Source organism: Streptomyces sp. NEAU-174 (assembly GCF_052665095.1).
The window spans coordinates 516,138-744,939 of the sequence record NZ_JBQTCE010000003.1; the positions used below are offsets into that span (position 1 = coordinate 516,138).

Genomic DNA, 228,802 nt, shown 5'->3' on the forward strand with positions numbered 1-228,802 from the left:
CAGCGCCTCGTCCACCGGGCCGCGCACCGGGGCGAGTTCGGCGGTGGTCTTGCCCAGGTGGTGGCCGACGAGATCGGCGGCGAGGCCCAGCCGGTGGTAGGCGGAGAGCGCGTTGGGGCTCGCGTACTGGACCACCCCGTCCGCGTCGAGCCGGATCAGCCCGTCGCCCGCGCGCGGTGAGGCGTCCATGTCGACCTGCTGATTGGGGAACGGAAACGATCCCGCGGCGATCATCTGGGCGAGGTCGGACGCGCTCTGGAGATAGGTGAGCTCCAGCCGGCTGGGGGTCCGTACGGTCAGCAGATTGGTGTTCCGCGCGATCACGCCGAGGACCCGGCTCTCCCGCCGGACCGGGATGGACTCCACCCGGACCGGCACCTCCTCGCGCCACTCGGGGTCGCCCTCCCGGACGATCCGGCCCTCGTCCAGGGCGGCGTCCAGCATGGGGCGGCGGCCGCGGGGCACGAGATGGCCGACCATGTCGTCCTGGTAGGAGGTGGGCCCGGTGTTCGGCCGCATCTGGGCCACGGAGACATACCGGGTGCCGTCGCTGGTGGGGACCCACAGCACAAGATCGGCGAACGAGAGGTCGGAGAGCAGCTGCCACTCCGAGACCAGCAGGTGGAGCCACTCGAGATCGGAGTCGTCGAGTGCGGTGTGCTGGCGTACGAGGTCGTTCATGGAGGGCACGTTGTGAGCCTACCCTCACCGGTGGATTAGCCTATTCGCGCATAAGCGTGGACAGACAGCAGTGGTCTAGTCCAGAATATCGAGCACTGCGATCTTCCGCTCTCCCCGCACAGGAGGGCGGATCGAGGAACCCGGAGCGCTCTGCCCTGACCGCCCGGGAGTCCTCAGGTCGGCCGCTCGGCCGACGCAACTCCGGGCTGCGGTGCCGGGCGGGTTGAGGGTCCCGCCCTGGCGCCGCGGCCCGCGGGTGTCACACAAGGCTCCCGCGCCTCTCGAAGGCCGCGGGAGCCTCTTTCTGTGTGCCTCAGCGGTCTCCGCCGCAGGGCTCAGTGGGCCCCCGCCGCAAGGCTCAGCGGGTCTCCGTCACCTTCGCCAGCGCCCGCGGCGCGTCCGGGTCCTGCCCGCGCGCGATCGTCACCTCGTACGCCAGCATCTGGAGCGGCAGGATCTCCAGGATGGGCTGAACCTCCTCGGCGACCCCGTCCGTCGGCAGGGCGAACCCCGCCGAGGCCCGCTCCACCTCCGACGCGCTCCCGATGACCACCAGGTCCGCGCCCCGGCCGCGCAGCCGCTCCAGGACCGGCTGGAGCGCCTGGCCGCCCTTGCCCTCGGTGACGATCGCGATCACCGGCGAGATGTTGTCGACCATGGCCAGCGGGCCGTGCAGCAGATCGGCGCCGGAGTAGGAGAGCGCCGGGATGTAGCTGGTCTCCATCAGCTTCAGGGCGGCTTCCTTGGCGGTCGGGTAGCCGTAGCCCCGGGAGGTGAGGACCATCCGCTCGGCGAAGCGGTAGCGCGCCGCGAGCTGCCGGACCTCGTCCTGGCGGTCGAGGATCTGCTGGGCGAGGTCGGGCAGCACCTTGGCGGCCGCGCCGTCGCCGCCGCGCAGCCCCTCCACGAAGAGGTAGAGGGCGAGCAGTTCGGCGGTGTAGGTCTTGGTCGCGGGCAGCGCCTTCTCCGGCCCGGCCAGGACGTCGATGTGGAATTCGGAGACGGCCGCGAGCGGCGAGTCGGCGTTGTTGGTCACCGCGAGGGTGATCGCACCGGCCGCGCGGGCGGCCTCGGTGGAGGCCACCAGGTCCGGGGAGCCGCCGGACTGGCTGACGGTGATCACCAGCACGTCGGTGAGGTCGGGCTGCGCGCCGTACGCGGTGGTGGTGGACATGGAGGTCAGCCCGCACGGCTTGCCGAGCAGGACCTCGAGCAGGTACTTGGCGTACAGCGCCGCGTTGTCCGAGGTGCCCCGGGCGGTGAGCAGGACGAAGCGCGGGTTGCGGGCGGCGATCTGCTCCGCGACCTCGCGGATCCTCGGGGCGCCCTGGTCGAGGATGCGGCGCAGCACGGCGGGCTGCTCGGCCATCTCGCCGGACATGATCCGGCCCGGCTGGTCGCTGCGCTGGGCCGTCGTCGTGGCGGACATGCTGGGTGCCTCCAGGTGGCTGATGTGCCGGGCTGGGCCGAGGGGGCTGAGGAGTCAGCCCCCGGGGTGGTCACCGGCGCCGTTGCCGACGATCACTTCCGCGGCCGCCCGGCCACACACCCGGGCGGCGCCGTGGGTCGCGATGTGCAGCGCCCCGGCGGGCGGCGCCTGGGGCACCCCCATCTCCACGACGACCGTCTCCGGCCGGGCGGCGAGCAGGGCGTCCAGCGCGTCGGCCATCCAGGGGTGGCGGTGGACATCGCGGACCACAGCGACGATCCTACGGTCCCCCGCGGTGTCGAGCATATTTTCGATCAGGCCATGGATGCCCAGGGTGTCGGCGTCCTGCCGCCCGTAGGTGGCGGCCCCGGTGCCGGGGCGCAGCCGGGCCAGTTCGGCGCCGACGCCCCAGGGGGTCTCCTCGCCGACGGCGATGTTGGCCACCGGGGTGAAGGCGGCCACGTAGGCGGGTCCGGTCACCGGCTCGTACGAGAACGAGGACGAGGTCGAGGACGCGGACGAGGACGCGGACGAGGTCGAGGACGCGGACCCGGCCGGGGTGACTCTGAGCGCCCGGCGCGCGGCGGCGAGCCCCACCCCCGCGGCGGGCTCGATGCCGTGCGCCGCGCGCGGTCCTCCGGAACGGCGCGTCCACTCCCCCAGGGCGCGCACCCGCGCCGCCGCCTCGGCCAGCCGCTCCTCCGCCAGCCGCCCCTCGATGACGGCGGTGACCAGCGCGTCGCGCAGCCGCAGCACGGTGCCCTCGTCGGCGAGCCCGCCGCCCACGCAGATGGCGTCGGCGCCCGCGGCGATCGCCAGGACGCTGCCGCGCTCGATGCCGTACGCGTCGGCGATGGCCCGCATCTCCATGCCGTCGGTGACGATCATCCCGTCGAAGCCGAGTCCGCCGTCGGCCACCGGCCGGCGCAGCAGGCCGTGCAGCGCGGCGGGGCTGAGGGTGGCGGGCAGGTCGGGGTCGAGCACGGGCAGCAGGATGTGCGCGCTCATCACGGCCTTGGTCCCGGCGGCGACGGCGGCGCGGAAGGGCACCAGCTCACGGGCGGTCAGGGTGTCGAGCCCCGCGTCGATGCGCGGCAGGGCGTGGTGGGAGTCGACGGCGGTGTCGCCGTGGCCGGGGAAGTGCTTGGTGCAGGCGGCCACCCCGGCGCCCTGGAGGCCCTCGATGTACGCGGCGGTGTGCCGGGCCACGAGCTCCGGCTCGGCGCCGAAGGAGCGCACGCCGATGACGGGGTTGTCGGGGTTGGAGTTGACGTCGGCGGAGGGCGCCCAGTTGAGGTTGACCCCGCATTCGGCGAGGCGGCGGCCCAGCTCGCGGGCGACGGCGCGGGTCAGCTCCGGGTCGTCGACGGCGCCGAGCGCCAGGTTGCCGGGGAAGGAGGAGCCGGTGCGCACCTCCAGCCGGGTGACGTCGCCGCCCTCCTCGTCGATCGCCACCAGCACGTCGTCGCGCTCGGCGCGCAGCTGGGCGGTGAGGGCGCCCAGCTGCTCGGGGGTGGCGATGTTCCGGCCGAACAGGCCGACGGAGGCGAGCCCCTCACCGAGCCGCCGCAGCACCCAGTCGGGGGCGGTGGTTCCGGTGAAGCCGGGCTGGAGAACCGTGAGAGCGTCGCGGGTGAGGGTGGCCGAGTCGTGTGCGAGGGTCGTCATAAACCGGGATCATCCCTTCACAGCGCCGGAAGTGAGCCCACCGACCGCCTTGCGTTGCAGAAACAGGAACAGGAGCAGGATCGGGATGGCGAACAGCGACGCCGCCGCCATGGTGGCACCCCAGTCGTCGCCGAAGGCGGTCTGGAAGCTGGACAGCCACAGCGGAAGCGTCTGGGCGCCCGGATCCTTGTTCAGGATGAGCACGAGCGGGAATTCGTTCCAGGCCGTGATGAAGCCGAAGAGCGAGGTGGCCATCAGGCCGGGGGCGAGCAGCGGGAAGATCACCCGGATGAACGCCTGCGGACGGGTGCAGCCGTCCACCATCGCCGACTCCTCCAGCTCCTTGGGGATCGCGGCCACATAGGCGCGGAGCGTGAGGATGGTGAAGGGCAGCACCATGACCATGTAGAACAGGGTCAGCGGAAGCAGGCTGTTCAGCATGTCGCCGTCGCGCACCAGCATGTAGATGGCGATGACCAGGACCTCCCAGGGCGCCATCTGCGCGATCATGAACGTCACCAGGAAGCCGCGGCGCCCCTTGAACCGCATCCGGGCCAGGGCGAACGACGCGAGCAGCGCGATCAGCAGGGAGAGGCCGACCGCCGAGAGGGTGACGGTGAGCGAGTTGCCCACCAGGGTCCAGAAGTGCTCCGCGTCCATGGCCTTCTGGAAGTGTTCGAGCGTGGCGCTGGTCGGGAACCACACCGGGTCCTCGGAGATGATGTCCGAGGTCGGCTTGAAGGCCGTGCTGAACATCCAGTAGACGGGGAACGCGAAGCCGAGAAAGAGCACGACGGCGGTCGCGTTGGGCCACAGCCGGGCGAGCGGCGAGCGCTTCACAGCTCGTCCTCCTCTTGCCTGAGCACGATCCGGAGGTAGTAGGAGGTCAGCGCCAGCAGGACCGCGATGGTCAGCAGCGAGATCGCGGCGCCCATGCCGTAGTGCTGGTTGCCGACGCCCTCGATGAAGGCGTAGACGGGGAGGGTCTCGGTGAGCCGGTCGGGGCCGCCCTCGTTGATCGCGAAGACCTGGGCGAACGCCTTGAAGACCCAGATGACTTCGAGGAACGTCGTGGCCAGCAGGAACGGCTTGAGGAAGGGGAAGGTCACCGAGGTGAAGCTCTTCCAGCCGCCGGCGCCGTCGAGCGCGGCCGCCTCGTAGAGCTCACCGGGGATGGTGGTGGTCGCGGCGTAGAGGTTGATCGCCACGAAGGGGATCGACTGCCAGACGATCAGCACGGTGATGACGAAGAACGTGGAGAACTGGCCGCCGGTCCAGTTGTAGTGCGCCATGGAGTGCCAGCCGAGCGCGTCCAGCACCCAGTTGACCACTCCGAAGCGGGTGGCGAAGAGCCACTGGAAGACGGTGGTGGCGGCGATGGTCGGCATGGCCCAGGCCAGCACCAGGCCGACCGAGAGCAGCAGCCGCATCTTGCTGCCGAGGCGGGCCAGCAGCAGTCCGACCAGGGTGCCGAGCAGCATGATCAGTACGACGTTGACCGCGGTGAAGATCACCGACCGGAGGGTGACCCGCCAGAAGTCCTCGCTGGTCAGCGCCTCGCGGTAGTTGTCGACCCCGTTCCACTCGGTGAGGTGCTGGATCAGCTGCCGCATATTGAGGTTCTGGAACGACAGCAGGCCGTCCTTGACCAGCGGCCAGCCCAGCAGCAGCACGGTCGCCACCAGCGCGGGCAGCAGCAGGAGGTACGGGGCGGCGCCGGTCAGCCGTGCGCGCCCGGCGGGGCCCGGGGCCGGGCGGCCAGGCCGCGGCGGTGCCCCGCCCCGGCGGACCCCGGCCGCCGCCGGGCCGGGGTCCTGGCGTTCGGTCGCTACGGCCATCGGGCTCAACGCTCCTGGCTGAGGCGCTTGTTCATCTCGTCCTCGACCGACTTGGCCGCCTCGGCGGGCGACTTACCGTTGAGCACGGAGGTCATATAGGTCTTGATGGGGTTGGGGGCGTTCTCCACCGCGGCCCATTCGGGGATCAGCGGGGTGGTGCCGCCGGTCGCGGCGGCCGGGGCGGCCGCCTGCCCGGCGGGGTTGCCCTTGAGCTGCGCCTGGAGCGACTCCTTGTTGGGGATGACACCGCCTTCCTTGGCGAGCTGTCCCTCGTAGGTGTCATTGAGCGCGATCTTCAGGAACTCCTTGGCCAGTTCCTGCTTCTCGCTGCCCGCGGCGACCGCGAGGTTGGAGCCGCCGAGGAAGACGCCCTCCGGCTTGCCCGCGGTCTCGCCCGGGATGGTGAAGTAGCCGATGTCCTTCTCGATCTTCGGGTTCGCCTTGATGGCGATCCCGGCCTCCCAGCCCATGCCGATGAAGGCGCCGGTCTTGCCCTTGGCGAAGACCTCGCCCTGCTGCGGGGTGGCCTCGTCCTTGTCCTTGGGGGCCTTGCTGAAGGACTGGTACTGCTTGTAGATGTCCATGGCCTTGCCGACCTTGGGGTCGGCGAGGTTGGAGACCCACTTGTCGCCGTCCTTCTTCACCAGGTCGGCGCCGGTGCCGATGGTCAGCCCGTCGAAGAAGTACCAGTTCTGGCCCGGCAGATAGATGGGCTCGGCGTCGGTCTTCTTCTTGATGGCGTCGAGGTCCTGGAAGAACTCGGTACGGGTCTTGGGGGTGTCCTTGATCCCCGCCTCGGCCCAGATCTTCTTGTTGTAGAGGACGACCCGGTTGGCCGCGTACCACGGCGCCGCGTACTGCTTGCCGTCGTAGACCGCGGACTTGTTGATCGACTCCGACCAGTCGGCGCCGATCGACTTCTTCAGATCACCGAGTTCGGCCAGCCCGCCGGTCTGCGCGTACGACGGGGTCTGGGTGTTGCCGATCTCCAGCACATCCGGCGGGTCGGATTCCGAGAGCGCGGTGGTCACCTTCTGCTGAATGCCGTTCCACTGCTGGATCTCCAGCTTCAGCTTGGCGCCCGTCTTCTTCTCGAAAGCGGCCTTGACATCCTTCGTCCAGCCGTCCGGCGTGGAGCCGTCCATCGCCCAGACGGTGAGCGTCTGCCCCTTAAAACCGTCCGCTCCGGCCTTGTCGTCATCGCCGTCGGACCCACAGGCCGCGACGGATACCAGCATTGCCGCGACACCCGTCGCCGCTATGAGCCCACGCTTCACAGCACTCTCCTCAGAAGGCCGGATCAGGGGTTTAATGGTCCAGACCAGTGCCCGCAGCTTGGCCTAGACCTTTTGGGGTGTCAAGGGTGTATAAGAGTCACCGGAGGCTCCGTTACCGGACCGACACTTCCCGACATCCGGACCGGCGGACCGCCCGGAGCCGGGACCGTGCCACGATGTGAGGCGCTGGATTCTTCAGGAGACCGGTGACGGAGACGGACGCCGGTGACGGCAGCGGACCAGGAGTCGGAGAGGGCGCGCGATGGAGACCGAGGGGGCAACGGCGGCAGCGGCGGCCACCACGACGGCCGAGAGCGACGGCAACGGCTCCAATGGGGCACGCACCGCGCGCGTCCCGAAGTACTACCGCCTCAAGCGCCACTTGCTGGAGATGACCGAGACCCTGCCACCGGGCACCCCGGTCCCACCGGAGCGCACCCTGGCCGCGGAGTTCGACACCTCGCGCACCACCGTGCGCCAGGCGCTCCAGGAGCTGGTCGTCGAGGGCCGCCTGGAGCGGATCCAGGGCAAGGGCACGTTCGTGGCCAAGCCCAAGGTCTCCCAGGCGCTGCAACTCACCTCGTACACCGAGGACATGAAGGCCCAGGGCCTGGAGCCGACCTCCCAGCTGCTGGACATCGGCTATGTCACCGCCGACGACCGGCTCTCCGGGCTGCTGGACATCGCCGCCGGCGGGCGGGTGCTGCGCATCGAGCGGCTGCGGCTGGCCAGCGGTGAGCCGATGGCCATCGAGACCACCCATCTGTCCGCCAAGCGCTTCCCCGCGCTGCGCCGCAGCCTGGTGAAGTACACCTCGCTCTACACGGCACTGGCCGAGGTGTACGACGTCCGGCTGGCCGAGGCCGAGGAGACCATCGAGACCTCGCTGGCCACCCCGCGCGAGGCGGGGCTGCTGGGCACCGACGTGGGGCTGCCGATGCTGATGCTCTCGCGGCATTCGCGGGACGCGTCCGGGGAGCCGGTGGAGTGGGTGCGGTCGGTCTACCGCGGGGACCGCTACAAGTTCGTGGCCCGGCTCCAGCGGCCGAACGACTGAGGAGTGCCACCGTCCCGGCCGGGCCGTGATACGGCTGACCGGCTATCTTTCTCATACCGATATACGGACGGGTAGTGACTGCCGCCGGGCCCCGGGCTTAGATTTCCTGCGCATTACACAAATGATCAGCTGTGATCCAGGTGATCGACTTGTGCCGCAGGTGATGAGCCGAGGGGACTGGAGCCCGCCACATGTCAGACACGTCCGCTTCACCCGGCAGGAGACCGGTCGTGACGCCCACGCGCGTCGTGGCCGCTCTATGCCTGATTGCCCCGTTTGTCGGGATGCTCTGGGTCGGTTCGTACGGCAAGGTCGAGCCGACCTTCATCGGGATCCCGTTCTTCTACTGGTACCAGATGCTCTGGGTGCCGGTCTCGGCCGTGCTGACCTCGGTCGCCTACGTCCTGGTCCGCCGTGAGCGGCGGGAGCGCAAGGGGGGTGACTCCGCATGAACGGAGTGAACGGCGTCGCGCTCGCCGTCTTCATCTTCTTCTTCGTGGCCGTCACGGTCATGGGCTTCCTTGCCGCGCGCTGGCGCGCCGCCGAGAACGCCAACAACCTCGACGAGTGGGGCCTGGGCGGCCGCAGCTTCGGCACCTGGATCACCTGGTTCCTGCTCGGCGGCGACCTGTACACCGCGTACACCTTCGTCGCCGTCCCGGCCGCGATCTACGCGACCGGCGCGGCCGGGTTCTTCGCGGTCCCGTACACCATCCTGGTCTACCCGCTGATCTTCACCTTCCTGCCCCGGCTCTGGTCGGTGTCCCATAAGCACGGGTACGTCACCACCTCGGACTTCGTCCGCGGCCGCTTCGGCTCCAAGGGTCTTTCGCTGGCCGTCGCGATCACCGGCATCCTCGCCACCATGCCGTACATCGCCCTCCAACTGGTGGGCATCCAGGCGGTGCTGGACGTGATGGGCGTCGGCGGCGGCGAGAACACCAACTGGTTCATCAAGGACCTGCCGCTGCTGATCGCCTTCGGTGTGCTCGCGGCGTACACCTACTCCTCGGGTCTGCGCGCCCCCGCGCTGATCGCGTTCGTCAAGGACACCCTGATCTACATCGTCATCGCGGTGGCGATCATCTACATCCCGATCAAGCTGGGTGGCTTCGACGACATCTTCAGCGCGGCGAACGACAAGTTCACCAAGGCCGGGGCGGGCGGGCTCGCGCCGGCCGCGGAGGGCCAATGGGCGTACGGCACGCTGGCCCTGGGCTCGGCGCTCGCGCTGTTCATGTATCCGCACTCGATCACGGCGACGCTCTCCAGCCGCAGCCGTGAGGTGATCCGCCGCAACACCACGATCCTGCCGCTGTACTCGCTGATGCTGGGGCTGCTGGCGCTGCTGGGCTTCATGGCCATCGCCGCCGGGGTGAAGGTCGAGAACGGCCAGCTGGCCATCCCCCAGCTCTTCGAGAACATGTTCCCCGACTGGTTCACGGGCGTCGCCTTCGCCGCGATCGGCATCGGCGCGCTCGTCCCGGCGGCCATCATGTCGATCGCCGCGGCGAACCTCTTCACCCGCAACATCTACAAGGACTTCCTGCGGCCGAACGCCACGGCCGAGGAGGAGACCAAGGTCTCCAAGCTGGTCTCGCTGCTGGTGAAGGTCGGTGCGCTGATCTTCGTGCTGGGCATGGACAAGACCGTCGCGATCAACTTCCAGCTGCTGGGCGGCATCTGGATCCTCCAGACCTTCCCGGCCCTGGTGGGCGGCCTGTTCACCCGCTGGTTCCACCGCTGGGCGCTGCTGGCGGGCTGGGCGGTCGGCATGGTCTACGGAACGTGGAAGGCGTACGACACGCCGAGCGGCACCCAGAAGCACTTCGGCAACACCGCCGATGTGCCCGGCATCGGCGAGATCGGCTACATCGGCCTCACCGCCTTCGTGCTCAACGTGGTGGTCACGGTGGTCCTGACGCTGATCCTGCGGGCGGTCAAGGCCCCGGACGGCGTGGACGAGACGTCCTCCGCCGACTACAAGGCGGACGCGGGCGACCCGGGCGTCCAGACCGACCTCCCGCCCGCCACGGCGGGCGCCCCGGGCGGCCACTGACGCCTGGCGGCGGGCCGCACCGAACGACGACGGCTGAACGGGCCGTCGACTCCCCTTGCCGGGAGCCGACGGCCCGTTCGCATACGCAGGCAGCGCCGACGCCGCGGGCGTCCGACGGCTCGTGCCGCCTACGGCGGGCTGTCTCCCCTCCCCGCCCCTTCCCGAAACTGGGGCGCTGCCCCAGGCCCCGCTCCTCAATCACCCCCAGCTACCGCTGGGAGGTGCCCCCCGAGGGGCTGGGAGGCGGGGCTCCACCCCAGACCCCAGACCGGGCTTCACCAGCAGCATCCGTACGCGGCCCCACCGCGTGGCAGGGCCCTCAGCGCCCAGACCTCGGGGCCCAGGGGCGAAGCCCCGCTTTCCAGCCCCTCCGGCGCTTGAGGAGCGGGACATGGGGCAGAACCCCACCTCCCAGCCCCTCGGGGGCACCTCCCAGCCCCTCCGGCGTTTGAGGAGCGGGGTCTGGGGCGGAGCCCCAGGTTCGGGGAGGGGCGGGGAGGGGAGCAGCCCGCCGCAGGCGTCAGGCGGCTGGTGCGGCGAGGTAGTCGCCGTGCTCCACATCCTCGAGCAGGGTCGCATGGGTCGGCGCCCAGCCCAGCAACTCCCGCGTGTGGGAGCTGGAGACCGGCCCGTCGAAGCCGAAGAAGGTGGCTATGGCCGGGCTGGGGAAGTGCGTGGCCGCCTCGCCGGGCGTCAGGGAGGCCGTGGGCAGGCCAAGGCCCCGGCCGATCGATTCCGCAATGCTCTTGAACCGCACACCACTCTCGGCCACCCCGTGCAGCACACTCCCCGCCGGCCCCTTCTCCAGCGCCAGCCGGAACAAGACAGCCGCATCGCGCCGATGCACCGCGGGCCACCGATTCCCCCCGTCCCCCACATAGGCCGAGACCCCGGTCTCCCGAGCCGTGGCGACAAGCATGCCGATAAAGCCGTAGTCCCCCGGACCATGGACGGTCGGAGCGAGCCGGACCACGCTCGCGCGCACTCCCTGCGCGGCGAACCCCAGGCACGCCCGCTCGCCCGGAACCCGGAAGCCCGCGATCCCCGCCACGTCGGGCTCGTCCTTCTCGGTGCTCTCCCGGCCACCGGGCATGACCAGCGTGCCGGAGGTGGAGACGAACGGCTTGCCCGAGCCCGCCAGCGCCCGCCCGAGCGCCTCGATCGCGGTCCGATCGCGCCGCACCAGGTCGTCGGGGTCGGCGAAGTCGCCGCCGAAGGCCATGTGCAGGACGCCATCGGCGGCCTCGGCGCCGCTCCGCAGACTGTCGAGGTCCTCCAGCGAGCCGCGGTGCGGGGCGGCGCCCAGCGACTCCAGCCGGGCGGCGGCGGTGTCCGAGCGCGCCAGACCGGTGACGGTGTGACCGGCCGCGACGAGCTCGGCGACGACGGTGGGGCCGGTCAGCCCGGAACCACCGGTGACAAAGACATGCATGCGACTCACTCTCACGTAATGCCAGTGACTGACGCCACTTAGCGCCAGTCACTGACCTTACGGTAGCGCCAGTCACTGGCGCAACGAAGTGTCGGTCACTGGCATATGCGGTAATCTCAAGGCGTGCCACGGAGCGGAGCAGAAGCGCGCCGCCGCCTTCAGCAGGCGGCCCTGGAGCTGTACCGGGAGCGCGGATTCGACCGGACGACCACCGCCGAGATCGCCGCCCGGGCGGGCGTCAACGAGCGCACGTTCTTCCGGCACTTCCCGGACAAGCGCGAGGTGCTCTTCGACGGCGAGGCCGATCTGCGCGCCACGCTGATGCACGAGGTGGCCGAGGCGCCCGACGGTCTGCGCCCGCTCGAGGTACTGCTCCACGCCTTCCGGAAGGCCGGACGGATCCTCGAGGAGAACCGCGCGTTCTCCGAACCACGGCTGGCGATCATCGCCGCGACGCCCACACTCCGCGAACGCGAGCTGGCCAAGGCCGCGTCCCTCACCGAGGCCGTTGCGGAGGCCCTTCGGCAGCGCGGTGTCGCCGACCGGCTGGCCGACCTGGCCGCCCAGACCGGCTGGGCCACCTTCCACCACGCGGCCGGGGCCTGGCTCGACGACCCCGAGCAGGGCCTGGACGCGCACCTCCTCCGGGCCTTCGACGATCTGCGCGACCTCTCCGCGACCGTCCTGACGTGAGTACCGGTACCTAGGCCGTCATGAGCGGCCGCGCGGATCCGGGCCGCCGGGGCCGGGACCTACCGTCCGGTATATGACCGAAAGTGAGGCGCCCGCCGACTCCGGAAGGGGCGGCAGTGGGTGGCGCGTCGGGTGCACCAGCGTGCTGGCCCTGGCCGTGGCCGGACTCGCGGGGCTCGCGTACGCGAGCGTTGACTCCACCTACCCCGACGTCGACCCCGAGAAGCGGGCGCGCCGGCTCTCCGGGTATTCCCGGGACGCCTATGCCGCGCTCGGCATCAACCGCACCGTCGAAGGCGGCTACGTCGACATCGACAACCACAACACCTACGACTCCAACTACTGCTACCCGGACGGCCTGTTCAGCTTCGCCGACCCGCCCGTGGAAGGCGCGTACCAGCTGATCCACGGGTGGTCGATCGGCAAGGTGGACCGGGCGGAGGCACTGCCCGCGCTGCGCAGGGTGCGGGATCACCTCAAGGCGGAGGGGTGGCGCATCACGCGGTTCGGCAAGGACGAGCAGCTCGAGGAGTGGAGCGTTAAGGCCGAGCGCGACGGCGGCTTCAGCACCGGGATCACGTGGGAGGCGGAGTTCCGGCGGCTCAGCGGGGGCAGCGGCGGGCCCTGCGCGATGGACCCGGACACGAGCCAGGAGAAGGACGAACCCTACGAGTCCTACGGGGAGCCGGAGCTGAACTCCTTCCCACCGGCGATGACGCCCGGTGGGCGTGGGCGTTAGGCGGCGATCTCGAAGGCGTCGCAGGGGTGTTGCCGTGCGAGTTCGAACCAGAGCAGCTTGCCGCTCCGCCCGAAGAGCTCGTCGGCGAGGGCGTAACCGCCCCAGTTGTCGGCGCAGATCCGGACGATGAGGAGTCCCCGGCCGTAGGTGGCCTCGGTGTTCGCGGCGGCCTCCGCGAGGGCGGACGAGCGGTCGAAGAGGGCCGGGGGCTTGTCGAAGGGCGGCGGGATGTCCGGATTGGTGTCCCACACACTGATCCGCAGACGCCCCTCCTCCACGGCGCGGATACGCATTTCGGCCGGGCCGGTGGTGTGGCGGTACGCGTTGGTGACCATCTCGCTCGCCACGAGGGTCGCGGGGTCGGTGAACTCGCCCAGCCCGTGCCGGGCGAGGACCGCACGGAGGGTAGTGCGGGCGATGGCCGAGGCGCGGGGGTCGTGGGGCAGGCGTAGTGAGTAGGACCAGGGGTTTTCCGGCGTTTCCGGCGCAAGGGTGGGCATGAAGTCTCCATATGGTGCGAGGAGTTGGACTGTGTCCCGGCCCACACCGTAGCCTCGTCCGCATAAGATATTCGACGACGCGAATCGAAGTGCTTGGTATACCACTCGTGTGAGTGACGCGCCTGTTGCGCATGAGCAGAGAGAATCGGCGAATGCCTCAGAGAAGCGTTCCGACAGCACGCCAACTCCGCCTCGGCACCGAGCTGCGCAGGCTCCGGGAGCGGGCCGGTCTGTCATCGACCGAGGCCGGGCGCCTGCTCGGCACCAATCAGACGGCCATCAGCAACATCGAGGCGAGCCGGTTCGGAGTCAGCGCGGACCGGCTGCGAGCACTCGCGCGGAACTACTCATGCGCGGACGAAGCTCTGATCGCGGCGCTCATCGACATGGCGGCACAGCGCAAGCGCGGCTGGTGGGAGGAGTACCGGGAAATCCTGCCCACCGGGTTGCTCGACCTGGCCGAGCTCGAACACCACGCCGTGGCGCTGCGTACGGCGTACATCGCCCACATCCCCGGCCTGCTGCAAACGTCCGAGCACGCCCGGGAGATCTTCCGGCAGGCCGTGCCTGCCTTGCCTCCCCCGGACGTGGAACATCGTGTCTCGCACCGCGTAAAGCGCCAGGCCATCCTCTATCGGGACAAGCCGACGCCCTATACGGCGATCGTCCATGAGGCCGCCCTGCGGATGCGTTTCGGCGGACCGGAAATCGCACGAGCACAGCTCCAGCACATCCTCGACATGAGCGAACGCGATCACATCAAAGTGCTGGTGATCCCCTTCGACGCCGGGTCGTTCCCGGGCTCGGGACAGTCCGTTTGCTACGCCGCCGGGCCTGTCCCTCAGCTGGACACGGTGCAACTCGATGCGGAGTATGGCTCCGAACTCCTCGATGCAGCGGCCCAGCTGGAGAAGTACCGCGTCGTGCTGGATCGCATGGAGGCGGTTGCTCTGCCAGAGAACCAATCCCGTGACTTCATCCGGAAAATCGTCAGCACCCTGGAAGGTGAATGAGTTGTCCGCTCGCGACTGGCGAAAGTCCTCGTACAGCTCCGAAGGAAACGCCTGCCTCTACATCTCCGCACTCGACAGCGCCACCATCCGGCTCCGCGAGAGCGACGAACCCGACACCATCCTCACCACCAACCCCACCGCCCTCAACGCCCTCATACGCAGCGCCAAAGCAGGGCAGCTCGACCACCTCGGCACGGCCTAAGGATCAGCGGTCGTCCGCGGCCTTTTCGGCCGCGGACAAACCGACCAAGTCGTCCACGTAGCGCCGCATGAGGCGTTCCAGCTCGACCAGATCCCGGTCGCTCCACTGCTCGAACACCGGCTGGTTGAGCCGACCACGCGCCGCGTCGATCGCGTCGATGACGCGGCGCCCCTCCTCGGTGAGGAGGGCTTCCTTCACGCGGCGATCCTCCGCGCTGGGGCGACGCTCCACCAAACCCAACTCCGCGAGCTTCGCGACCTGGCGGCTGACCGTGGTGTGGTCGCGGCCCGCTCGGTCGGCGAGCTCGACCACGCCGATCGGGGCGAACCGGTGGATGCCCACGATCAGCGGGAAGAGCGCCCGGTCGAGCTGGATGCCCGCTTCGGCGATGAGGATCTCGTCCCGGTGCGGCTGGTTCATGATCGCGATGAGGTCGATGATCGATTCATGCAGCCGTCGCTGCGTGACCTGCCGCTGGCGTCGTGTGGCCATGGCCCAGAGACTACCGCCACCCGGGTGAGGCACCCCCGGTGCGCAACCCGACGGCGTCGAGGTGGGCCTCGATGGTGTGGAGATCCGTCGTGTCGGCGATAGCCGCTATGTATCCGTCTGGACGGATGAGCACCCACTGCCCGGCCGCCAAGCCGTACGCGTCACGCACGTGGCCCCCGGTGTCGTTCAGATCGCCGCGGGGGCCGGTGGTGTGGATGTGCAGGCCCTTGCGGGCGGTCGGGGCGGCGGCGCGGTCGGCTTCGTAGCCCAGCAGGGTCCAGTGGGGCCCCTGGAAGAGGCTGAAGAGGCGGGTGTCGAGCCCTCCGGCGCCGGTGAGGGGCGCGTCGGGGGCGCGTTCGCCCGCCAGCGGGCCCTTGTCCCGGCGCGGGGCGGCGATCGTGAGGGGCGAGTCCACATAGCCGAGGTCGAGCTGGCTGACCTCGCGGCCCCGGCTGGTGAAGCGGCTCTTCGCGGCCTCCAGCAGCCGCTCGGAGAGGCCGAGCACGGCCTCGGCGATGGGGCGGCGCTCCTGCTCGTAGCTGGTCAGGAGGGGGTCCGGCGCGCCGTCCAGGACGGCGGCGAGCTTCCACCCGAGGTTGTACGCGTCCTGCACACCGGTGTTGAGGCCCTGCCCGCCGGTCGGCGGATGGACGTGGGCGGCGTCACCGGTCAGGAGCACCCGGCCCCGCCGATATGTGTCGGCCAGGCGGGCGTTCATCGAGAAGACGGAGGCCCAGGACACCTCGCGGACGACGATGTCGGTGCGGCCCGTGCGCTCGTGGAAGAGCGCGGTCAGACCCGCCGCCGACAGGTCGATGTCCACGTCGAAGGGGACGGGCCCCTGGTACTGGAACATATCCGTGCCGTACAGCGGGCACAGCGAGATCTGCGCGTCCGTGCTGTGGCCCCAGCGGTGCCAGGCGTCCGCGGAGACGCCGTCGGCGCGGACGTCGGCGACGACGGCCCGCACGCCGAGCGTCCGGCCGGGGAAGCCGATGTCCAGGGACTTGCGGACGAAGCTCGATCCGCCGTCGGCGCCCACGAGATAGGCGGCGCGCACGGTCCGCTCCCCGGACGGGGTGGCGATCCGCGCGGACACGCCGTCGTCGTCCTGGTCGATGCCGATGAGCTCGTGGCCGTACAGCGGGGCGTGCCCGAACTCGGCCAGCCGCTCGCGCAGACAGCGCTCGGTGAGGAACTGCGGGACCAGCAGGGGTATTTGGTACGGCTCCGCCGGCGTCGGGCCGGACAGCTCGACGGCGGACCGGTCGACCGGCCCCTCGTCCGTGTAGAAGCGCTGTACGGGGTACTCCCCGCCGGAGGCCACGATCCGGTCGATGACGCCGAGGTCCTCGAACACCTCCTGGCTGCGGGGCTGGATCCCCTTGCCCCGGGATCCCCTGAAGGGCCCGGCCGCCTTGTCGATCAGCAGGAAGCCGACATTTCTGCGGGCGAGATCGATGGCGAGTGTCAGTCCGGCGGCACCGGCGCCGCAGATGATCACTTCGGGTTCCGGGACACGGGACATGGCTTCGCCTTCCACAGGTGAGTTCATCGTGTGCAGAATGCACACGATGAAGGGGCGTGGTCAAGTCAACCCATGCATCTTGGCGGAGATAATCCGTGAGTTAAGCACGCGATTCTAGTCATCGAGAAAGGTGACCGTCTGGGCGAGCGGGGCCCGTTCCGTGCGGGCGTACGGCACGCCGACGTCCTCGTGGCCGATCGACATGCCGCAGAAGAGGATCAGCCCCTCCGGGGGCGATACGACCTCCGCGACGGTCCGGCGGTACACCGACCACGCCATCTGGGCGCAGCTGTGCAACCCCTCGGCGCGGAGCAGCACCATCACGGTCTGGAGATACATCCCGACGTCGGCCCACTGGGCCGGTCCCATACGGCGGTCGAGGTAGCAGAACAGCGCGGCGGGCGCGCCGAAGCAGTCCCAGTTGGCGGCGACAGCCCTGTGGCGGGCCCGCGTATCGTCCCGTGGGATGCCGAGTGCGGCGTACCGCCGCTCGGCGGCCTCGGCTCGGCGCTCTCGATACGGACCGCTCAGCTCGGGCGGGTACATCGGGTACTCCCGCTCGTCCCCGCGATCCTCCGCGGCCACCCGCTCGGCGGTGCGCTTCTTGAGCTCGGCCAGCGGCGGGCCGGAGAGCACATAGGTCCGCCACGGCTGGAGGTTCCCGCCGGAGGGTGAACGGGCCGCGGCGGAGAGCACCCGCTCCAGCACTTCCCTCGGAACCGGCTCATCCGTGAACCCACGCACCGCCCGCCGGCTCATGACCGCTTCGTAGACATCCATACCGCACTTGACGGCCGGGAACGAGCAAAGGTGACCGGTGCGTCCTCAGCAGCTCGAACGTACGTCGCCGGTCGCCGGGCCCTGGTGGAAGGGGCCCGGTGACCGGCGCGGTCCGACCGGATGTGCGTGGTCAGACGCAGCGGTCAGACGTAGAGGAAGCCGCCGGGGACGGTAACCGTGCCGAAGGCGGTCACCAGGGTGACGGTCGCGCTGCCGACCGCCCCGGGCGGGGTGATACCGGCCACCGTCGTGGGAGTGGCGGTCACGCCGGTGGCGGGGACGCCGTTGAACAGCACGCCCAGCACACCGCCGAGGTTGGTGCCGGTGATGGTGAACGCGGTGCCGCCGGCGGCGGGTCCGGTGGCGGGTGTGATGGCGACGGGCACCGGTGCGGGCGGCGCGACGAAGTAGGTGAAGCCACCGGGCACGTTGGTGCTGCCGCCGGGGCCGGTGAGGGTCACGGTGACGTTGCCGCCCGCGGCCGGGCCCGCCGGGGTGATGCCGATCAGGCTGGTCCCGGCGGGGTTGATGGCCAGGATCGTCGAGGCGTTTCCGCCGAAGGTGACGCTGGTGACGCCGGTCAGATTGGTGCCCGTGATCACGTACACGGTGCCGCCGGTGGTCGGGCCCACGGTCGGGGTGATGGCGACGGCGGCGGGCGGGGCCGGTGCCACATAGGTGTACGGCAGGCCGTTGCTGGTCCCGGCGGCGGTGGTGACGGTGACCTGGACGGTCCCGGGCGCGTGCGGCGGGGCTATCACCACGATGCCGTCGTAGCCGGGGTTGCCGCCGCCACCGGGCCAGCCACCTCCGCCACCGCCCCAGCCGCCTCCGCCACCGCCCCAACCGCCTCCGCCGCCACCCCAGCCACTGCCGGGGTTGTCCTGGTAGACGATGGTGGCGGGCGTGCCGCCGAAGGACACACCGGTGACGCCGCGCAGGTTCTGCCCGAACAGCCGGACGTAGTTGCCACCGGCGGCGGGGCCGGAGTCGGGCACCACGGCGAGCAGCGTCGGCGGTCCCACCGGCGGCCAGTAGCCCGCGGCGGCGGCGTTGGTGGCGGCGGCGGTCGCGAGAGCGGTCGAGGTCATGGTCGGTCCTCCCGGGGAAGGGTTCGGGTTCCGGTTCCGGTTCGGGTTCCGGTGATGTGCGCCGGCGGCATGCCGACGGACGTGCACACACCGCCGGTCGACGCCTCGCCGTCACCGCGCGGTCGAGACAGACCGCACCGGAGGAACGGATGAGCCGTGGGCGGCCGGTCGGCGCGCGGAAACGGTGCGCGGCAGCGGTGCGCGGATGAAGGGCGGAGCCATGGGGCGTTCGCCCGGCTCCTGGGGTGGCCGACGAGGTATGGGGCGGCCTCGGCGGCCACGCTTCCAGTTATCCACGCCCCTCGACGTCACTCAAGGGCTCACGGCGCCCATCACTCGTTTGGCGCATCAGGGCGCGCGTGGCGTCGAGCTTGTACGACAAGCGCTCGGCTATTCGGGCGAATGCACGCCAAGGGGTATGGCCTGCCACCGCCCGTCATGCCTCTAATGAGTGATATCGGCAGCGCCGACTCATCGGTTCATCAGTGACATCGGCCGTGCCGACCCCGTATGACCACCCGGGGAGGAAACGATCCGATGAGCCTCGCCGCGTTCCTTCTCGCCCTCGGCACCACCTGCCGGATCACCCGCTTCATCACCAAGGACACCCTGGCGGCGGGGTTCAGAATCTGGGTCGCCGACCGCTTCGGCGACGACTCCCGCCCCACCTACCTGGTCAACTGCGGCTGGTGCACCAGCACATGGGTGGCCGCTGCCATCGCCGTCTACGCCTCCTTGCTGCACTCCACCGCGTGGTTCCACCTCCCGGCCACCGCCCTGACGCTCTCCTACCTGGCCGGAGTCGCCTCGCGATGGCTGGACTGACCCCCAACCCCAACCCCAACCCCAACTCACCACCGACCCGAGGGAAAGGCAGGGAAGACCATGGCCTGCAACTGCGGCGGAACGGCGGCTCAATGGCCGCCCCAACCCGTTGTCGTCTATGAGCTGACGCTGCCGGACGGCACGGTCCGGCGCTATGTCACCCACCAGGAAGCCGACGCCGCCAACAAGCGCGCGGGCTCCACCGGAGTGATCACCGCCGTCACCCAGTGACACCGGGCACCCGGCATGCGGCAGACTGCGGGCATGGACATCACCATCAGGCGCGCGCGGGACGAGGAGCTGGACGCAATAGGAGAGCTCACCGCGCGGGTGTATCTCGGGGACGGTCTCCTGGACTTCGGGGACAGTGATTCTTATCTCGCCACCCTGCGCGACGCCCGCCGCCGGGCCGCCGAGGCCGAGCTGCTGGTCGCGGCGGACGCGGCGAGCGACGAGGTCCTGGGGGCCGTGGCGTTCGCCGTGCACGGCGGGGCGTACGCGGAGCTGGCCCGCCCCGGCGAGGGCGAGTTCCGGATGCTGGCCGTCCGCCCCGAGTCCCGCCGTCGCGGGGCCGCCGAGGCGCTCGTGCGAGCCTGCCTGGACCGGGCCCGCGCACTGGGCCTGCGGCGAATCGTGATCAGCAGCCAGCACTCGATGACCGCCGCCCACCGCCTGTACGAGCGCCTGGGCTTCACCCGCGCCCCGGAGCGCGACTGGGCGCCCCTGCCGGAGACGGACATCACCCTCTGGGCCTTCACCGTGGAGCTGTGAGACCGGCCGCCGCTCAGCGAGACATACGAGCGGCGGCCAAAGCAGCGGTGGTCGCCGCGGCCAGGCCGTCCAGATATCCCTCGGGGAGGGGCGATCGCATGGTGCTCAGGCGCCAGTAAAGCGGGCCACTGGCCAGGTCGAGAGCGAGATCGACGTCCGTGTCGGCCGACAGCTCTCCCCGGTTGACCGCGTTGCGGATGACCACGTCGGCGATCCCGCGCTGGGAATCCCGCACTGCCGCTTGCAATGCCTGGGCCATATCCGGGTTACGCGCGGATTCCGCGAACAGGTCAGGAATGATTTGCGCGGCCATCGGATGCCAGAGAACCCGAGCCGTCGCTTCCAGCAAAACCTTTATGTCGCCTTGCAGAGAACCAGTGTCCGGCGTCGGCAGGCCCTGTTTCGCCAAGGCGGAGACGACCTCGAGAACGATGGGAAGTTTCGAACGCCAGCGACGGTAGATGGCCGCCTTCCCCACCCCGGCCCGGCGCGCCACTCGTTCAATCGACATGCGCCCGTAGCCGACGGTCGCCAGCTCCTCGAAGACCGCCGCGCGGATGGCGTCCGTGACGTTCTCCTGGAGTACCGCGGCGCCCGCGGGGACGCGCCGGGGCTTGGTTGGCTCCTTCTCCATGGCTTGAGCCTACTCGACGGTGGAACGGTTGCGTTCCATCGTCGCCTGCTCTAGGTTACGCAACGACGGAACGCACCCGTTCCGTCGTAAGTGCCGAGGCCAGCCGCAGGGCCGAAAGGTGTCTACGTGAGCCAGCTCCTCGTTCGAGACAGCGAACGAATCCACCCTCCCGAGAATCTCGCGGCCGTGGCAGCCGCCCATGGCCTCACGGTCAGCGGCGCCCGGGTGGGGCTGCGTGAATACGGCCGTCAGCTGTGGGGCCGGCGCCATTTCATCCTGGCCTTTTCGCAGGCGAAGCTCACCGCCCAGTACAGCCAGGCCAAGCTGGGTCAGCTGTGGCAGGTGGTGACCCCGCTGCTCAACGCGGCGGTGTACTTCCTCATCTTCGGCATGCTGCTGAAGAGCAACCGGGGCCTGCCGAACGACGTGTACATTCCGTTCCTGGTGACGGGTGTGTTCGTCTTCACCTTCACCCAGGCGTCCGCCATGGCGGGCGTACGGGCGATCTCCGGGAATCTGGGGCTGGTGCGGGCCCTGCACTTTCCGCGCGCCTCGCTCCCCATCTCGTTCGCGCTCCAGCAGCTCCAGCAGTTGCTGTTCTCGATGATCGTGCTGGCCGTCGTATTGGTGGGCTTCGGTCACTTCCCGGCGCTGGCCTGGCTGTTGATTGTCCCCACGCTGGCCCTGCAATTCGTCTTCAACACCGGCCTGTCGCTGATCGTGGCGCGGCTCGGCGCCAAAACACCGGACCTCGCGCAGCTACTGCCGTTCATTCTGCGTACGTGGATGTATGCCTCGGGCGTGATGTTTCCGCTGGCCCGCACCCTCGAACACGCGGGGGCGAGCGGCTGGATCAGCGACGCCATGCTGGCGAATCCGGCGGCCGTGTATATGGACTTGATGCGCTATGCCCTGATCAACGATTACCCCTCGTCGAACCTGCCGCCGCATGTGTGGGCGCTGGCCCTGGGCTGGGCGGTGCTCTTCGGTGTCGGGGGATTCGTGTACTTCTGGAAGGCAGAGGAGCAGTACGGCCGTGGCTGAGCAGACCCTCGACAAAGGTGCCCAGGCGGAGCGGGCCGAGCAGGCCGCTCGGGCGGCTTCCGCGCCGGCGCGGGTGCCCACCGTCATCGCCGACGACGTCCATATCGTCTACCGGGTCAACGGCGGCCCGAAGGGGAAGGGCAGTGCCACCGCCGCCCTCAGTCGTCTGCTGGGGCGGAAGAGCGCGCCGGGTATGCGTGAGGTGCACGCGGTGCGCGGGGTCACCTTCGTGGCGTACAAGGGTGAGTCGATCGGTCTGATCGGGTCCAATGGGTCGGGGAAGTCGACGCTGCTGAAGGCGGTGGCGGGGCTGCTGCCCACCGAGCGCGGCAAGGTCTACACCCATGGCCAGCCGTCGCTGCTGGGGGTGAACGCGGCTCTGATGAACGACCTGACCGGTGAGCGGAACGTGATCCTGGGCGGTCTGGCGATGGGGATGTCGCGTGAGCAGGTCCGGGAGCGCTACCAGGGCATCGTGGACTTCTCCGGCATCAATGAGAAGGGTGACTTCATCACCCTGCCGATGCGGACGTACTCCTCGGGCATGGCGGCCCGGCTGCGGTTCTCCATCGCCGCGGCCAAGGACCACGATGTGCTGATGATCGACGAGGCGCTGGCCACCGGTGACAGGAAGTTCCAAAAGCGTTCCGAGGCCCGGATCCGGGAGCTCCGTCAGGAAGCCGGCACGGTCTTCCTCGTCAGCCACAACAACAAGTCCATCCGGGACACCTGTGACCGGGTGCTGTGGCTGGAGAAGGGCGAGCTGCTGATGGACGGCCCGACCGACGAGGTCATCAAGGCGTACGAGAAGGAGACCGGCAAGTAGGCCCCGCCTGGCCGCCGCCTGACCAGGACGCCGGCTCGCCAGGCCGGAACGCACTAGCACATTCATGCGAAACTCCGCAGCTCCGACACAAGATATGGGGGCGCGTGCGTCGGCCAACACAAGATGTATGCTCGTCCTCGCTGTCGCCGCAGGGGAATCCGGTGGGAATCCGGAACTGTCCCGCAACGGTGTACGTGTGCGCTCAATTCGGCGTGCCCGTGAGTCCGAGCGCCTGCCGACAGCCCTGTGAACACGTCCCCCGGCCTCGAGGGTTGGGCCGATGGACGCTGCGTGGTGTGCCTGGCGTACGAGGAGTGCGGCACCGGCATGCCCGTACGCGACCGTCGCACCACCCCTCGCGGCCTCGGGCCCGTCCGGAGTTGTGATCCGGACCGGCCCTGACCGAGCGAAGGAGAGCACCTCAGTGACCATCGCGCCCGCCGATCCGGTTTCAGCGCAGGCGGCTTCTCAGGCAGCGGACGACGCGCCCGGGACCGCCCTGCTACGGACGCTGACCGGACTCACCGCCGACCTGCCCGCCACCGACCCCGGCAAGGTCGCGGCCGCCGCCCTGCGCGGCCGTCATCCCGGCTCGGACGAGGCGGAGTTGCGCGGGCTCGCGACCGAGGCGGCGGCCGGACTGATCGCCGAGGAGCCGGAGTACTCACGGCTCGCGGCACGGCTGCTGGCGCTCACCATCACGGAGGAGGCGGCCGGGCAGGGCGCGGTCTCCTTCTCGGCCTCCGTCCGGGTGGGCCACCGCGAGGGCCTGCTCGCCGACTCCACCGCGGAGTTCGCCGCCGCCCACGCCGAGCGGCTGGACGCGCTGGTGGAGCGGGCGCTGGCCGACGGCGCAGACAACCGCTTCGGCTACTTCGGGCTGCGCACCCTCTACAGCCGTTATCTGCTGCGCCACCCGATCACCCGTCAGGTGATCGAGACCCCGCAGCACTTCCTGCTGCGCGTGGCCTGCGGGCTCGCCGAGAACCTCTCGGAGCGTGCGCTGGACGATGTGGCCGAGCTCTACCGGCTGACCAGCACGCTGTCGTATCTGCCCAGCTCCCCCACGCTGTTCAACTCCGGCACCCGGCATCCGCAGATGTCGTCCTGCTATCTGCTGGACTCCCCGCTGGACGAGCTGGACTCGATCTACAACCGCTACCACCAGGTGGCGCGGCTGTCGAAGCACGCGGGCGGCATCGGCCTGTCCTACTCCCGCATCCGGGCCCGCGGTTCGCTGATCCGGGGCACCAACGGGCACTCCAACGGCATCGTGCCGTTCCTTCGCACGCTCGACGCCTCGGTGGCCGCCGTGAACCAGGGCGGCCGGCGCAAGGGCGCGGCCTGTGTCTACCTGGAGACCTGGCACGCGGACCTCGAGGAGTTCCTGGAGCTGCGGGACAACACCGGCGAGGACGCCCGCCGCACCCACAACCTCAACATCGCCCACTGGATCCCGGACGAGTTCATGCGCCGGGTCGAGGCGGACGCCGACTGGTCGCTGTTCTCCCCGGCCGACGCGCCCGATCTGGTGGACCTGTGGGGCGAGGAGTTCGACGCCGCGTACCGCAGGGCCGAGGCCGAGGGGAAGGCGGTCAAGCAGGTCCCGGCGCGCCAGCTGTACGCCCGGATGATGCGCACCCTCGCGCAGACCGGCAACGGCTGGATGACGTTCAAGGACGCCGCCAACCGCACCGCCAACCAGACCGCCGAGCCCGGCCGGGTCGTCCACTCCTCCAACCTCTGCACCGAGATCCTGGAGGTCACGAACGACGGCGAGACCGCCGTGTGCAACCTCGGATCGGTCAACCTCGCCGCGCACCTGGGCGAGGACGGGCAGCTGGACTGGGAGCGCCTGGACGCCACCGTCCACACCGCCGTGACCTTCCTCGACCGCGTGGTGGACATCAACTTCTACCCCACGGAGGAGGCCGGGGCCTCCAACTCCCGCTGGCGCCCGGTGGGTCTGGGCCTCATGGGGCTCCAGGACGTCTTCTTCCGGCTGCGGCTGCCGTTCGACTCGCCCGAGGCCACGGCGCTCTCCACGCGGATCTCCGAGCGCATCATGCTCGCCGCGTACGAGGCGTCCTGCGAGCTCGCCGAGCGCCACGGCCCGCACCCCGCCTGGGCCGAGACCCGCACCGCGCGCGGTGTGCTGCACCCGGACCACTACCCGGACGCGGTGGTCACCTGGCCGGAGCGCTGGCAGGCGCTGCGCGAGCGGATGGCGAAGTCCGGGATGCGGAACTCGCTGCTGCTGGCGATCGCGCCGACCGCGACCATCGCCTCCATCGCGGGTGTCTACGAGTGCATCGAGCCGCAGGTCTCCAACCTCTTCAAGCGCGAAACGCTGAGCGGGGAGTTCCTCCAGGTCAACTCCTACCTGGTGGACGACCTCAAGAAGCTGGGCGTCTGGGACGCCCAGACCCGTGAGGCGCTGCGCGAGTCCAATGGCTCGGTCCAGGACCTCTCCTGGGTGCCCGCGGACGTACGGGAGCTGTACCGCACCGCGTGGGAGATCCCGCAGCGCGCCCTGATCGACATGGCGGCGGCCCGCACGCCGTACCTGGACCAGAGCCAGTCGCTGAACCTCTTCATGGCCTCGCCGACCATCGGCAAGCTCAGCTCGATGTACGCCTACGCCTGGAAGCGCGGCATAAAGACCACGTACTACCTGCGCTCGCGTCCGGCCACCCGGATCGCCCAGAGCGCCCGGGGCGGCGCCGCCACCCCCGCTCCGCTGCCCGTACAGCAGGCCCCGGCCGAGGCCGACGCGATCGCCTGCTCCCTGGAAAACCCCGAGTCCTGCGAGGCCTGCCAGTAATGCCCACCGCATCCGAGATGACCACCGTGAACACCGCGCCGGGCCACGTCAAGAACCTGCTGGACCCCGGGTTCGAGCTGACCCTGCGGCCGATGCGGTACCCGCAGTTCTACGACCGCTACCGCGACGCGATCAAGAACACCTGGACCGTGGAGGAGGTCGACCTCCACTCCGACGTCGCCGACCTCGCCAAGCTCTCCCCCGGTGAACAGCACCTCATCGGCCGTCTGGTCGCCTTCTTCGCGACCGGCGACTCGATCGTGGCCAACAACCTGGTGCTGACGCTCTACAAGCACATCAACTCCCCCGAGGCGCGGCTGTATCTGTCGCGGCAGCTCTTCGAGGAGGCGGTGCACGTCCAGTTCTATCTGACGCTGCTGGACACCTACCTCCCCGACCCGGACGACCGCGCCGCGGCCTTCGCCGCCGTCGAGAACATCCCCTCCATCCGGGAGAAGGCGGAGTTCTGCTTCCGCTGGATGGACTCGGTGGAGAAGATCGAGCGGCTGGAGACCAAGGCGGACCGCCGCCGCTTCCTGCTCAACCTGATCTGCTTCGCGGCCTGCATCGAGGGGCTGTTCTTCTACGGCGCCTTCGCGTATGTGTACTGGCTCCGCTCGCGCGGGCTGCTGCACGGCCTGGCGACGGGCACCAACTGGGTGTTCCGCGACGAGTCGATGCACATGGAGTTCGCCTTCTCGGTCGTGGACACCGTCCGCGAGGAGGAGCCGGACCTCTTCGACGACGAGCTCCAGCGGCAGGTCACCGACATGCTGAAGGAGGCCGTCGAGGCGGAGCTCCAGTTCGCCCGCGATCTGTGCGGGGACGGGCTGCCGGGCATGAACACCGCGTCGATGCAGGAGTACCTGGAGTGCGTGGCCGACCAGCGCCTCCAGCGGCTCGGCTTCGCGCCGGTCTTCGGCTCGGAGAACCCGTTCTCCTTCATGGAGCTCCAGAACGTGCAGGAGCTGACGAACTTCTTCGAGCGGCGCGCTTCGGCGTATCAGGTCGCGGTGGAGGGGTCGGTGGCGTTCGACGACGACTTCTGATGTCGGAGGAGCTCTGACATCACAAGGCCGAACCCAAGGGCCCGACCCTGTGATGTAGGACACACTCAGTCGTTGGGCACCGTCTCATAGCGGGCGGTGCCCTCGGCCATCTGCTTCAGCACATCCTTACGGTCGCGCTTGGAGAGCCGGTCGATGTAGAGGTAGCCGTAGAGGTGGTCGGTCTCGTGCTGGAGGCAGCGCGCGAAGTAGCCGGTGCCGCGCACGGCGATCGGCTCGCCGTCGAGGTCCTGGCCGCGCACCACCGCGTAGTCGGGGCGGGCCAGCTCGGCGTAGGCCGTGGGGACCGACAGACAGCCCTCGTTGGAGTCGTCCAGCACCCGGCGGTCGGCGGGCAACTCCTCCAGGACCGGGTTGCACACCACACCCACATGGCGAACGCCCTCGTCGTCCATGCAGTCGTAGACGAAGACCTTAAGGTCGACACCGATCTGGTTGGCGGCCAGGCCCACGCCCTCCGCCGCCCGCTGGCTGGCGAACATGTCGTCGACGAGCCGCGCGAGCTCCTCGTCGAACACGGTCACGTCCCGGCACTCCCTGTGCAGGACCGGGTTGCCGTACACGGTGATCGGGCGGGCGGTGCCGCGCTCGCGGAAGGCCCGCTCGCGCTCCTCGCAGTCCTCCGTGTCCACGATGAACTCGTCGTCCACCCGCTGCTTCGTCCCTTGCTGCGACATCGTCCGCCGTATGCCTTCCTTCAACCGTGATGCGTCGCCCTACAGGGTACGGGCACGGCGCGGCGGGGTGCGGCGCGCTTACGCGCTGTGACGGTCCGCTGGCGGATCTTTCCCCTCCCCGCCCCTTCCCTCCGGGTTCTGGGCGCAGCCCCGGCCCAGGGTCCGGGGTCTGGGGCGGAGCCCCAGTTTCGGGAAGGGGCGGGGAGGGGACAAACCCGCCGCAGGCGCCCACGGTCCGCCAGCCGCCAGGCGGTCAGCAGACCTCTTCCAGATCCCGCCACTCACGCGTATCCGGACTATCCGCGACCCACCCGTCCAGCAACCCCCGCACCAACCCCCCAGGCGCCGCGATCCCGCATTCACGCTCAGGCACCCACAGCGACCCCGACCCCGCCATACGGTGGCCCAGCGGCCCAGGGTGGCCCGGTTCGCTGTGGTCGTGGGGGTCCAGATGCTCGCCCTCGCCCTCGTCGCTGGGCATCCGGCTCTCCGAGCAGGAACGACACAGCAGCCGCACCGACGACGACCAGTCCTCGGCCGCGAAGCCCGCGTCCGCCGCGAGCCGCTCCAGGGCGTCCCGGTCGGCCTCGGTGGCCGCCTCCAGCAGCACCACCCAGGTCGGCACCGGGGACGGCGCCCACAGCTCGATCTCGTCGAAGACCGGGTACGCGGGGCCCGCGGAGGTCACCCGCTCACCGTGCGGCACACCGTCGTGCAGAACCACCTCGCCCCAGCGCCGCCCGGACGACGGCAGCGGGATGGACAGCACCTCGATCCGGGCCGGGTCCAGCCGGCGGCCCCAGACCACCTCGGCCTCGCCCTCCGGGGACAGCCGCACCGCCGCGCTGCCCAGCTCCATGCCGAGCGGCTCACCGGACGCGGACGCCTCTCCGGGCACCTTCAGCCCGTACGCCTGCCAGGCGCGGCGGGCCAGCGGCCAGTCCTGGAGCGCGGTGGCGGCGATCCCCACGTTCCACCAGTCCGGAGCGCCCGTCTCGCGGTCCAGCAGCGCGACCGCTCGGAGCCCCGCGGCGCGCGCCTGCTCCCAGTCGTGCCGGAACTTGTGCAGCAGCGCCAGGTTGAACCAGGACTCCGACAGCCACGGCTCCAGGTCGGCGGCGCGGGTCAGCAGCGCGCCCGCGTCCTCGTACCGGCCGTCGCCGATGAGCGTGAACGCACGGTCCGTGGCCTGCCGCCATGAGGCGGACGGCCGGTGCCGTACCTTGCCGAAGATCTTCACGATTCCCGCCTGCCGGTATCGAAGTCGTCCCGTACCAGATGCCTTCGCGGACGGCGTCGCCCTCCCTTGAAGACAACCTGCCACACATTCGCGGACATCTCAGCCCGACCCCTCACGCTGCGGCCGGGATGCGACGCCCACCACACCTCCTTGCCACCGGCCATCTGGCCTGGCACCCCTCTCCTCGCATCCAACCATGCCCCTCGGGAGCCCCGCTCATTACCGGCGAGTTATCAGTTCTCACCGGGGGCGGCCGTAAACCCCGCGCGACAGCACCGTGGCGAGCGCCTCGACCACGACCGGGTCGAAGTCGCGCGCCGTGGCCAGCCGCAGCCGCTCCAGGGCGCGCAGCGCGGCCACCCCGGCCGCGCCGCCCTCGGCCGCGGGCCCGCTCACCAGCTCGGTGTACGCGTTCACCGCGCGCACGATACGCGCGGCGAGCGGCTGCTCGCGGTACGGGTCCGCCTGGCGCTCCACGACCAGCGCCACCTCGGCGGGTACCCCGGTCTGGCGCACCACAGCGCCGCCGAGCAGCGCGATTCTGCGCTGCTCGGCGGCGGGCAGCGGCTCGGTGGCCCCCGCGGGCACCGGGTCCACGAGCGACAGCTGGCCGATGTCGTGCATCAGCGCCGCGTACTCCAGCACGGTCAGCCGGGGCTCGGAGAGGCCCAGCTCACGCCCCACGGCCCGGCTGAGCCCGGCCACCTCGCGGGCGTGGCCCGTCGGGGTGTACCCGGCTATCTCGGTCGCCCGGGCCAGGGAGGCGATGGTCTGGCGGTAGGTGGCCCGTATCCCGGCGTAGCGGCGGTAGGAGTACTGGATCAGCAGCAGCGGCACCGCCAGCACCGGCGCCGGCCACAGCCCGGCGACGGCCACGGTGAGCGCCATCACGGCCGCGGTCGCGCACACCGCTGCCCCGACCCCGGGCAGCGAGCGCAGCTCGTCGCGGAGGAGCGGGCCGTAAGGCCAGCCGGTACGGGTGCGGGCGAGGGCGGCGGCCAGGACCGCGTCGCACAGGGCGGTCAGGGCCAGCAGGGCGAGCAAATAGCCGACGATGAACGGCCCGTGGCCGAGCCAGTCGGCCAAACGGCCGGTCCGGTGCAGCGGTTGGAAGCAGACGGCGGCGAACGCGGCGGTCAGCACCCGACGGGCGGTGTGGCCGGGGTCGACCGGACAGCCGAGCGCGAGCGGCGCCACCAGCCCGGCGAGCGACGCGGCCACGACGACGGTGACCACCTGGAGGACGCCGTGGCCGGCGGGCTCCCCGCCGAGCCGCCCGAGCAGGGCGTATCCGAGGGCGCCGGCGGCGGCGAGGGGCGCGGGCTCACCGCGCGGATCGGGCACTCCCCCGCCGCCGCCCGCCAGCGCGGGCGGCGCCTCTACGCACCGGATCGCCTCCCCGACGGCGATGAGCGCCCCGAAGGCCAGCGCCGCCTCCGCCTGCCGCACCCCATGCCACTCGGTCCACACCAGCGCCACCACGGCGAGCGCCCCCGCCGCGCCATAGACGGCGACGACCGTAAGGCCGCCATAACGACCCCGGGATATGCGCTCCCGCCCCTCCTCCCGAGCGGCGACGGTCTCGGCCCGCTGACGGCGGGCACGGTGCACGGCACGGGCATGCCGCTCGGCGATCCGCGCGATGCCGCGGGGGGCGACCACTCCTGAGGCGGAGCGCCCCGCCCTGGCAGCCCACCGAGCCGCCCCCTCATCCCGCCAGCGCGCGCCATGGCGGTCGAAGGCGCCGGGCTCACCTCCGGCCGAGGTGCCGGGCTCGCCTCCGGCCGAGGTGCCCGGGGATCCCCCCGCCCCCGCACCAGCCCGCCCGGGGACGGACTGAGGGCCCCGGTCAGAGCCAGGGCGGCCCGGGGCCCCCGTCCCCCCACTGCCCGGGGTGTCCGGGGATTCCTCGGGCTTCTCGTCGGTGGGCCGGGAAGCGCGGGGGGAATCGTTCGTGCTGGGCGGGGTGGGGTCCTTGGCGGGGGTCATGGGCCACCGCCGGGGGTGCCCGCGCCGGGGTGGGGGTCGCCGGGGGCGTCCGACGCGCCCGGGGCGGCCGCGCGTACCAGGGGCGGGGCCGCGGGCTCTGGCGGGACGTTTCCGCGCTCCTCAGGGGCGTCCGCGGTGACCGCCGCGTGCCAGCCGTGGCGGTCCAGGGCGCGGGTGAGGGCCCCCACCATGCGGGGGTCGAACTGCGAGCCCGCGCACCGTTGCAGCTCCGCCACGGCCGTGGGCACCGGCCGGGCCCTGCGGTACGTACGCGTCGAGGTCATCGCGTCGAAGGCGTCCGCCACCGCGACCACCCGCGCGAACTCCGGGATCTGCGCCCCGGCGAGCCCGTACGGATAGCCGCTGCCGTCCAGCCGCTCATGGTGGTGGAGGATCGCGGCCCGCGCCTCGCCCAGGAAGCCGATGCCGCGCACCATCTCGTCGCCGTACTCGGGGTGGAGTTCGATCACCCGGCGCTCGTCGGGCGTCAGCGGACCGTTTTTGCGCAGCAGCCGGGTGGGCACGCCGAGCTTGCCGACGTCGTGGAGGATGCCCGCGATCCGCAGCGCCTCCAGCCGGTCGCCGCTCATGCCCAGCTCGCGGGCGATCATCGCGGAGGCGCGGCCGACGCGCTCGCTGTGGCCGCGGGTGTAGCGGTCCTTGATGTCCACCGCCTGGACGAGGGCCCGGATGGTCGCCTGGTGGGCGGCGCTCTCGCGGCGGTAGAGCACGAAGCCGCAGGCGCAGACGTACATCGGCAGCAGCACCAGCAGGGCCGCCGCCGGTCCGTAAGGGCTGCGCCACAGCACCGCCATGGCCAGCCCGGCGGGCCCGTGCACCAGATACGGGGCGAGGGCGCCGGGCAGCCGCCCCCACCAGGCGGCGCGCGCGGACTGCCGCTCGGCGGCGACCAGCACCCCGCCCTCCAGCGCGGTGGCGGTCAGGCCCAGCACGAGCGCGGCGGCCACGGCGGCCGCCAGGGCGTACGGAAAGCCGGGCGCACCGGACGACGACGCCTGCGCGGCGGGGTCCTGGGCGCCGTCACCGAGGGCCCAGAGGGCGCCGAGGGTCCCGGGGCCGTCCAGGGCCGCGAAGGCGCATGAGGCGGTCCAGACGGCCAGTGAGAGCCGTGCGGCGCGCCAGGCCCGCCGTGCCCCGGCGGGTGGCCGCTCGACGCGGGCGAGCAGCGCACCGGGCACGGCGACCAGCGCCGCGGCCGCGGGCGGCAGCAGAAAAGCCCCGGCCAGAAGGACGGGGCTGCACCATTCGGGCCAGCGGCCGCGAACCCTGGAGCCGACCGCGTGCACCGCGGCGAGCAGGGCGGTCGTGGCCCAGGGGACGGCCGCTCCGGGCCGTACGGCCGGGGCGGCGCAGTACGCCCCGGCGAGCACGGCGCACAGGACATAGGCGCGCGCCCCGTGGGGAAGTGCCCGCACGGTGTCCTCCTCCCCATCCATGGCCATTGCGCCGCCCCGTCGGGCGGGGCGGTTCAGGTGGTTGGGGAGCTTAGGACGAGACGGGGCGTATGGGACCGGAGGGACTGTCCGATTACACCCCTTCGAGTGATGATCTGATCACCGAGGGTGGGAATGAGAACGCGCCAACTCGATTGGCGTTCGACCAGGGATCCGCTGGGGCCGGAGCCCGGGGGTCACTTGGGCCCGAGCCGCGGGGTCACCTGGGCCCGAGCCGCGGGGTCGCTTGAGCCCGAGCCCCGGGGTCACTCCTGGGCGCTGCTCGGCGCGTTACTCGGCGCGCCGCCCGGCGCCTTCGTCTCCGTCGTGATCTCGCGCTCCGGCACCGCCTGCCCGGAGCGGATCAGCTCGATCCGCCCCATGACCTTCGACCGGAGGTCGGTGGGCACGTCGTCATGGCCGCAGCACCGCTTGACGAGCTTCTTCACGGCCTTCTCGAGGCCGTACTTCTCCAGGCACGGGGAGCACTCGTCGAAGTGCACCTCGAACTTGGCGCAGTCGCCGTCCGGCATCTCGTGGTCGAGGAACTCGTAAAGGTGGTCGAGAACCTCGGAGCAGTCCGTCTCATGCGGCTCTCCGCAGCTCATGAGTCCGCGCCTTTCCGATCGTGCGACTCGTCCGCCGCGGCGCCCGCGCCGGCCGGGACCAGCCCGCGCCCACGGGCGTAGTCCTCCAGCAGACCGCGCAGCTGGCGGCGCCCACGGTGCAGCCGGGACATCACCGTACCGATGGGTGTACCCATGATGTCCGCGATCTCCTTGTAGGCAAAGCCCTCGACGTCCGCGAGATAGACCGCGATGCGGAACTCCTCGGGGATGGCCTGAAGGGCCTCCTTGACATCGGAGTCGGGCAGGTGGTCGAGGGCCTGTGACTCGGCCGAGCGCAGACCGGTCGACATATGCGACTCGGCGCGCGCGAGCTGCCAGTCCTCGATCTCCTCGGCCGCACTGCGCTGGGGCTCCCGCTGCTTCTTGCGGTACGAGTTGATGAAGGTATTGGTCAGGATGCGGTACAGCCATGCCTTGAGGTTGGTGCCCTCGCGGAACTGGTGGAAGGACCCGTACGCCTTGGCGTAGGTCTCCTGCACGAGGTCCTCGGCGTCAGCCGGGTTACGCGTCATCCGCAGCGCGGCCGAGTACATCTGGTCCAAGAAGGCGAGGGCGTCCCGCTCGAAGCGCGCGTTCCGCTCCGAGGACGACTCCTGCGACCGCTCGACCGGCTCTCCCTCGGTCACGCCGTCGGTACCTGCGTCGGTCCCAGTGACCTGACCCACCTCCTCCAGCTTCGTGTCGGGTCCGGATGTGGACCCGCTGGAATCGGAGAATAGACGACGATCCGGTGCGCCCGCCGCTTCGATCTTCACGGCCTGCGCCGCCGACAGCTGAGACCAGTCCAGGTCAGCGCCGCGTGGACGGGCCGGGCAAGCAAGCGAACCCATGCGGGGGACTCCCTTTCCTCGAATTCCGCGTATCAGTGCCTCTTACACGGTGAGTACCGACAGCCCGTTCAACACGGCTCCCTCCCGTCGCATTCCCACCCCGCCCCCGCCCCGGCGCCCCTGGCCAGGGAGGGGGCGGCGGTCGGCGATCAGCCCAGGGCGCGCGGCAGCCAGTCGGTGACGGCCCCGGTGATCAGGGCGAGCGCCGCGGGCTCGTCGAGGTCCGCCGACTTCGGCAGGCCGAAGACATGATCGCCGTACGGCACCTCCACGAGCTCCATGGCCGCGGGCAGCTCCGGGAACTCCTCCGGGCGCCCGAACGGGTCCCGGCCGCCCTGGACGATCAGCGTCGGCACGCCCGTGGCCAGCAGCTCCTCGGCCCGGGACCGCTCCGGCTTGCCCGGCGTGTGCAGCGGGAACGACAGCGCCAGCACAGCCTTCGCGCCCAGCTCCGCCGCGGTCCGGCAGGCCACCCGCGCCCCGGCGCTGCGGCCGCCCGCCACGATCGGCAGCCCGGCCTTCTCCAGCGCGGGCCATACAGCACGCCAACCGGTGTCGAGGGTCGAGGGCGCGGGCGCGATCTTCTTGCCCGCCACCCGCCATGGCTGCTCGACCAGCGCGACGCTCACCCCGAGCCCGGGGAGCGCCCCGGCCAGCGCGCGCAGGTCCCGCGCCTCGATGCCCCCGCCCGCGCCGTGACTGGCGGCGAGCAGGGCATGGGCGCCGGGGGCGTGGTGCCAGGTGATCCGGGCGTCCCCGGCCGGGGTCGCCACCATCTCGGTGGTCACCTGAGGTTCATCCGTCTTCTTCGCGGCCATCAGAACAGCGTGCCCTCCTCCGGGGCCTCGAGCTCCTCGAGCAACTCGGGGCCGTTGTTACGGACATCACTCACCCCGGTGGCCACCGGGTACGCCCGCAGCAGCCCGGAGGGCGGCGGCGCCAGCAGCGGCAGCAGGTCGTCGGGGTCGGTGCGGCCCGGGTCCAGCCAGGAGGCCCAGCGGTCCTCGGTGAGGACCAGCGGCATCCGCGGGTGGATCTCGGCGAGCGAGCCCGGCCCCTCGTCCCGGGCCGCACCCCCGAAGGGCTCCTTGTCCGCCTCGGTGGTGATCACCGTGCAGGTGACCCACCACGCCCGGGGGTGCTCGTCCGGCAGCGTCCGGTCCCGCCAGAACTCGTACAGCCCGGCCATGGCCATCACCGAACCGTCCACCGGGGTCACGAAGTACGGCTGCTTGCGGGGCCGCTTCCGCTTGCCCTTCTCCTCCAGCTGCCGCTCCCCCGCCGCGGTGACCCACTCGTAGTAGCCGTCGGCGGGCAGGATGCAGCGCCGCGAGGCGAACGGGCGCCGGTAGGACGGCTTCTCGTGCACGGTCTCGGCCCGTGCGTTGATCATCTTGGCGCCGCCCTCGGGGGACTTCGCCCAGGACGGCACCAGCCCCCACTTCAACGCCCTCAGCTGGCGAACCGGGCGCGGTTCGGCCGCGTCCTTAAGGGGGCGTTCGAGCACCGCGTACACGTCCTTGGTGGGCGCGACGTTCCAGTCCGGCGCCAGAGTTTCCTCCGGCTCCCACTTCTCCACTCCGAAGAGCCCGACGAGATCCTCCGGCCTCCGGCTCGCTGCGTATCGACCGCACATAGGTGCCACACTGCCACGACCCCTACCGACGCGAGGAGCCGCCCGCACATGGACGCAACGAACGCCGCCGATCTCTGGGACCGGGTGACCGGCTCCCAGCCCGACCCCACCACCTGGCTGGTCGTCTCCACCGGCGTGATCGCGTTCGCGGTCGTGGTCTTCCGCACGGCGTGGCGGATAGCCCGTAACGCCATCACCATCGCCCACGAGGGCGGCCACGCCGTGGTCGCCCTGCTCAGCGGGCGGCGGCTGGACGGCATACGGCTGCACTCGGACACCTCGGGGCTGACCGTCTCGCGCGGCAAGCCCACCGGCCTGGGCATGATCCTCACCGCGGCGTCCGGCTACACCGCCCCCTCCCTGCTGGGCCTCGGCGGCGCCTGGCTGCTGGCGGCGAACCACATCACCTTGCTGCTGTGGGGGACGACGGCGCTGCTGGTCGCGATGCTGGTGATGATCCGCAACGCCTATGGCGTCCTTACGGTCGTCATCAGCGGGGCCGCCTTCTTCCTCGTCTCCTGGCTCACCGGGCCGGACGTCCAGGCGGGGTTCGCGTACGCCGTGGTGTGGTTCCTCCTCCTGGGGGGCGTGCGTCCGGCCTTCGAGCTCCAGCGCAAGCGCCGTCACGGCGGCGCGTACGACTCCGACCCCGACCAGCTCGCCCGGCTGACGGGCATTCCGGCCGGCGCCTGGCTGCTGCTCTTCCACGTGGTCTCGCTGTGCTCGCTGCTCGCCGGAGGGCGCTGGCTGCTGGGGCTGTGACCCCGGCCGCCGGGACCGTGACGCCGGCCGCCGGGACCGTGACCCCCGTACGAGCGCCCGGCGCGCCTCCATCGGTGCCCGTAGCAGCGCCGTGTTTCGACTGGGTTTCACCACTTTCGATCAAGATTGGCACTCCGGGCGAACCACTAAAGTGAGACCCATGACCGGCATTGAGACCTCCCCGGGCGACCACACCGCCCTCTGGCCCGCTCCGACCGCCGATGGAGCGGTCGACGCGACCGTCACCGTGCCCGGATCCAAGTCGGTTACCAACCGCGGTCTGATCCTGGCCGCGCTCGCCGCCGAACCCGGCTGGCTGCGCCGCCCGCTCCGCTCCCGCGACACCCTCCTGATGGCCGCCGCCCTGCGCGCCATGGGCGTCGGCATCGAGGAGACGGTGTCCGACGGCGCCCTCGGCTCCAGCGGCCCCTCCGGCGGCGGAGAGGCATGGCGGGTCATCCCGGCGGGGCTGCACGGCCCGGCCACCATCGACGTCGGCAACGCCGGCACCGTGATGCGCTTCCTGCCGCCGGTCGCCGCCCTGGCCGACGGCCCCGTCCACTTCGACGGCGACCCCCGCTCCCATGAGCGCCCGCTGCACGGCGTGATCGACGCGCTGCGCGCCCTCGGCGCCCGCATCGACGACGACGGCCGCGGCGCGCTGCCGATGACCGTGCACGGCGGCGGGGCGCTGGACGGCGGCCCGGTCCGCGTCGACGCCTCGTCGTCCTCCCAGTTCGTGAGCGCCCTGCTGCTGTCCGCGCCGCGCTTCAACCAGGGCGTCGAGGTGCGGCACATCGGCGCCGCGCTGCCCTCCCTGCCGCACATCCGGATGACCGTGGACATGCTGCGCGCGGCGGGCGCGCGGGTGGACACCCCCGAGGCGGGCGGCGAGCGGGGCGTCTGGCGGGTGGCGCCGAGCGCGCTGCTCGGCCGCGACCTGGTCGTCGAGCCGGATCTGTCCAACGCGGCGCCGTTCCTGGCCGCCGCCCTGGTCACCGGCGGCCGGGTGACGATCCCGGACTGGCCGGAGCGCACCACCCAGCCCGGGGACGAACTGCGCCGGATCTTCACCGAGATGGGCGGTTCCTACGAGCTCACCGACACCGGTCTGACCTTCACCGGAACGGGCCGGATCACCGGGATCGACGCCGATCTGCACGAGGTCGGCGAGCTCACCCCGGTGATCGCGGCGGTCGCGGCGCTGGCGGACTCCGAGTCGGTGCTGCGCGGCATCGCCCATCTGCGGCTCCACGAGACCGACCGGCTCGCCGCACTCGCCAAGGAGATCAACGAGCTGGGCGGGGACGTCACCGAGACCGAGGACGGCCTGCGGATCCGCCCGCGCCGGCTGCACGGCGGGATCTTCCACACCTACGAGGACCACCGGCTGGCCACCGCCGCCGCCGTCCTCGGCCTGGCCGTCGACGGCGTGCTGGTCGAGAACGTGGCGACCACCGCCAAGACCCTCCCCGACTTCCCCGGTCTGTGGACCGGCATGCTCGACGCGACGACGACCTCGGCGCGGAGATCCTGAGAGCCTGGACTCATGCGCCGCTACGGCAAGCACACCGACGAGGACGACGTTCGGATCCGCCCCAACCGCAAGGGCAACCGGCCGCGCACCAACATCCGCCCCAAACACGAGGACGCGGCCGAGGGCTTCGTCCTCACGGTCGACCGCGGCCGGCTCACGGTCCTGGTCGAGGACCGCACCATCACCGCCATGAAGGCCCGCGAGCTCGGCCGTAAGGGCGTCGTGGTGGGCGACCGGGTCGCGGTCGTCGGGGATCTCTCCGGCGACAGGGACACGCTCGCCCGGATCGTCCGGGTCGAGGAGCGCTCCTCGGTGCTGCGCCGGACCGCCGACGACGACGATCCGTACGAGCGGGTGGTGGTCGCCAACGCCGACCAGCTCGCGATCGTCACCGCCCTGGCCGATCCGGAGCCGCGCCCGCGGCTGATCGACCGGTGTCTGGTGGCCGCCTTCGACGCGGGCCTGGAGCCGCTGCTCGTCCTCACCAAGTCCGATCTGGCGCCCGCCGACGAGATGCTGAGGACCTATGAGCCGCTCGGTGTCCCCTATGTCGTCACCAGCCGCGACGACCTGGCCGACGGCGACGCCGCCGACCGGGTGCGGGAGCGGCTGACGGACCGGATCACCGTCTTCGTCGGCCACTCGGGCGTCGGCAAGACGACGCTGGTGAACGCGCTGGTCCCGGACCGCCAGCGGGCCACCGGCCGGGTGAACGCGGTCACCGGCCGCGGCCGCCACACCACCACCTCCGCGCTCGCGCTGCCCCTGCCGGACGCCAGGGGGTGGGCGATCGACACACCGGGCGTGCGGTCCTTCGGGCTGCACCACGTGGACCCGGCGCGGGTCATCCACGCCTTCCCGGACCTGGAACCGGGCACCGAGGGCTGCCCGCGCGCGTGTAGCCACGACGAGCCGGACTGCGCGCTGGACCAGTGGGTGGCCGACGGCCACGCCGAACCCGCCCGGCTCTACTCCCTCCGGCGGCTGCTGGCCACGCGCGAGCGGCGGGAGGGCGACTAGGCCTGTCCGGCGCGTGGCAGGGGTTCGCCCCTGGACCCCGGGGTCTGGGGCGGAGCCCCAGTTGTGGGAAGAGCCCGCCGCAGGCGCCACGATCCGCCGGACACCCCTGGGGAGCGTGTTTGCCGCTGCATCCGGGCGGTAAATGGATAATCGCATCAAGCAATCGAGACGGCTCGAGCAATCCAGGCGACCGGGGACGCCCCGGGCGACGGCAGCCCACGGCGACACGGGAGGGCATCTCTATGGCGTGGCTGCTGGTCGTGGTCGCCGGGCTACTCGAAACCGGCTTCGCCGTCTGCCTCAAGCTCTCGCACGGCTTCACCCGCCTCTGGCCGACCATCGCCTTCTGCGCGTTCGCACTCGGCAGCTTCGGGCTGCTGACGCTGTCCCTGAAGAAGCTCGACGTGGGGCCCGCGTACGCGGTGTGGACGGGGATCGGGGCGGCCGGGACCGCGATCTACGGCATGGTCTTCCTCGGCGACCTCGTCTCCACGCTCAAGATCATCTCCATCACGCTGGTGATCGTCGGCGTGATAGGGCTCCAGCTCTCCGGCTCGGCCCACTGAGCCCGTAGGCGGACGGATCCCGACGCCTGCGGCGAGCTGTTCCCCTACCTGCCCCTTCCCGACACCTGACGATATGCGGCTCCGCCGCGCGGGGGCTCCGCCCCAGACCCCGAACCGGGGCTCCGCCCCTCCCCGCGGCATCGATATGCGGCCACGCGCCGCATGGCGGGCCTCCGCGCCGCATGGCGGGGCTCCACGCCGCGTGGCGGGGCTCCACGCCGCATGGCGGGGCTCCACGCCGCATGGCGGGGCTCCACGCCGCATGGCGGGGCTCCACGCCGCGTGGCGGGGTCCAGGGGCGGAGCCCTTGGTAACGGGAAGGGGCGGGGAGGGGAAAGCACCGCTGTGCGGCTCCCCCGCGCGGCAGGGGCCCCGGGGTCTGGGGCGGAGCCCCAGGTGTGGGAAGGGGCGGGGAGGGGAGCGCCGCAGGCGCCACAATCCACCAGGCGCCCCGCACCCCCGGCCCCACTCAGCCCAGCACCGCACGCACCATACGAGCCACATCCGCCGCCGGCACGGACGCCACCACGTACGACAGCGCCAGCCTCGCAACCGCCTCACACGCCAGCGGCAGCTCGACCGCGCCCGGCGGCCAGTCGCCCTCCAGCAACCGCACCGCCCGATCCCGCGCCTCGCCGATCAGCTCCCCCGGCGCGGGCAGCGGCTCCGGCTCCCCCGCCGGTGTCGCCCTTACGGACGTCACGGACGTCACGGAAGTCACGGACGACACGGACGTCACGGACGCCACGGACGCCACGGACACCGGCAACCGCTCGTTCCAGCAGCCCGTAAGCACCGCCCGCACCAACGGATTCTCGGTCGCCGAGCGCACCGTCCACACCGCCGCGGCGGCCAGCCGCTCCCTGGGGGCCGCCGCCCCGGACACCCCGGACAGCGCCCGCTCGACCCCGCACAGATACGCGTCGGCCTCGCGCCGCACCAGAGCGCGGGCGAGGCCCTCCTTGCTGCCGAACTCGTTGTAGAGGGTCTGTCGGGAGACCCCGGCCGCCGCCGCGACCTCGGACATCTTCACCCTCGGCCACGGACGGCGCTCGAGCGCGGCGAAGGCCGAGTCGAGTAAGGATTCACGCGCTGCGGGCATCGTCGCCTCCCAGAGCGGGCATCGTCGCCGCCGCCCGGAACGGGCATCCTCGCCTCCCGGCCGGGCATGTGCCCGACAGAATTGACGGGCCGCCAGATGAAGTCAAGAGCCCCGCGCAAGCGCCCCGCCGAGAGCCCCGCCAAGAGCCCCCCAAGAGCCCCGCGCGAGCGGGCCGTCCAGCCGAAGTCCCCTGGCCGTTGTGGAGTCGTGTGGCTCCGCGTCTTTTCCTGTCGATACTGTTCGGCCATGCCCGACTACCACGATGACCTGCGTCTCGCCCACGTTCTCGCCGACACCGCCGACGCGACCACGATGGAGCGGTTCAAGGCGCTCGACCTCAAGGTCGAGACAAAACCCGATATGACGCCGGTGAGCGAGGCCGACAAGGCGGCCGAGGAGCTGATCCGCACCTCGCTCCAGCGCGCCCGGCCGCGCGACGCGGTGCTCGGCGAGGAGTTCGGCAGCGAGGGCAGCGGTCCGCGGCGCTGGGTGGTCGACCCGATCGACGGCACCAAGAACTACGTACGCGGGGTCCCGGTCTGGGCCACCCTGATCGCCCTCATGGAGCGCGGTGAGGGCGGCGACCGGCCGGTGGTCGGCGTGGTCTCCGCACCGGCGCTGGGACGGCGCTGGTGGGCCGCCGAGGGGCTCGGGGCGTACACCGGGCGCAGCCTGTCCTCCGCGAGCCGGCTCGCGGTCTCGAAGGTGAGCAACCTCTCCGACGCCTCGTTCGCGTACTCCTCGCTCAGCGGCTGGGAGGAGCGCGGCAGGCTGAACGGCTTCCTCGATCTGACCCGCGCCTGCTGGCGCACCCGCGGCTACGGCGACTTCTGGCCGTACATGATGGTGGCCGAGGGCTCGGTGGACATCTGCGCCGAACCGGAATTGTCGCTGTGGGACATGGCGGCCAACGCGGTGATCGTCCAGGAGGCGGGCGGCCGCTTCACCGGACTCGACGGCGTACCGGGCCCGAACAGCGGCGACGCGGCGGCGTCCAATGGGCTGCTGCACGGGGTGATGCTGGACTACCTGCGGGCCTGAGGGGCCTTCCGGGCTGACCGGAGTGTGAACCGGAGCGCGGGGCGCGCTTCGTGGCAGATCGGCTTCCGCGCGCCCTTGTTGGACTCACCGAGGCATGTGAACATGAGAATTCCAGACCTTGTGAACTTGTGAATCCTTTCTCTAATGAGATCTGGGATTCACCAAGGAGGTGGCTCCATCCATGCCCATGCACGTCCGTGACGCCATGAGCTCGGTGGTCCTCACCATCGGCCCCGCGCATACGCTCCGCCAGGCCGCCCGGCTGATGTCGGCCCGCCGGGTGGGATCGGCCATCGTGCTCGATCCCGACACCAGCGGCCTGGGGATCCTTACCGAGCGCGACATCCTCAACTCCCTGGGGGCGGGCCAGGACCCCGACCAGGAGACCGCACACGACCACACCACCGCCGACGTCGTCTTCGCCGCCCCCGGGTGGACGCTGGACGACGCGGCCCGCGCGATGTCCCAGGGCGGCTTCCGCCATCTGGTCGTCCTCGACGCGGGCGACCCGGTCGGGGTGGTGTCCGTACGCGACATCATCCGCTGCTGGACCCCGGCGCCCCAGCCCGTACCGGCGTAAGGGCCCGGCCCACCGCGCCCGGCACCCGAACCGGCGCAACCGGCTCAACCGGAACGACCGGAACGACCGGCACAACCGGAACGACCGGCACACGAAGAGGCCGGAGCCCAACGGCGTCCGGCCTCTTCGGTTGGTACGGCAAGCGTCCGTCAGCCGCGCAGGGCCTGGACCGCGGCCTCCAGCCGCTTGCCGTAGTCGGCGTCCGCCTTGCGGAAGTTCTCGATCGCCCGCTGCGCGATGTCATCGCGGGAGACCTTGGCGATGAACTGCGCCAGATTCTCGATCAGGCGCTCCTTCTCGTCGTCCGACATCAGCCGGTAGAGGTTGCCCGCCTGGACGAAGTCGTCGTCCTCGGCGTGCGAGGGGGCCTCGTGGTTCCCGGTCCGGCCGGACACCGGCGACGGCTGCCACAGCGCCCGGCCGGTCTCGGCCGGGCCGCCGAAGCTGTTGGGCTCGTAGTTCTTGGCGCCCGCGTGACGGCCGTCGTACAGGAAGCCGTCCCGGCCGTATGTGCGCGCCTCGGCCGCGTGCGGACGGTTCACCGGCAGGTGGTCGGCGTTGATGCCGACGCGGTAGCGGTGGGCGTCGCCGTACGCGAACAGGCGGCCCTGAAGCATCTTGTCCGGGGACGGGCCGATGCCCGGCACGAAGTGGGCGGGCGAGAAGATCGACTGCTCGACCTCGGCGAAGATGTTCCGCGGGTTGCGGTTGAGCTCCAGCTTGCCGATCTCGATCGGCGGGTAGTCCTCGTGCGGCCAGACCTTGGTCAGGTCGAACGGGTTGAAGCGGTAGTTCGCCGCGTCGGCCGCCGGCATGATCTGCACCTGCACGGTCCAGGTCGGGAAGTCGCCCCGCTCGATGGCCTCGCGCAGATCGCGCTGGTGGCTGTCCGGGTCAAGACCGGCGATCTCGGCCGCCTCGGCGGTGGTGAGGTTCTTGATGCCCTGGTCGGTCTTGAAGTGGTACTTCACCCAGAAGACCTCGCCCGCGGCGTTGTTCCACTGGTAGGTGTGCGAACCGTAGCCGTTCATGTGGCGGTACGAGGCGGGGATGCCGCGGTCGCCGAACAGCCAGGTCACTTGGTGGGTGGCCTCGGGCGAGAGCCCCCAGAAGTCCCAGACGTTGTCCGCCTCCTGCGAGCCGGTGTACGGGTCGCGCTTCTGGGTGTGGATGAAGTCGGGGAACTTGATGGCGTCCTTGATGAAGAACACCGGGGTGTTGTTCCCGACCAGGTCGTAGTTGCCGTCCTCGGTGTAGAACTTCAGCGCGAAACCGCGCGGGTCGCGCACCGCGTCCGCCGAGCCGAGGTTGCCGGCGACCGTCGAGAAGCGCAGGAACGTCTCGGTCTGCTTGCCGACCTCGGAGAGGAACGCGGCGCGGGTGTACTTCGTCACATCCGCGGTCACGGTGAAGGTGCCGTACGCACCGGCGCCCCGCGCGTGCACGATCCGCTCCGGGATCCGCTCGCGGTTGAAGTGGGCGAGCTTCTCGATCAGGTGCTGGTCCTGGATGAGGACTGGACCGCCGGCGCCCGCCGTCTCGCTGTTCTGGTTGTCCGCCACCGGAGCCCCGGACTCCGTGGTCAGCGGACCAGTGATGTTGTCCTGGACCGTCACGTGCGCCTCCTGCGTACTCGCATTCTGTCCCTTGGTCTGGGGCTGGCCACGATCCTACATTGGACATTGTCTAAGTCAAGAAGCGTTTGAGACTCGTACCCGGTCTGGTCAAGGACTCGTCCGCTGCTACCCTTGTCCTTATCTGACTGATAGGTGAATGGCATGAGTGACCTGCTGGAACGGCTCAGGGGACGCGGCTGGAGGCTGACGGCGCAGCGGCGTGTCGTCGCCGAGGTCCTCGACGGGGACCACGTGCACTACACCGCCGACGAAGTCCACGCGCTGGCGGCCGAGCGACTGCCCGAGATCTCCCGCGCGACCGTGTACAACACCCTCGGCGAGCTCGTCACGCTCGGCGAGGTGATCGAGGTCAGCACGGACGGCAGAGCCAAGCGCTACGACCCGAACGCGCACCACGCGCACCAGCACCTGGTGTGCGCGCGCTGCGGCACGATCCGCGATGTCCACCCCTCCGGCGACCTGCTCGCCGACCTGCCCACGCAGGAGCGCTACGGCTTCGCGATCTCCGCGGTCGAGGTGACGTACCGGGGGCTGTGCCCCGACTGCGCGGCCTGAGCGGGCCGGGGGGCCGGGGGCCGTGACGAACGAAAGGCCCGGATCCTGGAGGATCCGGGCCTTTCGTCATGGTAGCGGGGACAGGATTTGAACCTGCGACCTCTGGGTTATGAGCCCAGCGAGCTACCGAGCTGCTCCACCCCGCGTCGTTGTGTAGCAACCTTAACCCGGGGTGGACAGCAGGAGCAAACCGGTTACCGGACGGGCTGAAGTCAGCCCGTCCGGCGCTTGAGGACCGGGGTCCAGGGACGGAGCCCCTGATATGCGGCGGAGCCGCATATCGACGCTGCGGGAAGGGGCGGGGAGGGGCACCCAGCCCGGTCCCGCCGCCTACGCCGTGAGCTCCTGCTGGAGTGCCTCTCGCAGTCGGGCCGCGCGCTCGGCGACCTCCGCGGGCCCCAGCTCGACCGCCCGCGCGCACCACCGCTGCCCCTCGGCGAGCGCCCCGCGGCGGGCCGCGAGCAGCGCGAGCCGCAGCGCGGCCCGGCCGTGCCCCGACTCGGCGGCACGCGTCCACCACAGGGCGGCCTCCGGCTCGCTGCCCTCCCGGGCCAGCAGCAGCCCCAGGTTGAAGGCGCCGTTGCTGCTGCCCGCCTCGGCGGCCGTGCGGTACCAGCGCGCGGCCTCGACCACATCGCCGCGCGCGGCCGCGAACATGCCCACCCGCACCTGGGCCCGCCGGTGGCCCTGGCGCGCGGCGCGCTCGTACCACTCCTCGTACTCGGGGACGTGCGGCCCGGAGCCGTCGTCCGGCGGCGGGGTCGGGAAGCGGGTCCCGGACGAGTTGCCGAAGCCGGTACCGGTCGCCGGGTCGCCGCCGACCGAGGAGCGGTCCAGCAGCGCGGCCAGCCGGAAGGCGCCCTCGGCGCTGCCGCCGCCCGCGGCGCAGCGCAGATGGCGCTCGGCCGCCTGGAGGTCGCCCTCCCGCTGGAGGGCGAGGCCGACCTGCAACGCGGCCTCGGTGTGCCCGGCGGCCGCGGCCCGCTCGTACCACTGCCGGGCCGCCCGGTCCTCGCCCCGGCCCGCGTGCAGGATCCCCAGGTTGAACGCGGCGTCGACGCTGCCCGCCTCGGCCGCCTTGGAGAACCACGGCTCGGCGCCCGCCGCGTCGCCGCGCTGGAGCAGCATCACGGCGACCGCGTTGGCGGCCTCGCGGTGGCCCGCGTAGGCGGCGCGGCGGTACCACTGCTCGGCCTGGGCGGTGCGGCCCTGCTCGGCGCAGAGCAGCCCGAGGTTGTAGGCGCCGTTGATGTCCCCGGCGTCGAGCGCGGCGCGGTACCAGCGCTCGGCGGTCTGGGTCTCGCCGCGGTCGGCGTGGAGCGCGCCCAGCGCGTTGGCGGCGTTGCCGTCGCCGTCCTGGGCCGCCCGGTGCCACCAGACGGCGGCGCTGTCGGTGTCGCCCGCGTCACGCAGCAGGAACCCCAGCGCGCAGGCGGCCCGGGCCTCGCCGTCCTTGGCGGACATCAGGTACCAGCGCCCGGCCTCCTTGGTCTCACCGCGCTTCTCCAGCAGCGTGCCGAGGTGGAGGGCGGCACGCCGGTGACCGCGCGCGGCGGCCTGCCGGTACCACTGCTCGGCCTCCTCCCGGCCGCCCCCGTCGGCGCCACGGCGCCGCTCGGCCGCCGGCTCGTCCCCCTCGTCGCCACGGTCGTCGAGGATGCGGGCGAGGCGGTACGCGGCCTCGCGGTGGCCGCGCTCGGCGGCCGTACGGAACCAGCGCTCGGCCCCGATGTCACTGCGGTGCTCCAGCAGATCGCCCAGCGCGTACGCGCCCAGGGTGTGGCCGGACTCGGCGGACTGGCGCAGCCAGTACTCGGCGGCAGGCTCATCGCCCCGCTCGCGATGATGGCGGCCCAGGGCGTGCGCCGCTGCGGGAGATCCGGCGACGGCGGCTATGCGCCACCAGCCGGCGGCCTCATCGGTGTAGCCGCGCTGATGCAGCAGAACGCCGAGGTTGTTGGCGGCGGCGCGATCGCCCGCCGCGGTGGCTCCCCGCAGATGCGGTTCGGCGCCGTCGAGGTCGCCGCGGCGCAGCAGCAGCGCGCCGAGTGCGCTCATCGCGGCGGTGTCACCGGCCTCGGCGGCACCACGGTGCCGGGTCTCCTCCTCGGCATCGTCATGCGTGTGCGCAAAACGCCCTGTCTCCAACAGACTGACCCTGTCCCCCATAAATCCCATCGTGGCATCACCCGCATCCGGCGTACACCTGGTATACCGCAGCCGAGGAGGTCACTTCAGCGTTTTGTCGACATGCCCACAGAGAGACAACCCAAACGCTTGTATCCGCATTCCCCGAGTGGACGCTCATACAACACACAACGAGGCCCGGATCCTTGCGGATCCGGGCCTCGTGTGTCAGTAGCGGGGACAGGATTTGAACCTGCGACCTCTGGGTTATGAGCCCAGCGAGCTACCGAGCTGCTCCACCCCGCGCCGTGGTGGAACCACCGTACCACGGCGCGAGGGGCCGGCCGCCCGGGCGTTCTCGCAGGTCGTCAAGGTTCAGCCGCCCTTCTTGTCGGAACCGCCGCCGGCGCTCTGGCTCCGTGGCTGGTTCTGCTGCTGCCCCTTGTCGCCGGCCGCCTTGCCCTCCGCCTTGGCGGCGCGGTCCAGCGCGTCCTTCAGATCCTCCTGGGCCCTGCCGTACGCCTCCCAGTCCTGCGGCTGCTTCTGGAGGGCGTCCTGGGCGTCCTGATAGGCCTCCTGAGCGTCCTTCAGGGCGTCCTTCACCGTGGGGTTGTCACTCGACGGCGGTTCCTCCTGGCCGCCGTCGCCCGGTGGCCGCTGTTCGGACGACTCTCCGAAGACGGCGTCCAGGGCCTCGCCCAGGGTGTCCTTGAAGACGGTCTCCTTGCCGTAGGAGACGCCGACCTTCTTCAGCAGCGGGTAGTTGGCGCTGCCACCGCGTGCGTAGACGGGCTCGATATAGAGGAAGCCGTTGTCCAGTGGCACGGTGAGCAGATTGCCGTACTCGATGTCGGAGTCGGTGCCTCTCAGGTTCCGGACGAACTCGGCGACCTCCGGATCACCGTTGAGCTCGCTCTGCACCTGTTGTGGACCGGGCACGTTGGCGGTGACCTTCAGCAGTCTTATCGTGCCGTAGTCCTTACTGTTGGCATCCGCGTCGATCGACATGAACGCCCCCAGGTTGGGACGCCCGTTGGGGGTGAAGGTCGTCGTCAGCGAGAACGTCTGCCCCTTCTGGTCGGGCATCCGCATGCTCAGGTAGTACGGCGGCACCGCGTTCCCGTCCTTGTGGGTCGGGTCCTCGGGCACCTGCCAGGCGTCACTGCCGCTGTAGAACTGCGTGGGGTCAGTGACGTGGTAGCGGGTCAGCAGCTCGCGCTGGACCTTGAACAGGTCCTGCGGATACCGCAGATGCTCCATCAGCTCGCCGCTGATCTTCTCCTTGGGCTCGACCGTGCCCGGGAACGCCTTCTCCCAGGTCTTCAGGACCGGGTCCTTGGAGTCCCACTCGTAGAGCTTGACCGTGCCGTCATAGGCGTCCACGGTCGCCTTGACCGAGTTGCGGATGTAGTTGACCTTGTTCTGCTGCGCGACCACCGAGCGGTCCCCGTCGCTCAGCGAGTCGGCCGTGCTGTCGCCCAGGGTCGTCCGCGAGGCGTACGGATAGCCGTTGGTCGTGGTGTAGGCGTCCACGATCCACTTGATCCGGCCATGGACCACGGCCGGATAGGCGTCACCGTCGATGGTCAGCCAGGGGGCGACCTTCTCGACGCGCTCCTTGGGGGTGCGGTTGTACAGGATCCGCGAACCGTCCCCGATCGCGCCCGAGTAGAGGATCTGGGGCTCGCCGAACGCCACCGCGTAGGCGGCGCGGTTGACCGGGTTGGAGAGGCTGACCCCGCTCTTGCCCTTGTAGCTGGTGGTCCGCTCGCCGTTCTTCTCGTAGTCGAGCTCCTTCTGGGGGCCGCCGACTATCGAGTACTGGTCGGTCTTCTCGCCGTAGTAGACCTGCTGCTTGTAGGTGCCGACACCGCCGCCGCTGGAGCCCTTGGTGGGCAGCCCGGACTCGGTGAAGTCCGGCGAGCCCGCCGGGTCCGCGTTGGGGTCGGTCGTGGTGCCCTTCGCCGCCACCATGCCGTAGCCGTGGGTGTAGGTGAAGTGGTCGTTGATCCAGTTCCGCTTGGGGATGCCGTTGAGGTTCAGCTCGCGGACACCGACGACGGTGTCCTGGTCCTTGCCGTCGGCGCCCTTGTAGCGGTCGACGTCGAGCGTCGAGGGGAACTGGTAGTACTTGCGCTCCTGCTGGAGCTGCTGGAAGGTCGGCGAAATGACGCTGGGGTCGATCAGCCGGTAACTGGCCGTCGTGTTGGCGTCCTTACGGAGCTTGTCGCCGCCGCCATCGCTGTCGTTCTTGCCGGAGTAGTCCGCCACCTTGGAGTCATCGATGCCGTACGCCTTGCGCGTGGCCTCGATGTTCTTCTGGATGTACGGCGCCTCCTTGGCCTGCTCGTTCGGCTGGACCTGGAACTTCTGCACGATCGCCGGGTAGAGCCCGCCGATCAGGATCGCCGACAGCACCATCAGCCCGAAGCCGATGACCGGCAGCTGCCAGGTGCGCCGCCACAGCGTGGCGAAGAAGAGCACCGCGCAGATCGCCGCGATGCAGAACAGGATCGTCTTGGCGGGCAGATAGGCGTTGGCGTCCACATAGCGCAGACCCGTCCAGTTGCCCGTCGCCTTGAAGTCGCTGGACTTCACCGCGAGGCCGTAGCGGTCCAGCCAGTACGCCACCGCCTTGAGCGCCACGAAGACACCCAGCAGCACCGACAGATGGCCGGTGGCCGCGGCGGTCGCGCGGGCGCCGGGGCTGGTGACCCGCAGGCCCCCGTAGAGGTAGTGCACCAGGGCGGCGGCGATCAGCGAGAGCACCGTGGCCGCGAAGCCGAAGCTCAGCAGGAAGCGGTACCAGGGCAGATCGAAGGCGTAGAAGGCCACGTCCTTGTGGAACTGCGGGTCCTTCTGGCCGAACGGCACCCCGTTGACCCACAGCAGCCAGATGCGCCACTGGCCGGCCGCCGAGGCGCCCGCGATCAGCCCCACCAGGGCGGTGACCGCGAGCAGCACCCACTTCTTGAACGGGGCGATGCCCATCCGGTAGCGGTCCAGGCTCTGCTGCTCCATGGACATCGCGCTCAGCGGCGGCCGCAGCCGGTGGGCCAGCCAGATGTTGATCCCGACGGCCGTGGCCATCAGCACGCCGAAGACGAAGAACAGCCCGATCTTCGTCTTCAGGGTGGTGCTGAAGACGGAAGAGTAATGAAGTGAGCGATACCAGAGCCAATCCGTCCAAAATCCGGCAAACATGACAAAGAGCATGGCCAGCACGGCCAGCACGCCCAAGGTCATGAGCAGGGTTCTGGCACGCCGGGACGGACGGCCGACTCTCACCCGCGGCCCCGTCGGGCCTCCGCCGCGGTCCGGCATCTGGAAAGCCAAGGTGCGCACCTCGAAGTTCGCTGTCGATTGAGGAACCCTGAACTCCAGGGCCCACCTGATGCAACTTACTCAGGCTTTACTCAGTTCCCGTTTCCGGGTCCGAACAGGGCACGATATGAACCATGTCCAACGCAACCCCCGGCAGCGGCCCGCTGACCTCGAATCCACTGACCCGAGCCGTACTCGAAATCGACGAGTACGCCTCGGGGCTCGGCTGGGACCAGCCCGCCCGGCTCTTCGCCCTTGTCGACACCGCCCGGCTGCGCACCGAGGAGCCCGGCCTCGCCGCTCAGCTCGGCCTTGACGAGGGCGGCGAGGAGATCGCCTCCCTGACCCCCATCGAGCAGGACGAGCTGCCCTCCGGCGCCCCGCTGGACGAGTTCCTCGCCACCATCGCCTGGCCGGACGCGGTGACCGGCTGCGCCCTGACCGTGGAGCGGCAGATGCTGCCGCCGTCCGCCGAGAGCTCCGTGCCCGAGGGCCTGGACGACGCGGCGCTGGCCAAGTGGGTCGCCGACCACCCGGACCGCCAGGAGGTCCGGATGACGGTGGCCGTGCTGCGGGAGGGCGCGCGTGAGTCGGCCCTGCGGCTGCGGGAGAAGGACTCCCCGACCGAGGTGCTCACCGGGGCCGGTCTGGTGCCCGGCCTGGCGGACGCGCTCGCCGCCACCTTCGCCACCGACTGACTCCAGCGACCCGACCCCGGAACGGGGGCGCCGCTCAGCCCGTCGCGCACTTCGGCAGACCGGCGGTGTCCCCCTTACGGATCTTCTCGAGCGCCGTAAGGGCGTCGTCGATCGTGTGCACCTTCACCAGCCGCAGCCCGCTCGGCACGTCCTTGGCGGCGGCCGCGCAGTTCTCCTTGGGCGTGAGGAAGTACCGGGCACCCGCCTCGCGCGCGCCGATCGTCTTCATCTCGATGCCGCCGATCGGGCCGACCGTGCCCTTGTCGTCGATCGTCCCGGTGCCCGCGATGAACTTCCCGCCGGTGAGATCGCCGGGCGAGAGCCGGTCCACGATCCCCAGCGCGAACATCAGACCCGCGCTGGGCCCGCCCACGTCCGCCAGCTTGATGTCGATCCGGAACGGGAAGGTGTAGTCGACCCCGGCCTGGATGCCCACGATGGCGCGGGCCGGGCCCTTGTCCGCCTTCGTGGTGGTGATCGAGACGCGCTCCTCGCCGGTGGGCTGCTTGCCGCTCTTCTCCGCCGCCGCCACGTTCTTGGCCGGGATGACCGAGAAGACCACCTTCTGGCCCGGCTTGTGCTTGGTGACGAGCTTGGCCACGTCATCGGGCTCGCGCACCGCCGTGCCGTCCACCGACTTGATCACATCGCCCGCGTGCAGCCTGCCCTGGGCCGGGGCGCCCTTCTGGACCGCGCCGACGATGACATGGGCGGTGACCGGCTTCTTCAGCGCCCGCAGCGCCGCGACCTTGGCGGACTCCTGGGACTGGGTGAACTCCTCGGCGTTCTGCTGGTCCACCTGGTCCGGGGTCTTGTCGTCCGGGTAGAGGGTGCTGTGCGGCACGACCACGTCATCGTGCGCCAGCCAGCCGTAGACGGCCTCCACGAGGTTCATCCGGTACTCGGAGCCGGTGACCCGGACCGTGGTCATGTTCAGATGCCCGCCGGTGGTCTCACAGCTCTTGCGGCCGGAAATCTGGAGCACGCACTCCCCGTTGTGCTCGCCCAGGGTGTTGTACGTCGGCCCCGGGGACATCTCCGCATACGGCACCGGGATCAGCACTCCTGCGCAGAGCAGCGCGATCAGCATCAGAAGGGAGGCGAGCATCGTCGCAGTGCGGCGTGGCATGGAACGACAGTACGGGACGCGTCCGTCAGTCCACCGTCGGGGCCGTCCGTACGAGGGGCGGCGCGGACGGGGCGGCGGCCTCAGGCCGCGGCGTCCGAATCGGAGGGCCGGCGCTCCATCGCTTCGCGGAAGCGGGCGTATCCGGCCAGCTCAGCTACGTCCCCCCCGGACTTCCGTTTACCGGCTCGGGCGGCTATGCCGGCGTATATCGCCGCGCCTATCGCCGCGAACAACGGAATCAGCAACCAGAGAAGCGCGGCCACAGCAGCCTCCCGACCCCTTGAAAAATCGCGGTTCAGGACCGCGACTGACAGATGAGCAGATTAATCCTCTGCCAGGTCAACGCTTACGGCAGGGTGGGGGTTACGCAAGCGGAGTACACCCTTCCGTGCCCCATGCGCATCCGCATTCCCGCTACGCGCCCACCCATTCCTCAGTCCCGTCCGCGAACGTCTGGTGCTTCCAGATCGGGACCTCGCTCTTGAGATCGTCGATCAGCCGGCGGCAGGCCGCGAACGCCTCCGCGCGGTGGGGGCAGGAGACGGCCACCACGACGGCCAGATCGCCGATCACCAGATCGCCCACCCGGTGCACGGCGGCCAGCGCGCGCACCGGGAAGTCGGCCACGACCTTCTCGGCCACCCGGCGCAGCTCGGCCTCGGCGGTCGGGTGCGCGGAGTAGCCGAGGGCGCCGACCTCCGCGCCTCCGTCGTGGTTGCGCACGGTGCCGACGAACAGCGCCGTACCGCCCGCCGCGGCATCCCCCACCGCCCCGAACACCTCGTCCACGGACAGGGGCGTGTCACGGACGGCGAGCAGCCGGATGGGATGGGCGGCCGCGAGCTCGCCGGGATGATCGTACGAATGTGCCATGTCGTCCATCGTGCCGTACCGTCCCGCCCTCGGGGAATCTGTGGAGCCACTGGACTACCGGATCCCGGAAACCACCTTCCGGGGACCGCTTGTCTCAGGCTCGGCGACGCGCCTTACGGGCGCGGCGCACGATCGCCGCGGTGCCCACCAGGGCCACGGTCGCGCCCGCGGCGCCGAGCGTCGTGGCGTCCTTACGGCCGAGACGCCGCCCCGCGACCGTATGGCGGCCGGCGACCTCCTCCAGCAGCTCCGCCAGGACCTCCTCGTTGGTCCAGCGGGGCCGCCAGCCCGCCGCGTGCAGCCTGCTGCCGCTGACCGCCCAGGGGTGCATCGTGTACGCGAGATCGCCCGCCGGGGACGGCGTCAGACCGAGCCGGTGCAGCCGGGAGGCGGCGCCCAGGGCGACCGCCGAGGGCAGCTCCATGCGCCGGATCCCGGACAGCTCCTCGACCTCCTCCTGCTCCAGCCAGCCCTCGCACCCGACCGCCAGCTCGCCCTCGACCTTCTCCAGGGCGGCGTACTCCAGCGCGCCGACCAAGTCCTCCACATGGCAGAACTGCCAGGTGGGACGGGATCCGGCGACGACCAGCAGCCGCGGTGACTCGAAGTAGCGGGTGAGCGCGGTGTCCGTGCCGCCGACCAGGAGCGCAGGGCGCACCACGGTCACGTTCAGCCCCGGATGCGCCCGGGGCGCGCGCTCCCCGAGCCGCTCGATCTCCAGGAGGTCGCCGACGCCGGTGGCCTCGGCGGTCGCCCGCAGCTCCGCGTCCTCGGCCAGCGGCACGGCGTTGTCGGGGAGCGCCCCGTAGACCATCGCCGAGGTGCACAGCACCACTCGGCGCACCCCGGCCGCGGCGGCGGCCGTCAGGACGGTCTGGGTGCCGCGCACGTTGTAGGCGGTGCGGGCGGCGGCGTCGGTGCCCAGATCCAGGTCGACGGCGAGGTGGACCACCACGTCGGCGCCGCGCAGCTTCTCGGCGATGGCCGGATCGCGGACGTCCAGCACATGCCACTGCGCCTCGGTCACCTCACCGCGGCGCTCGTCGATGGCCAGGACCTGCTTGACCTCTTCGGACTCCGCGAGCCGCTGCGTGAGCAGGGCACCTGGGCCCGAGGCGGCACCGGTCACCGCCACGACGGGTCGTCGTGCGGTGCGGGCCGTATCGTTTCGCGCAGCGCGAACTTCTCGGTCTGGGGAACTCACCGGGCGTCTCCAGCGGTTGTCTTCAGTACGCAGCGCATGCACGCATACGTACCAGGTGACGTCCATCCTGCCGCAGGGCGGCGATCAGCGAAGCACCGAGCCCGGAAACCGGCGAGGTGTCTAGGCTGGGTGGTGATGTCGGGCATCCGCCACCGGCCCGGGGCCGGTGGCCCAACGAGCCGAGGAAACCCGTGAGTGACTCCCCATTCGGATTCGGCCTTCCGCCGGAGGAGCCGGAGGACGGCGACGACGGCAAGAAGAAGGGCGGCCAGGGCGGCGAGCAGGGCCCCGCGAATCCCTTCGGGTTCGGCGGCGGACCCGGCGGAGCGGGCGGCGCGGAGAATCCGTTCGCCGCGATGTTCGGTTCGCTGAACCCGGGCGACCTGGGCGCCGCCTTCCAGCAGCTCGGGCAGATGCTCTCCTACGAGGGCGGCCCGGTGAACTGGGACATGGCCAAGGACATCGCCCGCCAGACCGTCGCGCGCGGCACCGCCGACGGCAGCAAGGACGAGAGCGTCGGCCCGGCCGACCGCGCCGCGGTCCAGGAGGCCGTGCGGCTCGCGGACCTGTGGCTGGACGGCGTCACCTCGCTGCCCTCGGGCTCGGGTACCGCGGTGGCCTGGAGCCGCGCCGAATGGGTCGAGGCGACCCTGCCGGTGTGGAAGGACCTGGTGGACCCGGTGGCCGAGCGCGTCGGCGCCGCCATGGGCGATGTGCTGCCCGAGGAGATGCAGGCCATGGCCGGCCCGCTGCTCGGCATGATGCGCTCGATGGGCGGCGCCATGTTCGGCACCCAGATCGGGCAGGCGCTGGGCGTGCTGGCCGGTGAGGTGGTCGGCTCGACCGACATCGGGCTGCCGCTCGGCCCGGCGGGCAAGGCGGCCCTGCTGCCGGTCAACATCGCGGCGCTCGGTTCCGGCCTCGGCGTGCCCAAGGAGGAGGTCCGGCTGTATCTGGCGCTGCGCGAGGCGGCCCACCAGCGGCTGTTCGCCCATGTGCCGTGGCTGCGCTCGCACCTCTTCGGCGCGGTCGAGGGGTACGCCCGCGGCATCAAGGTCGACACCGCCAAGCTGGAGGACGCGGTCGGCCAGCTCGACCCGACCCACCCCGAGCAGTTGCAGGAAGCGCTCCAGCAGGGCATGTTCCAGCCCGAGGACACCCCCGAGCAGAAGGCCGCGCTGGCGCGTCTGGAGACCGCTCTGGCGCTGGTGGAGGGCTGGGTGGACGCGGTGGTGCACGCCGCCGCCAAGCCGCATCTGCCGTCCGCCGACGCCCTGCGCGAGACGCTGCGGCGGCGCCGGGCGAGCGGCGGCCCCGCCGAGCAGACCTTCGCCACCCTCATCGGCCTGGAGCTGCGGCCGCGCCGGCTGCGGGACGCCTCCCGGCTGTGGGCCTCCCTCACCGACGCCCGCGGCCTGGAGGGGCGCGACGGTCTCTGGGCGCACCCGGACATGCTGCCGACGGCGCAGGACCTCGACGACCCGGACGGCTTCGTCCACCGCGAGCAGCTGGACTTCTCCGAGCTGGACAAGATGCTCGGCGAGGCGGCGGGCGGCGATGAGGACCGTAAGGGCGGCTCCGAGGGTCCCGACCTCCGTAAGGGCCGCGAGGGCGGCGAGGACGACCGCGAGGGCGGCGACCGGGGCGACGGCGAGAAGTGAGTCTGCACCAGGACGCGGCGCGGGTGCTCGTCGAGTGGCCCGCGCCCGATGCCGCCCAGGAGCGGCTGCGGCGGCTGTACGGCGACCATCTGGCCGCGTATCCGGACGGCATGTGGAAGGCGTGCGGGGACGGTCACATCACGGCGAGCGCGCTGGTGATCGACCCGGACCGGGAGCAGGTGCTGCTCACCCTGCACCGGAAGCTGCGGATGTGGCTCCAGATGGGCGGCCACTGCGAGCCGGACGACGCCACGCTCGCGGGCGCGGCGCTGCGCGAGGCCACCGAGGAGTCCGGGATCGCGGGGCTGACGCTGCTGCCGGGCGGCCCGGTGCGGCTCGACCGGCACCAGACCCCCTGTGCCTGGCACCTCGACGTCCAGTACGCGGCGGTGGCGCCCCGGGGCGCGGTGGCGGCGATCAGCGACGAGTCGCTGGATCTGCGCTGGTTCGGCTACGACGAGGTGGCAGACGTGGCCGACGAGTCGGTGCGCCACCTGGTGACGCGCACCCGCGCGCTGCTCTGAGGAGCGCGCGGGGCCGCGCTGAGGAGCACGCTGGAATCCTGGAATCGAGGAGCCCGCGGGAATGCGGGACGGCCGCGGACCCGAGGGGTCCGCGGCCGCCGTGCTCCATCAGCGGTGACCTCGGTCAGTTGCTGAAGATGTTGCCCTGGTTCTGACCGCGGGCGCCCTGCTGGCCCATGCCGAACTGCGCGGCCATGCCGCCCCCGACCACCGCGTTCTGCGGCGGGAGCAGCTCGCTGGGCTGCACCAGGGCGTAACCCTGGCCGAGGAAGCTGAGCTCCCAGCCCTCGCCGGTGTTGCCGCGCCGCCGCCAGACGCCCGAGGAGTGCGTCTGCGCCTGCATCTGGACCCGCAGCGAGCTGGACCAGGCGACGATGGCGTCCGCGTCGGCGTTGACGTACTTGTCCGGGGTGACCTGGAGCAGCAGCGGCTGCCCCGAGGTCATCAGCGCGACCTTGCCCTGGCCGGAGATGTTGAGGTTGTACTTGCCGGATCCGGAGATCCCGAACTGGCTGTCCACCGCGATCGACTCCCAGTGCAGCGTGGAGTCCAGCGCGAGCACATAGGAGCTGTCGACGGTCAGCCCGTCGCGATCCACGTCCATCACATGGATGTGCTGGGCGAGGTTGGCGAGGTAGACCGTGCCCTGCCCGGAGCAGCGCATCAGGTCCAGGCCCTCACCGGTGCGGGCCCGCGCCCTGTGCTGCCCGGGCGTCTGGTACTCACCGTCGAACTCGATGAGCCCCTGATAGGCGACCATGCTGCCCTTACGGGCGAGCACATCCTCATGGCCGCTCAGGGCGACCCGCAGCAGATGCGGGTTCTGGAGTGCGTAACGGTCCTGCGTCTGGGCCTCGGTGAAGGCGAAAAGCGGGCTCTGCATCTGGTGTCCCTCCCCCTCAGCCCCGGACCCGGAGCCGGTCGGTGCTGTCCTCACTGGGCTGTACGACGACGAAGCCCTGCCCGGAGAAGCCGAGCTGATACGCCTCGCCGCTGCCCCGGCCGATCAGGGACGACGCCTTGAAGCTGCGCTTGCCCTTCACCTTGAGCCCGGAGGACCAGGCCACGAGCGCGTCCGGGTCCACATAGGTCTCGTCCTCGCCGCGGCCGCAGTCGACCACGATGGGGGTGCCGCGGGAGGTCAGGGCGACCCAGCCGGTGCCGGAGACGCCCACGTTGAACAGGCCCTGCCCGGCGAACTTGGCGATGCCCTTGACGCGTTCGACGCCCCACTGGAGGTGCGCGTCGAAGGCGAGGAGGTTGGTGCCGTTGACCGAGAGCGAGTCGCCGTTGAGGTTGAGGCAGACCACGTTGGCCCCGTAGTCGGCGAGGTAGAGCAGCCCGTCGCCGCTGCACCGCATCAGGGGGGCGCCCTCGCCGGTCAGCCACTGGGAGGCCATCTGCCGTACGGCGGGCGGGTTGGGCTCGTACTGGACGAAACCCTCGTACGCCACCATCGAGCCGGTGCGGGCGAAGAGGTCCTGGCCGCTCTGCATGGCGACCTTGAGCATGCTGGCGCCGTGGTTCTCCATGCGGGCGGCGATCGGGGCGGGTGCGAAGCCCGAGATCATTTGCTGGTCCATATCGGGCTCCCTCAGACCTCGTAGGGCTGGACGACGATGAAGTTACCGGGCGCGCCACGGAACTGGAGGTTCACGGTCTCCCCGCTGTGGCCGGGGTAGGCGCTGCGGCGCAGCCGCACCTGGCTGGAGATGATCACCTGGGCTCCGGCGGACCACGCCACGATGGCGTTGCTGTCGGCGAAGGTGGTCGGGGTGACCGGGAGGACGACCGGCGTGCCCTCGGTCTTCACCACGACGGTCCCGGTGCCCTGGAACTGCATGGTGAACAGCGCGCCGCCGGGGATGCCGTGGCCCTCGATCCGGCGCACCTCGTGGTGCAGCGACTCGTCGAAGGCGAGCACGTTCTCGGCGGAGACGCAGATGGCGTCGCCCTGGAGTTCGATCGGGTGGAGCTCGGCGGCGTTCTCGGCGAGGAAGACCTGGCCCTGGCCGGTGCAGCGCATCAGCTGCATCTCCTGGCCGGTCGCGTTACCGACGATCCGGCCGCGGAAACCGGCGCCCTTGTAGCTGAAGTCGACCTTGCCCTGGTAAAGCACCATCGTGCCCTGGCGGGCGAGCACGGGCTGGCCGCCGACGCCGAGGTCGACCCGCATCAGCCGGGGGTTCTGCGGCGTCCAGCGCTGGCCGGTGGGCGCCTCGCGGTACTTGGAGAGCGCGGCCTGGAGCCCGGGCGCGCCACCGCCCTGAGGGACGCCGCCCATGGGCTGCGGCTGACCATAAGGAGCGGGCTGGCCCGGCTGACCGGGCTGACCGGGCTGACCGGGCTGACCGGGCTGACCGGGGTAGGGCTGGGCGGGCGGCTGGCCGTACGGGGCGGGCGGGGGCGGGGCCTGGCCCGGCTGCTGGCCGAACGGGGGCTGCTGGCCCGGGAACTGGCCCGGCGGCGGGGGCGGCGGTACCTGCCCTGGGGGCGGCACCTGGCCGGGAGGCGGCACCTGGCCGGGAGGCGCGATGGGCGCGGCGATGGTGGGGGCGCCGTGCATCTGCGGGGTGCCGGGGGCGGGCGGCTGAACGCCTTGCGGGGGCGTGCCCTGGGGCGTACCCGGAGGCGGCGTTCCCTGGGGTGGCGTTCCTTGGGGAGCGCCGAAGGCCGGGGCGGGCTGCGGTGCGGGCGGGGCGGGAGCCGGAGGGGCCGACGGGGCGGGGGCTCCGGCCGGGGGTGCGAAGCCCGGTGCGGGGGCGGCCTGTCCCGGCGGCGCGAAACCGGGCGTGGCGCCCTGGGCGGGCGCGGGGGCGGGCTCTTCCTCGGCCACCTCACCGCCGAAGTTCTTGAGCAGCGCCTCCAGTCCCCCGTCGAAGCCCTGTCCGACGGCGGCGAACCGCCAGACGTCCTTGAGGTAGAAGTCGCCCAGCATCACCGCGCGTTCGGTGCTGAACTCCGAGCCGGTGAAGGAGTACCGGGCCACCTCCTCGCCGCCCGCGACGATCCGCAGGTAGCCGGGGCCGACCTGTGACATCTGCCCGGCGCCGTCGATGGTCGCGGTGAAGGAGAGCTTCTGGATGGCGGCCGGCACGCTGTCGAGCGTGACGCGGAACGAGTCCGTGTCACCGGCCTGCGGCCCGAGCTGCTGTATCGCTTCTTCAGGGGACTTCGGCTGGTTGAAGAAGATGAAGTAGCGGTCGTCGGACAGCCGCTCGTTCGCGTCGAGACCGAAACAGCTGATGTCGAAGCTCAGGCCGGGTCCGGCGATCTGCACCCCGACGTACAGATCCCTCCCGGCCGTCAGATCACTGATCCTGGCCTTGTGGCCGCGCTGGAATTCCCTGGCCATACGTTAGGACCGTCCCCCATCGCCGTACCGGTGTGTGCGTTGCGCGCCAGGCTAGCCGCTGCCGCCGACTATGAGCGACGCCGGGAACCGGGATGTGGTTCCCGCACGGCCCGGGGGCTCGCGGAGGCTGCTCCCTCACCGCTCGGGCACGGTCGCCTTACGGCTGGTCGTCCGGGGGGCCGGAGAGGTGCGGCAACCGCGCGGCGGCGACCACCCCTTCGAGATAGCCCCGCGCCCGCTCGGTCCGCGGATACGCCTCCAGGAGCTGCCAGAAGCGGCGGCCGTGCCCCGGCACCAGCAGATGGGCCAGCTCGTGGAGGAGCACATAGTCCACGACGTACTCCGGCATGCCCTGGAGCCGGTGCGAGAGCCGGATGCTGCCCTCGGCCGGGGTGCACGACCCCCAGCGGGTGTTCTGATTGGTGACCCAGCGGACGGAGTCGGGCCGGGCCCGCCCGCCCAGGTACTGACCGGAGAGCCACTCGGCGCGGGCGGCCAGCTCCGCGTCGCCCAGCATCCGCTTGCTCTCCTGGGCCGCCAGCTTCTCCAGCATGACCCTCACCCAGCGCTGCTCCTCCGCCTCGGACATCCGGGCGGGGATGAGGACGACGGTGCGGTCGCCCTCGCGATAGGCGGAGACCGTCCTGCGCCGCCGGGTGCTCCGGCGGACCTCGACCGCATTCGCGTCGGAGCCTCGGCTCTGCGTCGGGCTCGGGACGGTGCTCGGTGCGCTCGCGGCGCTGCGGGAGACGTTCTGCCCCGCGGTGCGAGGGGGCGGGTCGGCGGACACGCCCCGACGTTACCCGCTGGCAGCCGGGGAAGTCCCGCGCCGCCAATGGTTGTGGACCGAACCACTCCACGGTGTGCACGACTTGTACGACCGGCGTTCGTACGACTTATTCCACTGCCTGTGGATAACGCGCTGCGGGGTCCGGGCGCCGGGCCGCATGCTGAAGGCGGTTCAACGGACAGCACATCGACGGCACGACAACGGCACACATCAAACGGGAACAGCACATCAAACGGGGGAGGGAACGGCGATGCATCCGATGCTCAAGCCCGCGCTGCGGCGCGGCTGGCGGAGCCGGGACACGGTGCAGTTCGGGGTGGCCCGGGCGCATGCGGTGGTGATGGGGCCGGTGGACACGGCCACGGGCAGCTTTCTGGAGCTGCTGGACGGCACCCGCGGTCTGCCGCTGCTGCGGCAGGAGGCCCGCGCCATCGGGCTGCCGGAGGGGCGGGCCGACGCACTGGTGGACCGGCTGGCGGCGGCCGGTCTGCTGGACGAGCCGAGGGACGGCGGCGAGCCCGCCGCGGCCCTGGACCGGCTGCGGCCCGACGCGGGGGCGCTGTCGGTGCTGCACCCCGAGCCCGGAGCGGCGGCGCGGCTGCTCGCCGCGCGGCGGGCGATGCGGGTTCAGGTGCGGGGCGCGGGGCGGGTCGGGGCGGCGGTCGCGGCCGCGCTGTCGGGCTCGGGAATCGGCCGGGTCGATGTAGTGGACGGCGGCTGTGTCGAGCCCTGGGATGTGGCTCCCGGAGGGCTGTCGGCCGAGCAGATCGGGGAGCGCCGGGATCTGGCCGCGCGCCGGGTGGTGCGTCAGGCCGCGCCCGCTCCGCTCCCCCGCCGGTCGGCGCGGCTGCGGACCTCCGCGCCGGAGCGCGCCCCTTCACGGGAGAAGGTCCCCTCAGGAGGGCGGACCGCCTCGGGAAAGCGGGCTGCCCCCTCGGGAGAGCGGACCGCCTCGGCCCAGCCCGGGCTGGCGCTGGTGGTGATCGCCCCGCGTGACGGCCTCGCGGCGTACGCACCGGATCCCGAGCAGACCCGGCCGCTGCTCGCCTCCGGCACCCCCCATCTCTATACGGGAGTCATCGAGGCCACGGGGGTGGTGGGCCCCCTGGTGGTGCCGGGGATCACGCCCTGCGCGGGCTGCGCCGCGGCGGGCCGCGCCGAGCGGGAGCCGGTCTGGCCGCGGATGCTCGCGCAGTGGCGGTCCGGGCGCCGGCGCACCGCCCCGGCCTGTGACACGGCGCTGGCGATGGTGGTGGCGGGGCTCACCGCGGTCCAGGCGCTGGCCTTCCTCGACGGCCGCCCCTCCGGAGGCGCCGGAGTCCGGTGGGAGCTGGCGCTTCCCTCCCTCGTCTGGGAGGCGCGCCCGATCGAAGCACATCCCGGATGCGGCTGTGGAGCGGCCGGGGAGGAGGATGCCGTATATGCCTCGGCCGTAGAGGCACCGCACGCGACAATGTCCGGGTGACCCACGTCCGCGGAGTGGGCACGGGGGCCCGGAGGCCACCTTCCGGGATGGCACGGCTGTAGTTGGAGGGGCGCATGACCGATCTGCCGCGCAAGGCGATCACCCGTACCGCCAAACTGGCGGCGCTGCCCTTGGGATTCGCGGGGCGCGCCACATGGGGGCTCGGGAAGCGGATAGGGGGACGGCCGGCGGAGATCGTCGCACGCGAGGTGCAGCAGCGCACCGCGGAGCAGATGTTCAAGGTCCTCGGCGAGCTCAAGGGCGGGGCCATGAAGCTCGGGCAGGCCATGTCGGTCTTCGAGTCGGCGCTGCCCGAGGAGATAGCCAGGCCCTACCGGGCGGCCCTGACCAAGCTCCAGGAAGCGGCCCCTCCCATGCCCAGCCGCACGGTCCACGCGGCGCTTGAGGAGCGGCTGGGCCCGGACTGGCCGGAGCTGTTCCAGGAGTTCGAGGACAAGCCGGCGGCGGCCGCCTCGATCGGGCAGGTGCACCGGGCGGTCTGGCACGACGGGCGCACGGTGGCGGTCAAGGTGCAGTATCCCGGGGCGGGCGAGGCGCTGCTGTCCGACCTCAACCAACTGAGCCGGTTCGCCCGGGTGCTGGGGCCGCTGGTGCCGGGGCTGGACGTCAAGCCGCTGATAGCGGAGTTGCGCGAGCGGGTCGCCGAGGAGCTGGACTACGAGCTGGAGGCGGCGTCCCAGCGGATCCATGCGGAGGAGTACGCACGGGACACGGAGATCGTGGTGCCCGAGGTGGTGCACCAGAGCGATCAGATACTGATCACCGAATGGCTGGAGGGGGTGCCGCTCTCCGAGGTAATAGCCGACGGCACACAGGAGGAGCGGGACCGTGCCGGGCAGCTGCTGGCCCGCTTTCTCTTCTCGGGGGCGTCCCGCACCGGGCTGCTGCACGCCGATCCCCATCCCGGGAACTTCCGGCTGCTGACCGGTGACGCCCCGGACGGGCCGCCGGAGCGGTGGAAGCTGGGCGTCCTGGACTTCGGTTCGGTGGACCGGCTCCCCGGCGGGCTTCCGGAGCCCATCGGCATCGCGCTGCGCATGGCGCTGGTGGGCGACGCGGCGGGGGTCTATGACCTGATGCGCGGAGAGGGGTTCGTCAAGCCGACGATCGAGCTCGACCCGGATGATCTGCTGGACTTCCTGCTGCCGATGCTCGAACCGGCCCAGGTCGACGCGTTCGTCTTCGACCGGCAGTGGCTGCGCAGCCAGGCGGCGCGGATGGCCGACCGCCACTCCCCCGTCTATGAGCTGGGCAATCAGCTGAATCTGCCGCCCGCCTATCTGCTGATTCACCGGGTGACCCTGAGCACCATCGGGGTGCTGTGCCAGCTGGGTGCCACGGTGCGGATGCGGGATGAGCTCGAGGCATGGGTCCCCGGCTTCGCCGCGGACCCGGAGTCCGAGGACCGCGCCGAAGCAGACGCCGAAGAAGGCCCCGCGGCAGACGCCGGGGAAGAGGCCGCGGACGGCGCCGAGGAGGAGCCCGAGGCCGCGGAGACCTCTGCCTGAACTCGGAGACCTCGGCCTGAGCGCGGAGATTTCGGCCTGAGCGCGGGCGCCTTGGCCTGAACTCGGGCGTCTTGGGACAGCCGAAGGGCCGGTCCGATGGGACCGGCCCCCCGTGGTCACGCGATGGGTCGGCGTAGGACCCGTCGGTGTGTGTTGGTTTACTGCATGACCGCCATGGCCAGGGCGCGGCGGGCGCGGAGCGAGGCACGCTCCGCGCGCCGCTGCATCCGGCGGGCGGCCGCGAGCCGAACGGCCTGCCGTTCGGACTCGGCCTCCTGAAGGCGGTCATGCATATGCGCACGTGCCAGGGCTTCTTGCATGAGTTGCATTTCTCGGTTCCTGTTCTGGCGCGCCTCGGGCGCACCGGAGGTATCGGGTGCGGGGGTTTCGGAGACCGGTGGGGTCATCGTCGGAACCTGCTTCATGGGGTCGTGCGTCGCTGGGCGATCGATGGTGCCGATGGTGCTCATGCCGCGACCGGGTTCTTACGCGGGCGACCACGCGGCCGCTTGCGGGCCACCACGACGCCCTGGACGAAGAGCTCGCCGCCCCAGACGCCCCAGGGCTCCCGGCGGTCCTTGGCACCGGCGAGGCATGCCTCCCGCAGCGGGCAGGTCTGGCACAGCGACTTCGCGTACTCGACGTCGGCCGGGGACTCGGCGAAGAAGACCTCCGGGTCGTACGAGCGGCACGGAACGGCTACACCCAGGTTCTCGATGGCGTCATCGAGTTCGGTGAGGGCGGTGAGCGGGGTCAAGGAGTCCTCCGAGGAGTCAGGCGGGCGGTTCAGGTCGGTCGATGCGGACGGGGCGTGTGCGTTGAGTTGCACGGTGTGTGTTCCTCGTCTCTTCGGTCCGGCTGGTGGCCGGGCTCTGGCAAATCAAAAGGGCCGCGGATCCCGGTGTGGGTTCCGCGGCCCTGGAAGGTGCCGACCTGATCCTGGATCAGGCTGGATAACTCCAGGGTTCGAGCCTGCGGAAGGCCCACGTCTTGTGGTGCTGCTGCGTCGTCCGGGATTCGGCACCATTGGCCGCAAAGGCATAGGCCTTTGCCTGTGCCGCTGCTGCTACCGCAGGTGCCTGGATCGGTCGCTCGCTGAGACGCGCCTCATTGGCGCCGGGCATACCGGTGCCAGGGAGTGCGGAGCCGAGCAGGCATGTGGCGACGACCGACCGATCGGCCTTTTTGATGGTGTTGATGTAGCTGATCACTGGTCTTCGCCTCCTCTCGGCGTCTCAGGGACCGGTCCGAAACCAGTCCGGGTGTTCAAGTACAACACGGAATCCTCGGCTCCTGGAAGGGCCGTTGTGCTCCGTGCTCGGAAGGCTATGGGTATGCCCTCCACGCGCGCAAACTATTTTTCCGTCGAGTTTTGCCAAGGGTCACCCGAATGGCTTCACCCGGCATCGCCGTCGCCCTCGTCGTCGAGTGCGGAGGGCAGTTCCCGGCCCGCGCACAGCGCGAGAACATCGGCCCCGAACCGGTCCAGCTTGCGCCTTCCCACACCGGAGATGCGGGCGAGCTCCGGTTCGGTTCCCGGAACGGCCTCGGCGATCGCGAGCAGTGTCTTGTCGGTGAACACGCAGTACGCCGGCTGCCCCAGCTGCCCCGCCTGCTCCGCCCGCCAGTCGCGCAGCCGCTCATAGAGCGCCTCGTCCAGCTCGGACGGGCAGCCCTCGCAGCGCATCAGCTTCATCTCGCCCGCGTCGGTCAGCGCCCGGCCGCACACCCGGCAGTGGACCGGGCCGCGCCGCCTGCGCACCCCGCCGCCCCCGCCCGGGGCCGCCGCCCCGCGCTCGATCCCGCCGCCCCCGCCCGGGGTGCGGGCGGCGGCGGCCTGGGAGCCGGGCCGCAGCCCGTTGAGAAAGCGGGTGGGTCGGCGGGAGGCCCGGCCGCCCGGAGCCCGCGAGAGCGCCCAGGACAGCGTCAGATGACGCCGGGCACGGGTGACCCCCACATAGAGCAGCCGGCGCTCCTCCTCGATCTGCTGCTCCGTCTTGGCGTAGGTGATCGGCATCATTCCCTCGGTGAGACCCACCAGGAAGACGGCGTCCCATTCGAGGCCCTTGGCCGCGTGGAGTGAGGCGAGGGTCACACCCTCGACGGTCGGGGCGTGCTGGGCCGCCGCCCGCTCATCGAGCTCCGCCACCAGATCGGAGAGCGTGGCCCCGGGGCGGCTCGCCGCGAAGTCCTCGGCGAGCCGCACCAGGGCGGCCAGGGACTCCCAGCGGTCGCGCACCGCGCCCGAGCCCGCCGGGGGCTCGGGCGTCCAGCCACGAGTGGTCAGCACGGCCCGCACCTGGGATGGGATATCGGCGTCCGCCAGCGCCGGATCGGCGCTTCCCCCACGGGCCGCGCCGCGCAGCAGCAGCCCCGCCTCGCGCACCTCGGGCCGCTCGAAGAACCGCTCGGCGCCGCGCAGCTGATAGGGCACCTGGGCATCGGCCAGCGCCTGCTCATAGAGCTCCGACTGGGCGTTGACCCGGTACAGGACCGCGATCTGGCTCGCCGGGATCCCGCCGCCCCCCTGCTCGACCGGGGTGATCAGCTCACGGATCCGGCGGGCGGTGCCCTCGGCCTCGGCCGGCTCGTCCGCATAGGCGGCGTAGGCCGGGTCGGGGCCGGCCTCCCGCTGGGAGACCAGCTCCAGCCGGTGCTCGGCGGCCCGGCCGCGGGCCTGGGACAGCAGCCCGTTGGCCAGGTGGACCACCTGGGGGGTCGAGCGGTAGTCCCGGATCAGCTTGACCACGGTGGCCCGGGGGTGGCGGGTGCGGAAGTTCAGCAGATGGTCGGGGGTGGCGCCGGTGAAAGAGTAGATGGTCTGGCTGGCGTCGCCGACCACACAGAGGCTGTCCCGCTCGCCCAGCCACAGATCCAGCAGCCGCTGCTGGAGCGGGCTGACGTCCTGGTACTCGTCGACCACGAAGTGCTGGTATTGACGGCGCACCTGATCGGCGATGTCCGGCCGCTCCTGGAGCACACCGACCGTGAGGAGCAGCACATCCTCGAAGTCGATGACGCCGCGGTCGCGCTTCAACTGCTCATAGGTGGCGTAGATCCGGCTGATCTCGGCGGCGTCCCGGGGGGCCTCGCGGCCGGACTTGGCGGCCACGGCCGGATAGTCCTCGGGCACGGTCTGGGTGACCTTCGACCATTCGATCTCGCCGGTCACATCCCGCAGCTCATTGCGGTCCAGCCGGACCCGGCACCGGGCCGCGGCCTCGGCCACGAGCTGCACCTTGCGCTCGACCAGCCGCGGCACCTCACCGCCGACCGCCTTGGGCCAGAAGTACTGGAGCTGGCGCAGGGCCGCCGAGTGGAAGGTGCGCGCCTGCACCCCGCCCGCGCCGAGCTGCCGCAACCGGCCGCGCATCTCCCCCGCCGCGCGGTTGGTGAAGGTGACGGCCAGCACACTGGCCGGCTGGAGTATCCCCGCGCGCACCCCATAGGCGATCCGGTGGGTGATGGCGCGGGTCTTGCCGGTGCCGGCCCCGGCCAGCACGCACACCGCGCCGTGCAGGGACGTCGCCACCTCGCGCTGCTCGGGGTCGAGTCCCTCGAGCACCGCGTCGGCGTCACGCGGCGTGGCCGCGTAGGCACCCGGCGTGGAGCCCTGCGGGAACAGAGTGGAGGACGTTGCTGCTGTCACCCCGCCATGCTGCCAGGTCCCCTGAGACGCCCGATGCCGGTTGTCCACAGCCGTGGCCCTCCGGTCATATGAATCCGGGAATGACCGGCGGAGGGTGTGCGTTCACCTTCTGCCCACCCACCGCGAACCCGAGGAGAGCGAAGACCGATGTCCGGCACTGTGACGATGTACAGCACCACCTGGTGCGGCTACTGCCGACGCCTGAAGGGGCAGATGGACCGCGAGGGCATCGCCTACACCGAGATCAACATCGAGCAGGACCCGGAGTCCGCGGCCTTCGTCGAGAAGGCGAACGGTGGCAACCAGACCGTGCCGACCGTTCTCTTCCCCGATGGTTCGACCCTGACCAACCCGTCGCTGGCGCAGGTCAAGGCCAAGGTCGGGGCCTGACTCAGCCCCGCGGCAGCGGCTCGCCGTACCAGAGCTCGATCAGCCGGGCCGCGATCGAGATTCCGGAGGGAGGCAGGACCTCCCCGGACTCGATCGCGGCCCGCAGGTCGTCCCGGGAGAACCAGCGCGCCTCGTGGATCTCCTCCCCGTCCACCTGGATCCGGGAGGACGTGGCCCGGGCCATGAAGCCGAGCATCAGGCTGGACGGGAACGGCCACGGCTGGCTGGCCACGTACTCGACCTCGCCGACCGTGACGCCCGCCTCCTCCGCCACCTCGCGGACCACGGCCTGCTCGATCGACTCGCCCGGCTCCACGAAGCCCGCCAGCGTCGAGAAGCGCCCCTCCGGCCAGTGCACCTGGCGCCCCAGCAGCGCCCGGTCCTGATCGTCCTTCACCAGCATGATCACGGCGGGGTCGGTGCGTGGGTAGTGCTCGGCCCCGCACGCCGGGCAGCGGCGGATATGGCCCGCCGCCGCGATCACCGTGCGCTGACCGCAGCGTGAGCAGAAGCGGTGCAGCCGCTGCCAGTTCTCCAGCGCGACCGCGTGCACCAGCAGCCCCGCGTCGCGCTCGGACAGCAGCGCGCCCGCCTCGCGCAGCCCGGCGGGGCGTGCCGACTGGTCCATCCGCCCCGGCAGGGAGTCCTTCTGGAGCGCGAAGTAGCGCACGCCCTCCTCGTCGGTGCCCAGGAAGTAGCGGTGGTTCTCGGTGGGCGGGGCCTCGAAGGACGGGGTCATGACGAGTTCGGTGCGGCCGTCCGGGGCGTCGTCGACCAGGGCCTGGCCGCCGGAGACCACGAAGACACGCGTCGTCGGGTGGCTCCACGCGGCGGCCAGCCACGCCTCGTCCAAGCGGTGGTGCGCGGAGCGGTCGATGCCGCTCGGCGCGCTGAGCGTGATCGGCCGGTCGGTGGCGTGGTCGGTCGAGGTGGTCACGGCTGCTTCCAACTCCCCCAGAGCAATGGGTGGTTCACATAACAGAGCAAGCTAATTCCGTCCATTCTCGGCGAGATCGGCCCAGAGGTGGGCGGCCGTCTCGGCGCCCTTCATGAGCAGGCCGAGTTCGACCTTCTCGTTGGGTGCGTGCCAGCCGTCGGACGGCACCGAGATGCCCAGGAAGAGCACCGGAGCGCCGAGGATGTCCTGGAGATCGGCGGCGGGGCCCGATCCGCCCTCGCGGGTGAAGCGGACCTCCTGTCCGAAGACGCGCCCCATGGCGCGGACGAGCGACTGGAGCGCGGGGTGGTCCAGTGGGGTCAGACAGGGGCGGGTGGCGCCCCAAAAGGTGATCTCGTGGCGGATCCCGGCCGGGAGCTGGGCGGCGGCCCAGTCCCGCACGGCCGACTGGATCTTCTCCACGTCCTGGCCCGCCACCAGCCGGAAGGACAGCTTCAGCTGGGCGGCCGAGGGCACGATGGTCTTTCCGCCCGGCCCCTGGTAGCCCCCGCCGATGCCGTTGACCTCGGCGGTCGGACGGGCCCAGATCCGCTCCAGGGTGGAGTACCCGGCCTCGCCGAGCGTGGCCCGTGAATGCGCGGTCCGCAGCCAGCGCGCCTCGTCGAAGGGCAGCTCGGCGAAGAGCTCGCGCTCACGGTCGGTCAGCCCCACGACGCCGTCGTAGAAGCCGGGGATCGCCACCTTACGGTCGTCGTCGTGCAGCGCGGCGGCCAGCCGGGCGGCCTCGGTGGCCGGGTTGGGGACCGCGCCGCCGAAGGAGCCGGAGTGGATGTCCTGGCCGGGGCCGTGGAGGTCGATCTGGCACTCGACGAGCCCCCGCATACCGGTGCAGACGGTCGGGGTGTCCTCGGACCACATCCCGGTGTCGGAGACGATCACGGTGTCGCAGGCCAGCCGGTCGGCGTGCGCGCGGACCAGCTCGGGGAAGTGCGGGGAGCCGGACTCCTCCTCGCCCTCGATCAGCAGCTTGAGGTTCACCGCGGGCGCGGCACGGCCGGTCACGGCCAGGTGCGCCCGTATCCCCAGGGTGTGGAAGAGAACTTGCCCCTTGTCGTCGGCGGCGCCGCGGGCGTAGAGCCTCCCGTCCTCGATGACGGGCTCGAAGGGGTCGGTGCGCCAGCCGTCCGCGCGGTCGGCCGGCTGGACGTCGTGGTGGCCGTAGACGAGCACCGTAAGGGCGTCGGGATCACCGGACGGCCATTCGGCGAACACGGCCGGGGCGCCCGGTGTGTCCCATATCTCAGTCACCGGGAAGCCCGTGGCGGCCAGGTGGTCCCTGAGCCACTGGGCGCCGCGCCGGACGTCCTCGGCGCGGGCGGGGTCGGCGGATACGGACGGGATGCGCAGCCACTCGGAGAGCTCGGCGAGGAAGGCGGCGCGGTGGCCGTCCACAAAGGCGCGGACGGCGTTGTCCGTGTCCGGGGTGTTGCTCATGCATGTGAGCCTATCCGGCCCGCGGCCGGGCGAGGGCGGGGGCCTCCGGGCCGCTCAGGTGCGCTCGCTCTCGGTGACGGTTCCGGCGTCGATGCGGTCATTTCCGGTCGTATCCGCGTTTCCGTCCCAGTCGATGTCCGCGCCTGCGTCCCCGCCGACGTCCCCGTCTCCGTCCCGGCCAAGGCCCTCGTCCCCGCCGACGTCCCCGTTCCCGCCGACGTCCGCGTCCCCCGGCTCCCCGAGCAGGACGCGCTCGAGCCCGGCCCGGCCGGGCAGCCCGGCGGGGCGGACCACCTCACCGCTGCGCACGTACACGAAGGCAGCCGTGACCGACGACAGGGGCAGTCCGTGCTGTTCGGCCCACGCGACGCGGTAGATGGCCAGCTGGAGCGGGTCGGCGTCCTGGGAGCGGCCGGTCTTCCAGTCGACGATCTCGTAGCGCGGGCCGTCGTCGGGGCCCGTACCCGACTCGCGGTACACCGCGTCGATCCGGCCGCGGATGGTGCGGCCCGCCAGGGTCAGCTGGACCGGCACCTCCACGCGGTAAGGGGTGCGACGCGCGTACGGCGTGCGGGCGAACGCCTCCTTGAGCACGGTCAGATCCCGCTCGTCGGCGATCTCCGCCTCGTCGTCCTCGCCGCCCGGCAGCTCGTCCGGACCGAGGAAGGGCAGCGGCAGCGCCTCGAACCGCGACTCGACCCAGGCGTGGAAGCGGGTGCCGCGCCGCGCGGCGGGGCGCGGCGGCCGGGGCATGGGGCGGGCCAGCTCCCGTGCGAAGCCGTCCGGGTCGGCGGCGAGGCGCAGCAGCTGGGAGGCGGTGAGCGTGCCCGGCAGGTGCACCTCGTGCACGGTCTCGCGGGCCCGGCGCAGCTCCCCGGCGAGCGCGTCCAGATCGCGGTCCCAGGACCCGATCAGCCGGGCCTCCTCGGGCGTCGGCTCGTCCATGGCCGACTCTGACGTGATTTCGGGCACATCGGGCTCCGGTGCGCCAGGTTCCGGCGCGCCGTGCGGGGCGGGGGGCGGTGCGTCGTCGTACGGCTCGTCCTCGTGCGAACCGTAAGGATCCTCCGGAGGCTCGGGCCACTCCGGGTCCTCCGGGGGTTCGAGCTCCTCCGGGGGCTCCGGAAAGAGGTCCCCGTCCGCCGAAGGGCGCGCCTCGTCCCGCGCGGCCGGCTCCTCCCCGGCCGTATCGATGCGCGCCAGATGGGCGAGCACCACGTCGGCGGCGCGGCGCCGGTGGCGCAGCGCGGCCGGGTCCAGCGGAAGCGGCCAGGCCCGGTCGGCCGCCGACTGCCGCAGGGCCGGGTTCTCCGCGCCCTCCTCCGGCGGTTCGGCCCATGCCTCGATCTCGCCGTACCCCGCCTCGCAGTGCTCGCGCAGCGCGTCCAGGAAGCCCGACGGGCCGCGGGGGCGCTTCTGGGTGGGGCCCCACCAGTGGCCGGAGCCGAGCAGCAGCGAGCGCGGCCGGGTGAAGGTCACATAGCCCAGCCGCAGCTCCTCGGTCCGCTGATGCCCCTTCATGGCGTCCTTGAAGGCCGCGATCCCCTTGCTGTCCCAGGCGGTGACGTCCGGGAGGGTCCGCGCGTCCCCGCGCAGCTCGTGCGGCAGCACCTTGGCGTTCGCCGTCCAGGACTCGCGGGACTGCTCGCTCGGGAACTGCTTGGCGACCAGCCCCGGCACCGCCACCACATCCCACTCCAGCCCCTTGGCCTTGTGGGCGGTGAGCACCTTGACCGTGTTCTCGCCGCCGGGCAGGGCGTTGTCGAGCCCCTTCTCGTACTGCGCGGCGGTGCGCAGAAAGCCGAGGAAGCCCTGAAGAGTGGCCTCGCCGTCCACGGCCGCGCCGCCCTCCCGGCCCGCGAAGGCGGCCGCGACGTCCAGGAAGTTGCCGAGGGTCTCGCGGCGGCGCGCGGCCAGGGCGTGCGGTGAGGCGGACAGCTCGACCTCGAGACCCGTGGTGGCCAGGACCCGGTGGAGGACGTCCATCAGCGGATCGGCCAGCGAGCGGCGCAGCTCGCGGAGTTCGGCGGCGAGCCGGGCGAACCGGACCCGGGCCTCGGCCGAGAAGGGCAGCCCGTCGTCCGGGCCGCCGCCCGCCTCCAGGAAGGTGTCGAGGGCGTCGGCGAGGGAGATCACCTCGGCGGGGTCGGTGCCCTCGACGGCCTCGGCGAGCCGTCGGTCCGGGTCGTCCTCCGCCCCGTCCGGCCCGCCGTAGGAGACCAGCGCACGGGCGCGGCGGCCGAGCAGCGCGAGGTCGCGGGGGCCGATCCGCCAGCGCGGCCCGGTGAGCAGACGGACCAGCGCGGCGTTGGCCCCCGGGTCCTGGAGGACCTCGCAGACCGCCACCAGATCGGCCACCTCCGGCAGATGCAGCAGCCCCGAGAGGCCCACCACCTCCACCGGAACGTCCCGCTCCACCAACGCGCCCTGGATCTGCGCGAAGTCACCCGCCGTACGGCACAGCACCGCGATCTCACCGGGCGGGGTGCCGGTGCGCACCAGGTGGGCGATGGAGTCGGCGAGCCAGGCCAGCTCCTCGGCGTGGGTGGGCAGCAGCGCGCAGCGCACCGCCCCGTCCCGCTCGGCGCCGGGCGCGGGGCGCAGCGCCTCGACGCCCTCATGCATGGCGCGCAGCGGGGCGGCCAGCCCGTTGGCGAGGTCCAGGAGGCGGCCGCCGCTGCGCCGGTTCTCGCTGAGCGCGAAGCGCTCGGCCGGGCGGCCGTCGGCGTGCGGGAAGTGCTCGGGGAAGTCGTCCAGGTTGGCCACGGAGGCGCCGCGCCAGCCGTAGATGGCCTGGCAGGGGTCGCCGACGGCGGTGACGGGGTGTCCGGTGCCGCCGCCGAAGAGGCCGGACAGCAGCAGCCGCTGGGCGACCGAGGTGTCCTGGTACTCGTCGAGCAGCACGACCGCGAACTGCTCGCGCAGGATCCGGCCGACCTCCGGGTGGTCCAGGGCCAGGGTGGCCGAATGGGCGATCTGGTCGCCGAAGTCGAGCAGATCGCGGCGGCGCTTCTCCTCGCGGTACGCCTCGACCAGGCCCAGCAGCTCCTGGCGGGCGCGGGCGGCCTCGGGCACCTTGCGCAGCGCCTCGTTGGTGAGCCGCGTGCCCTCCAGCGTCCGCAGCAGCTCGGTGTCGTACGCGCGCAGCCGCCCGGTGGGGACGAGGTGCTCGGCGAGCTCGGCGTCGAGCGCGAGCAGATCGGTGACCAGGTCGGAGAAGGGGCGGGTGAGCGCCGGATACGGACCGGGGGCGGAGCGCAGGACGCGCGCGGCGAGCTGGAAGCGGGTGGCGTCGGCGAGCAGCCGGGCGCTCGGCTCGAGGCCGACGCGCAGCCCGTGGTCCTTGAGCAACTGTCCCGCGAACGCGTGGTACGTGGAGATGACGGGCTCGCCCGGGGCCTCCTCGGTGGCGCCCGGATCCGGGTCCGGGTCCACGATGCCCGCCGTGACGAGGGCCTTACGGACGCGCTCCGCCAGCTCTCCGGCGGCCTTGTTGGTGAAGGTGAGGCCGAGCACCCGGTCGGGCGCGACCTGTCCGGTGCCGACCAGCCAGACGACGCGGGCGGCCATCACCGTGGTCTTGCCGGAGCCCGCCCCGGCGACGATCACCTGCGGGGCGGGCGGTGCGGTGATGCACGCCACCTGCTCCGGGGTGAACGGGATCCCGAGAAGCTCCTTGAGCTCCTCGGGATCGGTGATGCGGGCTGACACTCCAGTGAGGCTATCGGTGCCCACCGACACGCCCCGCCGCGCCGGTCGACGGCCGCCCCGGGGTCACGGCTCGACGGGCCATGGCGTCAGCCCGGTGCCGCGCCGCCCCGGCCCGGTGCCGCGCCGCCCCGGCCCCGTGCCGCGCCGCACCGGCCCGGTGCCGCGCCGCCCCAACCCCGTACGCGACGGCGTCACTCGACCACATGGCGCCCCTCCGCCCGCGCGCTGCACGCGCCCCGGAAGGCACAGCGCTCGCAGTGGTCGCCCGTGCTCGGGGTGAACCGCTCGTCCAGGACGCGCCCGGCCGCGGTGGCGAGCAGCTGCCCCACCCACTCCTCGTCCGGCGGCTCCTGGGCCTGGACCTTGGGGACGTCGTCGCCGCCGTCCTTCTTGGCGGCGCCCTGCCGCAGCTGGACGAGCTCCGCGCCGCCCGGCTCGGGGCGCCCGCCGTCGAAGACGTCGTCCACGGCGCCCTCGCGCACCGCCAGCTGATAGACCGCCAGCTGGGGGTGGTGCTCGACATCGCCGCGGGTCACGGCCTGCTTACCGGTCTTGAAGTCGACCACATAGGCGCGCCCCCGCTCGTCCGTCTCGACGCGGTCCATGCTGCCGCGGATGCGCACCTTATAGACGTCGGCTTCGAGCGTGACGTCGAAGGAGTGCTCGGTGGCGACCGGGGTGCGGCCGCCGCGCTCCATCACATGCCACCGCAGGAAGCGCTCCAGGGCCGCCCGTGCCTGCTCCTTCTCCTGCCGTGACTTCCAGGGGGCGTCGAAGGCGAGCGCGTCCCATACGGAGTCCAGGCGCTCCATGAGGACCGCGAGATCGGCCGGGGTGCGGCCGGAGGCGACCTCGTCGGCCAGGACGTGCACGACGTTGCCGAAGCCCTGGGCGGCCGTCGAGGGGGCGTCCGCCTTCACCTCGCGCCCCAGGAACCATTGGAGCGAGCAGGTGTTGACGAGCTGGTCGAGCGCGCTGCCGGACAGCGTCACGGGCCGGTCCCGGTCGCGCAGCGGGACCTCGCTGTGCGTCGGCTCGTACAGCCCCCACCAGCGGTACGGGTGGGCGGCCGGGACCAGCGGGCGGCCCTCCTCGTCGCGCAGCGCCGCGAGCCGCGCCAGCCGGCGCGCGGCGGCGTCCCGCAGCGTCTCCGAGGCGTCCGGGTCGACGGTGGTGGCGCGCAGCTCGGCGACGAGCGCGGCGACGGACAGCGGGCGGCGCGGCCGGTGGGTGACGTCGGTGATCGGGACGCCCAGCTCGGCCAGGAAGCGGGAGGGCCGGTCCCCGTCCTCGGAGGCGGCCTTGACGGCGGTGACCACGAGCCGCTCCTTGGCGCGCGTCGCCGCCACATAGAACAGCCGCCGCTCCTCGGCCAGCAGCGCGCCCGGCGGCAGCGGCTCGGCCAGCCCGTCCCGGCCGATCCGGTCGGCCTCCAGGAGCGAACCGCGCCGCCGCAGATCGGGCCACAGCCCCTCCTGCACCCCGGCGACGACCACCAGCGCCCATTCGAGCCCCTTGGAGCGGTGAGCGGTCATCAGCCGTACGGCGTCGGGGCGGACCATCCGGCGGGAGAGGGTGTCGGCCGCTATGTCCTGGGCGTCGATCTCCTCCAGGAAGTTGAGGGCGCCGCGGCCGCCGGTGCGCTCCTCGGCGCGCGCGGCGGTCTCGAACAGCGCGCACACCGCGTCCAGGTCGCGGTCCGCGTTCCGCCCGGCGGTGCCGCCGCGCTGCGCCGCCCGCTCCAGGCGGCCGGGCCAGCCGGTGCCGTCCCACAGCCCCCACAGCGCCTGTTCGGCGGTGCCGCCCCGGGCCAGCGCCTCCCGGGCCGTGCGCAGCAGCCGCCCGAGGTTCTGGGCGCCGCGCGCGTACGCCGGGTCGTGGACGGCCAGCCGCTCCGGCTCGGCGAGCGCCTCGGCGAGCAGGACGTCGGAGGGGCGCGGCACCGCCCGCCCGGCCGACCGCTCCTCCTCGCGCAGCGCACGGCCCAGGCGGCGCAGATCGGCGGCGTCCATACCGCCCAGGGGCGAGGCGAGCAGGGTCAGGGCGGTCTCGACGCCGAGGACCGCGGACAGCCCGCCGCTGTCCGGCAGCGCGGCCGTGGCGGCCACCCGCAGCGCCGTCAGCAGGGGGGCCACGGCGGGCTCATGGCGCAGCGGGATGTCATCGCCGTCCACCTCGACGGGGACTCCCGCCGAGGTGAGCGCCCGGCGCACACCGGGAATCGAGCGCCCCCCGGCGCGCACCAGGACGGCCATCTCGCGCCAAGGCACCCCGTCCTCCAGATGAGCGCGGCGCAGGATGTCGGCCACATTGTCGAGCTCGGCGCCCGCTGTCGGGTACGTGTACGCCTCGACGCGGCCGCCGTCGCGGGTGGCCGCGAGCTCCCGGTGCGCCCTTACGGCTCGCGCGGGCAGCCGGGTGAGCGGCATCCGGGCGGTGATCTGCCGGGTGGCCGCGAGCAGGGCGGCCCCCGAGCGCCGGGAGACGGTGAGGACCTCCATGTCGGCGGGGTGCCCGTCCAGCCGCGGGAAGTCCTCGCGGAAGCGGAGGATGCCGCCCACGTCGGCGCCGCGGAAGGCGTAGATCGACTGATCGGGGTCACCGAAGGCGAGCAGGGTCCTGCCACCGCCCGCGAGCGCCCGCAGCAGCCGCCCCTGGGCCACGTCGGTGTCCTGGTACTCGTCGACGAACACCGCGTCGTACCGCCCCGCCAGTTCGGCCGCGACCTCGGGCCGCCCGGCGAGCAGCACCGCGCGGTGCACCAGCTCCGCGTAGTCCAGCACCCCCTGCGCGTCCAGGACGTCGAGGTACTCGGCGAGGAAGCCGGCCGCGGCGGACCAGTCGGGGCGACCGGTGCGCTCGGCGAACTCCCCCAGCGACCGTGGGCCGAGGCCCAGCTCCCGGCTGCGGGCCAGCACCGCGCGCACCTCGTCGGCGAAGCCCCGCGTGGTCAGGCACGCGCGCAGGTCGTCCGGCCAGCGGACGAAGGCCCGGCCCTCGCTCGCCAGCTCGGCCTGACCGGCGAGCAGCTCCCGGACGACGACGTCCTGTTCCGGCCCGGAGAGCAGCCGCAGCGGATCCACGAAGAGGTCGACGTCCTGGTGGGCACGGACCAGCGCGTAGCAATAGGAGTGGAAGGTCGTGGCCCGCGGGGCGCTCGCGCCGCCCAGGCGCGCGGACATGCGGTCGCGCAGTTCGACGGCCGCCTTACGGCTGAAGGTGAGCACCAGCAGCCGCTCGGGATCCGCGCCCTCGCGCACCCGGCGGGCCACCGCCTCCACGAGCGTCGTCGTCTTGCCCGTGCCGGGCCCGGCGAGCACCAGCAAAGGACCGCCCCGATGCTCAACCACGGCGCGCTGCCGTGCGTCCAGGACAGGAAGGGCACCTGGCTGCGGCCGCTGACGGAGCAGGCGGTAGACGCCCTGGGCCGACTGCCGTGAGGACGGCTGCCGTGCCTGCCGCTGCCGCGGAAGGGACGAGGGGGAGGAGCTCACGTTGGATCGCCGGTCCTGGTGGGTTTGCTGGGTGCGGGAAAGCCTCTCATGTGCCGTGGGGCCTCACCCGTATGGCTGTGGATACCGCCGGTACGACCGCGAGCCCGCCACGCACGCGTACGGCCCCGCGCGCACCGCGCCCCGGCACGACCGCGCGTCCGCCGCCCCCGGGGACGGCCGCCCCGGTCCCGCCGCGCTTGTGGAAGCCGCCCCGCTACCGGCCGTGGTCCTGCCCGCCCCCGTCCCACCGCGCCCTGGCCATGTCGATCCGCGGCACATGGCCCTCGGCCGAGCGCGCCGCCTCGCGCAGCGGGGTGCCCTCCTCGCGGTAGTGGTCAAGGGCGCGCAGCTCGTGGCCGGGCAGCAGCACACCGTCCGCGCGCACCACCCGCCACCACGGCACGGCGCCCCCGTAGAGCGCCATCACCCGCCCCACCTGGCGCGGGCCGCCCTCCTCCAGCCATTCGGCGACGTCCCCATAGGTCATCACGCGGCCGGAGGGGATCAACTCGGCCACCTCCAGCACCCGCTCGGCGTACTCGGGCAGCTCCTCGGCGCTGTCCCCGTCCTCCGGCTCCCTGCTCTCCCGGCTCATCCGCCCCATCCTGCCGCACCCCTCCGACAACCCCGACTCCGACAGCACCGACTCCGACAGCCCCGACGACAGCCGCGCCACACGCTGCGCCGCGCGCCCCTCCGCACGCCCTGGGGAGCGCACCCCGTCGCGGCCCCGCGCGGGGCCGCGACGGGCCCGCTCCGGGCCGGATCGCGGTTCGATCACGCATTGTGCGGGAATCCTCAGCAGGGCGTACCATTCGGGGTCCACGTCCCCGAAATGCACCCTGATGCCCCCCTCCGCAGCCCGGGCATGCCACCATCTTCCGGGCGGTGACTGGTGATACGAGATCAAGAAGAGACGGCGAAGCAGCAGGGTGCGCAGCCTCCGGAGGAGGAGGCCCGCACCCCTGAGGCGTTGCCGCACTCCACGACACCGTCCGGTCGGCCAGAGGCAGAGGCTCCGGGCTCGGGGGATGACTGCGGCCCGGACGGACCGGAGGGCCATGTGGACCGGGTGTCCGGCGACGAGCCGCTGCTGCCGGCCCGTGTGCACCGCCCCTCCGATCTGCTGCGGATGCTGCTCGGGATCCTCGGCATGGCCCTCGTGCTCGCCATCGCGGCCTTCGCCCACGGCACCACCGCGGGTCTGGAGAAGGACATCGGGCACGGCGCCGACCAGGCGCCCCCGCTACTGATCGACTTCGCGGGGCTCACGGCCGGGGTGGCCGTCCTCGTCCTGCCGGTGGCCTTCGCCTTCGAGCGGCTGATCAAACGGGACGGACTGCGGATCGCCGACGGCGTGCTGGCCGCGGTGCTGGCCCACGGGGTGTCCCTGGCCATGGACCTCTGGGTCGCCAGAGGCGCCCCCGGCTCGCTCCGCGAGGCGCTCACCCAGCCCGCGCCCGGCGGCACCTTCAGCGACCCCGTGCACGGCTATCTCGCCCCCGTCATCGCCTATATGACGGCCGTCGGCATGGCCCGGCGCCCGCGCTGGCGGGTGGCCATGTGGTGCGTACTGCTGCTCGACGCCTTCGCGGTGCTCGTGGGCGGCTACACCACACCGTTCTCGATCATCCTTACGGTGCTCATCGGCTGGGCGGTGGCCTATGGCACGCTCTACGCGGTCGGCTCCCCCAATGTGCGCCCCACCGGCCAGAACCTGCTCGCCGGGCTGCGCCGGGTCGGCTTCAACCCGGTCAGCGCCATGCGCGCCGAGGAGCCCGAGGACGAGCACGGCCATGGCGACCGGGGCCGCCGCTATCTGGTCACCCTGGAGGACGGCCCGCCCCTGGACGTCACGGTCGTCGACCGGGAGCAGCAGGCCCAGGGCTTCTTCTACGGCGTCTGGCAGCGGCTGACCCTGCGGACGATCACACCGCCCCGCAGCCTCCAGTCGCTGCGCCAGGCCCTGGAGCAGGAGGCGCTGCTCGCCTACGCGGCCATCGCGGCCGGGGCCAACGCGCCCAAGCTGATCGCCACCTCCGAGCTCGGCCCGGACGCCGTGATGCTCGTCTACGAGCACGTCGGGGGACGCCCGCTGCACGCCCTGCCGGACGAGGCGATCACCGACGAGCTGCTGGCCGGGGCCTGGCACCAGGTCCAGGCGCTCCAGTCGCGGCGGATCGCCCACCGGCGGCTGGACAGCGACGCCCTGCTGGTCGACCGCAACGGCACGGTCTTCCTGACCGATCTGCGCAGCGGTGAGATCGCGGCCGGCGACGTGGTGCTGCGGATGGACATCGCACAGCTGCTGACCACCCTGGGGCTGCGGGTGGGCGCCGAGCGCTCCGTGACCGCCGCGGTGGAGGTTCTCGGCCCGGACGCGGTCGCGAGCAGCCTTCCGCTGCTCCAGCCCCTGGCGCTCGGCCGGGGCACCCGCGCGACCCTGCGCCAGCTCGCGCGCGAACGCGCCCAGCGCCACCGGGAGGCCGTCCTGGAGGCGTCCCACGCCGCCAAGGAGGCCAAGGAGGCCCGGGAGGCCGAGGCGCGGGAGGCACAGGAGGCCGCCGGGGGCCCGGAGGCGGCCGCCGGCGACCGTAAGACGGCCAAGGCCGAGAAGCAGGCGGAGAAGCGCGCCATCGAGGAGGCCCTGGAGGACGCCCGCGAGGAGGATCTGCTCTCCCAGATCCGCCAGCAGGTGCTGCTGGTGCGGCCCCAGGCTCCGATACAGCCCGAACGGCTGGAGCGCATCAAGCCGCGCACCCTGGTCAGCTTCTGCGCGGGCGCCTTCGCCGCGTACTTCCTGCTGTCCCAGTTCACCCACCTCAAGCTGGGCGCCCTGGTCGGCGAGGCCAACTGGATCTGGGTCATCTTCGCGCTCGTCTTCTCCGCGCTCACCTATCTGGCCGCGGCGCTGAGCCTGCTCGGCTTCGTCCCGGAGAAGGTGCCGCTCGGGCGGACGGTGCTGGCACAGGTGGCCGCCTCGTTCGTGAAGCTGGTGGCGCCCGCGGCGGTCGGCGGGGTCGCCCTCAACGCCCGCTTCCTCCAGCGCGCGGGGGTGCGGCCGGGGCTCGCGGTGGCCAGTGTGGGCGCCTCCCAGCTGTTCGGGCTCGCCAGCCATATCGTGCTGCTGCTGACCTTCGGCTACATCACCGGCACCGAGCGCACCCCGGCGCTCTCGCCGTCCCGGACGGTGATCGCCGGGCTGCTGACGGCCGCCGTCCTGGTCCTGGTGGTGACCGCCATCCCGGTGCTGCGGAAGTTCGTCTCCACCCGGGTGCGGTCGCTGTTCGCGGGCGTCGTCCCGCGCATGCTGGACGTGCTCCAGCGGCCCAAGAAGCTGCTCACCGGCATCGGCGGCACCCTACTGCTGACCGCCGCGAACGTGATGTGCCTCGACTCCGCGATCCGGGCCTTCGGCGGTGAGCTGAGCTACGCGAGCATCGCCGTCGTCTTCCTCGCGGGCAACGCCCTGGGGTCCGCGGCGCCCACCCCCGGCGGTGTGGGCGCGGTCGAGGCCGCCCTGATCGCGGGGCTGACCTTCGCCGGACTGCCGTACGAGACGGCGGCGCCCGCGGTGCTGCTCTTCCGGCTGATGGTCTTCTGGCTGCCGGTGCTGCCCGGCTGGGTGGCCTTCACCCACCTCACCCGCAAAGAGGCGCTGTAGCGCCGGTGCCCGCCCGCGAAGGGGCGCTGGAGCGGCTCAGCCGCGAAGAGGCTCTGTAGCGCCCGTAGAAGCCCCGCTGGGGCCCTCCCGCGGCCGCCGGGCACCCGGGCCTCACCTCACCCGTACGCCCCCGCTGTGCGCGCGTGCGGCGGCCACGGACCTCACGATGGCGGTACCCCCACCCATGGGAGAGCCGCCGTGTCCCGACCTCTGCGCCTCGGTGCGCTGTCCGCCGCCCTGCTGCTGACCGCCCTGGCCGCCGGATGCGGCGGCGACGGGGGACGGCCGGACACCTCGGCCCGCCAGAAGCCGCACTGGGCCGCCTGCCCCGCCCCCTCCTCGAGCCAGGACGCGGCCGCCACCAAGGCCCCGGGCGGGGAGTGGGAGTGCGCGACGCTCCATGTGCCGCTGGACTACCGCAAGCCGCACGGCAAGACCATCGGCATCGCCATGATCCGCGCCAAGGCCACCGACCGGCGCCACCGGATCGGCTCGCTGATCTTCAACTTCGGCGGCCCCGGCGGCTCGGGCGTGGCCACCCTCCCGGCGCTCGCGGGCAGCTACAAGCAACTGCGCACCCGCTACGACCTGGTCAGCTTCGATCCGCGCGGGGTCGGCCGCAGCAGCGGGGTGCGCTGTCTCGGCGACCGGCAGCTCGACGCCTACTACGCCGCCGACTCCACCCCGGACGACAACGCCGAGGTGAAGAGCCTGGTCCGCCGGGTGAAGACCTACGCCACCGGATGCGAGAAGAACTCCGGCACGATCCTGCCGTACGTCGGCACCACCAACGCCGCCCGTGACATGGATCTCATGCGGCGGGTCCTCGGCGACAAGAAGATGCACTACTTCGGCGTCTCCTACGGCACCGAACTCGGCGGCGTCTACGCCCACCTGTACCCGAAGCAGGTGGGGCGCGCCCTCTTCGACGGGGTCGTGGACCCCATGCAGACACCCGAACAGGGCGCGCTCGGCCAGGCCAAGGGGTTTCAGCGCGCCCTCGACGACTATCTGAAGGCGTGCACCAGGACCAGCGCCTACAGCTGCCCCACCCAGAACCGGATCCGCACGCTGCTGAAGCGGCTCGACGGCCGTCCGGTGCGCGGCTACGGCGGCCGGAAGCTGACCGAGTCCCTGGCCGACGGCGGTATCGCGCAGTCCCTGTACTCGCGGGAGTACTGGCAGTACCTCACCCAGGGGATCGCCGCCGCCCAACAGGGCGACGGCAGGATCCTGCTGGCCCTGGGGGACGCGATGAACGGACGCGGCCCGGACGGCCGCTACAGCACCCTCCAGTCCGCCCTTACCGCCATCACCTGCGCCGACTTCAAGCAGCGCTATACGGTCCCGGACATCGAGCGGAAGCTGCCCGCCTTCCGTAAGGTCTCCCCCGTCTTCGGCGACATGATGGCGTGGGGCCTGACCCAATGCACCGACTGGCCGGTCCACGGCGCCTGGACCACGCCCGACGTGAGCGCCAAGGGGGCCGCGCCGATCCTGGTCGTCGGCAACACCGGTGACCCGGCGACCCCGTACGAGGGTGCCGCGCGGATGGCGAAGGAGCTGGGCCCCGGGGTCGGCGTCCAGCTCACCTACAAGGGCGAGGGCCATGGGGCGTACGACAGCGGCAACGCCTGTGTCCGAAAGACGGTCAACGCCTATCTGCTCCAGGGCACGGTGCCACCGAAGGGCAAGGTCTGCGCCTAGAGCCGGGGTCCGTGGCCGGGCCCGCCGTACGAAGGCGCGAACCGTGACGGCTTTGAGAAGAGTTGCGGACGATTCCGCCCCCGCCTCCTCATAGGATCTCCGGATATGCCGAGTTCCCCACGCACCATACGGACCAGGGCGCTGGTCTCCATGACCGCCATGGTCGCCCTCCTCGCCGTCGCGGGCTGCGACGACGACGGGGGAAACGAGCAGGGCAAGGCGTCGTCCGAGCCCTCGGCGTCGGCCCCGGCCGCGCCTTCGGGTTCCGGGCTGCCGGGCTCGCTCACCGGTCAGAAGCTCAACTGGTCGTCCTGCCCTGCCCCGACCGCGATGCAGGGCACCGGTGAGAAGCCGGGAAGCGAGTGGGAATGCGCCACTCTCAAGGCGCCGCTGGACTACGCGAAGCCCAGAGGCGAAACGATCGATCTGGCCATGATCCGCGCCAAGGCCACCGGATCGGGCGAGCGCATCGGCTCCCTGGTGTTCAATTTCGGCGGACCCGGCGGCTCCGGTGTCTCCTCGCTCCCCGGTTTCGCCGCCGCCTACGACACCCTGCGCTCACGCTATGACCTGGTGAGCTTCGATCCGCGCGGGGTCGGCGAGAGCGCCGGGGTGCGGTGCCGGAGCGACAAGGAGATCGACGCCTCGGACGCCGTGGACAGCACCCCGGACGACGACGCCGAGGTCAAGACCGCGATGGCCGACGCCAAGGCGTTCATCAAGGGCTGCGAGAAGCGTTCCGGCAAGGTGCTCGGCCATGTGGACACCGTGAGCGCCGCGCGTGACATGGACCTCATGCGGCAGGTGCTGGGCGACGACAAACTGTCGTACTTCGGCATCTCCTACGGCACCGAACTCGGCGGCGTCTACGCCCATCTGTACCCGAAGCGGGTGGGGCGCGCGGTCCTGGACGCCGTGGTCGACCCCACCGAGGACCCCGAGCAGGGCTCCTACGGCCAGGCGAAGGGGTTCCAGCTCGCGCTCGACAACTACCTCGAGGACTGCGCCAAGAAGGGCACGGCCTGCCCGGTCGGCGGCGATCCGGCGGCGGGCGCCGACCGGATCGTGGCCTTCCTGAAGAAGCTCGACAAGAAGCCGCTGTCCACCGAGAGCGGCCGCAAGCTCACCCAGGACGGGGCGCTGAGCGGTATCGCCGCCGCGCTCTACGACAAGGAGAGCTGGAAGTACCTGACGCTCGGGCTCCAGGAGGCGATGCAGCTCGAGGAGGGCAACATGCTGCTCGCGATGGCCGATTCGATGTCCGGCCGCGACGAGAACGGCCACTACAGCAACATCAACGCCGCCAACGCGGCCATCAACTGCGTGGACGACCGGCAGCGTTACACGGTGACCGATGTGAAGGCCCAGCTGCCGCGCTTCCGCAAGGCGTCACCGGTCTTCGGCGAGTATCTGGCCTGGGGCATGCTCGGCTGCACCGGCTGGCCGGTGGACGGCACCACGGACACCCCTGACGTCAGCGCCGAGGGCTCGGCGCCGATCCTCGTGGTCGGCAACACCGGTGACCCGGCCACCCCGTACGAGGGGGCCCGGAAGATGGTGCGGGAGCTGGGCGAGGGCGTGGGCGTCGAGGTCACCTACAAGGGGCAGGGCCATGGCGCGTACAACAGCGGCAACGCCTGTATGACGAAGACCGTGAACGCCTATCTGCTGGACGGGAAGGTGCCCGCGGACGGCAAGACGTGCCGCTGACGCTCTCGCGGCGGCCGTAAGGGGCCGACGACAGCCGTAAGGGGGCCGGATCGCCGTCGGCGCGGCGGTCCGGCCCCCTTACGGGCGGTGCGTACCGGAGATCAGTAGACCGGCTTGTCGGGCTCGATCTGGTTGACCCAGCCGATCACGCCGCCGCCCACATGGACGGCGTCGGAGAAGCCCGCGGACTTCAGGACGGCCAGAACTTCCGCCGACCGGACACCCGTCTTGCAATGCAAGACGATCTTCTTGTCCTGCGGAAGGTCCTGGAGGGCGCCGCCCATCAGGAACTCGTTCTTCGGGATCAGCCGGGCGCCGGGGATCGAGACGATCTCGTACTCGTTGGGCTCGCGGACATCGATGATGTCGATGTTCTCGCCGTCGTCGATCCACTCCTTGAGCTGCTTGGGAGTGATCGTCGAACCGGCCGCCGCCTCCTGGGCCTCGTCCGACACCACACCGCAGAACGCCTCGTAGTCGATCAGCTCGGTGACGGTCGGGTTCGGGCCGCAGACCGCGCAGTCCGGGTCCTTGCGGACCTTGACCTGGCGGTAGGTCATCTCCAGGGCGTCGTAGATCATCAGACGGCCGACCAGCGGGTCCCCGGTGCCGGTGAGCACCTTGATGGCCTCGGTGACCTGGATGGAGCCGATGGAGGCGCACAGCACGCCCAGCACGCCGCCCTCGGCGCAGGACGGGACCATGCCGGGCGGCGGGGGCTCCGGGTACAGGCAGCGGTAGCAGGGGCCGTGCTCGGACCAGAAGACCGACGCCTGGCCGTCGAAGCGGTAGATCGAACCCCATACGTACGGCTTGTTCAGCAGCACGCACGCGTCGTTGACCAGGTAGCGGGTGGCGAAGTTGTCGGTGCCGTCCACGATCAGGTCGTACTGGGAGAAGATCTCCATCACGTTGTCCGCCTCGAGACGGCCCTCGTGCAGCACGACGTTCACATACGGGTTGATGCCCAGGACCGAGTCACGGGCGGACTCCGCCTTGGACCGGCCGATGTCCGCCTGGCTGTGGATGATCTGGCGTTGCAGGTTGGACTCGTCGACCTCGTCGAACTCCACGATGCCGAGGGTGCCCACGCCCGCCGCGGCGAGGTACATCAGGGCCGGCGAGCCGAGGCCGCCCGCGCCCACACAGAGCACCTTGGCGTTCTTCAGCCGCTTCTGCCCGTCCATCCCGACATCGGGGATGATCAGATGGCGCGAGTACCTGCGGACCTCGTCGACGGTGAGCTCGGGAGCCGGCTCGACCAGGGGTGGCAGCGACACGGGGACTCCGTAAGGGGAGGGAGCAGACGGTTCACCCCCGCGTGAGCGGGGTGGTTTTCTTCTCGTAACACTGCCACGCCCCATCTCATTCCATGACACGTGGTCCGAGTCGCGAGACGATTTCGTCCCAGTAGCCGGGCAGGGCCGTCCAGGGGGAATCGGTGCAGGTCCGCCCTTCGGGATGGGCCGTACGGTCGGTGAAGTAGATCGTGCCCGCGCCCTGCCAGCGGGCGATCCTCAGCGCTTCTTCAAGATGCCGGCGGGGAACGCCGTGCACCTGGTGGCAGAACCGTTCGGGCGGATACCCCGCGGTCCACTCGGCCACCTGGGACCAACGGTAGTCGGGCCATGAGCCCCGGAAGGTCACCAGCTGATCGGCGAGCTCCATATAGCCCTCATGCGGATGGATGCCCTGGCCGAGCACCAGATAGGCCCCGCCCAGCAGCGCGCGCAGCGTGGCCGCCGTACGGCGCACCTCGGGCAGTCCTGGGCGGTCCACCGGACAGCGCTCCAGACAGAAGCCGTCCACCTGGTACCAGTCCAGGAAGTGGTTCGCGTCACTGATCACCTCGCCGAAGGGGCGGGTGCCGCACCGCAGGTCGAGATGGCCCAGCACCCGTACGCCCGTGGCGCGCAGCCGGGCCGCCGCCGTGAGGCAGTGCGGATCCCTGCGCGAGCCGGGGCCGCGGGCGACGTTGAGGACCGCCCAGTGCAGGGGCGCGCCGGGGCGGGTGAGCTCGGCCCACTCGGTGGGCGCCACCAGGGGGTGGGCGTAGCCGGGCACGCCGAAGCCCAGCCGGGCGACGGTGGCCGGGACCTCGTGCCCGGGGTCCGCGGGGATCAGATGCGACATGCCGCCTCCATCCAGATGTCGGCGAGCGACTCCTCCAGCGGGATCCTGGAGCGCCAGCCGAGCCGGTCACGGGCGGTGCGCACATCGGCCTGCTGCCAGCCGCCGCAGCCGTCCGGGTAGGGGTAGGTGGTGGCGCCGCCGGCGCCCGCCGGGCCGCCGCCGTGCTCGCCCGCCACCTGGGGGTGTGCGGGGGCGTGGCCGTGGGCGGTGGCATGGCCGTGGGCCGCGCCATGGGGATGCGCGGGCGCCGGGACGTGGACCGCGGCGGCCGGGACGTGATGCGGTCCCCCGCGCCCCGGCGGGCTGTCGATCTCGTGCAGGGCGCCGCCGAAGCCGGCGACCCTGGCGAGCACGGAGGCCGCCTCGCGCAGCCTGACGGCGCGCCCGCTGCCGATGTTGACCACGCCCTGCGCGGCCGACAGCGAGGCCGCGTGGACCGCCCGCGCCACGTCCCGTACGTCCACGAAGTCGCGCTGCACGCCCAGGCCGCTCAGCTTGAGCTCGCTCTCCCCGGACTGCATCGCGCGCCGCATCGCCTCCGCGAGCCGCCCCAGCGGCGAACCGGCCGGAGTGCCGGGGCCCACGGGCGAGAACACCCGCAGCACCACCGCGTCCAGCCCGGAGCCCAGCACCAGCTCGGTGGCGGCGAGCTTGCTCACGCCGTACGGGCCGCCGGGGCGCGGCACGGCGTCCTCGGCGGTCGAGGAGCCGGGCTGCGAGGGCCCGTACTCGGAGGAGCAGCCGATCTGGACGAGGCGGGCACCGCAGCCACTGCGGCGCAGCGACTCGCAGACGGTGGCCACGGCGACGGTGTTGTGCCGGGTGAGCTCGCGCGCGCCGCCGCGGGTGGCCCCGGCGCAGTTGATCACCACGCCGGGGTGGACCGCGTTGAGGAAGCGGGTGAGCGCGCCCGGGCTGCCGTTGGAGAGGTCGAACCGCACATCGGCGTCGTCGCCGCGGCCGAGCGCGGTGAGCTGGACGGCGGGGTCGGCGAGCAGGTGTTCGGCCACATAGCGGCCCAGGAAACCGCCGGACCCGAGCAACAGGACTCTCATCGGTCGCGCCTCCCCGTACCGGCGCGCTGATCGGTCATGTCGCAGCTCATGTGGTTGCTCCTCGGACTCATTGAGGGGGGAAGGACGGGGGGTGGCGGGTTCGGTGGGCGCCTTACGGGCGCGGTGGGGCCCTTACGGACGCGGTGGGCGCCTCACGGGGGCGCGGTGGACGCCTTATGGGGCGCGGTCCGGGGCGGTGCGGGTCGTACGGGTGTCATGAGCGGCCCGGGCGGTACGCGCGCCGGGGCCGCCATGGGCGGAGGCCCGGCACAGGACGCCGAACGCGTGGATCAGCAGGGCGAGCGCGGCGGCGCCGCAGGCGGCCGCGGGGACGGCGGCCACTCCCTGGGCGGCGGTCAGCCGTGCCACGGGCTCCCCGAGCGGCGCGGCGCCCGGCAGCCGGGCGGCCGCCGCCGTCGCCAGGGCCACGGCCTGGACCGCGCAGGCCACGGCGATGCCGCCGAGCGCGGCCCGCCGGAAGCCGTGGACGGCGAGCAGCCGGGCGAGGAACAGCAGCCCGCAGAGCGCCACGACGGCGGCCTCGGCCGTCGAGAGGGGCGCGGCGGCGGGAGGTGATCCGGGCACCGTGAGCCGGGCCGCGAGCACCAGGGCCGCCAGAGCGCAGAGGAAGGCCGTCACCACGCCCGCGAACAGCGGGCGCACCCCCGCCGCGAACTCCTCCAGACCACGGCTGACCGCCAGCCTGCGGCGCGCCCTGACGGCGAACCAGCGGGCGCACCACGCGGCGGGCGCGGCAGCCAGGGCGAGAAGGACGGCGGCCTCGGCCGCGGGCGCCGCGTCGTAAGGGCGGCGCCCGTCGAGGAGCCCGGTGAGCAGCCAGTCCCCGGCGGCGGCGTACCCGAGCAGCCAGCCGGCGCCGAGGGCGTGCGCAATACGGCCCCCGCGCCCGCTCCCACGGACGCGCAGGGGGCCGCGGCGCAGACACAGCCACAGGGCGATGAGCGTCAGGACGGCGCCGCCCGCGCCCAGGGCGAGGCCGACGGTGGTGTCCTTACGGATGGCATCGACGCGGAGGGCGGCGGAGGCGGTCGCCGCGCACAGGGCGCCCGGCAGCAGCCACAGCGCCGCGAGCGTCATCCGCACGCCGGGCGCGCGCCCCGGCGCGGGGGCGGCCGGGGGCGCGGGCTCCTCGGCGCGCGGCACCCGGGCGTACAGCTCCTCGGCGAGCGAGAAGACATCGCGGTGCCGGAAGCGCGCTGCGGTGCGATCCGTCACGCCGTGGGCCTCCAGCCCGGCGGCGATCTCCAGCGGATCGACGGCGCGGGCGCACAGGTCGTGGTGGCGGTGCATCAGCGCCCGCACCGGATCGGCGGGTCCGCGCCGCCCCTTCGCTTGCCCCTTACCGGCGCCGGTGCGCGCGGACGCCTCGTCCGGCCACCGGGAGACCGGCACCCGGGAGACCGGCACCCGGGAGACCGGCACCCGAGCGGCCCCGGACAGGGCGGCGAGGCCGCGATCGGAGGCGGGGCTGCGATCCGAGGCAGGGCCGTTGTCAGAGGCGGGGGCACGATCCGAGATGGGGCTGCGATCCGGGGCGGAGCCACGATCCGGGGCGAGGGCGCGATCGGAGGCAGGGCCGCTATCAGCGGCAAGGCCACGATCCGGGGCGGGGCCGCGGTCTGCGGACGCCGGATCGAACGGGCCGTTCCACCGGGAAGGCGTGGTCATGCGCCCTCCTCGGACGGGCGCGGGCCCACGCCCAGCGGCTCGGGTGGCGGTGGACCGGCCCAGGTGGGGGTGTGCTCCGGGGCGGGGCGGGAGGCGGCAGGACCGGGCGGCCGGTGCCCGAAGCCGTCACCGTCGCGGCCCGCGGTCCAGCGTCCCGGCACATGGGCCTCGGCGGGGCGGGCGAACGGCAGCGGCCCGCCGCCCTCGCCGACCTCCTCACGCGGCACCGGGCAGTGCGACATCAACTCCAGATAGATCCCGCGGAAGGCCGCGACGTTCTGCTCGACGGTGAACAGCTCCAGCGCACGGGCGCGCGCGGCGGCGCCCAGGCGCGCACAGCGCTCGGCGTCGCTCAGCAGCGCCAGGCACGCGTCGGCGAGCGCCCGGGGGTTGCGCGGGGGCACCACAAGGCCGGTGCCGCCGATGACCTCGCACACCGCGCCCACATCCGTGGACACCGTGGCCCGGCCGCAGAACATCGCCTCGACCAGCCCGACCGGAAAGCCCTCGACCACGCTGGACAGCACCACGACGCCGCCCGCCCCATAGGCGTCGGCCAGGCTCGGCACCTCGGGGTCGCCGAGCCGCTCGAAGGAGACGGGGCTGTCACCGGCGGAGTGGGCGTCCACCGCCTCGTCGGGGAAGAGATGGTCGGCCAACGCCCGGCAGTGGGCCGGATAGCCGTCCGGCTCCGGGTCCTCGCCGCGCCGGGTCTCGATGATCCTCAGCCGTGCGTCCGGCTGCCACCGGCGCACCTCGGCGAAGGCGTGCAGCAGGGCGATGACGTCCTTGGGGGGCTCGATCCGGCCCACCCACACCAGCGTCCGGTCGTCGCCCTCGGACGGCGCCGCGCCCTGCTCGCCGACCTCCGCGAAGCGGGTGGCGTCCATGCCCGGGTAGACGGTGCGCAGCCGCTCCCGGTCGGCGCCGCACCGTTCCTGCCAGCGGCGGGTGTGGGTATTGCCGGGGGTGATCAGATCCGCCCGCGCGTACGCCTCGGCGGCCAGCCGGCCGTGGAACGCGGTCAGCAGGGACCGTACGGGCCCGGAGAGCGGCCGTCCGCCCTCCAAGCTGGTCGCACCGGCCGCGCCTGCCGCACCGGCCGCGCCCGCCAGATAGCACTCGCGCAGCCGTACGCCGTACTCGGTGAGCAGCAGCGGGGTGCCGAAGCGGCGCTTGGCCAGCAGCCCGGGGAGCACGGCCGCGCCGCCGGTCGCGGCGTGGCACAGATCCACCCCGGACAGCCCCGGGTCGCCTCCGGCGCCGTCGCCGTACCAGTCGAGCGACAGCGGACGCAGTGCGCGCTCCAGGGCCTCGGTGACGGTCAGCAGATCGGCGACCCGCGCCCGCTGCGCGCCGTGCGGCGCCCCGAGCGTGCGGCAGGCCCGCTCCAGCGTCCTTACGGCGTCCTCGGAGCGGAGCGCGGCGGACAGTCCGCCGTACTCCCCCGCCAGGTCCGCGAGGCCGTGGAGACCATTGGCGAAACGGTCCGCCTGGTCCGTGGAGCACCCGCGCACACCGGAGCCATGGGGCGCGCCGGAACCGTAAGGCGCGCTGATCGCCGCGGCCAGCTCCCCGAAGTGCTCGGCGAACCGCCGCCGTTGCCGGCGGCCGCCCCAACCGCCCCGCCGGGGCTCGGGCTCTCCCCACAGCGGCGCGGTGCACACCCGGCCGACGTGCCGGGGCAGCCCGCCCCAGCCCGCACCCTCCTGGCCGGGGTCACGGCTGAGCGCGTACACCTCGAACTCATGCTGGGCGAGGCCGCGCACCAGCCGGTCGCACCACACCCGCGCATCACCGGTCGCATACGGATAGCCACCCTCCGTAAGCAGTCCCACGCGCATGAGCGCACCCCCGATCTCCCAAACGGGCCGTTCGTCTGCCGTCGTCACCGGCGGCGGCCGCCGTCAGGCAGCGGGAGCACGTTATGCGCGCAGGGCCATGGCGCGATGGACGGTTGTCCGTCGCACCACCGGAAGGGGTGAACGCACGTGACCTATCGGGAATTCAGGCGTTGCGAGGCGCTATATGGGCCCGTACGGGCCCGTCATCCCTTGGGGAACGGCCAGGCGTTGGGGCGGCAGGTGGCGCCGTCCGTCGACAGGAACTTGGTCTGCTGCATCATCACCGGCGCGAGCGCGCCCTGCTTGGGGCAGATCTCGTGGTTGTGGCCGAGACGGTGGCCCACCTCGTGGTTGATGAGCATCTGGCGGTAGGAGTGCATCTTGTCGTCGCCGAAGGTCTTGGCGCCCTGCGCCCACCGATAGGCGTTGATCATGACGCGCTCGGTGGACGCCGAGTCGCAGGAGACGTTGTCCTCGGTGGTGTCCAGGCCGGACTTGGCACACCACGCCGCCGTGGTCCCGGGGCTCGCGAGGGTGATCACGAAGTCCGCATGCCCGGACGAGACCCGCTCGAAGGTGCGAACGCCGCCGTGCCCCCAACTGCGGTCGTCGTTGAGCGTCTTGTGCACGGCCTCGGCGAACAGCTGACCGTCGAGCGGCAGTCCCTTCTCCACATCGACGCGGTAGCGCATCACCTGACCCCGGCCGGGCGCCTTGTCGTGCCCGCGGACGGTCTGGAAGGAGCCGGATCCGCGCAGCTTGGCGTCGAGCGGATAGAGGGCCGCCATCTTCTCGTCATAGGTGACGGGGGCGGGCGAGTTCGCCGAGCGGGCCGCACCGCGGCCGTCGTCGTCGTGGGAGCCGCGGGAGGCGGCGTCGTCGCCCTGCTCCGAGCCGCCCTGGGCCTGCGTCTTACCGCCGCCGCCCTGCGGTCCGCCCGCGACCTGTCCGGCCACCACGACCGCCAGCACGGTGGTCACGGCCGCGGCGGCGATACCGGTGAACGTGCGCCCCTTACCGCCCTTGGCGACACCGCGCGCCCCCTTGCCCGGGGGCTCCTGCTCGTCGTCGTCCGGCCCGCTTCCGCGGTCGCCGCCCGAGCCGCCGCCGATCCCCCCGGAGGGGGTGGCCGCCCGCTGCGTACGGCGCTGCGGGGGCACGCCGCCCGGCGCACCGGCGGCGAAGACGTCGTCGCCGTCGCAGTCCAGGGCGTCGGGGGCGTCGAACGCCTCGATGTACTCCTTGCGCGGACCGGGCATCAGACCGGCCGCGCCACCCGTGCCGCCCGTGGTCGGGCGCTGCGGCGCGCTCATGGTGCGCATGCCGTAAGGGGGCCGCTGACCGCTGGGACCGCCGGGTCCACCGGGGCCTCTGACCCCGCCCGGACCGCCGCCGGGCCCACCGGGGCCCCTGAGCCCGCCCGGACCACCGCCGGGTCCAACGGGGCCTCTGACTCCGCCCGGACCACCACCGGGCCCACCGGGGCCCCTGAGCCCGCCCGGACCACCGCCGGGTCCAACGGGGCCTCTGACTCCGCCCGGACCGCCACCCGGTCCACCGGGGCCCCTGAGCCCGCCCGGACCGCCGCCGCGGCCACCGACCGCGCCCCAGCCGCCGCCTGCCTCGCGCTGCTCGGGATGTCCGCCCCTGGTGCGCGCCGCGGGCCCACCGGCACCGTAAGGCAGCCTCGGCACGCCCTGCGGCGGGGTGACCCCGGGATCCGGGGCGCCGGGCCCCGGTGCGGCCCGGCGGCGCCCGGTCCCCGGTCTGCCGCCTTCGGCCGCGGGGGCCTCACCGGACGCGCGGTACTCGACGAACTCGGGGCCCGAGCCCTGCCCCTGGCCGGAGCCCGCCGCGGCGGGCCAGCTCTCCCGGCCCTCCTGGCTGCCACGTGCGCTGTGTTTACCCACGCGCCGCACCGCTCCCGTCCGCGCCGGACACCGGTACGGCCCCCCGCGCCTCCCGGCTGTCCCGGTCGTCTCGTTGATCAACGTCGTCGAGCAGCTCGCGCATCCCGCGCGCCACCGCTTCGGGATACTCCATCATCGCGACATGCCCGGCGTCCAACAGCGTCAACAGACGCGAGTCGCGGAAGGTGGCGTTGGCCCGATCCGCCATCCGCACGGACACCAACTGGTCGCGGCCGCCGTAGACGAGCAGCGTCGGGGCGAGCACCCGCTCGGCCTGACGCCACAGGGAGTGCTGACCGCCCAGGGTGTACGAGTCGACGACACCGCGGGCCGAGCGGGTGAGCGCGTCCCAGAAGTACGGGAGGCCGAGCCGGCGTTCGAACTCCTCGACCGCGTGGGCGAAAGCCTCCCGGGTGACCCGGGACGGATCGCCGAAGGTGAGCAGCATCACCTCGCGGGTGCGTCGCTCCGCGTCCCAGTCCCTGGTCAAGCGGGTGAACAGCCGGGTCACCCCGGGCACCGCGAGCAGGCCGGTGGGCACCGCGGTGCGCTGCGGGCGCAGTTCGGGCAGCGCGGGCGAGACGAGCGTGAGGGTGCGCACCAGATCGGGCCGCACCGCGGCGACGCGGGTGGCGATCGAGCCGCCCATCGAATTGCCGACCAGATGGACCGGTCCGCGGCCCTGCGCGTCGAGGTAGCGGATCACGGCGCGGGCATGGGCGGTGATCGAGTAGTTGCCGTCGTCCGGCGGCGGGGAGTCACCGAAGCCGGGGAGGTCGAGCGCCTCGCCGTCCACCCGGTCGGCGAGCAGCTCCATGAGCGCGGACCAGTTCTGCGAGGAGCCGCCGAGGCCGTGGACGAAGAGCGCGGGCGGCAGCCCGGAGGCGGACGGCGGACGGGAGCGCACGGTCATCGTGAGCCCCGGAAGGGCGGCGGTCCGCAGCTTCTCCCCGGCTCCGACCCGCACGGACCTCGCGGGCGGCACCGCCGCGACGATGCGGGCTTCCGGCGGCTCGGTCGAAGACATGCGGCAATGTTACGAGACGATCACGCGCGCGACCGTGTGTTCACGCTCACAGACCACGTAGCGTCCGAAAGTGACCTCTCCTAGGCTCGTAAGTCACAGGGGCGATCACCTTGCCACTGGCTCACCACCGGATGGCCGCCAATGGGCAGCCGTCAGTGGAAAGCCGCCGTAAGTGGGAACCCATCACTGGCCCACCACTGGCGAACCACCGGTGCGAAGCCGCCACAGGGAACAGGGAAGGGGAGCACATGTCCATCGACCCATCCGACCCCGCCACCTTCGAGGACTCCGTGGAGAACACCGACGAGACCGCCACGCGCGACGTCGAGGCTCCCGAGGCGGACGCCGTCGAACAGCACCGCGAGGTGATCTCCCGCCGCGACGAACGGCCCAGGGCCGACGAGTCCGTGGAAGCCAACGAGGCCGACCGGGCGGAACAGGCACGGATCGTCGAGGAGAACGAGGAGGACTACCGGTGACCAGCGTCATTTATGGGCTTTTCATAGAGTCCGGTACATGAAATTCTCCGCACGAACAGCGCGCCGCACTGTTACCCAAAAGTACGATGGCGGGCGCGATGGACATCGTGCACAGGGATCATTCAATGGGAGGCGGCGTGACAGCCATCGAGCAGACCGAGGCGCGCCCACGGGGTACGCGCCTGCCGCGCCGAGCCCGACGTAATCAGCTGCTGGGGGCGGCTCAGGAGGTCTTCGTCGCGCAGGGCTACCACGCGGCCGCGATGGACGACATCGCCGAGCGCGCCGGGGTCAGCAAGCCCGTGCTCTACCAGCACTTCCCGGGCAAGCTGGAGCTGTATCTGGCTCTGCTCGACCAGCACTGCGACGCCCTGCTCCAGGCGGTGCGCACCGCGCTCGCCTCGACCACCGAGAACAAGCAGCGCGTCGCGGCGACCATGGAGGCGTACTTCGCCTACGTCGAGGAGGAAGGCGGCGCCTTCCGGCTCGTCTTCGAATCCGATCTGACCAACGAGCCCGCGGTGCGCGAGCGCGTGGACCGCGTCTCGCTCCAGTGCGCCGAGGCGATCTGCGAGGTCATCGCCGAGGACACCGGGCTGTCCCGGGACGAGTCGATGCTGCTGGCCGTGGGCCTCGGCGGGGTGTCCCAGGTGGTCGCGCGCTATTGGCTCTCCAGCGAGAGCGCCGTGCCGCGGGACACCGCCGTGCAGTTGCTCACCTCGCTGGCCTGGCGGGGTATCGCGGGCTTCCCGCTGCACGGGGCCGAGGGCGGCCACTGAGCGGGACCGCCGAGCGGACCCGCTGAGCCGACCCGCTGAGCGCTGCGGGGCGGATCAGCGCGGCCACTGAGCGGCCGGGAACCGTTCCCGGCCGCGAAGGGGCGTGTTCGCGGCGGCGGGCGTGTTCGCTGCCGGCGTTCGACCGCGGCCCCCGACAGGTGTCGCGGCCCGGCTAGTGTGTGCTGGGTACAGCGCGGATGGTCGCGCTACCCCAGATGACCGTCGGAGGGACAAGGCCGTGGAGGTCAAGATCGGCGTGCAGCACGCGCCCCGCGAGATCACCTTGGAGAGCGGGCAGTCTGCCGAGGAGGTCGAGCGCTTGGTCGCCGAGGCACTCGGTGGCAAGTCTCAGGTGCTGACCCTGGAGGACGCCCACGGCCGCAAGGTCCTGGTCCCGTCCGACCGGCTCGCCTACGTCGAGCTCGGCGAGCCGACCGCCCGCAAGGTCGGTTTCGGCGCGGCCTGAGGATTCACCCGCGGCGGCGGGGTCCGGTGGAGCAAGACCACCGGGCCCCGCCGCTGTTTGCGCTCGCACGCACGCCCCCGGCTCGGCATGCGCCACAGACCGCCCCCATGGACAGGGTTGCCTCCGGTCGGGCACGGGTAGGACGGGCGTGACCGACTCGTGATCACGTATCGGTCCCGGTCCGCTCACGGGAAGGACGCGCCAATGCTGTTCTGGGAAGCGCTCGCCTCGGTACTGATCGGTCTCGTCATCGCGTACGGGGCGCTCCACCGGCTCCCCCGAAGGCTGCCCGCACGGCCCCTCGTGCTGTCCACCGGCCCCGCCGCCGCGCTTCTGGGCGCCCTGCTGACCCATACGGTGCTGGGCTCGGGGCACACGACGGCCGTGCTGATCGTCGCGCTCGGCTTCTCAGCGGCGCTGCTGTCGCTGCTCATCCGGCCGGCCAGGACGCGCCGCCGGCGTTCGGTCCCGGCGTAAGGCCGGAACGCCACCGACCGCCGGAGCCCCTCGTCCGCTTTCCCCTACCCGCCCCTTCCCGATACCAGGGGCTCCACCCCTGGGACCCCGGGGTCTTGGCCGAACCCCACCACGCGGCGGCGCCGCATGTCGACGCCGGTGGGGAAGGGGCGGAGGCCCGGCCCGGGGTCTGGGGCGGAGCCCCAGTTGTGGGAAGGGGCGGGGAGGGGAACAGCCCGCCGCAGGCGCCACCATCCGTCGGGCACCCCTAGGCGTCGGGAGCCCCTAGGCAGCGAGCCCCAGGGCGGCCATCCGCTTGGTGTGGGCCTCGGTGATCCGGGAGAACATCCGGCCCACCTCCGCCAGGTCGAAGCCGTCGGCCAGCCCGCCGACCAGCATCGTGGAGAGCGCGTCGCGGTCCGCGACCACCCGCTGGGCCTGCGACAGCGCCTCGCCCATCAGCCGCCGCGCCCACAGCGCCAGCCGCCCGCCGACCCGCGGATCGGCCTCGATCGCGGCCCGCACCTTCTCGATCGCGAACGAGGCATGGCCGGTGTCGTCCAGCACCTGGAGCACCAGATCGCGGGTGTCGGAGTCCAGCCGGGCCGCGACCTCGCGGTAGAAGTCACTGGCGATCGAGTCGCCCACATACGCCTTGACCAGGCCCTCCAGCCAGTCGGACGGCGCGGTCTGCCGGTGGAACCCGTCCAGCGCCGCCGCGAACGGCTCCATCGCCTCCGTGGGCTCCTCGCCGATCGCCGACAGCCGCCCCCGAAGCCGCTCGAAGTGGTGGAACTCGGCGGACGCCATCTTCGCCAGCTCCGCCTTGTCCTCGAGGGTGGGCGCCAGCTTCGCGTCCTCCGCCAGCCGCTCGAAGGCGGCCAGCTCGCCGTAGGCGAGGGCGCCGAGCAGATCCACCACGGCGGCCCGGTACTGCGGATCGGCGGCCGCCGTGTCCCAGTCCTGGGCGGCGATCCCGGTGGGCTCGGGGGCCTTCTCCCCGCCGTCCTTCCCCGGAGCTGCGTCGTCCCCTGCGCGGTCCCCGGTGGTCGCGGCGGGCGTCTCAGGTGTGTCAGGCGTCTCCATGGAGCGCACAATAGCCCGCTCCGCGCCCCGGGGAAGGCCCTGGTCAGCCATGCCCACGGATGCCCCGCATCGGACAGCCCGGTCACAGATGCGCGCTTACGGGGTACAGTGATAAATGCGCCCGTCGAGTATCGGCGGGTCGTTCCACGAATGCGGATGCCCGGTCGGTGGCCCGATCGGCTCCAAACCCGACCGCCCTCCGCGCGGCGCGCAGCACCTATGCGCACGGCAGGAGGGACCCGCTCGCGGCGTGTGCGCTCGAGCGAAGGCCGTGGTCCCGCGCCGAACCGGCCATCCCCAAGGCCGGTGCACCCGGGCGCCGTGCGACCCCCTTCGCCGCCTCCCGCCGCGCTCACAGAAGAGGCAAGCATCCTGACCACCTTCCGAGAACTCGGGATCCTCCCCGAGACTGCCGAGGCCCTGGAAGCCGTCGGCATCACGTCCCCGTTCCCCATCCAGGAGATGACGCTTCCGGTCGCCCTTTCCGGCACCGACGTCATCGGACAGGCCAAGACCGGCACCGGCAAGACGCTGGGCTTCGGCCTCCCCCTGCTGGAGCGCGTCATCGTCCCCGCCGACGTCGAGGCGGGCCGGGCCAAGCCCGAGCAGCTGACCGACGCCCCGCAGGCGCTCGTGGTCGTCCCCACCCGCGAGCTGTGCCAGCAGGTGACCAACGACCTGCTGACCGCCGGTAAGGTCCGTGCCGTCCGCGTCGTGTCGATCTACGGCGGCCGCGCCTACGAACCGCAGGTCGAGGCCCTGAAGAAGGGCGTCGACGTGGTCGTCGGCACCCCGGGCCGGCTGCTGGACCTGGCGGGCCAGAAGAAGCTGCGGCTCTCCGCCGTCAAGGCGCTCGTCCTGGACGAGGCCGACGAGATGCTCGACCTGGGCTTCCTGCCCGACGTCGAGAAGATCATCCAGCTGCTGCCCGCCAAACGCCAGACGATGCTCTTCTCGGCCACCATGCCGGGCCAGGTCATCTCGCTGGCCCGGCGCTACATGTCGCAGCCCACGCACATCCGTGCCACCGCGCCGGACGACGAGGGCGCGACCGTGGCCAACATCACGCAGCATGTCTTCCGCGCCCACTCGCTGGACAAGCCGGAGGTCGTGGCGCGGGTGCTCCAGGCCGACGGCCGCGGTCTCGCGATGATCTTCTGCCGTACGAAGCGCACCGCCGCCGATATCGCCGATCAGCTCGCGCGCCGTGGCTTCGCCTCCGGCGCGGTCCACGGCGACCTCGGCCAGGGCGCGCGCGAGCAGGCGCTGCGCGCCTTCCGCAACGGCAAGGTCGACGTGCTGGTGTGCACCGACGTCGCCGCGCGCGGCATCGACGTCGAGGGCGTCACGCATGTGATCAACTACCAGTCGCCCGAGGACGAGAAGACCTATCTGCACCGCATCGGCCGTACGGGTCGCGCGGGCGCCTCGGGCATCGCGATCACGCTCGTCGACTGGGACGACATCCCGCGCTGGCAGCTGATCAACAAGGCGCTGGACCTGCCGTTCAACGAGCCGGAGGAGACGTACTCCACCTCCGAACACCTCTATGAGCTGCTGAGCATCCCCCAGGGCACCACCGGTGTGCTCCCGCGTGCCGAGCGCACCCGGGCCGGGCTCGCCGCCGAGGAGGTCGAGGACCTGGGCGAGACCGGCGGCCGCGGAGGCCGTGGCCGCCGGGCCGCCGCCCCCGCCCCCGCCGCGGAGGAGCGTCCCGCGCGCAACCGCCGGGTCCGGCGCCGCACCCGTGGCGGTCTGAACCTGGACGGCGCGGGCGCGCCGGAGGGCGCGGCGGCGGCCGAGTCCGCCGCCGACACCGCCGAGGGCGCCACCGAGCCCCGTCGGCCCCGCCGACGCCGCCGTACGCGCGGCGGCATGGCGTCGGCCGGCTCCGAGGCGGCCACGGCCGCCGTCGAGACGGCGGAGGCGGCCCAGCCGGAGGCGGAGCCCGCCGAGGCGGCCGAGGCCGCCGCCAAGCCGCGCCGCCGCCGCACGCGGGGTGCGAGGGCCGCCGAGGCGGCCGAGAGTGGCGTGAGCGCGTCCATGGACGCCGCGCACGCCGCGCACGCCGCCGAGGCGGAGGAAGCCGCGGTGACGGCTGTGGCGACGGCGGAGGCCCCCGAGGCCGTGGAGGCCCCGGCCGAGCCGCGCCGCCGGACCCGAGCCAAGGCCGCGGAGGCCGTCGAGACGGCCGAAGGTGCGATGGAGGAGGCCAAGCCCCGGCGCCGCACCCGTAAGGCCGTCGCGGCCGAGACCGCCGTGGCAGCGGCCGAGGGCACGACGGACGCGGTGGACGCCACCGAGACCGCCGACGCCCCCGCCAAGCCCCGCCGCCGCACCCGTAAGGCCACCGAAGCGGCCGAGACCGCCGTCGAGACGGCCGAAGGCACAGTGGAAGAGGCCAAGCCCCGGCGTCGCACCCGTAAAGCCACCGAGGTAGCCCAGGCTGCCGTGGAGACGGCCGAAGGCACGACGGAGCCGGTGAACGCCGCCGAGACCGCCGAGGTCCCCGCCCAGCCCCGCCGACGCACCCGTAAGGCCACCGAAGCGGCTGTCGCCGTCGAGACGGCCGAAGGGGCGGCGGAGGAGGCCAAGCCTCGGCGTCGCACTCGCGCCGCCGTCAAGGCCGACGTCGTCGACGCGCAGCCGGAGGCGGAGGCCGCCGAGGCTCCCGCCAAGCCGCGGCGCACCCGCGCCAAGGCGACGAAGGCCGCGGAAGCCGCTGTCGCGAGCGCCGAAGGCACCACCGAGGCCGAGGCCGAGGGCGACGAAGCCGCCAAGCCGCGGCGCCGCACGCGTGCCAAGGCCGCCACGGCGGCACCGGAGGCGGACGAGGCCGAGGCCGCGCCCGCCAAGCCCCGGCGCCGTACGCGCGCCAAGGCGGCCGAGGCCGTCGAGGCCACGGTCGAGGGCTGACCCGGTACAACGGCATCACGGTGCTACGCCACAGCAGCACGCCCAGGGGCCCGTTCCGCGACACCGCGGTTCGGGCCCCTGGGCGTTCATGTGCCGTTTCCCGCAGGCTGTATAGCCTCGTCCCATGAGCAGGCCGCCCTTTCTCACACTGCCCGCGAGCGCCCGTGCGTACCGCCTCAGGACCGCGCGCGGCGAGTTCGCCGTCCATGACGCGCGGCCCGCTTCGGCGGCGCGCGGGACCGTGCTGCTGGTCCCGGGGTTCACCGGGAGCAAGGAGGACTTCATCGCGCTGCTGGAGCCGCTCGCCGCGGCCGGTTTCCGGGCCGTCGCCGTCGACGGCCGGGGGCAGCACGAGAGCCCTGGCCCCCGTAAGGAGGCCGCGTACGCCCAGGACGAGCTGGCGCAGGACCTGCTCTCGCAGGTCACCGCCCTGAGCGCGGCGACCGAGGACCCCGTCCATGTGCTCGGGCATTCGCTCGGCGGGCTGATCGCGCGGACCGCCGCGCTGCGTGACCCGGGGGCATTCGCCTCTCTCACGATCATGAGTTCGGGCCCGGCGGCCATCTCCGCCCCGCAGCGCGCCCGGATCAAGCTGCTGATCGACGCGCTGACCGTGATGGACATGGAGTCCGTATGGCAGGCGATGCGCGAGCTGGATCCGCCCGAGGCGGCCGATGAGTCGACACCGCCCGGGGTGGCGGAGTTCCTGCACCAGCGCTGGCTCGGGACCGTACCCGAGCAGCTGATCGCCACCGGGCGGCAGCTCTCCGAGGAGCCGGACCGGGTCGATGAGCTGGCGGCGCTGCGGCTGCGCGTCCATGTGCTGTCGGGCGAGGCGGACTACGCCTGGCCGGTGCCGCTGATGGACGAAATGGCCGGGCGGCTGGCCGCCCGCCGGACCGTGATCGAGGGCGCCGGGCACTCCCCCAACGCCGAGCGGGCCCATCCCACCGCCGACGCCCTGATCTCCTTCTGGCGCGACGTCGGCTGAGCACGAAGGCGTGGACTGAGCACGAGCCCCATGACGTGGGCTGAGCCCGAGGCCCATGACATCGCCGAGCACGAGCCCCATGGCGTCGGCCGCGCCCTGAGCCCGCCCAGAACCCCCGCAGGCTCAGTACTGCGCCTGGAGGTGCTCCCAGAAGCCGTCCCGCAGCGCCCGCCGCAGATCGGCGTGGGCGCGCAGCGAGAGCCGCAGCAGCCCCTCCGCGTCGATCAGCAGCTCCTGGTCCACGGAGCCGGGCAGATACGGATGGCCCGGCAGCAGCTCCGCGAGGGTCTCACGGCCGCGTGAGGACAGCCACTGGGCGGCGATCTGCGCCCCGACGAAGCGCACCTCGTCCCGGGTCGGGGCGGGCCCGCACAGGGGCGCGTCGCCGTTCGGCTCGTAGCCGGTGGCGCGCCGGGTGACATACGGCTTGCAGAAGTCGAGGTCGAAGGTGCGCTGGCTGTCGACCTCCCACAGCAGCGGCTCGGCCTGGTTGCGCCCGTCGAGTGCCTCGATGCCCCAGAGGTGGACGCGTGCCCCGTAGCCCTGGGCCGCCTCGACCGCGGAGACCAGGTCCTCGTCGCCGCCGATCAGCACGGCGTCGCCGATGGCGCGGTGGCGGGCCAGGGACTCCAGGTCGGAGCGGATGAGCGAGTCGACGCCCTTCTGCTGGTTGTTGGCGTTGAGGTTGCCGAGCCGGACCTTGACGTCGGGCAGCTCGGCGATGCCCTGCTGCTCCGGGGTGTGGATCCGGCGCCGAGCGCCGTCGAACCAGTAGACGCGCAGCAGCCTGCTGTCCGGGAAGATCGTGCGCGCCTTGTCGATGAACGCCTCGATGAGCCCCTCCGCGTCCAGCTCGAACGCCCGGCGGTCCTCCGTGCCCGCGACCAGCCGCCCGGCGGCGGCATAGACATACCCCGCGTCCACGAAGATCGCGTGGGTCGAAGGGGTGGTCGCGACCTCGGCGAGTACGCGCTGGAGCAGCTCGTTCGTGCGTTCGATGCCCGCGACGATCGAGGCGAGGTCTTGTTGGCCCGGAGGCATGGCTTCACTCATACGCGGTTCATTCTCCGGGCGGCTCTGTGAGGGGCACAACCGGACCCCGCCCCGGCTACCAGCGGATACTTAGGCTGCGAAAAAATTTTATTAGCGTAGGGAATGTTTTCGGGGGACCCTCTGGTTGAACACGTACAGGAGGGCGCGGCAGCGACGCTGCGCGACTCCGTACACATCAGTTCTCCTTCAGGAGGATCAGACGAAGGGAGAAGCCTTGCGCTTCGAGATCATGCGCCTGGACGACATCGATGGCAGCGCCATCGACAGCACCGTCGTAGACGCCGCCTCCGTCAACCGGATCGTGCAGCAGGCCGCCGCAATCGGCCAGCGCATCTACATCCGTCCAGCCGACACCGCCGCCCGGTAGTGCCGTAAGGCCCTCCCAGCAGCACAGAGCGTCGAGCGCCCCCGTACAGACGGTACGGGGGCGCTCGGGCGTGTCAGGCGGTGTGGGCCACCTGGATGACGCCGTTGATGATCTGCTGCACCGCGATGGCGGAGAGCATCATGCCGGACAGCCGGGTGACCAGCACCACTCCGCCTTCCTTGATCACGCGAATGATCAGCAGCGAGTAGCGCATGGTGACCCACAGCACGCCATGCATGGCCGCGATCGCGGTCCACACCGCCACCTGATCGCCGATTCCGCGCGCGTGCTGGACGGCGAGGATCACCGAGACGATCGCACCCGGCCCGGCCAGCAGCGGCATGCCGAGCGGGACGAGCGCGACATTGACGTCCTTGGTCTGGGTCGGCTCGTCGTTCTTACCGGTGAGCAGATCGAGCGCGATCAGCAGGAGCAGCAGCCCGCCCGCGATCATCAGCGCGGGGACCGAGACATGCAGATAGTCGAGGATCTGCTGACCCCCGATGCCGAAGACGGCGATGACGCCGAAGGCGACGGCCGCCGCCTGGCCCGCCATCCGGCGCTGGACCTTGGCGGGGCGGCCCGAGGTCAGCGCCAGGAAGATGGGCGTGATGCCCGGCGGATCCATGATCACGAACAGGGTGAGGAAGAGGGAGCCGAAGACGGCGACGTCGAACACGGTGAATGGCCTTGCGGGGACGAGCAGCGGTGCGGTGCTGATGCGGTAAGGGAAACGAAGTAGAGAGCGAAGCGGGGGCTCAGCCGCCCGTGCCCGGCACCGGGAAGGCCCCGGTCGCCCTGCGCACGATCTCCCCGTAGACCTCGGGATCGGTCGTGTACTCGCCGAGCCGACAGGTCTTACGGCTGCCGTGATAGTCGCTGGAGCCGGTGGTGAGCACGCCGAGCTCGGCGGCGAGACCGCGCAGCCGCGCACGGGTGTCCTCGGCGTGGTCCATATGGTCGACCTCGATACCGTCGAGGCCCGCCGCCGCCAGCTCGCCGATCGCGCTCTCCGGGACGCACTGGCCGCGCTTGACGGCCAGCGGATGCGCGAAGACCGCGACCCCGCCGGCGCCCTTGATCAGCCGGATCGCCTCGAAGGGGTCCAACTCGTGCTTCTCCACATGCGCCCGGCCGCCGTCGGCCAGCCAGTCCTGGGTGAAGGCGTCCGAGACGCTCTCCACGACGCCCAGCTCGACCAGCGCGGTGGCGATGTGCGGCCGTCCGACGGCCCCGTCCCCGGCGATCTCCGCCACCCGCTCCCAGGTGATCGGCACATCCAGCTCGCGCAGCTTCGCGACCATCGCCCGGGCCCGGGGCACCCGGTCGTCGCGCACCAGCTCGCGCTCGCGCGCCAGCTCGGGCTCGGCCGGGTCGAAGAGGTACGCCAGCATGTGCAGGCTGATCCCGTTCAGACGGCAGGACAGCTCGGCGCCGGTGATCAGCGTCAGCCCGGAGGGCAGCGCCTTCGTCGCCTCCGCATAGCCGCCGACGGTGTCGTGGTCGGTGAGCGCGACGACGTCCAGACCCTGAGCGGCGGCGTTCCGTACCAGCTCGGCGGGGGTGTCCGTACCGTCCGACGCAGTGGAGTGGGTGTGCAGATCGATGCGCACGGCACGGGCTCCAAGCTGCGTTCGGGATGGACCGAGGGGACGCCCCAGCATAACCACGCCCGCACCCGCCCGTGTCGACGGGCCCTGACCTGTGCATGACGTACCGGCCCGGAGGGGACGGGACTCAGGGCGGGGGAAGGGACAGGCCTCAGGGCGGGAGACGGGACGGGACTCAGGGCGAGAGCAGCCTCGGGGAGAGCGCCCCGCAGGGCACCAGGTCGACCTCGGCCCCCGCGTCCCGCAGATCGGTGAGCACCATCTCGTCGTACATCAGCAGCCCGGTCTGCTCGGGCCAGACGACCGCCCACAGCCACAGCCCGCACGCCTCGCCCGCGAAGACCGCGCGGTCGTCCGGGGTGCCCTCGACATGCCACAGCGGGGTGGGCCGCCCGGCGGCCAGCACCTTGACGTGCGGCGGCTTGTCCACCCGCATCCCCGGCCCCGGATCGGGCCCCGGGAGGCCCGCGAACCGCGCGCCGAGGCCGACGCCCAGCTCCTCGGCGATCAGCAGCAGCTCCCCCGGGCCGCCCAGCGGTCCGGGTCCCGAGCAGGCCACGGCGGTGGCGCGGCCGCCGCTTCGATCGTCCCCGGCGCAGGCCACACCGGTGAACAGCCAGCCCACGGGCAGCGGCCACGGCATCCATACGGGCACCCGGGCGCGGTTGGTGACGACCACGAGTGCTTCGACGCTCGGCGGGACGACCGGCTGGAGGGGGTGCACCGTGCCGTGCACGCCGCACTGCCAGGAGTCGGCGAAGAGACCGGGCGCTCGCACCCGGCCACCGCACTTCGGGCAACTGGGTTCGCCCCTCATAGGGCCCCACGGTCCTCCCCGGTCGTCGCCGCGTCAAGGACGATCACCCGTCCGGAGGTCACTTCCGGCACCCGTTCCCGTACGGCACCGTCACGGTTCCCGTACGGCCCTCGCGCCCGGTGCCTCGCAGGGCTTCCGTACGGATCTCAGCCCGACAACGGCACCCCGGGCCGCACCGGGTCACGCAGATCCGTGCCGTACCGCAGCCAGCGGTCCTGGAGGGCGCCGGCGCCGTGCACCCGCTTCCACGCCGCCTCGTTCGCGGTCATCGGCAGCATCGGCAGGAAACGCACCGGCTCCATGGGCTCCAGCAGCTCCAAGTCCTCGACCAGGCCGCCCGGTTCGGCGACCAGGACGGAGCTGAAGGGCGCCCCGGGCCACAGCGGCCCGCCGAGGTCCAGCGACGCGCCGGGGGTCACCACGACCCCCTCGACCTGGGGCGAGGCGGCCAGCACGGCGAGCGGGCGGAGCACCTCGTCGAGTACGGATAGGTCGGGGCCGGAACCGCCCCTCCGCACGGTCAGCACCAACTCGGCGCGCGGCCCGCGCAGCGGGTCGGCGACGGCGGCGGTCGGGCTGGTCATAGGATGGTCCGACATGCCGAGGGTGGCGTAGCGGATCACATCGCCCTCATCGCGGAATCGCAGCACCTCAATGCGGTCCGTACCGACGAAAGTGACGGCGGCGCGGGCGTCCGGCTCGCCCAGCGCGGTGATCAACCGGGCCTCGACCAGCTGAAGAACGTCTGACATGCGGTGAGCATAGATCGCGTATCGAACAGGCAAAGCGGCGACGTAACGCTTCTGCCGACTGATAGCCTTAATCCCTGCCCAGGGAGTTACAGATCGTCCCTCACGGGGGACCGGCCGGAGGAGGTGGGGCTGCGGTGGATCCTAGTCGACCGTGCAGTACCGACAGTTCTCCCGTCGTTTCCCCTTGGTATGCGGCTTCATGATCTGAGCCTTCCGTACCCCGCCGCCGTGCGGTGAAACACGCGAAGCCCACTCGCATCCAGGGCATCTGACGGTAGAGCGCCTTCGTACCGCTTTGTTCAGTTCCGAAGAACCTTCCGTCAGCGCCATCGCACGGAGCGCCGCCCGCTTTGCGGACGTACGGGCACGGGGTGTCGTACGTCCACCTTCCGGGTGCCGCGCTGCGCCGCGCGCCCGCCGCTGACGGCCGGCCTGTGAAGGAGCCCGTCATGTCGATGATCCGTGACCTGCGCGCCGCCGTTCGGCCCGCCCTGCGCCGTTCCCGCACCGCCAGCGACTACGACGCGACGCGTGACCCGTCGGTCACCAGCGCCGTGGTCGACTGCGGGGTCTACCGCGACGGCAAGCGGGTCAGCGAACACGTGAGCCCGGCGAGGGCCATGGAGCGGGTCCGCGAGGAGGGCGGGTTCGCCTGGATCGGGCTGCACGAGCCGACCGAGCGCGAGTTCGCGGGGATCGCCCAGGAGTTCGGGCTGCACCCGCTGGCGGTCGAGGACGCGGTGCAGGCGCACCAGCGGCCCAAGCTGGAGCGGTACGACGACACCCTCTTCACCGTCTTCAAGACCATCCACTACGTGGAGCACGCCGAACTCACCTCGACCAGCGAGGTCGTGGAGACCGGCGAGGTGATGTGCTTCACCGGCCGGAACTTCATCGTGACCGTCCGGCACGGCGGCCAGGGCTCGCTGCGCGCCCTGCGCCACCGGCTCCAGCAGGACCCGGAGCTGCTCGCCAAGGGCCCCTCGGCGGTGCTGCACGCCATCGCCGACCAGGTGGTCGACGGCTATCTGGCGGTCGCCGACGCGGTCCAGGACGACATCGACGAGGTCGAGATCGACGTCTTCTCGGCCGCGACCTCCCGGCGGGGCGGCGACGCGGGCCGGATCTACCAGCTCAAGCGCGAGGTCCTGGAGTTCAAGCGGGCCGTCTCGCCGCTGCTGCGGCCGATGCAGCTGCTGAGCGAGCGTCCGATGCGGCTGGTGGACCCGGACATCCAGAAGTACTTCCGGGATGTCGCGGACCATCTGGCGCGGGTCAGCGAGCAGGTGCTGGCCTTCGACGACCTGCTGAACTCCATCCTCCAGGCCAATCTGGCGCAGGCCACGGTGGCGCAGAACGAGGACATGCGGAAGATCACGTCCTGGGCGGCGATCTTCGCCGTGCCGACGATGATCGCGGGGATCTACGGCATGAACTTCGACTACATGCCGGAGCTGCGCTGGAAGTTCGGCTATCCGACCGTGCTCGTGGTCACGGTGGGCATCTGCTTCGCGATCCACCGCGGCTTCAAGCGCAACGGCTGGCTGTAGGGCCGGCTGGCTGTAGGGCCGGACGGCGGACGAGCCCTCGCCCTCACTCAACCGGGTTCGTTCGACGTGCCCTTCCCGTCCGCCATGATGACCAGCGCGAGCCCGCCGAGGATGACCGCGAGCGCCGGGTAGGCGGCCACGGGCGGCATCTGGCCCAGCCACAGGGCCGCGATCAGGGCCGCCCCCGGCGTCTCCAGCAGGATCGCGGTCGAAGTGACGGACGGGCCGAGGCCCTTGACCACCCGGTTGATGAGGGTGTGCCCCAGCAGCTGCGCGGTGACCGTCAGCGCGGCCAGCCGCAGCCAGGTGGTGCCGCTGTAGCCGCCGAGCTCCGCACCCGCCACCAGACAGGTCAACAGCAGGAGCACGCTGGTGGTGGTGTAGCAGACGTAGGCGTACGCGGTGGTGCTCACCGAACGGCGCACCTCCGCCCCGAGCAGTACATACCCGGCCGCCGCGATCCCGCCCAGCAGCGCGAGCGCGTCGCCCAGCAGGGCGCGCGGGGAGGCGGACAGATCGACCCCGGTGAGGATCACCACACCGAGGATCGCCAGGCCCATGCCCAGCCAGGCGAGCGTGGGCGGGCGGTGGCCGCGCAGCCGCAGCAGCAGCGCCGTCCAGATGGGGGTGGTGGTCACCAGGGCGGTCGAGGAGGCCACGGAGGTCATGTGCAGGCTCGGCAGCCAGGCCCCGAAGTGCACCGCGAGCAGCGCCCCGGCCCCGACCGACAGCAGTGCCGTCCGGCGGCCCATCCCGCGCAGCTCGCCCCGGTGGCGCCACAGGGCGAGCGGGGTGAGCGCGCCCACCGCCATGGCGTTGCGCCAGAAGGCGATGGCGAGCGCGGGCGCCACCGTCGCGGCGGCCAGCGGCGCGGAGAGCGAGACCCCGGCGATGGCGACCGTAAGGAGCGCGATGTCCACGGGACGGCTGTGGAAGCGGCCACCGTCGCCGGGTGCGGTGGGCGTGGCGGCGGGGGCTGATGCGCGGGCGGCACGGGCGGTGGGCACGGCGCCAGGGTAAGGCGCGTTGCCTCGCGACGGAACTGACATTTCACGGGCTGGGACGGGTGTGGGGCTGGCCTAAGCAGGTCGGAGGAAGTCCACTACGGTTCGGACAGCGCCCCGAAGGGGCGCGGGGCTGTGTCGATATGCGGCTCCGCCGCGCGGGCGCGACCAGCCACGATGCGGCCGCAGACGCACGACGGCATCTCGTGGCACTTCCCGCGGAGCGCTTAGGCTGTCGGCATGACGCAGACGCCGATGGGCCGTGCCCTTGTCGAGGAGGCGGCCAAGAAGTCCGCCCTCATCTGGGTCCAGGGCACCGAGGGTGCCCCGCGCGCCCTGTGGCACATCTGGCACGAGGGCGCGGTGCTGCTCGTCGGGGACGGGCCCGACGAACAGCCCCTCGAGGACCTCGGGCTGACCGACGGCGGCAGCGCCACCGTGACCGTGCGCAGCAAGGACAAGGGCGGGCGCCTGGTGAGCTGGCGCGCGCGGGTGGCCGAGCTGGCCCCGGGCGGCGAGGCGTGGACCGCGGCGGTCGACGAGCTCAAGGGCAAGCGGCTGAACGCGGCCGACGCCGACCACATCGCGGAGCGCTGGGCCCGTGAGTGCCGGGTGCTGCGGCTGGAGCCCGCGCCCGGGGCGCTCGCCGAGCACCCCACCGGCTCCCTGGCGGCGGCCCCGCTGCCGTCCCCGGCGATCACCCGCCGCCCGATCCCGGCCGCGCTCCCCAAGCTGCTGGCCCGCCGCAAGAAGCGGGCCCGTGACGCCCGTAAGGACGCCTCCTAGCGAGCCGACGACCGTAAGGACGCGTCCTAGCGACATGACGACCGTAAGGACGCGTCCCACGGGGTGTCCGGCGGACCACGCGGCGGCGCATACCGTCAGGTGCCGGGCAGGGGCAAGGCTCACCCGTGCCTACGGCGTCTCCGGGATCTGCTGACCGTAGTCGAGCACATGGCCCTTCTCCGGGGCGGTGAGCTTGAAGCCCTGGTTCCAGTCCGCGAGCCGGATCACGCCCGCGCCGCCCGCCCGCTGGAGCCGCAGCGGATACGGCCGTCCCTCCAGGGAGACGTCGAGCGAGCCGCCCTCACCGGCCTTGCCGGCGCTGATGGTGATGGTCCGCACGCCGTCCACCCGTCCGTGGTCGCCTGTGGCGATCTTGCCGTGCAGTCCGAGCAATCCGTCGAGCAGCAGCTTCATATCGGTGAAACCACTGAGCCGCTGGTAGGAGGGGTCGCCGGAGGGGACCTTCACATACTTGTTGTCCAGCTTGCCGGCCGCGTTGCCCACGCCCCCGCCACTCTCGCCGTCGTGCGAGTCGTCGTGCGACCAGAAGCCCGCGTCGGCCTTGAGGTAGAGCTCCTTGCCGACGCGCAGCAGCTCGAAGCTGGAGCCCTTGGTGGAGACCTGGCCCGTGCCGCCGTCGGCGTTGAGCCGCATGTCCAGCTTGTAGGTGGCTCCTCTGGTGACGAGGTTGCCGGAGAGCCGCACCGATTTCGCGCTACTGGCCGCAAGACGGGCCTTGCTCTCGATCTTCGGGGCGGGGAGCTTTCCCACGCCGTTCGTCCCCGCGTCGGGGTCCTTCTCCCCGCCGCCGCCACACGCGGCGAGCGTGGCGGCCAACCCCGCGCACATCGCCGCAACGACAGCCCTGTTCCGGGTGCGCACGTCCGCTCTGCCTCCTGATGCCGGTGCAGTAGGGCAGCGTACCGGTGCCGTCCCCCGGTGTCCGCAGGGTGCCGGGGTGCCCTCGCCCGGCGGCAGGGCAGGTGCGGGCACGTTAGCCTGAACCCGGTGAAGAGCGGATCATTGTCTTGAACGACCACGAAACCTGACAAGGAACCCCGGATACGAGGGGAGGCAGGGCATGCCGGCAGGCACCCCCCGGGTCTTCGTCTCGCATCTCGCGGGCATCGCCGTATTCGACCCGAACGGCGACCAGGTGGGGCGGGTGCGTGATGTCGTGGCGATGCTGCGGCTGGCCGGCCGCCCGCCGCGGGTGCTCGGCCTGGTGGTCGAGGTGGTCGGCCGACGCCGGATCTTCCTGCCCATGACCCGGGTGACCGGTGTGGAGTCCGGCCAGGTCATCATCACCGGCGTGCTCAACATGCGCCGCTTCGAACAGCGCCCCACCGAGACCCTGGTCCTCGGCGAACTGCTCGACCGCACGGTGCGGCTGGTCGAGACCGATGAGCCGGTGACGGTCCTGGACGTGGCGATGAGCCAGCTGCCCTCGCGCCGGGACTGGGAGGTCGACAAGGTCTTCGTCCGCCGCGGCAGGACCCGCGCGCTGCGCCGCCGCGGCGAGGCGCTGACCGTGGACTGGTCGGCGGTCACCGGCTTCTCGCTGGAGGAGCAGGGGCAGGGCGCGGAGAACCTGCTGGCCACCTTCGAGCAGCTGCGCCCCGCCGACCTGGCCAATGTGCTGCACCATCTGTCCGCCAAGCGCCGGGGCGAGGTGGCGGCGGCCCTGGACGACGAGCGGCTCGCGGACGTCCTGGAGGAGCTGCCCGACGACGACCAGGTGGAGATCCTCGGCAAGCTCAAGGAGGAGCGCGCGGCCGACGTCCTGGAGGCCATGGACCCCGATGACGCGGCCGATCTGCTCTCCGAGCTCCCCGAACCCGACAAGGAGCGGCTGCTGGACCTGATGCGCCCCCGGGACGCGGCGGACATGCGGCGGCTGATGTCGTACGAGGAGGGGTCGGCGGGCGGTCTGATGACCACCGAGCCGATTGTGCTGCGCCCGGACGCCACCGTCGCGGACGCGCTGGCCCGGGTGCGCGACCAGGACCTGACCCCCGCGCTCGCCGCCCAGGTCTATGTCTGCCGCCCGCCCGACCAGACGCCCACCGGGCGCTATCTGGGCATCATCCACTTCCAACGGCTGCTGCGCGACCCGCCGTTCACCCTCGTCGGCGCGGCCGTCGACTCCGATCTGCCGACGCTGCCGCCGGACAGCCCGCTGCCCGTCGTCGCGGGCCATCTGGCGACGTACAACCTGCTCGCGGCGCCCGTCGTGGACGAGACCGGCTCGCTGCTCGGCGCGGTGACGGTCGACGACGTCCTGGACCATATGCTGCCGTCCGACTGGCGGGAGCGCGAGCTGCACGCCGGGGTGGCCCTGCCGGAGGCCGCCGATGGACGGTGACGGCGGCCGTCTGGACCGGCCCAAGGCGCGGCGCCGCAGCCCGCTGCCGCGCTGGGACCCCGAGGCGTTCGGCAAGGCGTCGGAGCGGATCGCGCGGTTCCTGGGCACCGGGCGGTTCATCGCCTGGATGACGGCCTTCGTGACCTTATGGCTGCTCTGGAACATCATGGCGCCGCCGCGGCTGCGGTTCGACCCGTTCCCGTTCATCTTCCTGACGCTGATGCTCTCGCTCCAGGCGTCGTACTCCGCCCCGCTGATCCTGCTGTCCCAGTACCGGCAGGCCGACCGCGACCGGGTCAATCTCGAACAGGACCGCAAGCAGAACGAACGGTCCATCGCCGACACCGAGTTCCTCACCCGGGAGATCGCGGCGCTGCGGACGGGCCTGGGCGAGGTCGCCACCCGCGACTGGCTCCGCGACCAGCTGGCGGACCTGCGCCAGGGGCCGGACGGCGGCCGGAGCGCCCCGCGGCCGGGCGGCCACGGCGAACCCCGGCCGAGTGAGGAACGCGACCGCTGACGGCCGCCCGCGCCCCGCCCACGGCGCCGTACCATCTCCGTATGGCTACCGACACCCTCCCAGCGCCGAGCGAAGACGCGGTACGCGCCGCGCTCGCGACGGTCAACGACCCGGAGATCCACAAGCCGATCACCGAACTCGGCATGGTCAAATCCGTCGAGATCGCGGCGGATGGCTCGGTCGCCGTGGTGGTCTACCTCACGGTCTCCGGCTGTCCGATGCGGGACACGATCACCGGCAATGTGCGGACGGCGGTCGCCGGGGTCGAGGGTGTGACCGGAGTCACGGTCGACCTCGAGGTGATGAGCGACGAGCAGCGGCGTGAGCTGGCCGCCTCGCTGCGCGGCGGCCAGGCCGAGCGCGAGGTGCCCTTCGCCAAGCCCGGCTCGCTGACCCGGGTGTACGCGGTGGCCTCCGGCAAGGGCGGGGTCGGCAAGTCCTCGGTGACGGTCAACCTGGCCGCCGCGCTGGCCGCCGACGGGCTCAAGGTCGGCGTGGTGGACGCCGACATCTACGGCCACTCGGTGCCCCGCATGCTGGGCGCCGACGGACGGCCCACCCAGGTCGAGAACATGATCATGCCGCCGTCGGCGAACGGCGTGAAGGTGATCTCGATCGGGATGTTCACCCCGGGGAACGCCCCGGTGGTCTGGCGGGGGCCGATGCTGCACCGCGCGCTCCAGCAGTTCCTGGCCGATGTCTACTGGGGCGACCTCGATGTGCTGCTGCTCGACCTCCCCCCGGGCACCGGCGACATCGCGATCTCCGTCGCCCAGCTGGTGCCCAACGCCGAGATCCTGGTGGTGACCACGCCGCAGCAGGCCGCGGCCGAGGTCGCCGAGCGGGCCGGCGCGATCGCCGTCCAGACCCATCAGAAGATCGTCGGCGTGGTGGAGAACATGTCCGGGCTGCCCTGCCCGCACTGCGACGAGATGGTCGACGTCTTCGGCACCGGTGGTGGCCAGGTGGTCGCCGACGGGCTCAGCCGGACCACGGGTACGACGGTGCCGGTGCTGGGCGCCATCCCGATCGACGTACGGCTGCGCGAGGGCGGCGACGAGGGCAAGCCGGTCGTGCTGACCGACCCCGACTCCCCGGCGGGCAGCGCGCTCAAGGCGATCGCGGGCAAGATCGGCGGGCGCCAGCGCGGCCTCGCGGGCATGTCGCTGGGCGTCACCCCGCGCAACAAGTTCTGAAACAGGTTCTGGCAGGTTCTGAGCGGGGCTGAGGGGCGGTTTCCCGGGGAAACCGCCCCTCAGCCGTGTACGGCCCTACCCGTCCTGCCCGTCGTAGCGGGCGATGTCCTTCACGACGGCGAAGCCCAGGCCGTATGCGCTCATCCCGCGCCCGTACGCCCCGATGTGCACGTCCTCGTTCGCCGTACCGGCCAGCACCCAGCCGTACTCCGACTCGCGGTAGTGGAAGTCGGTCGGCACCCCGTCCACCGGAAGCGACAGCTGCGACCAGCTCTCGCCCGCCAGATCGTCCGCCAGCTCCCAGGCGATCGCGGTCTGCTGGTCCAGCCAGTCCTGGCGCAGCGCCCGCTCCATGCGGGTCGGCCAGGTGCACGACAACAGACCGGACCCGGCCAGCCAGGCGGCCGAGGAGACCGAGGTGGCCTCCAGCTTGCCGGTGCCGTCGGCGCTGTCCCGCCCCGGGCGGCTGGCGACGGTGACGACGACCGTGAAGCGCTGCTGGTCCATATCGGTCTCGACCTTCAGGGACGGCTCCTCGCCATGGCCGGTCGAGCCGTACTCGACGATGCCGTCCGCCGCCGCACCCACCTGCATCAGCCAGCGGGGGCCGGTGAACGCCTCGTCAAGCCCGTACCAGGGGAAGGCCGCCATCAGATAGCCGTCGACGCTCCGCCGGGCATCGGCGGGCATCCCCTGCGTGGCCGCTGCCACCCCTCGTTCCCCTAGCCGACCCGTGGTCTCCATGTGCGCGCGGCCTCCTCGTGTGCCCTGCGTCGTGGGCGGCCCGCCCCCCTCGGGCGACCCTCACCCCGGACAAAGGGAGGATAGCCATACGGGTCAACCAGGCCGGGCATACGGGGGGATCAAGTGGCGTCGGAGTCGAAAGGCGGACGCTCCTCGCGCCCCGGCTCCTCGCGCTTGCGCAGCAGGTCAGGCGTGCTGGAGTCGTCCTTGGACAGGGACAGCGGGGTGGTGCCGGAAGCCCCTGAAGAGCCCTGCGGCGGATCACTCTCCCGGCCGTGCACCGCGTCGGCGACCTCGGCCATCTCCTTACGGAGGTCGAAGCCGTTACGGATCTCCTTCAGGCCCAGCTCATCCGAGTCCAGCACGTGCTTGCGCACGAACGTCTTGGGGTTGAGGTCCTCGAACTCGAAGTCCTTGAACTCCGGCCCCAGCTCGGAGCGGATGTCCTCCTTGGCACTGTCGGAGAACTCCCGGATCTTCCGGATGAACTGCGTCACGTCCCGAATCACCTTCGGGAGCTTGTCCGGGCCGAAGACGAGCACCGCAAGGACAACGAGCGCGACAAGCTCGAGAGGTCCTATGTCCAACACCTTGCAGCTCCTCAAGACGTCTGGGCCCCGGCCTGGGCCACTCAATACCGTACCTGGCGGTGGGGTCGGCGCGGGAGACGGCCGGGCCAACAACGGGCGTCAGCCGCTGCTCGCCGAGCCCAGGGTCAGCTCCGCGGCGCGCTCCTTGCCGTCGCGCCGGACGGTGAGCCCGAGCCGGTCCCCGGGGCGGTGGCTGCGGATCTTCACGATCAGCTCCTGGCCGCTGTGCACCCGGACGCCGTCCACCTCCGTGATCACGTCACCCGGCTTGATCCCCGCCTTGTCGCCGGGGCCGCCCGCGGTGACCGGGGCGCCGCCGTCGGCACCCTTGGTGTTCACCCGGGCACCGTCGCCCGTGTAGCCCATGTCGAGGGTGACGCCGATGACCGGATGGGTGGCCTTCCCGGTGTTGATCAGCTCCTCGGCGACCCGCTTGCCCTGGTTGATCGGGATGGCGAAGCCCAGGCCGATGCTGCCGCCCTGGCCGCCGCCGAGGCCCGAGCCGTCGTCGGCGGCCCGGATCGCGCTGTTGATCCCGATGACCCGCGCCTTGCGGTCGACCAGGGGGCCGCCGGAGTTGCCCGGGTTGATCGGGGCGTCGGTCTGGAGCGCGTCGACATAGCTGACGTCGCTGCCGTCCTCCTTCTCGCCGCCCGCGGTGATGGGGCGCTCCTTGGCGCTGATGATCCCGGAGGTGACCGTGCCCGCCAGGTCGAAGGGGGCGCCGATGGCCACGACGGGGTCGCCGACACGCACGGAGTCGGAGTTGCCCAGCGGCAGCGGGGTGAGCCCGGAAACGCGGTCCACCTTGATCACCGCGAGGTCGTACCCGGCGTCCCGGCCGATCACCTCGGCCTTGGCGTCCTGGCCGCCGTTGAAGGTCACCGATATGTCGCCGTCCGTGCCGGCGGGCTGGACGACGTGGTTGTTGGTGAGGATGTGGCCCTGCTTGTCGAGGACGAAGCCGGTGCCGGTGCCCTCCTCCGCGCCGCCGCGCACATGGATGGTCACCACGCCGGGCAGCGAGCGGGCGGCGATCCCGGCGACGCTCCCCGGGGACCTGGCCTCCTTCTCGACCGGGGCCTGCGGCAGCTTCACATCGACGCCCCCGGAGGCGCGGTCCCGTTCCGCGTAGGCGCCGATACCGCCACCGAGGCACCCCGCGACCAGGGCGATCAGCAGCACGGCGATCCAGGCGCCGCGGCGGGAGACGGTCTTCCGCTCGCGCTCGGCGGGCGGCGGGACCACGGTCCACGGGTCGTAGCCGCCCCACTGGACGTTCTGGGCGGGCTGGGCCAGGGGCGCGCCCCCCTGGTGGCCCTGGTGGGGCTCTCCGGGGCCCGGGGGCAGCTGTGTGCCGTGCGGCGGGGTCATTCCGGGGTGCCCCGGCAGGGGCGGGGGCGCGCTCTGGCCCGGTACGGGCCCCGCGGCGGGCGGCACGGTGGTGCCGGGGGGCGGGGTCACCCCGGGCGCCTGGGACGGTGTCTGTGGCGGCGCCTGAGCCATCCCGGGCGGGACATGCGTGCCCTGCGCGGGGGTCGCCACCGGATGCTGAACGGGCGGGGCCGGGGCCCAGGGCCCGGGGTCGCCGTAGGGCGGGGTGCTGTACGGATCGGGCTCGTGCAACGGCCGGGGCGCCCGCTCCTCGGGCGCCGGGCCCTCCACGGGGGCGTCCACCGGCTCCGGCGCCACCCGCTCGGCAGCCGCCTCCGTACGCTCCTCGGCGCCCTCCGCCGCGTCGTTCGGCCGGTCGCCGGGTCGCGCGGCGGCCGGGCGGCTCCACCACTTCGGCTTCGGCTTGGGCCCAGGGGCCTTGGCCATCGGCTCGTCCATGCTCTCCCCAAGTTCCCGCAGACAGGCAGGGACCGCACCCGTCCGGGGCATACATCGCCGCCTCCGGGTCACGCTGCCCGGAGGCGATTCAATCAGGTCCGTCGGCGCTCGCGCAGGGCGGACGAAAAGACCTTGTCATGATCGGCAAAGACGCGGGCAGCCGGAGACGGGGGGCCGTGACCGCCGTCGTGCCGCTTCCGCGCTACTTCTTCCGTGCCACTTCTTCCGCGCTACTTCGGGGGCGCGCTGACCCCGAGGTACGGCGAGCCGCCCGACGCGGGCCCGGACGGGACCTCCAGCTGGGTCGGCCGGGGGGCCGGGGGCGTGGAGTTCGACGTCCGCAGCAGCTCCGTGACCGACAGAATCGGCTGTATCAGCGGATTCAGCGCCGCCACGGGCTGGCGCAGGGACGGTGGGTACGGGGTGGCCGTCGGGGACGGGGCGCCCGTACGCGTGTCCGTGGTGGCCAGCAGGCCCACCTCCTGGCGGGTGCGCTCCCGCACGCCCGCGTTCACGGCGGTGTCGGCGGCCGCCGGGGAGACCGCGGTGTCGGCGCCGTCGGCCGAATTGCCCGGGGGGTCGACCGCCGCGTCCAGCGGCAGGGCCGCGCCGAGCGCGAAGGCCGCCAGGGAGACCGCTCCGGCCGCCGCGAAGGCGAACCTGCGGCGCGGAGCGGGGCGCTCGACCTCATGGATCCGGAAGCCGCGCTGACGCGAGGCACGGGCCGACGCCGCCGGTGCGATCGCGGTGCCCGGGGGCATCGTGGGCACGAAGGCGAACGCCCGCTCCCGTCTCTCCTCCGGCTCCCGCACATCGCCCAGTTCACGCACGTCCCGCGATCCGCCGCGCAGATCGCGCGAGCCGAAGACGCCCGAGCCCCCGAACGGGGAGCCACCCATACCGTCATCGCCGCCCGCGGCCGGCAGGCCCTGGAGCCGGGCCAGAAAGCCCTCCGACGGTGCCGGGGGCGCCGTCTGGGCGAACACGTTTTTCAGCCGACGCTGAGCATCGGCCTCCGCCTTGCACTTGCAGCAGGTGGCGAGATGGGCGAGGACGCGCTCCCGCGCGTCATGCCCCAGCTCACCGTCGACCAGAGCCGCAAGGCGGTCGCCGAGATGCTGCTCGGCGGGGGACGGACCGCCTGATCGGGTCACGCGATTCCGACCTCCCCGCTCAGCCGGGGGGCCGTGACACCCGGCGCCGCCGCGGCGACCTCATGCTGCTGACCGGTCCGCGCCGCGGGGGCGCGGTGCTGGAGCGCCTTGCGCAGATGCGAGCGGCCACGGTGGATACGGCTGCGCACGGTGCCCAGCTTGACGCCCAGGGTGGCCGCGATCTCCTCGTACGACAGCCCCTCGATGTCACAGAGCACCACGGCGGCGCGGAACTCCGGGGCGAGGGTGTCCAGCGCCTGCTGCACATCCGCGTCGAAATGGGTGTCGTTGAAGTGCTGCTGGGGAGAGGGCTCGCGGCTGGGGAGCCGCTCCGCCGCGTCCTCGCCGAGCGCGTCGAAGCGGATGCGCTGCCGACGGCGGACCATGTCGAGGAAGAGATTGGTGGTGATGCGGTGCAGCCAGCCCTCGAAGGTGCCCGGGGTGTACGTCGACAGCGAGCGGAAGACGCGGACGAACACTTCCTGGGTGAGGTCCTCGGCATCGTGCTGGTTACCGGTGAGCCGGTAGGCGAGGCGGTAGACCCGTGCGCTGTGAGTGCTGACGATCTCCTCCCAGGTGGGAGGCGTCCACGCCGCGTCCGCATCCGTGGCGAAGGTCGCGGTGGTGGCGGACTCGGTGAGAGGCGCACCTCCCGTGCCCTTCGGGCTACGGGGGTGAGAACGGTCAGCGGTGTTGGTCACGGATTTCGGCTCGCCCGCTGACCTGCGAAAGCGCTTCAGCACTCGCCGGTCACCGGCCGCAGCCGCACCTCCCCTGTCGGCTCTGGTGGTCTCCAGTAGAGCCCCTACCATATCCACCTCGCCCGTTAGCTCCGGATAAGCATTTTTGACCTGCATTTGGTCGTGATCCATACGGTCCCCCCGGCCTCTACAACGCCTGGTCCCATCTGCGGGTTCCCGTGCGCAGCGGATACAGTCACCGTTGCGCCAACTACGGGGACAGGAGACGGTCATTACCGGCAACCGGCAGACGAGCTGGGCGTTCGCCGACGCGTTCGTCGCCGAGGACGAAGCCCTTCACTGGGCCCGTGACCGGGCCCGGGAAGCAGGGCTGCGCTCGGTGTCGGCGGGCACCGGCGCCGCGCTGCGGCTGCTCGCTGCCACCGCCGACGCCAAGGTCGTCGCCGAGATCGGCACCGGAACGGGCGTCTCCGGAATCCATCTGCTGCGCGGAATGCGCCCGGACGGCGTGCTGACCACCGTGGACACCGAACCGGAGATGCAGCAGTTCGCCCGGCAGGCGTTCCGCGAGGCCGGATTCACCGGGAACCGGGCCCGCTTCATCCCCGGCCGCGCCCTCGACGTGCTGCCCCGGCTGGCCGACGGCGGATACGACCTGGTCTTCTGCGACGGCGACCGGCTGGAGTGCCTGGACTACCTCGCCGAATCGTTGCGGCTGCTGCGGCCAGGCGGACTGGTCTGCTTCGAGGGGGTCTTCACCAACGGGCGGACCGTGGACTCCGCGGCCCAGCCCACGGAGGTGCTGCGGGTGCGCGAGCTGCTGCGGACCGTACGGGAGTCCACCGTGCTCCAGTCGTCCCTGCTGCCGGTCGGCGACGGCCTGCTCTGCGCGGTCAAGCGGGGCTGAATCCGGGCGGCCGGTCGGGGCTGAATCCGGGCGGCCGGACCGGGCCGAATCCGCGCGGCCGGAACAGTCGGAAGGGCCGAGAGCAGCCGGAAGGGCCGGGAACAGCCGTCCGCCGCTTCCGGCGGACCCCCCTACAAGCGCTGCCCCGGCGGTCGGTACCTGACGTACCGGCCGCCGGGGCAGCGCGCGGGTGATGGTGGGCCGCAAGCCGTCAGCCGACAACCTTCTTCAGGGCGTCGCCGAGGGCGTCGGCCTCGTCCGGTGTCAGCTCGACGACGAGCCGACCGCCGCCTTCGAGCGGAACGCGCATGACGATGCCCCGCCCCTCCTTGGTCACCTCGAGCGGGCCGTCGCCCGTCCGCGGCTTCATGGCCGCCATGCTCGTTCCCCTTCCTGAAACCAGCTCATCGCAGCCGACAACCCAGGTGTCACCGGCATCGAACACGTTGCTTCCCCGTCATTATCCCGCATGGCACGACCCGATGACCAACATCGGTCGGCAACGCCTGTACGAGGCGCTCCCCCAAAACCACTCAATTCGGGGAGGGGATCGCGGTAGCGTACGCCCGCCGTCACCGAACGAAGGGTCGGTTCTTTGACGCAGGTCACATGTCGGTCGGTCATGATCTCCGGCATGCTGTGCGCTGACCGCCGCGGCGGGCCTTCTCCCGGGCCCGCCGGTGCGGCCGCAGCCCGAGCCGCCCACCCGCCTCGCCCCACCGCCGGAGGACCGCCATGGCCGACACCGTGCTCTACGACCTCACCGAGGGTCTCGCGACGATCACGCTGAACCGTCCCGACGCGATGAACGCCCTGAACATCGCCACCAAGGAGGCGCTGCGCGACGCACTGCTGGAGGCCGCGGAGAGCCCGGCGGTACGGGCCGTGCTGCTCACCGGCTCCGGGCCGCGCGCCTTCTGCGTCGGCCAGGACCTCAAGGAGCACACCAGTCTGCTGGCCGCCGACCGCGACGGCAGCGGCGAGGGCTCGACCATGAGCACGGTGGCGCTGCACTACAACCCGATCGTCACCGCGATCGCCGGGATGCCGAAGCCGGTGGTCGCCGCGGTCAACGGCGTCGCGGCGGGCGCCGGGGCGGGCTTCGCCTTCGCCGCCGACTACCGGATCGTCGCCGACACCGCCTCCTTCAACACCTCCTTCGCCGGGGTCGCGCTGACCGCCGACTCGGGTGTCTCCTGGACCCTTCAGCGGCTGATCGGCTACGGCCGGGCGGCGGATCTGCTGCTCTTCCCGCGCACCATCGACGCCCAGGAGGCGCTCGGCCTGGGCATCGCCCACCGGGTGGTCCCGGCGGAGGAGCTGGCCACCGATGCGGCGGCGGTCGCCCGGCGGCTGGCCGAGGGCCCCACCGCGGCCTATGCCGCGATCAAGGAGTCCCTGGCCTTCGCCGCGGGCCACACCCTCACCGAGGCCCTGGCCATGGAGGACGAGTTGCAGCGCCGCGCGGGGGCCTCGGACGACCACGCCATCGCGGTGAACGCGTTCGTGAACAAGGAGAAGCCGAGGTTCACCGGCCGCTGACGGGACCCCGCCCCGGCCGCCCGGATGCCGGGGCGCTCAGACCGCGTCGCGGATGTGGCAGTCGGCCAGATGGTCGTTGACCAGGCCGCATGCCTGCATCAGCGCATAGGCCGTGGTGGGGCCGACGAAGCGGAAGCCGTGCTTCTTGAGGTCGCGGCTGAGGGCCGTGGACTCCGGGGTGATCGCGGGGACATCGGCGAAGGTCCGCGGGACCGGGCGGCCGTCGGGCGCCGGGGCGTGGGACCAGATCAGCTCGCTCAGCTCACCGGGGGCCAGGGCCGCGGCGGCGCGGGCGTTGGCGATCGTGGCGGCGATCTTGGCGCGGTTGCGGATGATGCCGGGGTCGGCGAGCAGCCGCGCCTCGTCGGCCTCGGTGAACTCCGCGACCTTCTTGATCGAGAAGTCGGCGAAGGCGGCCCGGAACCCCTCCCGGCGGCGCAGGATCGTCAGCCAGGACAGCCCGGACTGGAACGCTTCCAGGGAGATCCGCTCATAGAGCGCGTCATCGCCGTGCACCGGGCGGCCCCACTCCGTGTCGTGGTAGACGCGGTAGTCGGCCATGGTCTCGCTCTCCAGGCCCCAGGGACAGCGCGGCAGACCGTCCGGCCCCTCGACCACACCCTGCTCGCTCATGCGCCATGCCCTTCGTATCCGCGGCCCTCGATGCCGTTCCCCTCGAAACCGCGCCGCCCGAAGGCGTCGAAGCCCCTGCCCTCGAAGCCGTCCTCGAAGCCGCCGTCCTGCAAGCCGCGCCGCTCGGGCCCGGGGCCCTCGATGCCGCCCGGCCCGAAGCCATGGTCGCTCTCCGGGGCCGACAGCGGATCGGGGCCGGGCCCGGAGTGCGACAAGGGCTTCGGGCGCGGACCGGCGAGCGCCGCCTCCAGCTCGGCGATCCGGGCGTCCCGCTCGGCGAGCTCGGCGCCGAGGCGGCCCAGCACATCGTCGACATCCGCCATCCGGTAGCCACGCAGCGTCATGGGGATCCGCAGCCCCTCCACATCGGCGCGCGCCAGCGGCCGGTCGGCGGGCAGCGGATCGTCCAGCCGGTCGGGGGGCGCGTCGGTGAGCGGGCCGTCACCGCCGCCGACGACGGCGAGCGTGACCCCGCCGACCACCACGACCAGCGCGATCAGCAAGAACAAGAACACGGTGATCGTCTCCCCGTCAGATGCATGGTTGAGTCTGTGTCCGTCGGCCTCGATAACTGTCTGCCCCGATCGTGCCATGCCCCTCGGACAGTTATCGTCGCTGCCCGCAACCTGGAAGAAGACGTGAGGGAAGTTCGATGCTGCGGCTGGGACGACGCGAGTTCGGCGAGAACGACCGGGTGATCATGGCGATCGTGAACCGGACGCCGGATTCCTTCTACGACCAGGGTGCGACCTTCAGCGACGAGCCCGCCCTGGCCCGGGTGGAGCAGGCGGTCGCGGACGGCGCCGCGATCATCGACGTCGGCGGCGTCAAGGCCGGTCCTGGCGACGAGGTGAGCGCCGAGGAGGAGGCGCGCCGCACGGTGGACTTCGTGGCCGAGGTGCGCAGGCGCCATCCGGACGTGGTGATCAGCGTGGACACCTGGCGCCATGAGGTCGGCGAGGCGGTCTGCGCCGCGGGCGCTGATGTGCTCAACGACGCCTGGGGCGGGGTCGACCCCAAGCTGGCCGAGGTCGCCGCCCGGTTCGGCGCCGGGCTGGTGTGCACCCACGCGGGCGGGGCCCAGCCGCGCACCCGCCCGCACCGGGTCGGCTACGACGATGTGGTGGAGGACATCCTGCGGGTCACTCTGGAGCTCGCGGAGCGCGCCGTCGAGCTGGGGGTGCGGCGTGACGGGATCATGATCGACCCGGGCCATGACTTCGGTAAGAACACCCGCCACTCGCTGGAGGCGACGCGCCGGCTGGGCGAGCTGACGGAGACCGGCTGGCCCGTCCTGGTCTCGCTGTCCAACAAGGACTTCGTCGGGGAGAGCCTGGACCGGCCGGTCAAGGAGCGGCTGATCGGCACGCTCGCGACGACCGCCGTGTCGGCCTGGCTGGGGGCCCGGATCTACCGGGTGCACGAGGTGGCGGAGACCCGTCAGGTGCTGGACATGGTGTCGTCCATCGCGGGCCACCGGCCCCCGGCGGTCGCCCGCCGGGGACTGGCCTGAGTGGGCCGTGGGGATCGGCCTGAGTGGCCGTGAGGGGACGGGGCGCCCTCGGTCAGGGACCGGACTCCTTGGTCACCAGGTCGATCACCTCGTCGATGTCATCGGTGAGGTGGAACAGGTCCAGGTCGTGCGGGGACGCCTTGCCCTCGGCGATGAGGGTGTTGGTGAGCCAGTCGACCAGGCCCTTCCAGTAGGCGCTGCCGAAGAGGACGATCGGGAAGCGGGTGACCTTCCTGGTCTGGACGAGGGTGAGCGCCTCGAAGCACTCGTCGAGCGTGCCGAGGCCGCCGGGCAGCACCACGAACCCCTGGGCGTATTTCACGAACATCGTCTTCCGTACGAAGAAGTAGCGGAAGTTGACCCCGATGTCGACATACGGGTTCAGGCCCTGCTCGTACGGCAGCTCGATGCCCAGGCCGACCGAGACACCGCCCGCCTCGGTCGCACCGCGGTTGGCCGCCTCCATCGCGCCGGGGCCGCCGCCGGTGATCACCCCGAAGCCCGCTTCCGCGAGGGCCCGGCCGATCCGCACCCCCGCCTCGTACTCCGGGGACCCCTCGGGCGTACGGGCGGAACCGAAAACACTGATCGCCCGGCCCAGCTCGGCCAGGGTGCCGAATCCCTCGACGAACTCCGACTGGATGCGCATCACCCGGAACGGGTCCTCGTGCACCCAGTGGGTCGCCCCCTGGGTGTCCAGAAGCCGCTGGTCGGTCGTCTCGGGTCGCATCTGATGGCGGCGGCGCACGACCGGGCCCAGACGCTGCTCCCGCAGCGCTCGCTCTTCTTCGGCGTTGCCCACTGAGTGCTCCCTTCGCCAAGACCAAGATCTGGTCAAAGAACTGTGCTTCAGGGTAGGCCCCCCGGGCGGCCTACAGCCGAAATCCGGGCCACGCTCACCCGCCGAACCGCTGATCACACAGGTGCGCGGTCGGCTAGCACCGCTAGGGGGTGTGGTGCCCGGCGGGGCTCTCTCCCCTACCCGCCCCTTCCCGCTACCAAGGGCTCCGCCCCTGGACCCCCGGGGCCCGGGGCGGAGCTGCATATCGATGCCGCGGGAAGGGGCAGAGCCCCAATCCGGGCCCTGGGGCAGAGCCCCGATCCGGGGCCTGGGGCAAAACCCCGATCCAGGGCCTGGGGCGGAACCCCGCCCCGGGGCCTGAGGCGGAGCCCCGTCCGGGGTCTGGGGCGCAGTCCCGATCCGGGGCCTGAGGCAAAACCCCGATCCGGGATCTGGGGCGGAGCCCCGGTCCAGGGCCTGAGGCGGAACCCCGATCCGGGGTCTGGGGCAAAGCCCCGATCCAGAGCCTGAGGAGGAGCCCCGATCCGGGGCCTGAGGCAAAGCCCCGATCCAGGATCTCGGGCGGAGCCCGGTCCGGGGCCTCAGGCGGAGCCCGATCCGGGTCTGGGGCGCAGCCCCGATCCGGGGCCTGAGGCGGAGCCCCGTCCGGGGGCTGGGGCGGAACCCCGATCCAGAGCCTGAGGCAAAACCCCGGCCCAGAGCCTGGGGCAAGCCCTGCTCCGGGGCCTGGGGCGCAGCCCCGATCCAGGGCCTGAGGCGCAGCCCCGATCCGGGGGCTGGGGCGGAACCCCGATCCAGAGCCTGAGGCAAAACCCCGGCCCAGAGCCTGGGGCGCAGCCCCGATCCGGGGCCTGGGGCGCAGCCCCGATCCGGGGCCTGGGGCGCAGCCCCGATCCGGGGGCTGGGGCGGAGCCCCGGTTTCGGGGAGGGGCGGGGAGGGGAACAGCTCGCCGCGGGCGTCACCGGCCGCCGGATGCCCCTAGCTGCTCAGCCAGGCCCGCAGGCGCTCCTCGGCCTCCAGGACGGCGGCGACCGGGACGTGTTCCTCGCGGGTGTGGGCCAGCTTCGGATCGCCGGGGCCGTAGTTCACGGCGGGCACGCCGAGCGCCGAGAAGCGGGCCACATCGGTCCAGGCGTCCTTGGGCGCCACCTCCACCCCGAGCGTCGCCACGAGCGCGGCGGCCGACGGATGGGCGAGACCGGGCAGGGCGCCGGGCGCGCTGTCGGTGAGCTCGACCTCGAAGCCGGTGAAGACCTCGCGGACGTGCGCGAGCGCCTCCTCCTCGGAGCGGTCGGGGGCGAAGCGGAAGTTCACCGTCACCGTGCAGAAGTCGGGGATGACATTGGTCGCGTGGCCGCCCTCGATCGTCACGGCGTTGAGGCCCTCGCGATAGGTGAGCCCGTCGATCTCCGCCCGCCGGGGCAGGTAACCGGCCAGCCGGTCCAGGATCGGCGCGGCCTTGTGGATGGCGTTCTCGCCGAGCCAGCTGCGCGCGGAGTGGGCGCGCCGGCCCTGGGTGCTCACCCGTACCCGCAGCGTGCCCTGGCAGCCGCCCTCGACCTTGCCGTCGGTGGGCTCCAGCAGTACGGCGAAGTCCCCGGCCAGCCACTCGGGGTGGTTCCTGGCCAGCCGCCCCAGCCCGTTGAGCTCGGCGGCGACCTCCTCGTGGTCGTAGAAGACGAAGGTGAGGTCGCGGTTGGGCTCGGGCACCGTGGCGGCCATGCGCAGCTGTACGGCGACGCCGGACTTCATGTCGGAGGTGCCGCAGCCCCACAGGATGCCGTCGTCGTCGAGGCGCGAGGGCACGTTGTCGGCGATCGGCACGGTGTCCAGATGGCCCGCCAGCACGACCCGCTCGTCCCGGCCCAGGTTCGTCCGGGCCACGACGGCGTCCCCGTCCCGGTCCACGGTCAGCTGGGGCAGGGCCCGCAGGGCCTGCTCCACAGCGTCGGCGAGCGCCTTCTCCTCACCGCTGACCGAGGGGAAGTCGACGAGCCGGGCGGTGAGCCGGGCCGCGTCCAGGGACAGGTCGAGTGCTGGGTGTGCCATACCCGCGACCCTAGCCGGTCGGCCCGTGCGCCCGGCGGCCCCGGCCCCGGGCCCCCGGCCGCAGCCGCCGCCAACGTGGCGTTCCCCACCCCGCGCCCGGGAACCGGAAACAGGCCGCGTGACGCTCCAGTACCGTGTGGCCCGTGCCCCTGTCCGTCTTCTCCCACCGCGCCCGTCTGCTGCGGGCCGCGGTCGCCTGTGCCGTACTGCTGGGCCTGGCCGGTTATCTGGCGGCGCAGCTGGTGACGGGCGGTGTGGGACCGCCGCGCTGTGTCGTACGGGCGGGCGGCGTCCAGGTGCGGCTCTCCCCCGAGCAGACCGTGAACGCCGCCACGATCGAGGCCGTGGCCGCCTCCCGCGGACTGCCCGAGCGGGCCGTCACCATCGCGCTGGCCACTGCCCTCCAGGAGTCGGGGCTGCGCAACATCCGCCACGGCGACCGGGATTCGCAGGGGCTGTTCCAGCAACGCCCCTCCCAGGGCTGGGGAAGTGTGCAACAGATCCGCGATCCGGTCTACGCCGCCGGGCAGTTCTACGACGACCTGGTGCGGATGCCCGGCTATTCGCGGCTGCCGCTGACGGTGGCGGCGCAGCGGGTGCAGCGCAGCGGCTTCCCGCAGGCGTACGCGAAGCACGAGACCGAAGCGGTGGTGCTGACCGGCGCCCTCACCGGGCGCTCCGGGGCGGCCCTCAGCTGCCCGGGGCCGCCGGACGACGGCGAGGCGGGCGATCCGGTGCGTGTGCGGGCCGCGCTCAAGCGGGAGTTCGGCCCGGAGACGGAGGCGCGGCCGGCCCTGGCCGGGCACGGCGGCGGTCAGCAGGCCGCCCCCTCGCCGCACACCGTGCTGGTTCCGGTGCCCAAGGCGGCGGCCCCGGGGCGTGCCGGGCAGCGCGGCTGGGAGATCGCGCACTGGGCAGTGGCCCACTCGGACGAGTTGCGCATCGAACGTGTCTCTTACGGCGACCGCGAATGGAACGCACGGAATTCTGGGGCGGGTTGGCGTCCGGCCAAGGGGATTTCCGGGGCGGAAGTACGGATCGACACGATGCGATAGCGCATGGAATCACCGCAGTTCAGAGCGGCTGACGGTGGATTGCGTGGTACGTACGGCGGAATGGTCCGGGCGTATTACGCGCAGAAACGGATAATGCGACGCATTGCCAACTCTTTGCCTTGGGGCACCGCAACCTTCGCGAGGTTCACGCGGTATTCACAGCGTCCGAATCGCCGGACGCAGACGCCAATTGTCCCCTCGTCAAAGGAGCACCATGTCCCTCCCTCTCACCCGTCGGATCGCCCGCGTCGCGCTACTGGTCGCGGCGAGCGCGACTCCCGTCGTCGGCGCCGCCGGCGCCGCGAGTGCGGCGGAGCCGGCCCAGCCGCAGACCTCCAACCTGGGGCTGTCCTCGCTGGACGCCGCCTCGGTCGGTGAGGTCGCCGACGTCGCCTCGCAGCAGGTCGGGAGCGCGGCGGGTGACGTCAGCGGCAAGGCCGGCGGGACCGTCAAGGGGATCCTGCCGGGCCGGGCCGCCCCGGCGAACGTGGCCCCGGCCAAGCCTGCGCAGCCCGCGAAGCCCGCCAAGGGCGGGAAGAGCGCCAAGTCCCACAAGGCCGCCAAGAGCGCCCCGGGCAGGGCCGCCCACGCCAAGGCCGCCGGTAAGAGCGAGGGCCGGGCCCTCGGGCACGGGAAGGGCAAGGGTGGCGCCCACGCCAAGGGCAAGGGCAAGGCGGTGCGGCCCGCGCAGCCCGCCCCGGCCGCGCCGGCCGCCGCCCCGCAGCCCCCCGCGCCCAGCGCCCCGCAGGGCGCGGACCTCCCGGTCAGGGGCCTGCCGATCAAGGGCCTGCCGCTGCTCGGCTGATCGCCCACCGAACGTACGCAGGGGCCCGGGGAGCACTCGCACTCCCCGGGCCCCTCCGGGTCCATCGGCCCGTAGCGGGGGTGTCCCGGGGACCGCGCGGTCTTTCCCCTCCCCGCCCCTTCCCGATACCAGGGGCTCCGCCCCTGGACCCCGGCTCCCGGTGCAAAGCCCCACCACGCGGCGGAGCGGCACACCGATGCGCCGGGAAGGGGCGAAGCACCTGTCCGGGAGCTGGGGCGAAGCCCCTGGTCCGGAGCCTGGGGCGCAGCCCCGGACCAGGGCCCGGGGCTAAGCCCCGAACCAGGGCCCGAAGCAAAACCCGAACCGGGGCCTGGGGCGCAGCCCCGGACCAGAGCCTGGGGCTAAGCCCCGAACCAGAGCCCGGAGCAAAACCCGAACCGGGACCCGGGACGCAGCCCCAAACCAGGGCCCGGGACACAGCCCCGAAACGGGGGCTGGGGCGCAGCCCCAAACCGGGACCCGGGGCGCAGCCCCAAACCGGGACCCGGGGCGCAGCCCCAAACCGGGACCCGGGGCGCAGCCCCAAACCGGGACCCGGGGCGGAGCCCCGGAACGGGGGCTGGGGCGGAGCCCCAGTTTCGGGAAGGGGCGGGGAGGGGAGCAGCTCGCCGGAGGCGTCGCGATCGGCCGCCCCCGCCGGCCTCCCGCTCTCAGCCCGCCAGCCGGCGGACCGCCGCCTCCACGCGTTCGTCGGTCGCCGTGAACGCGACCCGGACGTGCCGCTCCCCTGCCGCGCCGTAGAACTCGCCCGGGGCCACCAGGATGCCCAGCTCGGCGAGGGCGCCCACGGTGTCCCAGCAGGGCTCGTCCCGCGTCGCCCACAGGTACAGCGACGCCTCGCTGTGCTCGATGCGGAAGCCGTGGCCCGCCAGCGCCGACCGCAGCGCGGCCCGGCGCCGCTCGTAGCGCTCGCGCTGCTCCGTCACATGCTTGTCGTCGCCGAGCGCCGCGACCGTGGCCGCCTGCACCGGTGCGGGGACCATCATCCCGCCGTGCTTGCGGATCTTCAGCAGCTCGCCCAGCACCGCCTCGTCACCGGCGAGGAAGGCCGCCCGGTAGCCCGCCAGATTGGACCGCTTGGAGAGCGAGTGGACCGCCACCAGCCCCTCGAAGGAGCCGCCGGAGATCTCCGGGTGGAGCACCGAGACCGGATCGGCCTCCCAGCCCAGCTCCAGATAGCACTCGTCGCTGACCACCAGCACCCCGTGGGCACGGGCCCAGGCGACCGCGGTGCGCAGCTCGTCCCCGGACAGCACCCGGCCGGTGGGGTTGGACGGGGAGTTGAGCCAGAGCAGCTTCAGCCCGGCCGGGTCGAGCTCCGTAGGCTCGTCGTACGGCACCGGCTCGGCGCCCGCCAGCCGCGCGCCCACCTCGTACGTCGGGTAGGCGAGGCGCGGGAAGGCGACCCGGTCGCCGGGGCCCAGGCCCAGCTGCGCCGGCAGCGAGGCCACCAGCTCCTTGGAGCCGACCACCGGCAGTACCTGGGTGTGGGTCACCCCGGCCGCGCCCAGCCGCCGCTCCACCCAACCGGTGAGGGCGTCGCGCAGTGCGGCCGTGCCCCAGACGGTCGGATAGCCGGGGCTGTCCGAGGCGTCGGCGAGCGCCGCGCGGATCAGCTCGGGGACCGGGTCGACGGGGGTGCCCACCGAAAGGTCGACGATGCCGTCGGGGTGGGCCGCGGCGGTCGCCTTGTACGGTTCGAGCCGGTCCCAGGGGAAGACCGGGAGGCGGGCGGAGACGGGTGGCACGGGGTGGCTCGCTTTCTTCGGAACTGCCCGGGCCGAGGGGGCCCGGGGAAACCCGCCGGAGCGCCGGGGAAACCGCCGGAGCCCCGCGGACGCCGCGAGAGCACGGCAGAAACCGCGGGAGCCCCGCAGAAACCGCAGGAGCACCGCGGAAACCGCGGGAGCCCCGCAGAGACCGCTGGAGCCCCGGCGAAACCGCGGGAGCGCCGGCGAGGCCCGGGAAACAGCCCGGTCCCGCAGGCCACAAGGCCATACGGGACCGCCGACTGCTTCCGGGCGATGGCGCCGGGGCAGGGGTTTACTCGTCGTGCTCCTGCGGCGGAAGCGCGGCGATGAAGGGGTGGTCCCGCTCGATCAGGCCGAGCTTGCTCGCGCCACCGGGCGAACCGAGCTCGTCGAAGAACTCGACGTTCGCCTTGTAGTAGTCCTTCCACTCCTCGGGAGTGTCGTCCTCGTAGAAGATCGCCTCGACCGGGCAGACCGGCTCACAGGCCCCACAGTCGACGCATTCGTCCGGGTGGATGTACAAGGACCGCTGGCCCTCGTAGATACAGTCGACGGGGCACTCCTCGATGCACGCCTTGTCCTTCAGGTCGACACAAGGCTGCGCGATGACGTAGGTCACGCTGTCGTTCCTCCTCGTTAGGGCTGCTATCGCGCGGGAGCGCGGCGTCGTCGATGCCCGCACCTAGTATCTCCGTTCTTGGGCACCGAGCGCACATGAGGGGCTGACAGAGCTGTGGATTTCACCACTGGCGGACGTCTCGAAGTCCGGATCACCCCGGATGACGTGGGAAAACGCGTCTCGGTCAGGCTTGTGACCGAAGATCGTGAGCCCGGCGCGACCTTCACCGACGTGGTCGGGGTTCTCACATCGTGGACCGAGGGCACGCTCTCCATCACCCGGCGTACCGGTGAGCCGGTGCGGATCGCCGAGTCGTCCCTGGTGGCGGGGAAGGTGGTGCCCGCCGCTCCGGCCCGCCGCCGCGGCCCCGCCGCGAGCGCGCCCGAGCTGGACCGGGTGGCCGCCCGGGCCTGGCCGCCGGTGACCAGCGAGCCACTGGGCGAGTGGACGCTGCGCGCCTCCGGCGGCTTCACCCGGCGCGCCAACTCGGTGCTGCCCCTCGGCGACCCCGGGATGGGGCTCGACGCGGCGCTGCGCCGGGTGACCGAATGGTACGCGGCTCGGGAGCTGCCCGCGTACATCCAGGTCAGCACGGGCGCCGAGGGCGCCCAGGAGGTGCTCGCCGCGGAGCTGGAGAGCCGCGGCTGGGTACGGGAGGTCTCCTCGCGGATGGAGATCGCGGCACTCGCCCCCATCGGGGACCTGGACGCCGACACCTCGGCGGTGACGCTCTCCCGCCAACTCGACGACGCCTGGCTGACCCGCTACCAGCGGTCGTCCGGCGAGCCCTCGCCCGAGGCGCGGACGGTGCTGTCGGGCGGCCCGTCGGTGTGGTTCGCGGCCATAGGGGCGGATGAGGGCGGCGCCCCGGCCGCGATCGGGCGTTGTGTGGTGGACGGCCGCTGGGCCGGGTTCACCGCCGTGGAGGTCGCCCCGGAGCGGCGGCGCCAGGGCCTGGCCAAGGCCGTGATGACGGCGCTGGCCCGCAAGGCGCTCGACGAGGGCGCCTCGGCCGCGTATCTCCAGGTGGAGACGGACAATGGTGGGGCGCACGCCCTCTACGAGGGGATGGGCTTCACCGTCCACCACAGCTACCATCACTGGCGCGCGTCCGGGGAGGATCCGCGCTGAGCAGGGTACGAGGCGGCTATGCCACGGATGAACGACGTCTCCCGCCGCCGCTGGTTCGCCGACGCGGCCCGCGAAGAGCGCCCCGATCTGGCACTGCTGTGCCTGCTGGTGGGCATGGAGGCCGACCCCGGCCTGGACGAGAGCGGAATCGACGAAGCGCAGATCGAGCTTGACCGGCTGGCCGGTCAGCTCCCCTTCTCCCCCGGCGGCCCCGAGGACTGGGCCGCCGCGCTGGCCCGCCTCCTCGGCGAGCGCCATGGCTTCCGGGGCGGCCCGGCCGACTACCGGCGGCTGGAGTCCTCGCTCCTCCACCAGGTGCTGCGGCGCCGCCGCGGGCTGCCGATCCTGCTGTCCGTGGTGTGGATGGAGGTGGCGCGGCGGGCGGGCGCGCCGGTGTACGGGGTGGGGCTGCCGGGCCACTTCGTGGTGGGCTTCGGCGATCCTTACGGCGGCCATGTGCTGGCCGATCCGTTCGACGGCGGGCGGCCGCTGTCCGCCGAGGACGCGGCGACGCTGGTGTCGGGGGCCACGGGCACCCCGCTCTCGCCGTCGATGCTGACCCCGGCCGGGCCACTGGACATCGTGCTGCGGATCCTCAACAACATCCGCGCCTGGGCGTCCGCCCGCCCCGAGCGCACCGATGTCCGGCTCTGGGCGCTGGAGCTGTCCCTGCTGCTGCCCAGCCATCCGGCCGAGCTCCGCTACGAGCGGGCGAAGCTCCTGGTGGAGCGGGGCGAGTTCCTGACCGGCGCCAGGGAGCTGGAGGAGTACGCGGAGGTCGTGGCGGCGGTGGAGCCCGACGCCGCCGAGACGATACGCCGCCAGGCCCGCGCCGCCCGCGCGATGCTGAACTGAACGCCCCACCGCCCCCGCGCCGACCCGCGGCCCCCTTCGGTCGCTGAGCAGGTCGGAGGTCGCTGAGCAGGTCGGAGGTCGCTGAGCAGGTCGGAGGAAGTCCGCTACGGTTCGGGCAGCGCCCCGAAGGGGCGCGGGGCTGTGTCGATGTGCGGCTCCGCCGCGGCTGTGTCGATATGCGGCTCCGCCGCGTGGGCGACCAGCCACGATGCGACCGCGGGGCGCGAGGAGTTAGTGCAGGGCCGTGACGACGGCGAAGCCGATCGCCAGTACTGCGAAGAACAGGCCGACGGTGACCGCGGTGCCCACCCGTGAGGGGGAAAGGGGTACACGCGATCGTGCGCGGCCTTGGCAGCGGTTCAGGCGGTCGAAGTGATCGCTCGGGTGACGGCCGTGATCGCCGGGGCGGGGTTGCCGGGGAGGCGTGCCACGAGCACCCTGCGGATCTCGGGGGGTGCGCCGTCGACGCGCAGCAGGCTCACCCCGGGCGGCAGCACCGGTGAGAGCCGGGATGGCACCGTCGCCACGCCGAAGCCGTCGGCGACCAACTGGAGCTTCGTCAGCCAGTCGCGCGCGGAGTGGATGACGCGAGGCCGTCCGGGCAGGCCGGGCCAGACGCCGAGCAGCGGCTCAGAGCTCGATGTCGGGGTGGCGATCCACGCGGCGTCGACCAGCTCGTCGACGTGCACCGTGGTGCGTCCGGCGAACTCTCCGGTCGAGGGCACTGCCACGACCAGTTCGGTGTCCGTGACGGTCTCGACGTGCAGGCGCGGCGAGTCGCCGTCGAAGGGCCGGTGGGGTGGGCGGGACGTCAGCACGGCGAGGTCGAGCGAGCCCGCGCGCAGCGCCCGGATCAGGGCGGGTGTGGTGCCCTCGCTGGTGGTAACCGTGATCTGTGGGTCGGCCGCCGCGAGGTGCGCGAGTGCGGCGGGCAGGATCGCCGCGCCCGCGCTCATGAAAACCCCGAGCCGCACCAGTTCGGTCCGCGGGACGATGCCAGCAAGCTCACGCTCGGCCGCTGCGAGCGAGGCCAGGACCGTGTGGGCGTGCCGCAGCAGGGTCAAGCCGGAGGGGGTGAGCCGTATCCCGTCCGAGCGGCGTTCGAACAGGGTGGTGCCCGCACTGCGTTCGAGGGCGGCGGCCTGGCGTGAGACGGCCGACTGCGTGTAGCCGAGTCGGGCAGCTGCCGCGGTGAAGCTGCCGGACTCAGCGATCTGCCGCAGGACCCGCAGTCCCGCGCTGGAGATATCCATGCGGCATACGCATACCACAAATGCCAGATCATCGCTTCCCGCATGCCCACCCAGCTCCTAGTGTCGATCCCACCAGCACGGACAACACGGAGGTCATCACGTGCGAGCAGCAGTTCTGACGCAGTTCGGCGCCCCGCTCACGGTGCGGGAGGTGCCCGACCCCGAGGCCGGGGGCGGTGAGGTGGTGGTCGAGGTCCTCGCCGCCAGCGTGGCGCCCTACGCGGCCGAAGTCTTCGGTGGCAAGCGGAAGTACCCCCTTGTCCCTCCTGTCGTGCCCGGTGTTGGCGCGGTGGGGCGGATCGTCCACGTCGGCCCGGACGCCACCCGCCTGCGGATCGGCGACCTGGTGTGGTGCGACTCGACGGTGCGCTCGCGAGACGATGCCCTGACGCCCGACATCACGCTCCAGGGCTGGAGTTCACGTGGCGAGGGCGGCGCGCGGCTCGCCGAGTACCTGCACGACGGCGCGTTCGCCGAGCTCATGCGGGTCCCGACGGAGAACGTCTTCCCGCTGCCCACCGTGGCAGGGGAGGATCCGGCCCGCTGGGCCGCGCTCACCGTGCACACCATCTCCTACGGCGGGCTGCTGGCAGGCGGGCTGGCAGCCGGCGAGACGCTGCTCGTCAGCGGGGCCACCGGCAACCTCGGCAGCAGCGCGGTCGCGGTCGCGCTCGCGATGGGAGCAGGCCGCGTGGTCGCCCCCGGCCGCAACCAGGCCGCACTCGACCTCCTCGCCGACCGGTTCGGTCCGCGTCTGAGCCCGGTCCCGCTGACCGGAGACGAGGCCACCGACCGCGCGGCGATGTCCGCGGCGGCCGACGGCCCGATCGACATGGTGATCGACTTGCTCCCGCCGAGCGCACCCAGCTCGGCGTCGCGCGCGGCGGCCATGACCGTCCGCGAGTACGGCCGCGTCGTCCTCATGGGCGGCGTCGGCATGCTCGGTGGCGACGACCTCGCACTCCCGTACCCATGGATCATGCGCAACTCGATCACCGTGCGCGGGCAGTGGATGTACCCGCGCACAGCCAATGTCGGCATCATCCGGCTCCTCGCCTCGGGCACTTTGGATCTCGCCCCCGAACGAGTCCGGTCGTTCGGCCTCGATGCCGTCAACGACGCCATCGCGTACGCCGCCGCGCACGGTGGCCCGTTCGACCGCACCAGCCTCACCCCATCGGCCGGCCGACAAGGCCCGCTGATCCCCACCACCCGCACGACCGCCCTTCTTACGAGCACAGGCGGCCATACGGCTGCTGTTTGACGTGAACGAAGCCAATCGGGGCTCGGCCGGTTACTGCTTCCTGGCGAAACTGCCAGTGTCGACCTCAGCGAGGACGCCGAGTTTGACCAGGCGTTTCAGCTTGGCTCGGGTGCCTTCGACGTTCTTCGGCAGCAGTTCGTGGTCGAGGGCTTCGCAGACATCCTTGGCCCGCAGCCGGCCCGTCGCCTCGTTGAAGACTGCGAGGATACGAGGGTAGTCAGGGTGCTCGGGCAGGTCTTCTGGGCCGGTCGTGGCGGCGGGGACCCCGGCGGCCGCGTGGACCCTCTGGGTGTCCAGCACCACCGGGGTCGGGTCCTCCAATCGGCGGGCCCGCTCACGGACCTGGCAGCGCAGGAGTTCATGGATGACCTGGTCGGTCCCGTCGTCCCGCCAGGCAGCGAAGTAGTAGTACGTCGTACTCTTCTGCGGCAGGTCGTGCGGGAGATAGGCCCACTGGCAGCCGGTCCGCCCCTGATAGAGGATCGCGTTCACGATCTCCCGCATCTCGTAGGCGCCCTGATGGCCACTGACCGAACGGTGCCGGTCCATCTTAGAGCCAGCCCTTGTCGCGGGCGATGCGGACGGCGTCGGCGCGGTTGCGGGCGGCGGTCTTCTGGATGGCCGTGGAGAGGTAGTTGCGGACCGTGCCCGGCGACAGGTTCAGCGCGCGGGCCAGCTCCGCGTTGGTCGAGCCGTCCGCCGAGGCGCCCAGCACCTCGCGCTCCCGCGCGGTCAGCGGGCTGGCCCCGTCCACGAGCGCGGCGGCGGCCAGCGTGGGGTCGATCACCCGCTCCCCGCCCAGCACCCGCCGTATCGCGTCCGCGAGCTGCGCCGCCGGGGCGTCCTTGACCAGGAAGGCGTCGGCGCCGGACTCCATGGCGCGGCGCAGATAGCCGGGGCGGCCGAAGGTGGTGAGGATCACGATCCGGATCCCGGGCTCGGCGCGGTGCAGCGCGGCGGCGGCCTCGATCCCGCTCATACCGGGCATCTCGATGTCCAGCAGCGCCACATCGGGGCGATGGGTCCGGGCGGCGTCCACGACCTCGTCGCCGCGGGCCACCTGCGCGACGACCTCGATCTCGCCGTCGAGCCCGAGGAGCGCGGCCAGCGCCTCCCGCACCATGGACTGGTCCTCGGCCAGCAGTACCCGGATCACGCCCCGCAGCGTAGCCGCTCCCGCGGTGGCCAGGACCCGCCGGTCCGCCCGCCTTCACTACGGCGCGGCCTGCGAGGGCAGCTCCACATGGGCGCCGCGGGAGAGCGGGACCAGGGCGCGGAGGGTGAAGCCGCCGCGCTCGCCGGGGCCGGTCTCCAGGCGCCCGTCGGCCAGCTGGAGCCGCTCGGCCAGCCCGGTGAGCCCGTTGCCGTGCGGACCGGTCGCGCCGCGGCCGTCGTCGGTGACGGTCAGACACAGCTCGTCGCCCGTCTCGTCGAGCGTCACCGCGCAGCGCCGGGCCCCGCTGTGCCGCACCACATTGGTGACCGCCTCGCGCAGCGCCCAGGCCAGCGCGCCCTCCTGGTCGGGCGGAAGGTCGGGGTGGTGGACGCCGGCCCGGCTCAGATCGGCGGCGACGCCCGCGGCGGCGAGGGCGGTACGGGCCCCCGCGACCTCGGACTCCAGGGTGGGGCGCCGAAAGCCGCTCACCGCCTCCCGGACGTCCACCAGCGCCTGCCGGCTGACCCGCTCGATATCGGCCACCTGACGCGCCGCCTGCTCGGGCTTGTCGGGCAGCATCCGCCCCGCCAGCTCGCTCTTGAGCGTGATCAGGGAGAGCGAGTGGCCCAGCAGATCGTGCAGATCGCGGGCGAGCCGCAGCCGCTCCTCGTTGGCGGCGAGCTGGGCCACGGTGGCGCGGGCTGCGCGCAGCGCCCGGGTGGTGCGGACCATCTGCCCCACCGCGCTCATCGCGAAGCCGCCCAGCAGCGAGGGGATGACCAGGGCGGACACCAGTCCGTGCGAACCGCGCACCAGCACCCCGATGCCCACCATGAACGCCGTGTTCAGCGGGATCGCCCAGCTCGACAGCCGCAGCGGCAGCACCGCCCCGAAGGCGACGGACACATAGACCGAGAGCACCAGCCAGGCGTCGCCCATGGTGAGGGTGAGCACGGCGGCGAGCACGCTGATCATGCCCAGCGCCCCCAGGACCGCGGCCCGGCTCAGCGCCCGCCCGGTGTGCCGGAAGACCAGCATCAGATAGACGGCGACGAAGACCAGCAGGCCGAGCCCGCCGCACACGGTGGCCAGGGCGGTGTGGTGGCCGTCGGCCAGATCGCTCACCGGCGCGCCCATATAGGCCATCCAGATCCCGATCCACAGCAGCTTGACCAGCGCCTGTTTGCGGTTCTCGGGGGACTGCCCGATGTTGGCCACCCGGTCGTTCTCCTCGTCGTACGCCATCGCGTCGGCCCACCAGGTCAGCCGGCGGCGCCCGGCGGGGCGGCGCTGCGGATCGCCGTCGGTCCACTCGGCCCGGTCAGCCATGGTTGTTCTCTCCTCGGATCACGCCTCGGGCCACGCCCTCGGTCATGCCTTACGGGTGCGCTTCATGCCTCATGGGTGCGCTTCATGCCTTACGGGTGTCCTTGCGGTACAGCCATGCCGCGCCGCCCGCGAAGACCACGAGATAGCCGATGAGCAGCGCCACGTCCTTGGCGTGCGGGGCGCCGCCCAGCTCGATCGCCTGGCCAAGGGCGGTGTAGGCGTGGGTGGGCAGACAGTCGCCGATGTTCCGCAGCCAGTCCGGATACGACGTGGTGGGCATCCACAGCCCGCCGAGAATCGAAAGACCGAAGTAGATGATCATCGTCAGCGGCCGTACCGCGTCCCCGCTCGCCAGGTATCCGATGGCGACCCCGAGCGCCGCGAAGACCAGGGAGCCCGCCCAGATCGCGGCGGTCAGCGCGGGCCACTCCCAGGCCGCGTCCAGCCGTACGCCCTTGGCGACGGCGGCCACCACGAAGACGATCACGATCGACGGCAGGGTGGCCACCGCACCCACCGCGACCTTGGCCGCCACATAGCCGCGCCCGGGCAGCCGGGTGAGCCGCAGCTGGCGGGTCCAGCCGCCCTCGCGCTCCTTGGCGATCCGCTCGCCGTTGCCCATCAGCCCGGCGGTCAGCGCCCCGAAGGAGGCCATCGCGACCATGTAGTAGAGCGGCATCGACAGCCGGGTGCCGGGCACGCGGTCGTCGGCGTCGGTGCTGCCCGCGATCAGCAGGAAGAGCACGGACGGATAGATGATCGTGAAGAACATGAACTTGCGATTGCGCAGGGTCCGCGCGATCTCCAGCTTGACCAGCGCCTTCATCGTGCGGACTCCTCAACTGCCGTCGCGGCGTCGGTGATGGCGAGAAACGCCTGCTCCAGGCCGAGGCCGGTGACCTCGAGCCCGTGCGGATAGAGCCCCAGCCCGTAGACCGCGTGGACGGTCGCGTCCGCGTCGGTGGACCGTATCCGTACGGTACGCCCCGAAATCTCGATCCCGGTCAGCGCGGGCAGGGCGCGCAGCGCCGGCTCGTCGACCGGCCCGTCCAGCTCGAAGGCGATCCGGCGGGCCCCGGCCATCGCCTTGATCTCGGCGGACGAGCCGTCGGCCAGCACCCGGCCGCCGTGCAGCACGATCACCCGGTCGGCGATGGCGTCGGCCTCATCGAGGTAGTGGGTGGCGAACAGGATGGTACGGCCCTGCTGCGCCTGCTCCCGCATCGCGCCCCAGAAGGTCTGCCGGGACGAGACGTCCATACCGGTCGTGGGCTCGTCCAGCACGATGAGGTCGGAGGCCCCGGCGGTGGCGAACGCGAAGCGCACCCGCTGCTCCTGGCCGCCGGAGAGCTTGTTCACCTTGCGGGAGGCGATCTCGGTGATCCCCGCCCGCGCCAGCACCTCGTCCACCGGATGGCCCTTGTGGTGCAGATCGCAGGCCAGCCCCACCAGCTCGCGGACCGTCACCTCCTCCATCAGGGCGCCGCTCTGGAGCATCGCGCCGACCCGGCCCCGGACGATGGCCTCGCGCGGGGTGGTGCCGAAGACCTCCACCCGGCCGGAGTCGGGGTGGCGCAGGCCGAGCAGCAGATCGAGGCTGGAGGACTTGCCGGCGCCGTTGGGGCCCAGCAGGGCGACGGTCTCCCCCGGGTACAGGGTGAGATCGAGATCGGTCACGGCGCGCACGCCACCGTAGGACTTGTTCACCTTCTCGAAGCGGACCACGGGCGGCGCGCCCGTGGTGGCGGCCCCGGTGCCGGGGTCGGAAACAGCGGTCGTTGGCGTCATGGCCATAAGACTGGCCGAGGGCGGGGTGTGCCCGGCAGTGTCAGCGGTCGTGACCTGGGGATGACAGATGTCATGGACCGGGGCGTGACGCGGCCCCGTAGGCGTGACGCGGCCCCCGCCCGGTGCCGGGCGGGGGCCGCGTCGTCCGGCCGTGGGTGACGGGCCGGTCAGTTGTCCTTGCCGACGATGCCGATGCGCTCGCTGGGCGTCTTGCCGAGCAGCGCCTGGCGCAGCGCCGACTCCACGTCCTCCGGGGTGACGGGCTTCTTGGAGCCGTCGCCCCGCTCGAGCAGCACGCCGTCGAAGGTGCTGCCGTAGAGCTGCTTGAGGACGGCCAGGTCGTAGTGCTCCACCAGCTTGCCGTCGACCACCCGCATGGAGAGGATCTTCGGCAGCGACTTGTCCGGGCCGAACGGGATCGAGTGCTGGGCGTCCGTCTGCACCGTGACCAGCCCCGACATCGCGGGCTCGGCGAAGGTCTTCAGCTTCCGGTCCACCTCGGCCTTGCTGACCGTGGGGTGCTTGATGGTGACCGGCAGGGTGATGGCCTTGTTCTGGCCGGTCTCGGCGCGCAGCCGGAACCCGTCCGAGACGGCCTTGACCGCCTTGTCCACGTCCAGCCCCTTGCCCTCCTTGCCGTAGACCGGGACGGCCTTGCCGGAGGTGAAGCTGATGCCGCCCTCGCGGGCCGTGCCGGAGTCGCCCGCGAGCCGCTCCAGGGCGTCCCGCAGCTTCTCCTCGTCCACGGTGACCGCCGGGTCGGCCTCATGGGTGCCGCCGAAGAGCGAGCCGATCACGGTGACCGGGTTGTAGTCCCGGCCCGCGACGTCCCGGACCGTGGCCTCGGTGTCGAGCGCCAGGCCCGCGACGGACGGCTTGATCTCCTTCTCCTGGCCGTCGACCGACACCGTCAGCGGGGCGGTGGTGCGCTTGCCCAGGGCGGTGTCCAGCTTGTCGACGGCGACCTCCTTGGAGGTGCCGCCGATGTCGACGCCGAGCACGGTGGTGCCGTTCGGCACATCGGCGTGGTTCATCACCAGACCGGCCGCGTAGGCCCCGCCCGCGATCACGAACAGCAGGCCCCCGGCCATGACGACCTTGGACCGGCCCTTCTTCTTGGGCTTACCGGCCTTACCGGTCTTCGGGGCGGAGGCCGCCGGGGCGCTGTCGCCGCCGGGCGCCGGGGCCCCGGGACCGCCCGGGGCGGGCGGGGACGGCGGCTTGGCCCGGCCCTCGGTCGAGGGCACCACGGGCACCCCGCTGACCAGCGTGTCGCTGGAGATCTGCTCCGGCGGCACGCCACCGGTCGGCGTGGGCTCGGGGTCGCGGAACAGCGAGGGGGAGGGATCGGCTCCGGGGCCGTCCGCGGGCCCCGCCCCGGGACCGCTCAGCGGTCCCACGCCGGTGGTGGCGCCGAGGCTGCCGGAGAGCGGCGAACCGCCCGGCGGGGTCGGCGGCTGACCGGCCGGGCCTCCCCCGGCCAGCGGCCCCACTCCGCCCGGAGGCGTCTGCGGGTCACCGCCGTACGGACCGGACGCGGGGCCCGGTCCCGGCGGGGCCAGCAGGTCGCCGTCGTGCGGGCCCGCACCGGGGCCGGACGGCGGCACGTACATGTCACCGGTGACCGGCCCGGTGGTGGGCCCGGTCGGCTCGGGGTGGCCGGACGGCGCCTGGGCGTCGGTGAAGTACGGCAGATCGGCGACGGGACCGCCGCCCTGCTGCGGTGCCGGGAACCCCTGAGTGGTGTCCGGCGCGGGAAATCCCTGAGTGGTGTCCGGCGCCGGGAATCCCTGGGTGGTCTCCGGGGAAGGGAAACCCTGCGTGGTGTCGGGCGCGGGGAACCCCTGGGTGGTGTCCGGGGCCGGGAACCCTTGCGTGGTGTCCGGGGCCGGGGGCACCGACGGCTTCGGAGTGCTACCGGTGGCCGACGAGCCGCTTCTGGGCTTACGGGGCGCGAACCAGTCGCTGGTCCGCTCGCCGTCGCCCTTGCCGCTCTTCCTCTCCCGGCCCTCGGTGGGCTCGCCGGCCCCCCCGGGCTCGGCCGGCACACCGCGCTCGGGCGTCGGCGTGAAGTCGACGCGCGGCAGGGCGCTGGTGCGCTCGGGGGCGTCCTCGTCCCCGCCGGAGCGCGGCGCGGGCACGCCGTCCTCCGCGACGGGTGTGCGCATGACCACCGGCGGGATGGGCCGCGACCCGGGGATGTTGATCTTGATCCGGGTCGTCAGCGTGGTCTCGGTCTTCGGCTCCTCCGGCTTGGCCGCGGCACGCGCCTGCCCATCCTCGGCGGCACCCTGCGGGGCCTCCTGCGTGGGGTTCGGCGAGGGGTACTGGCGGGATCCGTACGGCGGGGTGCCCGACGGGTAGGCGGCACCACCGCTTCCCTCCCGGGGCCCGGAGGACGAACTGTCAGATTCACGGCTCAAAGCAGGTTCTCCCAGTTAGCTCCGCCGCCCGTCAGACCTCGCGCGGGCGGCTCGGCGGCGGCACCACCATACTGGGCGGTGCGGACGCGCACTTGACGGCCGCCGGATCACCGCATCCGGTACGCCCGAGGCGCACCCTTCGCCGTGCGCCCGAAGGGCCTCCGAGTGCCGGGGACGTCGCGCCGAAAACGTCACGTCACTTACCAAGTCGGACCGGCGGGCCAGGAGGTTGCGGCACCAAAGGCAGCGTGGCACACATCACACCGATGAACATCCCGCCGAGGAGGAAAGCGTACGACCCCAGCCCGGCGCCGAAAAGGAAATCCCCTTCCGGACGGGAGGAAGTGAGCAGCAACACGGCCACCGTCCAGGCGCCCGCGGGCACTCCGCCGCCCATCCGCGCGCCCATGACCTTGACCCCTCCGTAGCACAGGCCCGCCACCGCGAGCAGCGCGAGCAGCAACCCGCCGGGGAACCACGCCGCTTGGACCAGCGCGCCCGCGGCGCCCACCAGCACTCCGGCCACGGCGAGCAGGGCGTATCCGCCCAGGCGCGGGGCCGTCATGCCGCCACCCCCGCGAACAGGTCGTCCTCGCGGTCCGCCCCGGCCTCGCCCTTGACGAGCCGGTAGTGCTCATGGAGGAACATCGGCTGGACCAGGTCGTTGGAGAGCGCGAAGAAGGGGCCGTCCACCGCGATCTGGCTGGCGTGGGCGCGCATCGCCGCGGCCTTCGCGGCGGCGTGGGGGACGCCGTCGATGAGCGCGGTGACGTCCGCGTCGTCCACCACCCCGGGGATGTCGTCCACCGTGGCGACGCCGGGGAAGAGGGAGTCACGGCCCTCGGCCCGCAGCCGGGCGAAGCCCTCCTCGACGGCCGAGCGCGGCACGCAGTTCCAGTAGACCTTCGCGATGTCGTGCGGCTCGCCGAGATCGGGGCGGAAGCCGGGATCGGCGGCCAGCTCCACGGCGCGCATCGCCACGCGGTGCGCCTGGATGTGATCGGGGTGGCCGTAGCCCCCATTGGTGTCGTACGCCACAAGGACCTGTGGCCGGATCTCGCGGACCACGGACACCAGATGCCCGGCGGCCTCGTCCGGATCGGCCCGCCAGAAGCAGTCCGGCCGGTCGTTCTGCGGGGCGCCCATCATCCCGGAGTCGCGATAGCGGCCGGGCCCGCCCAGGAAGCGGTGGTCCTCGACCCCCAGGGCGTCCATGGCCGCGGCGAGTTCGCCGATCCGGTGCGGGCCGAGCGCGTCGTCGCGGTCGGCGGCGAGATGCGCCAGGGCAGGCGGAATGACCTCGCCCTCCTCACCGAGGGTGCAGGTCACCAGGGTGACGTGTGCGCCCTCGGCGGCATATTTCGCCATGGTCGCGCCGTTGTTGATCGACTCGTCGTCGGGATGTGCGTGTACCAGCAGCAGACGACGGGCGGGAAGAACGGTCATGGGCACAGCCTACGATTCGCACACACGTGCCCATGGGTCGCACGCCCCGGCCCCGCTCGGGGTCAGATCTTCACGCCGCCGATCATGTCCGCCACGTTGGTGGTGAGGTCGTCGATCGTCGGAGCGACCGATGAACTGGCCAGGTAGAAGCCGAGGAGGACACAGACGATCGCATGAACCGCCTTCAGTCCTGCCTTGTTCACGAGCATGAAGACGATGATCAGCAGCAGCACTGACATCGAGATCGAGAGCGCCACAGCGGCTCACCTCCAGGTACACGCACTCGGACGGACAACATATTGATGCCACAGGGGGGCTACCCACTATGCGCAATCGATCATAACTATGGCGCTGCGCACACGACTCGGTGCACGGGAGCATGACAGGGGCGCATGCCTGATCGCACGAACTTCCCGGCCCCGGGGGCTACTTCTCGTTGGTTATGCGCCATCTCGCCATCGCCCGGGGCGGCTTGGGACCGGCGCCCTCCCGGCCGGACCGTGCCAGGGGCAACGCCCGCCCGGCCTACCGATCCGTACCCTCCCCCGCGATGATCCGACGGCCGTACGCTCCCCCTATGACCGGACAGCTCTCGTTCCCACGGCAGCACGCGCGCACCCAACGTTTCACCCTCGGGACGCCGCGGGCCCTCACCGTGGCCCCCGACGATTCACGCGTCGTCTTCCTGCGCTCCCGCTCGGGCACCGACCGGACCGGCCTGCTGTGGGTGTACGACCTCGCCGGACGGCGCGAGTACCCCGCCGCCGACCCGGCCGAGCTGCTCGGCGGCGCCGACGAGGAGCTGTCCCCCGAGGAGCGGGCGCGGCGCGAGCGCAGCCGCGAGGGCTCGGCCGGGGTGGTCGGCTACGCGGTGGACGCCGCGGTCGAGCGGGCCGCCTTCGCCCTCTCCGGGCGGCTGTTCACCACGGAGCTGGCCACGGGCACCACCCGCGAGCTGCGCGTCCCCGGCCCGGTCGTGGACCCGCGCCCCTCCCCCGACGGCCGCCACATCGCCTACGCGGCGGGCGGGGCGCTGCGGGTCACCGGCGCGGACGGCGAGGGGGACCGGGCGCTCGCCGAGCCGGAGGGGAACTCCGTCACCTACGGTCTCGCGGAGTTCATCGCGGCCGAGGAGATGGACCGCTCACGCGGCTTCTGGTGGTCGCCGCGGAGCGACGCCCTGCTGGCCGCCCGGGCCGACGAGTCCCCCGTACGGCGCTGGTGGATCGCCGACCCCGCCCACCCCGGCCGGGAGCCCGCTGAGGTGGCCTATCCCGCCGCCGGCACCGCCAACGCGGAGGTGCGGCTGGTTCTGCTCGGTCTGGACGGCTCCCGTACGGAGATCGAGTGGGACCGGGAGCGCTATCCGTACCTCGCGCGGGTGCATTGGTCGGCCTACGGTCCGCCGCTGCTTCTGGTCCAGGCCAGGGACCAGCGCAGCCAGCTCTACCTGGCCGTGGACACCGACACCGGCCGGATCAGCACGGTCCATGTGGACGAGGACGCGGTTTGGCTGGATCTTTTCCCCGGGGTGCCGGCCTGGACCGAAGATGGACGACTCGTCCGCATCGCGGACGAAGGGGGCGCCCGGGTGCTGATGGTCGGCGACCGCAAGCTGACCTCCGGCGCCCTCCAGGTGCGCGCGGTCCTCGCCATCGGCACGGACGACGTGCTGTTCTCCGCCTCCCCGGGGGCCGGTGCCCCGCTGCCCGAGCAGCCGGGTGAGATCGCCGTCCACCGCGCCTGGTTCCGGGGCAGCGGCGACCAGGGCGGCTGGGAGCCGGTCGGCAGGCGGCCCTTCCCCGCGGTCCACTCCGCCGTGCGCGGCGGCGAGGTGATCGCGCTGTCGTACACGGGCCTCGAGCGGCCCGGGGTGAGCGTGGAGCTCCTCCGGCCCGCCGACCACGGCGCGGCCGAGCGCATCGCCGAGCTCGACGCGTACCCGGAGCGGCCCGTCATCACCGCCCGACCCGAGCTCGTCTTCGCGGGCAAGCGGGACATTCCGTGCGCCGTGCTGCTGCCGAGCGGCTATCAGGAGGGCGACGGACCGCTGCCGGTCCTGATGGACCCCTACGGCGGCCCGCACGGCCAGCGGGTGGTCGCCTCGCACAACGCCCATCTCACCTCGCAGTGGTTCGCCGACCAGGGCTTCGCGGTGGTCGTCGCCGACGGCCGCGGCACCCCCGGCCGCTCCCCCGCCTGGGAGAAGGCGGTGCGCGACGACCTGGCCGCGGTCACGCTGGAGGACCAGGTCGAGGCGGTGACGGCGCTCGCCGGGCGCTATCCGCTGGACCTCGGCCGGGTGGCCATCCGCGGCTGGTCCTACGGCGGCTATCTGGCCGCGCTCGCGGTGCTGCGCCGCCCCGATGTCTTCCACGCGGGCGTGGTGGGCGCCCCGGTGACGGACTGGCGGCTGTACGACACCCACTACACCGAGCGGTATCTGGGGCTGCCGGAGGAACAGCCCGAGGTCTACGCCGCGAACGCGCTGATGACGGACGAGGGGCTGTCCGGTGCGGCCGACACGGTACGGCCGATGATGATCATCCATGGTCTGGCGGACGACAATGTGGTGGCCGCGCATACCTTGCGGCTCTCCTCCGCGTTGCTGGCCGCGGGGCGTCCGCATGAGGTGTTGCCGTTGTCCGGGGTGACGCATATGACGCCGCAGGAGCAGGTTGCGGAGAATCTGCTCCTGCTCCAGGTGGACTTTCTTGAGCGGGCGCTCGGCCTGCGGTAACGCTCCGCTGGGAGTGCCCTGGCCTGCCGTTGATCGTTTGCGGCGCCATCGTGGCTGGTCACGCGTGATCTTCTGCGGCGCCGTCGTGGCTAGTCGCGCAGTTCCCCGCGCCCCTTCGGGGCGCCTCCAGCCACCCTCACCAGCCCGGTGGGGGCGGCGGGGGTGCGGACGGCGGCGGGGGTGCGGTGGGCGGGGTGCCGGGCGGCGGGGGGACCAGCGGTGGAGTGGCGGGCGGGGGTGGGGCGTAGCCGCCGTTGCCGTAGCCGCTGTTGCCATAGCCGCCGCCATAACCGCCGCCGTAGCCCCCGGCCCCGGAGCCGTCCCCGTAGCCCCCGGGCCCCTGGGCGTCGTAGCCCCCGTCATAGCTTCCGTCGTAGCCGCCATAGCCGCCGCCGTACGCCGGGGCGCCCGTGGCGTCCTCCTCCACGCCCCGCCGCGCCAGCGCGAGCAGGGCGATCAGCCCCGCGATCGCCTCGAAGAAGCCGGTGAGCACGCTGAGCACGCCCACCGTCGGCAGATCGCTGAGGTGGTCCACATAGTCGAGCTTGATGTAGAGGGATGCCTCGCTGATCCCCGTGGCCGTCACCAGCGCCGCCGCCACCATCCCCAGCGGGCGCGCCAGCGGGGCGCGGGCGAGCGCGGCGGCCGCTCCGGCCAGGCACAGCGCCACCGCCGCCCACGCGACCCAGGCACCGGGCGCCGAGAGCAGGGTGGGCAATGTGTGCTTGCCGGTGAGCAGGTACTTGTAGATCTCCCAGCCCCGCTCCTGGGCCCAGTAGATCTGCCAGGCGGCGATGACGACCCCAATCGCGCCCAGGAACAGCGCGCCGACCACAGCCGCCCCGGGCGCGGGGCGGCCCGGCGGCCGGTCGGCGGGCGAGACCGGCGGGGCGGCGGGGTCGACGGGGCGGCGTGCGGCGGCCACGACGGCCAGCAGCAGCCCCGCGAGCACCACCTGCGCCCAGGCGCTGGCATTCGCCCGGGTCTTCAGATCGCCGGGGATGCCCTGGAGCCAGTCGGAGTTCAGGTTCCACAGGCTGGGCAGCCGCACCGCGACGGTCGCCACCGCGACCGCGCCGAGCGCGCCCGCGGCGGACGGTGATCGCAGGGCGGTGATCCCGACGACCGCGTAGACCAGCAGCAGCGCGAGGTCGAGCAGGGAGGAGCCGAAGATCCCTCCGGTGGCCCGGAACGGCAGCCCGGCCCAGGTCCACCACAGATGGCTCGCCTCATCGGCCTTGTCCAGGTCGTGGATGATCCATCCCAGCGAGATCAGCCCGAGAACCGCGCAGACGAGCGCCCCGAAGACGCGCGCTCCGCTGTTGAGTATCCGTCCCTGCCCCATAGCCGTAGGTCTCCCCCGCCTCGCACCCCGGGCAACCGTCGCGGGACGAAGAAAAATACCGATCGTGGAAGAAAAATGCGGATCGTGACCGTCCGGAGACCACCGGGAGACACGGGCGGCCGAGCCCCCGAAGTGGTGCGACCGGCCGGGGCGGCATCTCGCGCCCCGGCCGGTCCAACGGCACCCGCACGGCCGTACGCAGTTCAGCCTGACGCGTCCGTATATCGGTGTTGCGACGGATGGGTTGCCTGTGTGTTAACGCGTTTCCTACCCATAGTCCATGCTTTGTCCCCCATAGGGGATCTCTGTCAAGCACGCCCGGACCTCGATCTGCCAAATCTTCGCTCAAGGTTCGAACGAGCGGCACATCCACCCTCGCCGGACCCTTGACTGCGCCGTTCCCCGATTGCGACAGTCCGCTCAACCCGACACGCATGCACCAACCTTGGCGAGCGGGCGGCGACATGACGCGCATAGACAACGCGAGTTGACGGTGGGACACCAGTGCGGGGGGACGCTACGCGATGACGAGTCCATCCCAGACCGGCGTGGTCGAGAAGACCGCACCGGGCGGCACGGAGGGCGAGGCGCCGGCCGGTCTGGCGCCCCGCCAGCTGATGTGGCGGCGCTTCAGACGCGACCGCACCGGTGTGATCTCCGCGTGCGTGGTGGTCTTCTTCTTCGCCGTCGCCGTGCTGGCGCCGGCGATCGCCTGGCTGTACGGCAAGGACCCGTACACCACCTACGGCCTTGACCGGCCCGAGCTGCTGGACCCCCTCACCGGCTATCCGATGAAGCCCAACGGCGGCATCGACGGCGAGTTCTGGTTCGGCATCGAGCCCAAGCTGGGCCGCGATGTGCTGACCCAGCTCGTCTACGGCATCCGCACCTCGCTGCTGATCGGGCTGGCCGCGACCGTGCTGTCCACGCTCACCGGCATCGTGATCGGCGTGGTGGCGGGCTATACGGGCGGCCGCACCGACTACTTCCTCGGCCGTCTCATCGATCTGCTGCTGTCCTTTCCGCAGCAGCTGTTCTTCGTCGCCTTCATGCCGGTGGTCACCGCGCTGTTCGTCAGCCCGCAGAAGGAGACGCCCACCTATTTCCGGGTGACGGCCCTGGTGATGGTGTTGTGGCTGCTGGGCTGGATGCAGCTGGCCCGGCTGCTGCGCGGCCAGGTGCTCTCCCTGAGGGAGCGCGAGTTCGTCGAGGCGGCCAGGGTGACCGGCGCCTCACCGTGGCGGATCGTCCGCAAGGAGCTGCTGCCCAACCTCGTCACGCCCATCCTGGTGCAGTCCACGCTGATGCTGCCGAACTTCGTGACGACGGAGGCGGCGCTGTCCTTCCTCGGCGTCGGCGTGGTGGAGCCGACCCCCGACTGGGGCCGGATGTTCGCCAAGGGCGCGAACTTCTACGAGGGCGACATCACCTACATGTTCTTCCCCGGCATCGCCATGGTGGTCTTCGTGGTCGCCTTCAACCTGCTCGGGGACTCGGTCCGGGACGCGATGGACCCCAAGACCACGCGGTGACCGGGGGGCCGGCGGGCCCAAGGCAGTGAACGGCAAGTCTTCCGTCCGATGAGGCAGGTGCAGTGGCAACGTGAACACCGAAAAACCGTCCAAGAACAGTCGCAGAGCCCGTACCCTCGCCGTCGCCCTGGCCGCGGGGGCCCTGGCGCTCGCGGGGTGCAGCAGCGGTGGCGGCGGCTCGAATCCCAAGGATTCGAACGAGCCCAAGATGGAGTCCCAGGACATCACCCTGGGCACCGCCGCCGACTCCACCGGACCGGCCAAGGATCTGCCGGGCGCCAAGAAGGGCGGCACCGTCACGGTGCTCCAGCGGGACGCCTTCGAGCATCTGGACCCGGGGCAGATCTATGTCAGCGATGAGCTGATCATGCAGACGCTCTACAACCGGACGCTGACGAACTACCAGTTCGACGACAAGACGGGCAAGGCCAAGCTGGTCGGCGACCTCGCCACCGACACCGGCAAGTCCTCCGACGGCGGCCGCACCTGGACGTACACCCTCAAGGACGGGCTGAAGTTCGAGGACGGCTCGCCCATCACCTCCAAGGACGTCCGCCAGGCCGTCGAGCGGCTCTACGCGCCGTATCAGACCAACGGGCCGACCTACCTCCAGCAGTGGCTCTCCGGGGACGGCCAGAAGTACCGCAAGGCGCTTCCGGACGGCCCCTACAAGGGCAAGCACCTGCCCAAGTCGGTGCTGGACACCCCGGACGACAAGACCGTCGTCTTCCACTTCGACCAGCCGCGCGCCGAGGTGCCGTTCGCGGTCGCCATGCCCAACATCGGCGCGGTGCCGCCGGCCAAGGACACCAAGGAGAAGTACGACAAGGCCCCGCTGGCCTCCGGTCCGTACAAGATCCAGAACTTCAAGCCGGGCAAGGGCATCCAGTTCGTCAAGAACGACAAGTGGGACCCCAAGACCGACCCGATACGCCATCAGTACGTCGAGAAGTTCGACGTCTCCTTCGGGCACCAGTGGGTGGACTCCACCCGCCGGCTCCAGGCGGACAAGGGCGCCGACCGGAACGGGATGACGTGGACCAACGCGGTCGACCCGTCGCAGATCTCCACGGTCCTCAAGGACAAGAAGGCGATGGCCCGGTCGCTGACCGAAACGCAGCCCTATGTGGATGTCGTTTCGATCAACACCGATCGAGTCAAGGACAAGAAGGTGCGCGAGGCGATCGCTTGGGCCTTCCCCAGCGGTCAGTACCTCCAGCAGTTCGGCGGTCCGAAGGCCGGTGAGATCGGCGGCGGGCTGGTCGGCCCCACGCTCAAGGGCTACGACCCCACGTTCGACCCGTTCCGGAAGAAGAAGTACCCGGGCGGCAACGCCAAGAAGGCCAGGGAGCTGCTGAAGGAGGCGGGCAAGGAGAACTACGAGCTCGTCTACGCCTACGGGAACGGCGACACCCACCAGGACGCCTCGGTGGTCGTCGAGCAGGCCCTGGAGCGGGCCGGGTTCAAGGTGCAGAAGAAGGAGATCGACCAGTCGACCTATTACACCCAGATCGGAAAGGTCAAGAACAAGTTCGACCTGTACCGGTCCTCGTGGGGTGCCGACTGGCCGTCCGCCTCGACCGTGGTCCCGCCGGTGTACGGCGGCCAGAACGTCTACGACGACTCCGCGAACTACTCGCACCTCAACGTCCCGTCGGTCAACGACGAGATCGGCAAGGTCACGAAGGTCAGCGACCTCAGCCGGGCCACCTCGGAGTGGATCAAGCTCAGCGAGAAGATCCTGACCGATGAGATCCCCGCCGTCCCGACCTTCTACAACCGGCTGTTCACCCTCTGGGGCTCGGGGCTGGGCGGAGTGAAGTTCAACTCGGTCTACGGCGCCGTGGACCCGACGGCCGTCTTCATCAAGTAGTCGCCTTCTCCACCTGGCCGCGGCCGCACCCAGGCAGCGCAGAACCCGGCCGCGTCCGCCCCGGCGGACGCGGCCGGAACCCGCCCCTAGCGGAAGATCACCGACGTCATGTTGAGATTTCTCGCCCGCCGGTCCCTCGGCGCGATCGTGATCCTGATCCTGATCAGCGCGATCACGTTCTTCCTCTTCTTCGCCCTGCCCGCCGAACCGGCCCGGCTCGCCTGCGGCAAGAACTGCGATCCCACCTCGCTCGCCATGATCAACAAGAATCTGGGCCTGGACCAGCCGGTGCCGGTCCAGTACTGGAAGTTCATGGTGGGGATCGTCGCCGGGCGGGACTTCGCCGTGGGGCACTGCGACGCGCCCTGCTTCGGCTACTCCTTCGTCAGCCAGGAGCCGGTCTGGAGCACCATCGTGGACCGCTTCCCGACCACCCTCTCGCTCGCCCTCGGCGGCGCCGCCGTCTTCCTGGTCTGCGGGATCGGCATCGGCATGATCGCGGCCTGGCGGCGCGGCACCTGGATCGACAAGTTCTTCAGCTCGCTGTCGCTGCTCGGCGCCTCGATGCAGATCTACTTCGTCGGGGTGCTCGCCCTGGCCTGGTTCGTCAGCGGGCTGGGGATCATGGACCAGCCCGCCTACTACCCCTTCACCGAGAATCCGGCGAAGTGGTTCAGCGGAATGCTGCTGCCCTGGGTGGTGCTCTCGCTGATCTTCATGGCCAACTACAGCCGGATGACCCGCTCCCAGATGGTCGAGCAGCTACAGGAGGACCACGTCCGCACGGCGCGGGCCAAGGGCCTCTCCAGCCGTACGGTCTTCTTCCGCTACGCCTGGCGCGGCGCCATCGCCCCCATCGTCACCATCTTCGGCATCGACCTCGGATCGCTCCTCGGCGGGGCCATGGTCACCGAGTACACCTTCACCCTGCACGGCATCGGACGGCTGGCGGTGGAGTCCGTCCAGCTCACCGATCTGCCCATGCTGATGGGCGTGATGCTGGTCAGCTCCGCGGCCATCGTGGTGTTCAACATCCTGGTCGACGCCGCCTACGCCTTCATCGACCCGCGCGTGCGCCTCGCCTGACAGACCCGGAGCTGCCGAGATGACCACACTCACCAAGCCCGACGACGGCGCGACGCCGCCACCGGCCCCCGGCGACGGCGCCTTCCTGTCCGTACGCGATCTGTACGTCCGGTTCGCCACCGAGGACGGGATCGTCAAGGCCGTCGACGGCCTCTCCTTCGACCTCGAACGCGGCCGGACGCTCGGCATCGTGGGCGAGTCCGGCTCCGGGAAGTCCGTCACCAACCTCACCGTGCTGGGCCTGCACGACCCGCGCACCACCACCGTCAGCGGCGAGATACTGCTGGACGGGCAGGAGCTGACCGGCGCGCCCGAGCGCACCCTGGAGCGGCTGCGCGGCAACACCATGGCGATGATCTTCCAGGACCCGCTGACCGCCCTGTCGCCGTACTACACGGTGGGCCGCCAGATCGCCGAGCCGTACCGCAAGCACACCGGCGCCTCCAAGAGCGAGGCCCGCTCCCGCGCGATCGAGATGCTTCAGAAGGTCGGCATCCCCAACCCGCGGCTGCGGGTGGACGACTATCCGCACCAGTTCTCCGGCGGGATGCGGCAGCGCGCGATGATCGCGATGTCGCTGGTCTGCGACCCCGATCTGCTGATCGCCGACGAGCCGACCACCGCCCTCGACGTCACCGTCCAGGCGCAGATCCTGGATCTGCTGAAGGACCTCCAGCAGGAGTTCGGCTCCGCGATCATCTTGATCACCCATGACCTGGGCGTGGTGGCCAACACCGCCGACGACCTGCTGGTGATGTACGCGGGCCGGGCCGTGGAGCGCGGTACGGTCCGCGAGGTGCTGCGGGCGCCCCAGCACCCGTACACCTGGGGGCTGCTGGGCTCCATGCCGCGGCTGACCTCCGCCGTGGACGAGCCGCTGAGCCCCATCCCCGGCTCCCCGCCGAGCCTGCTCAGCCCCCCGCCGGGCTGCCCGTTCCATCCGCGGTGCCGCTACACCGACCAGGTGGGGGGCGACCGCTGCGCCACCGAGCGGCCGTCGCTGCCGGACGGCCGCGGCGCCGCCTGCCATCTGGGCGCCGAGCGGAAACAGACCCTCTTCACCGAGCAGATCAAGCCCCGGCTGGGCTAGGGACCAGGGCTTAGGAGCGCTGACGCATGAGCATCGAGTCGGGCACACCCGAACCCCTCCTGGTCACCGAGCGGCTGACCAAACACTTCCCGATCATGGGCGGCTTTCCGTTCAAGCGGAAGGTCGGGGCCGTGCAGGCGGTGGACGGGGTCGATCTGACCGTGCACGCCGGGGAGAGCTTCGGGCTGGTCGGCGAGTCCGGCTGCGGCAAGTCCACCACGGGCCGGCTTCTGACGAGGCTGCTGGAACCCACCAGCGGAAGGATCACCTACCGGGGCCGGGACATCACCCACGCGGGCCGCAAGGAGCTCGCCCCGATCCGCTCCGAGATCCAGATGATCTTCCAGGATCCGTACTCCTCGCTGAACCCCCGGCAGACCGTCGGCACGATCATCTCCGGGCCCATGGAGATCAACGGCATCGAGCCACCGGGCGGCCGGGAGGCCCGGGTGCGCGAGCTGCTGGAGATCGTGGGCCTCAACCCCGAGCACTACAACCGCTTTCCACACGAGTTCTCCGGCGGTCAGCGCCAGCGCATCGGGGTGGCCCGCGCGCTCGCCCTGGAACCCAAGCTGATCGTCGCCGACGAGCCGGTCTCGGCGCTGGACGTCTCCATCCAGGCGCAGGTCGTCAATCTGCTCCAGAAGCTCCAGCGGGAGCTGGGCATCGCCTTCCTGTTCATCGCTCATGACCTCGCCGTCGTACGCCACTTCTCGCAGCGCGTCGCCGTGATGTACCTGGGCAAGGTGGTCGAGGTGGGCGACCGCGAGTCCATCTACCGCCGCCCCCGCCACCCGTACACCCACGCGCTGCTGTCCGCGGTGCCGGACGCGGCGGTGGTGATGGCCGAGGAGGCGGCGGAGGCGGAGGACGGCCCGGGCGCCGTGGGGACCACCCGCCGGGAGCGCATCCGGCTCGCCGGGGATGTCCCCTCTCCCATCAACCCGCCCTCCGGCTGCCGCTTCCGCACCCGCTGCTGGAAGGCCCAGGACATCTGCGCGCGGGAGGAGCCGCCGCTCATCCGCCTGGACGGCAACCGCGAGGGCCATCTGTCCGCCTGCCACTTCCCCGAGGACCCGACGCTCGAGGCCCGCGAGGAGGACGTGGTGCTGGACCCGGCGCTGATCGCGGCGGAGTCGGAGGCCCTGCCGCGCAAGGAGCCGTAAACACGCTGAACCAGCGCCTCGGAACCGCGAGTCCGCCGTCAGAGCCGAGTCCGCCGTCAGTCCGCCGTCAGAACCGAGGCCGCCGTCAGAACCGCGAGAAGGAGTGCACCCGCCCGACGGCGCGGAACCCGCGGCGGCCGTACCAGCGCAGCGGCCAGTCCTCCTGGTCGGCGACGAGGAACCGCAGCGCGCACCCCGCGGCGGCCGCGCGGCGCAGCGCGCCGGCCAGGACGGAGTCGGCGTAGCCGCGGCGCAGATACGGCTCGGCGGTCGCCACCTCCTCGATCTGGGCGATCCCGGCGGCGGGCTCCAGATACAGATCGGCCCAGGAGGCGATCTCGCCGCTGTCGTCGTGGGCGGCGAGGAAGAGCACCTCGTCGGCCCCGGCCCGTCGTGCGGTGCGCCGCTCGACGAGGTCGTGCACGGTCTTCTCGTCCGCGTCCGGCATCCACCGCCACTGCTGCGCCGTCACCGCGCGCCGCAGCAGCCCGTGCGGATCCGGCCCCAGCTCGCGCTCCACCACATCGGCCGCCCCGGCCTCCGGCACCGGCCCGGTGTGGACCATCAGCACCTCGGTGACATGGGTGTACCCGGCCTGTTCGAGCGCGGGCACGGAGATCAGGCCCAGGGCCTCGTCATGGACCGTGATCCGGCGGTGCGGCAGGAAGGCCATGACCTCATCGGCGAGCTCGGGCAGCCCCTCGGGGTCGGCGGGCCCGGTGATATGGAGCTGATTGTGCTCATGGGAGCGTTCGTACTCCCGGTGCAGCACCAGGAAACCGCCCGGCACCTCCCGCACTTCACCGGCCTGTCGGCGGGCGAAGGAGATCCGGAAGTCGATGATGCGCTGAAGGTCGTTCGACGGGTCGTTCTGCGACACGTCGCGATCATAGGCGAACTGACACACTGGCTCGTCTTTCGATAACTGGTAAACGCGGACCCCACTGCGTCCGGCCCCCAACGAGAGGGAGGTGTTCGCCATGCGCAAGCTGATCCTCACCGGAGCGCTCTTCGCCCGGCTCACTCGTAAGGACCGTCTCACGCTGCCGTACTCGTACTACTAAACCGGCGCGGTTGAGCGGGCGGTGGCCGCGGCGGCGATGCCGCGGCCACCGCCGTCGGCCACGAGCAGCCACGAGCGGCCACCGCCGTCGGCCACGATCCGAGGGGACGTCCATGACCGCCGCTCCTTACCGCACCGACCTGCCGGGCCCCTCCGGGGCCGGCCGTCGGGCTCGCGGCCCGTCAGGGCTCCGGGACGGGACCGTAGACGGCCGTGGGGGCGGCCGTGGACCAGGCCCAGTAGCGGTCGCCGTACGACCAGTGCCACCACTCGGTGGGGTAGTTGACCATGCCGACCGAGGACAGCGCCTCGATCATCAGCGCCCGGTTCTCGCGGGCCCGTGCGGACAGGCCGGGGGCGTGGGTGTAGCAGGCCCCGCCGCTCTCCTCCGGTGTCGCGGCCTCCGGGCTGCCCATGTCGATCTCCGTACCGTCCCGCGTGCACACGGTGAGGTCGATCGCCGCCCCGGCGACGTGTCCGGCCGTCTCCGCCGGGGCACACCAGCGGCTGGCCGCCGTCCGGATCCGCTCCTCGTCGGCGTCCGGATCGAGCTTCCGCAGCGTGGCCGCGTAGCCGTCGAAGATCTCCCGCTGGAGCGCCGGCGGCCGGTAACCCTCGACCAGCAACCACCGCCAGTCGTCCGGCAGCGACTTCTCGGCCCGCTCGAGCCGTTCGGCGACTCCGGCCCGGAGGTGCGCGAAGTGCCCCGTCGGATCGGCCCGCCGGCCGTCCACACGCATCCGCCCCCGGCAGTCGACCAGCGGTTCACCGCATTCGCGCACCGGCACCGCCCGGACCCGTGGGTCACCGATCAGGACGATCCGCGGTTCCGCCGGGAAGGGCGAGCTGGTCATGGGACTCTCCTCACACACGCCGGTGGGCCGTCCCACAATCTGCCCGTCCCCTCGTTCGGATGAACCACCGTCCGTGGGCACCCGGAATGGGTGGTCCGCCTGCATGATCGCCGGTATGAGCCTCGAACGTGTCACGATCGCGGCAGGCGTCCTGTCGTCCATGACGCCGGGGTGCCGGCAGGCGCGCCTGGTGCGATCGCTCAGCAGGTCTGACGGCCGGCCGCCACGACCTCAGGTACCCCACATCATGTTGGACAGGGCCACGAACAGCACGAAGGCGATCCCCACGCCCTGCGCGGCCTTGCCCCAGCCGGGCATGGATTCGCCCCGCTTGACCGCCGAGCGCTGGGCGGAGAAGGCGAACGCCAGCGCGATGAGGGCGAGGGGGCCGAGCACGATGGACAGCCAGTCGACTTGCACGGGGGTCATGGCGGCACTTCCTTACGTTCACCTCGGCTACGGGCGGCCATCCTCCTCGGGACCGCCCGGGACCCCTCCCGAGGAGCGATGTCCCCGCCTTCGCCGCGCCGCCGAACGACTCGTTCCTAGGCGACCGTGAGCACGATCTTGCCCTGGATATGCCCTCGGGCGGCACGTTCGTGCGCGGCCCGGGCATCCGCGAGCGGAAACGTGCTGTCCACCGCGACGCGGACCGTGCCCGCGTCGAGCAGGCGCCCCAGCTCGGCGAGTTGCGCGCCGTGCGAGCGGACCTGGGTGGACGTGACCGTGACGCCCAGCCGCGCGTTCTCCTCGTCGTCGAACTCGCCGAAGTACACCGGGTAGAGGGACCCGCCGCGCTTGAGGGTGCGCAGGAAGCGCCTGCTGTCGGGGCCCCCGACGGTGTCCAGGACGAGATCGACGTCATGGGCGGCCTCCTCGGGCCGCTCCTTGGTGTAGTCGATGAACTCGTCGGCGCCGAGCTCGCGCAGGAACGTCTCATGGGCGCCGGAGGCCACGGCGATGACGCGCGCCCCCTTCCACTTGGCCAGCTGGAGAGCGAGGTGCCCCACACCACCGGCGGCGCCGTTGATGAGCACCGTGGTCCCGCCGTCGAGCGCCATCGGGCGGTGCCGGGCTTCCTGGAACGGCGAGGGGTGGTCGTGCCCGAGCTCGATCAAGAACTGCCACGCCGTCAACCCCGACATGGGCAGGCCGGCCGCGTGCACATGATCGATGGCAGCGGGCTTGCGGGCGAGGTCGGACGCCGGCGCGGTGACGTACTCGGCGTACGCGCCGCCCTGGAGAGCGGTGGGGAAGCGCAGCAGGCCGACCACCTCGTCCCCGGCCGCGAAGCCGGTGACGTCGGCGGCGACGGCTGCCACGACGCCCGAGACGTCTGTCCCCGGAATCAGGGGGAGATGGAACGGGGGCTTGAGCTCGGGAGGCACGTTGGGCATTCCCTCGCGTGCGTACCAGTCGGGAGGGTTGACGCCGACCGCGTGCACGCGGACGAGCACCTCGCCCGGCCCCGGTTCGGGGACCGGCGCCTCCTCGTAACGCAGCACCTCGGGGCCGCCGAAGCCATGCAGCCGGATCGCCCTCATCGTGCGTGTCGACATCATTTTTCTCCTGCCCCTGCCAGGGGATACGCTGATCGGACCAGTGGTCCATATATCCGTACCACTGATCCGAATATATGGACCACTGATCCGGATAGTCAAGCCGGAGAGTCAAGAGGGGCAGATGCGGGCCGACGCCAGGAAGAACCGTGACCACCTGCTCGCAGTCGCGGGCACCGTCATCGCCGAGCAGGGCGTCGACGCGTCGCTGCGCGACATCGCGCGCAAGGCCGGTGTGGGGCTCGCGACGCTGCTCCGCCACTTTCCGACGCGCGAGGCGCTGCTCGAGGCCCTGCTCCACACGAGCTTCGACGAGGGGGCGGCAAGGGCGGGCGAACTCGAGACGTCGAGCTCGCCCGAGGACGCGCTGGTGTCGTGGCTACGCGACTGCGTCGCCTGGACAACCGAGTACCGGGGCGTGACCGTGCTGATGGCAGCCGCCATCGAGGACACCGAATCCGCGCTCCACGCCTCGTGCGTCACCCTCCGCGCGGCCGGCACGCGGCTGCTCACCCGTGCCCAGGACGCGGGCGTAGCGCGGACGGACATCGACGGCACCGATCTGTTCGCGCTGATCGCGGCGCTCGCATGGCTCGGCGACCAACCCTCGCTGGCGCCACGCGCCGATCACCTCTTTGAGGTTGTCGCGAGCGCGATCCTGACGAAATGACGTTGTCTCGCCCTGGTCAGCGTAGGTCGTGGAAGAACGTCCGTACGTCGCCCACCAGCAGCTCCGGGACCTCCATCGCCGCGAAGTGGCCGCCCGCCTCGAACTCCGACCAGTGGGTGATCGCATGCCATGGCTCGGCGAGGCGGCGGATCGCGGTGTCGCCCGCGAAGACCGCGACGCCGGTGGGGACCCCGGAGCGCTCGGGGGACGCGCCCCAGGCCGAGGCGGCCTCCTTGTAGAGGCGGGCGGAGGGGCCCGCCGTGTTGGTGAACCAGTACAGGGAGACGTTCGTCAGGACCGCGTCACGGTCGAGCGCCTCGGGCTTGTCGCCGTGGGCGGCGAACCAGTCCACGTTCCAGGCCAGTTGGCCGACGGGCGAGTCGGCGAGGCCGTAGGACAGGGTCTGGGGGCGGGTGCCCTGGATGGCGGCGTAGCCGGAGAGCTCGCGGTGCCAGCGTTGGAGCCCGGTGAGGCGTGAGCGCTCGGCCGGGGTCAGCTCCTCCGGATCAGCCGCGTCGGCCGACCCCCCGGTCACCAAGGCGTTGACATGGACGCCGACGACCCGGGTCGGCGCCACCCGGGCCACCTCGGGGGAGATCAGCGAGCCGAAGTCGCCGCCCTGTGTGCCGTAGCGCTCGTACCCCAGACGCCGCATCAGCTCCGTCCACGCGGTGGCGATGCGGCGGATGCCCCAGCCGGGCTCGTGGGGCGGGGCGGAGAAGGCGAAGCCGGGGAGGGACGGGATGACGACGTGAAAGGCGTCGGCCGGGTCGCCGCCGTGTCCGCGCGGATCGGTCAGCGGGCCGATGACCTCGGTGAACTCCGCGACCGAACCGGGCCAGCCATGGGTGATCAGCAGCGGCAGGGCATCCGGCTCGGGCGAGCGGACCTGGAGGAAGTGCACCCGCTGCCCGTCGATCTCGGTCGTGAACTGCGGAAACGCGTTCAGCCGCGCCTCTCGCGCCCGCCAGTCGAACCCGGTGGCCCAGTATCCGGCCAGCTCGCGGACGTGGTCGAGCGACGCCCCGTCGGACCAGTCGGCCCCGGGTAGGCGCTGCGGCCAGCGGGTGCGCTCCAGGCGTCGGCGCAGATCGTCGAGGTCGGCTTCGGGGACGGCGATGCGGAAGGGACGGATCTCCATGGGCGGCACGGTAGGCGCGGTCGCGGACGGGGAGTGTCCGCGACGCCCGGTGGCACACCTACTTCCCTCACCTCCGGCCCCGTCACCCCGGACAGCGGTCATCAGCGTGCGCCGCCGGCGGTGCGGATGTCAGATGGGCCTAGGTGGTGTCCGACTGATTTTGTCGCCTGCGGCGGATCGATCCCCTCCCCGCCCCTTCCCGAAACTGGGGCTCCGCCCCAGACCCCGGGGTCCGCCCCAGACCCCGGGGGTCCAGGGGCGAAGCCCCCCACGCGGCGGAGCCGCATATCGGCAGGTGTCGGGAAGGGGCGGGGAGGGGATCGATCCGCCGGACGCCCCGTAAGGCCGATCTTGGACCGGATCGTCGGGAGGCGCCATGCGTCGCGGAGCCCCGTATTCCCTGCGTGCCCGGGCTTCCCTGGGCGCCCCGCGTCCCGTACGCGCCCTACGCGCCCGGCGATCCCTGCGCGCCGCCCTCCTGATCGCGACCGCCGCGACCACCATGACCGCCTGCGGCGGCGGAGGCGGCGGCGCCGACGCCGGGGTCGTCCGCTCCTCCTGGGGCGATCCCCCCAATCCGCTGGAGCCCGCCAACACCAATGACGTCCAGGGCGGCAAGGTCCTCGACATGATCTTCCGGGGGCTCAAGCGCTACGACCCGAGGACCGGCGAGGCCAAGAACGCGCTTGCGGAGCGGATCGAGAGCTCCGACCAGCGCAACTACACCATCACCCTCAAGAAGGGCCATCGGTTCGCCAACGGGGAGAAGGTCACCGCCGCCTCCTTCGTGAACGCGTGGAACTACGGCGCCCGGATCGACCACAAGCAGCGCAACGCCTACTTCTTCGAGTACATCGAGGGCTACGACAAGGTCCATCCCGCCTCCGGCGGCGCCCCCACCGCCAAGACCCTCTCCGGGCTGCGGGTCAGGAACGACCGGACCTTCACCGTCCGGCTCACCCAGAAGTTCTCCACCTGGCCCAAGACCCTCGGCTACAACGCCTATGTGCCGCTGCCCCGGGCGTTCTTCACGGACCACGCCGCCTGGCTGAGGAAGCCCATCGGCAACGGCCCGTACCAGGTGCGGTCGTACACCAAGGGCTCGGTGATGAAGCTGCGGGCCTGGGACGGCTACCCCGGCCCGGACAAGGCCCGTAACAAAGGCGTCGACCTGCGCGTCTACACGGACAGCAACACCGCCTACACCGATCTCCAGGCGGGCAATCTCGATCTGGTCGACGATGTCCCGGCGCAGCAGCTGAAGTTCGTCCGCTCCGATCTCGGCAACCGCTACATCAACCAGCCCGCCGGGATCATCCAGACCCTCACCTTCCCGATGTACGACCGCGTCTGGAGCGGCCCGGCCAGGGCCAAGGTCCGCCGGGGCATCTCGATGGCGATCAACCGCGCGCAGATCACCGAACGGATCTTCCAGGGCACCCGCACCCCCGCGACCGACTGGACCTCGCCGGTCCTGCGCCGCCAGGGCGGCTATCAGCCGGGGCTGTGCGGGGACGCCTGCCGCTATGACCCGGTCCGGGCGCGCAAGCTGATCAAGGCGGGCGGCGGGCTGCCCGGCGGCCGGATGACGATCACGTACAACGCCGACACCGGCTCCCACAAGGACTGGGTGGACGCGGTCTGCAACAGCGTCAACACCGTGCTGCGGAACGACCGGGCCTGTGTCGGCAAACCGGTCGGCACCTTCGCCGACTACCGCAACAAGATGGCGGGGAAGAAGATGACCGGACCGTTCCGGGCCGGCTGGCAGATGGACTATCCGCTGATCCAGAACTTCCTCCAGCCGCTGTACTACACCGGCGCCTCCTCCAACGACGGCCACTTCAGCGACACAGGCTTCGACCGGCTGGTCAACCAGGCCAACGCCGCCTCCGCCGACGGCCGGGCCATCGCCGGTTTCCGGGACGCGGAGAAGATCCTCGCCGAGCAGATGCCCGCGATCCCGCTGTGGTACCAGAACGGCAGCGCGGGCTATTCGCGGCGGCTCAGCGACGTGGCGCTCAATCAGTTCAGCGTGCCGGTCTACTCACAGATCAGGGTCGGCTGAGCCATGGGCCGCTATGCGCTGCGGCGGTTGCTACAGATGATCCCGGTCTTCATCGGCTCCACCTTCCTGATCTTCTTCATGGTGTACGCGCTCGGCGACCCGGTGGCCGCGCTCTTCGGCGACAAGGCCCCCGACCCCGCCACCGCCGCCCGGATCCGTAAAGATCTCTATCTGGATGAGCCGCTGTGGCGGCAGTACGCGCACTACATGGGGCAGATCTTCAGCGGCCATTTCGGTACGGCCTTCAACGGGCAGCCGGTGACCGAGCTGATGGCGAGCGCGTTCCCGGTCACCCTCCGGCTCACCCTCGTCGCGGTCGCCTTCGAGATGGCGCTGGGCATCACCCTGGGCGTCCTCAGCGGGCTGCGCCGGGGCCGGGGTCTGGACACCTCGGTGCTGCTGCTCACCCTGGTCGTGGTCTCGGTCCCGACCTTCGTCAGCGGCACGGTGCTCCAGTATCTGTTCGGTGTGAGCTGGGGCTGGGCCAGGCCGTCGGTCTCGCCGGAGGCCCCGCTGAACGAACTGCTGCTGCCCGGGGTGGTGCTGGGGCTGGTCTCGCTCGCGTACACCACCCGCCTCACCCGTACCTCCATCGTGGAGAACGCCCGCGCCGACTACGTCCGCACCGCCGTCGCCAAGGGGCTGCCGCGCCACCGGATCGTCACCCGCCATCTGCTGCGCAACTCGCTGATCCCGGTGGTGACCTTCATCGGCACGGACATCGGCGCGCTCATGGGCGGGGCGATCGTCACCGAGCGGATCTTCAACATCCACGGTGTGGGCTACCAGCTCTACCAGGGCATCCTGCGCCAGAACTCGCCGACCGTCGTCGGCTTCGTGACCATCCTGGTGATCGTCTTCCTGCTCGCCAATCTGCTCGTCGACCTCCTCTACGCCGTGCTCGACCCGAGGATCCGGTATGCCTGAGCCCTTTGACCCGCGCTACGACATGACCGAGGCGATCGCACCGGCCGGTGGCGGCGGCGGTGGCGGTCCGATGGACCCCGCCGCCTCCGGTCCCCAGACCCCGAAGGGCGGGCCAACCCCGAAGGGCGGGTCGCGGCGCGGCCCCTGGCGCCTCCCGCTGCCCTGGCGCGGGGAGCCCGGCCGCCGCTCCGGCGGACCGGCCGCGCCCACCGGACGGGGGCTGTGGACCGACGCCTGGCACGATCTGCGCCGCAATCCGATCTTCGTCGTCTCCGCGCTGATCATCCTCTTCCTCGTCGTGATCGCGATCTGGCCGCAGCTGATCGCGAGCGGAAACCCGTACCACGGCGATCTGGCCAAGGCGCAGGACGGCCCGGCCCCCGGCCACCCCTTCGGCTACGACCTCCAGGGCCGCGATGTCTACACCCGCACGGTCTACGGCGCCCGCGCCTCCATCACCGTGGGCATCTGCGCCACCCTCGGCGCGGCGCTGCTGGGCAGCGTGCTGGGCGGGCTCGCCGGGTACTTCGGCGGCTGGTGGGACGCGCTGCTCTCGCGGATCGCCGATGTCTTCTTCGGCATCCCGATCCTGCTGGGCGGGCTGGTCTTCCTGTCGGTGGTCACCAGCGGCTCGGTCTGGCCGGTGGTGGGCTTCATCGTGCTGCTGGGCTGGCCGCAGATCTCCCGGATCGCGCGCGGCTCGGTGGTGACCGTCAAGGAGCACGACTACGTCCAGGCGGCGCGGGTGCTCGGCGCGAGCAGCGGCCGGACGCTGCTGCGCCATATCGCCCCCAACGCCGTGGCGCCCGTGATCGTCGTCGCCACCATCGCGCTGGGCACCTACATCTCGCTGGAGGCCACGCTGTCGTTCCTCGGCGTGGGGCTCAAACCGCCCACCGTCTCCTGGGGGATCGACATCTCCTCGGCCGCGACCCAGATCCGCAACGCCCCGCACATGCTGCTGTGGCCGGCCGGGGCGCTGTCCATCACGGTGCTCGCGTTCATCATGCTCGGCGACGCGGTGCGCGACGCCCTCGACCCGAAGCTGCGCTAGCCATGGCGGCCCCCCTGCTGGACGTACGGGACCTGCGCGTGGAATTCCGCACCCGGGACGGGATCGCCGAGGCCGTCGGCGGCGTCTCGTACGCCGTCGACGCCGGTCGGACGCTGGCCGTGCTGGGCGAGTCGGGCTCCGGCAAGTCGGTGACCGCCCAGGCGATCATGGGCATCCTCGACTCCCCGCCCGGCCGGATCACCGGCGGTCAGGTGCTGTTCCAGGGGCGGGACCTGCTGACGATGGGCGCGGAGGAGCGCCGCCGGATCCGGGGCGCCGCGATGGCGATGATCTTCCAGGACGCGCTCTCCGCCCTCAACCCGGTGCTTCCCGTGGGCGCCCAGCTCGCCGAGATGTACGAGGTGCACCGGGGGATGTCCCGCAGGGACGCCCGGCGGCGGGCGGTCGAGCTGATGGACCGGGTGCGCATCCCGGCGGCGGGGCAGCGGGCCGGGGACTATCCGCATCAGTTCTCCGGCGGGATGCGCCAGCGCATCATGATCGCCATGGCGATGGCGCTGGAGCCGGACCTGATCATCGCCGACGAGCCGACGACCGCGCTGGACGTGACCGTTCAGGCCCAGGTCATGGAGCTGCTCGCGGAGTTGTGCCGGGAGTACGCGATGGGGCTGGTCCTCATCACCCATGACCTGGGCGTGGTCGCGGACGTGGCGGATACCATCGCCGTGATGTACGCGGGCCGGATCGTGGAGACCGCGCCGGTACGCGACCTCTACCGCCGCCCCGCCCACCCGTACACCCGTGGCCTTCTGGACTCCGTACCGCGCGTGGACCATCGGGGCGAGCGGCTCTACGCGATCAAGGGCGCGCCGCCCAGTCCGCTCGCCCTGCCGCCCGGCTGCCCCTTCCACCCCCGCTGCCCGCGCGCCCAGGAGGTCTGCCGTGTCGAACGGCCGCCGCTGTACGAGGTGACGGAGGACGCCGGGGCCGACGGACGGACCAGCGCCTGCCACTTCTGGAAGGAGGAGCTGCATGCCTGAGCACATGCCCGAGCCGGATGGGCCGGTCTTGGAGGTCCGCGACCTGGCCAAGCACTATCCGCTGACGCGGGGGGTGCTGGTGAAGCGGCGGATCGGCGCGGTCCGGGCGGTCGACACGGTCTCGTTCGCCCTGCGGCGCGGGGAGACGCTCGGCATCGTCGGCGAGTCCGGCTGCGGCAAGTCCACCGTCGCCAAACTGCTGGTCAGCCTGGAACGGCCGACCGCCGGGACGATCCACTACCGGGGCGAGGACATCGCCCGGCTGTCGGGCCGCGCGCTGCGGGCCGTACGCCGCAACATCCAGATGGTCTTCCAGGACCCGTACACCTCGCTCAACCCCCGGATGACGGTGGGCGACATCATCGGGGAGCCCTTCGAGATCCACCCCGAGGCGGCCCCGAAGGGCGACCGGCGACGGGCGGTCCAGGAACTCCTGGACGTGGTGGGGTTGAACCCGGAGCACATCAACCGCTATCCCCACCAGTTCTCCGGCGGCCAGCGCCAGCGCATCGGCATCGCGCGGGGTCTGGCGCTACGACCGGAGATCATCGTCGCGGACGAACCGGTCTCGGCGCTGGACGTCTCCGTCCAGGCACAGGTGGTCAACCTGATGGAGGGCCTCCAGGACGAGTTCAACCTCTCCTACATCTTCATCGCGCACGATCTGTCGGTGGTCCGGCATATCTCCGACCGGGTGGCCGTGATGTACCTGGGCCGTATCGCCGAGACGGGCACCAGCCGGGAGATCTACGACCACCCGACGCACCCCTACACCCAGGCCCTGCTGTCGGCGGTACCGGTCCCGGACCCGGAACCGCGCGGGGCCCGGACCCGCATCCTCCTGACGGGCGACGTCCCCTCCCCCGCCAACCCGCCCTCGGGCTGCCGCTTCCGCACCCGCTGCTGGAAGGCCCAGGAGCGCTGCGCGGTGGAAGTGCCGGTGCTGGCGGTCCCGCCGGGCTTGGCGGGCCCCGCCGCCCACGCCTCGGCATGCCACTTCGCGGAGGAGCGGGCGGAGGTCAGCGCATGATGTTCAGGGCAAGATGTCGAAAATGCTCCCGCCGGACCCGGTCTCCAGCCTCGTGCCCCGCCCCGGGGGCACCTGGTACACCGGAGGGAAAAGCAGTCGCACTTCAGGCGCGAACGCCTGCACGGCGACGGCGAGCCGGGCCCGATCGACCTTCCAGAGCATGATGCGCCGGCAATTCCTGACGACCTCGTACTCGATGTGCGGTGCGAAACCCGCGGCGAACTGCTGGGTGAGCTTCCGGTTGGGGCCGGGAGGGGCGGGAACGCCCGGCCGCAGCTTCAGACTTACGTACCATTCCGGCTTCTCCGTGCGGGTTTGCCTGGCCCACACCACGACGGCTTCGATGTCCCGCCACGGAACGACGGCCAGGAACCGGCGGTATCGCAATGCGGCGCCGCCCAGCGTGACGCCCGACTCATCGGCCCGGAAGGCCACCAGTCGCTTCCACCCAGCGCTCGTCAAGAGCTGGAAAGGGGTGCGGGTGTAGTACGCCTCATAGACCGGTGAGTGAGGGGCAGTCATGCCACGACCCTACGAGGCGCGACGCGGCGCCGTCTCGCGCCTTCGGCGCATTTGAGCATGGGTCCGGGGGGTGGGGGGCGGGGCGCCGTCGCCGGGCACCGGCCGCCGGGGGTGAGCGCGCCGGTGGCGGCGTCCGCGCTCGGGGGCCGAGACCGTCGCCGGACCGCCGGACCGGCTCCGGGTTGCCGGGGGTGGGTACCTCTCTGGAAAACGTTTGACAAATTAGTTGCGTCAGATCAAGTACTTCGAGAAGGGGTACCGGGAGGGGCGGTCACTCTCCAGCCGCGCACGACTGCCCGGCCGCGCCGAGCCCGCAGAGGACTCCCACGACGAGCCGCTGTTCCCCATGCCGCCGCACCGAACAGGCACTGCGGGTCGCCGTGCGCTCCCTGGACCTCAGCGCGGCTGTCCGCTTCGAGGAGGGAGCTCCACAGTGCCTGGCAGGAGGCGGTGCAGACCGACAGCACCGTCCCCATGCACACCTTCCTCCAGCGCTGGGGAGTATTCGTGGCTCTGCGGCGCTATCCCGGGCAGGCCCGACGGCTCCATGAGTTGGAGGCGGCCGTCGCCGAGGCACCCAGCATCGAGGACGCCCGGCGGGCCCCAGCCGAGATCGGGGTGCTGTTGGACGCAGCGCGTCGCGAGGGCCGCCCGGGCCGTGAGGATCACGGTCCGGGCGGCCCTCGTCGTTCAAACTGCGGCCCGCGCGGGAGCGCTAGGCGTGGACCACGTCCTTTTCCTCCGCGAAGTGGCACGCCGACTCATGCGCCGCAGGCGAATCCGTGCCGGCGAAGCGCTCGGGGATGGCGAGGAGGGGGATCTCCTCCGCGCAGCGGGCCTCGGCCTTCCAGCAGCGGGTGCGGAAGCGGCAGCCGGAGGGCGGGTTGGCCGGGGAGGGGACGTCGCCGGTGAGGATGATGCGTGTCCGGCCCTCGCGCGACTCCGGGTCCGGGACCGGGACGGCCGACAGCAGCGCCTGGGTGTAGGGGTGCGTCGGGTGGTCATAGATCTCGGTGTCGGAGCCGATCTCGGCCATCTTGCCCAGGTACATCACGCCGACCCGGTCGGAGATGTGCCGGACGATGGACAGGTCGTGGGCGATGAAGATGTAGGAGAGGTTGAACTCGTCCTGGAGGCCCTCCATCAGGTTGATGACCTGTGCCTGGACGGACACGTCGAGCGCGGAGACCGGCTCGTCGCAGATGATGATCTCCGGGTTGAGGGCGAGGCCGCGCGCGATGCCGATGCGCTGGCGCTGGCCGCCGGAGAACTGGTGGGGGTAGCGGTTGATGTACTCGGGGTTGAGGCCCACCACGTCCAGGAGCTCCTGGACCTTGCGGCGGCGGTCGCCCTTCGGGGCCACCTCGGGGTGGATCTCGAAGGGCTCCCCGATGATGTCGCCCACCGTCATCCGGGGGTTGAGCGAGGTGTACGGGTCCTGGAACACCATCTGGATGTTGCGGCGGACCGCGCGCAGCGCGCGGCCCGACAGCCGGGTGATGTCCTGGCCCTTGTAGAAGACCTCGCCCGCGGTGGCGGTCTCCAGGGTCATCAGCAGCTTGGCGACGGTGGACTTGCCACAGCCGGACTCGCCGACGATGCCGAGGGTCTCGCCCTGGTAGAGGTCGAAGGAGATGCCGTCGACCGCCTTGACCGCGCCGATCTGCCGCTTGAAGAGGATGCCCTGGGTCAGCGGAAAGTGCTTGACCAGATTGCGCACCTGGAGGATCGGCTCACCGCGGTCGACCTTCGCCTCGAGTGCCGCGACCGCCTCGTCCTCGGTGGCCGCCTCGACCGTTTCCACCTCCGTGACGTTCGGGGTGGTGTCGGTCGGCTCCATGGGCGTTTCGTTGGCGTCAGCCATGGAGGGTCTCCTTCCAGAAGTGGCAGGCGCTGCCGCGGCCCGGCAGCTCCGTGCCGTCCTGCTCGGTGACCGGCACCAGGGCGGGGACGTCCCGGCGGCAGATGTCCTCCGCCTTGGGGCAGCGCGGGTTGAAGGCACAGCCCGTGGGGATCTTGAGCAGATTGGGCGGCAGCCCCTTGATCGCGTAGAGCTCCTGCCCCTTGCGGTCCAGGCGCGGGATGGAGTCCAGCAGACCGCGGGTGTAGGGGTGGGCCGGGCGCTTGTAGAGCTCGTGCACGGGGGCGGTCTCGACGATCCGGCCCGCGTACATCACGGCGATCTTGTCGGCGACGTCCGCGACCACACCCAGGTCATGGGTGATCAGGATCAGACCCATGTGGTACTCGCGCTGGAGCTCCGCGAGCAGGTCCATCACCTGGGCCTGGACGGTCACGTCGAGCGCCGTGGTCGGCTCATCGGCGATGATCAGGTCCGGCTCCAGCGCCATCGCCATGGCGATCATGATGCGCTGGCGCATACCGCCGGAGAACTGGTGCGGATAGTCGCTCACCCGCTCCTTGGCCGCCGGGATGCGGACCCGGTCCATCAGCTCGATGGCCTTGGCCTTGGCCTCCTTCTTGGACAGGCCCTGGTGGACCCGGAACATCTCGCCGAGCTGATAGCCCACGGAGAGCACCGGGTTCAGCGCCGAGAGCGCGTCCTGGAAGATCATGGCGATCTTGCGGCCGCGGATCTTCCGGCGCTCCTCGCCCGCCATGGTGAGCATGTCCTCGCCCCGGAACAGGATCTGCCCCTGCGGGATCTTCCCGGGCGGCATGTCGAGGATGCCCATGATGGCCTGGGCGGTCACCGACTTGCCGGAGCCGGACTCGCCGAGGACGGCGAGCGTCTCACCGGCGCGGACGCTGTAGTTGACGCCGTTGACGGCCTTGGCGACACCGTCCCGGGTGTGGAACTCCACGTGCAGGTCGCGGACTTCAAGCAGTGGGGTGCCGTCGTCTCCGGCGCCCTCGCGGACGGCGTCGTCCGCGGTCTTCTCGATGGTGGTCACGTACGCCCTCCTCAGCGCAGCTTGGGGTCGAGGGCGTCGCGCACCGCGTCGCCGAGCGTGATGAATGCGAAGACCGTGAGGCTCAGCATTCCGGCCGGGAACAGCATCACATGCGGGTTGTCCCGGATGGCGTCCTTGGCGTCGGAGATGTCGATGCCCCACGAGATGGTGGGGTCGGCGAGGCCGAGGCCGAGGAAGGACAGCGTGGCCTCGGCGGAGATGTAGGCACCGAGGGAGATGGTGGCCACCACGATGGTGGGGGCCAGCGCGTTCGGCAGGACGTGCCGGAAGAGGATCCGGCCGGTTCCGGCGCCGAGGGCACGCGCCGCGGTGACGTAGTCCGCCTGCTTGGCGGTGATCACCGAACTGCGCATCACCCGGGCGATGGTGGTCCAGCCGAGGAAGGCGAGGGCCGCGATCACGACGTACACCTTGCGCTCGGTGAACGCGTTCAGCACGACCATCGAGCCGAGCAGGAACGGCAGGCCGAAGAAGATGTCGACGATCCGGGAGATGATCGAGTCGATCCAGCCGCCGAAGTACCCGGCGGCCATGCCCAGCAGGCCGCCGAAGAAGGTCACCACCGCGGTCACACCGACACCGACCATGATCGAGGCGCGGGTGCCGTAGATGACCCGGGCGTAGATGGAGCGGCCCTGGCCGTCGTAGCCGAACCAGTCGGCCTGGAAGAAGTGGGTCAGCTCCGGCTTGGTCAGGAAGTGGTTGGTCAGATCGCCGTTGCGCGGCTCGGCGCTGGTGAACAGCCCGGGGAAGGCCGCGATGGCCAGCAGCAGCACCAGCAGCACCGCCGAGATCCAGAACAGCGGGCGGTGGCGCAGTTCGAACCAGGCGTCGCCCCACAGCGAGCGCGGCTTGCCCTGGGGGGCGGGGCCGGCGGCGGTGGCGGTGTCCACCTCGGTCGGCGGGGCGACGGCGTCGACCGCCGTGTCGACCGCCGTGCCGCCGGACTGGGATTTGGTCATGTCAGGCATACCGGATCCTCGGGTCCAGGACCGCGTACAGCAGGTCGACGAGCAGGTTGATCAGCAGAATGACGAGGACGAAGATGGTCACGACCCCGACGATGGTGGTGCCTTCACGCTGCCCGAGCGCCTTGAAGAGCAGATTGCCGACGCCCTGGACGTTGAAGATGCCCTCGGTGACCACCGCGCCGCCGACCAGCGCGCCGACGTCGGTGCCGAGGAAGGTGACCACCGGGATCAGCGAGTTGCGCAGCAGGTGGACGCCGACGATCCGGCGGCGCGGCAGCCCCTTGGCGAGCGCGGTGCGCATGTAGTCGGCGCGCAGGTTCTCCGCGAAGGTGGTCCGGGTCAGCCGGGCCACATACGCCATGGAGAGCATCGCGAGGACGAACCCTGGCAGCAGGAGCTGCTGGAGGTCCATCGAGTCCTGGACGTTCGGTGGCAGCCAGCCGAGTTCGTCGGCGAAGATGAACCGGGCGAGGTAGCCGAGGACGAAGACCGGCATCGAGATGACGATCAGCGTGAAGATCAGGACGCCGGTGTCGGCGGCGCGGCCCGCCCTGAGACCGGCCCAGGCACCGAGCCCGATGCCGACGATGATCTCGATGGTGAGGGCCACCGCGGCGAGGCGGAGGGTCACCGGGAAGGCCATCCCCATTTCCTCGGAGACCGGACGGCCGCCGAAGGTCTTGCCGAAGTCGCCCTTGAAGAGGTCGACCATGTAGTCGATGTACTGCTTCCACAGGGGCTGGTCCAGCCCGAACTCATGGCGGAGAGACGCGACCTGCGCGGGGTCCGCGGCCTTGTCGCCCCACATCGCCCGGATGGGGTCACCGGGCAGTACGTGGACCATGAGGAAAATAATCAGAGTAGTCCCGATGAAGACCGGGATCATCTGGAGCAGTCGCCTGGCGACATAGCGCCCCATCATGCCTCCATGCCGTTGGGGGGCGGCGGAGGCCACGTCTCGTCTGCGCCACGCGGGTGGGGGGATGAGCTGCGGGCCTCACGCCTGCGGGCCGGTGCCGCCGCTCCCCGGTTGAGAGGAGCGGCGGCACCGGCCTGCTGGTCCTACTACTCCCTCTTTCTCCCCCCGACATTGGTGAAGATGGGGTCGCCGTCCTGGCCGTAGGGGATCTTCCCGAGGACCTTGTTGGACTGGCCGCTGTTGACCTTGTAGAACCACAGCGGGATCGCCGGCATGTCCTTCGCGAGGACCTGCTCCGCCTGCTGGTAGAGCTTCACGGTCTCGTCGAGGGTGGCGGCCTTGTCGGCCTTGGCAGCCAGCTCGTCGAACTCCTTGTTGGCGTAACCGCTGGTGTTACCGGCCGCCTTGGAGCCGTAGAGGTCCCTCATGAAGTTCGAGTTGACCGGGTAGTCGAGCACCCAGCCACCGCGGTACATGGACTTGACCTGGTGCTTGTCACGCGCGTTCAGGTCGGCCTGGAAGTCGGGCTTGGAGTCGCCGACGCAGTCGACGCCGGTGGCCTTGCGGATGCTGTTGCAGACCGCGTCCACCCAGGGCTTGTGGTCCTGGTCGGCGTTGTACTGGATCGAGATCTTGTTGCCCGGGACTCCGCCGCCCTCCTTGATGAGGGCCTTGGCCTTGGCCGGGTCGTAGGTGACCTGCTCCTTGAGCGCGCCGGCCTTGTAGCCGATCACGCCGCGGGCGACATAGCTGTCGGCCGGGGTGCGGGAGCCGTGGAGCACGGTCTTGGTGATCGTGTTGCGGTCGATCGCCATGGACAGACCCTGGATGACCTTGGGGTCGATGTCCTTGAACTGCTTGGTGTAGAAGGCCGGGACGACCGACTGGACCGCCGAGTACTCCTCGTCGATCGCGCGCTTGCCCAGGTCGGTCTTGTAGTTGGTCAGCGCGGTGGTCGGGACCTGCTCGATCCAGTCGAGGTTGTTGGAGCGCAGGTCCGAGTAGGCGGCGTCGGCGGTGGTGTAGTTCTTGAAGTCGATGCCGCCGTTCTTGGCCTTGTTCGGGCCCTTGTAGTCCGCGAACTTACGGACCTTGATCATCTTCTTGTGGTCCCAGGAGACGAACTTGTAGGGACCGTTGCCGACCGGCTTCTCGCCGTAGCCCTTGGGGTCCTTGAAGAAGCCGCTGGGCAGCGGGGTCCACACGTCGTAGCCCAGCTTGTAGGCGAAGTACGAGACCGAGCTGTTGAGCTCGATCTTGAACTCGTTGTCGTTGACGACCTTCAGGCCGGACATCTTGTCGGCCTTGGGCTTGCCCTTCTCGGGGTGGACGTCCTCGTAGCCCTTGATGTCCTGGAACCAGCTGGAGTTGGTCTGGTTGTTCGCGACGTTGGCGGACCAGTTCCAGGAGTCCACATAGGACTTGGCGGTCACGGGCTCGCCGTTGTGGAACTTCCAGCCCGGCTTGAGCTTGACGGTCCAGACGGAGGAGTCCTTGTTGGGGGTGACGGACTCGGCGTTGACATACACCAGCTTGCCGGTGCCGGGCTCGTAGTCCACCAGGCCCGCGAAGATCGTGCGGAGCACCCGGCTGCCCTGGCTCTCCTTGGCGTTCGCCGGTTGCAGCGGGTTCTGCGGCTCGCTCAGCTGGGCGGTGAGTATCCCATTCGGGTCCGCCGTGCCCTTGTTCATGTCGTTGCTGCCGCTGTCGCTGTCGTTGCCACCACAGGCGGTCGCGGCGAGTGCCACAACTGCTGCCAACGCGACCCACTTGGCGCTCTGCGCACCGCGCATGGGTTTGCCTCCTCAGGAGTCCACTGTCACTACGAGAGGGGGCGCCCGGAGACACGCTGACACCCCTGACAGCGAAAGGGACCGGAACCCCCCAGATGCGCTCGTAGGTCCGCGCTCCCCACAGCGTGTGACCCATTGACCCGAGCTCAATGGACCCCATGATTGAGCACGTCCGGCCCTTAAACCACACCTTATGGGTCTCGCTTTGGTCACAGCATCTACGCGCGGAGCTTCGAAATCCGGACAAAACTGCCCCAGACAGACACACGCGAAACGGACTGTTAACACATCATGCGGAGCTCGGACGCCGATATTCGGACGCAGAGATCCGGATAACCGCTTGACTGGCACGTTGCTGACATGGGAACAGCCCGGACCCCCGCCGTGGCGGCGAGGGGTCCGGGCCGTGGGCAGCTCACCGAGGCACGGTGGGGCGCCTACGCTCCGTGATCGGCGCCGTAGTGCGCCTGGGCGCCCGGGCGTTGGGCCCGGCGCGCCCGCGCTTGGGCGTGCGCGGCGGGGCTTGGCGCGGGCGGCGGCGCTTGGGCGCGGGCGTCAGCGCTTGGCGCGGGCGGCGGTGCGGGCGCGCTCCTTCTGGTCCAGCACCACCTTGCGGATCCGCACCGTCTCCGGCGTCACCTCGACGCACTCGTCGTCGCGGCAGAACTCCAGGGACTGCTCGAGCGAGAGCAGCCGCGGCGGGACCAGGGACTCGGTCACATCCGCGGTGGAGGACCGCATGTTGGTGAGCTTCTTCTCCTTGGTGATGTTGACGTCCATGTCGTCGGAGCGGGAGTTCTCGCCGACGATCATGCCCTCGTACACCTCGGTGCCCGGCGAGACGAACAGCACCCCGCGCTCCTGGAGGTTGGTCATCGCGAAGGCGGTCACCGCGCCCGAGCGGTCGGCCACCAGCGAGCCGTTGTTACGGGTCTTCAGCTCGCCGAACCACGGCTCGTGGCCCTCGTGGATGGAGTGGGCGATACCGGTGCCGCGGGTCGCGGTCAGGAACTCGGTACGGAAGCCGATCAGACCGCGGGAGGGGACGATGAACTCCATGCGGACCCAGCCGGAGCCGTGGTTGGACATGTTGTCCATCCGGCCCTTGCGGGTGCCCATGAGCTGGGTGACCGCGCCCATGTGCTCCTCGGGCACATCGATGGTGATGCGCTCGATCGGCTCGTGGACCTTGCCGTCCACCTCCCGGGTGACCACCTGCGGCTTGCCGACGGTGAGCTCGAAGCCCTCCCGGCGCATGGTCTCCACCAGGATCGCCAGCGCCAGCTCGCCGCGGCCCTGCACCTCCCAGGCGTCCGGGCGGTCGGTGGGCAGCACGCGCAGCGAGACGTTACCGATCAGCTCGCGCTCGAGCCGGTCCTTGACCAGCCGCGCGGTGACCTTGCGGTCCTTCACGGCGGACTTGTCGGCGCCCTTGCCGCCGGGGCCGCGGCCGACCAGCGGGGAGGTGTTGGTACCGATGGTCATCGAGATCGCGGGCTCGTCGACGGTGATGAGCGGCAGCGCGATCGGGTTCTCCGGGTCGGCCAGGGTCTCGCCGATCATGATGTCCGGGATGCCCGCGACCGCGCAGATGTCACCGGGGCCCGCCACCTCGGCGGGCTTGCGGGTGAGCGCCTCGGTCATCAGCAGCTCGGTGATCCGGACGTTGGAGATGGTGCCGTCGCGCTTGATCCACGCGACCGTCTGCCCCTTCTTCAGCTCGCCCTGCTCGACCCGGAGCAGCGCGATACGGCCGAGGAAGTTGTCCGCGTCCAGGTTGGTGACATGGGCCTGGAGCGGCGCGGCCGCGTCGTACTCCGGCGCCGGGACGGTCTCCAGCAGGGCGGAGAAGAACGGCTGGAGGCTGTCGCTGTCGGCCGGGACGGTGCCGTCCTCCGGCTTGGTCAGCGAGGCGACACCGTCACGGGCGCACGCGTAGACGATCGGGAACTCGATCTGCTCCTCGGTCGCGTCCAGGTCCAGGAAGAGGTCGTACGCCTCGTTGACGACCTCGTCGATCCGGGAGTCCGGGCGGTCCGTCTTGTTGATGCACAGGATCACCGGCAGCTTGGCCTGGAGCGCCTTGCGCAGCACGAAGCGGGTCTGCGGCAGCGGCCCCTCGGAGGCGTCCACCAGCAGGACCACCGCGTCGACCATGGACAGGCCGCGCTCGACCTCACCGCCGAAGTCGGCGTGGCCGGGGGTGTCGATGATGTTGATGGTGACGGGGTCGCCGCCGTCCGCCGGGTGGTACTTCACGGCGGTGTTCTTCGCGAGAATGGTGATGCCCTTCTCGCGCTCCAGGTCGTTGGAGTCCATGACCCGGTCGTCCACCTGCTGGTGGGCGGCGAACGCGCCCGCCTGCTTGAGCATGGCGTCGACGAGGGTCGTCTTGCCATGGTCGACGTGGGCGACGATGGCGACGTTACGGATGTCGTGGCGCGTGGGCATGAAAGCGCGCTTCTCCCGGTTGTTGGGTGGCGGCGCGCTCCTTGGGCGGCGCGCCTTCCGCCGGGCTGATCACGCCTCGGCCTCACCCCCATGGTACGGGGACGGCACGCGGACGAATGCCGCAGCCCATCCCGCACCCCATCTCGCGGCCCCTCCCGCAGCCCATCCCCGCGCCGGTCCCCCACCCGGAGCCGCCTTCGGCGGCGGCTCCACGGGGAGGGTGCCCGGCGAGTCTTTCCCCTCCCCGCCCCTTCCCACTACCAGGGGCTCCGCCCCTGGACCCCGGCTCCCGAGGGCGAAGCCCCACCACGCGGCGAAGCCGCATACCGACGCCACGGGAAGCGGCGGAGTTCCGGCCCGGGGCCTGGGGCAGAGCCCGGTTTCGGGGCCCTGGGGCGGAACTCCGGTTGCGGGGTCTGGGGCGGAGACCCGGTTTCGGGGCCTGGGGAGCCCGGTTTCGGGGCCTGAGGCAAAGCCCCGGGACAGTGTCTGGGGCGGAGCCCCGCCCCGGGGCGGAGTGGCCCGCCGCGGGCGGTGCGGGCCGGTGGATACCCCTTAGCGGCGGAAGCCGATGTCCTGGTAGCGGGGGGTGGCGAAGCCGAAGGCGCCCGCGTTGACCAGACCCTTGCGCATCGCGACCAGCTGGGGCCGCTGATAGAGCGGAATCGATCCGGCCGCCGCCCAGATCCGCGCGTCCGCCCGGCTGACCAGCGAGCGCGAGGCGCCGCCGTCCAGCTCCGAGAGTGCCTGGTCGAAGAGCTGGTCGATCTGGTCGGTGCCCACCCGGGTGTAGTTCTGCTCGACGACCAGGGAGCCATCGGCCGCGGGCTGCGGCTTGGCGTAGATGGGGCGGGCGTCGGTGGCCGGGTACGCGGACGCGGGCCAGGAGTAGAGGGCCAGGTCGTAGTCGCCGGTGGCGATGTGGTCCCGGAAGTATCTCTCCCCGGAGACCTTCGTGATCTCGGTCCGTACGCCGATCTTCTCCAGCATCCGCGCGATGCGCTCGCCGACCGTGCCCAGCCGGGCGCCGGTCTGGTCGTCGGGGAGGACGAAGCGCAGCACCAGCGGCCGGCCCTTCTTCCGTACGACCGCCGTCTCCCGGAGCCGTCCGGACCGCCCGGCGTCACCGGCCGCGGGTGGGGCGCCGGAGCCGGAGGCGGTGGGGGATGCGGCGCCGGAGGCGCTCTCGGTGGCGGGACTCGTGGAGCTCTCGGTGGCGGTCGGGGCGCTCTCGTTCGCCGCGCTCTCCGTGGCGATCGGGGCGCTCTGCCGCCTGCCCCGGTCGTCCGTCTTGCCGTCCAGCGCCTTCTGCCGGCTGGTGCCGCCCGCCCGCCAGCCCGCGTCGGCGAGCAGCGACTGCGCGGCGTTGGTGTCCGGGTCGCCGAGGGCGCCGCTGTGGTCCTTGTAGCCCGGCTGGCCCGCCATCAGCAGATGGTTTCCGAGCGGCTCCGACGGCAGCCCCACCGGCTTGAGCACCAGCTTCGCCAGGGCCTTCCGGTCGATCGCGCGGGCCACCGCGCGGCGCACCCGCTCATCGGCGAGCGGGCCCTTGGTGCCGTTCAGGGCGAGCTGGGTGTAGCCGGGGTCCAGTGCCTTGCGCAGGGTGAACCTGCTCAGCGCCCGGGTCTGGGTCCGGGTCCGCGACCGGTTCTTGTCGGTGTCGCCGGTGGCCCCTGCCCGGGCTCCCGCCTCCTCCCCCGCCGTCCCGGTCCCGGTGGGCCCCGCCCCCGTACGCGTCGCCTCCGCCGCCTCCCGGCCCCCGGTAGACGCCTCCGGCGCCCCCGCCTTGCCCGAGGCGGACGAGGAGCCCCGCCTGCCGCCCGCGGCCTGCTTGTCCGGGGCGGTGGCCTGGATGCGCCGGGCGGTGGTCCGGTCCACCTCGGCCAGGTCCAGCCGCCCGGCGACCAGCGCCTCGGCCCGCTTCTCGGCCGGGACCGCCTGGAAGACCAGCCGGCTCAGCCGCGCCCGGTCGCCCCACCAGCGGGGGTTGCGGACGAGGGTGACCTCGGAGTCCGTCACCTCGCGGACCATGAAGGGCCCGGCGCCGACCGCGAGCCCCTTGTTCGCCGCCGCCGTGAAGACCGCCGGGTTGCCCATCACGCTCTTCGGGTACAGCGGCGTGAACAGCGAGCGCCAGTCGGTGTACGGCTTGGCGAACGTGACCTTGACCTCGTGCTCCTTGTCCCCCGGTTCGACCTTGGCGATCCGGTCGTAGCCGGCGTTGCGCGCCGTCCCGTACTTGTCGTCGGTGCCGCGCAGCGCCTTCCACTGGGCCTGGAAGTCCTCCGCGCCGATCGGGCGCCCGTCGCTCCACACCGCCTTGGGGTTGAGCTTGAAGACCACGACCTGCTTGGGATCGGTCGAGGTGACGTCGGCGGAGGCCAGATAGTCGCCGTTGCGCTGGGGGCGGCCGCGGGCGTCGAGGGTGTAGAGGGAGGGCAGCACGGCGCCCGCGATCCGCTGGGTGCCCGTGTCCGCGGTCTTCTGGAAGGCGTTGAGCGTGGTGGGCGCCGCGTCCAGGGCCCAGCGCAGGGTGCCGGTGCCGGCGGTCCCGGAGCGGGGTGCGGAGGCGATGTCCCAGGCGGCGCGCGGCGGCGGGCCGTCGTCCTCCGAGCTGCAACCGGTCAGTACGGGCAGCGGCAGCATCACTCCCGCGGCGAGCAGCATGGCGCGGCGGCTCCTGGTGATCGGCATGGCTCGTACCTCCGCAGGGTGACGGAAATATGCGCATTTGGCATAGTGTGACGCTGATCGCATATACTCCTCACTCAAAGCGACGGTTCACGGGACAGCACGCCGAGAGGGCCATGGAGACGGCCATGAGGGGAAAGGATCACCCGCCCGGATCAATGCGGCGGGCGCGCACTCCGGCGCGCGGCGGCGGAATCCCGCCGGTGACGGCGCCAATCCCGACAGATCCCTTCACAACCAGGACCGTGGCGCGTAACACTCGCTGTCGCATGAGCGTCGCCAACCGCAACCGCGGAAGTGAGGGCAAGTCATGTCCTTGAACGACGACTTGACGGCCGTCCAGCGCTGTCTCGATGACCTGGTCCGTTCCGTCTCCCGGCTGGAGCAGCGGGTGGGCGCCGGCGGGCTGGAGATACGCCGGGTCCGCACCGACGCGGACCACCTGCGCGAGAGCCTCGCCCTGCTGCGCGAGACGGCTCCCGTGGAGCGATCACGCCCCGAAATGGTTCCGGTCCCCGACGCCCCGTACGACAGTGCGCTGTGGTCGGACGTCGACGACGAGGGCCTCGGCGCGCGAGATCGCCACGCGCCCTAGGGACGGGCCGGAGCGCCTCCCGTCACGGGGCGCATCCCCACCGTCCCCCCATACCACTCCACCGCGGAGTTCCCCTTGGCCACAGGCACCGACCCCCAAGCCACCACGCCCGCACCCGCAGGCTCCGGTACGGCCCCGCACGGCGTGCACAGCCCCTCGCGCGCCGCCATCCCCGGCCGCCATCTGCGCAGCGACCGCTGGTGGCTCTCCCCCGCCATCACCGCCGCCGGACTGTTCGCGTTCATCGTCTACTCGACCTGGCGGGCCTTCGCGGGGGACGACTACTACGCCGAGCCGTACGTCTCCCCCTTCTACTCGCCCTGCGTCGCCCAGAACTGCGTGCCCATGAAGGGCGGCGCCAACTGGGAGATCTTCGGCGCGTGGTGGGGCCTGTCCCCGGCGCTGCTGATCCTGATCTTCCCGCTGGGGTTCCGGCTCACCTGCTACTACTACCGCAAGGCGTATTACCGGGGCTTCTGGGCCTCGCCGCCCGCCTGCGCGGTCGCCGAGCCGCGCGCCAAGTACACCGGCGAGACCCGCTTCCCGCTGATCCTTCAGAACATCCACCGCTATTTCTTCTACTTCGCGGTGATCGTCGCGGGGATCCTCACCTATGACACCGTGCTCGGCTTCCGGGACGAGCACGGCCGCTGGGGCCATATGGGCCTGGGCACCCTGGTGCTGCTCGCCAACATCGTGCTGATCTGGGCGTACACCCTCTCCTGCCACTCCTGCCGCCATATCGTCGGCGGCCGGCTGAAGCACTTCTCCCGGCATCCGGTGCGCTATCGGCTCTGGGGCTGGGTGAGCGGGCTCAACGCACGCCATATGCAGCTGGCCTGGGCCTCTCTCATCAGCGTCGCCGTCGCGGACTTCTACGTCTACCTGGTGGCGAGCGGCGCCTTCGACGATCCCCGCTTTTTCTAGGAGAGGTGCTCATCCGATGACGCAAGTCGAGCGGCAGGCGTGGGACGTGGTCGTGATCGGCGCGGGCGGCGCCGGGCTGCGTGCCGCGATCGAGGCCCGCGAGCAGGGCATGCGCTGCGCCGTCATCTGCAAGTCGCTGTTCGGCAAGGCCCATACGGTGATGGCCGAGGGCGGCATCGCCGCCAGCATGGGCAACGTCAACGAGCGCGACAACTGGCAGGTGCACTTCCGCGACACCATGCGCGGAGGCAAGTTCCTCAACCACTGGCGGATGGCCGAGCTGCACGCCCAGGAGGCCCCGGACCGGGTCTGGGAGCTGGAGACCTGGGGCGCGCTCTTCGACCGCACCCCGGAGGGCAAGATCTCCCAGCGGAACTTCGGCGGCCATGAGTACCCCCGGCTCGCCCATGTCGGGGACCGCACCGGCCTGGAGCTGATCCGCACCCTCCAGCAGAAGATCGTCTCCCTTCAGCAGGAGGACAAGGCCGCCACCAGCGACTACGAGTCCCGGCTGAAGATCTTCCAGGAGTGCACGGTCACCCGGATCGTCAAGGACGGCGACCGGGTCGCCGGGGTCTTCGGCTACGAGCGCGAATCGGGCCGTTTCTTCGCCCTGGAGGCCCCGGCCGTGGTGCTGGCCACCGGCGGTATCGGCAAGTCCTTCAAGGTGACCTCCAACTCCTGGGAGTACACCGGCGACGGCCACTCGCTGGCGCTGCTCGCGGGCGCCCCGCTGATCAACATGGAGTTCGTGCAGTTCCACCCGACCGGTATGGTCTGGCCGCCCTCGGTGAAGGGGATCCTGGTCACCGAGTCGGTGCGCGGCGACGGCGGGGTGCTGCGCAACAGCGAGGGCAAGCGGTTCATGTTCGACTACATCCCGGACGTCTTCAAGGAGAAGTACGCCCAGTCCGAGGACGAGGCCGACCGCTGGTACGAGGACCCGGACCACAACCGCCGCCCGCCCGAGCTGCTCCCCCGCGACGAGGTGGCCCGCGCCATCAACGCCGAGGTGAAGGCGGGCCGGGGCTCCCCGCACGGCGGGGTCTTCCTCGACGTCTCCACCCGGATGCCCGCCGAGGTCATCAAGCGGCGGCTGCCCTCGATGCACCACCAGTTCAAGGAGCTCGCGGACGTCGACATCACCGCCGAGCCCATGGAGGTGGGCCCCACCTGTCACTACGTGATGGGCGGGGTGGACGTCGACCCGGACACCGCGGCCGCCACCGGCGTGCCCGGTCTCTTCGCCGCGGGCGAGGTCGCGGGCGGAATGCACGGCTCCAACCGGCTCGGCGGCAACTCCCTCTCCGACCTGCTGGTCTTCGGGCGCCGCGCCGGGCTCCACGCGGCCCGCTACGCCCGGGAGATCGCGGACTCGGGCACCCGTCCGGTGCCGGACGAGGCGCAGCTGGACCTGGCGGCGGCCGAGGCGCTGCGCCCGTTCAGCGCCGAGGCCGGTGAGCCGGACGAAACGGCGGGCCCGGCCGGGCCGCCGGAGAACCCGTACACCCTCCACCAGGAGCTCCAGCAGTCGATGAACGACCTGGTGGGGATCATCCGCAAAGCCGAGGAGATGGAGGAGGCGCTGCACCGGCTGGCCAGTCTGCGGGTCCGGGCGCGCCGTGCCGGGGTCGAGGGCCACCGGCAGTTCAACCCCGGCTGGCACCTGGCGATCGATCTGCGGAACATGCTGCTGGTCAGCGAGTGCGTGGCGCGCGCCGCGCTGGAGCGGACCGAGAGCCGCGGCGGGCACACCCGCGACGACTGCCCCGAGATGGACCGCGAATGGCGGCGGCTCAATCTGGTCTGCCGGCTCTCCGACCCCTCGGGCGGTCTCGCGGCCCCTGACACCGGGCACGGCCAGATCCGGCTCGAGCGGCGTGAGATGCCGCCCATCCGGCCCGACCTGCTGAACCTGTTCGAGAAGGACGAGCTGGTGAAGTACCTGACGGACGAGGAGCTGACCCAGTGAGTGCGTACGAGGCCCACTTCCGGGTGTGGCGGGGCGACCAGGACGGCGGCGGTCTGAAGGACTTCCACGTCGAGGTCAACGACGGCGAGGTCGTACTCGACATCGTCCACCGGCTGCAAGCCACCCAGGCCCCCGACCTGGCGGTCCGCTGGAACTGCAAGGCGGGCAAATGCGGTTCGTGCAGCGCCGAGGTCAACGGCCGGCCCCGGCTGCTGTGCATGACCCGGATGTCGGTGTTCGAACGGAACGAGACGATCACCATCACCCCGCTGCGGGCCTTCCCGGTGGTGCGGGACCTGGTGACGGATGTGTCGTTCAACTACACCAAGGCCCGTGAGGTGCCGTCCTTCGTGCCCCCGGAGGGGCTGGGTCCGGGCGAGTACCGGATGTGGCAGGAGGACGTGGGCCGGTCGCAGGAGTTCCGCAAGTGCATCGAGTGCTTCCTGTGCCAGGACACCTGCCATGTGGTGCGGGACTTCGAGGAGAACAAGGAGGCGTTCGCCGGGCCGCGGTTCCTGATGCGGGTCGCGGAGCTGGACATGCATCCGCTGGACGCGGCGGCCGAGACCGGTCTTGACCGCAAGAGCACTGCGCAGGAGGAGCACGGGCTGGGCTACTGCAACATCACCAAGTGCTGTACGGAGGTCTGCCCCGAGCAGATCAAGATCACCGACAATGCGCTGATCCCGCTGAAGGAGCGGGCGGCGGACCGTAAGTACGATCCGCTGGTCTGGCTCGGCAACAAGATCCGCCGCCGGGGCGAGTGACGCCTGCGGCGGGCTACTCCCCGAAACTGGGGCTCCGCCCCAGACCCCGCTCCTCAATCGCCGGAGGGGCTGGAAGGTGGGGCTTCGCCCCTGACCCCCGGGGTCTGGGGCGGAGCCCCAGTTCGGCGCCTGGCCCCGGGGTCTGGGGCGGAGCCCCGGTTTCGGGAAGGGGCGGGGTGGGGAAAGATCCGCCGTCAGCAGTAGCGCTCCCCGCGCTTCGTGTCGCGGGCCCGCTGCCGTCAGGGCCCGCCGCAACCGGCCGTAGCCCGTCACCACAGGCTGAGCAGCGCCTCCACCGAGTCCGGCCCCGAGGGCTGGCCATCCGGAAGGGCCAGCTCGAACCAGACGGTCTTGCCGAGCGGGGTCCTGCGGCTGCCCCAGCCCGCACTGAGCAGCCCGACCAGCTGAAGCCCGCGCCCACCCTCGTCCGTGTCCCGGGCGCGCCGCCGCCGAGGCTGCACCAGACCGCCGTCCCAGACCTCGCACACCAGCGTGCGGTCCAGCAGCAGCCGCAGCCGGATCTCGCCCTCGCCGTACCGCAGGGCGTTGGTCACCAGCTCGCTGACCAGCAGCTCCGTGGTGTCCACCAGATCGTCCAGGCCCCAGGACTCCAGCTGCTCCCGGGCCAGTTCGCGGGCCCGGCCCACGGACTGCGGGGCGCTGGGGAGGTGCCAGTCGCCGACCGACTCGGCCGACAGGCCCTGCACCCGGGCCATCAGCAGGGCGATGTCGTCCTCGCCGTGGTGGGTGTCGAGGGTGCTCAGAACGTGGTCGCAGACGTCCTCGAGGGATCCGGCCGATCCGGCCGATCCGGCCGCGGCGTTCCCGCCATCGGCGCCGTCCGGGGTGTTGAGGGCCGCGCGCAGGGCGTGGAGCCCCTCGTCGAGGGTGTGGTCGCGGGACTCGACCAGACCGTCGGTGTAGAGGGCCAGCAGCGCGCCGTCGGGTAGCTCGACCTCGATCTCCTCGAACGGCTCGCCGCCCACGCCGAGCGGCAGTCCGGGCGGGACCTCCATCAGCAGGGCGCCCTCGCCCGGCTCCACGAGGACGGGGGGCGGATGCCCGGCGTTGGCGAACGTGCAGCGCCGGGTGACCGGGTCGTAGACGGCGTAGACGCAGGTGGCGAGGTAGACCTCGGTCAGATCGGAGGAGTCCTCGGCGGCCTTGCCGTCGCGCATGAGGGCGCGCGAGCCGGACCGCGCGCCGGCGTGCGAGCCGCCCGGTGTGCCGAGGCCCCGGGCGATCTCGTCCAGCGCGGAGAGCACCTCGGCGGGCTCCAGGTCGAGCAGGGCGAGGGTGCGTACGGCGGTGCGCAGCTCGCCCATGGCCACGGCGGCGCGCAGCCCCCGCCCCATCACGTCGCCGACGACCAGCGCGGTGCGGTGCCCGGGCAGCTCGATCACGTCGAACCAGTCGCCGCCCACCTCGGTCGCCGCGTTCCCCGGCAGATAGCGGCAGGCGATATCGAGCCCGGCGGCCTCCGGGTCGCCGGGCGGGAGCAGACTGCGCTGGAGTATCAGCGCGCGTTCATGTTCTCTGCGGTACAGCCGGGCGTTGTCGATGCTCACGGCGGCGCGGGCGGCCAGCTCGACGGCGAGCGCGCGGTCCCGTTCGCCGAACGGCTCGCTGCCCTTGGTGCGGGAGAACTGGGCCAGGCCGACGACGGTGTCCCGCGCGACCATCGGCACCACGAGGGTGGACTGGAGCATGGCCCCGAGCTCCAGGGCCTCGCTGCCGTCCCGCCCGGGGACGACGCGGACCTGGGCGGTGCGCAGGGCGTGGGCGCACAGCGAGTTGAAGGGGTAGCGGTGCACCTCGCCGACCTGGATGGGCTTGGGGTCCTCCACCGTGTTGACGCGGCAGATGTCGCCGAAGGCGACCGGGCCGTCGGAGACCGCGCTGGCGAAGGCGACGCGGCGCAGCTCGGCGCTGCCGTCGGCGAGCCCGGGCGGGGTCTCGTCACCGGAGAGCAGCCCCTGGTAGAGGTCGACCGAGGCCAGGTCGCAGAACTGCGGTACGGCCACGTCCAGCAGTTCGCGGGCGGTGGTCTCCAGGTCGAGCGAGGTGCCTATTCGGGCCCCGGCCTCGTTCAGCAGCGCAAGATTGCGCCGTACGCCCGCGGCCTCCTGTTCGGCGCGGCGGCGGCCGGTGACATCCGTGGCGAGCCCGGCGACGCCGATGGGGCGGCCGGAGCCGCTGTGCAGCCGGTAGAGCGAGACCGACCAGCGGCGGCGGTCGGGGCTGCCCGGCGCCTGGCCCACGATGGGCATATCGGTCAGCGACTGCCCGGAGTCCAGGACCTGGCGCAGCGCGGCGGCCAGCCGGTCGGCCTCGCCGCGCGGCAGCAGATCGTGCGGGGTCGTACCGCGGTACTCCTCGGTGGGGCGGCCGAAAACCTTGGCAAAGCGCTCATTGACGCGGAGGATCCGCAGATCGGTCCCGAAGAGGAAGAAGCCGAGCGGAGATTGACCGAAAACGGCCTGTGAAGAAGCAAGATCGGTTTCCAGCCCGCGCAACGCGCTGACGTCCACCGCGATACAGAGCGCGGCCCGCTTCCCGTGCTCGTCCTGAGCGGGCATCACATAGACCTCGGCGATGCCATGCCCGCTCGGCGTCCGGGGGTTACGGTAGGGGACCAGCCCGGTCCACTCCCGGCCGTCGAGGATGTCGGCCACCGCGCGCTGGCCCGTCTCCTGGTACTCCGGCGGTACGAACGCCTCCACCGGATCCTTGCCGATGGCCTGGCTCGCCGTCAGCCCCAGCAATTCCGCGGCCCGTTCGCTCCACTGCGCGATCCGGCCGTCGGGCCCGAGCGCGAAGGAGGCGACCCGGATGTAGTCATAGATCGAGCCGGGAGGACTGCTCTGCCACACCGCCGACATCGAGGACATGGACGACATGTCCGACACGGAGGACTCCTGTGACATCGGCGACACCTGCGAACCCACCGTCTCCTCGGGCATATCAGCTCCCGCTGGCTTCTCGCTCATGCGCCCGTCCCCTCCGGCTCAGGTGCTCCGACCGGCTTCAGATAGCCGAGTATCCAGCACTTCGGCCATCCCGAGTACGGTCTTCACGATCACAGCACTATCTCAGCCCGCCATCAGAGTCCGTCCCGGCTTTTGGTGAAGCGCTCATGATCAGCGCTCCCCCTCACTCCTAACCAGACGGAGGCGGCTCGAACCCCATGGATTTTCCCGTGCGGGACGTTCTCAGGAAGTGCGTGGACGGGTCCCCTCGGCGGGCTCGGACGCCCCGGCGCCTGACGCCCCGGCATCGCCCGACCCGGCGCCTGACGCCCCGGCACCAGCCGACCCGGCATCGCCCGCGCGCAGGCGGCGGACGGCCTCCGCCACCGCGGGGCGGTCCTCGTCCAGCCAGTCCACCTCGTCCACCCGGTCCGGGGGGAGCCAGCGCAGCTCGTCGTGGTCCTGGAGCGGACGCGGCTCACCGGAGCGCAGGGCCGCGGTCCATACCCGCAGCACAAAGCCGGGCTTGAGGGGCCACTCCCCCGGCAGCGGTTCGAGCGGCTCGACCTCGACCCCGAGCTCCTCGCGCAGTTCGCGGACGAGCGCGGCCCGCGGGGTCTCCCCCGGCTCGGCCTTGCCGCCGGGCAGCTCCCAGCGGCCCGCGAGCTCGGGCGGGGCGCTGCGCCGCGCGGCCAGCAGCCGTCCCCGGTCGAACACCGCTCCGCCGACCACCACACGCACGCTCATGATCCGCACCCTAGCCTGCGCGGAAGCACACCGGAGCCCCGGGGCGGGAGCGCCCCAGGGCTCTGGAAGAGGCTGGCCGGACTCGGGCCAACCGGACTCGAACTGGCCGGACTCGGGCTAACCGGACTGACGGGACGCGGCGGTCCGCTCGACCACGTACAGCTGCTCCTGGCCCTCACCCTCCAGGCGGTCGGCCACCTCCTGGGCCTCCGTCCTGGTGGCGTAGCGCCCGACGCGGTAGCGGTTGCCGTTGTGGTCCTGGCGGATCACGAGCCAGGGCAGCACGGCGTTCCCGTCACTCATCTCCCCGCCCCCTCCGCTGTGGCGCGCCCGGGCGCACGACTCCGCGACACCGTTAAGGAAATCCCGATCCGCATATGCCCGAGCCTACGCCCTACCTTCACGCAGCGGATACGTGTTCTTACAAGGAGGCACTCATCCGGCCATGTCTCAGACGCCGACTTCGACCTTCACCCGGTCGCCGTCGCCGCCCTCGCCCTCGCCCGCCTCGTCGGCCGGGGTGGCGCCCAGCTCGCGCTCGGCCTCCAGCAGCGTCGGATTGCGCCATGCGCTGCGTACGCCCCAGAAGTAGAAGGCCAGCCCGATCAGCGCGACGATCACGATGTCCCAGCCGCCCGGCAGATAGCCGCGGCCGCCGAAGTCCTTGCCGCCGGCCCACGACACCGCCGCCATGACGAGCAGATACGTGACCATCCAGGCACCGGCGGCCAGATGCGGCCGCAGCTCCGCCCACGGCTTGCGCAGCTCGTACCAGGCCCAGACCGGCAGCCCGATCGCCATGATGAAGATGACCTTGCCGGTGAGCGGCCAGCGGGCCCAGTACAGCACCAGCGAGCCGAAGACCATCGCGATCGGCGCGATCACCGGCATCGCGCGCAGCCGCACCGGGCGCGGCAGCTCCGGCGAGAGGCGGCGCAGCGACATCACGGCCACCGGACCGGTGATGTACGAGATCACGGTCGCGACGGAGACGATCTCGGCGAGCGAGCCCCAGCCGCGGAAGACCGCGAGGAAGAGGAAGGCGATCCCCAGGTTGAGCAGCAGCGCCGGGCGCGGAATGCCGGTCTTGGGGTCGACCTTGCCGAAGATCCCCGGCAGATGGCCGTTCTCCTGGACGCCCTGGATCATGCGCGAGGTGGTGGCCGCGTAGATCATGCCGGTGCCGGACGGGGAGATGAAGGCGTCCGCGTACAGCAGCATCGCCAGCCAGTTCAGGCCCCAGGCCAGGGAGAGATCGGCGAGCGGGGAGTTGAAGGAGAGCCCGGACCAGCCGCCGTGCTTCAGATCGGCGGCAGGGACGGCGGTCAGGAAGGCGATCTGTAGCGCGACGTAGATCACCAGCGCGATGAGGATCGAGCTGATGACGGCCTTGGGCAGCGACTTCCCCGGCTCACGGGCCTCGCCCGCCATGTTGAGCGGCGACTGGAAGCCGTTGTAGGCCCAGACGATGCCGGAGACGGCGACCGCGGTGAACACGGAGCTCCAGCCGTTGGGCGTGAAGCCGCCGTTGCCGGTGACATTGCCGGTGTCGAAGTGCGACAGCAGCAGCGCGCCGGCGGTCAGGGTCGGCACGACCACCTTGAACACGGTGATCGCGGTGTTGGTCTTCGCGAAGAGGGTGATCGCGAACCAGTTGAGGAAGAAGTAGAAGAGCAGCAGCACGGACGCGAGCGCGACACCGCTGCCGGTCAGCTCCTTCCCGTCGTACAGCGCCTTGGCCCAGCCGAAGTCCCAGGAGGACATGTACTGCACGGAGGCGGTGGCCTCACCCGGGATCACCGAGACGATGGCGATCCAGTTGGCCCAGGCGGCCAGATATCCGGCCAGCGACCCGTGCGAGTACTGGCCGTACCGGACCATGCCCCCGGCCTTGGGGAACATCGAACCCAGCTCGGAGTAGGTCAGGGCGATGGTCAGGGCCACGGCGGCGCCGATCACCCAGGCCAGAATGGCGGCGGGCCCGGCCAGCGCGGCGGCGCGCTCGGCGCCGAACAGCCAGCCGGAGCCGATGATCGACCCGAGACCCACGGCGGTGAGGGCCACCGGTCCGAGTGACCTTCGATAGTGCGAGTGGGAACCCTGCTCCGTGCTCAAGTTCCTGGCACTCCTTTCGCCCCCCGACGACCGGACACAAACCGGTCCATCGTAAGAGCGAAATGGAGGGCCCCCTTCCAGTAACCCCTTTCACCTGCACTGATGTGAGTTTTGCAACAGACTGCGCGGGAACCGCGCTCAGCTCACGTACTCGCGGAGGGGCCGCCCACAGCGGGGCCGCCCACCGTGGGAAGCGGCATCAGCACCGGCTCACCCGTGGGCGCCTTGCGGCACACATCCCCGCACTCGGCGTCCAGCGAGCAGCACAGCGAGCAGACGGCCCCCGCCCGTACCGGGCAGTCGGCGATGTCCGGCAGTTCGTACGCCGTCTCGCACGAGGCGCACACGTGGGTGGCGGTGATGTCCGGGACGTCGGCACCGGGCCCGTTCACCGGGTTCTTCCGGGCCAGGTAGTAGCGGCCCCCGGTGAGCCAGGCCAGCAGCGGGCAGAGCACCAGCGCGAGACCGCAGGCGATGAAGGTCGAGAACGCCTCGGCCACCTCCCCGAAGACCCCGAAGAAGGCGACGATCGAGACCGCCGACGCGATCGCCATCGCACCGAATCCGGCGGGGTTCACGGGATGCAGATACGCCCGCTTGAACTCGATGTACTTCGGGCTCAGCCCGAGCGGCTTGTTGATGACCAGATCGGCGGCGACGGCGGCTATCCAGGCGATGCCGACGTTGGAGTAGAAGCCCAGCAGCTTGTTGAGCGCCGCGAACATGTTCATCTCCATCAGCGCCAGCGCGATGGCGAGGTTGAGGAAGATGTACCAGACCCGGCCGGGGTGGCGGTGGGTGACCCGGGAGAAGAAGTTGGACCAGGACAGCGAGCCGCTGTAGGCGTTGGTCACATTGATCTTGATCTGGGAGACCACCACGAAGAGCGCGGCGGCGGGCAGCGCGACCGAGCCCAGCCAGGGCTTCAGCGCCTCGATCTGCGGGGCGATGGGCTCCAGCGCATGGGTCTCGCCGACCGCGCCGAGCGCCACGAACGCGAGGAAGGCGCCACCGATCTGCTTGGCCGCGCCGATGACCACCCAGCCGGGGCCGGCGGCCAGGACCGCCAGATTCCAGCGCCGCCGGTTCTCATCGGTCTTCGCGGGCATGAACCGCAGATAGTCGGCCTGCTCACCGATCTGTGCGATCAGCGAGAGCGCGACACCCGTGCCCAGGCCGTATCCGATCCAGTCGAAACCCGAGCCCGCGCCCTCGGTCCCGCCGAAGGAGGCGAACGCGCCCCAGGAGTCCGGCGCCTCGAAGGCCAGCACCACGAACGGCAGGGCGAGCCCGATCAGCCAGATCGGCTGGGTCCACGCCTGCACCTTGGCGAGCGCGCCCATACCGCGGAAGACGATCGGGATCACGATGAGGGTGGTCAGCAGATAGCCGACCGGCAGCGGGATATGGAGGGCCTGATGCAGGGCCTGCGCCATGATCGAGCCCTCCAGCGCGAAGAAGATGAAGGTGAAGCTGGCGTAGATCAGCGAGGTCAACGTCGAGCCGAAGTAGCCGAATCCGGCGCCGCGGGTGATCAGATCCATGTCCAGGCCGTAGGTCGCACAGGCGCGGGCGATGGGGATGCCGGTCAGGAAGATGATCGTCGCCGCGGTGAGGATCGAGGCGATACCGCTGGTGAAGCCGTAGGTGAAGACGATGGACGCGCCGATGGCGAAGTCCGCGAGATAGGCGATGCCGCCGAGCGCCGTGGAGGCGACCATGGTGGGCGACCAGCGGCGGTAGGAGTGGGGTGCGTAGCGCAGCGAGTAATCCTCACGGCTCTCGTCCGCCGCCAGCCGGGCGTAGCCGCGCCGCGGGGCGGTTGTCGGCTCTCCCGCCTGTGGTGGCGCTCCCGCCTGTGGTGGCGCTCCCGCCTGTGGTGGCGCTCCCGCCTCAGGTGTGACCGTATCGACCGCATCCGTCATACCGGCTTCCCCTGTCGCTCGGGCCGTTCCGTTTACGCCCGAGGACGGTAGAAGTCGCAGGTGACGCGCGGCCGCGGCGAGCCATTGCCGGACCGTTACGGCGGCGGGGCGGCGGTTAACTCGCGGTAAGACAAGCCGAGACGAGCCGTCCGGCTATCGGCGAGCACCGACAGCGGGCGAACGATCACTTCACCGGGAGCCGGTAGCCGATCCGATAGCGCTCGGCCAGCACCACCACATCGGCGGTCTCCACCGGGCGGCCGCCCGCGAAGTACGTACGCGAGACGACCATCACCCAGTGGCCCGGCACCCCGCCCAGCGCCAGCACCTCTTCGGCCCGGCCGGGGCGCGCGCCGACCTCCTCCGCCACGTTGTCCACCACCAGGTCGAGGGCGGCCATCCGGTCGACGACCCCGCGCCCGGCCAGCGGGCCCTCCTCGGGCAGCATCACGGGCGTACGGCCGGTGAGTTCGAGCGGCTCCCAGGAGGTGGAGAGCATCACCACCTCCCCCTGCGACCGGAACACATAGCGGGTGCGCATCACCCGCTCCCCCACCTCGACCCCCAGCCGCCCGGCGATCTCGCCCCCGGCCTCCTCCTGCTCGCTCTCGGCCTCCCAGGCGCCGGTGATCCGGTCGTCGGCCTGCTCCTGCCGGAACGGCGTGGTCTCCCCGGCGGTGTGGAACCCGCCCCGGACCACCCGCCGCGGCACCGGCTGCGCCCGCACATACGTCCCCGACCCGGAACGCCCCTCGACCAGCCCCTCGGCCATCAGCACCTTGCGCGCCTCGAGCGCCACGGTGTCCGAAACCCCGTACTCCTCCCGGATCCTGGCCTGAGAGGGGAGACGCGCATGCGGCGGCAGCTCACCCGCGGTGATCTTCTTCCGCAGATCGTCGGCGACGCGGAGGTATGCGGGCTGGTCACCAAAGGCCACGTGCACTCCCTGGGTTGACAGTCAGCAACAGCTTGACAACTCAGGGTTGCCGATTGCAACTCAGGGCCAGGGCTTCACTAGAAGTGGTGAACCGCAGCTCAGCGACGTTTAAGTCGCCCAAAGTCGGTGAGCTGCCCGACGCCGGACACCGCACCGCCCTTTGCGACCGTGACGCGGTGTCGTGCCATCGGCGGTCCCGCACGTTTCGGCCCGTCGGGCGCATTACGCTCCTGAGGATCAGCCGCCGAAGCGTAGGGACGTGAGATGGACGACGAACCGCTGCCGGAGTGGGCCGAACCCGCGGCGCCCGGGCCGGAGCGGAGATGACCAGGTCACGCGCGGCGGGCACGGCGAGACGGCGCTTCTCGCAGGTGGCGCCCGGGGTGCTGCTCATCGCCCTGTGCGCGGGGTGCACCGGGGGTGCCGGGGCGCAGGGTGCGGGCGGGGCGTCCGGTGCCGGGGCGGGTGGCGCCGGGGTCGGGGACGCGCTCTTCCCTCGGCTCGGCAACGGCGGCTACGACGTGCGGGGCTACCGTCTCGCCCTCGACTACACCCCCGGCTCGCACCACCTCAAGGGCACCGCCCGGATCACCGCCCGCGCGGACCGCGCCCTGAGCTCCTTCCACCTCGACCTCGCCGGGCTGCGGGTGCGGAAGGCCACGGTGAACGGCCGCCCCGCCAAGACGGCCCGCAGCGGCACCGAGCTGGTGCTCACCCCCGCCGCGGCCCTCCCCCAGGGCCGCACCTTCACGGCCACCGTCGTCTACGACGGCGAGCCGAAGACCCTCACCGGCGAGGACACCGGGAAGGAGGGCTGGCTCCGCACCCACGACGGCGCGGTGGCCCTCGGCGAGCCGACCGGCTCCATGACCTGGTTCCCCGGCAACCACCACCCCTCCGACAAGGCCGCCTACGACATCGCCGTCACCGTTCCCCAGGGCTACACCGCCGTCTCCAACGGCGAGCTGACGGGCCAGGAGACCCGGGGCCGCCGCACCACCTTCCGGTGGCACACCGGCGAGCCCATGGCGAGCTACCTGGCCATGGTCGCCATCGGCCGCTTCGGAGTCCGTACGACGACCACCGGCGAGGGCCTGCCGGCGTACCTGGCCGTCGACCCCACCGAGGCCGCCGGCGCCAAGGACATCGCCAGGCAGGTCGACGACGTCATCACCTGGGAGAGCCGCACCTTCGGCCCGTACCCCTTCTCCTCCACCGGCGCCGTCGTCGGCCACCTCCCCGGCCTCGGCTACGCCCTGGAGACCCAGACCAAGCCGTTCTTCGACGCGGCCCCGGACCAGGCCCTCGTCGTCCACGAACTCGCCCACCAGTGGTTCGGCAATTCGGTCACGCCCCGGGTCTGGAAGGACATGTGGCTCAACGAGGGCTTCGCGACCTACGCCGAGTGGCTGTGGGAGGAGGACCACGACGGCCGGAGCGCCCAGCAGATCTTCGACGACTTCTACGACGGCACCGACGACGAGAGCGAGGGCATCTGGGACTTCCCACCCGCCGACCCCCCGACCGTCGCCAGCGTCTCCGACCCGCCCGTCTACGGCCGCGGCGCGATGGTCCTCCACCAGCTCCGCCGGACCGTCGGCGACACGGCCTTCTTCACCATCCTCCGCACCTGGCTCAAGGACCACCGCCACGGTAACGCCGACACCAAGCAGTTCATCGAGCTGTGCGAGCGGAAGTCGGGCAAGGACCTGACCCGCCTCTTCGACGTGTGGCTGTACGGCGAGGGCAAGCCGGAGAAGCCCTGACGACGGGGGAAGGCGGCGCCCTCCCCCCGCCCGAAACCGCTACCGTTGAGCCATGACCGCACTGCCCGACTGGATGCGCCCGCCGCGCGCGGAAGGCTGGTTCGCGGAGGACCTGGACCGCCTCCCCGAGGCACCGCGCCACACCGAGCTCATCGACGGAGCACTCGTTTTCATGATGTCCCCGCAGAGGTGGTGGCACGGCCACCTCGTCACGATGCTCACCGTCGCGCTCATGGAGCAGGTACCCGCCGAGGCGAGGGTCGGCCGCGAGATGACGATCAAGCTGGATCAGCGCAACCGGCCCGAACCGGATCTGCTGGTGACAACGGCCGACTTCGACAGTGACCGCACCTGGTTCGCACCGGACGAAGTGCAGCTCGTGATCGAGGTCGTCTCCCCCGAATCGGCCCACCGGGACCGGACCGTCAAGCTCCGCAAGTACGCCGAAGCCGGGATTCCCCACTACTGGTGCATCGAGGACGAGGACGGGGTGCCCGTCGTCCACGTCTATGAGCTCGACGAGCCGACCGGTGCCTACGCCCCGGCCGGGATCTTCCGCCACCACCTCCAGCGGACGGTTCCGTTCAAGATCGACATCGATCTGAACGGCCTCACTCCCGGCAAGAACAAGCGTGGCCGGTAGAGCCATCGGACCGGCGCAGCGTCCGCGGCGCACGGACGCAGGGCCCTCGGGCACCGGGCCCTGGGCTCAGGCGACGCTCAGCAGGGCGCTGGTTTCGGCGGAGGACAGCTCGGTGGCGTAGACGCGGCTGCCCGGCTGGTGTTTGCGGCCGCCCTCGCCCAGGTGACCGGCGTCCACGGGGTCGAAGCCGATGTCGCGGATCAGTCCGGCCACGGCGGCCTTGGCCTCCTCGTCGTTGCCGGACAGCGGGATGGCCACGCGGTCGGTGGCGCCCTTGGGGCGGGCGTGGTCGCGGAGGTTCTCCCAGTAGATCGCGTTGAACGCCTTGACCAGGTTGGCGCCGGTGTGGGCCTGGATCTTCTCGCTCGAGGTGGTGGCGTCTGAGTCGAGGTCCGGGTCGTTTCCGTCCCGCTCGGGGTAGTAGTTGCAGGTGTCGATGACGACCTTGCCGCGCAGCGGCTCGGTCGGCAGCTCCCGGTAGCGGCCGTAGGGGATGGACACGACCACCGCCTCGCCGGTCCGGGCCGCCTCCTCGGCGGTCACCGCGCGGATCGGGCCGCCGATGTCGGTCACCAGGTCGGCCAGGGTGTCCGGGTCTCGGGAGTTGGCGATCGCCACCTCGTAGCCGATCGAGGCGAAGTGGCGGGCCAGCGTCGAGCCGATATGGCCCGCTCCGATGATTCCGATGCGCACGGCGTTGCTCCCCTCCTCGTCTGTGGTGGACCCCCGGCGGGTTACCGGCACCCCGCGGATCATGCATCCCCGGCGGGGCAGGATGGTCGGCGGCCCGCGCTCAGCGGCGGCGGGCCTGCGACTGCTCCGAGGCGAGCGGCTTGAGCGGGTCGTGCCCCAGGTTCATCATCCGGTGGCGCCAGTCGGCGTCCCCCGCCGTCGGGTCCAGGTCGTCGCCCCGCTCGGCGGTGACGGTGTCGACGACCCCGCGCATGACGCCGATGTCGTCGTCGGTGAGGTCCCCGCGCCGCTTGCCCAGCACCTCCAGCACATGGCGCCCGGTCTCCGGGCCCATCTCCTCCGGCAGCCTCTCGGTGACCTCACCGGCGGACTCGGTCATCAGCCATTCGTGCAGTTCGCGCGAGGTCATGTTCACCACCGAGTGAAACTGGTTCCAGACCTCGTCCAGCTCCTGCTCCGATATGTCCGCCATGGGCCTTCTCCCTCTTGTGCCTGCGGTCGGCTGTGGTTCGACAGCCAGGGCACTCCGGGTTGCCGCCGCTGACGCCACGAAACGGCCGTCCGACGGCGCCGCGGACGATCGACGACAGGTCAGGGCACTTCCAGCGGAGCGCTCAGCCGTCGTCGCGGAGTACCGGCCGCAGCGCCTCGATCACCGCGGGATCGTCGATCGTGGAGGGCAGCTCGGCGTCCCGGCCGTCGGCGATGTCGCGCATGGTGCGGCGCAGGATCTTCCCCGAGCGCGTCTTGGGCAGGGCGGCGACCACGTCGACCCGGCGCAGCGCCGCCACGGGGCCGATCGCCTCCCGGACGGCGGCGACGAGTTCCGTGGCGATGTCGTGCGGATCGCGGTCGAGGCCCGCCTTGAGCACGACGAGACCGCGCGGCACCTGCCCCTTGAGCGGGTCGGCGACGCCGACGACAGCGCACTCGGCGACATCCGGATGAGCGGCGAGCACCTCCTCCATCGCGCCGGTGGACAGCCGGTGCCCGGCCACGTTGATCACGTCGTCGACGCGGCCCATGACGTAGACATAGCCGTCGTCGTCCTTACGGCCGCCGTCGCCGGTGAGGTAGTAGCCGCTGTAGGCGGACAGGTACGAACGCACATACCGTGCGTCGTCCTGCCACACGGTGAGCAGCGTGCCGGGCGGCAGCGGCAGCCGGATCGCCACCGCGCCGTCGGCGCCCGGCGGCACGTCCCGGCCCGCCGCGTCGAGGATGCGCACGTCGTAGCCGGGCATGGGCACGGTGGGCGAACCGGCCTTGAGCGGGTGGGGCTCCAGGCCCATGGGGTTGGCGACGATCGGCCAGCCGGTCTCGGTCTGCCACCAGTTGTCGACCACCGGAACGCCGAGCAGATCGGTGGCCCAGCGGTAGGTCTCCGGGTCCAGGCGCTCGCCGGCCAGGAACAGATGGCGCAGCGATCCGATGTCATGGGCGTCCAGAAGCGCTCCGCGCGGATCCTCCTTCTTCACCGCGCGGATCGCCGTCGGCGCGGTGAACAGTGCCGTCACACGGTGTTCGGCGATCACCCGCCACAGCGCACCGGCGTCCGGAGTGCCGACGGGCTTGCCTTCGTAGAGCACGGTGGTGCAGCCGGTGAGCAGCGGCGCGTAGACGATGTAGGAGTGGCCGACGACCCAGCCGACGTCCGAGGCCGCCCAGAAGACCTCACCGGGGTGGGTGTCGTACACGTTCTCCAGGGACCAGCGCAGCGCGACCGCGTGGCCGCCGTTGTCGCGCACCACGCCCTTGGGCCGGCCGGTGGTGCCGGAGGTGTAGAGGATGTACAGCGGGTCGGTGGCGGCCACGGGGACGCAGCCGACCGGCTCGGCGGTCTCCATGACCCGGTCCCAGTCGAGGTCACGGCCGGTCATCTCCGCCGCGCACTGCGGCCGCTGGCGGATGACACAGTGCTCCGGCTGGTGTTCGGCCAGCGCGAGGGCATCGTCCAGCAGCGGCTTGTACGGCACGACACGGGCCGGTTCGATGCCGCACGAGGCGGCGATGACGAGCTTGGGACGGGCGTCGTCGATGCGCACGGCGAGCTCACGCGCGGCGAATCCGCCGAAGACGACCGAGTGGACGGCGCCGACGCGGGCGCAGGCCAGCATGGCGACGACAGCCTCGGGGATCATCGGCATATAGATCACGACGCGGTCGCCCTGGGCCACCCCGAGCCCGGTCAGCACTCCGGCGAACCGCGCGACCTCGTCACGCAACTCCCGGTAGGTGAACGCCGCCTTGCGGCCGGTGACCGGGCTGTCGTAGACCAGCGCGAGTTGGTCGCCGCGCCCGGCGTCGACGTGGCGGTCCAGAGCGTTGTGGCAGGTGTTCAACCGCCCGTCCGGGAACCACCGGTACAGCGGGGCCTCCGAGGCGTCGAGGGCCCGGCTCGGGGCGACGGTCCAGTCGATGGCACGGGCGGCGTCCAGCCAGAAGCCTTCCGGATCCTCCAGGCTGCGCCGGTACTCAGCCGCATAGCCGTCCTGCTTCGGCGCCTGCGTCATGTCGATGCCCCTTTGCTCGTTCCGTCCGCGCCCTGCCGCAGGGTCATTTCATCTTGCTGAAGCCGGCCATGAGGATGGCGCGGCACACATCGCGCAACAGCGCGTGGTACGTCGCCAGTGTGAGGGTGAAGGTGCCGCCGAACTCGACATGATGGTCCGCCAGCCCGCACCAGAGGGACGGAGCGACGGCCACGGGCCTGCCCTGAACGACCATGATCCTGGCTGACCGGCGGCACGCCTCCGCGCTGGGGAAGTCATCAACACCGGTGGGCGGGTGCGGACCGTGCTGCTCGGTGGAGCCCACGGGAAGCAGCACCGGTGCGTCCTGGGCCGCCAGTTCCGGGGTGTCCGGCTTGGCTGGACAGTACAGTCCAAGTTTGGGGTTGACAAGGGTCCCGGCGGACCCCGGATCCACGCATCGGGACGCACTGGACTGGTGCGTCCAGTGCAGAAAGAGGTGCTTGACGGTGACCCCCGCGCCCTCCCAGCCCGCCCGGCAAGGCAAGGGTCGCTCCCGCAACAGAGTGAAGATCCTCGCGGCGGCGAAGGCGCTCTTCCTGCGGGACGGCTATGACGGTGTGAACCTCGAACGGGTCGCCACCCAGGCCGAGGTCGCCCGGCAGACGGTCTACAACCAGTTCGGCAGCAAGGAGGCGGTCTTCCGCGCGGTGATGGAGCACCACTGGTCCAGCCTGCCGCTCGAAGACCTGTCGACGCGCCTCGAACAGAGTCTGGGGAGCGACGGTGACCCGGCCGGATTCCTGCGGCAGTTCGCCCAGATCCTGCTGACCTTCATCGAGGACACGGACCAGGTCGCCTTCACCCGGCTGGTGATCGCCGAGTCCCGCCGCAGCCCCTGGATCGCCGAGGAGTTCTACCGGGTCGGCAAGGAGCCGTTGACCAAGGCACTCGCCGACTGCCTACAGCGTCTGCACGAGACCGGGAAGATCGACTGCCCGTCCCCGGGACTGGCGGCACATCAATTCCTGGGACTCCTCCAGGAATTCATCATCTGGCCGCAGGTCATGGCGATCGGACCGGACGTCATGAACATCCCGCCGCTCGACGTGGTCGTCGAAGAGGGAATCGCCATGTTCCTCGATCGCTACGGTGTCCGCGACTAAGCCGCCTCATTGAAGTCCGGTGCGGTTCGGGTGCGCCCCGAAGGGGCGCGGGGCTGTGTCGATATGCGGCTCCGCCGCGTGGGCGCGACCACTGCCTGCGCCGGGCCGCTCGGCCGTGCCCCGGGCGGACCGAATATCTGTGGTGGCGAAATGAGAAATCTGCACGACCCGCGATGAAACTTTCTGAGATGATAGACGGAGCGTAATGCTTTAACATATACGTCCACCTGCGCCGTGCTACTGTTTCCTCCGGTTGCTGTTGTGGTTCCCAAAATCTTCAGATTCCGGGCTGGGTAATCATCGCGCGACACGGAGGCCGCAGAGCGCGGTCTCCGGGTACTGCTCACGCAGGGCCAGAAGGGCCCGTGGCCGAGAACATCGTCCCCGCCCGGAGCTGACACCCGCAGCGTGAAGCTGAGGCCCGCGCCGTGGAGTGCGAGCCCCCACTCGTACCGGACCCATTTTCGGCGTTTTTTCTGGCCCGTTCTTGCGATTCTCTGCACTGCTGAGTGCTGCGGAAATTCCTTGATGCGTGCCGCTTCCAGGAAGGTTCCGCATGAACCGCACACGTACGAACGACCGTTCCGCCCCTGCCCGTACCGGCAGTTCCGGCTCCCGGAAGGGCGGCAGCCGCTCAAGGGCCACTGTCTCCAAGCGCTCCGGTGGTCCGAGCCGTTCGCGCGGTGACGGGGGCGGCCGCCCCGTACCGCCGGGGGAGTTCGCCCCGCCGGTGACGAGCAGCCCCGCACTCCCCGCCGCCGAGACGTTCGCCGATCTCGAGATGCCCCGGCAGCTGCTGGCCACGCTCGTCGCCGAAGGGGTGACCGTACCGTTTCCGATCCAGGCGGCGACCCTGCCGAACTCCCTCGCGGGTCGTGACGTACTCGGCCGCGGGCGCACCGGATCCGGCAAGACCCTGGCCTTCGGCCTGGCGCTGCTGGCCCGTACGGCCGGCCGGCGGGCCGAGCCCCGGCAGCCGCTGGCGCTGGTGCTGGTGCCCACCCGGGAGCTGGCACAGCAGGTCGCCGATGCGCTCGCTCCGTACGCCCGCTCCGTGCGGCTCCGGCTGGCCACGGCGGTCGGTGGGATGTCGATCGGCAAACAGGCCGGTGCGCTGCGTGGCGGGGCGGAGGTGCTCGTCGCGACGCCGGGCCGGCTGAAGGACCTCGTCGAACGAGGCGCCTGCCGCCTGGACCAGGTCGGCATCACCGTCCTGGACGAGGCTGACCAGATGACCGACATGGGCTTCATGCCGCAGGTCACAGCGCTGCTGGAGCAGGTGCGCCCGGAGGGGCAACGGATGCTGTTCTCCGCCACCTTGGACCGCAACGTCGACCTTCTGGTCCGCCGGTACCTGGTCGACCCGGTGGTCCACTCCGTCGACCCGTCCGCGGCGGCGGTCACCACAATGGAGCACCATGTGCTGCATGTGCACGGCGCGGACAAGCACCAGGTGACAACGGAGATCGCGGCACGAGAGGGCCGCGTGATCATGTTCCTGGACACCAAGCACGCCGTCGACCGGCTCACCGGCCACCTGCTGGAGAGCGGTGTCCGGGCCGCCGCACTGCACGGTGGAAAGTCACAGCCGCAGCGCACAAGGACCCTGGCCCAGTTCAAGAAGGGGCAGGTGACGGTCATGGTGGCGACCAATGTCGCGGCACGCGGGATCCATGTCGACAACCTCGACCTGGTGGTCAACGTGGACCCGCCCAGTGACCACAAGGACTACCTCCACCGGGGAGGCCGCACGGCCCGCGCCGGCGAGTCCGGCCTCGTCGTCACCCTGGTGACGCCCGCCCAGCGCCGCGGCGCGGTCCGTCTCATGGCGGACGCCGGAATCCGCCCTCGGACCACCCAGGTCCGCTCGGGTGAGGCCGAACTGAGCCGCATCACCGGCGCGCGCACTCCGTCGGGCATTCCGGTCGCCGTCACGACAGCGGGGGTGGAGCGCCCCCAGCGCGGCGTCCCCGACTCCCGCGGTCGGCGCGGCCGTGCCGCGGGGGACCGCCGGACCGGCGCGGTGGCACACCATAAAGCTCGGCGGCACTCCGCCCTCGACGCGGCAGCTTAGGCCCTTCCTCGACTCAGGACTTTTGCCCGTTCCCCAGGAGGCACCTTTTGACGCTGGTCCAGACGACGCCGCACCCGGCGGATTCAGCCACCGAGACCGTGACCGACGCCATGGACGCGCCCGGCCCGCAGGTCTGGGACGACATGACCGTGGAGGTGGCCCTGTCCGTCATGGCCAGCGCCCGTTCCGGGCATCTGCTCGTCTACGACGAGGACGGCCAGTGTACGGGGCTGATCGCCCAAGCCCAGCTCAACGTCGTCCGCGGCAGTTCCGCGTACACGGACCGGGTCCGCCTGCGGGACATTTTCCGCCACGACGGACCGTTCACCTCGCCCATGACCACGATCGCCGAAGCCGAGCGCACGATGCGGCACGGGCGCCTCGCGGCCTTGCCCGTCATCGACGAGCAGGGCTGCGCCGTGGGCATTCTCGCCCTCTCACGCTGATCCGCCTTCCGCGCTCAGCCCCCTCCCGCCATCTGTGAGGCACCCATGCGCTGCGTCATCGCCCGTTTCCCGTTCGACCTGACCAGGAGCGGGGTGCTGGCGTCGATGAAGGGCGTCACGCCCGAGCTCGTCACGGGCGACTCCGTGATCATCGGCCGCCGCCAGTACCCCGTGAAGCAGGTGGGCCAGGTCATCACCGGGCAGGACCGTCGTGACTTCACCGCCGGTGAAGTCACCAGGGCCATGACCCGTCTCGGCTTCACGTGCCGAGCCCTCCCCGACACCCCACCCGCGCGCGGTCTCACTCCGCTCGAGGCAGCGTCGGCCCAGCTCGGCACCCCCGCTCCCCGGTAACCGGCGGGAGAGGCGAAAGCCGAGACCAGGACAGCGTCGAAGGGTCGAACGGGAAATGCAAGGGGAAACCGCCAAAGGTCGAGGGCTCGACCGGCACGTGCCGGTCGAGCCCTCGACGCTTTCGGTTCAGTGTCCGGTCGGCAGGACAGCGCCTCCAGGGCCGACCAGGGGTCCGTGACTCATGAGTCGGAGTAGCTGAAGTCGCCAACGGTCCAGGCGCTGACGTCCTTGATCGCGACGCGGTACATCCCCCCTGTCTCGGGAATCCCCATGCTTCCCTGCAAGATCCGGGCGACGTGGAAGTGCAGATGCGTGGGCGGCTCGCCGCGGTCGGGCCGGCCCTGTGTCTCGTCGGCGGTGAAGACGCCGGAGAAGGGGCCGAGGCGGTCCGAGTCCCTCAGGATCTCCGACACACGCTGCCTCCACACGGCTTCGGGAGCCAACCGACCGGTGATGACAGCGCCGCCGGTGACCACGGTCAGGGACATCTGGTTGCTCTTCTCGGACTCCACCATGGCGGCCACGTCAACGAGCAGTTCGTCAGCGTTCGACATGAGAGCCGATTTTATTCATCGGTCCGGCCCGCTGTACCCCACTGGACGCGGCGGCGAACGCACCGACGCCTCCCGCCGGGGTGCGGCCCTGAGCCGGGTCGGGTGACCAGGCGCACGCCCGCCGCTACGCGCCGTAGGTTACCGAGGACCCACGCAGGACAAAATCTATGCTCGCCAGAGTAGACATTGGCCAGTAAGCCGGTTAAGGTTTTTCTCGTAGACAGAGTCGAACGAGACCCGGCAGACACGAACTGGCGGGTAGAAGTACGTGAAGTTCGCAGGTCGGTGCGGCTGTCGAGTCGCGCAGCCAGGTAGTTCGCAGGAAGGCGACGGGACTGGCAGCCGCACCGCGCAGCCCGAAGTGGATGACTTGGCAAAGAAGGAGGAAGCGGACGCCATCAGGATCGCCCGGGCACGGGGAACCGGCCCGGGTACCGCAAGACCCGGATGGGAAGGTGGTCCCCGGTCACGCAACCGCGATCCCCGCGATCCCGCCCGCCTCGGGCGGCGTAGCGGAAGACAGAAGGTCGGCAGAGCAGTAGGGCCGACAGATGGTGTTGAATTTCCTTCGGGGCCCTGGTGCGCACGGCACCAGGGCCCCTCGACGCGTTGCTCAACGAGGTGAGAATGACAGCAGACAATCCGCTCAGTGGTCGTCTGGACGACGACGACTACCCCGCCTACACCATGGGCCGGGCAGCAGAGATGCTCGGCACCACCCCCGGCTTCCTGCGCGCCATCGGCGAGGCCCGCCTCATCACCCCGCTCCGCTCGGAGGGCGGGCACCGCCGGTACTCCCGCTACCAACTGCGGATCGCCGCCCGCGCCCGCGAACTCGTCGACGAGGGCATGCCGGTCGAGGCCGCCTGCCGCATCGTGATCCTCGAGGACCAACTCGAGGAAGCCCAGCGCATCAACGCGGAGTTCCGCCGCGCCGCGGCCGAACAGCACGACGACTCACCCTGAGGCTTCCGGACACAGTCAGCGCCACAGCACGGAACCGGATCCTGACGGCGCTGGCCCGCGCCCGACAACGAGATGTCACGGGCCGGGGTCAAGGCCGGTGAGACCGTCCGACCCGCACCAGACGACGTACCACCGGTAACCTGTCGCCCCGAAACCCCCCGCTTACCGACCTGTCGGGCCCACACCTGGCAGCGGCAGGCATCGGCGGTCAGGATGACCGAGACGATTCACTCAGCGACGTGGTGACGCGTCACCCGCTACACATTGAAGCGGAACTCCACCACGTCCCCGTCCCGCATCACATAGTCCTTGCCCTCCATGCGCGCCTTACCGGCCGCGCGGGCCTCGGCCACGGAGCCCGTCTCGACCAGGTCCTCGTAGGAGATGACCTCGGCCTTGATGAAGCCCTTCTGGAAGTCGGTGTGGATGACACCGGCCGCCTCCGGGGCCGTGGCGCCCTTCTTGATGGTCCAGGCGCGGGACTCCTTGGGGCCGGCGGTGAGGTAGGTCTGGAGGCCCAGGGTGTTGAAGCCGACGTGGGCGAGGGTGGCGAGGCCGGGCTCGTCCTGGCCCACGGACTGGAGGAGCTCGAGGGCCTCGTCCTCGTCGAGCTCGGCGAGGTCGGCCTCCAGCTTGGCGTTGAGGAAGATCGCCTCGGCGGGGGCGACGAGGGCGCGCTGCTCGGCCTTGAAGGAGTCGTCGGTGAGCTCCTCCTCGTCGACGTTGAAGACGTAGAGGAAGGGCTTGGTGGTGAGCAGGTGCAGCTCGTGGAGGAGGGCGGCGCGCTCGCTGCCCTGGACGATGCCGGCGGAGAAGAGGGTGCGGCCCTCGTCGAGGATGGCCTTGGCCTCCTCGACGGCCTTGACCTGGGGCTGCTTGTCCTTCTTGATCCGGGCCTCCTTGACCAGGCGCGGCAGCACCTTCTCGATGGTCTGGAGGTCGGCGAGGATCAGCTCGGTGTTGATCGTCTCGATGTCGCTCTTCGGCGAGATCTTGCCGTCGACGTGGACGACGTTCTCGTCCTTGAAGGCCCGGATGACCTGGCAGATGGCGTCCGACTCACGGATGTTCGCCAGGAACTTGTTGCCCAGGCCCTCGCCCTCCGAGGCGCCCTTGACGATGCCCGCGATATCGACGAAGTCGACGGTGGCGGGCAGCTTGCGGGCCGAGCCGAAGATCTCGGCGAGCCGGTCCAGGCGGGGGTCGGGGACGCCGACCACGCCGACGTTGGGCTCGATGGTGGCGAACGGGTAGTTGGCCGCCAGCACGTCGTTCTTGGTGAGGGCGTTGAACAGGGTCGACTTGCCGACATTCGGCAGACCGACGATTCCGATCGTGAGCGACACGTTGACGACTTCCCGTAGCTTCCCGTGGCGGGGATGTGAGTACCGATGACGGGCCCCGGTGGAGCCGGGGCCGGTCCACCAGTCTACGGGGCCGCCCTCGATCACCCGGCCGGGCTGACAATCGGTCGAACACACTGCCAAGGTCCTGCGAAGGGCGTGTCCAAGACCGGATTCTCGCCCTCCGGCGACCTACGTTGGTCGGGTGGAGCATTACAGCACGCGTACGCCCCGCCGCGCGGCGGCACCGTCGCCCCGTCCCGCCGCCGACGACACATATCCGGGCAGGGGCAGGGGCAGAGGCACGGGTCAGGGCCGGGGGCAGTCCGGCGGCGCGGCCCGGGCGCCCCGGCCCGCCGCACGCCGTACGGGGCCGTCCGGAGCGGCCGCGGCGCTGCCCGCCGTCCTGCGGCGGGCCCGGGGGCTGTCCCTCCCGGACCCCCGGCTGACCGGGCTGGGTGCGGGGCTGCTGACCACGCTCACCATGCTCGGCATCGGCTGCCTGGACGCGCTGCTGCTCTCCGGCTCCCCCACCGTCTACAGCGTGCTCTTCCTGCCCGCCTGCGCGGCCTGCGGGCTGTGGGTGCGGCCCGCCGATCTGCTGGCGGCGCCGGTGACGGCGCCGCTGGCCTACACGGTCGGGCTGCTGCCGATCAACGAGGGTTCGGCGGGGTTCAGCGGACAGGCGGTGGGGGTGTTCACCGCGCTGTCGCTGCAAGCGGGCTGGCTCTACGCGGGGACGCTGCTGACCGTGGTGATCGTGCTCGTACGGCGGGCCCTGCTGTTCACCCGGCGTCGCCGGCAGCAGCGGCCGCGGCCATCCCGGCACCCACGATCCCCGCGTTGTTCTGAAGCTGCGCCGGCACGATCCCGGCCCTGACGCCCTCGATCAGCGGCAGGAACTTGTCCGCCTTACGGCTCACCCCGCCGCCCAGCACGAAGAGCTCGGGAGAGAAGAGCATCTCCAGGTGGTGGAGGTACTTCTGCACCCGGCGCGCCCAGTGCGGCCAACTGAGGTCGTGATCGTCCTTGACCTTGGTCGAGGCGCGCTTCTCCGCCTCGTGGCCGTCCAGCTCCAGATGGCCCAGCTCGGTGTTGGTGAGCAGCTGCCCGTCGGTGAAGACCGCGCTGCCGATGCCGGTGCCGAGGGTGAGCACGATCACGGTGCCCTTGACGCCGCGGGCGGCGCCGAACGTCACCTCCGCGACCCCGGCCGCGTCCGCGTCGTTCAGCACCGTGACCGGGCAGTCCAGCCGCTCGACGAGGAGCGAGGCCAGATCGGTACCGATCCAGCTCTTGTCGACATTCGCGGCGGTAAGGGTGACACCGTCCTTCACCACGCCCGGGAAGGTCACCCCGACCGGCCGCCCGGACCAGTCGAAGTGCCGGACGACCTCCACCACACCGTCCAGGACCGCCTCGGGCGTGGACGGATGCGGGGTGAGCACCTTATGGCGCTCTTCGGCGAGCTCACCCCGGTCCAGGTCGACCGGGGCGCCCTTGATGCCCGAACCGCCGATGTCGATGCCGAACACCTTCACCGCGGACGCCCCCGTGTCCCCCTGGCCGTACGTCACCGCTGCGACCCCTCGGGCCGGCCGGCGACCGCCGACGCCTCCGGCTCGCCGGAGGCCGCGGCGACCTCGGCGGCCGCGGCGACCTCGGCGGCCTCGGCCCGCAGGTCCCGGCGCAGCTCCTTGGGCAGCGAGAAGGTCAGCGACTCCTGCATGGGCTGGACGACCTCGACATCGCCGAAGCCGCGCTCGGCCAGCCACTCCAGGACGCCCTCGACGAGCACGTCGGGAACGGAGGCGCCCGAGGTCACGCCGACCGTGGTGACGCCCTCCAGCCATGCCTCGTCGATCTCGCTCGCGTAGTCGACCAGATGGCCCGCCTTGGCGCCCGCGCCGAGGGCGACCTCCACCAGCCGCACCGAGTTGGAGGAGTTCTTGGAGCCGACCACGATCACCAGGTCGGACTCGGCGGCCACCTGCTTGATGGCGATCTGGCGGTTCTGCGTGGCGTAGCAGATGTCGTCGCTGGGCGGGCTGATGAGCCGCGGGAAGCGCTCCTTGAGCGCGTCCACGGTCTCCATGGTCTCGTCGACCGAGAGGGTGGTCTGGGAGAGCCAGACGACCTTGGACTCGTCCCGCACCTCGACGTTCTTCACATCGTCGGGGCCGTCGACCAGGGTGATGTGCTCGGGGGCCTCACCGCTGGTGCCGATGACCTCTTCATGGCCTTCATGGCCGATCAGGAGGATGTCGTAGTCCTCCTTGGCGAACCGGACTGCTTCCTTGTGGACCTTGGTGACCAGGGGGCAGGTGGCGTCGATGGTGGCCAGCTTGCGCGTGGCGGCCTCCTCGTGGACCACCGGCGCGACACCGTGCGCCGAGAAGATCACGATGGAGCCCTCGGGCACCTCCTCCGTCTCGTCGACGAAGATGGCGCCCTTCTTCTCCAGGGTCTGGACGACGTACTTGTTGTGGACGATCTCCTTGCGCACATAGATCGGCGCGCCGTACTGCTCCAGGGCCTTCTCGACGGCGATCACGGCACGGTCGACACCGGCACAGTAGCCACGGGGGGCCGCGAGCAGGACCCGGCGGGCGGAGGTTGCAGTCATGTCCCCCATGGTAGGGGCGATGACCGCCACTGCTGTCGGTGGTGGCCGATACCCTCGCGGTCATGGCTGTCAACACGTCCGCGGAGGCGCCGATCCCGGTCGGCGAGGTGTCCCGGCTGATCGGGGGCTGGATCGACCGGCTCGGCGCGATCTGGGTCGAGGGGCAGATCACCCAGCTGTCCCGGCGCCCGGGCGCCGGTGTGGTGTTCCTGACCCTGCGCGACCCCAGTTACGACATCTCGCTCACCGTCACCTGCTTCCGCGCCGTCTTCGACAAGATCGCGGACACGGTCACCGAGGGCGCGCGGGTCGTGGTGCACGCCAAGCCGGAGTGGTACGCGCCGCGGGGCCAGCTGTCCCTGCGGGCCGCCGAGATCCGCCCGGTGGGCGTGGGCGAACTGCTGGCGCGGCTCGAGCAGTTGAAGAAGGCGCTGGCGGCGGAGGGGCTGTTCGCCGCCGACCGCAAGAAGGCGCTGCCGTTTCTGCCGCAGCTGATAGGGCTGGTCTGCGGCCGCGCCTCGGCCGCCGAGCGCGATGTGCTGGAGAACGCGCGGCTGCGCTGGCCCGCCGTCCGCTTCGAGGTGCGCAATGTGGCTGTGCAGGGGGTGCACGCGGTGCCGCAGGTGATCGAGGCGGTCAAGGAGCTCGACGCGCTGCCCGAGGTGGACGTGATCGTGGTGGCGCGCGGCGGCGGCAGCGTGGAGGACCTGCTGCCGTTCTCGGACGAGCAGCTGGTCCGGGCGGTGGCCGCGTGCCGTACGCCGGTGGTCTCCGCGATCGGCCATGAGCCGGACTCGCCGCTGCTGGACCTGGTCGCCGATCTGCGCGCCTCCACGCCCACGGACGCGGCGAAGAAGATCGTGCCCGATGTGGGCGAGGAGCTGATGCGCGTCCAGCAGCTGCGGGAGCGGGCGCTGCGCAGTGTGCACGGGCTGCTGGACCGGGAGGAGCGGGGGCTCGCCGCCGCGCTGGCCCGGCCGTGCATGCGGGAGCCGCACCGCATGGTGGACGAGCGCGAGGAGCGGATCACGGCGGTGCTGGAGCGCGCCCGCCGCTGCCTGGGCCATCTGCTGGACCGGGCCGACTCCGAGCTGGCCCACACCCAGGCGCGGGTGGTCGCGCTCTCCCCCGCCGCGACGCTGCGCCGTGGCTATGCGGTGCTCCAGCACCCCGACGGCTCGGTGGTGCGGGCGGCCGAGGAGGTCGCGGAGGGCGAGGAGCTGCGGGCGCGGGTCTCCGAGGGCGAGTTCCGGGTGCGGGTCGCTGTCGGACCCGCTGAATAGGGTGAGGGGTATGGCGAAGACGGACGAGCAGACCGGGCAGGCCGGACAGACCGGGCAGACGGACGGGCGGGCCGGGCAGGGCGCGCGGGCGGAGACCACGCTCGGCTATGAGCAGGCGCGGGACGAGCTGGTCGAGGTGGTCCGCCGCCTGGAGGCGGGCGGCACCAGCCTGGAGGAGTCGCTGGCGCTGTGGGAGCGCGGCGAGGAGCTGGCGAAGGTCTGCCGCCACTGGCTGGAGGGCGCGCGGGCCCGGCTGGACGCGGCGCTGGCGGAGGACGAAGGCGCCGAAGGCGCCGAGGAAGCGGAGAGCGCCGGGGAGGGCTGACCGTCCGGGCCCGGCCCGGACGCAGCCACGGACGCAGCCACATTGTGATTCAGCGCACCTTCCCCACCCCACACCATCTTTTTAGTTGAACATTAATCTAAGCGCCGTACAGTGGAGCCCGTCAGCGATATCCCCGCTTATGCAGAGGTTTCTTCCATGGCACTCGTTCTCGACCCCGCCGCCCAGGACCTGCTTTTCCGTGAGGCCCGCACTGCCAACACCTTCACCGATGAGCCGGTGACCGATGAGCAGGTGCAGGCGATCTACGACCTGGTCAAGTACGCGCCGACCGCGTTCAACCAGTCGCCGCTGCGTATCGTGCTGGTCCGCTCGCCCGAGGCCCGTGAGCGGCTGGTCCAGCACATGGCCGAGGGCAACCAGCCCAAGACCTCCACCGCCCCGCTGGTCGCGATCCTCGCCGCGGACAACGAGTTCCACGAGGAGCTGCCCGCGCTCTTCCCGCACTTCCCGCAGGCCAAGGACGTCTTCTTCGCCGAGCGTGCCGCCCGTGAGCAGGCCGCGGCGCTCAATGCCTCGCTTCAGGCCGGTTACTTCATCCTGGGCATCCGCGCCGCCGGTCTCGCCGCCGGCCCGATGACCGGCTTCGACCCGGCCGGGGTCCAGAAGGAGTTCCTGGACGAGGACCACACCCCGCTGATGGTCATCAACATCGGCAAGCCGGGCGAGGACGCCTGGTTCCCCCGTGGCCCCCGCCTGGACTACGACGACGTCATCACCACGGTCTGATCGACTCGCTCGATCACCCTCGACGCACCACGGGCCCTTGGCCTGGACCGCCGGTCCGGGCCAAGGGCCCGGCCGTCACAGGGACCGGCTCGCTCAGCCCTTCTTCTCGGTGAGCGCCTCGGCCATCTTCGTCAGCTGCCCGTACGACGCCGTCCCGGTGACCACCGTGGTCACGCCCGGCTCCTCGCGCACCAGCGCGTCGTACTTGTCGCCGTCGTAGCGGACCCAGTCCTTGCCGTCGATCCGCTGCGTGCGCTTGGTCTCCCGCGCCTGCTGGGTGACCTCCTCCACGAACGGCACCGGCTTGCCGTCGCTCTGCTCGACCGCGATGTACTCCTCGTTCTCGTCGAGGAAGCCGAGGTGCCAGAGCGCGCCGTCCTCCGCGGCGGCCGGGCGGTAGGTCACCGAGGTCGCGCGCCAGCCCTTGGGCAGGGTCCCGGGCTCGGGGGCTGCCACCGGGTACGGGGCGGCGCGGCGGGCCGTGGCCAGCTCCACGCGGTAGTTCACCGTCTTCACCCCGGAGCCCTTGGGGCCCTCGTCATGCGGGATACCGAAGAGGTAGATGGCCGCCGCGACGACGCCGATCGCCGCCAGCGACAGCACCATGTCCCGGACCGTCTCTTTGCCACGCATACCTGCCACGCCCCCTATCGTCCCTCATCGGGTCGCCGCACCTCGCAACAGGGCCGCGCTCATCCGTGGGGCGCGCTCATGCGTAGGGCGCGCTCATGCGTGGGGCTATCTGCTCACTTAGCCAATCAGCGGATAAAGTCATGAACACCCTCACCCTTCTGATCCCCCTCGCGGGGCGGAGGGGCCCTCACGGTCCGTCGCCGTACAGAAAGGTGCGCTCCGATGACCGAGCATCATCTCCCGTCCCAGCTCGAGGTCAGCCCCGAGGCTCCCGATCGCAACCTCGCCCTGGAACTCGTCCGGGTCACCGAGGCGGGTGCCATGGCCTCCGGACGCTGGGTGGGCCGCGGCGACAAGAACGGCGCCGACGGCGCCGCCGTCAAGGCCATGCGCTCCCTCGTGCACACCGTCTCGATGAACGGCGTCGTCGTCATCGGAGAGGGGGAGAAGGACGAGGCGCCGATGCTCTTCAACGGTGAGCGCGTGGGCGACGGCACCGGCCCGGAGTGCGATGTGGCCGTGGACCCGGTGGACGGCACCACGCTCACCGCGAAGGGCATGGCCAACGCCGTCTCCGTGCTCGCGGTCGCCGAGCGCGGCACCATGTTCGACCCGTCGGCCGTCTTCTACATGGACAAGCTGGTCACCGGCCCCGACGCCGCCGAGTTCGTCGACATCACCGCGCCCCCCGGCGTGAACATCCGCCGGATCGCCAAGGCGAAGAAGTCCAGCCCCGAGGATGTCACCGTGGTGGTCCTGGACCGCCCCCGCCACGAGGGCATCGTCAAGGAGATCCGGGAGGCGGGCGCCCGGATCAAGTTCATCTCCGACGGCGATGTGGCCGGCGCGATCATGGCCGCGCGCGAGAGCACCGGTGTGGATCTGCTGCTGGGCGTCGGCGGCACGCCGGAGGGCATCATCGCGGCCTGTGCGATCAAGTGCCTCGGCGGCACCATCCAGGCCAAGCTGTGGCCCAAGGACGACGAGGAGCGGCAGCGCGCGCTCGACGCGGGCCACGACCTGGACCAGGTGCTGGAGACGGACGACCTGGTCAGCGGCGACAATGTGTTCTTCGTCGCGACCGGCATCACCGACGGGGATCTGCTGCGCGGGGTGCGGTACCGCGCGGAGACCGCCACCACCCAGTCGCTGGTCATGCGGTCCAAGTCCGGGACGATCCGGCAGATCGACTCCACCCACCGGCTGGCCAAGCTGCGCGCCTACGCCTCGGTCGACTTCGAGCGGCCGAGCTGAGCGAGGTGACGGCGGCGTTCGGCCAACGGGGCGTTCAGCAAGGCGGCGTTCAGCCAACGGCGTCGTTCGGCCGACGCCGTGTGACAGACGCCACGTGACAGACCCCGCATGACAAGGGCCGGGCTCCGCCTCCCGGCGGCGCCCGGCCCAGGTCCCGAAGAGTTCAGCCGGCGGCGGCGACCCGCACCGCGCGCTGTAGCTCCGCCTCCCGGCGCCGGCGACGGGCCAGCACGACCCGGCGCTCGGCCGCGGTCAGCCCGCCCCAGACTCCGTACGGCTCGGGCTGAAGCAGTGCGTGCTCCCGGCACTCGACCATGACCGGGCAGCGCGCGCAGACGCGCTTGGCGGCCTCCTCCCGCGACAGCCTGGCAGCCGTGGGCTCCTTGGAAGGAGCGAAGAACAGCCCGGCCTCGTCCCGTCGGCACACCGCCTCCGAGTGCCAGGGGCCGGCCTGATCCCGCGCGGGGACGCGCTGCGGGGGCACGGCGGCTTCCAGCAGGGGCTGATGCGGTTGCAGCACGGTCTACTCCTGACGACGGCTCCGGTGGTCACCCTTGCCCGCCTCGAGGTGTACGGCCCCGTTAGCACCCCCATCAGCCGTACGAGAGACGATGCACCAAGCCTTACCCGCTGTGCGCGCGCTTATGCACACCGTTGTCCCACCCGGAACTTCCCCGTGCACACCCCTTCTTCAGGGCTTATGCTCGCAGGTTCTTGAGCCGCTTGCCCCGCTTGGGCTTGGCCTCCACACCGCCGAAGACGGCGAACCCGGTGACGTGGATCACAGGAGCGTCGGGATCCTGCGCCTCGTATGCCGTGACGTCGAAACCGCCGAGGATGCCCGCGCCCGAACCGCGCAGCGAGACGTTCTCCGGGACCTTGATCTCCACCCCGCCGAAGGCGGCCACGACATGGATGACGATCTCCTGCTGCTCGAAGAGCGCCTCGGTCAGATCGATCTCGATGCCGCCGAAGACCGCCAGGGCGTTCGTACGGCGCCTGACCCGCCAGCGGCCCTTGCGGGTCGAACCGCCGAAGACCGCCACCAGGTTCTCCGACTCGGGGAGGGAGCGCTGCCACTCCGACTCCGCGTCACGCCCGGAAGCGGAGGCGGCGCCGCGGGTGGGGGCGGCGGGCAGATCGCGCACCAGGGGCTCCAGCTCGCCGAGGGTCTTGGCGCGATAGACCGCGTCGATCCGCTCGGCGTGCTCCTCCGGCTGGAGCCGCCCCTCGGCGAGAGCCTCCCGCAGGATGTCCGCGATCCGGTCGCGGTCCGCGTCGGACGCGCGGAGCTCGGCCTCCGCGGCGGGCGCCGGGGCCGGGGCCGGGGCGGCCTCGGGGGCGGGGGCGGATTTGGTCAAGGGCACGGGCTGCTGCTCATCCACGGGCTCAGCGTACCCAGTCGCGATCTATCGCGACTAGTGGTCGATCCCTGGAGTCTCCCTGATCCTTCCCCTACCGGACCCTGCCTCTGCTACTGAGCCCTACCTCACAGACCCCGTCCCGCCGCCCCGTTCTACGCTTATGGACGCGCTGTCGACGAAGTCAGCCCAAGCCCTGTCGAGTGAGGAATGGCCGAGATGCCAGAGTTTGCCTATTCGGACCTGCTGCCCCTGGGAGAGGACACCACGCCGTACCGTCTGGTGACCTCCGAGGGCGTGAGCACCTTCGAGGCCGATGGGCGCACCTTCCTGAAGGTCGAGCCGGAGGCGCTGCGCACGCTCGCGGCCGAGGCGATGCACGACATCTCGCACTATCTGCGCCCCGCCCACCTCGCCCAGCTGCGCCGCATCCTCGACGACCCCGAGGCGAGCGCCAACGACCGCTTCGTCGCGCTGGACCTGCTGAAGAACGCCAACATCGCGGCGGCCGGGGTGCTCCCGATGTGCCAGGACACCGGCACGGCCATCGTCATGGGCAAGCGCGGGCAGAACGTGCTGACGCAAGGGCGCGACGAGGAGGCCCTCTCGCGCGGTGTCTACGACGCGTACACCAAGCTCAACCTGCGCTACTCCCAGATGGCCCCGCTGACCATGTGGGAGGAGAAGAACACCGGCTCCAACCTGCCCGCGCAGATCGAGCTGTACGCGACCGACGGCGGCGCCTACAAGTTCCTCTTCATGGCCAAGGGCGGCGGCTCGGCCAACAAGTCCTTCCTCTACCAGGAGACGAAGGCGGTGCTCAACGAGGCATCGATGATGAAGTTCCTGGAGCAGAAGATCCGCTCGCTGGGCACGGCCGCCTGCCCGCCGTACCACCTGGCGATCGTGGTCGGCGGCACCAGCGCCGAGTACGCGCTCAAGACCGCCAAGTACGCCTCGGCGCACTACCTCGACGAGCTGCCCGCCGAAGGTTCCCCGACCGGCCACGGCTTCCGCGACAAGGAGCTGGAGGAGAAGGTCTTCGAGCTGACGCAGAAGATCGGGATCGGCGCGCAGTTCGGCGGCAAGTACTTCTGCCATGACGTGCGGGTCGTACGGCTGCCGCGGCACGGCGCCTCCTGCCCGGTCGCGATCGCGGTCTCGTGCTCCGCCGACCGCCAGGCGCTCGCCAAGATCACGCCGGAGGGCGTCTTCCTGGAGCAGCTGGAGACCGACCCGGCCCGCTTCCTGCCGGAGACGACGGAGGAGGAGCTGGTCAAGGGCGCGGGCCCGGACCTGGACGCGGTCGCCGTCGACCTGGACCGGCCGATGGACGAGGTGCTGGCCGAGCTGACCAAGCACCCGGTCAAGACCCGGCTCTCGCTGACCGGCACGCTGGTGGTCGCCCGGGACATCGCCCACGCGAAGATCAAGGAGCGGCTGGACGCGGGCGAGGAGATGCCGGAGTACCTGAAGAACCACCCGGTCTACTACGCGGGCCCGGCCAAGACCCCCGAGGGCTATGCCTCGGGCTCCTTCGGGCCGACGACGGCGGGCCGGATGGACGCGTACGTCGAGCAGTTCCAGGCGGCGGGCGGCTCGAAGGTCATGCTGGCCAAGGGCAACCGCTCCAAGCAGGTCACCGACGCGTGCGCCGCGCACGGCGGCTTCTACCTGGGCTCGATCGGCGGCCCGGCGGCCCGGCTGGCCCAGGACTGCATCAAGAAGGTCGAGGTCCTCGAGTACGAGGAGCTGGGCATGGAGGCGGTCTGGAGGATCGAGGTCGAGGACTTCCCGGCGTTCATCGTGGTGGACGACAAGGGGAACGACTTCTTCCAGGACCCGGCGCCCCAGCCGACGTTCACGAGTATTCCGGTGCGGGGGCCGGGGGTGGCGTAACGCCTGTGGGGCGGCGGAGGCGTGGATGCGCCCCCGCCGCCCTTACCCGTCCCATCCCGGGGGCTCCGCCCCCAGGCCCCCGACCGGCCCGGGACCGGCCCTGTCCTCAAGCGCCGGACGGGCCGGTTTGGTCAGCCCCTCAGCGCCGCCTCGAAGGCGCCCGGGCGCTGGGTGACGCCGCTGCACCGGGTGTTGGGGACGACGTTCGCGGTCGGCTCGGGGGCCGCGGCACCGGCCGTGGGGGCGGCCGGGGTGGCGGACCGGGTCATCTCCGGGGTGCACGGCTGGTCCCGTTCGGCGGACCACATCGACAGCCGTCCGATCCCCTTCTCCGCGGCGAACCGCGCCAGACCGGCCGCGTCCTCCAGCGTGAAGGTCTCGCCCGTGACGTCGTTGACCCCGATCATCGGAGTCACGGCGAGGATCTTCCAGGCGGCGGCGTCGGACATGCCGAACACCTCGCGGATCCGGGCCTGGGCCGCGGTGGCCGCCTGGACGGCGTAGTCGCCCATGTCGCCGGTGTGGTCGCCGCTGTAGTTCATCGCCATGATGTTGACGCCCGAGAGGATGACCCCCTCCTGTTTGGCGGCCTCCAACTGGGCGACGCCCTGCGGGGTCAGCCCGTCCGGCATGGCGGGCAGGGTGAAGGAGACGTTCAGACCCTCGTGGGTGCGCTGGATGAGCGCGAGCGCCTGGGCGCGGCGGGCGGCCGCCTCGGTGTCGGCGAGCGCCTCGCCCTCGAGATCGAAGTCGATCCTGGCGGACTGGTACCGCTCGATCACCTCGGCGTACGCGGAGGCGAGTTCGGGGACGTCGGTGCAGACGGTGGCGAGCTCGGTGCCCTCGGCGCCGCCGAAGGAGATCCGTACGTCGCCGCCCGCCCGGCGGACGCCCTCGATCCGGGCCTCCAGCCCCTCGTCCTCCAGCGAGGTGCCGCCGTCCCACACCGGGGTGCAGCCGTCGTCCGCGACGACGAAGCCCAGCGAGAACTCCTTGACCCCGCGCGACGCCGCGGCGGCCATGTCGTACCCCGAGTCCGACCAGGCGTTGACGTACGGCACGAACTCGGCGGGCGGGCGCGCCGCGGGAGGCTGTGACGCCCGGGGCTGTGAGGGCGCGGCGTGCGGCTCGGGCGACTGCTTCTGGTGTCCCGCCCATACGGCGATGGTGGCGCAGACCACCGCGCCGGCCACGGCGATTCCGCTCATGCGGGGGCTGGCCCTCATGGCTCTGGCTCCTCCTTGTGGTCCGGTACGAGGCGCCGGGGGCCTGTGCCGCCCGTGCCCTTCTCCCGGCCAAACCTCGCATATTCGGTGAAGCCTACTGAACTATGACACACCGCATGTTTGACTTATATGTCGCATGTCGTATTTTCTGCATTAACCTCTTCCGTATGGATCCTCAGTCAGATGTGGCCGAGCGCGCGCCTTCGCGTCCCCTCCGCGCTGACGTGGCCCGGAAGGGGCCCGTGTTCGTGGACCTGTCCGGGCGCCGTGGCCGACTGGTACGACATGTGGGCGTCATCGCGGGAGCCGCCTGCCTCGGCTATTCGGCGGTCCTGGGGCTGGCCTACGCGGGCGGCACCCCGTTCGCGCCACAGACGCTGATCCCCGGACATCCCGTCTCCACCGAGGCGTTGGGCCGGGGGCCGGCCCACACCCGCGAGGCGCGTTCGGGGCCCTCCGAGTCGCACAAGCGGCGTGACGCGCACGCGTACGGCTACGAGGAGGAGTACGGGGACGACGGGGACGGGCCGACCCACCGTCAGCACCGGCGCGAGCGGCATGCCTCGGGGCGCCCGGCGCACCGGGACGCCCGGGAGCCCGTCGCCCTGCCCCCCATCACCACCCGGCCACGGCCCGCGCCGCCGCAGCCCGGCCCGCCCAAGGCCCCCCGCGCGGCGGCGCGGCACTCCCCCGCGCACCACCGCCCCGGCGGCCCCCAGTCCGCCGCGGGGCACCGGTCCGGCAAGCACCACAAGACCGGCCACACGCCGTCACATCCGGCCGGACACCAGCCCGGCAAGCGGCCCGCGGGCGCGTCGCACACCCCGTCCAAGCAGCACCCCGCCGGCGCCGAGCCGCCCGCCGAGGGCTCCGGCCATCCGCAGGCCCCCGGCCACACCACGCGGCCCGGCCACGGGTCCCCCCAGAAGCCCCAGTCCCAGAAGCCCCCGCAGGCCGATTCGCCCAAGCCCCCGAAGGGGCCCGCCGGAGACGGCGCCCCGGCCGACGGGCCGGGCACCGGCAAGGGCGGGCCCAAGGCCGAGGACGACGCGTCGTGAGCGGCGGCAGACCGCCGAGGCTGCCGCGGCCGCGCCGCCGGCTCCCCGCGCCCCGTCAGGACGGCGCGCCCCGTACGGTGTTCCGCCTGACCGGCCCCGGCCGCCGCGCCGCGCGCCGCAAGGGCGGACCGGGCGGACCAGGCGCCAAGGGCAGGCTCACGAGCAGGCTCAGGCTCATCGGCAGACTCAAGCTCACCAGCCGGTTCCGTACCGTCAGGCTGCGCAAGCTCCGCACCCGCACCCGGATGGCGCTCGCCCTCGCGACCCTCCTCGCGCTGGTGTGCACCCTGCTGCTGGACGGCTATCTGCACGCCGAGGTCGGCAACGACGCCCGGGTGCACCGCTCACAGGCCGCCCGCACGGTCCCCGACCGGCTGCGCAAGGGCGGCCCGGTGATCACCTTCGACCACCGGGGAAAGGCCACCGAGCACGCCATCCCCGCCAAGACCATCGCGCTGACCTTCGACGACGGCCCGGACCCGCGCTGGACCCCGGAGATCCTCGACGTGCTGCGCCGCCACAAGGTGCGGGGGACCTTCTTCGTACTGGGCCAGATGGTGATCCGCCATCCGGAGCTGGTCCGCCGGATGCGGGCCGCGGGCCATGAGGTCGGGGTGCACACCTTCTCCCATGTCGACCTGTCGTACCAGGACAAGGGGCGCATGGACCGCGAACTGGCCCAGTCCCAGCTGGCCCTGGCCGGTGCGGCGTCCATCACCAGCTCGCTGTTCCGCGCGCCGTACGCCTCCCAGGTCCGCGCGCTGGACGACCGCACCTGGCCGGTCCAGCAGCACATCGGCTCCAAGGGCTACGTCAGCGCCTTCGTGGACACCGACAGCGAGGACTGGCAGCGGCCCCCGGTGAAGGAGATCGTCCAGAACGCCACTCCCGAGGGCGGGAAGGGCGCGTCGGTGCTCTTCCACGACGCGGGCGGCAACCGCGCCCGCACGGTGAAGGCCCTGTCGATCTACATCGAGCGGATGAAGAAGAAGGGCTACTCCTTCACCACGGTCACCGGCGCGCTCGGCGCCCACAGCGCCAACCACCCGGCCCGCGCCCTGCCGGTCTGGGAGGGCCGGGCGCTGATCTGGGCGGCCGCGGTCAGCCACAGCGCGCTGCCGTTCCTGATGGGGCTGCTGGGCCTGGTGGGCTTCTCGGTGATCGGGCGGCTGCTGCTGATGGTGGTCCTCGCCTGGTGGCACCGGCGCTCCCGGGAGCGGCGGCGCTGGAGCCGGGTGCAGGAGGTCACCGATCCGGTGAGCGTGATCGTGCCCGCGTACAACGAGAAGGAGTGCATCGCCAACACCCTGAAGTCGCTGTCCGCCTCCACCCACCCCATCGAGATCCTGGTCGTGGACGACGGCTCCACCGACGGCACCGCCGATATCGCCGAGGCGATGGGGCTGCCCAACGTACGGGTGCTGCGCCAGGCCAACGCGGGCAAGCCCGCGGCCCTCAACCGGGGCATCGCCCATGCCGGCCACGAGCTGATCGTGATGATGGACGGCGACACCGTCTTCGAGCCCACCACCATCCGGGAGCTGGTCCGCCCGTTCGCCGACTCGCGGGTGGGCGCGGTGGCGGGCAACGCCAAGGTCGGCAACCGGGGGAAGCTGATCGGCGCCTGGCAGCACATCGAGTATGTGATGGGCTTCAACCTCGACCGGCGGATGTACGACCTGCTGCGCTGCATGCCCACCATCCCCGGCGCGATCGGCGCCTTCCGCCGCCGGGCGCTGCTGGATGCCGGGGGCATGAGCGCGGACACCCTGGCCGAGGACACCGACATCACCATCGCCCTGCACCGGGCCGGCTGGCGGGTGGTCTACCAGGAGCACGCCCGCGCCTGGACCGAGGCGCCCAGCTCCCTCGGCCAGCTGTGGAAGCAGCGCTACCGCTGGTCCTACGGCACCATGCAGGCGCTGTGGAAGCACCGCCGCTCGCTGATCGACCGGGGGCCCTCGGGGCGGTTCGGGCGGGTGGGGATGCCGCTGGTGGTGCTCTTCCAGATCCTCACCCCGCTGTGCGCGCCGCTGATCGACCTCTTCACCCTCTACGGGGTGATCTTCCTGGACCCGGTGCGCTCGCTGCTGGCGTGGGCGGCGCTGCTGCTGGTGCAGCTGCTGGGCGCGGCGTACGCGTTCCGGCTGGACCGGGAGAACTACCGGGCCCTGGCCGTACTGCCGTTGCAGCAGATCGCCTACCGCCAGCTGATGTATCTGGTGCTGCTGCACTCCTGCGTGACCGCGGCCACCGGCGCCCTGCTGCCGTGGCAGAAACTCAAGCGCACAGGCGAGGTGGACACCCCACGGGCGCCCGAGGCCGTACGGTGACCGGGCTCACCCGTTCGGCTCAGCGGGCGCGGGAACACGGCGTGATGTGAAGACGCTGTGCTGGACGGAGGTGTCCCCATGACCGACGAGAGCCACCGCGACGACGGCCCCCAGGAGGGCTACCGCATCGAGCACGACTCGATGGGAGAGGTCAGGGTGCCCGCGCACGCCAAGTGGCGCGCCCAGACCCAGCGGGCGGTGGAGAACTTCCCCGTCAGCGGGCAGCGCCTGGAGCGGGCGCACATCCAGGCGCTGGCCCGGATCAAGGGCGCGGCCGCCCTGGTCAACGCCGAGTTGGGCGTGGTGGACAAGGAGATCGCGAGGGCGATCTCGGAGGCGGCGGCCGAGGTCGCCGAGGGCCGCTGGGACGACCACTTCCCGGTGGACGTCTTCCAGACCGGCTCCGGCACCTCGTCCAATATGAACACCAACGAGGTGCTGGCCACCCTGGCGAGCGAGCGCCTGGGCCGCCCGGTGCACCCCAATGACCACGTCAACGCCAGCCAGTCCTCCAACGACGTCTTCCCCTCGTCCATCCACATCGCGGCCACCGCGGCCGTCACCGGCGATCTGATCCCGGCCCTGGCCCATCTGGCGGAGGCGCTGGAGCGCAAGGCCGCCGAGTTCGCCGAGGTGGTCAAGGCGGGGCGGACCCATCTGATGGACGCCACTCCGGTGACCCTCGGTCAGGAGTTCGGCGGCTACGCGGCCCAGGTGCGGTACGGGATCGAGCGGCTGCGCGCCTCGCTCCCCCGGCTGGCCGAGCTGCCGCTGGGCGGTACGGCGGTGGGCACCGGGATCAACACCCCGCCCGGGTTCGCCGCCGCCGTCATCGCCGAGCTGGCCCGCGCCACCGGGCTGCCGCTGACCGAGGCCAGGGACCACTTCGAGGCGCAGGGCGCGCGGGACGGGCTGGTCGAGACGTCCGGGCAGCTGCGGACCATCGCGGTCGGCCTCACCAAGATCGCCAACGATCTGCGCTGGATGGCGTCGGGCCCGCGCACCGGGCTCGCCGAGATCGCGCTGCCCGATCTCCAGCCCGGCTCGTCGATCATGCCGGGGAAGGTCAACCCGGTGCTCCCCGAGGCCACGCTGATGGTCGCGGCGCAGGTCACCGGCAATGACACCACCGTCGCCACGGCCGGGGCCGCCGGGAACTTCGAGCTCAATGTGATGCTCCCGGTGATCGCCAAGAATCTGCTGGAGTCGATCCGGCTGCTGACCAATGTCTCCCGGCTGCTCGCGGACCGCACCATCGACGGGATCACCGCCGACGCCGAGCGGGCCCGGGAGTACGCGGAGTCCTCGCCGTCCGTCGTCACCCCGCTCAACCGCTACCTCGGGTACGAGGAGGCGGCGAAGGTGGCCAAGCGGTCGCTCGCGGAGCGCAAGACGATCCGCGAGGTGGTGCTGGAGTCCGGCTATGTGGAGCGGGGGCTGCTGACGCTCGACCAGCTGGACGAGGCCCTCGACGTCCTGCGCATGACACATCCTTAGCCGGGCGTTGGCCCCCGGTTGCGTCATAGGTCACGGCATCGCGGCCCGCGCGCACCTAAGATCTGCTCATGACAGCGGACATCGTGGAGACGACGGGGACGGCGGAGGCCGCCCGGTGGGCACCGGGCGACCACATTCTGTGGCGCTATCGGGCGAACGCCTCCCACCTCATCCACATCTGCCGTCCCGTGACCGTCGTCGAGGACACCGCGGAGCTGCTCGCCGTCTGGCTCGCCCCCGGCACCATCTGCGTCAAACCGCAGCTCACCGACGGCACCTCGGTGCACCACGAGCCGCTGCCCACCCGGTACACCAAGCCGCGGACCACCGCGCGCTCCCAGTGGTTCGGCACCGGTGTGCTGAAGCTGGCCCGGCCCGGCGAGCCGTGGTCGGTGTGGCTGTTCTGGGACCATGGCTGGCAGTTCCGGAACTGGTACGTGAACCTGGAGGAGCCGCTGGTCCGCCGGGACCGCGGAGTGGACTCCGAGGACCACTTCCTGGACATCGCGGTCTACCCCGACCGCAGCTGGGAATGGAAGGACGAGGACGAGTTCGCGCAGGCGCAGCGGGCCGGGCTGATGGGTCCCGAGCAGGCGGAGCGGGTCCGGGCCGCCGGGCGGGCGGCCGCGGCGACCATCGAGTCCTGGGGAGCGCCCTTCCGGGACGGGTGGGAGAACTGGCGGCCCGACCCCGCGTGGTCGGTGCCCGCTCTTCCGGCGGACTGGGGCCGTACGGACAAGAAGCACACCTCGGCACACTCGAGGTCATGAACCTCTTGTCGTGTCCCAGTGTTTCAAACGTAGGATCGTCGTCCGGAACACTGCCCATGCGGGACACCAGACGCCGGCGCAAGTCACGGGCGATGCGCAAGATCTGACGTAATGTCACAGGAGGGGGCGGAGTCGTGAGCGGTGAGGACGAGCACGGGGACGGTTACGAGGGCTACCCGGACTTCGACCGTCTCGCGCTGGACCGCAGCGGTCAGGCGGAAGCCTTCGACCACATCGGCGACCGCTACGACGACGCCTTTCCGCACAAGGAGGGCCAGGTCGACGCCGGCCGCTGGCTGGCCGAGACGCTTCCGCCCGGCTCCCGGGTGCTCGACGTCGGCTGCGGTACGGGCCTGCCCACGGCCCGTCAGCTGGTCGACGCGGGGCACGAGGTGGTCGGCATCGACATCTCCCCGGGCATGCTCAAGCTGGCCCGGGACAATGTGCCGGAGGCCACCTTCCAGCATGTGGACATCGTCGATCTGCGGGTGGGCGGCCGGTACGGCCCCGGAGGCCCCCGGGAGCTCGGCCCGTTCGACGGCATCGCCGCCTACTTCACGCTGCTGCTGCTGCCCCGCCCGGAGATCCCGTACGCACTGCGGACCCTGCACGCCGTCCTGAGACCCGGGGGGCTGCTGGGGCTGGGCATGGTGGAGGCGGACATCGACGACTTCCCCATTCCGTTCCTCGGCAACTCGGTCCGGGTATCCGGTTATCTGCGGGACGAGCTGCGCCAGGCCGTCCGCGATGCGGGCTTCGAGGTCGCCGGGGAGGACTCGCACGCGTACGCCCCGGCCAGCACGGACGTACCACCCGAGATCCAGCTCTATCTGAACTGCCGACGACGTGCCTGACACTCGGTGCGCCCACGAGACGCGGGCGCACGGCCCCGGACGGATGGAAACCCACGCGTGACGGAGCACCCCACCTCCCACAGCAGGCGGCAGGCGGCCACCTCTGCCGCCGCCCCGGGCGCGGCCGCGCCCGACGACGCGCACGGCGCGGTCCCGGACCCGCGGACCGCCGTGCGGCAGACGGCTGCCCCCGGCCAGGAGCCGGGAGACGGCCGCCCGCGTCCGGCCTACCCCGCGGACGGGCCCGCCGGCCCGGCGGCCCACGACGGACCCCCGGGCCCGGCCGGGGAGCCCGCGCCCCGCGCCAGAGGGCGCGGCGCCGCCCCCGAGCGCGGCGAGGGCGCCGACCGGACCGGGCCCGCGCGCCGTGGCCGCGGCAGGAGCGGCGCGGACGGCGCGGACGGGCGGGGGAGCGCCGCCGCGGCGCGCGGTGGCGGAGGCAGGGAGCGCCGGAACACGGCGGAGAGCGAGCACCCGGCGCAGCCGGAGCACGGCACACCGGAGGGCGAGCCTGTGTGGGACGCGGATCGCAATGCCGCAAGAGGCGCGTCGCGCCGGCCGGGAGCGAACGGCGGCACCGGCCCCGACGAGCGGCCCCCGGCCGCCCAGGGCGACGGACGCGGCCGGGGAGCGGCGCGCCGGGGCGCCGGCGCGGGCGAGCATCCGGAACGCCCGTGCGAGGCTTCCGCGACGGCCGGGGCCGGTGAAGCACCTACGGCAACCGGATCCGGCGAGGCCCATGCGGCGGCCGGGTCCGGCGATCCACACACAGCGCCCGGGTCCAACGACGCCCGCAGAGCATCCGGATCCGGCGACGCCCACACCGCGGCCGCCACGGCGGGTGAGGTCGCCTACCGCGCGCCGGAGGGCGGAGCGCCCACCGTGCCGCCCGCGGGCGGCGCCGCGGCCGCCGAGGCGGCCACCGCGCGGGACCGGAGCGGCGACCGGCTGCGGTTCGTGGGGGCCGCCACCCGCCGGATCGCCCGGGGCATCGACCTGGACGAGATCGTGCTGGGCCTGTGCCGGGCCACCGTGCCCACCTTCGCCGACGCGATCCTGGTCTATCTGCGCGATCCGCTGCCGGTCGGCGACGAGCGCCCGGTCGGCCCGGTGGTGCTGCGGCTGCGCCGCACCGACCGGATCCCGCTGGACCCGGACACCGACAGCGGCCGGCTGTCGCTGCTGCCCTCCCAGCCCGATCTGTCGCCCGCGGTGGGCGGCGGCCCGGCCGCCGAGCTGTGCGAGGTGGAGGCGGGCGGCCCGCTGGCCGAGGTGCTGCGCGGGGTGCGGCCGGTCTTCGGCGACTCGCAGGCGGCCCGCGCCGCGCTGCCGGAACTGCTCGGCGAGGGGCCGTCGGTGGCGACCGGTCAGCGCACCGTGCTGGCGCCGCTGCGCGGCCGCCGCCGGGTGATCGGCGCGGCCGTCTTCGTACGCCGCCCGGACCGGCCGCCGTTCGAACCCGACGATCTGCTGGTGGCGGCCCAGCTGGCCACCCACACCGCGCTCGGCGTCGACAAGGCGGTGCTGTACGGGCGCGAGGTCTACATCGCGGACGAGCTCCAGCGCACCATGCTGCCCGACTCGCTGCCGCAGCCCACCGGCGTCCGGCTGGCCAGCCGCTATCTGCCCGCGGCCGAGACCGCGCGGGTCGGCGGCGACTGGTACGACGCCATCCCGCTGCCGGGCAACCGGGTGGCGCTGGTGGTCGGCGATGTGATGGGCCATTCGATGACCTCCGCCGCGATCATGGGCCAGCTGCGCACCACCGCGCAGACCCTCGCCGGGCTCGACCTGCCGCCCCAGGAGGTGCTGCACCACCTGGACGAGCAGGCCCAGCGGCTGGGCACCGACCGCATGGCCACCTGCCTGTACGCGGTCTACGACCCCGTCGCCCACCGCATCGTGGTGGCCAACGCGGGCCATCCGCCGCCGCTGCTGCTGCACCGGGGCGGCCGCGCCGAGGTGCTGCGGGTGCCGCCGGGGGCGCCGATCGGGGTCGGCGGTGTCGACTTCGAGGCGGTCGAACTGGACGCGCCCGCCGGGGCCACCCTGATGCTCTACACCGACGGCCTGGTCGAGTCGCGGATGCGCGATGTGTGGACCGGGATCGAGCAGCTACGGGAGCGGCTGACCGCCACCGCCCGGCTCACCGGCCCCAACCCGCCGCCGCTCGAGCCGCTGTGCGACGAGGTGCTGGACATGCTCGGCCCCGGCGACCGCGACGACGACGTGGCGCTGCTCGCGGCCCGGTTCGAGGGCATCGCGCCCAGCGATGTCGCGTACTGGTTCCTGGACCCCAAGGCGCAGACCGCCGGGCAGGCGCGCCGGCTGGCCCGCAGGGCGCTCGCCCGCTGGGACCTCGACGATCTGACGGACGCGGTGGAGCTGCTGGTCAGCGAGGTGGTGACGAACGCGGTGCGCTACGCGGAGCGGCCCATCACGCTGCGGCTGCTGCGCACGGACGTCCTGCGCTGCGAGGTCGGCGACGATGTGCCGCAGCTGCCCCGGCTGCGCCAGGCCCGGCCGTCCGACGAGGGCGGGCGCGGGCTGTATCTGGTGAACCGGATGGCGCGGCGCTGGGGCGCGACCCGGCTGTCCACGGGCAAGGTCGTCTGGTTCGAGCTCGCGATGCCGTCCTGAGCCGGCCCGCCCCGCGCGCCGGGGCCTGTGCCGTACGGTCGCCGTTTGGTCGCCGTACGGTTCAGGCCCCGGCGCGGAGGTACGCCACGACCATGTCGCCGACCATCCGGCGGTAGTGGGCGCGGCGCCCCGGGTCCAGGGGGTCGCGGCCGAAGAGGGTGCCGAAGGTGTGCTGGTTGGCCACCGGGAAGACGGCGAATGAGCTGATCATCAGGTGGACGTCGACGGCGTCGGCGTCGCCCCGGAAGACGCCCTGCTCCCGGCCGCGGGCGAGGATCCCGGAGATCAGGTCGATCACCGGTGTGCCGGCCTTGGCCAGCGTCTCGGACTTGGCCAGGTGCTCGGCCCGGTGGATGTTCTCGATGGACACCAGCCGGATGAAGTCGGCGTGTTCGGTGTGGTGGTCGAAGGTCAGCTCGGCCAGGTGCCGGATCGCCTCGGCGGGGTCGAGACCGGTGACGTCCACGGCCTGTTCGGCCTCGCGGATGCCGGTGTAGGCGCGCTCCAGGACCTTGATGTAGAGCTGTTCCTTGCCGCCGAAGTAGTAGTAGATCATCCGCTTGGTGGTGCGGGTGAGGGCGGCTATCTCGTCGACGCGGGCCCCGGCGTAGCCGCGCTCGGCGAATTCGCGGGTGGCGACGTCCAGGATCTCGGCCTGGGTGCGGACGGCGTCGCGGAGGCGGCTGTTCTTCGGCGGCTGATCGCTCATGCTGGGGCCACTCTACGTCCAGGCTGCGTCCAGGGGGTTCACAAGAGGGCGGTCCTGGGCCTTTACTGTCCACGCTACTAACGAACCAGTTCGTACATTAGCCCGGAAGGCGGGAGGTCACCGGTATGCGGGGCAGCACGGGGCAGTCACCCGAAGGCCGGGAGGGGCGGGAGTCCTGTCTGGTGGGGCTGATCGGATCCGGAGTGGGCCCCTCGCTCTCCCCCGCCCTCCACCAGCGCGAGGCCGACCGCCAGGGACTGCGGTATCTCTACCGTCTGATCGACATCGATCCGCTGGGGCTCGGCCCGGACGGGGTCGGCGAGCTGGTGCGGGCCGCCGCCCGGCTGGGTTTCGACGGACTGAACATCACCCACCCGTGCAAGCAGACGGTGATCGAGCACCTCGACGGGCTGTCGGAGGACGCCGCGCTGCTCGGCGCGGTCAACACGGTGGTGTTCGGCGAGAACGGCCGGGCCATCGGCCACAACACCGACTGGTCCGGCTTCGCCCGCTCCTTCGCCCGTGGCCTGCCGGACGCGCCCACCGGCGAGATCGTGCTGCTCGGCGCGGGCGGGGCGGGCGCCGCCGTCGCCCACGCGCTGCTGACCGTCGGCGCCGACCGGCTGACGCTGGCCGACACCGATTCGGCGCGGGCCGCCGGGCTCGCCGGGACGCTGGCGGCGCGGTTCGGCGCGGCCCGGGTCCGTACCGTCGCGCCCGGCGGGCTCCCGGCGGCGGTCGGCGGCGCCGACGGGCTGGTGCACGCCACCCCCACCGGGATGGCCGCCCACCCCGGACTGCCGCTGCCCGTGGAGCTGCTGCGGGCCGGGCTGTGGGTCGCCGAGGTGGTCTACCGCCCGCTGGAGACCCCGCTGCTGGCCGCCGCCCGCGCGGCCGGCTGCCGCACCCTGGACGGAAGCGGCATGGCCGTCTTCCAGGCCGCCGACGCCTTCCGCCTCTTCACCGGCCGCGAACCCGACGCCGAACAGATGCTCACCGACCTCTCCGACCTGCTCGAGCTCCCCGCCGGAGGCTGATCATGCGCAAGTCCATCGCCACCGTGTGCCTCAGCGGCACCCTCGAGGAGAAGCTCACCGCCATCGCCGCCGCCGGTTTCGACGGGGTCGAGATCTTCGAGAACGACCTGCTGGCCAGCCCGCTGTCGCCGGAGCAGGTCCGGGACCGGGCCGCCGAACTCGGCCTCACCATCGATCTCTTCCAGCCCTTCCGCGACGCCGAGGCCGTCCCCGAGGACCTCCTGGCCCGCACGCTGCGCCGGGCCGAGAAGAAGTTCGCGGTCATGGAGCGGCTCGGGGCGGATCTGATGCTGGTGTGCTCCAGCGTCTCCCCGGCCGCCCTCGACGACGACGCCCTCGCCGCCGAGCAGTTGCGGCTGCTGGCCGAACGGGCCGCCGCCCACGGCATCCGCGTCGCCTACGAGGCGCTGGCCTGGGGGCGGCATGTGAACACCTACGACCACGCCTGGCGGATCGTCCGGCAGGCCGACCACCCCGCGCTCGGCATCTGCCTGGACAGCTTCCACATCCTCTCGCGCGGCTCGGACCCCAAGGGCATCGAGGAGATCCCCGGCGAGAAGATCTTCTTCCTCCAGCTCGCCGACGCCCCGATGATGGCCATGGACGTCCTCCAGTGGAGCCGCCACTACCGCTGCTTCCCCGGCCAGGGCGGTCTCGACGTGGCCGGGCTGCTGGAGCACGTCCTGCGGGCCGGCTACGACGGGCCGCTGTCCCTGGAGGTCTTCAACGACGTCTTCCGGCAGGGCGACACCGCCCGCACCGCCGTGGACGCGCTGCGCTCGCTGATCGCCCTCGAGGAGGCCGCGGGCCGCACCGAGTTGCCCGCCCCCGTCGTCCCCACCGGCTTCGCCTTCGCCGAACTGGCCTCCACCAGCCCGGAGCTGCCCGCGCTGCTGACCGGGCTGGGCTTCGCCCGCACCGGCCGCCACCACTCCAAGCCCGTGGAGCTGTGGGAGCAGGGCGACGCCCGGATCGTCCTCAACTCCGGGCTCGACGCCACCACCGGGCACCCCGAACCGGCGCTCGCCGCCATCGGCCTGGAGACCCCCGACCCGGCCGCCTCCGCGGGCCGGGCCCGGGCCCTGCTCGCCCCCGTACTGCCGCGCCACCGGGCCGTGGCGGACGCCCCGCTGGACGCGGTGGCCGCGCCCGACTCCACCGAGCTCTTCTTCTGCCGCACCGAACACCCCGACCACCCCAGCTGGACCGGCGACTTCACCCCGCGCGCCGCCTCCGCCTCCCCCGCCGGGATCACCCATATCGACCATGTGGCGCTCACCCAGCCCCGGCACCACTTCGACGAGGCCTCGCTGTTCTACCGCGCCGTCCTGGGGCTGCGGCCGCACGAGTCCCTGGAACTGGCCGATCCGTACGGGCTGCTGCGCAGCCGGGCCGTCTCCAGCGCCAGCGGCTCGGTGCGGCTCGCGCTCAACGTGGCCCAGATCCGCCCGGGTTCGGGTCCGTCCGGCTCGCTGTGGCAGCACATCGCGCTGCACAGCCGGGACATCGTCGCCACCGCTCGCCGGCTGCGGGAACGCGGCGCGCCCCTGCTGCCCATCCCCGACAACTACTACGACGACCTCGAAGCGCGCCATGAACTCGACCCCGCGCTCCATCGCACCCTGCGGGAGCTCGGCCTGCTCTACGACCGGGACGACAGCGGCGCCTTCCTGCACCTGTACACGGCCACCGTCGGCCGGGTCTTCTTCGAGATCGTCCAGCGGATCGACGGCTACCAGGGCTACGGCGCGGCCAACGCACCCGTACGCCTGGCCGCCCAGCACACCCGCACCCGCTGAACCCCCCGATCCCCCTGTCCCGATACGGCCTCGCCGTCCCCCGAGGAGCCGCCATGTCGTCAGCGTCGTCGACACCGTCCGCCCAGCGCCCGTCCCCCACCGCCGCCCCGCCCGACTGTCTCGATCTGCCCGATCCACCACCGCTGCGCACGATGGTCGGCCCGGGGGTGGTCGCCGTCGGGATCGGCATGGCGGCGGGCGAGATCATCCTCTGGCCGTATCTGACCTCGGTCGGCGGACTCGGACTGCTGTGGCTCGCGGTGGTGACCCTGGCCATCCAGACCGTGATCAACCTGGAGATCGAGCGCTACACCCTGGCCACCGGGCAGACCGTGGTCGCCGGATTCTCCCGCTGGTCCACGGCGTGGGGCATCCTGATCTGCCTGGCCGGGGCGTTCCAGTACGTCTGGCCGGGCTGGGCCACCTCCGGATCGACCGTGCTCACCTATCTGACCGGCGGCGGCGATGTCGTCTGGATCACCGTGGGCTCGCTGGTGGGCTTCGGGGTGGTGCTGACCGTCTCACCGGTGGTCTACCGCACGATCGAGAAGGTCGAACTGGTCAAGGTCATCCTGACGCTGTTCTTCCTCGCCGTCGTCGCCGTGGCCGTCATCGGGTGGCACACCTGGACCACGGCGGGCGAGAAGACCGTCACCGGCGCCGGCCGGATCCCGGACGGCATCACCTTCACCATGATCCTCAGCGGGCTGGGCGCCGCCGGGGCGGGCGGGGTGCACAACCTGGTGCTCAGCAACTGGATCCGGGACAAGGGCTACGGCATGGGCGCCCATGTCCCCAAGCTGGTCTCCCCCATCACCGGCCAGTCGGAGGCGTCGGGCGCCGACCGCTACGCCTTTCCGCAGGACGAGGCGAATCTGGCCCGCTGGCGGGTGTGGTGGCGGCGGGCCAACACCGAGCACATCGTGTCGTTCTTCGTGATCTGCCTGGTGACGATCGGGCTGATGAGCATGCTCGCGTACGAAACCCTCTTCGGACGCGACGATGTGGAGAACAGCCCGGAGTTCCTGCGGCTCCAGGGCGATCTGCTGGGGCAGCAGGTGGGCGACTGGCTGAAGATCCTGTTCTTCGCGGTGGCCACGGTCTCGCTCTGGGCCGCCTCGATCGGTCTGCTCGACATCATCGGACGGGTGGTCAGCGACTTCGCCAAGCGCACCTACCTGCGCGACTCGGCCTTCTGGACCGAGGGACGGCTGTACTTCGCGGTGGTGTGGGCCGAGGTCGCCATCGGCTCGGTGATCCTGCTGTCCGGGGTGAACCAGCCGATCGTGCTGCTGACCATCTCCACCTGCACCGCCTCCCTCGTCACCCTCGTCTACACGGCGCTGCTGATCCGGCTCAACCGCCGCGATCTGCCGGCCGCCGTACGGCTGCGCGGGCCGCGGCTGGGCATGATGCTGCTGGCCATCGGCTTCTACGGCTTCTTCGCCCTCGCGATGCTGAAGAGCCAGCTCGAGGAGAACTTCTGACGGCCGTACGGCCGTAGGGCTCCGTGATCCGGTGCGGGCGCGCCACCTCGGCACGCCCGCACCGGCCGTCACTCCTGGTCTCTGCGGAGGAGGCCGCCGTCACCGTCGGCCGAGGCCGAACTGGACGGGTCGGGCGGGCTCGGGGAGTCGCCGTCGTCCGACGGCGACGCCGACGACGAGGCGGACGGCGACTCGCTCGCCGACTCACTGGCCGACGGGGACGACGAGGGCGACTCGCTGGCGGACTCGCTCGCCGACGGGCTGGAGGACGGCGACTCCGAGGTTTCGCTCGTGCTCGGCGACGGGGGCGGCTTGACCGCCGCGCCCATGTCGGTGTCCAGGTCGAACTTCGACGCCTTCTCGCCGCTCAGCGCGGACTCGGTGTACGCGGCCCAGATCCTGGCCGGGAAGTCACCGCCGTTGACGCGGCCGCCGCCCGCGGTGCCCTTGAGCGAGACCTGCTTGCCGACGCCCTTCTGCTCGCCGAACATGCCGACCGAGGTGACCAGATCGGGGGTGTAGCCGGAGAACCAGGCCGACTTGTTGTCATCCGAGGTGCCGGTCTTGCCCGCGACGGCCTGGCCCTGCTGGCGCACGGCCTGGCCGGTGCCGTCGTCGACCACCCCGGTGAGTACGGAGGTGACGGAGTCGGCGGCGCCGCGGCTGATCGCCTGACCGTTGGTCGGATCGGGCAACTGGGGCCGCTCATCGCCCTTCTCGGCGGACTTCACGATCGCCGGAGTGACCTTCTTGCCGTGGTTGTCGAGGGTCGCGTAGACCCCGGCCATCTCCTTGGGGCTGGCGCCCATCACGCCCAGCGACATCGCGGGGCGTACGTCGAAGCCGTTGTCCACCCGGCCGTCCATGCCGAGGTCCGTGGCGGTGTTCTTGACCTTGCTCAGCCCCACGTCCACCGCCATCTGGGCGAAGACGGAGTTGACGGAGTTGTTCATCGCCTTCTGGACGGAGATGGGCCCGTAGGACTTGTTGTCCTCGTTCGGCGGGGCGAAGGCGGTGTCGCTGCCCTTGACGGGCCGTCTGCTCGTGCCGTCGTAGACGGTGCTGGATGTGATCGGCGTGCCGTCCTGGGTGGTCGAGCCGTTCTCCAACGCCGAGGCAAGGATCAGCGGCTTGAAGGTGGAGGCGGGCTGGTAGTCCGAGCGGGTGGCGTTGTTGGTCCAGTGCTCCGTGTAGCCCGCGCCGCCGTACATCGCCACGATGCCACCGGACTTGGGGTCCACCGAGACCGCACCGACCTGCGCGTCCTTGTCGACCTTGCGCTTCTTCGGGTCCAGCTTGTCGGTCAGCTCCGTGCGGACCGCCTTCTCCAGCGCCTTCTGCTTCTTCTTGTCGATGTTGAGGGTGACCGTCCAGCCGCCGGCCTCGAACTCGTTCTCGTTCACCCCGGCCTTGAAGAGTTCCTTCTTCGCGGCGTCGATGAAATAGCCCGCCTGGCCGTCGAGACCCGGGATGGGGCGGGGCTCGATGGGCACGGGGAACTTCATGCCCTCGCGCTCGCTCTTGGGCAGCCAGTCCTTCTCGACCATGTTGTTGAGGACGTAGTTCCAGCGGGCCTTCACCAGCCGCTTGCCGTTGGGGCCCGCCGCCGACCAGTCGTACTGGCTGGGCGCCTGGAGCACCGACGCGAGATACGCGCCCTGCCCGACGCTGAGGTCCTCGACGTCCTTGTCGTAGTACGCGCGGGCCGCGGCCTGGATGCCGTAGGCGCCGCGGCCGTAGTAGCTGGTGTTGATGTAGCCCGCGAGGATGTAGTCCTTGGACTTCTGCTGGTCGACCTTGAGCGAGATCACCAGTTCCTTCAGCTTGCGGCTGACGGTCTGTTCCTGGCTCAGGTAGTAGTTCTTGACGTACTGCTGGGTGATGGTCGAACCACCCTGCTTGCCCCGGCCCAGCGCGGTGTTGATGAGACCGCGGGCGGTGCCGGTGAACGAGACGCCGGAGTCGCCGTAGAAGTCCTTGTTCTCAGCGGCGACAAAGGTGTGCTGCACCTCTTT

202 protein-coding genes, 2 tRNA genes, 1 pseudogene and 1 riboswitch (2 of these 206 only partly in view) are annotated in these 228,802 nt (G+C 71.6%); of the genes and pseudogenes, 89 read left to right on the forward strand and 116 right to left on the reverse strand.

Annotated elements, in window-relative coordinates:
• From ACT2CW_RS11660 to ACT2CW_RS11685, 6 genes are all read right to left on the reverse strand, one after another.
• A protein-coding gene (locus ACT2CW_RS11660) for a sensor histidine kinase (RefSeq protein ID WP_138915925.1) crosses the window boundary here: on the reverse strand, window positions 1-681 show its 5' portion. It extends 789 nt beyond the left edge of the window; the window shows 681 of its 1,470 coding nt (coding positions 1-681); its start codon is at window positions 679-681; its stop codon lies off the left edge, out of view.
• A 358-nt stretch (window positions 682-1,039) separates the two neighbouring features.
• Complete coding sequence (locus ACT2CW_RS11665; RefSeq protein WP_445516481.1) at window positions 1,040-2,110, reverse strand: SIS domain-containing protein; 1,071 nt, start codon at window positions 2,108-2,110, stop codon at window positions 1,040-1,042.
• A gap of 54 nt (window positions 2,111-2,164) precedes the next feature.
• Window positions 2,165-3,778, reverse strand: coding sequence for a glycoside hydrolase family 3 protein (locus tag ACT2CW_RS11670; protein WP_445516482.1), 1,614 nt, complete (start codon window positions 3,776-3,778; stop codon window positions 2,165-2,167).
• Between the two features lie 9 nt (window positions 3,779-3,787).
• Window positions 3,788-4,618: a carbohydrate ABC transporter permease gene (locus ACT2CW_RS11675; RefSeq protein WP_164436464.1), complete on the reverse strand. Its 831-nt coding sequence runs from the start codon at window positions 4,616-4,618 to the stop codon at window positions 3,788-3,790.
• Entirely contained in the window at window positions 4,615-5,616 is a 1,002-nt protein-coding gene (locus ACT2CW_RS11680) for a carbohydrate ABC transporter permease (RefSeq protein ID WP_164436462.1), read from the reverse strand. Before ACT2CW_RS11680 ends, ACT2CW_RS11675 begins: the two co-directional genes overlap by 4 nt.
• A 5-nt stretch (window positions 5,617-5,621) precedes the next feature.
• Window positions 5,622-6,893, reverse strand: coding sequence for an extracellular solute-binding protein (locus ACT2CW_RS11685; RefSeq protein WP_445516483.1), 1,272 nt, complete (start codon window positions 6,891-6,893; stop codon window positions 5,622-5,624).
• Between the two features lie 262 nt (window positions 6,894-7,155).
• Between ACT2CW_RS11685 and ACT2CW_RS11690 the strand changes: the two genes are divergently transcribed.
• The 3 genes from ACT2CW_RS11690 (at window position 7,156) to mctP (ending at window position 10,009) form a co-directional block, all read left to right on the forward strand.
• Window positions 7,156-7,950: a GntR family transcriptional regulator gene (locus ACT2CW_RS11690; RefSeq protein ID WP_037962893.1), complete on the forward strand. Its 795-nt coding sequence runs from the start codon at window positions 7,156-7,158 to the stop codon at window positions 7,948-7,950.
• Between the two features lie 191 nt (window positions 7,951-8,141).
• Window positions 8,142-8,402, forward strand: coding sequence for a DUF3311 domain-containing protein (locus tag ACT2CW_RS11695; protein ID WP_164436459.1), 261 nt, complete (start codon window positions 8,142-8,144; stop codon window positions 8,400-8,402).
• Window positions 8,399-10,009: a monocarboxylate uptake permease MctP gene (gene mctP / locus ACT2CW_RS11700; protein ID WP_164436458.1), complete on the forward strand. Its 1,611-nt coding sequence runs from the start codon at window positions 8,399-8,401 to the stop codon at window positions 10,007-10,009. The genes ACT2CW_RS11695 and mctP overlap by 4 nt, the downstream gene beginning before the upstream one ends.
• A 520-nt stretch (window positions 10,010-10,529) precedes the next feature.
• On the opposite strand, the gene ACT2CW_RS11705 is transcribed toward mctP, so the two are convergent.
• Complete coding sequence (locus tag ACT2CW_RS11705; protein ID WP_445516484.1) at window positions 10,530-11,441, reverse strand: SDR family oxidoreductase; 912 nt, start codon at window positions 11,439-11,441, stop codon at window positions 10,530-10,532.
• Between the two features lie 123 nt (window positions 11,442-11,564).
• On the opposite strand from ACT2CW_RS11705, the gene ACT2CW_RS11710 reads away from it, so the two are divergent.
• Together ACT2CW_RS11710 and ACT2CW_RS11715 are read left to right on the forward strand one after the other, a co-directional pair.
• Window positions 11,565-12,134 (forward strand): TetR family transcriptional regulator, encoded by a 570-nt coding sequence (locus ACT2CW_RS11710; protein WP_414082941.1) that lies wholly within the window; start codon window positions 11,565-11,567, stop codon window positions 12,132-12,134.
• A gap of 73 nt (window positions 12,135-12,207) precedes the next feature.
• Window positions 12,208-12,873 carry a hypothetical protein gene (locus tag ACT2CW_RS11715; protein WP_445516485.1) on the forward strand — a complete coding sequence of 222 codons (666 nt, stop codon included), beginning with the start codon at window positions 12,208-12,210 and terminating at the stop codon, window positions 12,871-12,873.
• On the opposite strand, the gene ACT2CW_RS11720 is transcribed toward ACT2CW_RS11715, so the two are convergent.
• Window positions 12,870-13,373: an ATP-binding protein gene (locus ACT2CW_RS11720; protein ID WP_445516486.1), complete on the reverse strand. Its 504-nt coding sequence runs from the start codon at window positions 13,371-13,373 to the stop codon at window positions 12,870-12,872. The two genes, ACT2CW_RS11715 and ACT2CW_RS11720, sit on opposite strands and share 4 nt — an antisense overlap.
• 152 nt (window positions 13,374-13,525) lie before the next feature.
• Between ACT2CW_RS11720 and ACT2CW_RS11725 the strand changes: the two genes are divergently transcribed.
• Both ACT2CW_RS11725 and ACT2CW_RS11730 read left to right on the forward strand, forming a co-directional pair.
• A complete protein-coding gene (locus tag ACT2CW_RS11725) occupies window positions 13,526-14,386 on the forward strand; it encodes a helix-turn-helix domain-containing protein (RefSeq protein ID WP_445516487.1) in 861 nt (286 codons plus the stop codon).
• Window positions 14,379-14,588, forward strand: a complete 210-nt coding sequence (locus ACT2CW_RS11730) for a DUF397 domain-containing protein (RefSeq protein WP_445516488.1) — start codon at window positions 14,379-14,381, stop codon at window positions 14,586-14,588. The genes ACT2CW_RS11725 and ACT2CW_RS11730 overlap by 8 nt, the downstream gene beginning before the upstream one ends.
• Before the next feature lie 3 nt (window positions 14,589-14,591).
• Here the strand turns inward: ACT2CW_RS11730 and ACT2CW_RS11735 are convergent, their stop codons facing one another.
• The 4 genes from ACT2CW_RS11735 to ACT2CW_RS11750 form a co-directional block, all read right to left on the reverse strand.
• Window positions 14,592-15,080, reverse strand: a complete 489-nt coding sequence (locus ACT2CW_RS11735) for a MarR family winged helix-turn-helix transcriptional regulator (RefSeq protein WP_182469131.1) — start codon at window positions 15,078-15,080, stop codon at window positions 14,592-14,594.
• Between the two features lie 10 nt (window positions 15,081-15,090).
• A complete protein-coding gene (locus ACT2CW_RS11740) occupies window positions 15,091-16,608 on the reverse strand; it encodes an FAD-dependent oxidoreductase (protein WP_445516489.1) in 1,518 nt (505 codons plus the stop codon).
• Window positions 16,609-16,722: 114 nt separating this feature from the next.
• Window positions 16,723-17,388: a nitroreductase gene (locus ACT2CW_RS11745; RefSeq protein ID WP_445516490.1), complete on the reverse strand. Its 666-nt coding sequence runs from the start codon at window positions 17,386-17,388 to the stop codon at window positions 16,723-16,725.
• Between the two features lie 143 nt (window positions 17,389-17,531).
• The gene (locus ACT2CW_RS11750) at window positions 17,532-18,479 is read right to left on the reverse strand and encodes an IPT/TIG domain-containing protein (protein WP_445516491.1); all 948 of its coding nucleotides are present in this window, start codon (window positions 18,477-18,479) and stop codon (window positions 17,532-17,534) included.
• Between the two features lie 537 nt (window positions 18,480-19,016).
• Between ACT2CW_RS11750 and ACT2CW_RS11755 the strand changes: the two genes are divergently transcribed.
• The 3 genes from ACT2CW_RS11755 to ACT2CW_RS11765 are packed head-to-tail and all read left to right on the forward strand — an operon-like array spanning window position 19,017 to window position 20,075.
• Window positions 19,017-19,304, forward strand: coding sequence for a hypothetical protein (locus ACT2CW_RS11755; protein WP_164436446.1), 288 nt, complete (start codon window positions 19,017-19,019; stop codon window positions 19,302-19,304).
• 60 nt (window positions 19,305-19,364) lie between these two features.
• Entirely contained in the window at window positions 19,365-19,535 is a 171-nt protein-coding gene (locus ACT2CW_RS11760) for a DUF7196 family protein (protein ID WP_166484413.1), read from the forward strand.
• Window positions 19,536-19,568: 33 nt separating this feature from the next.
• The gene (locus ACT2CW_RS11765; protein ID WP_445516492.1) at window positions 19,569-20,075 is read left to right on the forward strand and encodes a GNAT family N-acetyltransferase; all 507 of its coding nucleotides are present in this window, start codon (window positions 19,569-19,571) and stop codon (window positions 20,073-20,075) included.
• Between the two features lie 13 nt (window positions 20,076-20,088).
• On the opposite strand, the gene ACT2CW_RS11770 is transcribed toward ACT2CW_RS11765, so the two are convergent.
• Window positions 20,089-20,709: a TetR/AcrR family transcriptional regulator gene (locus ACT2CW_RS11770; protein ID WP_164436444.1), complete on the reverse strand. Its 621-nt coding sequence runs from the start codon at window positions 20,707-20,709 to the stop codon at window positions 20,089-20,091.
• A gap of 126 nt (window positions 20,710-20,835) precedes the next feature.
• Here ACT2CW_RS11770 and ACT2CW_RS11775 point away from each other — a divergent pair, with 126 nt between their 5' ends.
• From ACT2CW_RS11775 to ACT2CW_RS11790, 4 genes are all read left to right on the forward strand, one after another.
• On the forward strand, window positions 20,836-21,753 hold the full coding sequence (locus ACT2CW_RS11775) for an ABC transporter permease (RefSeq protein ID WP_445516493.1): 918 nt from the start codon (window positions 20,836-20,838) through the stop codon (window positions 21,751-21,753).
• Window positions 21,746-22,579: an ABC transporter ATP-binding protein gene (locus ACT2CW_RS11780; RefSeq protein WP_445516494.1), complete on the forward strand. Its 834-nt coding sequence runs from the start codon at window positions 21,746-21,748 to the stop codon at window positions 22,577-22,579. The genes ACT2CW_RS11775 and ACT2CW_RS11780 overlap by 8 nt, the downstream gene beginning before the upstream one ends.
• 140 nt (window positions 22,580-22,719) lie before the next feature.
• Window positions 22,720-22,821: riboswitch (adenosylcobalamin-variant (AdoCbl-variant) riboswitch) on the forward strand.
• 182 nt (window positions 22,822-23,003) lie between these two features.
• Window positions 23,004-25,403 (forward strand): ribonucleoside-diphosphate reductase subunit alpha, encoded by a 2,400-nt coding sequence (locus ACT2CW_RS11785; protein ID WP_164434743.1) that lies wholly within the window; start codon window positions 23,004-23,006, stop codon window positions 25,401-25,403.
• Between the two features lie 17 nt (window positions 25,404-25,420).
• Window positions 25,421-26,452 (forward strand): ribonucleotide-diphosphate reductase subunit beta, encoded by a 1,032-nt coding sequence (locus ACT2CW_RS11790; RefSeq protein ID WP_166484182.1) that lies wholly within the window; start codon window positions 25,421-25,423, stop codon window positions 26,450-26,452.
• 65 nt (window positions 26,453-26,517) lie between these two features.
• Here ACT2CW_RS11790 and def read toward each other — a convergent pair whose 3' ends face one another.
• The 8 genes from def to ACT2CW_RS11830 all read right to left on the reverse strand — a co-directional run bounded on the left by def (window position 26,518) and on the right by ACT2CW_RS11830 (window position 34,925).
• The gene (gene def / locus ACT2CW_RS11795) at window positions 26,518-27,147 is read right to left on the reverse strand and encodes a peptide deformylase (protein ID WP_164434744.1); all 630 of its coding nucleotides are present in this window, start codon (window positions 27,145-27,147) and stop codon (window positions 26,518-26,520) included.
• Window positions 27,148-27,400: 253 nt separating this feature from the next.
• Window positions 27,401-28,387 carry a tetratricopeptide repeat protein gene (locus tag ACT2CW_RS11800; RefSeq protein WP_020868546.1) on the reverse strand — a complete coding sequence of 329 codons (987 nt, stop codon included), beginning with the start codon at window positions 28,385-28,387 and terminating at the stop codon, window positions 27,401-27,403.
• Between the two features lie 240 nt (window positions 28,388-28,627).
• The gene (locus ACT2CW_RS11805; RefSeq protein ID WP_445516668.1) at window positions 28,628-29,935 is read right to left on the reverse strand and encodes an HD-GYP domain-containing protein; all 1,308 of its coding nucleotides are present in this window, start codon (window positions 29,933-29,935) and stop codon (window positions 28,628-28,630) included.
• 437 nt (window positions 29,936-30,372) lie between these two features.
• On the reverse strand, window positions 30,373-31,812 hold the full coding sequence (locus tag ACT2CW_RS11810) for an HD-GYP domain-containing protein (RefSeq protein WP_445516495.1): 1,440 nt from the start codon (window positions 31,810-31,812) through the stop codon (window positions 30,373-30,375).
• A gap of 284 nt (window positions 31,813-32,096) precedes the next feature.
• Window positions 32,097-32,438, reverse strand: coding sequence for a mycothiol system anti-sigma-R factor (rsrA, locus tag ACT2CW_RS11815; RefSeq protein WP_164434746.1), 342 nt, complete (start codon window positions 32,436-32,438; stop codon window positions 32,097-32,099).
• Window positions 32,435-33,124 carry a sigma-70 family RNA polymerase sigma factor gene (locus ACT2CW_RS11820; protein WP_037952362.1) on the reverse strand — a complete coding sequence of 230 codons (690 nt, stop codon included), beginning with the start codon at window positions 33,122-33,124 and terminating at the stop codon, window positions 32,435-32,437. Before ACT2CW_RS11820 ends, rsrA begins: the two co-directional genes overlap by 4 nt.
• Before the next feature lie 314 nt (window positions 33,125-33,438).
• Entirely contained in the window at window positions 33,439-34,107 is a 669-nt protein-coding gene (locus ACT2CW_RS11825; protein ID WP_445516496.1) for an alpha/beta hydrolase family protein, read from the reverse strand.
• Window positions 34,107-34,925, reverse strand: a complete 819-nt coding sequence (locus ACT2CW_RS11830) for an SOS response-associated peptidase (RefSeq protein WP_037952359.1) — start codon at window positions 34,923-34,925, stop codon at window positions 34,107-34,109. The genes ACT2CW_RS11825 and ACT2CW_RS11830 overlap by 1 nt, the downstream gene beginning before the upstream one ends.
• A gap of 48 nt (window positions 34,926-34,973) precedes the next feature.
• On the opposite strand from ACT2CW_RS11830, the gene ACT2CW_RS11835 reads away from it, so the two are divergent.
• The 4 genes from ACT2CW_RS11835 to ACT2CW_RS11850 all read left to right on the forward strand — a co-directional run bounded on the left by ACT2CW_RS11835 (window position 34,974) and on the right by ACT2CW_RS11850 (window position 38,810).
• Complete coding sequence (locus ACT2CW_RS11835) at window positions 34,974-35,687, forward strand: M50 family metallopeptidase (protein ID WP_164434748.1); 714 nt, start codon at window positions 34,974-34,976, stop codon at window positions 35,685-35,687.
• 160 nt (window positions 35,688-35,847) lie between these two features.
• Entirely contained in the window at window positions 35,848-37,224 is a 1,377-nt protein-coding gene (gene aroA, locus ACT2CW_RS11840; RefSeq protein WP_445516497.1) for a 3-phosphoshikimate 1-carboxyvinyltransferase, read from the forward strand.
• A gap of 12 nt (window positions 37,225-37,236) precedes the next feature.
• Window positions 37,237-38,244 (forward strand): ribosome small subunit-dependent GTPase A, encoded by a 1,008-nt coding sequence (gene rsgA, locus ACT2CW_RS11845; protein WP_445516498.1) that lies wholly within the window; start codon window positions 37,237-37,239, stop codon window positions 38,242-38,244.
• Window positions 38,245-38,486: 242 nt separating this feature from the next.
• Window positions 38,487-38,810, forward strand: a complete 324-nt coding sequence (locus ACT2CW_RS11850) for a DMT family transporter (protein WP_138913911.1) — start codon at window positions 38,487-38,489, stop codon at window positions 38,808-38,810.
• A 469-nt stretch (window positions 38,811-39,279) separates the two neighbouring features.
• Here the strand turns inward: ACT2CW_RS11850 and ACT2CW_RS11855 are convergent, their stop codons facing one another.
• A complete protein-coding gene (locus tag ACT2CW_RS11855; protein ID WP_445516499.1) occupies window positions 39,280-39,912 on the reverse strand; it encodes a TetR/AcrR family transcriptional regulator in 633 nt (210 codons plus the stop codon).
• 246 nt (window positions 39,913-40,158) lie between these two features.
• Here ACT2CW_RS11855 and hisN point away from each other — a divergent pair, with 246 nt between their 5' ends.
• Window positions 40,159-40,953, forward strand: a complete 795-nt coding sequence (gene hisN / locus ACT2CW_RS11860) for a histidinol-phosphatase (RefSeq protein WP_164434756.1) — start codon at window positions 40,159-40,161, stop codon at window positions 40,951-40,953.
• A 187-nt stretch (window positions 40,954-41,140) separates the two neighbouring features.
• Entirely contained in the window at window positions 41,141-41,533 is a 393-nt protein-coding gene (locus ACT2CW_RS11865; RefSeq protein WP_445516669.1) for a CBS domain-containing protein, read from the forward strand.
• A 149-nt stretch (window positions 41,534-41,682) separates the two neighbouring features.
• Here the strand turns inward: ACT2CW_RS11865 and ACT2CW_RS11870 are convergent, their stop codons facing one another.
• The gene (locus ACT2CW_RS11870; RefSeq protein ID WP_445516500.1) at window positions 41,683-43,149 is read right to left on the reverse strand and encodes a catalase; all 1,467 of its coding nucleotides are present in this window, start codon (window positions 43,147-43,149) and stop codon (window positions 41,683-41,685) included.
• A gap of 162 nt (window positions 43,150-43,311) precedes the next feature.
• Between ACT2CW_RS11870 and ACT2CW_RS11875 the strand changes: the two genes are divergently transcribed.
• Complete coding sequence (locus ACT2CW_RS11875) at window positions 43,312-43,725, forward strand: Fur family transcriptional regulator (protein WP_137979451.1); 414 nt, start codon at window positions 43,312-43,314, stop codon at window positions 43,723-43,725.
• Between the two features lie 69 nt (window positions 43,726-43,794).
• Here ACT2CW_RS11875 and ACT2CW_RS11880 read toward each other — a convergent pair.
• From ACT2CW_RS11880 to ACT2CW_RS11895, 4 genes are all read right to left on the reverse strand, one after another.
• Window positions 43,795-43,871: transfer RNA gene (locus ACT2CW_RS11880), tRNA-Met, on the reverse strand.
• A 184-nt stretch (window positions 43,872-44,055) separates the two neighbouring features.
• A complete protein-coding gene (locus ACT2CW_RS11885) occupies window positions 44,056-45,903 on the reverse strand; it encodes a tetratricopeptide repeat protein (RefSeq protein ID WP_445516501.1) in 1,848 nt (615 codons plus the stop codon).
• 181 nt (window positions 45,904-46,084) lie between these two features.
• Window positions 46,085-46,158 (reverse strand) — tRNA-Met (locus ACT2CW_RS11890).
• Between the two features lie 69 nt (window positions 46,159-46,227).
• Entirely contained in the window at window positions 46,228-49,176 is a 2,949-nt protein-coding gene (locus ACT2CW_RS11895; protein ID WP_445516670.1) for a UPF0182 family membrane protein, read from the reverse strand.
• 134 nt (window positions 49,177-49,310) lie between these two features.
• On the opposite strand from ACT2CW_RS11895, the gene ACT2CW_RS11900 reads away from it, so the two are divergent.
• The gene (locus ACT2CW_RS11900; RefSeq protein ID WP_182467090.1) at window positions 49,311-49,874 is read left to right on the forward strand and encodes a PPA1309 family protein; all 564 of its coding nucleotides are present in this window, start codon (window positions 49,311-49,313) and stop codon (window positions 49,872-49,874) included.
• A 34-nt stretch (window positions 49,875-49,908) separates the two neighbouring features.
• Here ACT2CW_RS11900 and ACT2CW_RS11905 read toward each other — a convergent pair whose 3' ends face one another.
• From ACT2CW_RS11905 to ACT2CW_RS11920, 4 genes are all read right to left on the reverse strand, one after another.
• Window positions 49,909-51,003 carry a YlbL family protein gene (locus ACT2CW_RS11905; protein ID WP_164434762.1) on the reverse strand — a complete coding sequence of 365 codons (1,095 nt, stop codon included), beginning with the start codon at window positions 51,001-51,003 and terminating at the stop codon, window positions 49,909-49,911.
• Window positions 51,004-51,083: 80 nt separating this feature from the next.
• The gene (locus ACT2CW_RS11910) at window positions 51,084-51,266 is read right to left on the reverse strand and encodes a hypothetical protein (RefSeq protein WP_020868566.1); all 183 of its coding nucleotides are present in this window, start codon (window positions 51,264-51,266) and stop codon (window positions 51,084-51,086) included.
• A 151-nt stretch (window positions 51,267-51,417) separates the two neighbouring features.
• Entirely contained in the window at window positions 51,418-51,885 is a 468-nt protein-coding gene (locus tag ACT2CW_RS11915) for a molybdenum cofactor biosynthesis protein MoaE (protein ID WP_037952335.1), read from the reverse strand.
• Between the two features lie 85 nt (window positions 51,886-51,970).
• Entirely contained in the window at window positions 51,971-53,080 is a 1,110-nt protein-coding gene (locus ACT2CW_RS11920) for an NAD-dependent epimerase/dehydratase family protein (RefSeq protein WP_086886330.1), read from the reverse strand.
• 191 nt (window positions 53,081-53,271) lie between these two features.
• On the opposite strand from ACT2CW_RS11920, the gene ACT2CW_RS11925 reads away from it, so the two are divergent.
• Together ACT2CW_RS11925 and ACT2CW_RS11930 are read left to right on the forward strand one after the other, a co-directional pair.
• Window positions 53,272-54,741, forward strand: a complete 1,470-nt coding sequence (locus ACT2CW_RS11925; protein ID WP_330816416.1) for a zinc-dependent metalloprotease — start codon at window positions 53,272-53,274, stop codon at window positions 54,739-54,741.
• A complete protein-coding gene (locus ACT2CW_RS11930; RefSeq protein ID WP_445516502.1) occupies window positions 54,738-55,265 on the forward strand; it encodes an NUDIX hydrolase in 528 nt (175 codons plus the stop codon). Before ACT2CW_RS11925 ends, ACT2CW_RS11930 begins: the two co-directional genes overlap by 4 nt.
• 124 nt (window positions 55,266-55,389) lie before the next feature.
• Here the strand turns inward: ACT2CW_RS11930 and ACT2CW_RS11935 are convergent, their stop codons facing one another.
• The 4 genes from ACT2CW_RS11935 to ACT2CW_RS11950 form a co-directional block, all read right to left on the reverse strand.
• Window positions 55,390-56,148 carry an AIM24 family protein gene (locus ACT2CW_RS11935; RefSeq protein ID WP_164434770.1) on the reverse strand — a complete coding sequence of 253 codons (759 nt, stop codon included), beginning with the start codon at window positions 56,146-56,148 and terminating at the stop codon, window positions 55,390-55,392.
• Between the two features lie 16 nt (window positions 56,149-56,164).
• Window positions 56,165-56,848 carry an AIM24 family protein gene (locus ACT2CW_RS11940; protein WP_445516503.1) on the reverse strand — a complete coding sequence of 228 codons (684 nt, stop codon included), beginning with the start codon at window positions 56,846-56,848 and terminating at the stop codon, window positions 56,165-56,167.
• Window positions 56,849-56,859: 11 nt separating this feature from the next.
• A complete protein-coding gene (locus ACT2CW_RS11945) occupies window positions 56,860-58,620 on the reverse strand; it encodes a TerD family protein (protein WP_445516504.1) in 1,761 nt (586 codons plus the stop codon).
• A gap of 157 nt (window positions 58,621-58,777) precedes the next feature.
• Window positions 58,778-59,410 carry a M48 metallopeptidase family protein gene (locus ACT2CW_RS11950; RefSeq protein WP_182467096.1) on the reverse strand — a complete coding sequence of 211 codons (633 nt, stop codon included), beginning with the start codon at window positions 59,408-59,410 and terminating at the stop codon, window positions 58,778-58,780.
• Window positions 59,411-59,660: 250 nt separating this feature from the next.
• Here ACT2CW_RS11950 and ACT2CW_RS11955 point away from each other — a divergent pair, with 250 nt between their 5' ends.
• Window positions 59,661-60,875 carry a ThiF family adenylyltransferase gene (locus ACT2CW_RS11955; protein WP_445516505.1) on the forward strand — a complete coding sequence of 405 codons (1,215 nt, stop codon included), beginning with the start codon at window positions 59,661-59,663 and terminating at the stop codon, window positions 60,873-60,875.
• Window positions 60,876-60,949: 74 nt separating this feature from the next.
• Complete coding sequence (locus tag ACT2CW_RS11960; protein ID WP_445516506.1) at window positions 60,950-62,404, forward strand: ABC1 kinase family protein; 1,455 nt, start codon at window positions 60,950-60,952, stop codon at window positions 62,402-62,404.
• Between the two features lie 158 nt (window positions 62,405-62,562).
• Here ACT2CW_RS11960 and ACT2CW_RS11965 read toward each other — a convergent pair whose 3' ends face one another.
• The 4 genes from ACT2CW_RS11965 to ACT2CW_RS11980 all read right to left on the reverse strand — a co-directional run bounded on the left by ACT2CW_RS11965 (window position 62,563) and on the right by ACT2CW_RS11980 (window position 66,053).
• Window positions 62,563-62,874: a hypothetical protein gene (locus ACT2CW_RS11965; protein ID WP_137979441.1), complete on the reverse strand. Its 312-nt coding sequence runs from the start codon at window positions 62,872-62,874 to the stop codon at window positions 62,563-62,565.
• Window positions 62,871-63,233, reverse strand: coding sequence for a WhiB family transcriptional regulator (locus tag ACT2CW_RS11970; RefSeq protein WP_037952306.1), 363 nt, complete (start codon window positions 63,231-63,233; stop codon window positions 62,871-62,873). Before ACT2CW_RS11970 ends, ACT2CW_RS11965 begins: the two co-directional genes overlap by 4 nt.
• A 115-nt stretch (window positions 63,234-63,348) precedes the next feature.
• Window positions 63,349-63,615, reverse strand: coding sequence for a hypothetical protein (locus tag ACT2CW_RS11975; RefSeq protein WP_078559187.1), 267 nt, complete (start codon window positions 63,613-63,615; stop codon window positions 63,349-63,351).
• 185 nt (window positions 63,616-63,800) lie between these two features.
• Complete coding sequence (locus ACT2CW_RS11980) at window positions 63,801-66,053, reverse strand: ATP-dependent DNA helicase UvrD2 (protein WP_445516507.1); 2,253 nt, start codon at window positions 66,051-66,053, stop codon at window positions 63,801-63,803.
• Window positions 66,054-66,200: 147 nt separating this feature from the next.
• Between ACT2CW_RS11980 and ACT2CW_RS11985 the strand changes: the two genes are divergently transcribed.
• Window positions 66,201-66,443: a mycoredoxin gene (locus ACT2CW_RS11985; RefSeq protein ID WP_037952302.1), complete on the forward strand. Its 243-nt coding sequence runs from the start codon at window positions 66,201-66,203 to the stop codon at window positions 66,441-66,443.
• 1 nt (window position 66,444) lies between these two features.
• On the opposite strand, the gene nudC is transcribed toward ACT2CW_RS11985, so the two are convergent.
• From nudC to ACT2CW_RS12010, 5 genes are all read right to left on the reverse strand, one after another.
• Entirely contained in the window at window positions 66,445-67,380 is a 936-nt protein-coding gene (gene nudC / locus ACT2CW_RS11990; protein ID WP_138913927.1) for an NAD(+) diphosphatase, read from the reverse strand.
• A gap of 51 nt (window positions 67,381-67,431) precedes the next feature.
• A complete protein-coding gene (locus ACT2CW_RS11995) occupies window positions 67,432-68,835 on the reverse strand; it encodes a dipeptidase (protein WP_445516508.1) in 1,404 nt (467 codons plus the stop codon).
• Between the two features lie 54 nt (window positions 68,836-68,889).
• Entirely contained in the window at window positions 68,890-72,546 is a 3,657-nt protein-coding gene (locus ACT2CW_RS12000; protein WP_445516509.1) for a UvrD-helicase domain-containing protein, read from the reverse strand.
• A 191-nt stretch (window positions 72,547-72,737) separates the two neighbouring features.
• Window positions 72,738-75,917, reverse strand: a complete 3,180-nt coding sequence (locus tag ACT2CW_RS12005; protein WP_445516671.1) for an ATP-dependent helicase — start codon at window positions 75,915-75,917, stop codon at window positions 72,738-72,740.
• A 337-nt stretch (window positions 75,918-76,254) separates the two neighbouring features.
• Window positions 76,255-76,635: an MGMT family protein gene (locus tag ACT2CW_RS12010; RefSeq protein WP_307841460.1), complete on the reverse strand. Its 381-nt coding sequence runs from the start codon at window positions 76,633-76,635 to the stop codon at window positions 76,255-76,257.
• A 477-nt stretch (window positions 76,636-77,112) separates the two neighbouring features.
• Here ACT2CW_RS12010 and ACT2CW_RS12015 point away from each other — a divergent pair, with 477 nt between their 5' ends.
• From ACT2CW_RS12015 to ACT2CW_RS12025, 3 genes are all read left to right on the forward strand, one after another.
• On the forward strand, window positions 77,113-79,704 hold the full coding sequence (locus ACT2CW_RS12015) for a lysylphosphatidylglycerol synthase transmembrane domain-containing protein (RefSeq protein WP_445516672.1): 2,592 nt from the start codon (window positions 77,113-77,115) through the stop codon (window positions 79,702-79,704).
• Window positions 79,705-79,902: 198 nt separating this feature from the next.
• Entirely contained in the window at window positions 79,903-81,411 is a 1,509-nt protein-coding gene (locus ACT2CW_RS12020; RefSeq protein ID WP_445516510.1) for an alpha/beta hydrolase, read from the forward strand.
• Between the two features lie 105 nt (window positions 81,412-81,516).
• Window positions 81,517-83,121, forward strand: coding sequence for an alpha/beta hydrolase (locus tag ACT2CW_RS12025; protein WP_445516511.1), 1,605 nt, complete (start codon window positions 81,517-81,519; stop codon window positions 83,119-83,121).
• 101 nt (window positions 83,122-83,222) lie between these two features.
• Here the strand turns inward: ACT2CW_RS12025 and moeZ are convergent, their stop codons facing one another.
• The 7 genes from moeZ to ACT2CW_RS12060 all read right to left on the reverse strand — a co-directional run bounded on the left by moeZ (window position 83,223) and on the right by ACT2CW_RS12060 (window position 92,779).
• Window positions 83,223-84,401: an adenylyltransferase/sulfurtransferase MoeZ gene (gene moeZ, locus ACT2CW_RS12030; RefSeq protein ID WP_037952294.1), complete on the reverse strand. Its 1,179-nt coding sequence runs from the start codon at window positions 84,399-84,401 to the stop codon at window positions 83,223-83,225.
• A gap of 85 nt (window positions 84,402-84,486) precedes the next feature.
• On the reverse strand, window positions 84,487-85,254 hold the full coding sequence (locus tag ACT2CW_RS12035) for a spherulation-specific family 4 protein (protein WP_445516512.1): 768 nt from the start codon (window positions 85,252-85,254) through the stop codon (window positions 84,487-84,489).
• A complete protein-coding gene (locus tag ACT2CW_RS12040; RefSeq protein ID WP_138913935.1) occupies window positions 85,242-86,309 on the reverse strand; it encodes an NAD-dependent epimerase/dehydratase family protein in 1,068 nt (355 codons plus the stop codon). Before ACT2CW_RS12040 ends, ACT2CW_RS12035 begins: the two co-directional genes overlap by 13 nt.
• A 174-nt stretch (window positions 86,310-86,483) precedes the next feature.
• Complete coding sequence (locus tag ACT2CW_RS12045; protein ID WP_445516513.1) at window positions 86,484-87,998, reverse strand: hypothetical protein; 1,515 nt, start codon at window positions 87,996-87,998, stop codon at window positions 86,484-86,486.
• Complete coding sequence (locus ACT2CW_RS12050; protein ID WP_445516514.1) at window positions 87,995-89,842, reverse strand: DUF3492 domain-containing protein; 1,848 nt, start codon at window positions 89,840-89,842, stop codon at window positions 87,995-87,997. The genes ACT2CW_RS12045 and ACT2CW_RS12050 overlap by 4 nt, the downstream gene beginning before the upstream one ends.
• Window positions 89,843-90,045: 203 nt before the next feature.
• Window positions 90,046-91,761, reverse strand: coding sequence for a DUF3152 domain-containing protein (locus tag ACT2CW_RS12055; protein WP_445516515.1), 1,716 nt, complete (start codon window positions 91,759-91,761; stop codon window positions 90,046-90,048).
• Window positions 91,745-92,779 carry an alpha/beta fold hydrolase gene (locus ACT2CW_RS12060; protein WP_164437248.1) on the reverse strand — a complete coding sequence of 345 codons (1,035 nt, stop codon included), beginning with the start codon at window positions 92,777-92,779 and terminating at the stop codon, window positions 91,745-91,747. The genes ACT2CW_RS12055 and ACT2CW_RS12060 overlap by 17 nt, the downstream gene beginning before the upstream one ends.
• A gap of 248 nt (window positions 92,780-93,027) precedes the next feature.
• Here ACT2CW_RS12060 and ACT2CW_RS12065 point away from each other — a divergent pair, with 248 nt between their 5' ends.
• The 4 genes from ACT2CW_RS12065 (at window position 93,028) to ACT2CW_RS12080 (ending at window position 94,980) form a co-directional block, all read left to right on the forward strand.
• Window positions 93,028-93,258 carry an erythromycin esterase family protein gene (locus tag ACT2CW_RS12065; protein ID WP_164437246.1) on the forward strand — a complete coding sequence of 77 codons (231 nt, stop codon included), beginning with the start codon at window positions 93,028-93,030 and terminating at the stop codon, window positions 93,256-93,258.
• 137 nt (window positions 93,259-93,395) lie between these two features.
• On the forward strand, window positions 93,396-94,037 hold the full coding sequence (locus ACT2CW_RS12070) for a TetR/AcrR family transcriptional regulator (RefSeq protein WP_037952404.1): 642 nt from the start codon (window positions 93,396-93,398) through the stop codon (window positions 94,035-94,037).
• A 238-nt stretch (window positions 94,038-94,275) separates the two neighbouring features.
• A complete protein-coding gene (locus ACT2CW_RS12075; RefSeq protein ID WP_037952266.1) occupies window positions 94,276-94,503 on the forward strand; it encodes a DUF3107 domain-containing protein in 228 nt (75 codons plus the stop codon).
• 204 nt (window positions 94,504-94,707) lie between these two features.
• Window positions 94,708-94,980: a hypothetical protein gene (locus tag ACT2CW_RS12080; protein ID WP_445516516.1), complete on the forward strand. Its 273-nt coding sequence runs from the start codon at window positions 94,708-94,710 to the stop codon at window positions 94,978-94,980.
• Window positions 94,981-95,244: 264 nt separating this feature from the next.
• Here the strand turns inward: ACT2CW_RS12080 and ACT2CW_RS12085 are convergent, their stop codons facing one another.
• A complete protein-coding gene (locus tag ACT2CW_RS12085) occupies window positions 95,245-96,054 on the reverse strand; it encodes a ferritin-like fold-containing protein (protein WP_182467109.1) in 810 nt (269 codons plus the stop codon).
• Between the two features lie 312 nt (window positions 96,055-96,366).
• Here ACT2CW_RS12085 and ACT2CW_RS12090 point away from each other — a divergent pair, with 312 nt between their 5' ends.
• Both ACT2CW_RS12090 and ACT2CW_RS12095 read left to right on the forward strand, forming a co-directional pair.
• Window positions 96,367-98,961 (forward strand): DEAD/DEAH box helicase, encoded by a 2,595-nt coding sequence (locus tag ACT2CW_RS12090; protein ID WP_445516517.1) that lies wholly within the window; start codon window positions 96,367-96,369, stop codon window positions 98,959-98,961.
• A gap of 124 nt (window positions 98,962-99,085) precedes the next feature.
• Complete coding sequence (locus ACT2CW_RS12095; RefSeq protein WP_445516518.1) at window positions 99,086-99,952, forward strand: alpha/beta fold hydrolase; 867 nt, start codon at window positions 99,086-99,088, stop codon at window positions 99,950-99,952.
• 123 nt (window positions 99,953-100,075) lie between these two features.
• On the opposite strand, the gene ACT2CW_RS12100 is transcribed toward ACT2CW_RS12095, so the two are convergent.
• Window positions 100,076-101,005 (reverse strand): NYN domain-containing protein, encoded by a 930-nt coding sequence (locus tag ACT2CW_RS12100; protein WP_037952254.1) that lies wholly within the window; start codon window positions 101,003-101,005, stop codon window positions 100,076-100,078.
• A gap of 214 nt (window positions 101,006-101,219) precedes the next feature.
• Between ACT2CW_RS12100 and ACT2CW_RS12105 the strand changes: the two genes are divergently transcribed.
• On the forward strand, window positions 101,220-101,372 hold the full coding sequence (locus tag ACT2CW_RS12105; protein ID WP_166483594.1) for a hypothetical protein: 153 nt from the start codon (window positions 101,220-101,222) through the stop codon (window positions 101,370-101,372).
• A 73-nt stretch (window positions 101,373-101,445) separates the two neighbouring features.
• On the opposite strand, the gene ACT2CW_RS12110 is transcribed toward ACT2CW_RS12105, so the two are convergent.
• From ACT2CW_RS12110 to ACT2CW_RS12125, 4 genes are all read right to left on the reverse strand, one after another.
• The gene (locus tag ACT2CW_RS12110; protein ID WP_138913943.1) at window positions 101,446-102,051 is read right to left on the reverse strand and encodes a MarC family protein; all 606 of its coding nucleotides are present in this window, start codon (window positions 102,049-102,051) and stop codon (window positions 101,446-101,448) included.
• Between the two features lie 79 nt (window positions 102,052-102,130).
• The gene (locus ACT2CW_RS12115; RefSeq protein WP_164429942.1) at window positions 102,131-102,985 is read right to left on the reverse strand and encodes a PHP domain-containing protein; all 855 of its coding nucleotides are present in this window, start codon (window positions 102,983-102,985) and stop codon (window positions 102,131-102,133) included.
• Between the two features lie 172 nt (window positions 102,986-103,157).
• Entirely contained in the window at window positions 103,158-103,799 is a 642-nt protein-coding gene (locus ACT2CW_RS12120; protein ID WP_121824791.1) for a DUF6758 family protein, read from the reverse strand.
• Window positions 103,800-103,945: 146 nt separating this feature from the next.
• Window positions 103,946-104,551 (reverse strand): suppressor of fused domain protein, encoded by a 606-nt coding sequence (locus ACT2CW_RS12125; RefSeq protein WP_445516519.1) that lies wholly within the window; start codon window positions 104,549-104,551, stop codon window positions 103,946-103,948.
• 449 nt (window positions 104,552-105,000) lie between these two features.
• Here ACT2CW_RS12125 and corA point away from each other — a divergent pair, with 449 nt between their 5' ends.
• Window positions 105,001-106,101: a magnesium/cobalt transporter CorA gene (corA, locus tag ACT2CW_RS12130; RefSeq protein ID WP_445516520.1), complete on the forward strand. Its 1,101-nt coding sequence runs from the start codon at window positions 105,001-105,003 to the stop codon at window positions 106,099-106,101.
• Window positions 106,102-106,148: 47 nt separating this feature from the next.
• Here the strand turns inward: corA and ACT2CW_RS12135 are convergent, their stop codons facing one another.
• Window positions 106,149-107,108, reverse strand: coding sequence for a DMT family transporter (locus ACT2CW_RS12135; RefSeq protein ID WP_445516521.1), 960 nt, complete (start codon window positions 107,106-107,108; stop codon window positions 106,149-106,151).
• 237 nt (window positions 107,109-107,345) lie between these two features.
• On the opposite strand from ACT2CW_RS12135, the gene ACT2CW_RS12140 reads away from it, so the two are divergent.
• Complete coding sequence (locus ACT2CW_RS12140) at window positions 107,346-107,891, forward strand: hypothetical protein (protein WP_445516522.1); 546 nt, start codon at window positions 107,346-107,348, stop codon at window positions 107,889-107,891.
• A gap of 129 nt (window positions 107,892-108,020) precedes the next feature.
• Here ACT2CW_RS12140 and ACT2CW_RS12145 read toward each other — a convergent pair whose 3' ends face one another.
• Window positions 108,021-108,773, reverse strand: a complete 753-nt coding sequence (locus ACT2CW_RS12145; protein WP_445516523.1) for a hypothetical protein — start codon at window positions 108,771-108,773, stop codon at window positions 108,021-108,023.
• Window positions 108,774-108,972: 199 nt separating this feature from the next.
• Between ACT2CW_RS12145 and ACT2CW_RS12150 the strand changes: the two genes are divergently transcribed.
• From ACT2CW_RS12150 to ACT2CW_RS12160, 3 genes are read left to right on the forward strand one after another with little or no spacing between them, the layout of a single operon-like run.
• Window positions 108,973-110,256 (forward strand): magnesium transporter MgtE N-terminal domain-containing protein, encoded by a 1,284-nt coding sequence (locus tag ACT2CW_RS12150; protein WP_445516524.1) that lies wholly within the window; start codon window positions 108,973-108,975, stop codon window positions 110,254-110,256.
• Window positions 110,246-110,776 carry a DUF1003 domain-containing protein gene (locus tag ACT2CW_RS12155; protein WP_445516525.1) on the forward strand — a complete coding sequence of 177 codons (531 nt, stop codon included), beginning with the start codon at window positions 110,246-110,248 and terminating at the stop codon, window positions 110,774-110,776. Before ACT2CW_RS12150 ends, ACT2CW_RS12155 begins: the two co-directional genes overlap by 11 nt.
• Before the next feature lie 41 nt (window positions 110,777-110,817).
• On the forward strand, window positions 110,818-111,972 hold the full coding sequence (locus tag ACT2CW_RS12160; RefSeq protein WP_138913950.1) for an Mrp/NBP35 family ATP-binding protein: 1,155 nt from the start codon (window positions 110,818-110,820) through the stop codon (window positions 111,970-111,972).
• Window positions 111,973-112,047: 75 nt separating this feature from the next.
• Here ACT2CW_RS12160 and ACT2CW_RS12165 read toward each other — a convergent pair whose 3' ends face one another.
• The 5 genes from ACT2CW_RS12165 to sigE form a co-directional block, all read right to left on the reverse strand.
• A complete protein-coding gene (locus ACT2CW_RS12165; protein ID WP_182473337.1) occupies window positions 112,048-112,716 on the reverse strand; it encodes a hypothetical protein in 669 nt (222 codons plus the stop codon).
• A gap of 119 nt (window positions 112,717-112,835) precedes the next feature.
• Complete coding sequence (locus ACT2CW_RS12170; RefSeq protein WP_037952227.1) at window positions 112,836-113,306, reverse strand: sec-independent translocase; 471 nt, start codon at window positions 113,304-113,306, stop codon at window positions 112,836-112,838.
• Window positions 113,307-113,405: 99 nt separating this feature from the next.
• Window positions 113,406-115,139 (reverse strand): trypsin-like peptidase domain-containing protein, encoded by a 1,734-nt coding sequence (locus ACT2CW_RS12175; RefSeq protein WP_445516526.1) that lies wholly within the window; start codon window positions 115,137-115,139, stop codon window positions 113,406-113,408.
• Window positions 115,140-115,369: 230 nt separating this feature from the next.
• On the reverse strand, window positions 115,370-116,293 hold the full coding sequence (locus ACT2CW_RS12180; RefSeq protein WP_445516527.1) for an anti-sigma factor family protein: 924 nt from the start codon (window positions 116,291-116,293) through the stop codon (window positions 115,370-115,372).
• Window positions 116,290-117,105, reverse strand: a complete 816-nt coding sequence (gene sigE, locus ACT2CW_RS12185; protein WP_445516528.1) for an RNA polymerase sigma factor SigE — start codon at window positions 117,103-117,105, stop codon at window positions 116,290-116,292. The genes ACT2CW_RS12180 and sigE overlap by 4 nt, the downstream gene beginning before the upstream one ends.
• 130 nt (window positions 117,106-117,235) lie before the next feature.
• Between sigE and ACT2CW_RS12190 the strand changes: the two genes are divergently transcribed.
• Window positions 117,236-117,901, forward strand: a complete 666-nt coding sequence (locus ACT2CW_RS12190) for an O-methyltransferase (RefSeq protein ID WP_182473339.1) — start codon at window positions 117,236-117,238, stop codon at window positions 117,899-117,901.
• Window positions 117,902-118,112: 211 nt separating this feature from the next.
• On the opposite strand, the gene ACT2CW_RS12195 is transcribed toward ACT2CW_RS12190, so the two are convergent.
• Entirely contained in the window at window positions 118,113-118,280 is a 168-nt protein-coding gene (locus ACT2CW_RS12195; protein ID WP_003966491.1) for a DUF3117 domain-containing protein, read from the reverse strand.
• Between the two features lie 356 nt (window positions 118,281-118,636).
• On the opposite strand from ACT2CW_RS12195, the gene chcB reads away from it, so the two are divergent.
• Window positions 118,637-119,443, forward strand: a complete 807-nt coding sequence (gene chcB / locus ACT2CW_RS12200; protein ID WP_445516529.1) for a 2-cyclohexenylcarbonyl CoA isomerase — start codon at window positions 118,637-118,639, stop codon at window positions 119,441-119,443.
• Between the two features lie 36 nt (window positions 119,444-119,479).
• Here chcB and ACT2CW_RS12205 read toward each other — a convergent pair whose 3' ends face one another.
• Together ACT2CW_RS12205 and ACT2CW_RS12210 are read right to left on the reverse strand one after the other, a co-directional pair.
• Window positions 119,480-120,076 (reverse strand): DNA-3-methyladenine glycosylase I, encoded by a 597-nt coding sequence (locus tag ACT2CW_RS12205; protein ID WP_445516530.1) that lies wholly within the window; start codon window positions 120,074-120,076, stop codon window positions 119,480-119,482.
• The gene (locus ACT2CW_RS12210) at window positions 120,073-120,591 is read right to left on the reverse strand and encodes a cell division protein DivIVA (protein ID WP_445516531.1); all 519 of its coding nucleotides are present in this window, start codon (window positions 120,589-120,591) and stop codon (window positions 120,073-120,075) included. The genes ACT2CW_RS12205 and ACT2CW_RS12210 overlap by 4 nt, the downstream gene beginning before the upstream one ends.
• 137 nt (window positions 120,592-120,728) lie before the next feature.
• Between ACT2CW_RS12210 and folP the strand changes: the two genes are divergently transcribed.
• Complete coding sequence (gene folP, locus ACT2CW_RS12215) at window positions 120,729-121,589, forward strand: dihydropteroate synthase (protein ID WP_445516532.1); 861 nt, start codon at window positions 120,729-120,731, stop codon at window positions 121,587-121,589.
• 52 nt (window positions 121,590-121,641) lie between these two features.
• Here folP and ACT2CW_RS12220 read toward each other — a convergent pair whose 3' ends face one another.
• Both ACT2CW_RS12220 and dapE read right to left on the reverse strand, forming a co-directional pair.
• Window positions 121,642-122,391, reverse strand: a complete 750-nt coding sequence (locus ACT2CW_RS12220; RefSeq protein WP_037952212.1) for an LOG family protein — start codon at window positions 122,389-122,391, stop codon at window positions 121,642-121,644.
• A gap of 979 nt (window positions 122,392-123,370) precedes the next feature.
• Window positions 123,371-124,441 carry a succinyl-diaminopimelate desuccinylase gene (gene dapE / locus ACT2CW_RS12225; RefSeq protein ID WP_164429912.1) on the reverse strand — a complete coding sequence of 357 codons (1,071 nt, stop codon included), beginning with the start codon at window positions 124,439-124,441 and terminating at the stop codon, window positions 123,371-123,373.
• A gap of 134 nt (window positions 124,442-124,575) precedes the next feature.
• On the opposite strand from dapE, the gene ACT2CW_RS12230 reads away from it, so the two are divergent.
• Together ACT2CW_RS12230 and ACT2CW_RS12235 are read left to right on the forward strand one after the other, a co-directional pair.
• Window positions 124,576-125,496 carry a hypothetical protein gene (locus tag ACT2CW_RS12230; protein WP_445516533.1) on the forward strand — a complete coding sequence of 307 codons (921 nt, stop codon included), beginning with the start codon at window positions 124,576-124,578 and terminating at the stop codon, window positions 125,494-125,496.
• A 214-nt stretch (window positions 125,497-125,710) separates the two neighbouring features.
• Window positions 125,711-126,301 (forward strand): ATP-binding protein, encoded by a 591-nt coding sequence (locus tag ACT2CW_RS12235; RefSeq protein ID WP_445516534.1) that lies wholly within the window; start codon window positions 125,711-125,713, stop codon window positions 126,299-126,301.
• A 671-nt stretch (window positions 126,302-126,972) separates the two neighbouring features.
• Here the strand turns inward: ACT2CW_RS12235 and dapC are convergent.
• Both dapC and fdxA read right to left on the reverse strand, forming a co-directional pair.
• Window positions 126,973-128,070, reverse strand: a complete 1,098-nt coding sequence (gene dapC / locus ACT2CW_RS12240; protein WP_138913961.1) for a succinyldiaminopimelate transaminase — start codon at window positions 128,068-128,070, stop codon at window positions 126,973-126,975.
• Between the two features lie 295 nt (window positions 128,071-128,365).
• Complete coding sequence (gene fdxA / locus ACT2CW_RS12245; protein ID WP_014054705.1) at window positions 128,366-128,692, reverse strand: ferredoxin; 327 nt, start codon at window positions 128,690-128,692, stop codon at window positions 128,366-128,368.
• A gap of 114 nt (window positions 128,693-128,806) precedes the next feature.
• On the opposite strand from fdxA, the gene ACT2CW_RS12250 reads away from it, so the two are divergent.
• On the forward strand, window positions 128,807-129,823 hold the full coding sequence (locus ACT2CW_RS12250) for a GNAT family N-acetyltransferase (protein WP_445516535.1): 1,017 nt from the start codon (window positions 128,807-128,809) through the stop codon (window positions 129,821-129,823).
• A gap of 18 nt (window positions 129,824-129,841) precedes the next feature.
• The gene (locus ACT2CW_RS12255; RefSeq protein ID WP_037952200.1) at window positions 129,842-130,678 is read left to right on the forward strand and encodes a transglutaminase-like domain-containing protein; all 837 of its coding nucleotides are present in this window, start codon (window positions 129,842-129,844) and stop codon (window positions 130,676-130,678) included.
• A gap of 359 nt (window positions 130,679-131,037) precedes the next feature.
• Here ACT2CW_RS12255 and ACT2CW_RS12260 read toward each other — a convergent pair whose 3' ends face one another.
• The gene (locus tag ACT2CW_RS12260; RefSeq protein WP_445516536.1) at window positions 131,038-131,931 is read right to left on the reverse strand and encodes a LysR family transcriptional regulator; all 894 of its coding nucleotides are present in this window, start codon (window positions 131,929-131,931) and stop codon (window positions 131,038-131,040) included.
• A gap of 100 nt (window positions 131,932-132,031) precedes the next feature.
• Between ACT2CW_RS12260 and ACT2CW_RS12265 the strand changes: the two genes are divergently transcribed.
• On the forward strand, window positions 132,032-133,195 hold the full coding sequence (locus ACT2CW_RS12265; protein ID WP_445516537.1) for an alcohol dehydrogenase catalytic domain-containing protein: 1,164 nt from the start codon (window positions 132,032-132,034) through the stop codon (window positions 133,193-133,195).
• Between the two features lie 30 nt (window positions 133,196-133,225).
• Here the strand turns inward: ACT2CW_RS12265 and ACT2CW_RS12270 are convergent, their stop codons facing one another.
• The 10 genes and pseudogenes from ACT2CW_RS12270 to ACT2CW_RS12315 all read right to left on the reverse strand — a co-directional run bounded on the left by ACT2CW_RS12270 (window position 133,226) and on the right by ACT2CW_RS12315 (window position 141,594).
• A complete protein-coding gene (locus tag ACT2CW_RS12270; protein ID WP_445516673.1) occupies window positions 133,226-133,627 on the reverse strand; it encodes a hypothetical protein in 402 nt (133 codons plus the stop codon).
• Window positions 133,616-133,744, reverse strand: a pseudogene (locus ACT2CW_RS12275) (transposase); the annotation flags it as partial. The gene ACT2CW_RS12270 and the pseudogene ACT2CW_RS12275, both read right to left, overlap by 12 nt.
• Before the next feature lies 1 nt (window position 133,745).
• On the reverse strand, window positions 133,746-134,318 hold the full coding sequence (locus ACT2CW_RS12280; RefSeq protein WP_414082234.1) for a response regulator transcription factor: 573 nt from the start codon (window positions 134,316-134,318) through the stop codon (window positions 133,746-133,748).
• Window positions 134,319-134,408: 90 nt separating this feature from the next.
• A complete protein-coding gene (locus ACT2CW_RS12285; RefSeq protein ID WP_445516538.1) occupies window positions 134,409-135,680 on the reverse strand; it encodes a sensor histidine kinase in 1,272 nt (423 codons plus the stop codon).
• Window positions 135,681-135,762: 82 nt separating this feature from the next.
• The gene (locus ACT2CW_RS12290; RefSeq protein ID WP_445516539.1) at window positions 135,763-136,506 is read right to left on the reverse strand and encodes an ABC transporter permease; all 744 of its coding nucleotides are present in this window, start codon (window positions 136,504-136,506) and stop codon (window positions 135,763-135,765) included.
• The gene (locus tag ACT2CW_RS12295; protein WP_445516540.1) at window positions 136,503-137,468 is read right to left on the reverse strand and encodes an ABC transporter ATP-binding protein; all 966 of its coding nucleotides are present in this window, start codon (window positions 137,466-137,468) and stop codon (window positions 136,503-136,505) included. Before ACT2CW_RS12295 ends, ACT2CW_RS12290 begins: the two co-directional genes overlap by 4 nt.
• 167 nt (window positions 137,469-137,635) lie before the next feature.
• The gene (locus ACT2CW_RS12300; protein WP_445516541.1) at window positions 137,636-139,891 is read right to left on the reverse strand and encodes a hypothetical protein; all 2,256 of its coding nucleotides are present in this window, start codon (window positions 139,889-139,891) and stop codon (window positions 137,636-137,638) included.
• A gap of 196 nt (window positions 139,892-140,087) precedes the next feature.
• On the reverse strand, window positions 140,088-140,456 hold the full coding sequence (locus tag ACT2CW_RS12305) for a DUF6113 family protein (protein WP_164429900.1): 369 nt from the start codon (window positions 140,454-140,456) through the stop codon (window positions 140,088-140,090).
• Window positions 140,453-141,337 carry an N-acetyl-1-D-myo-inositol-2-amino-2-deoxy-alpha-D-glucopyranoside deacetylase gene (mshB, locus tag ACT2CW_RS12310; RefSeq protein ID WP_182473348.1) on the reverse strand — a complete coding sequence of 295 codons (885 nt, stop codon included), beginning with the start codon at window positions 141,335-141,337 and terminating at the stop codon, window positions 140,453-140,455. Before mshB ends, ACT2CW_RS12305 begins: the two co-directional genes overlap by 4 nt.
• A gap of 62 nt (window positions 141,338-141,399) precedes the next feature.
• Window positions 141,400-141,594: a hypothetical protein gene (locus ACT2CW_RS12315; protein WP_037952186.1), complete on the reverse strand. Its 195-nt coding sequence runs from the start codon at window positions 141,592-141,594 to the stop codon at window positions 141,400-141,402.
• 320 nt (window positions 141,595-141,914) lie between these two features.
• On the opposite strand from ACT2CW_RS12315, the gene ACT2CW_RS12320 reads away from it, so the two are divergent.
• On the forward strand, window positions 141,915-144,077 hold the full coding sequence (locus tag ACT2CW_RS12320; protein WP_445516542.1) for an alpha/beta fold hydrolase: 2,163 nt from the start codon (window positions 141,915-141,917) through the stop codon (window positions 144,075-144,077).
• 136 nt (window positions 144,078-144,213) lie between these two features.
• Here ACT2CW_RS12320 and ACT2CW_RS12325 read toward each other — a convergent pair whose 3' ends face one another.
• Window positions 144,214-145,422 carry a hypothetical protein gene (locus ACT2CW_RS12325; RefSeq protein ID WP_445516543.1) on the reverse strand — a complete coding sequence of 403 codons (1,209 nt, stop codon included), beginning with the start codon at window positions 145,420-145,422 and terminating at the stop codon, window positions 144,214-144,216.
• A 524-nt stretch (window positions 145,423-145,946) separates the two neighbouring features.
• Here ACT2CW_RS12325 and ACT2CW_RS12330 point away from each other — a divergent pair.
• From ACT2CW_RS12330 to ACT2CW_RS12350, 5 genes are all read left to right on the forward strand, one after another.
• A complete protein-coding gene (locus tag ACT2CW_RS12330) occupies window positions 145,947-146,954 on the forward strand; it encodes an ABC transporter permease (RefSeq protein WP_164429893.1) in 1,008 nt (335 codons plus the stop codon).
• Window positions 146,955-147,024: 70 nt separating this feature from the next.
• The gene (locus ACT2CW_RS12335; protein ID WP_445516544.1) at window positions 147,025-148,827 is read left to right on the forward strand and encodes an ABC transporter substrate-binding protein; all 1,803 of its coding nucleotides are present in this window, start codon (window positions 147,025-147,027) and stop codon (window positions 148,825-148,827) included.
• 108 nt (window positions 148,828-148,935) lie between these two features.
• Window positions 148,936-149,913 (forward strand): ABC transporter permease, encoded by a 978-nt coding sequence (locus ACT2CW_RS12340; RefSeq protein ID WP_138913973.1) that lies wholly within the window; start codon window positions 148,936-148,938, stop codon window positions 149,911-149,913.
• A 19-nt stretch (window positions 149,914-149,932) separates the two neighbouring features.
• Entirely contained in the window at window positions 149,933-151,003 is a 1,071-nt protein-coding gene (locus ACT2CW_RS12345; RefSeq protein ID WP_138913974.1) for an ABC transporter ATP-binding protein, read from the forward strand.
• A gap of 26 nt (window positions 151,004-151,029) precedes the next feature.
• Window positions 151,030-152,169 carry an ABC transporter ATP-binding protein gene (locus ACT2CW_RS12350; RefSeq protein ID WP_445516545.1) on the forward strand — a complete coding sequence of 380 codons (1,140 nt, stop codon included), beginning with the start codon at window positions 151,030-151,032 and terminating at the stop codon, window positions 152,167-152,169.
• Window positions 152,170-152,254: 85 nt separating this feature from the next.
• Here the strand turns inward: ACT2CW_RS12350 and ACT2CW_RS12355 are convergent, their stop codons facing one another.
• Window positions 152,255-153,049: a GNAT family N-acetyltransferase gene (locus tag ACT2CW_RS12355; protein ID WP_445516546.1), complete on the reverse strand. Its 795-nt coding sequence runs from the start codon at window positions 153,047-153,049 to the stop codon at window positions 152,255-152,257.
• A gap of 100 nt (window positions 153,050-153,149) precedes the next feature.
• Here ACT2CW_RS12355 and ACT2CW_RS12360 point away from each other — a divergent pair, with 100 nt between their 5' ends.
• Window positions 153,150-153,233, forward strand: coding sequence for a cittilin family RiPP precursor (locus ACT2CW_RS12360; RefSeq protein ID WP_223864545.1), 84 nt, complete (start codon window positions 153,150-153,152; stop codon window positions 153,231-153,233).
• Between the two features lie 181 nt (window positions 153,234-153,414).
• Here ACT2CW_RS12360 and ACT2CW_RS12365 read toward each other — a convergent pair whose 3' ends face one another.
• From ACT2CW_RS12365 to ACT2CW_RS12375, 3 genes are all read right to left on the reverse strand, one after another.
• Window positions 153,415-154,086 (reverse strand): M15 family metallopeptidase, encoded by a 672-nt coding sequence (locus ACT2CW_RS12365; protein WP_445516547.1) that lies wholly within the window; start codon window positions 154,084-154,086, stop codon window positions 153,415-153,417.
• Window positions 154,087-154,317: 231 nt separating this feature from the next.
• Window positions 154,318-154,515 carry a hypothetical protein gene (locus ACT2CW_RS12370; RefSeq protein ID WP_020868650.1) on the reverse strand — a complete coding sequence of 66 codons (198 nt, stop codon included), beginning with the start codon at window positions 154,513-154,515 and terminating at the stop codon, window positions 154,318-154,320.
• 116 nt (window positions 154,516-154,631) lie between these two features.
• Window positions 154,632-155,645, reverse strand: a complete 1,014-nt coding sequence (locus tag ACT2CW_RS12375) for an NADP-dependent oxidoreductase (protein ID WP_445516674.1) — start codon at window positions 155,643-155,645, stop codon at window positions 154,632-154,634.
• A 124-nt stretch (window positions 155,646-155,769) separates the two neighbouring features.
• Between ACT2CW_RS12375 and ACT2CW_RS12380 the strand changes: the two genes are divergently transcribed.
• Window positions 155,770-156,315 (forward strand): TetR/AcrR family transcriptional regulator, encoded by a 546-nt coding sequence (locus tag ACT2CW_RS12380; protein WP_445516548.1) that lies wholly within the window; start codon window positions 155,770-155,772, stop codon window positions 156,313-156,315.
• Between the two features lie 16 nt (window positions 156,316-156,331).
• Here the strand turns inward: ACT2CW_RS12380 and ACT2CW_RS12385 are convergent, their stop codons facing one another.
• Entirely contained in the window at window positions 156,332-157,456 is a 1,125-nt protein-coding gene (locus tag ACT2CW_RS12385; protein ID WP_445516549.1) for an epoxide hydrolase family protein, read from the reverse strand.
• Between the two features lie 502 nt (window positions 157,457-157,958).
• Between ACT2CW_RS12385 and ACT2CW_RS12390 the strand changes: the two genes are divergently transcribed.
• Genes ACT2CW_RS12390 through ACT2CW_RS12410 form a run of 5 tightly spaced genes read left to right on the forward strand, consistent with a single transcriptional unit; the run spans window position 157,959 to window position 163,536 of the window.
• A complete protein-coding gene (locus ACT2CW_RS12390) occupies window positions 157,959-159,524 on the forward strand; it encodes a peptide ABC transporter substrate-binding protein (RefSeq protein WP_445516675.1) in 1,566 nt (521 codons plus the stop codon).
• 3 nt (window positions 159,525-159,527) lie between these two features.
• Window positions 159,528-160,451 carry an ABC transporter permease gene (locus ACT2CW_RS12395; RefSeq protein ID WP_138913981.1) on the forward strand — a complete coding sequence of 308 codons (924 nt, stop codon included), beginning with the start codon at window positions 159,528-159,530 and terminating at the stop codon, window positions 160,449-160,451.
• The gene (locus tag ACT2CW_RS12400) at window positions 160,444-161,505 is read left to right on the forward strand and encodes an ABC transporter permease (protein WP_445516550.1); all 1,062 of its coding nucleotides are present in this window, start codon (window positions 160,444-160,446) and stop codon (window positions 161,503-161,505) included. The genes ACT2CW_RS12395 and ACT2CW_RS12400 overlap by 8 nt, the downstream gene beginning before the upstream one ends.
• A 2-nt stretch (window positions 161,506-161,507) precedes the next feature.
• Entirely contained in the window at window positions 161,508-162,506 is a 999-nt protein-coding gene (locus ACT2CW_RS12405; RefSeq protein WP_445516551.1) for an ABC transporter ATP-binding protein, read from the forward strand.
• The gene (locus ACT2CW_RS12410) at window positions 162,499-163,536 is read left to right on the forward strand and encodes an ABC transporter ATP-binding protein (protein ID WP_445516552.1); all 1,038 of its coding nucleotides are present in this window, start codon (window positions 162,499-162,501) and stop codon (window positions 163,534-163,536) included. The genes ACT2CW_RS12405 and ACT2CW_RS12410 overlap by 8 nt, the downstream gene beginning before the upstream one ends.
• Before the next feature lie 3 nt (window positions 163,537-163,539).
• Here ACT2CW_RS12410 and ACT2CW_RS12415 read toward each other — a convergent pair whose 3' ends face one another.
• The 8 genes from ACT2CW_RS12415 to ACT2CW_RS12450 all read right to left on the reverse strand — a co-directional run bounded on the left by ACT2CW_RS12415 (window position 163,540) and on the right by ACT2CW_RS12450 (window position 175,822).
• Window positions 163,540-163,971: a hypothetical protein gene (locus ACT2CW_RS12415; protein WP_445516553.1), complete on the reverse strand. Its 432-nt coding sequence runs from the start codon at window positions 163,969-163,971 to the stop codon at window positions 163,540-163,542.
• Between the two features lie 802 nt (window positions 163,972-164,773).
• Window positions 164,774-165,922 (reverse strand): ABC transporter ATP-binding protein, encoded by a 1,149-nt coding sequence (locus ACT2CW_RS12420; protein ID WP_445516554.1) that lies wholly within the window; start codon window positions 165,920-165,922, stop codon window positions 164,774-164,776.
• Window positions 165,915-166,973, reverse strand: coding sequence for an ABC transporter ATP-binding protein (locus ACT2CW_RS12425; protein ID WP_182473365.1), 1,059 nt, complete (start codon window positions 166,971-166,973; stop codon window positions 165,915-165,917). The genes ACT2CW_RS12420 and ACT2CW_RS12425 overlap by 8 nt, the downstream gene beginning before the upstream one ends.
• An 11-nt stretch (window positions 166,974-166,984) precedes the next feature.
• Window positions 166,985-167,965 (reverse strand): ABC transporter permease, encoded by a 981-nt coding sequence (locus tag ACT2CW_RS12430; protein WP_445516555.1) that lies wholly within the window; start codon window positions 167,963-167,965, stop codon window positions 166,985-166,987.
• Window positions 167,958-168,884 carry an ABC transporter permease gene (locus ACT2CW_RS12435; protein WP_445516676.1) on the reverse strand — a complete coding sequence of 309 codons (927 nt, stop codon included), beginning with the start codon at window positions 168,882-168,884 and terminating at the stop codon, window positions 167,958-167,960. Before ACT2CW_RS12435 ends, ACT2CW_RS12430 begins: the two co-directional genes overlap by 8 nt.
• A 146-nt stretch (window positions 168,885-169,030) precedes the next feature.
• Window positions 169,031-170,677, reverse strand: coding sequence for a peptide ABC transporter substrate-binding protein (locus tag ACT2CW_RS12440; RefSeq protein ID WP_445516556.1), 1,647 nt, complete (start codon window positions 170,675-170,677; stop codon window positions 169,031-169,033).
• A gap of 555 nt (window positions 170,678-171,232) precedes the next feature.
• Window positions 171,233-173,128 carry a translational GTPase TypA gene (gene typA, locus ACT2CW_RS12445; RefSeq protein WP_164429855.1) on the reverse strand — a complete coding sequence of 632 codons (1,896 nt, stop codon included), beginning with the start codon at window positions 173,126-173,128 and terminating at the stop codon, window positions 171,233-171,235.
• A 555-nt stretch (window positions 173,129-173,683) separates the two neighbouring features.
• Window positions 173,684-175,822: an ABC transporter family substrate-binding protein gene (locus ACT2CW_RS12450; RefSeq protein WP_445516557.1), complete on the reverse strand. Its 2,139-nt coding sequence runs from the start codon at window positions 175,820-175,822 to the stop codon at window positions 173,684-173,686.
• A 307-nt stretch (window positions 175,823-176,129) separates the two neighbouring features.
• Between ACT2CW_RS12450 and ACT2CW_RS12455 the strand changes: the two genes are divergently transcribed.
• The 4 genes from ACT2CW_RS12455 (at window position 176,130) to ACT2CW_RS12470 (ending at window position 180,080) form a co-directional block, all read left to right on the forward strand.
• Window positions 176,130-176,414, forward strand: a complete 285-nt coding sequence (locus ACT2CW_RS12455; RefSeq protein ID WP_020868672.1) for a hypothetical protein — start codon at window positions 176,130-176,132, stop codon at window positions 176,412-176,414.
• Between the two features lie 75 nt (window positions 176,415-176,489).
• Window positions 176,490-177,341, forward strand: a complete 852-nt coding sequence (locus tag ACT2CW_RS12460) for a hypothetical protein (protein ID WP_164429851.1) — start codon at window positions 176,490-176,492, stop codon at window positions 177,339-177,341.
• A gap of 16 nt (window positions 177,342-177,357) precedes the next feature.
• Window positions 177,358-179,313, forward strand: coding sequence for a fumarate reductase/succinate dehydrogenase flavoprotein subunit (locus ACT2CW_RS12465; protein ID WP_445516558.1), 1,956 nt, complete (start codon window positions 177,358-177,360; stop codon window positions 179,311-179,313).
• Entirely contained in the window at window positions 179,310-180,080 is a 771-nt protein-coding gene (locus ACT2CW_RS12470; protein ID WP_046084009.1) for a succinate dehydrogenase/fumarate reductase iron-sulfur subunit, read from the forward strand. Before ACT2CW_RS12465 ends, ACT2CW_RS12470 begins: the two co-directional genes overlap by 4 nt.
• 269 nt (window positions 180,081-180,349) lie before the next feature.
• Here ACT2CW_RS12470 and ACT2CW_RS12475 read toward each other — a convergent pair whose 3' ends face one another.
• The 6 genes from ACT2CW_RS12475 to ACT2CW_RS12500 all read right to left on the reverse strand — a co-directional run bounded on the left by ACT2CW_RS12475 (window position 180,350) and on the right by ACT2CW_RS12500 (window position 188,773).
• Entirely contained in the window at window positions 180,350-183,070 is a 2,721-nt protein-coding gene (locus ACT2CW_RS12475; protein ID WP_445516559.1) for a SpoIIE family protein phosphatase, read from the reverse strand.
• 222 nt (window positions 183,071-183,292) lie between these two features.
• On the reverse strand, window positions 183,293-183,796 hold the full coding sequence (locus ACT2CW_RS12480; protein ID WP_445516560.1) for a (deoxy)nucleoside triphosphate pyrophosphohydrolase: 504 nt from the start codon (window positions 183,794-183,796) through the stop codon (window positions 183,293-183,295).
• Window positions 183,797-183,913: 117 nt separating this feature from the next.
• Window positions 183,914-184,099: an SPOR domain-containing protein gene (locus ACT2CW_RS12485; protein ID WP_182473370.1), complete on the reverse strand. Its 186-nt coding sequence runs from the start codon at window positions 184,097-184,099 to the stop codon at window positions 183,914-183,916.
• A gap of 147 nt (window positions 184,100-184,246) precedes the next feature.
• Complete coding sequence (locus ACT2CW_RS12490; protein ID WP_445516561.1) at window positions 184,247-185,911, reverse strand: APC family permease; 1,665 nt, start codon at window positions 185,909-185,911, stop codon at window positions 184,247-184,249.
• Between the two features lie 143 nt (window positions 185,912-186,054).
• Window positions 186,055-187,836, reverse strand: coding sequence for a purine-cytosine permease family protein (locus ACT2CW_RS12495; RefSeq protein ID WP_445516562.1), 1,782 nt, complete (start codon window positions 187,834-187,836; stop codon window positions 186,055-186,057).
• Between the two features lie 184 nt (window positions 187,837-188,020).
• Window positions 188,021-188,773 (reverse strand): GntR family transcriptional regulator, encoded by a 753-nt coding sequence (locus ACT2CW_RS12500; protein ID WP_182473373.1) that lies wholly within the window; start codon window positions 188,771-188,773, stop codon window positions 188,021-188,023.
• 323 nt (window positions 188,774-189,096) lie between these two features.
• On the opposite strand from ACT2CW_RS12500, the gene ACT2CW_RS12505 reads away from it, so the two are divergent.
• Window positions 189,097-190,539, forward strand: coding sequence for a M1 family metallopeptidase (locus tag ACT2CW_RS12505; protein ID WP_445516563.1), 1,443 nt, complete (start codon window positions 189,097-189,099; stop codon window positions 190,537-190,539).
• A 52-nt stretch (window positions 190,540-190,591) separates the two neighbouring features.
• Entirely contained in the window at window positions 190,592-191,182 is a 591-nt protein-coding gene (locus tag ACT2CW_RS12510; protein ID WP_445516564.1) for a Uma2 family endonuclease, read from the forward strand.
• Window positions 191,183-191,248: 66 nt separating this feature from the next.
• Here the strand turns inward: ACT2CW_RS12510 and ACT2CW_RS12515 are convergent, their stop codons facing one another.
• From ACT2CW_RS12515 to ACT2CW_RS12530, 4 genes are all read right to left on the reverse strand, one after another.
• Entirely contained in the window at window positions 191,249-191,875 is a 627-nt protein-coding gene (locus tag ACT2CW_RS12515) for an NADPH-dependent F420 reductase (protein WP_445516565.1), read from the reverse strand.
• 100 nt (window positions 191,876-191,975) lie between these two features.
• Complete coding sequence (locus ACT2CW_RS12520) at window positions 191,976-192,347, reverse strand: DUF3140 domain-containing protein (protein ID WP_191067411.1); 372 nt, start codon at window positions 192,345-192,347, stop codon at window positions 191,976-191,978.
• 142 nt (window positions 192,348-192,489) lie between these two features.
• Window positions 192,490-194,388, reverse strand: a complete 1,899-nt coding sequence (locus ACT2CW_RS12525; protein ID WP_445516566.1) for a propionyl-CoA synthetase — start codon at window positions 194,386-194,388, stop codon at window positions 192,490-192,492.
• 43 nt (window positions 194,389-194,431) lie between these two features.
• A complete protein-coding gene (locus ACT2CW_RS12530; protein WP_445516567.1) occupies window positions 194,432-194,803 on the reverse strand; it encodes a creatininase family protein in 372 nt (123 codons plus the stop codon).
• Between the two features lie 52 nt (window positions 194,804-194,855).
• On the opposite strand from ACT2CW_RS12530, the gene ACT2CW_RS12535 reads away from it, so the two are divergent.
• The 4 genes from ACT2CW_RS12535 (at window position 194,856) to ACT2CW_RS12550 (ending at window position 198,386) form a co-directional block, all read left to right on the forward strand.
• Window positions 194,856-195,512 (forward strand): TetR/AcrR family transcriptional regulator, encoded by a 657-nt coding sequence (locus tag ACT2CW_RS12535; protein WP_445516568.1) that lies wholly within the window; start codon window positions 194,856-194,858, stop codon window positions 195,510-195,512.
• Window positions 195,513-196,068: 556 nt separating this feature from the next.
• The gene (locus ACT2CW_RS12540) at window positions 196,069-197,586 is read left to right on the forward strand and encodes a DEAD/DEAH box helicase (RefSeq protein WP_445516569.1); all 1,518 of its coding nucleotides are present in this window, start codon (window positions 196,069-196,071) and stop codon (window positions 197,584-197,586) included.
• Between the two features lie 47 nt (window positions 197,587-197,633).
• Window positions 197,634-198,032 carry a CBS domain-containing protein gene (locus ACT2CW_RS12545; RefSeq protein ID WP_445516570.1) on the forward strand — a complete coding sequence of 133 codons (399 nt, stop codon included), beginning with the start codon at window positions 197,634-197,636 and terminating at the stop codon, window positions 198,030-198,032.
• Window positions 198,033-198,077: 45 nt separating this feature from the next.
• Complete coding sequence (locus ACT2CW_RS12550; protein WP_445516571.1) at window positions 198,078-198,386, forward strand: SCO5918 family protein; 309 nt, start codon at window positions 198,078-198,080, stop codon at window positions 198,384-198,386.
• A 179-nt stretch (window positions 198,387-198,565) separates the two neighbouring features.
• Here the strand turns inward: ACT2CW_RS12550 and ACT2CW_RS12555 are convergent, their stop codons facing one another.
• Complete coding sequence (locus ACT2CW_RS12555; protein WP_164429824.1) at window positions 198,566-198,940, reverse strand: hypothetical protein; 375 nt, start codon at window positions 198,938-198,940, stop codon at window positions 198,566-198,568.
• A 627-nt stretch (window positions 198,941-199,567) separates the two neighbouring features.
• Between ACT2CW_RS12555 and ACT2CW_RS12560 the strand changes: the two genes are divergently transcribed.
• Window positions 199,568-199,906, forward strand: coding sequence for a helix-turn-helix domain-containing protein (locus ACT2CW_RS12560; RefSeq protein ID WP_164429822.1), 339 nt, complete (start codon window positions 199,568-199,570; stop codon window positions 199,904-199,906).
• A 257-nt stretch (window positions 199,907-200,163) separates the two neighbouring features.
• Here the strand turns inward: ACT2CW_RS12560 and ychF are convergent, their stop codons facing one another.
• Window positions 200,164-201,252, reverse strand: coding sequence for a redox-regulated ATPase YchF (ychF, locus tag ACT2CW_RS12565; protein WP_182473380.1), 1,089 nt, complete (start codon window positions 201,250-201,252; stop codon window positions 200,164-200,166).
• A gap of 202 nt (window positions 201,253-201,454) precedes the next feature.
• Here ychF and ACT2CW_RS12570 point away from each other — a divergent pair, with 202 nt between their 5' ends.
• The gene (locus tag ACT2CW_RS12570; protein WP_432048970.1) at window positions 201,455-202,129 is read left to right on the forward strand and encodes a DUF6542 domain-containing protein; all 675 of its coding nucleotides are present in this window, start codon (window positions 201,455-201,457) and stop codon (window positions 202,127-202,129) included.
• Here ACT2CW_RS12570 and ppgK read toward each other — a convergent pair.
• Window positions 202,035-202,790, reverse strand: coding sequence for a polyphosphate--glucose phosphotransferase (gene ppgK, locus ACT2CW_RS12575; protein ID WP_445516677.1), 756 nt, complete (start codon window positions 202,788-202,790; stop codon window positions 202,035-202,037). The genes ACT2CW_RS12570 and ppgK overlap by 95 nt on opposite strands.
• 32 nt (window positions 202,791-202,822) lie before the next feature.
• Window positions 202,823-203,884: a 4-hydroxy-3-methylbut-2-enyl diphosphate reductase gene (locus ACT2CW_RS12580; protein ID WP_445516572.1), complete on the reverse strand. Its 1,062-nt coding sequence runs from the start codon at window positions 203,882-203,884 to the stop codon at window positions 202,823-202,825.
• Window positions 203,885-203,937: 53 nt separating this feature from the next.
• Here ACT2CW_RS12580 and xseA point away from each other — a divergent pair, with 53 nt between their 5' ends.
• The 3 genes from xseA (at window position 203,938) to ACT2CW_RS12595 (ending at window position 206,230) form a co-directional block, all read left to right on the forward strand.
• Entirely contained in the window at window positions 203,938-205,158 is a 1,221-nt protein-coding gene (gene xseA, locus ACT2CW_RS12585; RefSeq protein ID WP_037960337.1) for an exodeoxyribonuclease VII large subunit, read from the forward strand.
• A 10-nt stretch (window positions 205,159-205,168) separates the two neighbouring features.
• Window positions 205,169-205,483, forward strand: coding sequence for an exodeoxyribonuclease VII small subunit (locus tag ACT2CW_RS12590; RefSeq protein ID WP_445516573.1), 315 nt, complete (start codon window positions 205,169-205,171; stop codon window positions 205,481-205,483).
• A gap of 156 nt (window positions 205,484-205,639) precedes the next feature.
• Window positions 205,640-206,230, forward strand: coding sequence for a malonic semialdehyde reductase (locus ACT2CW_RS12595; RefSeq protein ID WP_445516574.1), 591 nt, complete (start codon window positions 205,640-205,642; stop codon window positions 206,228-206,230).
• A 93-nt stretch (window positions 206,231-206,323) separates the two neighbouring features.
• Here the strand turns inward: ACT2CW_RS12595 and ACT2CW_RS12600 are convergent, their stop codons facing one another.
• Window positions 206,324-206,863, reverse strand: coding sequence for a DUF4245 domain-containing protein (locus ACT2CW_RS12600; protein ID WP_445516678.1), 540 nt, complete (start codon window positions 206,861-206,863; stop codon window positions 206,324-206,326).
• A gap of 222 nt (window positions 206,864-207,085) precedes the next feature.
• Between ACT2CW_RS12600 and glpX the strand changes: the two genes are divergently transcribed.
• A complete protein-coding gene (gene glpX, locus ACT2CW_RS12605) occupies window positions 207,086-208,117 on the forward strand; it encodes a class II fructose-bisphosphatase (RefSeq protein ID WP_020868721.1) in 1,032 nt (343 codons plus the stop codon).
• A gap of 163 nt (window positions 208,118-208,280) precedes the next feature.
• Here glpX and ACT2CW_RS12610 read toward each other — a convergent pair whose 3' ends face one another.
• A complete protein-coding gene (locus ACT2CW_RS12610; protein ID WP_020868722.1) occupies window positions 208,281-208,637 on the reverse strand; it encodes a WhiB family transcriptional regulator in 357 nt (118 codons plus the stop codon).
• Window positions 208,638-208,815: 178 nt separating this feature from the next.
• Window positions 208,816-209,502: a DUF1707 SHOCT-like domain-containing protein gene (locus ACT2CW_RS12615; protein ID WP_445516575.1), complete on the reverse strand. Its 687-nt coding sequence runs from the start codon at window positions 209,500-209,502 to the stop codon at window positions 208,816-208,818.
• A gap of 186 nt (window positions 209,503-209,688) precedes the next feature.
• On the opposite strand from ACT2CW_RS12615, the gene ACT2CW_RS12620 reads away from it, so the two are divergent.
• Entirely contained in the window at window positions 209,689-211,377 is a 1,689-nt protein-coding gene (locus tag ACT2CW_RS12620) for a fumarate hydratase (RefSeq protein ID WP_445516576.1), read from the forward strand.
• Between the two features lie 131 nt (window positions 211,378-211,508).
• Here ACT2CW_RS12620 and ACT2CW_RS12625 read toward each other — a convergent pair whose 3' ends face one another.
• Entirely contained in the window at window positions 211,509-212,603 is a 1,095-nt protein-coding gene (locus ACT2CW_RS12625; RefSeq protein ID WP_445516577.1) for a chitinase, read from the reverse strand.
• A gap of 167 nt (window positions 212,604-212,770) precedes the next feature.
• Here ACT2CW_RS12625 and ACT2CW_RS12630 point away from each other — a divergent pair, with 167 nt between their 5' ends.
• From ACT2CW_RS12630 to ACT2CW_RS12655, 6 genes are all read left to right on the forward strand, one after another.
• The gene (locus ACT2CW_RS12630; protein ID WP_445516578.1) at window positions 212,771-213,661 is read left to right on the forward strand and encodes a hypothetical protein; all 891 of its coding nucleotides are present in this window, start codon (window positions 212,771-212,773) and stop codon (window positions 213,659-213,661) included.
• Window positions 213,658-215,994: a bifunctional polysaccharide deacetylase/glycosyltransferase family 2 protein gene (locus ACT2CW_RS12635; protein ID WP_445516579.1), complete on the forward strand. Its 2,337-nt coding sequence runs from the start codon at window positions 213,658-213,660 to the stop codon at window positions 215,992-215,994. Before ACT2CW_RS12630 ends, ACT2CW_RS12635 begins: the two co-directional genes overlap by 4 nt.
• A gap of 78 nt (window positions 215,995-216,072) precedes the next feature.
• Window positions 216,073-217,491, forward strand: a complete 1,419-nt coding sequence (locus ACT2CW_RS12640; protein ID WP_445516580.1) for a class II fumarate hydratase — start codon at window positions 216,073-216,075, stop codon at window positions 217,489-217,491.
• Window positions 217,492-217,559: 68 nt separating this feature from the next.
• Entirely contained in the window at window positions 217,560-218,261 is a 702-nt protein-coding gene (fomD, locus tag ACT2CW_RS12645) for a cytidylyl-2-hydroxypropylphosphonate hydrolase (RefSeq protein ID WP_182473394.1), read from the forward strand.
• A gap of 134 nt (window positions 218,262-218,395) precedes the next feature.
• A complete protein-coding gene (locus ACT2CW_RS12650) occupies window positions 218,396-219,115 on the forward strand; it encodes a class I SAM-dependent methyltransferase (protein ID WP_445516581.1) in 720 nt (239 codons plus the stop codon).
• Between the two features lie 57 nt (window positions 219,116-219,172).
• Complete coding sequence (locus tag ACT2CW_RS12655; protein ID WP_445516582.1) at window positions 219,173-221,755, forward strand: SpoIIE family protein phosphatase; 2,583 nt, start codon at window positions 219,173-219,175, stop codon at window positions 221,753-221,755.
• 61 nt (window positions 221,756-221,816) lie between these two features.
• Here the strand turns inward: ACT2CW_RS12655 and ACT2CW_RS12660 are convergent, their stop codons facing one another.
• Entirely contained in the window at window positions 221,817-222,464 is a 648-nt protein-coding gene (locus tag ACT2CW_RS12660) for a TetR/AcrR family transcriptional regulator (RefSeq protein WP_086884539.1), read from the reverse strand.
• Between the two features lie 125 nt (window positions 222,465-222,589).
• Between ACT2CW_RS12660 and ACT2CW_RS12665 the strand changes: the two genes are divergently transcribed.
• Genes ACT2CW_RS12665 through ACT2CW_RS12675 form a run of 3 tightly spaced genes read left to right on the forward strand, consistent with a single transcriptional unit; the run spans window position 222,590 to window position 226,787 of the window.
• Window positions 222,590-223,501, forward strand: coding sequence for a shikimate dehydrogenase (locus tag ACT2CW_RS12665; RefSeq protein WP_445516583.1), 912 nt, complete (start codon window positions 222,590-222,592; stop codon window positions 223,499-223,501).
• Window positions 223,502-223,503: 2 nt separating this feature from the next.
• The gene (locus ACT2CW_RS12670) at window positions 223,504-225,300 is read left to right on the forward strand and encodes a bifunctional sugar phosphate isomerase/epimerase/4-hydroxyphenylpyruvate dioxygenase family protein (RefSeq protein WP_445516584.1); all 1,797 of its coding nucleotides are present in this window, start codon (window positions 223,504-223,506) and stop codon (window positions 225,298-225,300) included.
• Window positions 225,301-225,353: 53 nt separating this feature from the next.
• Window positions 225,354-226,787: an Nramp family divalent metal transporter gene (locus ACT2CW_RS12675; protein ID WP_445516585.1), complete on the forward strand. Its 1,434-nt coding sequence runs from the start codon at window positions 225,354-225,356 to the stop codon at window positions 226,785-226,787.
• Between the two features lie 68 nt (window positions 226,788-226,855).
• Here the strand turns inward: ACT2CW_RS12675 and ACT2CW_RS12680 are convergent, their stop codons facing one another.
• Window positions 226,856-228,802: the 3' portion of a transglycosylase domain-containing protein gene (locus ACT2CW_RS12680; protein WP_445516586.1), read on the reverse strand. 294 nt of this gene lie beyond the right edge of the window; only the last 1,947 of its 2,241 coding nucleotides appear in the window; its start codon lies off the right edge, out of view — the gene reads right to left on this strand; the stop codon is at window positions 226,856-226,858.

Coding starts and splice junctions, on each gene's coding strand:
- ACT2CW_RS12280 (WP_414082234.1), bottom strand. CDS start 134,318: ATGGTGCGGGAGGCGCTGGCCGCGCTCCTCGGGCTCGACGGCGAGATC.
- ACT2CW_RS12495 (WP_445516562.1), bottom strand. CDS start 187,836: ATGACGGATGCGGTCGATACGGTCACACCTGAGGCGGGAGCGCCACCA.
- ACT2CW_RS12060 (WP_164437248.1), bottom strand. CDS start 92,779: ATGTCTTCGACCGAGCCGCCGGAAGCCCGCATCGTCGCGGCGGTGCCG.
- ACT2CW_RS12205 (WP_445516530.1), bottom strand. CDS start 120,076: ATGAGCGAGCAGGGTGTGGTCGAGGGGCCGGACGGTCTGCCGCGCTGT.
- ACT2CW_RS12625 (WP_445516577.1), bottom strand. CDS start 212,603: ATGAGGGCCAGCCCCCGCATGAGCGGAATCGCCGTGGCCGGCGCGGTG.
- ACT2CW_RS11835 (WP_164434748.1), top strand. CDS start 34,974: ATGGACGCAACGAACGCCGCCGATCTCTGGGACCGGGTGACCGGCTCC.
- dapE (WP_164429912.1), bottom strand. CDS start 124,441: ATGGCACACCCAGCACTCGACCTGTCCCTGGACGCGGCCCGGCTCACC.
- ACT2CW_RS12010 (WP_307841460.1), bottom strand. CDS start 76,635: ATGAGCCGGGAGAGCAGGGAGCCGGAGGACGGGGACAGCGCCGAGGAG.
- ACT2CW_RS12555 (WP_164429824.1), bottom strand. CDS start 198,940: ATGTCGAACGCTGACGAACTGCTCGTTGACGTGGCCGCCATGGTGGAG.
- ACT2CW_RS12450 (WP_445516557.1), bottom strand. CDS start 175,822: ATGCCGATCACCAGGAGCCGCCGCGCCATGCTGCTCGCCGCGGGAGTG.
- ACT2CW_RS11765 (WP_445516492.1), top strand. CDS start 19,569: ATGGACATCACCATCAGGCGCGCGCGGGACGAGGAGCTGGACGCAATA.
- ACT2CW_RS12320 (WP_445516542.1), top strand. CDS start 141,915: ATGACCGGACAGCTCTCGTTCCCACGGCAGCACGCGCGCACCCAACGT.
- ACT2CW_RS11715 (WP_445516485.1), top strand. CDS start 12,208: ATGACCGAAAGTGAGGCGCCCGCCGACTCCGGAAGGGGCGGCAGTGGG.
- ACT2CW_RS11740 (WP_445516489.1), bottom strand. CDS start 16,608: ATGTCCCGTGTCCCGGAACCCGAAGTGATCATCTGCGGCGCCGGTGCC.
- ACT2CW_RS12465 (WP_445516558.1), top strand. CDS start 177,358: ATGACGCAAGTCGAGCGGCAGGCGTGGGACGTGGTCGTGATCGGCGCG.
- ACT2CW_RS12525 (WP_445516566.1), bottom strand. CDS start 194,388: ATGACGCAGGCGCCGAAGCAGGACGGCTATGCGGCTGAGTACCGGCGC.
- ACT2CW_RS12045 (WP_445516513.1), bottom strand. CDS start 87,998: ATGACCACGCCTTCCCGGTGGAACGGCCCGTTCGATCCGGCGTCCGCA.
- ACT2CW_RS12400 (WP_445516550.1), top strand. CDS start 160,444: ATGCCTGAGCCCTTTGACCCGCGCTACGACATGACCGAGGCGATCGCA.
- ACT2CW_RS12350 (WP_445516545.1), top strand. CDS start 151,030: ATGAGCATCGAGTCGGGCACACCCGAACCCCTCCTGGTCACCGAGCGG.
- ACT2CW_RS11965 (WP_137979441.1), bottom strand. CDS start 62,874: ATGAGCACCATCGGCACCATCGATCGCCCAGCGACGCACGACCCCATG.
- ACT2CW_RS12165 (WP_182473337.1), bottom strand. CDS start 112,716: ATGGAGACCACGGGTCGGCTAGGGGAACGAGGGGTGGCAGCGGCCACG.
- ACT2CW_RS12175 (WP_445516526.1), bottom strand. CDS start 115,139: ATGGACGAGCCGATGGCCAAGGCCCCTGGGCCCAAGCCGAAGCCGAAG.
- ACT2CW_RS11905 (WP_164434762.1), bottom strand. CDS start 51,003: ATGCCACGCCGCACTGCGACGATGCTCGCCTCCCTTCTGATGCTGATC.
- ACT2CW_RS11855 (WP_445516499.1), bottom strand. CDS start 39,912: ATGCCCGCAGCGCGTGAATCCTTACTCGACTCGGCCTTCGCCGCGCTC.
- ACT2CW_RS11850 (WP_138913911.1), top strand. CDS start 38,487: ATGGCGTGGCTGCTGGTCGTGGTCGCCGGGCTACTCGAAACCGGCTTC.
- ACT2CW_RS12125 (WP_445516519.1), bottom strand. CDS start 104,551: ATGTCAGACGTTCTTCAGCTGGTCGAGGCCCGGTTGATCACCGCGCTG.
- ACT2CW_RS11720 (WP_445516486.1), bottom strand. CDS start 13,373: ATGCCCACCCTTGCGCCGGAAACGCCGGAAAACCCCTGGTCCTACTCA.
- ACT2CW_RS11665 (WP_445516481.1), bottom strand. CDS start 2,110: ATGTCCGCCACGACGACGGCCCAGCGCAGCGACCAGCCGGGCCGGATC.
- ACT2CW_RS12340 (WP_138913973.1), top strand. CDS start 148,936: ATGTTGAGATTTCTCGCCCGCCGGTCCCTCGGCGCGATCGTGATCCTG.
- ACT2CW_RS12330 (WP_164429893.1), top strand. CDS start 145,947: ATGACGAGTCCATCCCAGACCGGCGTGGTCGAGAAGACCGCACCGGGC.
- ACT2CW_RS12640 (WP_445516580.1), top strand. CDS start 216,073: ATGACCGACGAGAGCCACCGCGACGACGGCCCCCAGGAGGGCTACCGC.
- ACT2CW_RS11960 (WP_445516506.1), top strand. CDS start 60,950: ATGACCGATCTGCCGCGCAAGGCGATCACCCGTACCGCCAAACTGGCG.
- ACT2CW_RS12630 (WP_445516578.1), top strand. CDS start 212,771: ATGGATCCTCAGTCAGATGTGGCCGAGCGCGCGCCTTCGCGTCCCCTC.
- ACT2CW_RS11705 (WP_445516484.1), bottom strand. CDS start 11,441: ATGCATGTCTTTGTCACCGGTGGTTCCGGGCTGACCGGCCCCACCGTC.
- ACT2CW_RS12025 (WP_445516511.1), top strand. CDS start 81,517: ATGCCGAGTTCCCCACGCACCATACGGACCAGGGCGCTGGTCTCCATG.
- ACT2CW_RS12550 (WP_445516571.1), top strand. CDS start 198,078: ATGCGCTGCGTCATCGCCCGTTTCCCGTTCGACCTGACCAGGAGCGGG.
- ACT2CW_RS11945 (WP_445516504.1), bottom strand. CDS start 58,620: ATGGCCAGGGAATTCCAGCGCGGCCACAAGGCCAGGATCAGTGATCTG.
- ACT2CW_RS11770 (WP_164436444.1), bottom strand. CDS start 20,709: ATGGAGAAGGAGCCAACCAAGCCCCGGCGCGTCCCCGCGGGCGCCGCG.
- ACT2CW_RS12035 (WP_445516512.1), bottom strand. CDS start 85,254: ATGTCGCATCTGATCCCCGCGGACCCCGGGCACGAGGTCCCGGCCACC.
- ACT2CW_RS12150 (WP_445516524.1), top strand. CDS start 108,973: ATGCCGGCAGGCACCCCCCGGGTCTTCGTCTCGCATCTCGCGGGCATC.
- chcB (WP_445516529.1), top strand. CDS start 118,637: ATGGCCGACACCGTGCTCTACGACCTCACCGAGGGTCTCGCGACGATC.
- ACT2CW_RS11900 (WP_182467090.1), top strand. CDS start 49,311: ATGTCCAACGCAACCCCCGGCAGCGGCCCGCTGACCTCGAATCCACTG.
- ACT2CW_RS12155 (WP_445516525.1), top strand. CDS start 110,246: ATGGACGGTGACGGCGGCCGTCTGGACCGGCCCAAGGCGCGGCGCCGC.
- ACT2CW_RS11995 (WP_445516508.1), bottom strand. CDS start 68,835: ATGAGCAACACCCCGGACACGGACAACGCCGTCCGCGCCTTTGTGGAC.
- ACT2CW_RS12305 (WP_164429900.1), bottom strand. CDS start 140,456: ATGACGGCCCCGCGCCTGGGCGGATACGCCCTGCTCGCCGTGGCCGGA.
- ACT2CW_RS11940 (WP_445516503.1), bottom strand. CDS start 56,848: ATGGACCAGCAAATGATCTCGGGCTTCGCACCCGCCCCGATCGCCGCC.
- ACT2CW_RS11830 (WP_037952359.1), bottom strand. CDS start 34,925: ATGTGCGGTCGATACGCAGCGAGCCGGAGGCCGGAGGATCTCGTCGGG.
- ACT2CW_RS12360 (WP_223864545.1), top strand. CDS start 153,150: ATGCGCAAGCTGATCCTCACCGGAGCGCTCTTCGCCCGGCTCACTCGT.
- ACT2CW_RS12260 (WP_445516536.1), bottom strand. CDS start 131,931: ATGGATATCTCCAGCGCGGGACTGCGGGTCCTGCGGCAGATCGCTGAG.
- ACT2CW_RS11690 (WP_037962893.1), top strand. CDS start 7,156: ATGGAGACCGAGGGGGCAACGGCGGCAGCGGCGGCCACCACGACGGCC.
- typA (WP_164429855.1), bottom strand. CDS start 173,128: ATGCCCACGCGCCACGACATCCGTAACGTCGCCATCGTCGCCCACGTC.
- ACT2CW_RS12540 (WP_445516569.1), top strand. CDS start 196,069: ATGAACCGCACACGTACGAACGACCGTTCCGCCCCTGCCCGTACCGGC.
- corA (WP_445516520.1), top strand. CDS start 105,001: ATGTCGATGATCCGTGACCTGCGCGCCGCCGTTCGGCCCGCCCTGCGC.
- ACT2CW_RS11875 (WP_137979451.1), top strand. CDS start 43,312: ATGAGTGACCTGCTGGAACGGCTCAGGGGACGCGGCTGGAGGCTGACG.
- ACT2CW_RS12195 (WP_003966491.1), bottom strand. CDS start 118,280: ATGGCGGCCATGAAGCCGCGGACGGGCGACGGCCCGCTCGAGGTGACC.
- ACT2CW_RS12140 (WP_445516522.1), top strand. CDS start 107,346: ATGACGCAGACGCCGATGGGCCGTGCCCTTGTCGAGGAGGCGGCCAAG.
- ACT2CW_RS12510 (WP_445516564.1), top strand. CDS start 190,592: ATGACCGCACTGCCCGACTGGATGCGCCCGCCGCGCGCGGAAGGCTGG.
- ACT2CW_RS12505 (WP_445516563.1), top strand. CDS start 189,097: ATGACCAGGTCACGCGCGGCGGGCACGGCGAGACGGCGCTTCTCGCAG.
- ACT2CW_RS12095 (WP_445516518.1), top strand. CDS start 99,086: ATGAGCAGGCCGCCCTTTCTCACACTGCCCGCGAGCGCCCGTGCGTAC.
- ACT2CW_RS12395 (WP_138913981.1), top strand. CDS start 159,528: ATGGGCCGCTATGCGCTGCGGCGGTTGCTACAGATGATCCCGGTCTTC.
- ACT2CW_RS12620 (WP_445516576.1), top strand. CDS start 209,689: ATGGCCGAGATGCCAGAGTTTGCCTATTCGGACCTGCTGCCCCTGGGA.
- ACT2CW_RS11825 (WP_445516496.1), bottom strand. CDS start 34,107: ATGGCCGCGAAGAAGACGGATGAACCTCAGGTGACCACCGAGATGGTG.
- ACT2CW_RS12050 (WP_445516514.1), bottom strand. CDS start 89,842: ATGCGCGTGGGACTGCTTACGGAGGGTGGCTATCCGTATGCGACCGGT.
- ACT2CW_RS11680 (WP_164436462.1), bottom strand. CDS start 5,616: ATGGCCGTAGCGACCGAACGCCAGGACCCCGGCCCGGCGGCGGCCGGG.
- ACT2CW_RS12590 (WP_445516573.1), top strand. CDS start 205,169: ATGGCGAAGACGGACGAGCAGACCGGGCAGGCCGGACAGACCGGGCAG.
- ACT2CW_RS12290 (WP_445516539.1), bottom strand. CDS start 136,506: ATGAAGGCGCTGGTCAAGCTGGAGATCGCGCGGACCCTGCGCAATCGC.
- aroA (WP_445516497.1), top strand. CDS start 35,848: ATGACCGGCATTGAGACCTCCCCGGGCGACCACACCGCCCTCTGGCCC.
- ACT2CW_RS12475 (WP_445516559.1), bottom strand. CDS start 183,070: ATGAGCGAGAAGCCAGCGGGAGCTGATATGCCCGAGGAGACGGTGGGT.
- ACT2CW_RS12235 (WP_445516534.1), top strand. CDS start 125,711: ATGTCCCTCCCTCTCACCCGTCGGATCGCCCGCGTCGCGCTACTGGTC.
- ACT2CW_RS12255 (WP_037952200.1), top strand. CDS start 129,842: ATGCCACGGATGAACGACGTCTCCCGCCGCCGCTGGTTCGCCGACGCG.
- ACT2CW_RS12435 (WP_445516676.1), bottom strand. CDS start 168,884: ATGGGGCGCTATGTCGCCAGGCGACTGCTCCAGATGATCCCGGTCTTC.
- ACT2CW_RS12365 (WP_445516547.1), bottom strand. CDS start 154,086: ATGACCAGCTCGCCCTTCCCGGCGGAACCGCGGATCGTCCTGATCGGT.
- ACT2CW_RS11670 (WP_445516482.1), bottom strand. CDS start 3,778: ATGACGACCCTCGCACACGACTCGGCCACCCTCACCCGCGACGCTCTC.
- ACT2CW_RS12325 (WP_445516543.1), bottom strand. CDS start 145,422: ATGGGGCAGGGACGGATACTCAACAGCGGAGCGCGCGTCTTCGGGGCG.
- ACT2CW_RS12285 (WP_445516538.1), bottom strand. CDS start 135,680: ATGGCTGACCGGGCCGAGTGGACCGACGGCGATCCGCAGCGCCGCCCC.
- fomD (WP_182473394.1), top strand. CDS start 217,560: ATGACAGCGGACATCGTGGAGACGACGGGGACGGCGGAGGCCGCCCGG.
- ACT2CW_RS12580 (WP_445516572.1), bottom strand. CDS start 203,884: ATGGGGGACATGACTGCAACCTCCGCCCGCCGGGTCCTGCTCGCGGCC.
- ACT2CW_RS12375 (WP_445516674.1), bottom strand. CDS start 155,645: ATGTCGACACGCACGATGAGGGCGATCCGGCTGCATGGCTTCGGCGGC.
- ACT2CW_RS11745 (WP_445516490.1), bottom strand. CDS start 17,388: ATGGATGTCTACGAAGCGGTCATGAGCCGGCGGGCGGTGCGTGGGTTC.
- ACT2CW_RS12520 (WP_191067411.1), bottom strand. CDS start 192,347: ATGGCGGACATATCGGAGCAGGAGCTGGACGAGGTCTGGAACCAGTTT.
- ACT2CW_RS11955 (WP_445516505.1), top strand. CDS start 59,661: ATGCATCCGATGCTCAAGCCCGCGCTGCGGCGCGGCTGGCGGAGCCGG.
- ACT2CW_RS12040 (WP_138913935.1), bottom strand. CDS start 86,309: ATGAGAGTCCTGTTGCTCGGGTCCGGCGGTTTCCTGGGCCGCTATGTG.
- ACT2CW_RS12390 (WP_445516675.1), top strand. CDS start 157,959: ATGACCGCCTGCGGCGGCGGAGGCGGCGGCGCCGACGCCGGGGTCGTC.
- ACT2CW_RS12080 (WP_445516516.1), top strand. CDS start 94,708: ATGCTGTTCTGGGAAGCGCTCGCCTCGGTACTGATCGGTCTCGTCATC.
- glpX (WP_020868721.1), top strand. CDS start 207,086: ATGACCGAGCATCATCTCCCGTCCCAGCTCGAGGTCAGCCCCGAGGCT.
- ACT2CW_RS12420 (WP_445516554.1), bottom strand. CDS start 165,922: ATGGCTGACGCCAACGAAACGCCCATGGAGCCGACCGACACCACCCCG.
- ACT2CW_RS12485 (WP_182473370.1), bottom strand. CDS start 184,099: ATGAGTGACGGGAACGCCGTGCTGCCCTGGCTCGTGATCCGCCAGGAC.
- ACT2CW_RS12065 (WP_164437246.1), top strand. CDS start 93,028: ATGTCCATCGACCCATCCGACCCCGCCACCTTCGAGGACTCCGTGGAG.
- ACT2CW_RS12380 (WP_445516548.1), top strand. CDS start 155,770: ATGCGGGCCGACGCCAGGAAGAACCGTGACCACCTGCTCGCAGTCGCG.
- ACT2CW_RS12660 (WP_086884539.1), bottom strand. CDS start 222,464: ATGAGCGATCAGCCGCCGAAGAACAGCCGCCTCCGCGACGCCGTCCGC.
- ACT2CW_RS11915 (WP_037952335.1), bottom strand. CDS start 51,885: ATGGACGACATGGCACATTCGTACGATCATCCCGGCGAGCTCGCGGCC.
- ACT2CW_RS12665 (WP_445516583.1), top strand. CDS start 222,590: ATGCGGGGCAGCACGGGGCAGTCACCCGAAGGCCGGGAGGGGCGGGAG.
- ACT2CW_RS12455 (WP_020868672.1), top strand. CDS start 176,130: ATGTCCTTGAACGACGACTTGACGGCCGTCCAGCGCTGTCTCGATGAC.
- ACT2CW_RS11865 (WP_445516669.1), top strand. CDS start 41,141: ATGCACGTCCGTGACGCCATGAGCTCGGTGGTCCTCACCATCGGCCCC.
- ACT2CW_RS12410 (WP_445516552.1), top strand. CDS start 162,499: ATGCCTGAGCACATGCCCGAGCCGGATGGGCCGGTCTTGGAGGTCCGC.
- mshB (WP_182473348.1), bottom strand. CDS start 141,337: ATGACCGTTCTTCCCGCCCGTCGTCTGCTGCTGGTACACGCACATCCC.
- ACT2CW_RS12405 (WP_445516551.1), top strand. CDS start 161,508: ATGGCGGCCCCCCTGCTGGACGTACGGGACCTGCGCGTGGAATTCCGC.
- ACT2CW_RS11985 (WP_037952302.1), top strand. CDS start 66,201: ATGTCCGGCACTGTGACGATGTACAGCACCACCTGGTGCGGCTACTGC.
- mctP (WP_164436458.1), top strand. CDS start 8,399: ATGAACGGAGTGAACGGCGTCGCGCTCGCCGTCTTCATCTTCTTCTTC.
- sigE (WP_445516528.1), bottom strand. CDS start 117,105: ATGGTAGGGGCTCTACTGGAGACCACCAGAGCCGACAGGGGAGGTGCG.
- ACT2CW_RS11760 (WP_166484413.1), top strand. CDS start 19,365: ATGGCCTGCAACTGCGGCGGAACGGCGGCTCAATGGCCGCCCCAACCC.
- ACT2CW_RS12100 (WP_037952254.1), bottom strand. CDS start 101,005: ATGAGTGAAGCCATGCCTCCGGGCCAACAAGACCTCGCCTCGATCGTC.
- ACT2CW_RS12385 (WP_445516549.1), bottom strand. CDS start 157,456: ATGGAGATCCGTCCCTTCCGCATCGCCGTCCCCGAAGCCGACCTCGAC.
- ACT2CW_RS12120 (WP_121824791.1), bottom strand. CDS start 103,799: ATGAGGGGCGAACCCAGTTGCCCGAAGTGCGGTGGCCGGGTGCGAGCG.
- def (WP_164434744.1), bottom strand. CDS start 27,147: ATGTCGCAGCAAGGGACGAAGCAGCGGGTGGACGACGAGTTCATCGTG.
- ACT2CW_RS12430 (WP_445516555.1), bottom strand. CDS start 167,965: ATGCCTGACATGACCAAATCCCAGTCCGGCGGCACGGCGGTCGACACG.
- ACT2CW_RS11895 (WP_445516670.1), bottom strand. CDS start 49,176: ATGCCGGACCGCGGCGGAGGCCCGACGGGGCCGCGGGTGAGAGTCGGC.
- rsrA (WP_164434746.1), bottom strand. CDS start 32,438: ATGAGCTGCGGAGAGCCGCATGAGACGGACTGCTCCGAGGTTCTCGAC.
- ACT2CW_RS12440 (WP_445516556.1), bottom strand. CDS start 170,677: ATGCGCGGTGCGCAGAGCGCCAAGTGGGTCGCGTTGGCAGCAGTTGTG.
- ACT2CW_RS12675 (WP_445516585.1), top strand. CDS start 225,354: ATGTCGTCAGCGTCGTCGACACCGTCCGCCCAGCGCCCGTCCCCCACC.
- ACT2CW_RS11790 (WP_166484182.1), top strand. CDS start 25,421: ATGACCACCGTGAACACCGCGCCGGGCCACGTCAAGAACCTGCTGGAC.
- ACT2CW_RS12600 (WP_445516678.1), bottom strand. CDS start 206,863: ATGCGTGGCAAAGAGACGGTCCGGGACATGGTGCTGTCGCTGGCGGCG.
- folP (WP_445516532.1), top strand. CDS start 120,729: ATGCTGCGGCTGGGACGACGCGAGTTCGGCGAGAACGACCGGGTGATC.
- ACT2CW_RS11885 (WP_445516501.1), bottom strand. CDS start 45,903: ATGGGATTTATGGGGGACAGGGTCAGTCTGTTGGAGACAGGGCGTTTT.
- ACT2CW_RS11735 (WP_182469131.1), bottom strand. CDS start 15,080: ATGGCCACACGACGCCAGCGGCAGGTCACGCAGCGACGGCTGCATGAA.
- ACT2CW_RS12560 (WP_164429822.1), top strand. CDS start 199,568: ATGACAGCAGACAATCCGCTCAGTGGTCGTCTGGACGACGACGACTAC.
- ACT2CW_RS11935 (WP_164434770.1), bottom strand. CDS start 56,148: ATGCAGAGCCCGCTTTTCGCCTTCACCGAGGCCCAGACGCAGGACCGT.
- ACT2CW_RS11755 (WP_164436446.1), top strand. CDS start 19,017: ATGAGCCTCGCCGCGTTCCTTCTCGCCCTCGGCACCACCTGCCGGATC.
- ACT2CW_RS12480 (WP_445516560.1), bottom strand. CDS start 183,796: ATGAGCGTGCGTGTGGTGGTCGGCGGAGCGGTGTTCGACCGGGGACGG.
- rsgA (WP_445516498.1), top strand. CDS start 37,237: ATGCGCCGCTACGGCAAGCACACCGACGAGGACGACGTTCGGATCCGC.
- ACT2CW_RS12295 (WP_445516540.1), bottom strand. CDS start 137,468: ATGACGCCAACGACCGCTGTTTCCGACCCCGGCACCGGGGCCGCCACC.
- ACT2CW_RS12670 (WP_445516584.1), top strand. CDS start 223,504: ATGCGCAAGTCCATCGCCACCGTGTGCCTCAGCGGCACCCTCGAGGAG.
- ACT2CW_RS11750 (WP_445516491.1), bottom strand. CDS start 18,479: ATGACCTCGACCGCTCTCGCGACCGCCGCCGCCACCAACGCCGCCGCC.
- xseA (WP_037960337.1), top strand. CDS start 203,938: ATGGCTGTCAACACGTCCGCGGAGGCGCCGATCCCGGTCGGCGAGGTG.
- ACT2CW_RS12595 (WP_445516574.1), top strand. CDS start 205,640: ATGGCACTCGTTCTCGACCCCGCCGCCCAGGACCTGCTTTTCCGTGAG.
- ACT2CW_RS12345 (WP_138913974.1), top strand. CDS start 149,933: ATGACCACACTCACCAAGCCCGACGACGGCGCGACGCCGCCACCGGCC.
- hisN (WP_164434756.1), top strand. CDS start 40,159: ATGCCCGACTACCACGATGACCTGCGTCTCGCCCACGTTCTCGCCGAC.
- ACT2CW_RS11725 (WP_445516487.1), top strand. CDS start 13,526: ATGCCTCAGAGAAGCGTTCCGACAGCACGCCAACTCCGCCTCGGCACC.
- ACT2CW_RS12160 (WP_138913950.1), top strand. CDS start 110,818: ATGGCTACCGACACCCTCCCAGCGCCGAGCGAAGACGCGGTACGCGCC.
- ACT2CW_RS12370 (WP_020868650.1), bottom strand. CDS start 154,515: ATGACCCCCGTGCAAGTCGACTGGCTGTCCATCGTGCTCGGCCCCCTC.
- ACT2CW_RS11695 (WP_164436459.1), top strand. CDS start 8,142: ATGTCAGACACGTCCGCTTCACCCGGCAGGAGACCGGTCGTGACGCCC.